Here is a 224,970-nt window from a genome sequence, read left to right as displayed (position 1 = left end):
GTGGAGGTCACGTCCTAGTAGCACGCCTACGGCTGCGTTTTTTGTGGCCTGCCATCCCTGGCGGTCACCCTGCGGGCCGTCGCGGGCGACGTCCAAAATCGCTCCCGGCGTGACCAACAGGTTGACAGGGATGGCTCTCAGAGGCGGATAGACAGGCCATCTGCCAACGACTGCCGATAGGCGCGCCAGGCCGGCACGCAGCCCATCAGCAGGGCGGCCGTCAGAATAGCGCCGAGCAGCGTCCACTCATAGGGTGTCGGCGCACTCAATGGCAGATACAGGCCGTAGTTGGCCTGCACATAGCCCTGTGCACCGGCGATGCCGCCGTACAGCAGCGCCACACCGGCGACCACACCGGCCACGGCCAGGGAGAAGGCCTCGAGGATCAGCAGGCTGGCGACGTGCCAGGGCCGCGCGCCGACCGAGCGCAGGATGGCCATTTCCCGGCGCCGCTCGTTGAGGCTGGTGAGAATGGCCGTGAGCATGCCGATCAGGCCGGTCAGCACCACGAACAGCGAGACCACGAACAGCGCCTTTTCCGCGGTGCCCATCAGGCTCCACAGCTCCTGCAGGGCGACGCCGGGAAGAATCGCCAGCAGCGGTTCGCCGCGGTATTCGTTGACCTCGCGCTGCACGGCGAAGGTGGCGATCTTGCTCTTCAGGCCGAGCATCACCGCGGTGATGGCCTTGGGCTGAAGGTTCATCTCGCGGGCCTGCTCGGCGCTGATCTTGCCGGCGCCGCGAGCCGGCACGCCGTTCTGCCAGTCGACGTGCAGCGCCTCCATGCCCTCCAGGGAAATGTGCAGGGTGCGATCCACCGGTGTGCCGGTGCGGGCGAGGATGCCGCTGACCACGAACGGCTTGTCGTCGTGCTGCTGCAGGCTGATGGTCGCGACCCCATGGGACAGCACCAGCTTGTCGCCGAGCTGGTAGTTCAGGGCCTGGGCCACTTCGGCGCCGAGCACTACGTCGAACAGGTCGTGGAAGCGTTCGCCCTGGGCCAACTGCAGTGACTGTCCACGGCCGTAGCGGTAGTGGTCGAAGTAGCCTGCGTCGGTGCCCATCACCCGGTAGCCGCGGTGCGAGTCGCCGAGGGAGATCGGGATGGCCCAGTCGACCTGACGATGCGCGGCGAGCTTTTCGAAGCTGTCCCAGCGGATGTTGTTGGTGGCGTTGCCGATGCGGAATACCGAGTACAGCAGCAGGTTCACGCTGCCGGAGCGGGCGCCGACGATCAGGTCGGTGCCGCTGATGGTGTTGGCGAAGCTGGCGCGGGCTTCGGTGCGCACCCGCTCCACAGCGAGCAGCAGACAAACCGACAGAGCGATGGCGAAGACCGTGAGCAGAGCGGTGAAACGGCGGTTGGCCAGGCTGGCCAGGGCGAGTCGTAACAGGAACACCTCAGACCTCCTGGGGTTTGCTGGCGCGGTTGAGTTCGGCCAGTGACAGGCTGCGGTCGAACAGCGTGGCCAGGCTCTGGTCGTGGCTGACGAACAGCAGGCTGGCACCGACATCACGGCATTCGCCGAACAGCAGCTCGAGGAACGCCTGGCGTGCATCGGCGTCCAGGGCCGAGGTCGGTTCGTCGGCGATCACCAGCTCGGGCTGGCCGATCAGCGCCCGGGCGGCGGCGACCCGTTGCTGCTGGCCGATGGACAGTGAATCGGCGCGGCGCTCCAGTAGCTCCGGGCGCAGGCCCAGATGCTTGAGCAGGCTGCTTGCCGCCTCGTCCACGCTGGCGTAACGCTGTCGCGCGCGCTCGGCGCGCAGCGCGGAGAAACGGCAGGGTAGCTCGACGTTTTCCCGCACGCTGAGAAAGGGCAGCAGGTTGAACTGCTGGAAGATATAGCCGGTGTGGTCGACGCGGAACCGATCACGGCGCGCAGCGGACAGGCTCGCCAGGTCCTCGCCGAGCAGGCGGATGGTGCCGCGCCCGGGTTTCTGCACGCCGCCGAGCAGGCCGAGCAGGGTGGTCTTGCCGCTGCCGCTGGGGCCCTTGAGGAACAGGGTTTCACCGCGCTGCAGATGGAAACGCGGGATGTCCAGGAGCTCGGCCTGGCCGGGCCAGGCGAAACCGAGGTCGGTGAGTTCGATCAGTGCTGAGGTCATGGGGGCTGCTGGCGATGGAGGTGACGGGGGCAAGTGTGCCAGTCATGGGCGCGGAATGCTGACCCAGAGGGTGTTGCAGGACATGTGGAAAGCGGATGCCCGTTCTGCAGGCATCCGCTGGCCAATCAGAACGTCAGGCGCGCATTGGCCGGTGTCGACTCGACACCCTGCTGGCCGCTGGGGCCGATCAGTTGCACGTTGATCTTCTGGGTCGCCGGGAATTGCTGGTAGAAGGCCGACAGGTCGAGGGTCTGCAAGGCGTCAGGGGTTGTGCAGGTGAAACTGTAGTCGGCGTCTATGTCGCTGTGCTCGTGATCATGGCCTTTGGCATGCTCGTCATGGTCATGCTCATGCTCTTCATGGGCGTCACCGAACAGCGGGCTTTTCAGTTCCTGCTCGTCCAGGCTGCAACCCGCGGCAGCCGGCAGGCTGAACAGGGTCAGGGGCTTTTCCAACTGGGCACGAGCGGCGGCGACGGTCTGCTTGTCGGCCTCGCTGGTGGCGGCGTGCTCGAAGCCGACGATATTCATCGCCGGGCTCTGCAGTTCGATTTCCAGCGTGTTGCCTTCCAGCGCCACGTTCAGGGTGGCGACGCCATGCTCGTGCTTGCCGAGGCTGCCGTGTTCATGGTCGTGATCGTGGTCATGGCTCTGGGCCTGGGCAATGGCCAGGGGCAGCAGGGCGAAGGGCAGGGCGAGCAGTAGGCGACGCATGGAAAGGCTCCGGTGCATGAAAGGTATTGATACGTTATAACAAATTTATGGCCTGTGATAGAGGGTGCTTGGTTTGCCTGTGTCCGCGTGGGAGCATGGCGCATCGAGATGAGGGAGAGTGTGATGGTGCGTATTCGCGGGCGAATCGGCGACTGGCCAGTGGATCTGACAGTGGAGCTGGACGCGCAGGACTGGGCACAGCTGGCCGCCCGGATGCCTGCCACGCCGCAGGCTCCGGCGGCGGCGCCACCGGCCCAGGCGGATCAGGATGCGCAGTGGCAAACGGTGCTCGAGCTGCTGCGCCAGGCAAGCGTCTGCTGGTGCGTTTGCGCCACTGCGACCAGGTGCGTATGGAAAGCGGCACCGATGCGCCGGTCTATTGCTGGGTGGAGCAGCCATAAGCTACAAGCTACAAGTAAGAGCAGGAGCTTGGCCTAATGCCAGTCAGTTAAGCGTTTGGCCTGCAAAACGTCGATTTGCCCTGGTCCCGTAGGAGCCGCGACCCCGCGGCGATTGGTGGCCGTGACACGTTTTGTGCGATGGCCACCCTCGCATCGCGCCGAGGTCGACGCTCCTACACTGGCGGCGGTTTGCCGATTTTCCGTAGGCGGAGACGGCTCCTGCAAAAACCTTATCTGATCGGCATCAGGAGCTTGGCCCCGGTTTTCCGAGCCGCGCCGTCGTAGCCCGGGTCGAGCGCAGCGATACACGGGAAAATGCCCTGGGTATCACTCTGCTCAACCCAGGCTACATGCTGGATAGAGCGGCCATAAGCTGCAAGCCTCAAGCTACAAGTAAGAGCGAAAGCTTGACCGCGATCATGAGGTACACGCCATCCTGACTTGCAGCTTGCAGCTTGCAGCTTGCAGCTTGCAGCTTGCAGCTTGCAGCTTGCAGCTTGCAGCTGCTGTCAGTACAACGCCTGATACAGACGGCGGCGGTAGCTGGTCACCAGCGGGTGGTCGTTGCCGAGCAGATCGAAGACTTGCAGCAGGGTCTGGTGCGGCAGGCCATCGGCGTAGTTGCGGTTGCGCACGAAGAGTTTGAGCAGGGCATCCAGAGCCGGCTCGTACTGCTGGCGGGCGAGTTGCTGGATGGCCAGTTGGTAGGCGGCTTCGTCGTCTTCTGCGTTCTGTGCCAGGCGGCTCTTCAGCGTGGCGGCGTCCGGCAGATCGGCGGCTTCGCGCAGGAAGGTCAGTTGTGCGCGGGCACCTGCCAGAGCCTGCTTGTGTTCGTCGCCCTTGACCGCATCGAGCACCAGTTGCGCCTCACCCAGCTCGCCGCGCTCCGCCAGGCAGCGGGCGTAGAGAATCAGTGCCGCGGCGTTCTCGTTATCCTCGCCGAGCCGTTGCTTGAGCAGGGCTTCGGCCTCAGCGATGCGGCCATCGGCGAACGCTTCCTGAGCGACTTCCAGCAGGTCGGCTTCAGGCGCCGCTGGCTCGGCGACATGGGGCTGCAACAGGGCGCGGATCGCCGACTCGGGTTGCGCGCCCTGGAAGCCGTCGACCGGCTGGCCATCCTTGAACAGCACCACGGTCGGCAGGCTGCGGATGCCGAAGCGTGCGACGATTTCCTGCTCGATATCGCAGTTGACCTTGGCCAGCAGCAGCTCGCCCTGATAGCCCTCGGTGATTTGCGCCAGCAGCGGCATCAGTGCCTTGCAGGGCGCGCACCACTCGGCCCAGAAGTCCACCAGCACCGGTTTGTGGAAGGAGTTCTCGATCACCAGTTGTTCAAACTGGACGGCGCCGTTGATATCGAAGATGTACGGGGTGTCGCTCATGGTCTGTCTCTGTCCGGGCGAAAATGGGTACGACTATAAATGCGGGCGCTGTTGTGCGGCTACAAGAGACGACGATCCGCGTGATAGAGGCTGACGTGCCGGAAGGTTTCCGGCTCGGCCAGATCCGGCCAGGTACAGCCCTGCAGGCCGGCGATGCGGCGGTAGGCCGGGTGGCTGAAATCCCGCACTCTGGAGTCGGCCACCAGCACCTGGCGGGCATGTTCGAGGACGCGGTCGAGCAGGGGCAGGTTGGCGCGGTCGTAGAGCACGTCGGCGACGATCGCCAGGTCGTAGTCGCGGCGCTCGGCGAACAGATCGCTCGAGTATTCCAGTTGTACCCCGTTGAGTTCGGCGTTGGCACGGCAGGCGGCCAGGGCCTGCGGATCCAGATCGCAGGCCACTACCTGCGCCGCGCCAGCACGCGCGGCGGCGATGGCCACGACGCCCGAGCCGCTGCCGACATCCAGCACTCGCTTGCCGCGCACCCACTCCGGGTTCCGGGCCAACCATTCAACCAGCACCAGGCCGCTGGCCCAGCAGAAGCACCAGTAAGGCGGCTCCTCGAGAATGCGTCGGGTTTCCTCGGGATTGAAACAGCGATCCATGTTCGTCGGATCGATCAGCCATAGACGCAGGTCGGTACTCGGCAAGGTGGTCGCGCTCAGGCGGGCGTCGCCGAGCAATTCGCTCAGGGCCGTTTGCAGGTGCTGCGGTGGCGTCACAGCGCAGGCGTCACGCGTATTTCGCCGAGCGCCTGGCTCTGTGGCTGGCGGATCAACTGGCTGGGCATGTGCAGCACCAGCTTGCCGGACTGGTGCACACGGCCACGCAGTTCCACGCGGATGCCCTGGCTGAAATTCTCCGGGTTGAAGGTCAGGCGAAATGGCAGTGGTGCACCGTTGCCGCGCAGTTGAATGTTGCCCAGCAGCTTGTGCGGCAGGCCGCGCTCGTTGATGGTGAGCAGGGCCAGTTCCACATCCGCGCCGGCGGGCACGTCGAGCAGGGTGCCGGTCAGTTCGCGTAAATACGCCGCAGTGGCGGCGGGCACTGGCGCCGTCGGTGTCTCGACCGGCTCCACGGGTGGCGCGGGCTCGCTGGCACAGGCGGTGAGCAGGGCGACGAGGCAGAACAGGGCGAGCGGGCGCAATGGCATGGATGAATCCTGGCTGGACGGGCAATACCGGGATTTTCCTCGTCACGGGTGGCGAATGCAAAGGAAAGGCGCGCGATCCCGGCAATGCGCCCGGGTGCCCCGGGCATGGACGAACGCCAGCCTCGTCGGCGCCGCCGCGGCGTTTGCCAAGCGCCCGGCGGGATGCGCTAACATGGGGCCTTTCCCGTCTGGCACTCCCTGACCATGCACTGCCCTTTCTGCTCCGCCAACGACACCAAAGTCATCGATTCGCGCCTGGTCGCCGAAGGCGAGCAGGTGCGTCGGCGCCGTGAATGCCTGGCCTGTGGCGAGCGCTTCACCACGTTCGAGACCGCCGAACTGGTGATGCCGCGCCTGATCAAGCAGGACGGCAGCCGCCAGCCGTTCGACGAGGAGAAGCTGCGCGCCGGCATGCAGCGGGCCCTGGAAAAACGCCCGGTGAGCATCGAGCGCCTGGAGGCGGCCATCGCCCATATCAAGCACCGGTTGCGGGCTACCGGCGAGCGCGAGATCAAGTCGCTGGTGCTGGGCGAACTGGTGATGACCGAGCTGCAGAAGCTCGACGAGGTGGCCTATATCCGCTTCGCCTCGGTGTACCGGCGGTTTCAGGATCTCAACGAGTTCCGCGAGGAAATCGACCGTCTTTCCCGCGAGCCGAACCACGACTGATGACCTCATGCGATCAGGGCTTCATGGCCCGCGCCCTGGAACTGGCGCGCAAGGGCCTGTATTCGACCCATCCCAATCCCCGCGTCGGCTGTGTGATCGTGCGCGACGGACAGATCGTCGGCGAAGGCTGGCATGCCCGGGCCGGCGAACCCCATGCCGAGGTCTACGCCCTGCGTCAGGCCGGCGACAAGGCGCGTGGCGCCACGGCCTACGTCAGCCTCGAACCCTGTAGCCATCACGGGCGCACGCCGCCCTGTGCCGATGCCCTGGTCGCCGCCGGTGTCGCCCGGGTGGTCGCGGCCATGCAGGACCCCAATCCGCAGGTGGCGGGCAGCGGCCTGCTGCGGCTGATGAATGCCGGTGTCGCGGTGCGCAGTGGCGTGCTGGAAAGCGAGGCGCGGGCGCTGAATGCCGGCTTCGTCAAACGCATGCAACAGGGCCTGCCGCTGGTACGGGTCAAGCTGGCCATGAGCCTGGATGGGCGCACCGCCATGGCCAGTGGCGAAAGCCAGTGGATCACCGGGCCGGCGGCGCGCGCCGCGGTACAGCGCCTGCGCGCGCGCGCCAGCGTGGTGCTCAGCGGTGCCGACACCCTGCTGGCCGACGGCGCGCGGCTGACGGTGCGCCCCGACGAGCTGGGCCTGAATGCCGAGCTCGCGGCGCTGGCGATGACCCGTCCGCCGCTGCGCGTGCTGGTCGACGGCCGTCTGCGCGTGCCCCTGAGCGCGCCGTTCTTCCAGGCCGGCCCGGCGCTGGTGGCGACCTGCGCGGCGGCCACGTCGCGGGATCGCTACCTTGGCGACGGTCACGAACTGCTGGCGGTGCCGGGCAGCAATGGCCATGTCGATCTGCGCAAATTGCTGCTGGAACTGGCGGCCAGGGGCGCCAACGAAGTGCTGGTCGAGGCCGGGCCGAAGCTGGCCGGCGCCTTCGCCCGGCTGGGGCTGGTCGACGAGTACCAACTGTTCGTCGCGCCCAAGTTCCTCGGTTCCAGTGCCCGGCCGCTGCTCGACCTGCCGCTGGCGCGGATGGCCGAGGCCCAGGCGCTGAAGATCGTCGAGATGCGTGCCATTGGCGACGATTGGCGGATCGTCGCGGTGCCCGACTCCACCAATTGAGGAAGCCGCTGGTGCACAGGGCAATCGCGCTATGCGCTCGAAGAGCCGGAAACAGCGCTGGAAAGCTGGAGGCTGAACGAAAAGCGGTTCGAGCACGACGCGAAACAGCGGTTTCTCGTCCAGCTTTCCAGCCTCCAGCGCTTTTATCGAAGCCGCTTCCGGTGAATAACGGTATAGCGCGATCGCCCTGCTGGTGCACGCCCTCCGTGCACCGCAGCGGCAACTGTGGTAAAACGCCTGTCGGCCGCACGTGGCGGCCACAACGTTCTCAGGGCGGGGTGCGATTCCCCACCGGCGGTAATGGCGCGCAATGCACCTAGCCCGCGAGCGCTCGGTACGGCACCAGCCGCCCGAGGTCAGCAGATCCGGTGTGATTCCGGAGCCGACGGTCATAGTCCGGATGAAGAGAGAGCGGGATTGCCTGGCAAGGCGCATCTCCGGGTGTCCGCATGTCCGCAAGATCCCTATCGATCCAAGCTGCCCTGTTTTAGCCATAAACAGGAGTACCAACCATGTCCAACACTTCCGTGCGCCGGGTCGCCTTCGTGCAGGCCTGCTGGCACCGCGATATCGTCGATCAGTCCCGCCATGCCTTTATCGAAGAGATGCAGCGCCAGGGCTATGCCCAGGGCGATATCGACTGCTTCGAGGTCGGCGGCGCCTTCGAAATCCCCCTGCATGCCCAGCGCCTGGCCAGAAGCGGCCGCTATGCCGGCATCGTCGCCGCCGGCCTGGTGGTCGATGGCGGCATCTACCGCCATGAGTTCGTCGCCCAGGCGGTGATCGAGGGCCTGATGCGGGTACAGCTGGACACCGATGTACCGGTGTTCTCGGCGGTGCTGACGCCCCACCATTTCCATGCCGGCGAAGAGCACCAGACGTTCTTCCGCGAGCATTTCCGGGTCAAGGGTGGCGAAGCCGCACGGACCTGCGCGGACACCCTGCGCAAGCTCGTAGAATTGCCGGTCTGAGCCAGCTTTGCTCGCAAGGAGTCCCCATGTTTACTGGAATCATCGCTGCCATCGGCAGCATCGCCGCGCTCACGCCCAAGGGCGGTGACGTGCGTGTCTACGTCAGGACCGGCAAGCTCGACCTGGGCGATGTCGTGCTCGGCGACAGCATCGCGGTCAACGGCGTCTGCCTGACCGCGGTCGAGTTGCCGGGCGACGGCTTCTGGGCCGACGTCAGCCGCGAGACCCTGGCCCGAACCGCGTTCATCGACCTCAAGCCCGGCAGCCGGGTCAACCTGGAAAAGGCGCTGACCCCGACCAGCCGCCTCGGCGGCCACCTGGTCAGCGGCCACGTCGACGGCATCGGCGAGGTGGTTTCCCGCGAGGAAAATGCCCGCGCCGTGCAGTTCCGCATCCGCGCCCCGCGTGAGCTGGCCAGGTACATCGCCCTGAAAGGATCGATCACCGTCGATGGCACCAGCCTCACGGTGAATGCGGTCGATGGCGCCGAGTTCGAGCTGACCATCGTGCCGCATACCCTGGTCGAGACCATCATGGCCGACTACCGTCCCGGGCGGCAGGTCAACCTCGAGGTGGATCTGCTGGCGCGTTACCTGGAGCGCCTGCTGCTCGGTGACAAGGCCGCCGAGTCCGGTGCCGGCGGTATCAGCGAAAGTTTCCTGGCCGAGCACGGCTACCTGAAGTAAGGAACTGCCAATCATGGCTCTGAACAGCATCGAAGAAATCGTCGAAGACATCCGTGCCGGCAAGATGGTCATCCTCATGGATGACGAGGATCGCGAGAACGAAGGCGACCTGATCATCGCCTCCGAGTGCGTGACCGCCGAGCACATCAATTTCATGGCGCGTTTCGCCCGCGGCCTGATCTGCATGCCGATGACCCGCGAGCGCTGCGAGACCCTCAAGCTGCCGCTGATGGCGCCGCGCAACGGTTCCGGTTTCGGCACCAAGTTCACCGTGTCCATCGAGGCGGCCATCGGGGTGACCACCGGCATTTCCGCCGCCGACCGCGCCCGCACCGTGCAGGCCGCCGCCGCCAAGCATGCGGTCGCGGAAGATATCGTCAGCCCTGGCCACATCTTTCCGCTGATGGCCCAGCCCGGTGGCGTGCTGGCGCGCGCCGGCCACACCGAGGCGGCCTGCGACCTGGCGCGCATGGGCGGTTTCGAGGCCAGCGGGGTGATCTGCGAGATCATGAACGACGACGGCACCATGGCCCGTCGCCCGGAACTGGAAGCGTTCGCCGAGCAGCACGGGATCAAGATCGGCACCATCGCCGACCTGATCCACTACCGCCTGATCCACGAGCGCACCGTGCAGCGCATCGCCGAACAGCCGCTGGACAGCGAGGTTGGCCAGTTCAACCTGGTGACCTTCCGCGATTCGGTGGAAGGCGACGTGCACATGGCCCTGACCCTGGGCACCATCTGCCCAGAACAGCCGACCCTGGTGCGCGTGCACAACATGGACCCGATGCGCGACCTGCTGATGGTGCGCCAGCCCGGACGCTGGAGCCTGCGCGCGGCGATGACCGAAGTGGCCAATGCCGGCAGCGGCGTGGTGCTGCTGCTGGGCCATTCGCTGGATGGCGACGAAGTGCTGGCGCATATCCGCGAGGCGGACGGCGCCGCCAGCAAGGCGCCGAGCACCTACAGCACGGTCGGTGCCGGTTCGCAGATCCTGCGCGACCTCGGGGTGCGCAAGATGCGCCTGATGAGCGCACCGATGAAGTTCAATGCGATATCCGGTTTCGATCTGGAAGTTGTAGAATACCTGCCCCCTAAATAAAGGGGGCCGGGCGCTGCGCGCCCGCCACCCGGGTGGCGGGTCGAGGCGCTGCGACGACGCTGCGCCCTGACGGCCATCGTCTATATTTTTCAGGGCCTGCCGTGGCCTGCCCTGGCTCTTTAATACATCGTGAGAACCCGCTATGACACTGAAGACCATCGAAGGTAATTTCATCGCCGCCAAGGGCCGCTACGCCCTGGTGGTCGGCCGCTTCAACAGCTTCGTGGTCGAAAGCCTGGTCAGCGGCGCCATCGATGCGCTGGTCCGCCATGGCGTGAGCGAAAGCGACATCACCCTCATCCGCGCGCCGGGCGCGTTCGAGATTCCCCTGGTGGCGCAGAAGGTCGCCCAGCGTAGCGAGTACGACGCCATCATCGCCCTCGGCGCGGTCATCCGTGGCGGCACCCCGCATTTCGAATACGTGGCGGGTGAGTGCACCAAGGGCCTGTCCCAGGTGTCCATGGAGTTCGGCGTGCCGGTCGCTTTCGGTGTGCTGACCGTCGACTCCATCGAGCAGGCCATCGAGCGTTCCGGCACCAAGGCCGGCAACAAGGGCGCCGAAGCCGCCCTGTCCGCCCTGGAAATGGTCAGCCTGCTGGCGCAGTTGGAGGCCAAGTGAGCCAGAACGACAGCAAGCCGGCCAAGAAGGGCCCGAGCGCCAAGGTGCTGGCCCGGCGTCAGGCCCGTACCCTGGCCATGCAGGCCCTCTACTCCTGGCACATCGCCGGTCAGGCGCTCAACGAGATCGAGGCGCAGTTTCGGGTCGACAACGACTTCAGCGCGGTCGACGGCGCCTACTTCCACGAGATCCTGCACGGCGTGCCACGGCAGAAGAGCGAAATCGACAGCGCCTTCGAACCGTTGCTCGATCGCCCGCTGGACGAGATCGACCCGGTCGAGCTGTCCATCCTGCGCCTGTCCACCTACGAGTTGCGTAACCGCATCGACGTGCCTTACCGGGTGGTGATCAACGAAGGCATCGAGCTGGCCAAGGTCTTCGGCGCCACCGACGGGCACAAGTTCGTCAACGGCGTGCTCGACAAGCTGGCGCCGAAACTGCGCGCCGACGAAGTCCGCGACTTCAAGCGCTGAGTGTCTTGGGCGAGTTCGAGCTGATCCGTCATTACTTCGCCACTGCCGCCTGTGCGCAGGGGGCCGATGGCGTGGCGCTCGGTATCGGCGACGACTGCGCCCTGCTCGAACTGGCCGCCGGCGAACAGCTGGCGGTGTCCACCGACACCCTGGTCGAGGCTGTGCATTTTCCCGCCGAGGCCGATGCCCGCCTGCTCGGCCAGCGCGCCCTGGCCGTTGCGGTCAGCGATCTCGCGGCCATGGGCGCCACGCCGCTGGCGTTCACCCTGGCGCTGACCCTGCCGAGCGTGTCGAGCGACTGGCTGGCGGGATTGACCGCCGGGCTGGAGCGCATGGCGCGCCGCTGTGGCGTGCAACTGGTCGGCGGCGATACCTGCCGTGGCCCGCTCAGCCTGACCCTGACCGTGTTCGGGCGTGTGCCCCGGGGCATGGCGCTGACCCGCCAGGGCGCGCGTGTCGGCGATCTGTTGTGCGTGGGCGGTGCCCTGGGCGATGCCGCCGGGGCGCTGCCGCTGGTGCTGGGCCAGCGGCAGGTGGCGGACAGCATTGCCGCGCTCTTGCTCGAGCGCTACTGGTCGCCGCAACCGCAGCTGGCCCTGGGGCTGTCGCTGCGTGGCCTGGCGACGGCCGCACTGGATATTTCCGATGGCCTGCTGGCCGACTGCGGCCATATCGCCCGGGCTTCCGGGGTCGCGCTGGTCATCGAGCAGGCGCGCCTGCCGCTATCGGCCGCGCTGCTCGCCTGTGTCGGCGAGGACGCCGCATGCCAGTTGGCGCTCAGCGGTGGCGACGACTACCTGCTGGCCTTTACTCTAGCGCCTGAGCACCTGCCTGACCTGCAGGCCGGCGGGCAGACGGTGCACGTGATCGGTCATGTCGAGGCGGGGCAGGGCGTGCGTCTGCTGGATGCCGCCGGTCGGATCCTCACGCCGCTGCACAGTGGCTACCAACATTTTGGAACCCCTCCGTGACTGATCATCCCAAGCAAGTTCCCGCCGAGTTCGTGCCGCCATCCGTATGGCGCAACCCCTGGCATTTCCTGGCCTTCGGGTTCGGTGCCGGAACCCTGCCGAAAGCGCCCGGCACCTGGGGCTCGATGGTCGCGGTGCCGTTCATCCCCTTGTGGCAGATGTTGCCGGACTGGGGCTACTGGCTGATGCTCGGTATCACTATGCTGTTCGGTGTGTGGTTGTGCGGCAAGGTCGCCGAAGACCTGCGCGTGCATGACCATGAAGGTATCGTCTGGGACGAGATGGTCGGCATGTGGATCACCCTCTGGCTGGTGCCTGAAGGCTGGGGCTGGGTGCTGGTGGGCTTTCTGATGTTCCGCCTGTTCGACATCATCAAGCCCTGGCCGATCCGCTGGATCGACCGCCATGTCCACGGCGGCTTCGGCATCATGCTCGACGACGTGCTGGCCGGCGTGTTCGCCTGGCTGGCCATGCAGGTGCTGGTATGGGGCTGGGCCAACGGCCTGGCGACGAGTCTGGGCTTCGCTTGAGCGCGGGAGGGCGAATGCGCCGAGTTGGCTGGCTGGCTCTGCTGTGGATGCTCGGCGCCTGTGCCTGGGCGGAGTCGAGCGTGCCCGCGCAGATCCGCCTGGCCAGCGATGTCTGGGTCGATCGCACCAATGCCGATGGCACGGGCATGTCCTGGGATATCCTGCGCCTGATCTTCGAGCCGGCCGGGGTGCGCCTGGAGGTGCAGATCGTGCCCTATACCCGTTCGGTCGGCCTGGTGCAGCGTGGCGAGGCGGATGCCTGGGTGGCTTCCTACCTGGACGAGGTCGGCACGGGGGTGATCTATCCGCGCTGGCACTACGACTCCGACCAGATCAGCGCCCTGGGCCTGGCGGAAAAACCGGTGCCCGAGCTGCAGACGCTCGGCGAGTCGCGGCTGGTGTGGATGCGCGGCTACGCCTACCAGCGTTACATGCCCAATCTGCATCACTACAACGAGCTGCTGCGCCGTGGCGGTATCCTGCCGATGCTCGCCTATGACCATACCGACTACTACATCGATGCCCGACCCGAGGTCGAAGAGGTGCTCGCCGAGGCCGACGATCCGTCGCGTTATCGCGTCACCGACCTGATCCGGCTGCCGCTGTACATCGGCTTCGCCGATACCCCGCAGGGCCACGCGCTGGCCGCGCTGTATGACCGGCGCATGGACGAGTTGGTCGAGCAGGGCACCCTGCGGCCGATCTTCGAGCGTTGGCAACAGTATTACCCCTTCGACTGACCACGAGAGGCATCGATGCGTCGACTGACATACGGCTGTATCGCGGTATTGCTGGGGACGGCGCCGTTGGCCCGGGCCGCCACCCAGGTACAGGTGGTGGGCCTGTTTCCCGGCGCCGCGGTGCTGTCGCTCGAGGGGCAACGCCAGCTGGTGCGTGTGGGGCAGACCGGCCCTGGCGGCGTGGAAGTGGTGAGCGCCGACAGCCGCGGCGCGGTGCTGCGTGTCGACGGGGTGGAGCGGGCCTACAGCCTGAGCCGGGAAGTGGGGGCGAGCCGGGATGGGTCACCCGGCGTCCGGCACTCCGTTGCGCGCGGGGTTGGCGGGCATTACTGGCCGGTTGGCGCTGTCAACGGTCATTCGGTGCAGTTTCTGCTGGATACCGGCGCCACCTACGTCACCCTCAGCGAGCCGAATGCCCGGCGTATCGGCATCGACTTCGCGCAGGGGAGCCCGATCCTGGTGAGCACGGCCAACGGCCAGGTCAAGGGCTGGAAGGTGCGTATCGATAGCGTGAAGGTCGGGCACCTGGAGGTGACGGCTGTCGATGCGGTCGTGCTGGAAGGCGAAGCGCCCGGCGAGGTGCTGCTGGGCATGAGTTTCCTGGGCCGGGTGGGATGGCGTGAGGAAGGCGGCGCGCTGTTGCTCGAGAGCCGCAGTTGAGACGGGCCACGGGGCGCAGGACGCCGCCGTGGAGACCCTGCTGGAGCTGACGTTACAGGTAGCGCGACCACAGGACCTTGGCCTGGCCGGGCCAGCTGGTCTGGTTGCCGGTGCAGTTCACGCTGCAGATCTCGCCCATGTCGGGGATGCCGCCGGGGTCGTAGCCAGCGGGAAGGTTGCGCAGGTCGATGGTGGTGCTACCGCCCCAGTTGTTGCTCGTGCCGCTGCCCTGGCCGGCAGCCGTGACGTAGCCGCTGATCGTGGTATCGCCGCCGGTGAGCAGAAGATCGCCGGCGATCACGCTGCCATAGATCTTGGAGGATGAGCCCAGATCGATGGTGCCGCCCGAGAAGGTGGTGTCCTGGTAGCCGCCCGCGAGCAGGGCGATATTGCCGATGCTGTTGATAATCAGGCTGGCGTTGGCCTGGTTGCAGAAGTTGGTGGGGTAGAGCCCTGCGAAGCGTGTGGTCGCGTTCTGTGGGTACTGGTTCAGGCAGATGGCGTTGTAACCGGCGTAGTTGACGGCGGTGGTCGTATGTCCGCCGCTGGTGCCGATATTGCCGGTCGCGATGAAGGTGTTGTAGAAGTTGCCGTTGACCAGGCTCAGGTTGCCCTCGAACCACATGACCCCGGGCGCCAGGTTCTTGCCCGTCACGCTCCAGGTGTCGTTGGCATAGGAGAAACAGGCGTTCTGGTTGGAGTTGCCCTGGCAGATGGTGTGGGTGTCGGCGTAGGTGGCCGGAGAGGTGCACAAGCCGCTGCTGTTCACTTCCTTGCACAGGTAGTCGACCCGGTCGTTGCTTTGCGCCTGGTAGTAGCCGATGTAGTAGTCGCCGTCGGCGATGCCGTTGATGTTACGCACCGTGACCTTGGTCCTGCCGTTCTCTCTCTGGAAAACGTAGTTGGCCGACGTTTTCAGGCCATAGGCGTCCACCCTCGGGCGCGTCAGGGTGAATGCGCTCAATTGGGCCATCGGCACGACATCGACGGTCGGCACCTCGACGACCAGGCCGGGCTGGACATTGACGTTGACATTGCCATTGTATTGCTGCTCCTTGGTCAGGGTGCCGCCAATGGTTCCCGAGGCACTGCCCCAGCCGTTGAAGGTGAGGTTGCCGCTGGCCAGCACGCTGCTCAGGTTACCGCTGTTGACCGTGACCGAGCCCTTGCTCCTGACATTGGCGCTGCCCCAGCCGTTGAGCGTGACATCACCCGTTGCATTGATGTTCACAGGAGATAATGCCGTGACGGAGCCGTTGGCGTTGATCGTCGAGACCTGCTGGGAGGACGACGATACGTTCGACTCGCTGTTCACGGTCGTCGCGCTGCCGCCGGTGAGCGTCACGTTGCCTTCCGCATTCGCCAGCGTGGTACTGCCGTTGCTGATCGAGATGGTTTTGGCGGCGGTGAAGGTGCCATGCGTTCCCCCGCTGCTGGCGGTGATGAACCCCAGCGCATTGGCCGTGGCAACGCTGCCGTTGGTGATGATGATGTTGCCGTTGGCGTTGAGCACACCCTGGGAGCCGCCGCTGTTGGTCGTGATGTTGCCCAGGGCTGAGGCGCTGAGGACGCTGGCCGAGCCGGTCAGGCTGATATCGCCATTGGAGTACAGTTCCTCGACCTTGATGCCACTGCCGATGGATATGTTGCCGGTGGCCTTGAGGGTCTTAATTCCGGTGATGGAGGCGCTGTCCAGGTTGACCGAACCGTCGACGTTGAATTTGGCCAGGTCGCCTCCCAGGATGCTGATCCCGCCCGTCATGTTCAGGTCGTTGTAGATGTTGAGCACATCGCTCCACGGCTCCCGGCTTGGCGTTGTCGCGCTGTTGGCCGGAATGACGTCGTACACCACGCTGATGGTTGACGAGGCCCGCGCGGCAACGTCCTGGTAACTGATATCGGTCGCGAAACGGTGGGTGTTGTTCGTATCGCCGGTTATCGGCTCGAGGGCGAAGTTCTGCGCCGTGACCTTGTTGCCGGCGATGGTGAATGCGAGCTGAGCGGACGCTGCCAGGCCATCGAGAGCGTCCTTGTCCAGAGTCTGCAGGTACAGGCGCAACGCTTCCACGGCGACCCAGGCGCCCGCCTGCGAATGCGTGGTGGCATGTACGGTGACCTGCTTGTCCTGACTCGTGCGTACCGAGTACATGATGCCCAGCGCGGTAACCGTCAGCGCCATGCCGGCCAGCATGACCACCAGGATCGTCGCCATGCCGCGTTGCCGGGCATGCAGAGCCATCTTGCCTCTCGATACCGATCTCATGATCCTTGCTCCTTAAGGCGATGTGCTGACGAGGTTGGAAAGGCAGACCCGGTAGCTTATGGGCTGGACCGGCGTGCTTGTCGCCGAGCTGGCCAGGGCGGAACTACTCATCGCCTTCAGGGTTATCAGCGGATGCAGGGCGCCATCACTGCTGCTGAACGTGCTGCATGCCACCGCATCGTTCTTCTCGAACGCCAGCAAGGGGCCGGTTGTCGTCGGCATCAGGGTGGCCAGATCGATCACCCCGTCGTCCTGCCAGGAGGCCTTCAGCGTCGCGGTGTCGTCAGCGAGCGAGCGGGCACTCAAGGCGTCGTTGCAGTTCGATTTTTTCAGCAGGGTCAGGGTGCGCGAGCCGCCGCTGGAGGGGCGGTCGAGAAGGCCCATGCACCAACTCGAGGCCGGGTTGTCAGGATTTGTGCGGTAGCGCCAGAGCAGGGCGGGTTTCGCCGTAGGGAGGTAGAAGGCATCCGCGACCGTGCCGTCCATGCCGAAGCCGGCACTCTGCAATTCCAGCTGCGCGACCAGCAGGGCCGATGCCAGCTGCCCGTCATGGTTGGCATCTTTCGTGGCGACCACCGCGACCTGGATAAGGTTCTTGTAGAGGGCGAGCATCGCCAGGATGGTCAGCATCGACAGTACGGTGCCGACCATCAGGCTGACCAGGGTGATGCCATGCTGGTTGTTCAGTTGTCGCATGGCACCGCTCCGACACAGATCCTGCCACCCAGGCTGGTGCTATCCACCGAGAGTGCGCACATCGACTGTTCGACCGAGCCGCTGCCGATCGCCAGGCTGACATTGCGCGGGTGGCTGTTGATGGTGAAGGTCTCTCCGCCCTGGATGGCCTGAAAGCTGCCTGAGTTGCAGTTGCCCGCCTGCAACTCCTCGCGCAGCTTGCTGACCACCAGGTTGTGCAGGTTCATGTCCTTCTGGCTGATCGACACCCGCGAGGTCGTATATACGAGCCCGAGCCCGATGATGGACATCAGCAGCATGCCGATCAGTGATTCGAGCAGAATGTCGCCGCACTGCCGGTGCCTTTCAGTTGATCGTGATCGTGACATCGTCACTCCCGATGGACAGTGTGTACGCGTTACCCGTGCTGCAACCACCGTTGGCGGTGGGCAGACCCCGGCTGTCGAGTGCCAGGCAGGCAAAGTCGTTCGCTCCACTTTTGACTGTGGCGGCCTTCGGTAGTTGTGCGCTCCAGACCGGCGAACCGTATGCGCCCGAACAGTCGGCCTGCTGTGCCGCGCTGCTGGCTTGATAGAGGTTCAGGCGTTGGCTCTGGCCGTCGAGGCACAGGCTGGCGGCCGTCCGTGTGCCGGTCATGCCATGGTGGTTGCGCAGCGCCAGCGCCTTGGCCCGCCCGATACCCTGATGCAGCAGGTTTTCCGCGTCACGCAACCTGGCGCTATCGCTCCAGGTGTTGGTGAACGGCACCGCCAGCATCAGCAGGAAAGCCAGCAACGCCAGAGTGACCAGCAGTTCCACAAGGCTGAAGCCGCGCGAATTCACCATGACGAGTCGTTGCCCGGGCAGTTCGTCGCGGCTCGAGTGTTGTCGCTCGCCAGCGTCAGCACGCAGTTGCTCAGTCCGCTGCTGGTGCCGGTGGCCTTCACTTCGTAGCTCGAGCCGTTCGCGTTCAGGGTATAGGTGAAGTCCTTGCGCTGGACCGGTTTCCAACTGCTGAACAGAGCCTCGGTGGCCGTTGTGCTGTCGGTAGTGGTACTGGGGTAGGACAGTTGGCGCTGGTACCGGTTTTCCAGGTTGAGGCTCAGGGCCACGAGATCGGACTGGGCGGCCTTGACCTTGCCCTTGAGGATGTAGTTGCTGTACGCCGGCAGCGCGATCGCGGCGAGAATGCCGATAATGGCCACCACAACCATCATTTCGATCAAGGTGAAGCCGGCCTGATCCTTGGCGCGGATGGTGCCCATGGGTGTATGTCTCCATCTTCGATGGTGCTGGTGCACGGGTTAACTGTGATGCGGGTCATCTGGAAAAGGGGATTCCCGTCACATATTGAGTCCATGCTAGCGGGTTGCCAGTTCAGGTAAAAGGACGAATATGCGACCGCAGGTCGCATGTTGGGGCTGTCTTGATCTGGAGCAGGGAAATTCCGGGTTCGTTGAGCGCAAACGCGCGGCATAGAGGTCCGCGGCAACCGCAGGCTGCGCCGCCACGGCCTCGAAAAGGGCGTCGCTTGCATGGCAGGGCGCGCCCTGATCATCCAGCCTGCCTGACGCCAGTCCGGAGCAGGCTTCTTCAGGCGCCCGCGCCGGGTTCGGCCCGTGGGCTGCCATGCGGTCATCGGGGCGGCGCCGGTCATTGCGGCGGGAATGACCCGGATCGATCCTTATCATCGGTAATTCACTATGACTCGCCGGCGGGCGCTGCTGTTACAATGGCGCCCCTCGCAGAGTCCGCTTTATTTCTGATACCAGGAGCATTCGGTGCCCGTCGTTTTCGTCGCCGCCTCGCAACTTCCGACGCCGTTCGGCGTGTTCACCATGCATGGCTTTCTCGAGGAAGCCACGGGCAAGGAACATGTCGCCCTGACGTTCGGCGATGTGGCCGATGGCGCGCCCGTGCTGGGGCGCCTGCACTCGGAGTGCCTGACCGGCGACGCGCTGTTCAGCCTGCGCTGCGACTGCGGCTTTCAGCTCGAGGCCGCGTTGCGGGCCATCGCCAAGGAGGGCCGTGGCGTACTGCTGTATCTGCGCCAGGAAGGCCGCGGCATCGGCCTGCTCAACAAGATCCGCGCCTATGAGCTGCAGGATGGCGGCGCCGATACGGTGGAGGCCAACGAACGTCTGGGGTTCGGCGCCGACCAGCGCGATTACGCCATCTGCCTGCCGATGCTCCAGCACCTGGGCATCGCCTCGCTCAAGCTGATGACCAACAACCCGCGCAAGGTCAAGGCGCTGGGCGACATGGGCATCGTTGTGGCCAATCGCGTGCCCCTGCAGATCGGCCATAACCCGCACAACAGCAAGTACCTCGCGACCAAGGCCGGCAAACTCGGGCACATGCTCGGCAGCCTGCATCAGGGCGAGGTCGAGGGCAGCCTTTGACCCGTGCTGCGGTCAAGCGCCGCCTGGCCCTGCTGTGGTGGCGGCAACTGGCGCTGACTCTGGCGCCCCTGCTGGCGATCAACCTGCTGTTCGGCGACGGACTCCAGCCAGGCGTGCTGGCCATGCCGCTGTTCATTGCCGGCGTCGCCTCGATGTTCGTCAGCCTGCCGCTGTTCGGTGGCTACAAGCGTGCACTGATCGCCACCGCCAACGCCCTGGATACGGCCGACGAGCCCGCCGCTTGGCTGCATCTGGCCGAACGGCGCCGCGCCGCCTTGCTCGGTGCCGGCCTGCCGGCCTGGATCGCCGCCGTGGCGGTGTTCGCCGGCCTGGAAGCCGTACCGCTGGTGCTGCTGGCGATCTCCAGCTGCGTACTGTTCTATCTCTATCGCCTTCCTCGACAGCTCGGCTGATGATCCGCGTGCTGCTGCTGCTGCTGCTGCTGTTGCTGGTTCTGCAGGCCGCGCCCCTGCCGGCGGTCGAGCGGGTGGTCAGTCTGGCGCCGTCGCTCAGCGAAATCGTCGTCGAGCTGGGCGCCGCCGACCTGCTGGTGGGCGTGCTCGATGGCGGCGAGCGGCCGCCAGCCCTGGCTCACCTGCCCTCGGTCGGTCGTTACGGCCAGGTGGAGATGGAGACCCTGCTGGCCTTGCGTCCCGAGTTGATCCTGCTCTGGCCCGGCAGCATCAGCCAGGCGCAGCGCGAGCAGTTGCAAGGCTTCGGTATCGCCTTGCTGGTGCTCGAAGCGCACAGCCTGGATGAGCTCGCCGGGCAGTTCCTGCAGATCGGCCGGCGCCTGGGCCGGGAGCGCCAGGGGCAACGCCTGCAGGAGCGTTTCCTCGAAGGGCTGGCCGAGCTGCGGCAACGCTACCGCCGCGAGCGGCCCGTGCGGGTGTTCTATCAGGTCTGGGATGCGCCGCTGTATACCGTCGGCGGCGGGCAGATCATCAGCGACGCCCTGGCGCTGTGCGGGGCGCGCAACGTCTTCGCCGATCTGCGCTTGCCGGCGCCGCAGATCGGCGTCGAGGCGGTCCTGCAGCGTGACCCCGAGGTGATCATCGCCAGTGACGCGGCGCAACTGGCGGCCTGGCGACGCTGGCCGGAGCTGACCGCGGTGCGCCGGGCGCAACTCTGGCCGCTGCCGGACAAAGGGCTGGAGCGGCCCAGCTTCCAGATGCTGGCGGCCACCGGGAAACTCTGCGAGGTGCTGCGTGTGGCGCGTTGATCGGCGCTTGTGATGGTATGGCGATGGGCGCTGGCAGGGCAATCGCGCTATGGCGTTAGGGCATCGCCCGCACTCGATGAAAAGCGCTGGAGGCTGGAAGGCTGGACGAGAAACCGCTGTTTCGCGTCGTGCCCAAGCCGCTTTTCGTTCAGCCTCCAGCTTTCCAGCGCTGTTTGCGGCTCTTCGGGCGCATAGCGCGATTGCCCTGATGGCGCTGGTAAAGCGCCGCGGCAACTGGCAGATTGTGCGCCTAACGATTCGTTGCAGGTTCTATGAAATCCCTCGCCTCCCCGTGGTTCTCCCTGGCCAGTGCGCTGATCGTCAGCGCCGCGCTGTTGCTGGTCTTCCCGTTGAAGCTGTTGCCGAGCCTGCTGGCCGGTCTGCTGGTCTTCGAGCTGGTCAACCGTCTGGCCAGGCCGATGCAGCGTCTGTTCGCCGGCCATCTTGGCCGTTTGCTGGCGGTCGGCCTGCTCAGTGTGCTGGTGATCGCCGTGCTCGGCCTGGTGTTCACCGGCGCCTTTTCCCTGGCCATGCATGAGTTGAACAACCCCGGACGGCTGATGGGCAAGCTGCTGGGCGTGATCGATCGCGCCCGCGAGCAATTGCCCGAAGCGCTGGTGGCCTACCTGCCGGCCAACGTCGACGACATCCGCATCGCCCTGCACGACTGGTTGCGTGGGCATATCAGCGAGTTGCAGCTGTTGGGCAAGGGCGCCGTGCACATGTTCGTCACGGTGCTGATCGGCATGATCCTCGGCGCGGTGATCGCCTTGCAGACGGTGCCGGACCCGGCGCAGCTCAAGCCCCTGGCCGGGGCCTTGCTGACGCGCGTCGGCCACTTCGTCGAAGCCTTTCGCAACGTGGTCTTCGCGCAGATCAAGATTTCCCTGCTCAATACCACGTTCACCGCGATCTTCCTGATGGGCGTGCTGCCGTTGTTCGGCGTGCACCTGCCGCTGACCAAGACGCTGATCCTGATCACCTTCGTCGCCGGGCTGCTGCCGGTGGTCGGCAACCTGATCTCCAACACGGCGATCTTCGTGGTCGGCCTGTCGCTGTCGATCTGGGTGGCGGTCGGCGCGCTGGTCTACCTGATCCTGATCCACAAGGTCGAATACTTCCTCAATGCCCGCATCGTCGGTGGGCAGATCAAGGCCCGGGCCTGGGAGCTGCTGCTGGTCATGCTGGTGTTCGAAGCGGCCTTCGGCATCGCCGGGCTGGTCGCCGCGCCGGTGTACTACGCCTACCTGAAGAGCGAGCTGAAGGCGCAGAACTGGGTGTGATCCAGGTCATTGCGTCACGGCTGTAAGAGCCCGCTTGCGGGCGAATCGATCGCGGCCGTTCAGCGTGATTCGCGGCCTGGCCCCAATCGCCGGCAAGCCGGCTCCTACGGCGGTTCATCCCGGTAAGCTCAGTCCGTAGCCTGGGTCGAGCGCAGCGATACCCAGGTCGATGTCCCCGGGTGTCGCTATGCTCGACCCGGGCTACCTGGGGTCGCTTTACGGGCTCGCCGTCCACGAGGTCGATGAGTGCCAACAAAGCCAGGGCTGATCTCCGGTGTGGCCTGCCGGTCCGTAGCCTGGGTCGAGCGCAGCGATACCCAGGTCGATGTCCCGGGTGTCGCTATGCTCGACCCGGGCTACCTGAATACATTCACAACGCCGGCGTCCAGGTCAGCGATAGCAGGGCGGTGCGCCCCTCTTCACGGTACTCGGCGTAGTTCGTCACCGGCCAGTCTCCGTAGCTGTACTGGGCACGGCCGGCGCGTTTGTCCAGCAGGTTGTCCAGCTTCAGGCCGAGCGCCAGTTCAGGCGTGGTCTGCCAACTGCTGCGCAGGCCGAGCAGGCCATGGCCGGCGATCTCGCGCTGGTTGTCGGCATCGTCGTAGGTCCGGCTGACCGCCTGCCAGGTCGCGCCGAACGACCAGTCGCCGAACTGACGATCCACGTCCAGGCTGAGGGTCCGCTTGGCGCGGCGATTGAGCTGCTTGCCCGTGGTGCGATCGCGCGGGTCGATCAGGCTCAGGCCGAGGGCGGCCTGCCAGCCGAACAGTTGCTGTTGCAGGCTGCCCTCGAAACCGTTGATACGCGCCTTGTCGACGTTCTCGGCGGGCCAGCCGTTGATCGCATCACGCAGTTCGGTGCGGTAGACCGAGGCCTGCAACGCGGTGCGCGTGGTCACCTGGCTGCGCCATTGCAGCTCATAGGATTTGGAGGTTTCCGGCTGCAGATCGGGGTTGCCACCGCCCGGCCAGTACAGGTCATTGAAGGTCGGCGCGCGGAAGCCTTCGGCGTAGGAGAGGATCAGCTCGTTGCGCGCATTCAGCTGGTAACCCAGCGCGCCGCTGAAGGTGTTGGCGCTGCCGAACTGCTGGTTCTTCTCGTGGCGCAGGCCCAGTTCGGTGCTGAAGCGTTCGCCGTGGTAGCTGTGTTGCGCGAGCACGGCATGGTTCCAGCGGCTGTCCTGCGCGTAATCGGTATGGCTGTTGAGCTGTTCCTGGTAGCCATCGGCGCCGAGCAGCAGGCTGTGGCCATTGCCCAGGTCGAGCATGTTGAGCCAGGCCAGGCTGTCGCGGTAGGTGTTGAACGGGCTGCTGCCGTCGGTATCGTCGAAGCGTTCGGTCGAGCGGTTTTCACTGTGGCCCAGTTCCACGCGACTCTTCCAGTTCGGCAGCAAGCGGGCGCTGAGGAAGCCCGAGTAGCTGGTGAGCTGGTAATCGGCATAGGGATAGGCGCCATCCCAGCCCAGGTCGTATTCGCTCTCGCCACGTTGGTCCTGCACACTGAGCCCGGCCTCCAGCTCGTCGCTGAAACGATGGCTGAGGTTGGCGCTGAACGCGTTGTTGCGATAGGCGTCGCGGTCGTTATCCGGCGCCACCCGGGCATAGGTGCGGTTGATGCCGCGTGTGTCGTCGGCACTCAGGCCGAGGTTGAAGCGGGTGTCTGCGTTGCCGCCGGAGAGGCCGAGACTGCGCTCCCAGGTGTGGTTCGTACCATAACCGATACGCAGGCGCGGGTTGAGCCCTTCGCCGGTGGCGCGGCGGGTGAAGATCTGCACCACGCCCCCGATCGCGTCGGCGCCATGAATCGCCGAGCGCGAGCCGCGCAGTACCTCGACGCGCTCGATCTGTTCGATATTCAGGTATTCCAGTGGGGAGATACCGGCGGACGCCGAGCCGATGCGCTGGCCGTCGACCAGTACCAGGCTCTGCGCCGATTTGGTGCCACGGATGTACAGGCCGCTGTTGCTGCCTCTGCCACCGCTACGGGTGACCTGCACGCCGGGAACGCGGGCCAGCAGGTCGAGCACGCTGCCTGGCTGCAGGCGCTCGATGTCCGCGCGGGTGAACACCGTGCTTGGCGTGCTGCTCTGCTCGCGCAGTTGCACGTCGCGGTTGCTGCTGATGACGGTTTCCGAGAGTTTCAGGGCGTCGTCGTAACCGGGGACCTGGGCCAGAGCCAGGCCGGGTGCCAGAGATGACGCAAGGATCAGACGGGGCAATTTCAATGTGATTTCCTCAAAGGTCGGCAGACTTTCGAGGAGGGCAGAAGCAAGCGCGGCGCGCGGGCGCCGTCGCTTGACGGTGATGCCCTCCGCAACACCAGTCGAATCCTGAGGGCCGGTCTCCGGGCTCTCGATTCAACCGCTCGCCTTCCCGGGAAACCCAGTGGCTGTTGAGGGGCTGTGCAGTCCAGGACTGCGCTCGATTACCGTTGCGGGGGCAGCGCCGGGATGGCTCGCAGGGCGAGGGCACCGGCTTCCCGTTTAACGTCCGACGGCTGACCGTCGGGACGCACCTGGCAGGATATGAACGCCGGCTACCTTACCAGTGTCGGTCAGGACTTGCTCGAGTTCGACGCGAGCAGGGCAAGGCGTGCACGGACGGCGGTTTCGATGCCGGCCTCGTCGAGGCCGCACTCGGCGAGCATCTGTGCCGGCTTGGCGTGCTCGACGTAGGCATCGGGCAGGCCCAGGTGCAGGATCGGCGTGAGCTGGTTGACCCCGGCGAGGTACTCGCTGACGGCGCCGCCGGCGCCGCCCATCACGCTGTTTTCCTCGATGGTCACCAGCAGGCCGTGGCTGGCGGCCAGTTCGCCGACCAGTCGTTCGTCGAGGGGTTTGACGAAGCGCATGTCGACCACCGTGGCATCCAGCGTGTCGCCCACGCGCAGGGCGTCGGCCAGTTGCACGCCGAACACCAGCAGGGCGACGCCCTGGCCCTGGCGGCGCACCACGCCCTTGCCGATCGGCAGGGGCGAGAGCTCGCTGTCGATGCGGGCGTTGGGGCCGCTGCCGCGGGGGTAGCGCACCGCCGCCGGGCCGTCGAACAGGTGGCCGGTGGTGAGCATGCGGCGCAGCTCGTTCTCGTCGCTGGGCGTCATCACCAGCATGCCGGGGATGCAGCGCAGGTAGGACAGGTCGAAGCTGCCGGCGTGGGTCGGGCCGTCTTCGCCGACCAGGCCGGCCCGGTCGATGGCGAACAGCACGTCGAGGTGCTGCACGGCGACGTCATGGATCAACTGGTCGTAGGCCCGCTGCAGGAAGGTCGAATAGATCGCCACCACCGGTTTGGCGCCTTCGCAGGCCATGCCGGCGGCCAGCGTCACGGCATGCTGTTCGGCGATGGCCACGTCGAAGTAACGCTCGGGGAAGCGCTCGCTGAAGGCCACCAGGTCGGAGCCTTCCTTCATCGCCGGGGTGATGCCGATCAGGCGTTCGTCCGCCTCGGCCATGTCGCACAGCCACTGGCCGAACACGCTGGAATACTTGGGACCGACCTCGGCCTTCGGCGTGCGCGGGGCGTTGATCGGTTCCAGTTTGGTGATGGCGTGGTAGCCGATGGGGTCGACTTCGGCCGGGGCGAAGCCCTTGCCTTTCTGGGTGATCACATGGAGGAACTGCGGCCCTTCCAGGTCGCGCATGTTGCGCAGGGTGGCCAGCAGGGTCGGCAGGTCATGGCCGTCGATGGGGCCGATGTAGTTCCAGCCCAGTTCCTCGAACAGGGTGCCGGAGACCAGCATGCCCTTGGCGTGTTCTTCGGTCTTGCGCGCGATCTCCCAGGCGCCGGGCAGCTTGGACAGCACTTTCTTGCTGCCTTCGCGCATGTTGGCGTAGGTGCGGCTGGAGAGGATCTTGGCCAGGTAGTTGGACAGGCCGCCGACGTTCTTGGAGATCGACATGTCGTTGTCGTTGAGCACCACGAGCATGTCGGCCTTGACATCGGAGGCGTGATTGAGCGCCTCGAAGGCCATGCCGGCGGTCAGGGCGCCGTCGCCGATCACCGCCACCGACTTGCGTTTGCTGCCTTGCAGCTGGGCGGCGATGGCCATGCCCAGGGCGGCGCTGATCGAGGTGCTGGAGTGGCCGACGCCAAAGGTGTCGTACGCGCTTTCCGAACGGCGCGGGAAGGCGGCGATGCCGTCCTTCTGGCGCAGGCTGTCCATGCGCTCGCGGCGCCCGGTGAGGATCTTGTGCGGGTAGGCCTGGTGGCCGACGTCCCACACCAGGCGGTCGTCGGGGGTGTCGAAGACGTAGTGCAGGGCGATGGTCAGCTCGATCACGCCCAGGCCGGCGCCGAAGTGCCCGCCGGTCTGGCCAACCGTGTACAGCAGGTACTGGCGCAGCTCGTCCGCCAGGGTTTCCAGCTCGGCCTCGCCAAGACGGCGCAGCTCGTCCGGCGTGTTGGCACGGTCGAGCAGGGGCGTCAGCGGGCGTTCGCGGGGAATCTCGTGGAAAGTCGTCGGCATCAGGCGAATCGTTATAGGTATCGGAGTGGTGGGGCAGTTTACCTGATGCGGTGATGCGCACCCAAGCGAGGCTTGGCCGCGTATCGTCGCAGGCTCAGTTGCGGCGGTCGACGATATAGCGGGCCAGGTCGCGCAGGGGCTCGGCGGCGCCGTCGAACGTGGACAGGGCCTGCAGGGCCTGGTCGCGCAGCTCGCCGGCATAGGCCTTGGCCGCGTCCAGGCCGAGCAGGGCCGGGTAGGTCGGCTTGTCGTTGGCCTGATCCTTGCCCTGGGTCTTGCCCAGGGTGGCGGTATCGCTTTCCACGTCGAGGATATCGTCCTGGACCTGGAAGGCCAGGCCGATGGCGCGGGCATAACGGCTCAAGGCCGTGAGGGTATCTTCGCCGGCCTGGCCGCTGGCCAGGGCGCCGAGGCGCACGCTGGCCTCGATCAGGGCGCCGGTCTTGTGCCGGTGCATAGTTTCCAGCGCCGGCTGCTGCAACGCATGGCCGATCGAGCCGAGGTCGATGGCCTGGCCGCCGACCATGCCGGCCGGGCCGGCGGCGCTGGCCAGGGTGCTGAGCATGGCCAGGCGGATATCGGCGGCGTGCGGGTTGTGCCGGTCGTCGGCGAGCACGGCGAAGGCCAGGCTCTGCAGGCCGTCGCCGGCGAGAATCGCACTGGCTTCGTCGAAGGCCCGGTGGGTGGTGGGCTGGCCGCGGCGCAGGTCGTCATCGTCCATGGCCGGCAGGTCGTCGTGCACCAGGGAATAGGCGTGGATCAGCTCCACGGCGCAGGCGGCGCCGTCGGCCTGCTGCGCCGTGCCGCCCAGGGCTTCGCAGGCGGCATAGGCCAGCAGCGGGCGGATGCGTTTGCCGCCATTGAACACGCTGTAGCGCATGGCGTCGTACAGGCGCTCCAGCTCGGGGCGAGGGGCGACGAACAACGGTTCCAGAGCCCGGTCGACCCGTTGCTGGCAGCGCGCCTGGTAGGTCGCGATCATGCCTGCTCGTCCGTGTCGAACGCGGTCTGCTCCAGTTCGCCGTCGCGCTCCAGGAGGATCTGCACCTTCTGCTCGGCCTGGGTCAGCGCGGCCTGGCATTCGCGGGTCAGGCGGATGCCCTGCTCGAAGGCGCTCAGCGAGTCTTCCAGCGACAGTTCGCCGTTTTCCAGGCGTTCGACCAGGTTCTGCAGGTCGGTGAGGGACTGCTCGAAGTCGAGCGCGGCTTTTTTACGGGCCATGGCGGGCATTCTCTGGCGGGTTCGCAATCGGGCGCGACACTAGCAGAGCCATGCCCTGTGGGCAAATCGGCGCAGCCGGGTGGCGCGGTATGTCGAATTGTATGGATATACAGTATGCTGTCGGCTCCTCGTCGCCCCGTCATCGATCAAGCCATGCGTCTGTTTCTCTGCGAAAAACCGTCCCAGGCCAAGGACATCGCCCAGGTGCTCGGCGCCACCCGGCGCGGTGACGGCTGCTGGCTGGGCGCGGGCGTGACCGTGACCTGGTGCATCGGCCACCTGCTCGAGACGGCGCCGCCGGATGCCTACGACGCCCGTTACAAGCGCTGGGTGCTGGCCGACCTGCCGATCGTGCCGCAGCAGTGGAAGATGCGGATCAAGGCCAAGACCGCCGCGCAGTTCAAGGCGGTCAAGCGCCTGCTCGGCGAGGCCGGCGAACTGGTGATCGCCACCGATGCCGACCGCGAAGGCGAGATGATCGCCCGCGAGCTGCTGGAGCATTGCCGCTACCGCGGGCCGATCCGGCGCCTGTGGCTGTCGGCATTGGACGACGCCTCGATCCGCAAGGCCCTGGCCAGCCTCAAGCCCGGCGCCGAAACCCTCAGCCTGTACCACAGCGCCCTCGGCCGTTCGCGCGCCGACTGGCTGATCGGCATGAACATGAGCCGTCTGTTCACCCTGCTCGGGCGTCAGTCCGGTTATCAGGGCGTGCTGCCGGTGGGCCGCGTACAGACGCCGACCCTGCGCCTGGTGGTGGACCGTGACCGCAGCATAGCCGACTTCGTGCCGGTGCCCTACTGGGCCATCGAGGTGAGCCTGCTCGCCGAAGGCGCGGCGTTCTCGGCGCAGTGGCGCGCCCCCGAGGATGCCTGCGACGAGCAGGGCCGCTGCCTGCGCCAGGAGCTGGCCGTGGCGGCGGCCAGCGCCATGCAGGCGGCTGGCAATGCCCTGTTGCAGGCCCTGCAGACCGAGCGCCTGCGTGAGGCGCCGCCGCTGCCGTTCGACCTCGGCACGTTGCAGCAGGTCTGCTCGAAGAAGCTCGGCCTCGGCGCCCAGGAAACCCTGGACATCGCCCAGGCGCTGTACGAAACCCACAAACTGATCACCTACCCGCGCAGCGATTGCGGCTACCTGCCGTCGAGCCAGCACGGCGAGGCGCCGGCCATCCTCGCCGCCCTCGGGCGCGCCGACCCCGGCTTGGCCGAGGTGCTCGCCCATACCCAGGCGCAGCGCCGTTCGCGGGCCTGGAACGATGCCAGGGTCGGCGCTCACCACGGCATCATCCCGACCGCCGCCTGCGCCGGCCTGGCGCGCCTGAGCGGGCGGCCCCGGGCGGTCTACGAGCTGATCCGCGCCCGCTACCTGGCGCAGTTCCTGGCCCACCACGAGTACGACCGTACCCAGGCCGACTTCGACTGCGCCGGCCATGCCCTGCGCGCGGTGGGCAAGCGCGTCGTCGAGCCGGGCTGGAAGCGCGCCCTGCCGGAGGCGCTGGCGCCGGCCAAGGGCCGTGAAGCGGTCCCGGCGCAGGAGTTGCCGGTCTTGCGCGAGGGCCAGCGTTACCCGATCGCCGCGGTGGCGCTGAAGGATCTGCACACCCAGCCGCCCAAGCCGTTCACCGAGGGCGACCTGATCCGGGCGATGAAGAACGTCGCCAGGCTGGTCGAGGACCCGCGCCTGAAGCAGAAGCTCAAGGACACCACCGGCATCGGTACCGAGGCCACCCGCGCCGGCATCATCCAGGGCCTGCTCGAGCGCGGTTACCTGGTCAAGCAGGGCAAGGCCCTGGCCGCCACGCCGGCGGCCTTCGGCCTGATCGACGCCGTGCCGCGCGCCATCGCCGACCCCGGCACCACGGCGATCTGGGAGCAGGCGCTGGACATGGTGCAGAGCGGCGAGATGGGCCTGGACGAATTCGTCGCCAAGCAGTCGGCCTGGATGGGCCGGCAGATCGAACGCTGCGCCAGCCTGCAACTGAACATCAGCGGCGCGGCGCCGGTGAGCGCGCGGGCGCCCTGGAAGGGCAAGCGCAAGGCAGGCGCACGCAAGGGCGCCGCGACCCGGCGCAAGGCCAAGCCGTAACCATCCGGGCGGCAGATAGCCGGGGGCGGGCTTGCTGGAGCAACCCTGGCCGGCGGATGCGTCAATACCTGTCCTGGCGGCCGACCACGCCGGTCATCCGTTCTCCACGCTGATGCCGGTGAATGTTCTCCAGCAACACCTGGAAGGCGCTGGCCGGCGACGTCATGGCGCCGATATGGGGCGTCAGCCAGATGCGCGGGTGTTGCCAGAACGGATGCTCGTCTCCAGGCGGCTCGGCGTCGAGCACATCGACGATCGCATGCTCGATATGGCCGCTGTCCAGGGCGTCGAGCAGGTCAGGCTCGAGCAGATGCCCACCCCGTCCGAGGTTGATCAGTTGCGCCCCCCGGGGCAGGCTGGCCAGGGTCTGCGCATTGAGGATGCCGCGGGTGGCGTCGGTCAGGGGCAGCAGGCAGATCAGGATGTCGCACTGGCCGAGGAAATCGGCCAGGCGATCGTTGCCGGCGTAGCACTGCACACCATCCAGGTGCTTTTGCGAGCGAGCCCAGCCACTCAGGCTGAAGCCGAACGGACGCAGGCTTTGCAGGGCGGCGATACCCAGGTTGCCCAGGCCCATGACGCCGACCCGGCGTTGTGCCGCAGGCAGCAGGCTGTGTGCTTGCCATTGGCGGTGCTGCTGTTGCCCGAGGTACGCAGGGATTCTGCGGTGCAGGGCGAGGACGGCGAAACACACGTATTCGACGATGCCCCGGGCGATGCCGGGATCGAGCATGCGCACCACTTCGATGGTATCGGGGAGCTGGTTCAGGTCGAACTGGTCGACGCCGGCCGAGGTGGCGAACACCACCTGCAGGTTGGGAAAGCGCGACGCCAGATCCTCTGGCGGCTGCCAGGCGGCGAAGTAGCGTATGTCGGCCGGGTCGCCGATGGCCGGCCACAGGCGCACCTCCAGGTCGGCAGCGTGACGTTCGAACAGGGCTTTCCAGGCGTGTCCGCGCTCGTCGTCAACTTTGAACAGCAGGGCCATGAATGCGCTCGTGTGGATTGCCAGGGGTCATACGACGATGCCCGAAAGCCGCGCAACAATCTTTCGAATCCTGTCGCTGAAACAGAAGATTGCGCGCTATTTCTTCAGCAGACGGCCGCAATGGCCTTGCCCAGCGCTTCGGTGCTGCCGGTTCCGCCTATGTCGCGGGTCAGCGGGGCGTTTTCCGGGCCCATGGCCAGCACCGTTTCGATGGCTGTCAGCACGGCTGCGCCAGCTTCCGGGTGGCCGAGATGGTCGAGCATCATGGCGCCACACCAGATCTGCCCGATCGGATTGGCGATGCCCTGGCCGGCGATGTCCGGGGCAGAGCCGTGCACCGGTTCGAACAGGCTGGGGAAGTCGCGTGCCGGGTTGATGTTGGCCGACGGGGCGATGCCGATGGTGCCGGTGCAGGCCGGGCCGAGGTCGGAGAGGATGTCGCCGAACAGGTTGCTGGCCACCACCACGTCGAACCAGTCGGGGTGCAGGACGAAGTTCGCGGTGAGGATATCGATGTGGTACTTGTCGACGTTCACCTGTGGGTACTGCTTGCCCATCTCGGCGACACGCTCGTCCCAGTACGGCATGGTGATGGCGATGCCGTTGGACTTGGTGGCCGAGGTCAGGTGCTTCTTCGGCCGGCGCTGGGCCAGGTCGTAGGCGAACTTGAGAATGCGGTCGACGCCGACCCGGGTCATCACCGTTTCCTGCAGGACGATCTCACGCTCGGTGCCGGCGAACATCTTGCCGCCGACACTGGAGTATTCACCTTCGGTGTTTTCACGCACCACCCAGAAGTCGATATCGCCCGGCTGGCGGTTGGCAAGGGGCGTTTTCACGCCGGGCATCAAACGGCAAGGGCGCAGGTTGACGTACTGGTCGAACGCGCGGCGGAACTGCAGCAGCGAATCCCATAGCGAAATGTGATCCGGCACCACGTCCGGCCAGCCCACGGCGCCGAAGTAGATGGCGTCGTAGCCCTTGAGCAGGTCGAACCAGTCGTCGGGCATCATCTTGCCGTGGGCCAGGTAGTAGTCGGCACTGGCGAAGTCGAACCAGTCCCATTGCAGTTCCAGGTCGTGCCTGGCCGCCACGGCATCGAGCACGCGTACGCCTTCGGGCATGACTTCCTTGCCGATGCCGTCGCCGGGGATCACGGCAATCGTGTAGCGGGCTTTGCTCATGGCACTTGTCTCCTGGGCTTGATGAAAGGCGAAGGCCAGTGTAGGTAGTGATCCACGTTTAATAATTAGCGCTGAAAGAAATTCATTGTTGAATTGAAGGAAACATTGCGTGAGCGTGATCGATGACCTGAGCTTCTTCCAGCAGGTGGCTACGCGCGGCAGCCTGACCGAGGTGGCGCGGCAACTGGGGTTGTCGTTGCCGGCGGTGAGCAAGCGCCTCAGCCAGCTGGAAGCGCGGCTGGGCGTGCAGTTGCTGCAGCGCACCACACGGCGCCTGTCCCTGACCCCCGAGGGCACGCTCTATCTGGAGGGCGGGCGGCCGATTCTGCGCCAGTTGGAGGAGCTGGAAAGTGCCATCAGCCGCCAGCAAGCGACCTTGCAGGGGCGCTTGCGCATCAACGGCACACTGGGTTTCGGTCGTCGCCATCTGGCCCCGCTGGTGTCGAACTTCGCCCGGCTGCATCCGGCTCTGGAGATTTCGCTGGAGCTGAGCAGCCAGCCTCTCGGCCTGCTCGACGATCAGTTCGACATCGGCGTGTTCATGGGCGAGCCACCCGACTCGCGGTTGATCGGCATTCGCCTGCTGGAAAACCCGCGCATCCTCTGCGCTGCGCCTGGTTATCTGGAGGCCAGGCCGGCGTTGACGCGGGTGGCCGACCTGGCCGAGCACAACTGCATCGTGCTGCGCCAGTTCGGCAGCGACTATGCCATCTGGCGCTTTCACAAGGACGGTCGGGATTATTCCCACAAGGTCAGCGGCACGCTGTCGAGCAACGATGGCGAGGTGGCCTTGAGTCTGGCCCTCGAAGGCCACGGCCTGATCCTGCGTTCACGCTGGGATGTCCAGGCGCACCTGGAAAGCGGGCGGTTACGGGCCGTGCTGGAGGACTATCAGGCACCCAGGGGCGATATATATGCCATGTACCCACATCGACGACACATCCCGCCGCGTATCTCGCTGTTCACGCGCTACCTGGCCCAGGAACTGGCGAAGCGGCTGCCGTTCGCGAGACCGCAGTGAGCCTACCCCGGCCCTGGTAGCGCGCTTTCCCGCGATGACCCGATGCGCTCGCTGGCGAACGCTTCGACAGGTGCGCCCCGTTCCGCTTCTGCATAACTTCAAGTCATGCCATAGGTGATTATTCGTGCATTGTCGGATCACCTCCGGCTCTTGTAACGTCCTGCCGACCCGCTCACCGAGAATAACGATTCAGACCGGGGCATGCGCTGGTTCGCAGGGGTTCAGACGAGGGTTTTGCAACTGCCGAACAACTCTAGGTGCAGGAGGATTCGCCATGAAAACCGTTTCATTGGGTTCAGTCTTATCCCTGTTGAGCGTGTCGCTGTCGTGCGCGATGTCGGTATCGGCAGAAGAAATCACCTTTGTTTCCCAGGGCGGCGTTTACCAGGAGGCGCAGACCAAGGCGATCCTCGACCCTGCGGCCAAACGCCTGAACATCACCATCAGGCAGGACAGCGTTCCCGACGCCTTGCCCATGGTCAAGGCCCAGGGGGCGGCCGGCAAGCCGCTCTGGGACGTGATCGATACGCCGCCGTCGAACTGCATCCGGGGTGGCAATGAAGGGCTGATCGAGAAGCTCGACCTGAGCAAGATGCCCAATGTCCAGGCCATGCCGGCGGCGTATCGCACCCCTTATTCGGTCGCCTACGAGTTTTATTCATCGGTGCTGGGCTATAACACCAGGACATTGAAGAAGCTGCCTCAGAGCTGGGCCGACTTCTGGAACGTGAAGGATTTCCCGGGCACCCGCGCGTTGCGCAATGACCCGATGGGCACCCTGGAAGCGGCGCTGCTGTCGGACGGCGTGCCCCGTGACGCGCTTTATCCGCTGGACGTCGACCGGGCCTACCGACGCCTGGAACAGATCAAGCCGGATATCGCGGTCTGGTGGAGTTCGGGTGGGCAGTCGGCGCAGTTGCTCAACGACGGCGAAGTGGACATGTTGATGATCTGGAACGGCCGCGCCAGCGCGGTGCGCAAGGACAACCCTGATGTCGCCTTCACCTACAACGACGGTCTGCTGCAAAACACCCAGCTCTGCATCCTGAAGAACGCGCCGAACTACGCGACGGCCGTCAGGTTCGTCAACGAGGCGGTCGCGCCGGATCTGCAAGCCAACCTGCCGTTGTACATCGATTATGGTCCCGGCAATCCGGCGGCGTTCAGCACCGGCACGCTGACGGCCGAGCGCGCCAGGGAGCTGCCGAGCTCGCCGGAAAACGCCGCGAAGCAGGCCTTGATGTCCGAAGAATGGTGGTCGTCGCCAGCGGGCATCGCCGCCAAGGATCGCTGGCTCGAGTTCGTCCAGTAAGCCGAGGTGGCGCGCATGATCGACTACCTGATTCTTGGCGGTGGTTCGGCCGGTTGCGTGTTGGCCGCACGGCTGTCCGAGGATGCCGACAAGCAGGTGTGCCTGATCGAGGCCGGGCGCGATATTTCGGCGGGCAGGATGCCCGCCGAGATTCGCAGCCGTTATCCGGGGCGCGCTTATCTGGACGGCCGGAATATCTGGCGGCGCCTGACCGCACGGATGGGCGAGCGCTGCAGCGAGCGGCGTTACGAGCAGGCGCGGATTCTGGGCGGCGGCTCGGCGATCAATGCCCTGATGAGCAATCGCGGCGCGCCCGACGACTATGACGAGTGGCAGCGACTCGGCGCCGAGGGCTGGAACTGGGACAATTGCCTGCCGTACTTTCGCAAGCTGGAAACCGACAGCGATTTCGCCGGCGCGCTGCACGGCCAGCAAGGCCCGCTGAGAATCCAGCGCACCGCGCAGGCGTTTCTCTCGCCCTTCGTCAGGGCGGTGATGAGGGTACTGGGCGAGAACGGGCTGCCAACCAGGGCGGATCAGAATGGGCCTTGGGAGCCCGGCGTGTATGTCGGGGCCATCGGTGTCAGCGCCGAGGGGGAGCGCATTCCCACGTCGGTGTGCTACCTCAGCGATGACGTACGGCGGCGCGGCAACCTGACGGTGCGCACCGATTGCCTGGTCGAGCGAGTGCTGTTCAAGGCCAATCGTGCCATCGGCGCACGCATTATCCCGGCGCACGGGGCGCCGAGCGATCTGCCGGCCCGGGAGGTGATTGTCTGCGCGGGGGCGATCCACAGCCCGGCGCTGCTGATGCGCAGCGGTATCGGTCCGGCGGATGAGCTGACCCGGCTGGGGATTTCCCTGGTGGCGGATCGTCCCGGCGTTGGCCGCAACCTGATGGAGCACCCCTCGATCGCAGTGTCTGCCCTGCTCAACAAAGCGGGGCGCACGGCCTTCATCGACGAGCATCATGAGCAGGCCATCGTGCGCTTTTCCTCGGGTTTGCCGGACACCGTGCCGTGCGACATGCACGGCGCGATTCTGTCCCGCTCGGGCTGGCATTCCCTGGGCTATCGCCTGGGCAGCCTGTTCTTCTGGGTCAACAAGTCGTATTCGCGGGGCCGCTTGCGGTTGCTCTCCAGCGATCCGACCCGGGAGCCCGAGGTGGATTTCGACATGCTGTCCGACCCGCGCGATCTGGAACGCCTCAAGCAGGCGCTGAGGTTCGGCGCGGGCATCTTGTCGGCACCGCAACTGGCCGCCGAGCGCAGTGTGGTTTTCCCCTCCAGCTATTCACCCCGGGTGGCCAGGGTGGCGCAGCCGGGTCCGATGAATGGCCTGTTGCGCGGCGCCTTGGCGCTGCTGCTGGATCTCGCCGGGCCGTTTCGGGCGTGGCTGATCCACGGCCTGGTCACCCAGGGCGTCACCCTGAAAAAGCTGGTGGCCGACGATGCCGCCCTGGATGAGTTCGTCCGGCGCAATGTCGGTGGCACCTGGCATCCATCGGGCACCTGTCGCATGGGCCAGATCGACGATCCGCAAGCCGTCACGCTCGGCGATGGACGGGTGATCGGCGTCAGCGGGCTGCGGGTGTGCGATGCATCGTTGATGCCGTCGATTCCCTGCGCGAACACCAACGTGCCGACTATCATGATCGCTGAACGCATTGCCGACCTGATCAAGGCCGAACGCAACTCGTCTCAGGGCCATGCCTTTCAACGTCTTTGATCAGCCCGGCCTATCAGGCTGGGCTGAAGTAGGAGCGTCGCCCCCGGCGCGATGCGCTGGCGGCCATTCTGCAAGAGTCGCGGTATGGCCACGATTCGCCGCGCGGTCGCGACTCCTACAGAAGAGTGGCAAGCCCAGCGACCGTGTAGGAGCGTCGCCCTCGGCGCGAGGCTATGACGGCCATGCTGCAGAAATCGCGGTATGGCCACGATTCGCCGCGGGGTCGCGGCTCCTACAGAAGAGTGGCAAGCCCAGCGACCGTGTAGGAGCGTCGCCCCCGGCGCGATGCGCTGGCGGCCATTCTGCAAGAATCGCGGTATGGCCACGATTCGCCGCGCGGTCGCGGTTCCTACAGAAGAGTGGCAAGCCCAGCGACCGTGTAGGAGCGTCGTCCCCGGCGCGATGCGCTGGCGGCCATTCTGCAAGAGTCGCGGCATGGCCACGATTCGCCGCGGGGTCGCGGCTCCTACGCAACGGCGCTCTTATCGCTGAATCCCGTTCTCGACAGGCTACGCAATCACCCTTGCCATGCGCTCCTTGCGTAGCCCGGGTCGAGCGCAGCGAACCCCGGGAAACCGAACCCCGGGTGCAAAGCCGGAAAGAACGCTGAAGGTTGGACGAGAAGAGCAACGCCGCATTTCGTCCAGCCTCAAGCCTCCAGCGCTCTTCTCGGCTGTTACCCCTAAGCCGCCAACATGTTGAAAGGCATTCGTCTCAGGGCTGATAACCCACGATCGCCTTGGTCTCGAGGAACGCCTCCAGGCCCCACTGCGCGTATTCCCGGCCATTGCCCGATTGCTTGTAACCACCGAACGGCGCGCCGGGGTTCCAGTCGGGATGGTTGATGTACACGCCGCCGACCCGTAGCTGCAAGGCAATCCTCCGAGCCCGTTGCAGGTCGGGCGACTGGATGTAACCGGCCAGGCCGAACGGGCTGTCATTGGCCAGGGCCACGGCGTGCTCATCGTCGTGATAGGACTGCATCACCAGCACCGGGCCGAAGATTTCTTCCCGGGCGATGGTCATGTCCGGCGTCACTGCGGCGAATACCGTCGGCTTCACGTAATAGCCATGCTGCAGTCCCTCTGGCCTGCCCAATCCGCCGCAGACAAGCTGTGCGCCTTCTTCGATGCCAATCGAGATCATCCGCTGGATGGCCTGGAACTGCCGCTGGCTGATGACGGGACCGAGGGTCGATTGCGGGTCGCTCGGCGCGCCGACCTGGTGGGCGAGGGCCGCGCGGCGGGCGATCCGCACTGCCTGATCCTGCAGCGCTGCGGGCACCAGCATGCGGGTCGGCGCATTGCAGGACTGCCCACTGTTGCCGAAACAGGCGTTGACGCCGGCCGTCACGGCCTTTTCCAGGTCGACATCGTCGAGCAGGATATTCGCCGATTTGCCGCCCAGCTCCTGGTGCACCCGTTTGACCGTGGGGGCCGCCAGGCGAGCGACCTCGACCCCGGCGCGGGTCGAGCCGGTGAACGACACCATGTCCACGTCGGGATGGGCCGCCAGGGCGGCGCCCACTGTCGGCCCGTCGCCATTGATCAGGTTGAACACCCCGGCGGGGACGCCGGCTTCGTGCATGACTTCGGCAAACAACAGGGCATTCAGCGGCGCGATTTCGCTGGGCTTGAGCACCATGGTGCAACCAGCGGCCAGGGCCGGTGCGACCTTGCAGACGATCTGGTTGATGGGCCAGTTCCAGGGGGTTATCAGCGCCGCCACGCCCACCGGCTCCAGATTGATCAGGGTATTGCCGGTGCTCTTTTGGAAGGCAAAGGTGTCCAGGGTTCGCAGCAACTGTTGCAGGTGGCGTTTGCCGATGCCGGCCTGCCATTCGTAGGCCAGGCTTCGCGGCGCTCCCACTTCGGCCATGATGGCCTCGGCAATTTCGTCATAGCGTTGCATGAAGACGTCGAGAATCTGCTCGAGCAGGATTTTCCGCTCATCCGGCGATGTGCGGGCAAAGGCCGGGAACGCGCGCCTGGCAGCCAGGACCGCGGCATCCACATCCGCCTGGTTGCCCATGGCGATCCGGGCGAATGCCTGTTCGGTGGCCGGGTTCAGCACAGACAGTCGCGTATCGCCAGCGGGCGTTACCCAGCGGCCATCGATATAGAATTTCAGGGTGTTTTCCATCATCGGGCGCGGTCTCGTCAGGGCGAGCGGGGAAGGGCGCGTGCTGGATAAAGCACGCTCGGTCGCTCGCAAGAATAGGCACCGGCTTTGGCATCCGGCAATTTACTAATAGTTGCGCACTGCATAAACTCAGGTTATGCCTAATCTCCGTCGAAAACTCCCCAGCTCGAGTTCTCTGTTCGTCTTCGAGGCGGCTGCGCGCTGTGGCAGCTTCACCCGGGCGGCGGACGAATTGTGCGTCAGCCAGCCGGCGGTCAGCCGGATGTTGTCGCGCCTGGAAGAACACCTTGGCGTTCAGCTCTTCGAGCGTACGCGAGGCGGCGCGCGGCTGACCGAAAGCGGCAGCATTCTGTACCGTCGGGTGCAGGAGGGGTTCAGCACCATCGAATCGGCGATCAGTGAGATCGAATCCCGTGCCACGGGATTCGAGACGGTGACGCTGTCGGTTTCCACGGCGTTCACCACCCATTGGCTGATGCCGCGCATGAGTCGTTTCAGCCAGCGCTTTCCCACCGTGGACATGCGTTATCAGTTGATGTCCGGCAGGATCGGCGGGCCGCTGGTGGATGTCGATCTGGGCATGCGCTACATCGACCAGGGCAGCCTGCAGGCCACGGATACATGGGGCCTGCCGGAAATAACCCTGCCGGTTTGCCACCCGCACTATCTCCAGCAGGTGCTGCGCGGGGCCGGCAGGAAACAGTCGCCCACGCTGATCTGCATGGACGATCAGGATCGTGGCTGGGCCCAGGAGTTCGGCGCCTCCGGTCGCCTGGAGAATGCCATCGTGTTCTCCGATTACGCCGTGGTCGTGCAGGCCGCCTTGTTGGGCCAGGGCGTGGCGCTGGGCTGGCTGAACGTGGTCTCGAACTGCCTGGCCAAAGGCGAGTTGGTGCCGGCTGCCGATCGGCTTCGTGTCACCTCGCGGCGCTGTTGCCTGGTCACTCCCGGCAACCGCCCGCTGCGCCCGGTGGTGGAAAATATCCGTGACTGGATCATCGAGGAGATGCGTGCCGATATCGCTCGGGTGGATGCGCTTTACCCGCATCTGGGGCTGGCGGCGCGGGTCGATTCGGGCGTCTGAGCACAGGTCTGCCGTGCCGGGCGGCAAGAACGGTAGGTTATGCCCCGGGGTGCGTTCAAAACGGAATATTTCACGAGAAGGGGGGCCGATAATGGGCAGGCCCAGATTGCTTCATCCTCATGAATTATCTTGCGGAGCGCCCTATGTCTTTCAAGCAGTTCAAAGCCCTGACGTTCGACGTCGTCGGTACCCTGATCGATTTTGAAGCCGGCATCCTCGCCCATGTGCGTGAAGTCGCGGGAGACGCGGGCCAGGCCTGCAGCGATGACGATATTCTCAAGGCCTACCGCGAAGCCCGTGCGCGGGAGGATTCGGGCTGGTTCCCGGACGACCTGGAACGCTGCTACCACCTGATGGCCAAGGAACTGGGCCTGCCGGACAACGCGGCTTACGCCAAGGGCCTGGCCGCCTCGGTCAAGGACTGGCCGGCATTCCCGGATTCCGTGGAAGCCCTCAAGCGCCTGCGCAAGCACTACAAGCTGGTGGCCATGACCAACGCCCAGCGCTGGGCCCTGGACTGCATGGCCAAGACCCTCGACCAGCCGTTCGACTTCGAATTCACCATCGACGACTCGCGCTACGAGAAACCCGATCCGCAGTACTTCGCCTTCGTGCGTGGCGCCCTCGCGACACAGGGCATCCTCTTCGAGGATATCCTGCACACCGCGCAGAGCCAGTACCACGACATCGGCGTGGCCATGCGCCTGGGTTACCAGACCTGCTGGATCGAGCGCCGCCATGCCCAGAAGGGCAGCGGAGGAACGCTGGAGTCCGTACGCACCGAGCCGCACTACCACTTCACTTCGCTGGCGCAGCTGGCTGACGCTGTCGACAAAGAACTGGGCTGAGCGCTCGCACCGCGAGCAAAGACCGCTATTTCGCCAAGAGGCCGGCATGACTGTTCAGAGCTTATGGGCGGCCACCGCCCAACCTGCCCCCGCGCTGCAATCGCTTCAGGGGGAGCGGCAGTGCGACGTGGTGATCATCGGTGCCGGCTATACCAGCCTTTCGGCAGCACGGCACATCGCCGCGAGCGGCCGCGAACCGCTGATCGTCGAGGCCAATACCCTGGCCTGGGGGGCCAGCGGGCGTAACGGTGGCGTGGTTTCGCCGAAGTTTCGCGTCGGCTTTCCCACCCTGATGGCGCGCTTCGGCCGTGACACGGCCCTGCACCTGTACCGTACCGGTTACGCGGCGGTGGACAGCCTGGTGGAAACGGTCGAAGCCCTCGGCCTGAGCCACGCCCGGTTGAAGATGGGCGGGCACATCGCGGCAGCGCACAACGTTCATGCCCTGGGCGGCCTGGAGTCGACCGCCAACTGGATCAGGCACGAAACCGGGGGTGAGTCCTCGGTCATGATTGCTGCCGAGCAGGTGCGCGAACTGACCGGTTCGACGATCTTTGCCGGCGGCCTGCTGACCCCGAAAGCAGGCGGCATTCATCCCATGAACTACGCTCGCGGCATTGCCCAGCACCTGGTCGATTGCAACGTGAAGATCTTCATCAACACGCCCGCCGAGCAGGTGCGACGCGAGGGTGACCGGGTCATCGTGCAGACGCCGCAAGGGCGGATCAGCGCCCGCCAGGTGATCTACGCCACCAACGGCTATTCGGACCAGACCCGCGCGACCGATGCCCTGCATCGTCGGCTGATTCCATTTCGCAGTGCGATCATCGCCTCCGAACCCTTGCCGGCGAACGTGCTGGCGAGCCTCATGCCCGGCGGGCAGGTCTGCGGCGATACCAAGCGCATGCTGCGCTGGTTCCGGGTGGTCGGCGACCGGCTGATCTTCGGTGGCCGTGGCGCATTCGGCAAGCACGACTCACGCGGCGCCTTCGATGACCTGCAGCGCAGCATGGGCGTGGTCTTCCCGGTGTTGCGCGATTACCGGGTCGATTATCGCTGGTCCGGCCTGGTTGCCATGACGCTCGACTATCTGCCCCATGCCGGCCAGCTCGACGAGCGCAGCTTCTACGCCATCGGCTACAACGGCGGCGGCGTGGCGATGTCGACCTGGATGGGCAAGCAACTGGCGGCGATGACGGCCGGTGAAAAGGTCGAGCTCGGCTTGCTTGCCGGTCAGGGGTTCAATCCTATCCCGCTGCATGCCTTCCGCGCCCCCGGTGTGCGCCTGGCCGCTGGCTGGCAGCAGTTTCTCGATGTAATCGGCCGCTAGCCTCCCTTTACCGAATGAAGTGATTCCATGAGCCCGATCGTGCATTTCACCCAGCCCGAATCCGAGCGTCGTCTGCTCACCGAGTCACCTGTTCCCCTGCACGACGATCCGTTCGCCGCAGGGCGCCGGGTGCATTTCCACGAGCCGCGGCAGGGCTATGTCGCTGGCGTGGCGAGCGACCGCGATGCCGAGCGGAGGATCGAGGATTACCCCTGGGTCGAACTGTGCATCGTCGAGGCCGGCACCCTGCATATCGAGGGTGACGGCTATGGGCTGTCGGTATCGGCCGGCGAAGCGCTGGTGATACCGCGCGGCGCGAATCTGCGCTGGACTCACCAGGGTGAGTTGCGGCGAATCTTCGTCGTCTTTACCGGCGCCGCCAGCAGCGGCGACATGCCGGCCCGGGCGGTGAAGATCGATCCGCATGCCGATCTGCAGCCTTGCAACCCGCCCTCCGCCTCGGTGCTGCTGACGCCGGAGCCTGTGGCGCACAGCCATACCCAGTTCGAAAGTGGCGGCTGCCTGCGTATCGGTATCTGGCGTTGCAGCCCTTATGCGCGCCAGCAGGTCGAGCCGGGATACAGCGAACTGATGTACTTCTACCAGGGCCGTGTGCGCTTCGACACGCCCACCGGGGAGCGCTACCGTGTGCATGCCGGTGAAGCCATCCTCATTCCTGTCGGTGCCGCCAATGCCTGGCGCAACGATGTCGCGGTGAAAAAGCTGTTCTGCATCCTGAGCTGAAAAAGGCGCCAGCCGCCGCGGCTGGCGCCTGTCCTTCATACGCCGCCGTCGGTGATGCGATACCAGGCGATCACGGCCGCGATATACAGACGGCGCATGCCATAGAGCGGAAAGGCCTTGATGCGCGATGGCTGCACCGGCAGCACCCGGGCATCGCCACTGACCAGATAGCTGGCCAACGCCTGTCCCATGCGGGTCTGCAGGCCGACGCCGCGCCCCTGGCATCCGATATCGATCAGCAGGCCAGGGGCCGGCTCATGCAGGTGCGGCAGGTAGTCACGCGTGACGGCGACGTGGCCGCACCAGCGGTAGTCGAACGGGATACCGGCGACCTGCGGGAACAGCTTGGCCACCGCCGCCTCGAGATGCGACCAGTGATCCTGGCGGGCAGGGTCGGGTTCCTGGAAGGTGCCACGGCCACCCATCAGCAGGCGCCCGGTATGGTCGAGCCGATAGTAGAGCAGCAGGTTGCGTGCATCGGAACTCACATGGCCCTGCGGCAGTATGCTTTGCCGCAGGGCTTGCGGCAGCGGTTGCGTGGCGACCTGAAAGGAATTGGCATCGATGATGGTCTTGCGCAGCGCTGGCCAGAGGTCATCGGTATAGCCGTTGGTACAGAGCAGCACCCGCTCGGCGCTGACCTCGCCACCCCCTGCCACCGATGCCGTCCACTGCGCGCCATGGCGTTTCAGGCCGCTGACGCGCGACTGGGTGAACAGGCGCACGCCGGCGTCGATGGCCACCCGCGCCAGCTCGCGTGCATAGCTCAGCGGCTGGATGCCGCCGCCCCGTGGATCGACCCAGCCGCCCAGGTACTTGCTGGTGCCCAGCAGGCGTTCGGCCTGGCTTCGGTCGAGCAGTTCGGTCGCCACGCCCTGGGCTGCCCAGTCATCGGCACGGCGCTGCGCCAGCCGCATGGCCTGCGCATTGTGCGCGCCCTGGATCCAGCCCTGGCGCACGCGCGGCACGTCCAGCGCGTGCCTGTCGATCAGCGAGAACACCGCATCCGCCGTGCTGCCGGCGAAATCGAGCAACTTCTGCCCTGCTTTTTCGCCGAAGCGGCTCAGCAGTTCGCCGGGGTCGTACTTCAGGCCCGGAATGACCTGGCCGCCATTGCGTCCGGAGCCACCGAAACCTGCCTCCTGCGCTTCCAGCAGCACCACGTCGACCCCTTGCTCGGCCAGGTGCAACGCTGTGCTCAGGCCGCAGTAGCCCGCGCCGATGACGATCACATCGGCCTTCAGTGACTCGCTCAGTGGCCGGGTTCGTGGTGCGGCAACCGCAGTCGCGGCCCAGAGCGAATGCTGCAGTGGGTAATATTCTCGGGTCATGGCCAGTGCCTCACAGCGGATTCAGGACGCGACGCAGAAAGTCCTGCGTACGCGGGCTCTGAGGGTTGTTCAGCACCTCGTTGGCGCTGCCTTGTTCGACGATGCGTCCACCGTCGATGAACAGGATGCGATCGGCCACTTCACGGGCGAACTGCATCTCGTGGGTCACCACGACCATGGTCATGCCTGACTCGGCGAGCTGGCGCATGACCTTGAGCACGTCGCCGACCAGTTCCGGGTCGAGCGCCGACGTCGGTTCGTCGAACAGGATCGCCTTCGGTCGCATGGCCAGCGCCCGGGCAATGGCCACGCGCTGTTGCTGGCCACCGGAAAGCTGGGCCGGATGGGCTTCGGCCTTTTCCGCGAGGCCGACACTGGCCAGCAGTTCGCGGGCATGGGCGATGGCCTGCCCGCGGTTCTCGCCTTTCACGTAGACCGGACCTTCGATGACGTTTTCCAGCACGCTGCGATGGGGAAACAGGTTGAAGCGCTGGAAGACCATGGCCACTTCGCTGCGGATCGCCTTGATGCTGCGCGAGCCACGCTCGACCCGCTGGCCGTCGATGGTGATGCTGCCGTCCTGGTAGCTTTCCAGGCCGTTGATGCAGCGCAGAATGGTGGACTTGCCCGAGCCGGACGGGCCAATGATGCACACCACCTCGCCCTTGGCGACGCTGGCGTCCACCCCCTTGATGACGTCCAGGTTGCCGTAGGACTTTTTCAGCCCGCTGATCTCGATCATTTCTGCCCCCGTTTTTCAAAGTGGCGCACCAGCAGGATCAAGGGTACGCACATGATCAGGTAGAGCAGCGCGACCAGGGTGAACACCGTGGCGTTCTGGAAGGTGGATGTGGCGATCAGCTTGCCCTGCAGGGCGAGTTCGGCAACGGTGATGGTGGACGCCTGCGAAGAGTCCTTGAGCATCATGATCATGGTGTTTCCATAGGGCGGTAGCACGATGCGAAAGGCCTGCGGCAGCACCACTCGACGCATCATCAGCCACCAGCTCATGCCCATCGACTCGGCGGCTTCCAGCTGGCCCCGGTCGATGGCCTCGATGCCGGCGCGAAAGTTCTCCGCCTGGTAGGCCGAATAGGCGATGCCAAGGCCGATGATGCCGGCCTGCAGGGCGCTCAGCGACAGGCCGAAATCCGGCATCACGAAGTAGATGTAGAACAGCAGCACGATGATCGGGATGCCGCGCAGCAGGTTGATTATCGAGCTGCTGAGCCAGGCGAGAACGGCGACTCCCGAGACCCGCATGGTCGCCCAGACCAGGCCGAGCAACGTGGATAGCAGCAACGAGCCTATGGTCACCTGAATGGTCAGCCAGGCACCTTGCAGGAGAATCGGCAGGTATTCGGCAGAGCGTTGCAGAAATTCGGACATGAATAGACTCTCGGGTCGGCACGGCGGCGGTTGGCCGCCGCCGTGGAGTACACGGACGATGGGCGATCGGGCGAGGCGCTCGATTCAGGCTCACAAGCCCCATTTGCCGATGATGGCGTCGATGCTGCCATCGGCCTGCAGCTTTTCCAGGGCGGTGTTGATCCTGGCCATCAGTTGCGGGTCGTCCTTGCGCGCGGCGATGCCGATGCTGTTGACCATGGTCGGTTCGTAGCTGGTGACCAGGCGCAGATTGGGGAAGTTGTCTTGGGCAATGGCATAGGCGGCGATCGGGTAGTCCAGCACGGCCACGTCGATGCGCCCGGCATTGGCATCGCGCAGCATGTCGGCGGTGGTGTCGTACAGCTTCACATCGCTGAACAGGCCGCTGCTCTGCAGCGGCGTGACGAATGCCGTGCCGACCTGGACGCCGACGCGCTTGCCCTTCAACTGGGCCAGCTCGGTGTACTCGGTGGTGTCCTTGCTCGGCACCACCACGCCTTCGCCATAGCTGTAGACCGGAATGGAGAAGTCGACCACCTGCTTGCGTTCGTCGGTGATGAACATGGCGGCCGAGATCAGGTCGACTCGCCTGGAGGTCAGCGAGCCGATCAGCGCGGAGAACTGCATGGGTTCGATCTGCACGTCGAATCCCGCTTGCTCGCCGACGGCGCTGACGATGTCGACCATCACGCCTTGGATGCTGTTGCTCTTGGTGTCGAGGAAGGTGAACGGGCTGCCGGTTGGCGTCGAGGCGACCTTCAGCGTTTCGGCCTGGCTGAAGCCACTCGCCAGTGTCAGCGTCGAGAACAGGGTGGCGATCATCAAACGATTTTTCATGCGGCGTTACCTCATGTGAAGGACGGTAGCGGTTCAGGAAGTCTTGCGGGCAATGGCCCAGATGACCGTTGTGACGCTCTGGCCGGGATTGCGCCAGCGGCGCGGGGTGGCGCCGTCGTAGCAGAAGCTGTCGCCCGTCTGCAGGCACAGCAGGCGATCCTCGATCACCAGTTCCAGCTGGCCCTCGACGATGTAGCCGACCTGCTCGCTCTGCTGGGTGGTGAACAGGCCGTCGCCGGTCGAGCCTTGCGGCTCGATCACCACCCGGTACAGTTCAACGGCCCCCGGCGACCCCGGAGGCGTGAGATTTTCCTTGTGGATGCGCTTTTTCTGCACATCGATCAGCGGGTGCTGGCCGGCCCGAACGACCGTGTTGCCGGCACCGCTGTCGTGGTGCTGGGTGTTGCGGATGAGCTGCTCCAAGGGGAGATTCAGCTCCTCTGACAGTGCGCTGAGCGTACGCAGGGACAACGAGCGCAAGCCGCGTTCGGCCTGGCTCAACAGGCTGACCGAGATACCCGTGGCGTCGGCGACCGCTTTCAGGGACTTGCCCGATTGCCTGCGACGATGACGAAGCTGCTCGCCGAGCCAGATATCGATGAAGGTATTGATACGCTGCGGTACCGGGGCCTGTGGCTGGTGATCGCAGCCGGCGTCATCTGCTTCGTGTTTCATGCGTACTCTGTGAATTTTTCAAAACTGTGTAATTTTCACAAAGCAAGTCTCGCGCCATGTACTTGGGAGCGCTGAAAAACGGGCTGTCCTGGCGGTCGGTCGCTGGAGCACGCCAGCTGCGCGCACGATGCTGGAGCGCGTGTGCTCGATATGGGGCAAGCGTAATGGGGATGGCAGCCATAAGGCGGGAGCGGACGTTCGTAGGGTGGACGACGCTTGCCTGCGCGGCCCGATCCGTCCACCGCCCCGTAATCGCAATGGTGGACAAAAAGAGCGTTGTCCACCCTACGTCTGAACGACAAGCAAACCGCACAGGCTCTTTCGTCCAGCTTTCCAGCCTCAAGCGTTTTTGATCGAAGGCCGAAGGCCGCTTGCGCCTTTGGGCGCCCGTTCGCGCGGATATGACATTTGATCTGTGGTGTGGCGTTCAGGTCGCGCACCGCGCGTGCAGAGCATCAGACAGCGCGAACCAGGCTGCGCAGTGGCACGCTGCTCTTGACCACCGGCGACTTGATGACGATGTAGCTGAAGTACTTTTCGATGCCGATGTTCTTGTCGAGGATCGACTCCATCAACTCTTGGTAGTTCTGGATGCTGCTGCACAGGAAGCGCACCAGGTAGTCATAGCCGCCGCTGATCAGGTGGCACTCGAGCACTTCATCGATGTTGCGGATGCTCGACTCGAACTTCACGAAGTCGGCACGCTTGTGATCGGACAGGGTCACTTCGGTGAAGACGGTCACCGAGTTGGCGAACTTGGCCAGGTTGACATGGGCTTCGTAGCCGCTGATGTAGCCGGCGGCCTCCAGGCGTTTGACCCGCTGCAGGCAGGGACTGGGCGACAGGCCCACGGCTTCGGCGAGGCTGACGTTGGTCATGCGCCCGTCTTTTTGCAATTGAACCAGGATGTTGATGTCGATTCGATCGAGCTTGGTTGCCGCTTCCATCGTTCAATCCTCGCAGTGATTCAATCTTGAGCCGCAGCCGTCAGGCATGCAGTGCCGTCTGGTGGGCATGCGCCAGATCGGCAAGGCTGGCATATTCGCAGCGCTTGCCATCCAGTGCCTGCGGTGAGCGATTCCACGGTCGCTGGTTGTCCCGGCGCAAGGTACAGAGCGGAAAGTCGACCCGTTCGATCCAGGGGTCATCCGCCTCCGTGCTGCGTACCGGTAACAACGCTGTACGCTCCAGTCCCAGGCGGCGCAGCTCGCTGGCGAGGCTGCTGTGCCAATCCTCGCTGCAGGGTTCGATGATCGCATCGAACGCCACCGGGAGCCGCCGGATCAGGGCGTGCACATCGGTGCCATGGGGTGGGGCGATCAGTATCAGACGGTAGAACTTGCTCAGGTATTGCAAGGCACCTGGAGCGTCTTCGAAAATCGGCCACTGGGCAGCGGAGCTACCGAACGCCACACTTTCATCCCAGCCGGGAACCACTAGCAATTGTTGCGCCACGCGTTGGTAGAGCTGCCCATGGAAGGTCGTGGCGCTGAGCGGGGCGGCCGTGCGCACGAGTTCGCCGGCCACCTGCCGGTATGCACGCAGCAACTGCTCGTCGCTGGTGGGCAGCGCGCTTTGCACCGCCAGGGGTCGAAGGCCGTCGAGTATGCCCCGTTCGCGGTCAACCAGCGTGCCAATGGAAAAGCCCAGTGCCTGATACTGGGTGACTCTCATGACTGACTCCTGAATGGCGCTTGTCGATCCCTGTGCCGGTGCGTCCCCGGCTCGGCGAAGCGGGTCGGGGACGCACCGGGCCCGTCGTGTTTCAGCAGGCCGCCGCCAGGGCCTGGTCGAGCATCTGCAAGGCTTCTGCCACCTGCTCCCGGGTGGTCACCAGCGGCGCGAGAAAACGCACCACATTGCGCTGGACGCCGCACTTGATCACCAGCAGGCCGGCGTCGCGGGCGCCGTCGATGACCCGCTGGGCCAGCAGCGCGTCCGGGCTGCGTGGCCCATCGTCGGCGACCATTTCGATGGCCAGCATGAAGCCGAGGCCGCGCACCTCGCCTATGCGCGGGTAACGCCGTTGCAGGGCCAGCAGGCCGTCGCGCAGTTGTGTCGCCAGGGCCTCGCCTTGCGCCAGCAGATCCTCTTGCTCGAACAGGTCCAGTACGGCCAGGGCGGCGGCGCAGGCCACGGCGTTGCCGCCGTAGGTGCCGCCCAGGCCGCCAGGGGTCGGGGCGTCCATGATCTCGGCACGTCCGACCACGGCCGACAGCGGCATGCCGCCGGCGAGGCTCTTGGCCACGGTGACCAGATCCGGCTGGATGCCGGCATGCTGGAAGCCGAACAGGGCGCCGGTACGGCCGAAGCCGGTCTGGATCTCATCGAGGATCAGTACGATGCCGTGCTGGGTGCAGAGTCTGCGCAAGGCTTGCAGGAATTCTGTCGGGGCGGCGAGGAAGCCGCCGTCACCCTGCACCGGTTCGACGAGGATGGCGGCCACGCGATCCGGCGCCACGTCGGTGGCGAACAGCTCGTGCAGATCGGCCAGGGCATCGTCGCTGCCGATGCCGCGAAATGCATTGGGGTAGGTGGCGTGGTAGATCTCGCCGGGGAAAGGGCCGAAATTCTGCTTGTACGGCTGGCTCATGCCGGTCAGCGTCACGCCGAGCAGGGTACGGCCATGGAAGCCGCCGCGAAACGAGATGACCGCGCTGCGGTTGGTATGGCCGCGGGCGATCTTGATGGCGTTCTCCACCGCCTCGGCGCCGGAGGTGAACAGCACGCTCTTGTAGGGCTCGCCGCCGCCGATCAGCGCGTTCAGTCGCGCCGCGACCTGGATATAGTTTTCGTAGGCCAGCACCTGGAAGCTGGCGTGGGAGATTTCGCCGACCTGGCGGCGTACGGCCTCGACGACGTTCGGGTGGTTGTGGCCGACATTGAGCACGCCTATGCCGCCGACGAAATCCAGATACCGCTTGCCGTCGACATCCCAGAGTTCGGCGCCCTGGGCGCGTGCGGCGACGACTGGATGAGCCGTGGCGATGCCGCGGGGCACGTGTTGCTCGCGCAGGGCCAGCAGGCGTTGGTTTTCAGTCGGTACGGAATTCATCTCGATCTCCATGGGGCCGTGGACGGCGGGTGAGATGTTCAGCATAAGGACTGGCCGGAACCACAAGCGCTGAACTTCGCCCGCTCTGCGCTGTGATCGACTGTTTTGCCGGGGGCGGGCGACATATTCGACTGCGGCCGGTCGCGGCCCTGCCGGCGCCCGGGCGGGGCCGGCGGTGAGCCGGTTCAGCCGGCGGAGCGGGGGACGACGATGGTGTCTTCGGGGTGCAGGCGCATCAGCAGCGGCGAGCCTACCGGCGGCAGGCTGAGGTTGCCTTCGTGGTGGCTGGGCTGGCGCAGGCTGACGGTCGGGCCGGCCTCCAGGTCGACGAAGACCTTGAGGCTCTCGCCCTGGAAGACGATGTCGGCGACCCGGCCGCGCAGGCGATTCCATTCGGGGCCGGCGCTGCCGTTGTCGAGCAGCAGCTTTTCCGCCTGCAGCGCCAGTAGCACGTCACCGGAGGAGGGGATCGGACGCGTGGTGTGCAGCGGCGTATTGCCCAGCATCAGGCTGTCGTTCGCGCCGCGTTGCAGGGGCACCAGGGTGCTTTCGCCGATGAAGCTGGCGACGAAATCATCCGCCGGGTGGTCGTGCAGGCGCCGCGGGGTATCGATCTGTACCAGCTGGCCGCCACGCATGATGGCGATGCGGTCGCTCATGGTCAGCGCTTCGCGCTGGTCGTGGGTGACGTAGATCATGGTCGCGCCCAGGCGCTTGTGCAGGGTGCGCAGTTCGATCTGCATGGTCTCGCGCAGCTGTTTATCGAGGGCCGAGAGCGGTTCGTCCATGAGGATCAGCTTGGGCTCGAAGACGATGGCCCGGGCCAATGCCACCCGCTGGCGCTGGCCGCCGGACAGGGCCGCGATGTTGCGGTCCTCGTAGCCACCGAGCTCCACCGTGGCCAGCGCCTGCCGCACCCGGTCACGACTCTTGCCGGCGCTCTCGCCGCGGGCGCGTAGCGGGAAGGCGACGTTTTCGCCCACGCTCATGTGCGGGAACAGGGCGTAGTTCTGGAACACCACGCCGATCTCGCGCTTGTGCGGCGGCATCAGGGTGACGTCGCGTTCGCCGAACAGAATGTTCCCGGAGCTGGCCCGGATGAAACCGCCGAGGATGCTCAGCAGGGTGGTCTTGCCCGACCCCGAAGGGCCGAGCAGCGACATGAATTCCCCGGCTTCGACCTTGAGGTCGACGTTGTTCAAGGCGCTGAGGTTGCCGTAGTGCTTGCAGACCTGATTGACGCTGACCGATTCGAAACCTTCGGTGAACTTCATGCAAGGTTCTCCTGTGCGCGGTATGTCCGCTTGCCATCTGAACACAGGCCATCGCCCTGTTCGTGCCGTTTTGGGCCGTCGGGAAAACAGGATCTGCTGCCCGACGCTGGATCGATCCCGGTGGCCTCAGTTCAGCCCGCCGATATGCCAGGCCTTGATCTCGAGGAACTCGTCCAGGCCGTACCTGGAGCCTTCGCGGCCAGTGCCCGATTGCTTCATGCCGCCGAACGGCGCCACCTCCATGGAGATGATCCCGGTGTTCAGGCCGACCATGCCGAACTCCAGGCGCTCGCCGACGCGCCAGGCGCGGCGCATGTCCTGGGTGAAGTAGTAGGCGCCCAGGCCATAGGGCGTGGCGTTGGCCAGGGCCAGGGCTTCGGCTTCGTCCCTGAAGCGGAACAGCGGGGCGACCGGCCCGAAGGTTTCCTCGCTGGCCAGCAGCATGTCGGCGCTGGCGTCGCGCAGCACGGTCGGTTGCACATAGAGGCCAGCGCCTTGCGGCGCGCCGCCGATGACCACGCTGGCACCTTTTTCCAGGGCGTCGCCGATGTGACGGGCGACCTTGTCGACGGCGGCCGTGTTGATCAGCGGACCGATGGTGACGCCGTCCTGCTGGCCATCGCCGACCTTGAGCTCGGCCACGGCCGCGGCGAGGCGCTCGGCGAAGCGTTCGTAGATGCCGTCCTGCACCAGGATGCGGTTGGCGCATACGCAGGTTTGCCCGGCGTTGCGGAATTTGCTTTGCATCACCCCGGCAATCGCCAGGTCGAGGTCGGCGTCGTCGAAGACGATGAAGGGCGCGTTACCGCCCAGCTCCAGGCTCAGGCGTTTGATGGTGGCGGCGCACTGGCTCATCAGCAGTTGGCCGGTGCGGGTCGAGCCGGTGAACGACAGCTTGCGCACGGCCGGGTTGCCGGTCAGCTCGCCGCCGATGCCGGCCGGCAGGCCGGTCAACACGTTGAACACCCCGGCCGGGATGCCGGCGCGCTCGGCCAGCACGGCCAGGGCCAGCGCCGACAGCGGCGTCAGCTCCGACGGCTTGACCAGCACCGGGCAGCCGGCGGCCAGTGCCGGCGCGCATTTGCGGGTGATCATCGCGTTCGGGAAGTTCCATGGCGTGATGGCCGCGACCACGCCAATCGCTTGCTTGAGCACCAGGATGCGGCGGTCCGCTGTCGGCGCCGGAATGGTATCGCCGTAGCTGCGCCGCGCCTCTTCGGCGAACCATTTGACGAAACTGGCGCCATAGGCGATTTCGCCGCACGACTCGGCCAGCGGCTTGCCCTGTTCGGCGGTCATGATCAGGGCCAGGTCCTCCTGGTTGTCCATGATCAGTTGCAACCAGGTTTCCAGATAACGTGCGCGTTCGGCGGCCGGCACTTCACGCCAGGTGGCGAAGCGGGCTTCGGCGGCGGCGATGGCGCGGCGGGTTTCGGCGGCCTGCAGGGCCGGCACATGGGCGATGACACTGCCGTCGGCGGGGTTGTGCACCGCGAGGGTGGCGCCGTCGTCGGCCTCTATCCAGGCGCCGTTGACATAGGCGCGCTCGACGAGCAGGGAAGGGTCACGCAGTTGCTTGTTCAACATGATCGGTGGGCCTTTGCGGTCTGAACGATGGCTTCATTGTAAGAATCCCCGCCCAGCGGCCGATGCCGAGATGGCCGCCGGAACGGGAGATAGATGCGAAATTGCCGCGCCTGGCGGCAGGCTCTGCCGACCGCGTGGGTGCGCTCCGGCGGGCTTGGCTTCACGACGCCTTGTTGCGTCCGGCGATGACCACCAGCAGCAGCGATGCCAGGATCAGCAGCGAACTGATCGCGGCGATGGTCGGGTCGATCTCGTCGCGCAGTGCGGTGAACATGCGCTTGGTCAGGGTCTGGTTGTCACCGCCGGAAATGAACAGCGCGACCACGGTTTCATCCAGCGAGGTGATGAAGGCGAACAGGGTGGCCGACACCAGACTCGGCTTGATCTGCGGCAGGGTCACCGCCATGAACGCGCGAAAGCGGTTCATGCCCAGGCTGCGGGCCACCATCTCCTGCGACATGTCGAAGTTACGCAGGCCGGCGAGCAGGGCGATGATCACGTACGGCAGCGCCAGCATGATGTGCGCCAGTACCAGCCCGGTCATGGTGCTGATCAGGCTGACGCGGGCATAGACGAAGAACACCCCGGCGGCGATCAGGATGATCGGCACCATCATCGGCAGCAGCAGGATGATCTGCAGCGTGCGGATCGCTTTCAGGCTGGAATTGTTGATCGTGTACGCGGCGGCCATGCCGATCGGCAGGCTGATCGCGGTGGTGAAAAAGGCGGTGATCAGGCTGACCCGGGTCGCCGACATCCACTCGGCGCTGTGGAAGAACGCCTCGTACCAGCGCAATGACCACTGTTTGGGCGGGAACTGCAGAAAGCGGGCCTCGGAGAACGACATGGGCACCACGATCAGCACCGGGATGATCAGGTACAGCAGAATCGCCGCGACCAGCAGGGTGAACAGGATCTGTGACAGGCGGATCTGGCGCAGGTTGGCAAGCAGTCTCATCAGCGTGCTCCCAGGATGCGTTCGATGGGAATGAAGCGGTTGATGCCCCAGAAGATCAGCAAGACCACCAGCAGCAGCACCAGGCCGACGGCACTCGCCGCGCCCCAGGCGTGGTACAGCTCGACGTTGCGTTGCACCAGCATCGACACCAGGATCGTGCGGCCGCCGCCCAGCAGTTCCGGGGTGATGAAGAAGCCCAGGCAGATCACGAACACCAGAATCGAGCCGGCCATGACCCCCGGTGCGACCAGCGGCAGGAACACCCGGCGGAAGGTATAGAACGGCCTGGCGCCGAGGCTGTCGGAGGCCTGCAGCAGGTCCTGCGGGATTTTCTTCATCACCGAATACAGCGGCAGCACCATGAACGGCAGCATCACGTGCAGGGTGCCGATCACGGTGCCGGTGGTGTTGTGCATCAGGGTCAGCGGCCGCTCGATGATGCCCAGGTCGAGCAGTGTCTGGTTGACCACGCCGCGTCGCTGCAACAGCACCAGCCAGGCGTAGGAGCGCACCAGCACGCTGGTCCAGAACGGCAGGATGACGCAGAGCAGAATCAGGTTGGCCCAGAAACCGTGCAGGCGAGAGGCGGCGTAGGCGACGGGAAAGCCCATCACGATCGCCAGCAGCGTGACCAGGAAGCTGATCTTGAAGGTCAGGGCGAAGGTGTCCCAGTAGATGCCCTCCTGCAGGATCCGCGCGTAGTTGGCCAGGGAAAAGCCTTCTTCGCCCTGGACCGACTGCAAGGCCAGCCAGCACAGGGGCAGGATCAGCAGCACGACCACCATGATCAGCGCCGGCAGCAACAGCAACAGCATGGCGAGGTGCTCCTTGCGTTCCTCGCGGCTCAACGCTCGCGCATTGCTCGATGGCGGTTGCGCTCGATCGGGTCGCGGCAGGGGCTTGGCGAGATATGCCTGGTTCATGTCGGTCTCTCGTCGCGTCTTCGGGCTGGCGGTGAGCCAGCGCGGGTGTGGATGGGGTTGCCGCCTGATTGCGGGCTGGAAGGGGCTTGCCGGGCGAGGTGCCGGCTTGCCTGCGCGTCGACGGGCGCCGGGCGGAGGATTTGCCACCAGGCGGCCGTACCGCTGCGCGGCAGGCCCGAACCGCCGAACGCCTGGCGCGGTTACTTCTTCTGCAAGAAGGACAGCCAGCGCTCTTCGGCTTCGATGCCGGCCTGCGATGCCCACCACTGGGCGGACAATACCGCCTGGCGAGACAGGTTCTCGGGCGCCGACGGCAGCTTGGCGGCGCGCTCGGCCGGGATGGTTCCGGTTTCGAAGGCTTCGGGGTTGAGCGGGCCATAGTCGATGATCATCGGCAACGCCGCCTGCAACGTGGCGTCGATGGCCTCGTTGACGAACTTCATGGCCGCTTCCTTGTGCCGCGAGCCCTTGAGCACGCACAGCGAGTTGGTCTCCAGTACGCCCTGGTCGTAGTCGAAGGCCACGGGGGCGCCATCGGCCTGCACGGCGGTGATGCGGCCATTCCAGGCCTGGATCATGTCCACTTCGCCGTCGCTGATCAGCTGCGCCGATTGGCCGCCGGAGGTCCACCAGGTGGCGATGTCCGGCTTGATCGCTTCCAGCTTCCTGAAGGCCCGGTCGACGTCCAGGGGGTACAGCTGGTCGGGCGCCACGCCATCGGCCATCAGGGCGATTTCCAGGGTCGGTCGCGGCAGGTTGCGCAGCGAGCGCTGGCCCGGGAATTTCTGCGTATCCCAGAAGTCGGCCCAGGTCCTGGGCGCTGCGTCTTCCTCGAACGCATCGGTGCGGTATGCCAGTACCGTGGAATAACTGATATAGCCGACGCTGTAATCATCCTTGAGGTTGTCCGGCAGCTTGGCGGCATTGGGTATCAGGGCCGGGTCGAGCTTTTCGAACAGGCCTTCCTGCTGACCGCGAATGCAATCACCGGTGGGCAGGTCCACCACGTCCCAGCTGACCTTGCCGCTTTCGACCTGGGTCTTGATGATCGGGTAGGCCTTGGGCGAGCTGTCCTGCTTGAGGGTCAGGCCCAGCTTCTTCGCGGCAGGCTCGAGGATCGCCTTGCTTTGTGCTTCCTGGTAGGCACCCCCCTGGGAGACGAAGGTGATTTCCTCGGAAAATGCCAGAGGGCTGGCGCTGATCAGCAGCGCCAGGCTCGCCAGTTTGAAAGCTGTGCTACGCGATGTGCTCATTGTAGGGCTCCGGATGGTTGGCAGATTTCATAGGCGAGCTGGTCGCTCTGCAGGACCATGCCGCTCCTAATGTACTGGCAAGCCCCTGGCCGAAACGCGCACAAATCGGCGTTGGCGGAGTGGTTTATTGTGAAGTGTCGGGAGATGGCAGCATGTTATGCGCCGTGGCGGCGCCAGGGGCATGGGCGGATTCCGCCCCTGCGGGAGTGCTTGCCAGGCCCGGGAGCCTGCACCCGGACACATGGCGACAGCGTGTTCGCCCCCCGAGCTCGTGCGGCTTCGAAGGTTGTACCGCGGCATGCCCCATGACCTGTCCGGGCCAGGGGCCGGTGACCGTTCAGGGACAGAGCATCCTGCGGCCCGCACCGCAGCTGTCTGCGTCGTTCACGGCGGCGGACTGCATGCGCACGGTGGCCTCCGACGTCACCACGAAGCCGCGCCTGGCCTGGCAGATGGCGCTGTACTGAGCGGTCGTGCGCTGCGATACCTCACGGAAACTGCCGACCACCTGGCGATGGTTGAAGCTCGATGCGGAGCTGAGCAGGTGCTCGACCATGGGCACGATCAGCTTCATGCAGTACTGAACGCGTATCTTCAGCAGGTTGGCATCCTGAATCGAAACCGGATTCTGCTGGGGCGCGCGATACATCAGATTGTCGTTGGGAATGGCCGGGGTCGACTCGCCATCGGCCAGCAGGTCCGCATGCGCGGTCTGGAAGGCGCTGAAGCTGTCCTGGCTGGGGCTGATGCGGGTGATCAGCACGTGATTGTCCACTTCCGCTACCGTCAGCTCCATGCGTTGCTCGGCGCTCATCTGCGAGTGGGAGAACATCGGATACATGCCGCGTATCAGGCCACGACGAATGTCTTCGTACTGGGCATGGTTCATCGCCCCGATGCGCGCCGCCTGGAAGGTCGCGTAATTGAGACCGCTCTTGGCGGTGTAGATCAGGGCGGCTTGCACCATGCCGAAGATCAGCAGGATCAGCACCGGGATGACGATCAGGAATTCCACCATCGCCTGACCCCGGTTGCGGCTGTTGACCATTGCGCAATCACTCCTGCCGCGGTGACAGTGCATCGAGCAGGTGCACGGCCTGGTCGAAGGCCTGCTTCGACTGTGGGCTCTGTGTATGCAGATGCTGTTGCGCCTCCCCGGCGGTCAGCAGCACTTCCCGGGTCTGCACCTGCATGAGGTTGTACCAGGCCCTGGCGTGCTCGGAATCGCGCACGAGCGCTTCGCGGTAGGCATCGATGGCAGGGTGGTTCTGCCCTTGGCGGGCCAGGCTGTTGCCCAGCCTGTAGCGAATGTCGGCATCGGTGGGCAGCGACCTGGACAGGCGTTCATAGAGCAGGCTGGCACGGGGATAGTCACCCTTGGCATAGGCCAGGTCGGCCTGTTCCTGCAAGGTGACCAGGTCACCGCCCGGCATGGACAGGGTCGTGCAGCCGCCCAGCAGCAGGCTGGCCAGCAATAGGCTGATCACTCGCATTGGATGTTGTCTCCCGGTTGGATGCCCAGTCGCCGACACTCGCCGGCAGCCAGTTCGATCACGCTCCTGGCCCGCCAGCAGAGACTCCAGCGCCAGGGGCGCAGTCGATGGCGGATCCTGATGATGTTCTGCTGCGCATCGAGATACAGCACGTCGATGCTGAAACGCATGAAACAGCAGTGCACGGCGTTGCAGGGGCTGAGCCACAGCCCCCAGCGTTCACGCAATGAGTAGCGGCCCAGCAGGCCACGGCTGCGCGCCCGGAAACCATCGGCTATTTCCAGGTCGAGGCGGGTGCGTGGCGCGCCCTCGGCCCCGCCTGAGCGGACGATTGCGCTGCGCTTGATCATGTCTGGCCCATGAACTTGACCACGATGGGGAACAGCAGGATCACGAAGGTCAGCGGGAAGATGAACATGATCAGCGGAATGATCAGCTTGACCGGCGCCTGCATGGCGGTTTTCTCGGCGCGCTGGAAGCGTTCCTCGAGGCGTTGCCGGGCCTGGATCTGCAGGGTCTGGCGCAGGCTGCTGCCCATCTTCTCGGCCTGGACGACCGAGCGTACGAAGGTGGTCAGATCCTTGAGGTTGATCCGTTGTTCCATGCGCGACAGGGCTTCGGCCCGTGGCAGCCCGGAGCGGATGTCGCGCAGCACGATGCGGAACTCGTTCTTCATCGCGCCATTGGGCCCCTTGTCCACCGCTTGCTGCAGGGCGCCGAGAAAGTTCAGGCCGGCGTCCACGCACATGGTCAGGTATTCGAGGAACACCGGCAGGTTGCGAATGATGTCGCGGTCGCGGCGCTTGTGCGTGTCGCTGATCCACATGACGGGCAGGGCCGCGCCCATGATCGTCATCAGCAGCACGATGGGCCAGACGATGCCGCTCTGGCCGCTGGCCATCGGCAGGATGGACAGCAGCGGGAACAGCGTGGCGAGGGTGATGCACAGCGCCAGGAAATCCTCGGCGGTCAGCACGTAGAGCGCGCCGGTGCGTTGCAGGCGAACGTCCAGCCAGTCCATGACCTTGGGCGGCAGGTTGGCGCAGACGAAGTGGGCGACCAGGCGTACCAGCGGCCAGATCGGCCTGACCCAGCCAGGCACCGGGTCCATGTAGGCGCGGTTCTCCTCCGGCAGCAGGGAGAACAGCGAGATGAGTACGAGCAGGCTGCAGGTAACGGTGATACCCAGGCTGGCGCTGCTCAGCAATACGAGAAGTTCGCTCATGGCTCAGGCGTCGATTCGAGTGATCTTGCGGATGAAGACGAAGCCCATCACTTCCATCACCACCATCACCGCCAGCACCATCAGGCCGGTGCGAGTGGTGTACAGCTGGCTCATGGCTTCCGGTTCGATGAAGCTGAGGATGATGGCGAGGAAGATCGGCAGCATGGCCATGAACATGCCCTGGGCACGGCCTTGCGCGGTGAGGCTGTCGATCTTGCCTTCCATCACGCGCTTGCGGCGCAGCATGGCGGCCAGGGTGTTGATGGTTTCCACCAGGTTGCCCCCCACTTCGCGGCTGATGCGGATGGCCGAACTGGCCATGATGAACGACGGCAGCGGGATGCGTTTCTCCAGCTGCAGCAGGGCATCTTCGAGGGTGACGCCCAGGCGCAGGCGCTTGATCAGCAGGCCGAATTCCTGGCTGAGTGGCGCCGGGGACTGCTGAACGACGTTTTCCAGCGCCATGTTCAGGCTGGCGCCGGATTGCAGGCTGCTGGACAGCAGCATGAAGGCATCCGGCAACTGCTCCTCGAAGCGTTTCAGCCGGCTCTTGCGCAAGTGATTGAAGACCAGGCGTGGCGCGACCAGCATGATGGCGATGCTGGCAGCGGTGACCACGGTCAGTTGAAACAGCGCATGCAGGAACAGCGGCACCAGCACCAGCAGCATCACGTTGAGGATGAACAGTTGGCGACCGTTGGCGAAGATGAACATGTCGGCCATCTCTATTTCGGCGTTGCTGGAGAACTGGCGTCGATAGAAGCCCACCCGTTCGGTGACCCCGTCGGCCAGTAGCAGCGCCAGGGCGCAGACGGAAACGGCCAGCAGTGCCAGGCAGGCATACAGCAGTAATTCGTTCATGGCTCCGTTCCTCGTCAATTGCGGAAAATGTCCATGTTCACGCCAATGCCGCGCTGCCGCAGTTCTTCGTAGAACTCCGGAACCCGGCCCGTGGCCTGGTAGTGCCCCTTGACCCGGCCCTGCTCGTCGAAACCCTGCTGCTGGAAATTGAAGATCTCGTTGAGCAGGATGGTGCTCTGCTCCATGCCGGTAATCTCGGTGATGCTGGTGATGCGCCGCGATCCATCGCCGAAGCGGGTCTGCTGGACGATGATCTGCACGGCCGAGGCGATCTGTTCGCGAATGGCCTGCACCGGCAAGTCCATCCCGGCCATCAGCACCATGACCTCCAGACGGCGCAGCATGTCGCGCGGCGAGTTGGCGTGGCCGGTGGTCAGCGAGCCGTCGTGGCCGGTGTTCATGGCCTGGAGCATGTCCAGGGCTTCGCCGCCGCGGCACTCGCCGACGACGATACGGTCAGGACGCATCCGCAGGCAGTTGCGCACCAGGTCGCGAATGGTCACCTGGCCCTTGCCTTCCATGTTCGCCGGCCGTGCTTCCAGCGAGACGACGTGAGGCTGTACCAGCTTCAGTTCCGCCGCGTCCTCCACGGTCACCACGCGCTCTTCCAGGGGAATGAAGTTGGAGAGGATGTTGAGCAGGGTGGTCTTGCCGGAGCCGGTACCGCCGGATACCACGATGTTCATCCGCTGCTCGACGGCGGTACGCAGGAATTCGACCATGGGCGCGTCGATCGAGCCGAAGCGGATCAGGTCGTCGGTGGTCAGCTTGTGCTCGGAGAACTTGCGGATGGTCAGGCACGGCCCGCGCAGCGCCAGGGGCGGGATGATCGCGTTGACCCGCGAACCATCCTTGAGACGGGCGTCGACCATGGGCGAGCTCTCGTCGATCCGCCGGCCCAGCGGCGAAATGATGCGTTCGATGGTCGACAGCACGGCTGCGTTGGAACTGAAGTTGATCGGTGTCTTCTCCAGGCGCCCCGAGCGCTCCACGTAGATATCGTCGTGGGCGTTGACCATGATCTCGGACACGCTCTTGTCGGCGATCAGATCCTCCAGCGGGCCAAGGCCGACCGCTTCGTCCAGTACGATCTTGCGCAGCGCGTCCTTGTCCAGAACGGCCGGCAGCCGGCTGGCGATCTGCAGCAGGGTTTCGTCGATCAGCTCCGAGAGCGTGGTGCGGACTTCGTCCGGGCCCATGCTTTCCAGGCTCATGCGGCGCAGATCGAGCGCCCGGAACAGTTCGATCTGGATGAAGCGTGCCCACTCCATGTAGGCGCCGTAGTTGTCCATTGCGCCGCTTTCCAGGGGCGCCAGCGCCTGCTCCGGTTCCTCCGTGTTCACCGGGTGTTCGAGCGTGCGCACGCGTACGACGTAACCGCCGATGACGATCTGGTCGTCCGGGCCCAGTGGGCCGTGGCGGGAAACCACTCTGTCGTTGACGCGTACCTCGTAGCCGCGGCTGAGGTCTTCGACGAAGAGGCCGGCCAGGGACTGCTCGATACGGGCATGCACCGGTGCGACCTTCCAGCCGCGCAGGCGAACCAGGCCGCTGCGTGCCTTGCCCAGTTCGCACTGATTGCTGGCACAGGTCAGGGTTTCCAGCGGTGTGCCGTCCTTGTAGGTGACTGCGATCTCGAACATGACTACCTCAGTCGATCAGCTCTATGGCGCCGTAGCTTTTCTGGAAGCGTTCGAGCATGTCTTCCTGGCGCTGCATCTCGGTGATGTTGGGCGAGTCCGGGGCGTTGGTCAGCAGGCGAGGGGTGATGAAGATGACCAGCTCGGTGCGGGTGCCCTTGAAGCTCTTGTTGCGAAAGAGTGCGCCGATGAAGGGCACGTCCTTGAGCCACTTGATGCCTTCCTGGGTGGTCTGGCTGTCCTCGGTCACCAGGCCCGAGAGCACCAGGGTCTCACCCACCTTCAGCTGCACTTCGTTTTCGGTGCGGCGGGTCTTGAAGCCCGGGTATTCGCCGACCTGGTTGGCTTTGTCCAGTTGGCTGACCTCGGCCAGCACATGGGTGGAGATGCGGTCCTTGCCATACAGCTGCGGCGCGATGTTGAGCATGATGCCGAAGTCCTTGTACTCCACCGACGGGCCGTTGATGCTGCTGGTGACCACGGGTACCTGGCCACCGACCGTCAGCTCGGCCTTGCCGCCGCTGCGGGCGCTCAGCCGGGGCGAGGCCAGGGTCAGCGCCGAACCGTTCTTCTCCAGCAGGTTGATGCGCGAGGTCAGCTCGCTGGCAATGCCCCAGTAGGCGTTCGAGCCGGCGCCACCGACGACCTGGTTGAGCGTGTCGAAGGTGCCGCTGTCGCTGGCGAACTGTCCGCGGTAATAGGGGTTGGTGCCACCGTCCGCGTTGAAGGCCAGGATGGGACCGTTGATGCTGGTGCTCCAGTTGACCCCGAGTTCTTCCACGTCGTCCTTGGCGAATTCGGTGATGCGCACGTCGAAGTAGATCATCGGCGCGTTGAATTCGGAGACCGGCTGGGCCAGGACCAGTACGTCCGGGTAGCGTTCCTTGATCAGGTCGATGCGGGTCATGTCGACCTGGTTGAGGTCGCCGTCGATCACGATCTGGCGGCCCACCGGCTTGATCCGGATGCCGGGAATGTGTCCGAGCATGGCCTCGACCTCTTCCAGCACCTGGCTGGAGTCGGCCTTGGTCGCCGCGCCCTGTTGCTCCTCGGCCAGCACCAGCACGTTGTCGTAGAACTTGGCGGCCTCCTTCACCTGGATCAGGTATTCGGGGCTGAGGCGCCCGTCGATCACCACCTGGCGGCCCACGGTGCGGATGCGCAGGCCGGGGATGCCGGTCAGCATGGCCTTCAGCTCGGGCAGTTGCCGGTAGCCGTTGGCCTTGGCCACCACCACACTCATCTGCTGGCGGGTATCGTCGTCGAACCAGACATGCACGGTGGTTTCGCCATTCTTCTCGGCAGTCAGCACCACTTCTTCGTTCTTCAGCATGGTGGCGCTGATGATTTCCACGTTACCGACGGCAACCCGTTCGACTCCGGGCGCCTTGAGCACGCGTACGTCCCCGTCGTACATCACGATTGCGCGCGGGAGTTCGCTGGCCTGGGCCGTCAGGCACAGGCACAGGGCTCCCAGGAGGCCTGCTAAACGTCGCATTTTCATTTGCCCTAGCTATTTTCTGAAGTTGTCATGAGCCGTACCGTCCGGGCACGGCACCGGTTTCATTCGAGACGCAAGGTCTGGATGGGGATCACGCCCTGTTTGCCGGTGCCGCCGGGAATGAACTGGATCATTCGCGAGGCATCCTGACGGCGGGTTTCCGTGGTCGTGCGCGGGGCTTCCACGCCGAGGGTGACGCCGCGCGCGAGGACGTTGCCATTGCTGTCGAGCAACTTGCCGTCGACGATCTTGCCCACGGCCTTGCCGCTGGCGTCGTAGACGGTGTCGCCACGTACGCTGCCGATCACGTTGCCGCTGGCGTCGCGCACGACCTGTTGTGCGTCCTTCTGCAGTACGGTTTCCGCACCGGCGATGGGATTGCCGTCCTGGTCGTAGACGACGCCATCGCGGAGGGTGCCGACCTTGCGCCCCTGGGCATCGATCACCTCGTCACCGACTACGCTGCCGATGACATTGCCGTTGGCATCGCGTACCACCCGTACCGCGTCGGCGATGGGCTTGCCGTCGGCATCGAGCACGGCCTGCTCGAGCTTGCCGATGACGTTGCCCTGGGCATCGACGACCTGGCCGTCCTTGACGGTGCCGAGCACCTTGCCATCGGCATCGACCAGCTTGCCGTCGACCACCCGGCCGAGGATCTTGCCGTCGGCGCCTCTGGCGATCTCACCGTTCTCACCGACCAGCCTGCCGTTCTCATCGAGCAGCACCGTCGCTGTCGTGCCCAGTACCTGGCCGTCCGTGCCGACGGCCTTGCCGTCGACGATATTGCCGATGACATTGCCCTGGGCGTCGACCACCTTGCCGTCGACCACGCGGCCCATGATCCGCCCTTCGGCGTCGCGCACCACCTGTTGCTCGGTGGCGCCGGCCGTGCCGCCGGCCGCCTTGACCTGAGAGGCGCTCATGTCGATGACCCGGCCATGCTCGTCAAGGGCCGCATTGCGTTCGACCCGGCCCAGCTCGCGACCGTCCAGGCCGATGGCCTTGCCGTCGACGAAGGTGCCAATCGGATTGCCCTGGGCATCGACCACCTTGCCGTCGACCACGCGGCCGATGACGTTGCCCTGCGCATCCCGCACCACGGTTGCCCGCTCACGCATGCGCAGCAGGGGATCGTCTGGCGACAGACCGCGCACGACCCGGCCCATCACCTTGCCATCGATACCGATGGCCTGGCCGTCGACCACCTTGCCGGTGATACGACCGTTGGCATCGACGATGTTGTCACCGACGATGCGCCCGATCAGGTTGCCGTCGGCATCGAGTACCACGTCGACCGTTTCCACCGGTGGCGGGTCCAGCAGGCTGGACACGGTCAGCTGACCCAGGGGCGCCATGCCGGTTTCCTTCGGGTGACGCAGCACCGCCACCAGTTCGCCGGCCTTTTCCGCCAGTTCCACCCGGGCCACCTGAGCCGGCGTCAGCATCAGCGACAGGGTGGAGAAATTCATGTTGAAGCCGTCTGGCGTGCTCTTGTCGTAGAAGTTCTCGTACTTGCGGCCCTTGGCATCCTCACGGCCCGCGGCGAGCACCTCGACGTCCTCGAGCACGGTCATGACCACGTTGTCGGCATAGTTGGGCTGTTGCTGCAGGCCGACGTCCGAGGCGGAAAAACTGCCCAGCAGGTCGATGCGGTCACCCGGCCGGAGCATGCCGTCGAACGAATTGATCTTGCTGATCTTGACGGTCTTGACCCGCTTGCCCAGGGCCACGTTCTCGGAGAAGCGCGAGATGTGATCCTGCTCGATGGCATCCCAGGTGATCGGCCGGCCGCGTTGCAGGGGCATGATGGTCATGCGCCCTTCCAACTGGGGCCAGTCGTTGGCGGAGACGACATTGGAGGGCAGGTACTCGTTGGGCACCTCGAGCACGGCCACCTGATCGCGCCTGACGGTTTGCGACTTGCCAATGTCCGCCCGCGGAACGATCACCGCCACCTTGACCTGCTGGGCAGGGCGATAGGCGGCCTTGTACTGGGACTCCTTGGCTTTCAGGTAGAGCCAGCCCATGGTGGCGGCGACCACGCCACAGACGATGGCGATGATCAGCAGTTTTTTTCCTGAAACAGATGACATGTGACTCCCCATCACTCATCGATGCCTGTGCGAGGCGGATTGAGGTGTTGTTTTCAAGTATTGTCGTTACGGGCTTCTGGCTGTGTTACCGGGTCAGCATCCAGTCTCCGTTGAGCTGACGTGTCACCCGAGTGCGCCCGTTGCAACTGGAGGTGTCCGCGTCGATGAAGCTGGTTTCCGCAGGCGGCCTGTCGAGCTGCTGCTTGATGCTCGCTGGTACGATGTCGCCGCTGTCGATGGCGTCGCTCCAGTTATGCGGCAGCACCAGGCAGGGTTTGAATCTCTGCCAGGCGGCATCCGGTTGTTGCGTGGCGAAGTCGACGGTCAGCAACTCGCCGGAGATGCTCATGGCCCTGTCGTAATGGCTGCCCTCGGCCGACAGCACATCGCTGGCGCTGTAGATCAGGCCGTTGGCCTCGTAGCCGGACATGAACGCCTTGCCATCGCTGTCGTAGGTCAGCACCTTGCGCGTGTTGACGGCTGCCAGCCCCGTGGGTTGTGGGTTCAGCAGCTTGAGCGTGGTGGCGTTGTAGTACTTGCCGTTGTACAGGTAGGCGAAGCCCATGACCTGCCCGCCGCTGGTGAGTGCCTGCAGCACCAGCTCGTTGCCCTGGTCGTCGACCCAGCGGGTGACGAGCGAGGCACCGTTGAGCAGGTCGATGACGTTGCCCTGGCTGTCGAGGAAGATGCAGCCACCGGTGTTGTCCCGCTGGCAGATCGCGACCTGGTTGCCCTGCTCGTCAAGCAGATAGCCATCCTTGATCACGCCGATAGGGTTGCCATTGGCGTCGTACACCTCCTCGACGAAAGGCGGGTATTGCTGCTCGGGAGTCTCCTCGACGACCGGGTCTTCCGGATCGCCCTCATCGTTCTCGATGGGGCGATCCGCCTCGCTGTAACGGAAGGCCTGGTTGTCGTAGCGCTGCACCTTGTTCATTTCGCTGGACTGGTTGGCATAGCTGCCCCTGACGTTGTCATACAGCAGCGAGACATCGCTGCTGGCCGCGAGCAGGGCCGCACCGGTGACGCCGAGTACGACCAGGTACTCGGTCATGGACTGTCCGTGCTGGCGTCTCATCAGCGACCCATCCGGTTGACCAGCACCTGGGTCTGATCCTGGTGGCGCAACAGGCCCACGCTCATCAGTTCGCGGCCCTTGCTGTAGTTGAGCACGACACCGTTGGCCTGCTGGCTGCGCTGCTCCAGTGACCAGCCCTGGCGGGCCAGCTCGGTTTCATACCAGGCATTGGTGGCATGCAGGTTGTCTTCGACGCGCAGCAGAACCAGGCGACCCTCACGGATCTTGTCGTCACTCTTCATGTCGCTGATGACCTGGGCGCCTGGCGGAACCGGCATGCCGCTGCCCAGCTGGATCTCCCCGGCGTTCCTGGCCGGTGGGTTGGTGAGCAGGAAGCGGCCGTAGCTGAAGCGGTCGTTCTGCCGCTTGACCTGCACCAGCATCATGCAGTCTTCGTTGAGGTGGAAAATCTGCTCCCAGCCATTGAATTCGCTGTAGTCGACAGCCTCCTCCCATTGGCGCCCATAGAAGCCCTTGACCTCGTCCACCGATGCCGGCACGCGAAAGGTCTGGCCGTTCATGGGCAGGTGGTTCCATTGCACGCCGCTGCCCAGACTGCTCACCAGCATGCGATCCATGCGTGGGAAATCGTCATAGTCGCAGTCGGCACGGGCGCCGACACTGCTCAGGGCGAGCGCCAGCGGCAGACTCAGGTGGCGTAGGAAGGGCATCATTTGAAGTCGCAGTATCCGCTGTTGGGGTTGCAGTTCACCTCGCCATCGGGCAGCGGATCGGTGTTGACCGGCGCCAGGTTCAGGCTGTTGAAAGAGGGTTCGAAAATGCCGATCACGGTGCGCACGGTATCGAAGATCGGGTTCTCTTCGATCAGGGTGCCGAGGACGAAATCGTCGACCTTCTCGCCGAAGTGCGATTCGCTCTGGGCCACCCAGCCGTCGGCCAGCACGGCCGAGCGGGCACCGACATTGAGCTGGTTCGGGCGTTCGCCGAACAGCGGCTGGCTGCCCAGCTGGCTACCGGTCATGGTGACCGGGATGTTGACTTCGGCCCGGTAGAAATTGCGTGTCGGATGGGCGATCTGCAGGTAGTCGTCGTCACCGCCGCCGAAGCTGAAAATACTCAGTATCCTGGCGACCCCGCCCATGACGTCGTTATAGGTATCGACGATCCCGTAGGCGAGGGAGGGGGTGGCGGAATTGCCCAGTTGGGAAGCGCTTGGCATGCTTCCCTCGGCCATCATGCGGTTGCCGGGGGCGCCGTGCGTCCAGCGCCAGAAGTTGTTGCTGGCCGTGCCGTCGATGTCCTGTGGCGAGAAGGCGGCTGGCGTCTGTGAGAAGCCGAGCAGGCGACGTTCGGCGCTGTTGATCACGTCATCATCGGAGCGGGTGGCCAGGTAACCGTCGCGCGTATCGATCTGGCGAGGAGTCTCTCTGTCGTTGCCGTTGACCTTGTACCAGACCGTACGCTCCCAGGCGCTGTAGCGCGCGGTTTCCTGGGCCTTGTAGGACATGTCGGAGAGCTTGGCGATCAAGGGGATCAGGACGAACATCAGCAGCAGGCAGCCGGCCGTCATGACCACGAATTCGGCCATGGCCTGGCCTGTCTGCCGCGAGGCGCCTGGGCGCATGGGGGTGATCATTCCAGCGCTCCCTTGATGGCATCGACGACCGTGTCGAGGATCGAGTCCGTGGCGTCATCGACGATCGGCTTGGCAACCGGCCGAATGACCGCCGGCATCTGCCCCGTCAGGCGGTCGCGACCGGGCCTGATCAGGTAGTCCACCGACAGGTCGAGGAGGAAACCCGCCACATAAGAGGGGGTGATGCTGTTCAGGCCGAGGAGTTCGAGGATGTCGATCCTGCCCGAGGCAATGAACTCCACCACCTTGCTCGGCTCTCGCAGGCGGGCATCCCAGAACGGGCTGTACTGCGTCGGTTTCTCCGTGCGGCCAGGCGGTGGGGCGAAGTAGGTTTCGGCCGATGCCACGGTCATCATGCGTTCGCCGTCACCCCATAGCGCGATCAGCGGGTTGTCGTCGACACCCCGGGTGTCGAGGGCGAAGCGGCCCTGGCGCAGATTCAGGCTGGCCGGGTTGTCACTGGTACGCACGTTGGCCAGCGGTTTGGCGACCGCCACCGTGAATTCCTTGCTGCGCCCGCTTTCCTTGTGGTCGGTGCCCAGGCTGAAGAAGGAGGGCGAGCCGCTGTAGCCCAGGTTGACGTCTTCCGCCTGGTTCAGGCCAAAGACGCTGAGCACGTTGCCCCAGGCCCAGGTGGTGGCATGCACGGGATGAAGCGCCTCGCCGTACGGTTTCGGCTTGCTGCCGAACATGCCCTGAGTGGGTGTGCCCCATTGCGGGCCGAACAGGAACTGGTCGCCCGGATTGCTCGCCAACTGGTGCGTGGCGCCTCCCAGGGGCAGGCCAAAGCCGAAGTTGAGCGCGTCATCGAGAATGGTCACGCAGCCTACGAGCGGCAGGCAGAGTTCGATCATCAGGTCGATGTTGAACTTCGCCCCCATCGAGCTGAAGTCCAGGGAGGCCCAGCCATAGGTCGGCACCTTCTTGCTGGTGCTGTTGGTGGTCAGCGGGTTGAACACGTATGCGGTGCCGCCGTTGTTGAATACGCCGATCTCGAAGCCGAATTTCAGCCTGATGTTGATGAAGCCGAGCAGGATCGGGATTTCCGGCGAGGTGAACCCCACGGCGGCATCGAAGTTTCGCTGCGAGAGCCAGTCGTTACGGCTGGTGTTGAGGATGGCCGCGAACTCACGGGCGGAGCTGCGCGCATCCTCGCCGGTCAGTGTGTTCGTCCGGCTGTTGTGCAGTTCCGGCGTGGTGTTGACCAGCATGCTGGACGGCGCCTGCGAGCCGAGGAAGTCCGCGAGGAAATTGCTGGGGTCTTCTTCTCCGGCCTGGCCGTTGCCACCGGTACTGCCGGCGTTGCTGTCCGAGCCCATGGCGCTGCTCAACTGGCCGAGCAGGGCGTCCACCGGCAGGTAGTCGGCAAAGTAGGTGAGGATGAAGTTCTGGATCAGGAACAACTGTGACAGCGGCGCCACTTCCAGTTGATCGTTCGGATTGCTCATCCGGTGCTGCTCGACGATTTCCCGGGGCACCGAGACCTGCGCTTCGAAGGTGGCGATGGCAAAGGCTTTCTGAAAGAAGCCCATGACGATGTTGAAGCTGGAGACGACTTGCGGGTAGATCGATACCACGGGGGTGGAGACTGCCCGCACGCCCATCCCGATGAACTGATAGGGCAGCGTCACGGCCGACAGCACGTCGCTGATCATCGGCTTGGGGATGATCGGCACGATCGGGATCTGGTACGCCGGAAAGCTGTTTACCCAGCGCGGAATGTTGGCATAGCGCTTCGACCAGGACATGAGCGCCACCACCTGGCCGATCGACAACTCGTTGGCGATGATGGCGCGGTTGGTATAGGCGATCAGGTTCTGGTGACGGGCGAACAGCTTGGCCTGCGAATAGGCGGCGGCATCGGCGGCATTTTCCACCTGCACGCGATCACGCGTGAGAATCCCCTGGTTGAACATGAGGATCAGCGCGATGGCGGCGATGCCGATGAAGAGCAGGCCAAAAACCATGGCCTGTCCTCTCTGGCGAGCGATGTTCACAGCCGTCGTTCCGGTGACGGGTCGGCTTACTGACGCTCGTCCTGCTGGAAGCTGCCCAGGTTGTGCGCGGTCTGACCGGCAGCCTGCGCTTCCTGGCCGGTGGCGAGTGCGCTCTGCTGAGCCTGGCCACCGCCCAGTTCCGCGGCCATGTCACCGACCTGCTCGCGTACGGTACTGCCGAACAGGTTGTAGACGACGATGGCGGCGATGGCGATCAGCGCAACGATGATGATGTATTCCGTCATGCCTTGGCCAAGCTGACGTGCACGCGACTTGATGGACATGGTGTTTCCCCTGTGAGCGGTTAAGTGTTTGGCTGGAGCTGCGCTGGCGTTCTGTTCGCCGGCGGCATGGCCACGCACTTGAGTGCGTGGTGCCTGCCGCCTTGACGCTCGATGCGGCGAGACCTTATCCGAATGGCGATTGGCCGCGCCCCCTCTGTTTAGATAGGTAGGACGGGCAGGGGAAAACGTGCCTCGTGGCGCAGGCCAGGCGTGCTGCGGGGCGCAGGAGACATAGACGGTTTTGACGGGGGCTCGGGACAGTCCAAATGGACTGGCTCATTTGCTCAGAAAAATGCGTTCTTCAGGACGAACGGCTACGTCAGCGAGGTGAGCAGGGCGCGGTAGAGCTGTGCCGGAGAGACGGGTTTGTGCAGCAGCGGGATGCCGCTGGCGGTGGTTTCGCGCAGACGCTGGGCCGCGGTATCGCCAGTGATCAGCAGGGCGGGAACGCTGTGCCCCATTGCCTGGCGCAGCATTTCGATCGCCTGGGCGCCGGTGTGGCTTTCGCGCAGCCGAAAGTCACTGACCAGCAGTTCCGGGTTCCAGGCCTCTGTCAGCGCCAAGGCGCCGGCGATGGTTTCGGCCGAGCGGCATTGGCAGCCCCACTCTTCCAGCAACTGTTGCATGCCCTGGCATACCGCCTCGTCATCGTCGAGCACCAGGATGCGTCGCCCGGCCAGCTTGGCACAGGCGATCTGCGGCAGTGCGGCGGCATTCTCGAAGGTGTCCTCGATGAAGTCGCCGCTCGCCAGGGGCAGGCGCACGCGGAACAGGCTTCCGATGCCAGGGCGCGAGCGCAGGGCCAGATGATGGCCGAGGGAGCGGGCCAGGCCATCGGTGATCGCCAGACCGAGGCCGAGGCCCTTGCGCCGGTCACGCTCGGGATTGCCCAACTGATGGAATTCGCGGAATACCTCGAGCTGTTGCTCGGGGGCGATGCCGATGCCGGTGTCGTAGACGTCGATCAGGGCATCGCTTCCACGCCGCCGGCAGCCGATCAGGATGCCGCCGCGTTCGGTGTAGCGGATGGCGTTGGCGATCAGGTTGCGCAGCATCAGTTCCAGCAGGGCGGGGTCGGAGTAGACCGCCAGCGGGGTTTCCCGGCAGCGATAGACGATGTCCTTGGCGTCGGCCTGGTAACCCAGCTCGGCTTCCAGCTTGTTGAGCAGCGGCTGCAGGCCGAATGACTTGCGCTGGGGTTCGATCACGCCGGCTTCGATGCGGGAGAAGTCGAGCAGGGTGTTGAGCATCTGGGCCGAGGCCTGACTGGCCGCTCTGGCACTCTGCAGCACATTCCGTTGCGGGGGCTTCAGTTCGCTGCGCGCCAATACTTCGAGGAACAGTTCCTGGGCGTGCACCGGTTGGCGCAGGTCGTGACTGGCGGCCGCGAGGAACTTCGACTTGGCCAGGTTGGCCTGCTCGGCACGGTCGCGGTCGGCTTCGGCGCGGTCGCTCGCCTCGCGCAGGCGCTCGATCAGTTCCAGATTCTCGAAGCGCAGGATGATGGAATCGCGGGTTTCGTCGTGGGCGTGCCGGGTTCGCCCGTGGATGCCGAATGCATAGAGCAGGCAGGCTGCTGCCAGGGGGTGGTAGTTGGGGGCGTCGATCAGCAGCAGGCTGCCAACGGTCACGCTCAGGCCGGAGATGGCGAAGCCGAGGTACACCGGTTTGACCGGCGCCAGCAGAAGCATGGCGCTGGCCGTGATGCCGGCGATGCAGGCCATGATCAGGATGCTGCCGTACACGTTGGCACTGCCCAGGGCTATCCAGATCAACGAGCACCATGCCGTGGCGTCGTAGATGTTCAGCCAGAGCAGCCAACGGGTAACGCGTTGCGGATTGTCGGCTTCCTGCCGGTGTTTCAGTACATGGCTGGCATGCAGCACGGCACCGATACGGCCGGCCAGCACTGCCACGCACCAGATGCCGAGCACGATGGGGTTGCTGGTTTCATAAAGGGTGAAGCCCAGCAGGGCCACGACCAGTACGCCGGGAGTGACCGAGCTTTTCATGGCGCCCAGCAACAGGCGCAACTGCTCGAGGCGAATGCGCTCGGCAGCGATCGGGGAAGGCTTCGGCGTGTCTACGGTCAACTCACCAGTCCCATCCGCCGGGCAATGAAGGCGGCCTCCGAGCGGCTGGAAACCTGCAGCGTAGCCAGCATGGCCTGCACGTGGCCGCGCACGGTGTTTTCGGACAGGTTCAGGCGGCGCCCGATCATCTTGTTCGACAGGCCCTGGCACAGCAGGTCCAGCACTTCGCATTGCCGGGGCGTGAGGCGTATCTGCTCGGACAACGAGGCCGGCTCGCCGGGGGCTTCGGCGCACAGCTGGGCGGCGATGATCGACAGCATCCGATCCGGGGTTTCGGTCTTGGAAATGAACCCCTGGGCACCTCGGGCCAGGGCGTTGCGTGCCGAATCCGCCTCATGGAAGGCCGAGACCATGAGGATCTTCGCTTCTGGCCAGCGGTGTTTGAGTGGGGCGATGCCTTCGAGGCCATTGATCCCTGGCAACTGGATATCCAGCAGCAGCAGGTCGAGGGTATCGGCGGGGCAGCGCAGCGCCTCCTCCAGCGAGGCGGCTTCGAATATTTCGATACGGCTCAGGCCGGCCGCCAGCACCATGGCGATACCGGAGCGAAACAGCGCGTGATCGTCGATCAGAAGAAGTCGAGTAGTCATGGTCGATATTTGATCCCGCCTGCCGGCCGTGTGCAAGCGAACAGTCCAAATGGACTATGGTCGAGCCGCTGCGGCTCTCGTTAGGCTGCGAGGCAGGGCATTTTCGTTAGTCTGCTCACGGACCTTCGAGCTGTGCCTGTCATGGGCGCCACCGGCATGTATTCCGCATTATCGGTGGCGGGTTGCAGCCCTTCGGTCAGGAAGGGCGTAACGGCTGAAGGAACCACCATGGGCATATCGCTGGCAATCAACTCACTCGTGCCGATCCGGCGCGCTCTGCTCATCCGCTGGGGCTGGGCGCTGTCGCTGGGCTTTCTATGCCTTGTCGCCACCCCCCGTGCGGGGGCTGACGAGCCACGACCGGGCGTGCGCCATGACGGCGAGCGCGTGGTTATCGGGGCGTGTCGATCCGAGCGCAGCGACCGGTCAATGGCCGGGATCGCCAGCCTACGGCGGTTGATGCGAGAGGTGCCGACGCCCGCCGCTGTCGCGCCGGGCGCGGCGTTCGCGGTGAGGCTGGTTGCCCTGCGTTGGGCCTGGGCGTCGTGGCGGCTGGCGGTCGCGTCATGATGGCCGTGGAGGAAACAGCATATCGCGCCTGCATTCTCTGCATCGAGGACGAGGCGGCGCTCCTGGCGGATGTCGAGGAGGAACTGACGGCGGCCGGTTATCGGGTGCTCACGGCGACCAATGCCCGTCAGGCGCTCCAGCACCTGGAGACCCGGCGCCCGGAACTGGTGCTGTGCGATGTGATGCTGGAGAGCGACGAGGGGCAGGATGGCTATTCCCTCCATCGTCATGTGCGCGAGCGCTTCCCGGAGCTGGCGGATTCTCCGTTCATCCTGCTGACGGCGCTGGGGCACCGCGATGCCGTACTGCGCGCCAAGCTCGAGGGCGTCGATGACTATCTGGTCAAACCGGTGGACTACGACCTGTTGCTGGCGACCATCAAGGCGCGCCTGGCGCAGGTGCGTCGCCTGCGCAGAGAGGTCGCCAGGCGTGACGATTTCCTCACGCGCATGGACAGGGTCTTCGGCCCGTTGCCGGGGGCGGTGCTGTTGAGCGATGGGGCAGGGCAACTGCTGTACGCCAATGCCCAGGCCCAGGTGCTCGCGCAGCAGGGGGTATGGGCTTCGGGGCGGCAGGGGCAGATCGTCTGGCCCGATACCGGCCAGGCCTCGCAAGCCGCGTTGCAACGAAGCCTGCTTGAATTGTCACGTTCGGCAGAGGGTGAGCGCCGGCTGGTCGTCCTGGAGCAACGCGGCAGCGGCTCGCTGCTGGTCGGCCTGTCGTGCCTGGAGCCTCGTGGCGATGCGCGTTGCGAGCATGTCGTCGCACTGTACCTGTGTGCGGCGCAGAGCCGGTCATTACCCAGCCGCGAGGCGCTCAGGCTGATGTATGGGCTGACGCCGACCGAGGCGCGCCTGGCGCTGCTGCTGGCGCGCGGGTTGCGGTCGGAGGAGGTGGCAGAGACGATGGCCATTTCCGCCAGCACCGTCGCTTTCCATTTGCGCAACGTGTTCGCCAAGGTAGGGGTCACGCGCCAGGTCGACCTCGTGGCGCGGATTCTGGCCTTGGGCTGGGCCGTGCCCGATCTGTGCTGGATGGAAGGCGAGCGCCAGCCGTGCGAACTGGGCTGATAAAGAAACCACGGCTGCGCCACTTCACGTTGCTGGTCGTATGCGTTTTCGTCCTCATGCTCGGCCATGCCCTGTACGAACTGACCGAGCTGCGCTCGGATCTGGGGCGTGATCGCGGGGAGAGCCTGGCCTGGGCTCTGAGCCAGTCGTCTTACCAGGCGGGGCGCCTACTGCAGGCACTCGACGGTGAGCAGAGCTCTGCCGAGGATATCGAGCGGCTCCGGCGCACGCTGGTGGCCGATGTTCGACTGCTGACCCAGGGCCGGCCGAGCGCCTTCGTGCGGCAGGTGGGGGTCTGGCCGGACGTGCGGCGGGTCCAGGCGGCTCTCGAGGCGGAGGGGGTCGACTACCTGGCGTTGCAGCGGGAGTTCCAGCGTATCGGTGGCCTGATCATGGTTGCCGAGCGCAATGCGCATGAGCGGCAGCGCGATAGCCGGCGGCGGGTCGTCATGCAGATCATGATGGCCTGTCTCGGCATGCTGATGGCGGGCGCGGTGTTGTGTGGCCAGCTCAGGACTGCCCGTCGGGAAATCTCCTGCCAGCAGGGCCAGGCGCTCGCGCTGCAGCAAATGCTGCAGCGCGAGCGTTGCGCGCGGCTGCGCTACCGGGATGTCGTTTCGCTGATGACGCACCAGTTGCGCACACCGCTGGCGGTGATCGATTCGAGCGCACAGCGTCTGCGGCGACGGAGCTCTGCCGATCCTCAGGACATCGAGCAACGCAGCCAGCGCATACGCACGGCCGTGGCGCAGCTCAACCGGCTGATCGAGCGGGTGCTCGATGGCCTGCGGGGGGACGAAGGCGAGGGCACGGCGATGAGGGCGCTCTGCCCCGTCCGCTGCCATTGGCACGAGGTCATCGATGAAGCGCTGGAGCGGCTCGGCGATACATTGGGACGGCGCCAGATCGAGCGCCATGGCGATGATGTATGGGGTTCCTGTGACCGGATGTGGTGCGTGGAGATTCTCGTCAACCTGATTGCCAATGCACACAAGTACAGCCCCGAGGGACTGCCTGTTCAGGTGATCACCGAGATAGAGGGACAGGTACTGCGCTGCACGGTGAGAGATTTCGGCCAGGGCATCGCCCCTGAGGATCGGCGGCGAATCTTCGAGCGTTTCTACCGTGGCGAGCACGCCGGACGCAGTGCCGGGCTGGGGCTGGGCTTGCCCATCGCGCGGATGCTTGCGCAATGGCAGGGCGGCGATGTGTGCCTCGTGGAGGATGATGAGCCCGGCACGGCCTTCAGCCTGCTGCTGCCGTTTGCGGGACGGGCGGTGCAGCGGGAACCGGCAGCCAGTCGGCTCGAACCCGACCGGGTTCCTGCGGCAGAAGGCCATGAGCCGTTGGTGCGCTAGCTGTGATCTCTCAGCAGGTTGTTCATCCGAGGCTTACCCGGAATTCTGGAAGCGCGACCCACACAGCCTTCCAGGAGCCCCGGATGAGCCTGCATAAACAGGCCCGTCTTGCCCCGCGTGGTCCGAGCCCCTTTAGCCCAACGCATCCACCAGGGACTGCGCGCCCAGGCGTGGGCGTGCGTACCGCCTACAAATGGCTCAAACGGTTTCGCGAAGAGGGAAAACCTGGCCTGATGGATCGCTCCTCGCGTCCACCCTTGGCGGCAATCGAAAAGATCGCCACCCACTCCGCGTCATGTCCGCCCTGAGCAAGCCGGGGCGCGCTATCAGGCCAAGCAGCACGGGCGTAACTGCCTCAGCGGTTCGTTTCAGTCGATCGTCGCCAGCGGTATTTTGCGGGTGGGCGCCGCGAACAGCCTATCGAGTTCTGCCAGTTCATCGGCCGTGAAGCGAATCGTGGCCGCCTTGCGGTTGTTCTGCGCGTGATGCGCCGAGCCGGCCTTGGGGATCGCAATGACGCCAGGACGGGCAAGGACGAAGGCCAGCGCCACCTGGGCCGCCGACAACTGGCGTTCTTCGGCGAAGCGAATCAGCCCATCGTGGCGTAGCAGGCGGCCCTCATCGAGAGGGGAATAAGCCATGATGGCGATGCCCCGTGCCTGGCACCAGGGCAGCAGGTCGTATTCGATGCCGCGCTGCGCCAGGTTGTACAGCACCTGGTTGACCGCGACCCGATCGCCGCCAGGCACGGCGAGCAGTTCTTCCATGTCGTCCACGTCGAAGTTGGAAACGCCCCACGCGCCGATCTTGCCTTCGGCCTTTAGCGCTTCGAAGGTTTCCACGACCTCCGCCAGCGACGTATCGCTTTCGCGCCAGTGCAGCAGGTACAGGTCGATGTGGTCGATTCCCAGGTGCTTGAGGCTGCGCTCGCAGGAGTGGTGAATGCCCTGGCGCGAGGCATTTTCCGGCAGCACCTTGCTGACCACGAAGGCTTCGTCGCGGCGTCCGCGCAGCGCTTCACCGACGACTTGTTCGGAGGCGCCGTTGCCATACATTTCCGCGGTGTCGATCAGGGTCATGCCCAGGTCCAGGCCATGCCGCAGGCTGGTGACTTCAGCGTCGATACCTGCCTTGCCATCACCCATGTGCCAGGTGCCCTGGCCGAGGGCGACGACGGACTGGCCGCCAGGTAATTCGATCATCGGGAGGCGATCGCTCATGGTCTTTTTCCTACTCGGGTGAATGGGTGACGGCCCTGCTCGACGGGCCGAAAGCACCCTGTTGAACGCGACGGCGTGCTGCCGCCGGGCCTGCTCAGGGGGCTACGCTTCCGGGCGTTGCAGGATCAGGTAATACTTGCGCACCGTCTCCAGGGTTTCCCAGCGGCCACGAAAGCCGGTGGGCATGATGAAGGTGTCGCCGGCGCAGTAGATCGCCTCATGACCGTTTGCGCTGCTCAGGCGAACCTTGCCTTGCAGCAAGGTACACAGTTCGCACTGCGAGGGGCCGAAGTCCAGCTCGATGATGCCGGGTTCCGAGGCCCAGAAACCGCTGTCGACGCCCAACTCCGCACTTTGATAGAACGGGTTGGCCTGCACGGCCTCGGTCACGGGACATTCGCTGAAACGGATGGATTCAGGAGAACTCATGTTCAGTGTCCCGTCTTGAAGGTGGTCCAGAGGCGGTTGATCAGCCGCACGATCGGGTTGGGCTGGTCGGCGTTCACGGTCATGCGCGAGAGTTGTTCGGCGCTCGGGTAGATGTTGGGGTTGTCGCGCAGGTCGGTATCGGTCAGCGAGGCCGCTGCCTGGTTGGGTTGGGCATAGCGCAGGTAGTTGGCCGTTTCGGCGATGATTTCCGGGCGCAGCATGAAGTCGATGAACTGGTAGGCCTCTTCCTTGTTCTTGGCGTCGGCAGGAATGGCGAACATGTCGAACCACAGGTTGCTGCCTTCTTTCGGCAGGCTGTAGACGATGTGGTAGGGCTTGCCTGCCTCCTGCGCGGATTGTTGTGCTTGCAGGATGTCGCCGCTGTAGCCGAAGGCTACGCAGAGGTCGCCATTGGCCAGGTCGCCGAAGTATTTGGTCGAGTTGATCGTGGTGACCGAGGGACGTAGCTTCAGCAGATGCCGTTCGGCCTGTTTGTAGTCGTCACGATCTTGCGTGTTCGGGTCCAGGTGCAGGTAATGCAGCAGGGTGGGAATGACCCGGGTAGGGCCATCGATGAAGGCAGCGCCGCAGGTTTTCAGTTTGCCGAGGTTCTCCGGTTCGAACATCAGGGCCAGTGAGTCGACCGGGGCGTTGTCGCCCAATACGGCTTTGACCTTTTCGACGTTGTAGCCGATACCGACGCTGCCCCAGAGGTAGGGCACGCCGTATTGGTTGCCTGGATCGACCTTCTCCAGTTGCTTGAGCAGGTTGCCGTCCAGGTTCTGCCAGTTTGGCAGTTTGCTGTGGTCGAGAGGGGCGTAGACGCCTGCGCGCACATGCCGTGGCAGGAAGTCACTGGGCACTACGACCAGATCGTAGCCGCTGCCGCCGGTGAGCATCTTGGCTTCCAGCGTTTCGTCGGAGTCGAAGGTTCCCAGGAAGACCTTGATGCCGGTTTCCTTTTCGAACTTTTGCAGTGTGTCCGGGCCCAGGTAGTCGGCCCAGTTGTACAGGTTGAGCTGAGCGGCCTGGACACCGCCACTGAGCAGTGTGGCGGTTAGAAGCAAAGGGTAGGACAAGGTACGCATTAGGAGCCTCCGAAGGCGAGCGACAGTAGGTGGACGAACTCAACCGACCTTGACGTCGGGGGAAACCAGATGGCTGACGCCTACCGCCAGGGCCGTGGCCATTTTTCGTTGCCAGGGTGCGCTGTGCGGGTTGGACAGCAACGCGTCTTCGTAGCTGTAGGCCGCGCTGATGCCACCGTAACCAAGCCAGCGAAACGGCTCTGGCTCCCAGCGTTTCAAGGCACTGGATAGGCTGCGTCGAGTGACCCAGGGGGCGCGGGCATAGAGCGTGTCCCGGCCGAGAATGAGGTCTGCCAGGGTGCGCCCGGCCAGGTAGGCGCCGCCGACCCCTTCGCCGCCATAACCGCCGGCGCAGGCCATGTTTCGCGGTTGATCACAAAGCACATAGGGGCGGAAGTGGCGGGTCATCCCGAGGTTTCCGCCCCAGCCATATTCGATGGGGGTGCCGGCCAGTTGCGGGAACAGGTCCAGCACGATGTTGCGGCGCAACGCCAGCTCGGCCTCGCTCAAGCGGAAGTCTTCACGCAGGCGTCCGCCAAAGCGGTAACTGCCACGGGCACCAAACACCAGGCGGTTATCGCGGGAACGATGGAAGTAGCTCACCTGACGGCTGCATTCGTGTGCGGCCTGGCCATTGGCCAGGCCAATCTCGGCCCACTGTGCTTCGCTCAACGGAGCGGTGGCAATCTGCAGGCTTTGTACGGCCAGTTGATAGCGGCCAAGTGGCGGGAATTCCATCGCATAGCCCTCGACGCAGGGCACGATCCAGTTGGCCTTGACCGGGTGGCCGGCCACGTTCAGTTGCCCGTTGCCGATTTTTTCGGCCCGGCTGTTCTCGTAGATCCTGACGCCCAGGCCTTCGAGCGTGCTGGCCAGGCCCAAGGCCAACTGCGCGGGCTGGATGGTGGCGCAATGTGGGCTGAACATGCCGCCATAGGCATTGTTCACGCGGATTTGCCCGGCCAGCTCGCTGGCGCTCAGGAGGCGATAGTCGTCTTCGCTGTAACCGAAGGCGTGCAGCGATTTGATTTCCTCTTGCAGCCATTGCCATTGCTCGGGGTAGCGAGCCGCACAGGCCAGGACTCCGCCTTTGCGGTAGCCGCAGTCGATTTGCGCCTGCCTGAGCGCCTGTTCGACATCATCGGGAATCTGCTGAACGGCTTTCAGCAAGGCATGTCTTTCGTCGCGTGGCAGGTTCTGGAGCATTGCTTCCAGGCCGGTGATTCGTCCTAGCAGCCAACCGCCATTGCGCCCGGATGCACCGTGCCCAACCTGACGCGCCTCGAAAATGGCAATGCGCAGTTGCGGCGCGTGCTGTTTCAGGTACCAGGCAGTCCACAAGCCGGTGTAGCCGGCGCCGATGATGGCGATGTCCAGCTCCAGGGCGTGATCGAGAGAAGGGCGGCTGGCAGCGAACTGGGCTACCTGATCCATCCACAGGCTGACGGCAGTGGTGCGCATGGCGAGGCTCCAGGAAACGATGGCCCCACTCTAGTCAGCGATGGCGGTGGTCGTCCTGTCTCCGGGCCCGTCAGGAATTTTCGCGGTGATCGGCGCGCCAGGCCTTCGGCGTTCGTCCGGTGCGTTCGCGAAAGCAGCGGTAGAACACCGATAACGAGTTGAAACCGACGGCCAGCGCCAGGTCTTCCAGACGCGCCTGAGGCTGCTGGGCGTGGCGCAGGAACAGTTCGTCCAGCCGAGCGTTGTTCAGGTACTGATAAAAATTCATGCCCAGTACCTGATTGAGCAGGTGCGACACCTGGTTGCGGGTATAACCCAGCGCATCGGCAACCTTGGCCAGGCTCAGTTCTGCGTCCAGATAGGGCCGTTCACTGTTGAAGTAGTGCTGCAGATCCAACAGCATCATCTGCACGGCTCGTGCGCTCAGGCCAAGCCGTGCGACTCCGCTGTCGTCACCGCTTTCACGCAAGCGCGAGGCGTATTCGTGGACGCGCCAGATGAGCCGGTCACGCACGGTAATCGCCTCGCACACGCGCAGGCTGGCCAGTTGCCCGCGAGGCATGTTCAGGCGCGCCTCGTATTGAATGAAGGCGGTATCGCCCGCCACACGGATCTGGTCGGTATAGGTGATGTGCTGGGAAGGCCCTTGGGGAAAGGACTGGCAGACGTAGTGATGCAGTTGCCGAAGGGGAATCTGCTGGTTGTTGAAAAAATCGAAGTACTCGATCTGCGGGTGGAACATCGCCATCAGTCCGTCACCATCCTTGGCGATCCATAGCGCGTGATAGCGCTCGACGACTTCGCGGGTGATGGCTTCACTCGGGGCAGGGGCGGGCTGTAGTGTGGGCATCGGCAATTATCTGAATCGGCAGTGCTCGTGATCATCTTGCCAGTTCCAGGCCAAGGGCGACATTGCTCAAGGCTCGTAGAGGCTACCGTTGGGGCCGGCGTTGTTGGCTTGCAGGCTTTGGCAGCCAATCCGCGTGCGGCCTTTGCCCGGCGTGGGCTGCCTTGTGCCCCATGGTGAGACTTTCCAGGTTTTCGTTGCCTGCGCATGGTGCAAGCCCATTTGCTTGAATCCGCCAGCGCACGCTTGAGGCGGGCAAGCTCCTCATCTCGTGGGCTTCCCGGCCACGGAAAGACTTTCCCTGCCCCTGGCCGTAATTCTCGAATCTAACGGATGAGCAGGATCGGGCAATACCAACCTCCCGGGTTAACTGCCGGCGACTCGCCCCGGTACGACGAACCCGTTCGATGGCTTCCCGCTTGAGCTCGGGGCTGTATTTCTTGCGCTTGTGCAAGCTTGCCGGATTTCTTTGGACAATAAAAAAGCCGGCTTGTGGCCGGCTTTCGTAAGGCAGGTCGGGCTTACTTTTGATAAGCCGCAGCCGCCTTGGTGATCTCGGCGCGGGCCGCTTCGGCGTTGCCCCAGCCTTCGACTTTTACCCACTTGCCTTTCTCGAGGTCCTTGTAGTTCTCGAAGAAGTGCTTGATCTGCTCGATCAGCAGCGGCGGCAGGTCGGTGTATTCCTGGACGTCCTTGTAGATAGTGGTCAGCTTGTCGTGCGGGACGGCGATCAGTTTGGCGTCGCCGCCGGCTTCGTCGGTCATGTGCAGGACGCCGACCGGGCGGGCGCGGATCACCGAGCCTGGCGCGACCGGGTAGGGGGTCACGACCAGCACGTCGAGGGGGTCGCCGTCGTCGGCCAGGGTGTGCGGGATGAAGCCGTAGTTGGCCGGGTAGAACATCGGCGTGGCCATGAAACGGTCGACGAACAGGCAGTCGGTGTCGTGGTCGATTTCGTACTTGATCGGCGCGTGGTTGGCCGGGATCTCGATGGCGACGTAGATGTCATTGGGCAGGTCTTTACCGGCCGGAACCTTGCTGTAGCTCATGGGTGACTCCCTGGTGTGGGCCAAAAAAAGTGGCCGGATTATAGGTGCATTCCCGTGTCGTTGCCATTCCAGCCATTGGTCGTATCCGGCTGGGCGGGGGTGGCTTCCTGATAGTCCGGGTGTTCGACCTGCAACTGGCGCAAACGTGCCAGCGGATCCTGCCGGTAGAACAGGCGCAACTGGGCGTAGACCGCCGGAAAGGCCGCGTCGAGCAGATCGGGAGCGTTGAAGAAGTATTCGCTGGTCACCGCGAAGAATTCGGCGGGGTTCTCCGCGGCGTAGGGGTCCAGGGCGGTCTGCGCCTCGGGATCGGCGTCCAGCGCGGCGTTCATGCTGTCGTAGGCCTGCTGCATGGCGGCGGCCCAGTCCTGGATCGACATGTCGCGGTGCAGCGGCGGCAGGCCGTTGGCATCGCCGCCGAGCATGTCCAGCTTGTGCGCCAGCTCATGGATCACCAGGTTGTAGCCCTCCCAGCCGCCGCTGGCCTGCACGCCCGGCCAGGCCAGGATCACCGGGCCCTGCTGCCAGGCTTCGCCGCTGTGCTCGCCATCCCACTCGTGCTCGATGCCGCCGGAATCGCGATGGCGCTGCGGGCTGACGAAGTCGTCGGGGTAGAGCACGATCTCGTGGAAGCCCTGGTACCAGTTCAGCTCGTCCAGGCCCAACAGCGGCAGCTCGGCCAGGGCCGCGAGGGCCAGGCGGTCGTCCGTATCCAGCTCGACGCCGGGCAGGGCGGTCAGGTGCTTGTCGTGGAGGAACAGCACCACGCGCTCGCGCAGGCGCTGTTCGTCTGACTCGCTCAGGCCGTCGAGAATCGGCAGGCGCTGGCGCACGACGGCCCAGCTGTCGGCGCTGACCGGGTTACGGGAGAGGATGCGCCGACGGCGCCAGGCACGGAACGACCACATGACGAAGGCTCGGTTGCGGGGTGGCGCCACCATAAGCAGGCCGGGCGCCCAGGGCAAGCCGCCCGTGCTGCGGGGCCGGCTCAGTCGCTGTTGATCGGCAGCACGTAGTTCTTGAACTGTTCGTCTTCGACGAAGCCGATCGACTCGTAGACTTTCTGCGCCACGTCGTTATCGCGGCTGGTGGCCACGCGCATGCGCACGGCATGGGTGTCCTTGGCCATCTTCTTCGCGGTCTGCAGCAGGCGGTCGGCGACCAGTTGCCGGCGGGCGTCCTCGGCCACGTAGATATCGTTGAGGATCCACACCCGCTTCAGCGACAGCGAGGAATAGCTCGGATACAGCTGGCAGAAGCCCAGCAGCCTGTCCTCGTCATCGGGCATGGCCAGGTAGATCACCGACTCCTTGCGCCTGAGGCGGGTCTCGAGGAATTTGCGCGAGGAGTCGGGGAAGGGCGGCTCGCCATAGAACTCGCGGTATTTGACGAACAACGGGGTCAGTTGATCCAGGTGCTCCAGGGTGGCGGGGACGATGCGCATGGCGAGGCCTCGAAGTCGGTGGGGAGGGCGTTCCAGGGGCTACCCGGATGCTGCCTAAGATGTAGCAAAAGCGCAATCCACGGGCGGCCGAGCCTGGTGTCGTGCCCTGCATGGCTGCCAGACCTGGAATGCATTGGCCGCGACGGACGGGGTCTGATTAGAGTCATGCCCATTCCGCCTGGGGCGGCGCAACTGCCCGGCCAGGTTCCCGCCACTCGAGGAGGTCAAGGCATGCAATCCCCCGTTCCGCAGCAGGAGTCCGATTGGCGCATCACCCGGCTCGGGCCGTTGCTGGGCGCCAGGATCGAGGGTATCCAGCTGCATCTGCTGGATGACACTCGATTGGCGAACCTGGAGGCCGAACTGGTACGGCACAAGGTGCTGTTCTTCCCCGCCCAGCAATGGACTGCGTTGCAGCAGCGCGACTTTGCCGCGCGTCTCGGCGAGCTGCACGTGCATCCCACCTTCGAAGCGCATGCCGATACCCAGGAACTGGTGGTGTTCAACTATGACCAGACGCGCAAGGGTGCCAACGACACCTGGCATGCCGACGTCACGTTCGCCGAGCGTCCGCTGAAGTACGGCGTGCTGCATGCCGAGACCATCCCCGAGGTGGGCGGTGACACGCTGTGGGTGGACACCGAGGCGGCGTACCAGGCGCTGTCCGAGCCGTTGCGGGCGCTGCTGGACGGCATGCAGGCGATCCACAGCGTATTCCCTGCGCTCGACTGTGCGAGCAAGCTGGAGCAAGGGGGGCTGTTCGACAGCCTGCGCAGGCTGCCGCCGCCGACGCGTCACCCGGTGGTGCGCCGGCATCCGCTTTCGGGGCGGCCTTCGCTGTTCGTCAACCGGGCCTTCACCGCGCATCTCGTCGGGCTTTCGTCCCGGGAGTCGCAGGCTGTGCTGGGACTGCTGTTCGAGCATCTGGAAAATCCGGCATTTCAGCTGCGCTGGCGCTGGCAGGCCGGTTGCGTGGCGATATGGGACAACCGCAGCACCCAGCACCTGGCCGTTTCCGATTACTTTCCGGCGATCCGGCGGGTGCGGCGCGCGGCGGTACTCGAAGAACGGCGGCCAGTGTCCGCCAGACCCGACCTGGAAACCGAGCGATGAACACCGCATTACGGGCTTTGAGCGTATGCCTTCTCCTGGCGGCGAGCGCATGGTCGTCCAGTGGCGCCGCCGATGCGCAGCAGGCGCCCACGGTGATCCGTATCGGCGTACCCGATCTCAGCACCCGCAACCAGCCCTACGCCCCGGGCCTGCTGGGCATCGCCCACGACCAGCGGCAACTGGAGCAGGCGTTCGAGGCGAGTGGCACGCGCATCGAATGGCATTTCTTCCGCGGCGCCGGCCCGGCGATCAACGAGGCCCTGGCCAACGGTCAGCTGGACGTGGCCGCCCTCGGTGACCTGGCCGCCATCATCGGCCGCGCCAGCGGCCTGGAAACCCGTGTGCTGATGGGCTCGCGCGGTACCAACATGTTCCTCGCCAGCCGCCCGCAAGCCAACATCCGGCGTGTCGAGGATCTCGAGGGCAAGCGGGTGGCCGTCTACCGGGGCACGGCCGACCAGTTGTCGTTCGGGCGCATGCTGGCCGGGGTCGGCCTGAGCGAGCGGGACGTGAAAGTCATCAGCCTGGACTGGACGGCCGCCGGCGCCGCCTTGCTGGCCGGGCAGATCGACGCCACCTGGTCGAACTACAACGTGCTGCAGTTGCGCGACAAGGGCCTGGTCGTGCCGCTGAGCACCCGGACATCGTCGTTGCAGGCCACCACTCAGGGCACCCTGCTCGCGACCCAGGCGTTCATCGACCGCTATCCGGAGGCCACCCAGACCCTGGTGGAGGTGTTGGTGGACAATGCCGCGGCCCTGATCGATCCGGCCCGCTACGAGCAGTACCTGGTGGATCAGGAACGGGCCAGCGGGATTCCGCTGGCGCTCGCCAGGGAGGAAAGCGAGGGGATGGATCAGCGTTTCCGCTTTTCGCCGCGCCTGGACCCGTTTCTCGCCGCCAGTCTGGACGCCAGCATGCGCCAGGCCCGGGAGCTGCGGCTCATCCGCCGTCAGTTCGACGTCGGCCAATGGTTCGAGCCGCGTTTCGTCGAGCAGGCCGTGGCGCGCCATGGCCTGTCGCCCTGGCCGCGCTATGACGCCGAAGGCAAGGCCCTGCCCTGACGGGCCTGCCTTTCACAGTGCCAGTTGGCGCGCCACTTGGTAGCTCGGCTGCGGCGTGCCGGCAGTGGCGGCTTCGTCGACATCCACCAGCGCCTCGATCATGTGCCGGGCTTCTGTACCCAGGGGCTGGTCGGCGCGTTGCACGATGACGAAACAGGCGCCGCCATCGCGCAGCAGCGCTGGCTCGTCCTGGCAGTACAAGCGCTGGAAGGCCCCCGATTGGATCAGGGGCTCGATGACTTCCAGTTGCGCCACGCCGACGCTGTCGGAGGCGCCCACCAGTTTGGGCAGCAGGTCGTTGTACTGGGTTTCCAGGTTCAGCGCCGGCCCTGGCGTACCCCAGTGCTCCTGCAGCAAGGCGCGCAATTCCAGCGGCAGCATGGCACTGACCCGGGGGTAGTCCATCAGTTGCCCGAAGCGTGGCGCGGGTTGCGCGAGCAGCGGGTGTCCGGCCCGGCAGAACAGGCCGAAATTGCGAAAGCGCAGGGGCCTGGCCAGGTAGCGGGTGTCGATCTCCATGTGCCGCAGGTCGGCGACCAGGAAGCTGATCACGCCTTCATCGAGCAGTGACAGCAGGGCCGACGGTTTCTCGATGCGTACGTCCAGCACGGTGTCCGGGAAGCCGGCGAGGAAACCGGCCAGCGCTTCCGGTACCAGGCGGGCGGCCACCAGCGGGCCGGCGCCGAAGCTCAGGCGGCGTTCTCGCTCGTTCGTATCGTTGGCGGCCATCTCGTCGCGCAGATTGCTGGCCTCGGCCAGCAGGCGGGTGGCACGGGCGCGCAGTGCCTCGCCTTTGGCCGTCAGCACCACGCCACGGCCGCCGCGTTCCACCAGTGGGCCGCCGAGCTCGTTTTCCAGGCCCTGGATGCTGCGGCTGAAGGCGGACTGGGTGATGCACGCCGCTTCCGCCGCGCGGGTGAAGTTCAGATGCTTGGCCAGGGCCAGGAAATGCCTGAGCTGACGTAAATCCATGGGTCAGACCTTTGAGTCATGCCTGCGATGCGATTAATGAATTTCCTGCTGCCGGGATGCCTTGCTACAAAGGCCCCGCATCGCCGACAAGCGCGCGATGCGCAGGCAGGCTGCGGCCGCCGCATTATCCGGTGGCCATCCGCCGGGGCGGAAAGACCAAAAATGCATAACCATAGCCGCGTCCGGGCAACACGCTCCGCCACCACCACCGAAGGAGGGCCAGCCGACGCATCAGTACGAGTCCTATCATGAAGTATCCGAATTCGCTGTTCCCGCTTGCCACACTCACCCTGCTGCCCCTGTTCAGCCACGGGCAAGGCGTTGACGCCGAGCAGCATGCAGCCGACGCGCCGAGGGCCGATACCGCGTTGAAGGCGGTCACCGTGACCGCGACGCGCCGCGAGGCCAGCCTGCAGACGGTTCCGGTGGCCGTTTCGGTGGTCGATGGCGAACAGCTGGAGCGGGACAATCGCAACAACATCGCCAGCATCGTGCAGCGGGTGCCGACCCTCAATTACCGCACGGCGGCCTCGAGCAAGGACACATCGCTGTTCGTCCGCGGCGTGGGCACCATTTCCACGTCGCCGGGTGTCGAGCCGAGCGTGGCGACCGTGATCGACGGGGTGGTGTATGGCCGACCCGGTCAGGCCACCCTGGATCTGATGGAGGTCGAACGTCTCGAGGTATTGCGCGGGCCCCAGGGCACCTTGTTCGGTCGCAATGCGTCGGCCGGCGTACTCAACGTGACCAGCCGCGGGATCGCCGAGCAGACCCAGGGCTACGTCGACTATTCGCACTTCGGCAAGGGCAACGAAAACCGCTTGCGCTTCGGCCTCGGCGGTGCCCTGACCGATACCGTGAAAGCCTCGCTGAGCACGCTGTGGGCCGACTATGACGGCAACGTGCGCAATGATTACAACGGCGATCCGGTCAATGGCTATGGCGCCAAGGGGCTGCGCGGCAAGCTGCAGTTCGATCCGGCCGATGATCTGCGCGTCACCCTGATCGGCGATTACAGCGACGCCGAGAGCAGCGTGCCCAATGGCGTGCCCTATCGGGCGACCGGCAGCTTCGCCTCCGCCTTCGCACCGGGCCGCGCCAGCTCTGCCAATCGCCATGTGCAGAACGATTACCGTACCCATGCCGAGGACACCCACAAGGGGCTGTCCGCCCAGTTGGACTGGAGCCTGGGCGCGCATACCCTGACCTCGATCAGCGCCTGGCGCGGCTGGGACAATCGCCAGTATCAGGATCAGGATCGCCTGGCCGGTCTGCCACAGAACGCGCTGCACGACAGCGGCCAGGTGGACTACGACCAGTTCAGCCAGGAGCTGCGCCTGGCCTCGCCCAGTGGCCAGCTCCTCGAATATGTGGCGGGCGTGTACCTGTTTCGCGGTGAGTCGAAGGAGGGCTACAGCCGGCAACTGGTCACCAACGGCAACCGCGAGTCGGCATGGGGCCGGTTCGGCGCCACCAACGATAGCTATGCGCTGTTCGGCGAAAGCACCCTGAACTTCACCGATGACTGGCGCGCCATCGTCGGTCTGCGCCTGACCCGTGACGAACTGGAGTACGACCACCGGCGCGTCTCGACGTCGCCGTTGACACTGCCTGCGATGCGCCCCTCGTTCTCGTCGTCCGGCTCGCACAGCGATACCGGGGTTTCCGGACGCCTGGGCCTGCAGCATGACTTCAGCGACAAGGTCACCGGCTACGTCACCTACTCGCGTGGCTACAAGGGGCCGGCCTACAACGTCTACTTCCAGATGTACGACCTGGATACCGAGGCGCTCGATCCGGAAACCTCCGGCACCTACGAGATCGGCCTCAAGACCAGCGCTCTCGCCAGCCGGTTGACGGCCAACCTGGCGGTGTTCCGCAGCGACTACGACAACTATCAGGCCAACTTCTATGACCAGGTGGGCGGTTCGCCGGTGACCCGCCTGATCAACGCCGGCTCGGTACGCACCGAGGGTGCCGAACTGGATCTGGCCCTGCAAGCCACCCGGCAACTGAAGATCAGTGCGGCGCTGGCCTACACCCGGGCGCGCATCGAGGACTTCCAGTGCCCGCCCGCCGCTGCCGCCAGCTGCTCGATCAATGGCCAGCCACTGCCGTTCTCGCCGGACTGGAAAAGCTACCTGCGCGCCGACTACAGCATCCCTCTGGAGAACGGCCTGGATCTGGAGCTGGGCACCGACTACAACTGGCAGAGCGAGGTGCAGTACAGCCTCGATCAGAACCGCGACACCCGCCAGGGCGCCTACGGCATCTGGAATGCCAGCGTGGCCCTGGCCGATTACAACGCTGGCTGGCGTGTCGCATTGTTGGCCAGGAATCTGACCGACCGCTCCTATGCACCGCTGCTGAGCTCCAGCACCGGCGGTATCACCCGCATGGTGCCGCGTGATGACGAGCGCTACTTCGGCGTACAACTGCGCAAGGATTTCTGATGAGCCGGCCGAACTTCGTGGTCATTGTCGCCGACCAGCTACGGGCCGATTGCCTGCCCGCCTTCAACCCACAGACACCCGTGCGTACCCCGCACCTGGATCGTCTCGCCGAACGCGGAGTGCGCTTCAGCGAGGCGTTCACCCAGCACAGTGTCTGTTCGCCGTCGCGGGTGTCGTTTCTCTCCGGGCGCTATCCCCACGTCAACGGGCACCGTTCCCTGCAGTACCTGCTGGGCGCCCAGGAGCCGAATTTCCTGCGTACCTTCAAGGACAATGGCTACCATGTGGTGCATGCCGGCGCGCGGGGCGATACCTTCGCCGCTGGCGCCGCCGAGCTGTCTCTCGATGAGCACGGCTTCGCCGACCCGGCGCTGAGCAGCTTCGCCGATTTCATCGGCAGGCACCGCAGCCTGGCGGATGCCGACATGGCGCGTGCCCACTACGGCGGTGAGCGCTGCGCCGACATCGTGGATTTCGACGAGGCGACCATCCGTACCGCCGAGCAATGGTTGCGCAATGCGCCGGCACAGCCCTGGGTGCTGTACATCCCGTTGATCTTTCCGCACCCGCCGTTCGCCGTGGAGCAGCCCTGGTTCTCGCTGTACCCGCGTGCAAGCGTTGCAGCGCCACGCAGCGCCACGGGCCCGCGAGCGGGTTTCTATGCCGAACTGGCGCAACGGCATGGCTGGGATCGTCTCAGCGGGGCGCAGTGGCGGGAGATCCGCGCCGTCTACTACGGCATGATTTCGCGCCTGGACAGCCAGGTCGGGCGCCTGCTCGATGCATTGCCCGATGACAGCGTGGTCGCCTTCTTTGCCGACCATGGCGAATACCTGGGGGATTTCGGTCTGGTGGAGAAGTGGCCGGCCGGCGTCGACGAATGCCTGGTGCGCACCCCGCTGATCGTCGCCGGCCCGGGGCTGGCGGCGGGTGGCGAAAGCCGGGCGCTGGTGGAGTTGATCGACGTGTTTCCCAGCCTGCTGGAACTGGCCGGGCTGCGTGCCGGGCACGTGCATTACGGGCGCAGCTTTCTGAACTGCCTGCGCGATCCCGCGGCCAGCCACCGCGACGAAGTGTTCAGCGAGGGCGGTTTTCGCGTCGAAGAAGTCGAGCTGCTGGAGGACGGCGCATTCCCCTATGACCTCAAGGGCCAGCTGCAGCGCGAGCGGCCCGAGCTGGTGGGCAAGGTCGTCGCGCTGCGCAATGCCGAGTGGACCTATGTCTGGCGGCTATACGAACCCAGCGAGCTGTACCATCGGCCCAGCGACCCACACGAGCAGCACAACCTGGCAGGGCAGGAGCGGTATGCCGAGCTCGAGCAGCGCCTGATGGCACGGGTGCTGCGCTGGTTGCTGGACACTGCCGACGTCATCGAGACGCGGCAGTGGGAGCGTTTTCCAGAGGTGCGCCTGCCGCGCCCGGCCAGCCCGCGCTAGCGCAGGTCCTGCTCGGCGGCTTTCTCCAGGGCGGCGAACTCCTCCTGCGAAATCGGTCTCGCGGCACGTTGACGGTGTGCCGCGCCATGCCGCTATTAATTCCAATAAGAACCGCGCGCGGCGGTGAGAGCCTCAGGGCAATCGCGCTATGCGCTCGAAGAGCCGGCGACTGCATGGATGCAGGAGGTAGAGCGAAGCAGGAGCCCGAGCCGAAAACAGCGCTGGAAAGCTGGAGGCTGAACGAAAATCGGCTCGAGTACGACGCGAAACAGCGGTTTCTCGTCCAGCTTTCCAGCCTCCAGCGCTTTTCATCGAGTGTGGGCGATGCCCTAACGCCATAGCGCGATTGCCCAGGCGAGGCCCGATGCGGTGCTGTGCTACTCTGCGGCACTGTTTCCAATCGGATCGCCGGGTGCCCGACGCGCCCGTTTTCGAGGTTTTCATGCATATCCATATTCTCGGCATCTGCGGCACCTTCATGGGCTCGCTCGCCGTGCTGGCCAAGGCGCTGGGGCATCGCGTCACCGGTTCCGACGCCAACGTCTACCCGCCGATGAGCACCCAGCTGCAGGCCCAGGGCATCGAGCTGACCCAGGGCTACGACCCGGCCCAGCTCGAACCGGCCCCGGATCTGGTGGTGATCGGCAATGCCCTGTCGCGCGGCAATCCGGCGGTGGAGCATGTGCTGAACAAGGGGCTGGCCTACGTGTCCGGCCCGCAGTGGCTGGCCGACCATGTGCTGCAGGGGCGCTGGGTGATGGCGGTGGCCGGCACCCATGGCAAGACCAGCAGCTCCAGCATGCTGGCCTGGGTGCTGGAGCACGCCGGTATGAGCCCGGGCTTCCTGATCGGCGGGGTGCCGCAGAATTTCGGCATTTCCGCACGCCTGGGCGACACGCCGTTCTTCGTGGTCGAGGCCGATGAGTACGACAGCGCCTTCTTCGACAAGCGCAGCAAGTTCGTCCACTACCGCCCGCGCACGGCGATTCTCAACAACCTGGAATTCGACCACGCGGACATCTTCCCCGACCTGGCGGCCATCGAACGGCAATTCCACCACCTGGTGCGCACCATTCCCAGCGAAGGGCTGGTGATTCACCCGTGCAGCGAAGAGGCGCTGGTGCGGGTGATCGGCATGGGCTGCTGGACGCCGGTACAGACCACCGGCGACGGCGGCCAGTGGCAGGCGCGCCTGCTCAGCGCCGATGGCTCGCGTTTCGAAGTCAGCTTCGCGGGCGAGGCGCAAGGCGTGGTGCAGTGGGGCCTGACTGGCCGGCACAATGTCGCCAACGCCCTGGCCGTGCTGGCGGCGGCGCGCCATGTCGGCGTGGTGCCGGCGCTGGGGATCGAGGCGCTGGGCCTGTTCGTCAATGCCAAGCGGCGCATGGAGAAGGTCGCCGAGGTGCGTGGCGTGACCCTCTATGACGATTTCGCCCACCACCCGACGGCCATCGCCACCACCCTCGACGGTCTGCGCAAGCGCATCGGCGAGGACAGGCAACTGATCGCCATCGTCGAGCCGCGTTCCAATTCCATGAAGCTGGGGGCCCATCGTGACGGCCTGGCCGAGTCGGTGCGCCTGGCCGATTCGGTGTACTGGTACGCGCCGCCCAACCTGGGCTGGGATCTGGCCGCCAGCGTGGCGGCCTCGCCGGTGCCGACCCGGGTCTGCGACTCGCTGGAGGCGATCATCGCCGGGGTCAAGGCCGAAGCCAGGGCCGGTGCCCAGGTGGTGATCATGAGCAACGGCGGTTTCGGCGGCTTGCATGGCAAGCTGGCTGCGGCTCTGGAGGCTTGAGCATGGCAGGTCCCGAACGCATCACCCTGGCCATGACCGGCGCCTCCGGCGCACAGTACGGTCTGCGCCTGCTCGATTGCCTGGTGCGCGAGGATCGCGAGGTGCATTTCCTCATCTCCAAGGCCGCGCAACTGGTCATGGCCACCGAGACCGATGTCACCCTGCCGGCCAAGCCCCAGGCCATGCAGACCTTCCTCAGCGAATACACCGGGGCGGCGGCGGGGCAGATCCGCGTCTACGGCAAGGAGGACTGGATGGCGCCGGCGGCCTCCGGTTCCGGTGCGCCAACGGCAATGGTGGTGCTGCCCTGCAGCACCGGTACCCTGTCGGCGATCGCCACCGGCGCCTGCAACAACCTGATCGAACGGGCGGCCGATGTGGCGTTGAAGGAGCGCCGCCAACTGATCCTGGTGCCGCGCGAGGCGCCGTTCTCCAGCATCCACCTGGAGAACATGCTCAAGCTGTCCAACCTCGGCGCGGTGATTCTGCCGGCGGCGCCGGGTTTCTATCACCAGCCGCAGACCATCGACGACCTGATCGATTTCGTCGTCGCGCGCATCCTCAATTGCCTGGAAATCCCGCAGGACATGCTGCCGCGCTGGGGCGAGCACCACCTGACCAGTGGCGATGACTAGGCGCGCTGCAGCCTTTCTGCTGCTGATCGCCACGCTGGCCAGCGGCGGCTGCGCCAGCGTGCGCACGCTGGACGCGGCCAAGCCCGGCGCGCCGGTGGTCTATGCCGGCACACGGCTGGACTGGTACGCGCTGAATGGCGGTTGTTGCCCGCTGGATCGTTTCGGCGCCGAAGCGCCAACCCATGCCGCCCTGGATCTGCCGGCCAGCGCCCTGCTCGACACCCTGTTGCTGCCACTGTCGCTGGCCAAGGCCCTGGGCATCGGCCTGCAGGTGCGCGGTGGTGGTTGAGGCGGCGGTATCCTCGTTCTCGTTGAACGTCGTAGAAACTTGATGGCTGCGTTAAGGCGCAAGCGGCCTTCGGCCTTCGATCAAAAACGCTTGAGGCTGGAAAGCTGGACGAAAGAGCCCATGGGGTTGCTTGTCGTTCAGCCTCCAGCCTTTAGCGCTCCTATCGGCCGTCCGCTTGCGCTTTGCAGCGGCGAAACCCTCAGCCGATCGGCGTCAGCAACGGCTCGCCCCTGAAATACCGGTCGATATTGTCGAGGAACAGGCTCAGCGATTGTTCCAGCGCCTGGGGGGAGCTGCCGCCGACATGGGGCGTGAGGATCAGGTTGTCCAGGTCGAGCAGTTCGCTGGGCGGCAGCGGTTCGCTCTCGTAGACATCCAGGGCGGCGGCGCGTATCCGGCCCTCGCGCAGGGCCACCGCCAGGGCCCGGGTATCGACCACGCTGCCGCGCGCCACGTTGACCAGGTAGCCCTGCGGGCCGAGCGCGGTCAGTACGTCGGCATCGACCAGGTACCGGGTCGCGGCGCCGCCGGGAATGGCGACCACCAGGCAGTCGCACCAGTCGGCCAGTTCCAGCGCGCTGGCGAAGTAGCGGTGCGGGCTGCCGGCCTTGGCCGAGCGATTGTGGTAGCCCACCGGCATGTCGAAGGCGGCGGCGCGCCGGGCGAGCTTGTCGCCGATGGCGCCCAGGCCGAGGATGCCCAGGCGTTTGCCGCACACGCTGGCCTGCATCGGCAGCGCATCGCGCCAGATGCCGGCGCGGCAGGCCACGTCCAGGTTACGGATATCGCGGATGGCCGCCAGCAGCAGCGCCATGGCGTGGTCGGCGACGCAGTCGGCATTGCTGCCGGCGCCGTTGCACAGGGCGATACCGCGCTGGCGTGCGGCGTCCAGGTCGACCCGCTCGTAGCCCACGCCCAGGGTGGCGATGAAACCCAGGCGCGGCAGGCGGGCGATTTCCTCGCCGCTCAGGCCGATGGTGCCGATGGTCAGCACCGCCTGGATGCTGTCGCCGTGGCTGGCGATGGCCGCTTCGCGCTCGCCGGCCTGGGCGGCGTAGAGCACCTCGAAGCGCTCGGCGATGCGCGCCAGGCTGGCTTCGCCGAGCGGGTTGAGAATCAGCAGTCGCGGTTTCATGACGGCTCCATCGTCCATGGCTTCAGACGGCCTGTTCGGCAGTGGCTGCGACGGGCAGCGCCTGGCACACATCCACCCACTGGGCTTGCACCAGTTGCGCCATGCGTTCGGGGGCGATGCGCACGGCGCTGTGGATCGAGCCGGCGGCCGGCACCACTTCGTCGAAGGCCCGCAGCGATACATCGCAATACACCGGCAAGGCCGTGGCCAGGCCGAACGGGCAGACGCCGCCGACCGGGTGGCTGGTCAGGGCCAGCACCGTCTCGGCATCGAGCAGCTTGGCTTTGCCGTTGAAGGTGTCCTTGATCTTGCGGTTGTCGATGCGCGCATCGCCGCGGGCGACGATCAGCAGGTGGCGCTCGCCGATGCGAAAGGCCAGGGTCTTGGCGATCTGCCCCGGCTCCACGCCGTGGGCCTCGGCGGCCAGGGCCACGGTGGCGGTGCTGGTGGACAGTTCGACGACCTGCAGGTCGGGGGCTTTCTCGGCGAAAAAGGCGCGGACGGACTCCAGGCTCATGGCAATGGCTGCGTAGTGGATGAAGGGCAACCTTTATCCGCGCCGAGCGCCGCAGTCAAGCCCCGGCCGGGCCGTTCAATCGCGCTCCACCGCCAGCGCCACGCCCTGGCCGCCGCCGATGCACAGGGTGGCCAGGCCCTTCTTCGCATCGCGCCGGCGCATCTCGTGGAGCAGGCTGACCAGGATACGGCAGCCGGACGCGCCGATGGGATGGCCGAGGGCGATGGCGCCGCCGTTGACGTTGACCTTGCCGCTGTCCCAGCCCAGCTCGCGGCCGACCGCGATGGCCTGGGCGGCGAAGGCTTCGTTGGCCTCCACCAGGTCGAGTTGTTCCAGGCTCCAGCCGGCCTTGTCCAGGGCCTTGCAGGTGGCGAACACCGGGCCGATGCCCATGATCGCCGGATCGACCCCGGCGCTGGCCTGGGCCTTGATGCGTGCCAGTACCGGCAGGCCGAGGCTGGCGGCCTTTCCGGCACTCATCAGCAGCACGGCGGCGGCGCCGTCGTTGAGGGTCGAGGCGTTGCCGGCGGTGACGCTGCCATCGCGCTTGAAGGCGGGGCGCAGCGTGGCCAGGGACGCGGCGCTGGTGTCGGGGCGCGGTTGCTCGTCCTGCTGGAAGATCACCGTCTCGCCGTAGCGCTGGGGAATCTCGACCGGGGTGATCTCATCCGTGAAGCGTCCGGCCTCGATCGCCGCGCAGGCGCGCTGCTGGGAGCGGGCGGCGAAGGCATCCTGCTCGTCGCGGCCGATGCCATATTGTTCGGCCAGGTTCTCCGCGGTGATGCCCATGTGGTAGTCGTTGAAGGCGTCCCACAGGCCGTCCTGCAGCATGCTGTCGATCGCCTTGGCGTGGCCCATGCGCAGCCCCGTGCGGGCGCCGGGCATGAGGTAGGGCGACAGGCTCATGTTCTCCTGGCCACCGGCGATCACCACCTCGGCGTCGCCGCAGGCGATGGCCTGGGCGCCCAGGTGCACGGCCTTGAGGCCGGAGCCGCAGACCTTGTTCAGGGTCAGCGCCGGCACGGTGTGTGGCAGGCCGGCCTTGAGCGCGGCCTGGCGCGCGGGGTTCTGCCCGCTGCCGGCGGTGAGCACCTGGCCGAGGATCACTTCGTCCACCTGCTCGCCGGGCAGGCCGCTGTCGGCCAGCAGCCGGCGGATCACCGCGGCGCCGAGCTCCGGCGCGGGAATGCGGCTCAGGGAGCCCTGGAAGGTGCCGATGGCGGTACGGGTGGCGGCAACTATGACGACGTCACGCATGGGGTTTCCTCGTGGGGTGCGGCGTGCGCACCGGGCGGTTCGAATAAAAAGGCGCGGCATCTCTCGGGCAGTGATGCCGCGCAAACGCTCAGAACTGTTCGGCGCTCATCCCATAGAGCGGCGCGCTGCCGGCGCGGATGCTCGCTTCCAGGCTCAGGGTGCGTGGCAGCAGGCGGGCGAAGTAGAACGCGGCGGTGGCCAGCTTGGCGCCATAGAAGGCCGGGTCGTCATCGCGCCGGGCCTCGGCCACCGCGGCCATGCGCGCCCACATGTAGGCGTAGGCCACGTAGCCGAACAGGTGCAGGTAGTCCACCGAGGCGGCGCCGACCGCGTTGGGGTCGGCCTTGGCCTGTTCCAGCAGCCAGCCGCTGAGCGTTTCCAGGCGTTCCAGGGCCTGGCTCAGCTCGCTGCCATGGGCTGTGCCGGGGTGCTGGGCGAAGTGGCGGATTTCGCTGGCGAACAGGCGCAGCGCGGCGCCGCCGTTGGCGATCACCTTGCGCCCGAGCAGGTCGAGGGCCTGGATGCCGTTGGTGCCTTCGTAGATCTGCGCGATGCGCACGTCGCGCACCAGCTGTTCCTGGCCCCATTCGCGGATATAGCCGTGGCCGCCGAATACCTGCTGGCCATGGAGGCAGCTTTCCAGGCCGCTGTCGGTGAAGAACGCCTTGGCCACCGGGGTGAGCAGGGCGACCAGGGCGTCGGCGGCCTGTCGCTCGTCGGCATCGGCGGAGAACTTGCTCAGGTCGAGCTGCTGGCCGACGTAGCTGGCGAAGGCGCGCCCGCCTTCGCTCATGGCGCGCATGGTCAGCAGCATGCGGCGCACGTCCGGGTGCACGATGATCGGGTCGGCGACCTTGTCCTGGGCCAGCGCGCCGCTCGGCGCGCGGCTCTGCAGGCGCTCGCGGGCGTAGGCCGCGGCGCTCTGGTAGGACGCCTCGGCGCAACCGATGCCCTGGATGCCGATGGACAGGCGCTCGTAGTTCATCATCGTGAACATCGCCGCCAGGCCGCGGTTTTCCTCGCCGATCAGGTAGCCGGTGGCGCCATCGAAGTTCATCACGCAGGTGCTCGAGGCCTTGATGCCCATCTTGTGCTCGATGGAACCACAGCTCACCGCGTTGCGCGCACCGAGGCTGCCGTCGGCGTTGACCAGGATCTTGGGCACCAGGAACAGCGAGATGCCTTTCGGCCCGGCCGGCGCGCCCGGCAGCTTGGCCAGCACCAGGTGGACGATGTTCTCGGTCAGGTCGTGCTCGCCGCCGGTGATGAAGATCTTGCTGCCGCTGATCGCATAGCTGCCGTCGGCCTGAGCCTCGGCGCGGGTTCTGATGATGCCCAGGTCGGTGCCGGCATGGGCTTCGGTCAGGCACATGGAGCCGGCCCAGCGGCCCTCGTACATCGGCGGCAGGTAGGTGCTCTTCAGCGCTTCGCTGGCGTGGGCGTCGATCGCCAGGCAGGCGCCGGAACTCAGCGCCGAATACAGGGCGAAGCTGGAGCCGGCGGCGTAGAGCATTTCCTCGAACTGCACGGCGAGCATCTTGGGCATGCCCATGCCGCCGTAGGCGGGGTTGCCGGACAGCCCGACCCAGCCGCCGCCGATATAGGTGGCATAGGCCTCCTTGAAGCCCTGGGGCGTGGTGACGATACCGTCTTGCCAGTGCGCGCCTTCCTCGTCGCCGCTGCGGTTGAGCGGGGCGATCAGCGTGCCGGTGACCTTGGCCGCTTCTTCGAGGATGGCGTCGGCGGTGGTGGCATCCACCGTCTCGGCCAGGGCCGGCAGGCGTGCCCACAGGCTCGGGGCGTCGAACACCTCATGCAGGACGAAACGCATGTCGCGCAGGGGGGCGTTGTAGTCGGGCATTGCTGTACCTCATGAACGAGCCAGGCGGGCTGCCTGGCGAGGGTTGTACGAGGGCGGAGCAAGCCCGCCCGGCATTCAGTGGCTGGAGGCGGCGGCCGCGCCCAGACCGGTCTGGGCGCGCACGAACTGGTCGTCGAAGGCGGCGCGCTCGCGGGCGGCGCGGGCGCTGCGATCGAGCCTGGAGACCACCACGATCACCAGGAACGCCAGCGGCATGGAGAACAGCGCCGGGTGGTCGTAGGGGTAGATCGCCTCGGCGTTGCCCAGTACCGCCACCCACACCGCCGGCGACAGGATCACCAGCACCAGGGCGGTGACCAGTCCGGCGAAGCCGCCGGCCAGGGCGCCCTGGGTGGTCAGATCCTTCCAGTACATGGCCATGATCAGCACCGGGAAGTTGGTCGAGGCGGCGATGCCGAAGGTCAGGCCGACCAGGAAGGCGACGTTCTGCTGCTCGAACAGGATGCCCAGGCCGATGGCGACGATGCCCAGGCCGACGGTGGCGATGCGGGTCACGCGCATCTCGTCCTTCTCGCTGGCCGTGCCCTTCTTCCAGACGGTGGCGTAGAGGTCGTGGGAGATCGCCGAGGCGCCAGCCAGGGCCAGGCCGGCGACCACCGCGAGGATGGTGGCGAAGGCCACGGCGGAGAGGAAGCCGAGGAACAGGTTGCCGCCCACCGCCTTGGCCAGGTGCATGGCCACCATGTTGCCGCCGCCGATCAGCGCGCCGGCGGTATCGCCGCCGACGAAGAACTGTGGGTCGCTGCCGACGATGACGATGGCGGCGTAGCCCAGCACCATCACCACCAGGAAGAAGAAGCCGATGAAGCCGGTGGCGTAGAACACCGATTTGCGCGCTTCCTTGGCGTTGGGCACGGTGAAGAAGCGCATCAGGATGTGCGGCAGGCCGGCGATGCCGAACACCAGGCCGAGGGACAGCGAGGCGGCGTTGATCGGGTCGGCGAGCATCGAGCCGGGGCCCATGATGGCCCAGCCGCTGGCGTGCGCCTCCACCGCGCGGCTGGCCAGGGTCTCCAGGCTGAAACCGAACTCGGCCAGGGCCAGGAAGGCCAGGGTGGTGCCGCCGGACAACAGCAGCACGGCCTTGATGATCTGCACCCAGGTGGTGGCGATCATGCCGCCGAAGATCACGTAGACCAGCATCAGCACGCCGACCACCATTACCGCGGTGCTGTAGTCGAGGCCGAACAGCAGCTTGATCAGCTGGCCGGCGCCGACCATCTGCACCACCAGGTAGCAACACACCACGGTCAGCGAGCCGAACGCGGCGAAGGTGCGGATGCGGGTCTGGTCGAGGCGGTAGGAAACGATGTCGGCGAAGGTGTAGCGGCCCAGGTTGCGCAGGCGTTCGGCCATCAGGAAGGTGATGATCGGCCAGCCGACGAAGAACGCCACGGTGTAGATGAAGCCGTCGTAGCCCCTGGCGAACACCAGGCTGGACAGGCCCAGCAGGGTCGCCGCCGACATGTAGTCGCCGGCGATCGCCAGGCCGTTCTGGAAGCCGCTGATGCCGCCGCCGGCGGTGTAGAAGTCGGAGGTGGACTTGGTCTGCCGCGCGGCCCACCAGGTGATCGCCAGGGTGCCCATGACGAACACGAAGAACATGGCGATGGCGTGCAGGTTCAGCGGCTGCTTGGCGGCCAGCGCCGGCGCGGCGCTGGCCGCCAGGGGCAGCAGGCCGAGCAGGGCGGCGCTGCCGATGAGGAGGCGGCGGTTCATTGCAGATCCTCCAGCAGTTCGGCGCCGAGCGCGTCGAAACGGGTGTTGGCGACGCGCACGTACCAGCCGGTGAGCAGCCAGGACAGCACGATGACCGCGGCGGCGGCGGGGATGCCGACGGTCAGCTGGCTGCCGCTGCCCAGCGGCGCATGCAGCCACTGCGGGGCGAACGCCACCACCAGCATGAACAGGTAGTAGCCGCCCAGCACCAGGGCGGTCAGCGACCAGGCCAGCCGCGCGCGGCTGCGTGCCAGTGCCTGGAACTTGGGGTTGGCGCGGATGCGCTCGCAACTCTGCGCGTGGGACAACTCGGGTTGGCTCATGGTACGGCTCCTTTGTTTTTGTTGTGCCTAGACTTGCGGCGGGCGACACGACATGGCCATTCGATAAAAGGCGCTGGAGGCTGGAAAGCTGAACGAAAAGCCCGGCTTGCGAGCGGCTTCGGGCCGCTCGTCGTTCAGCCTCCAGCCTTTCAGCGCTGTTTTCGGTCGTTTGCGCTGCGCCTCAGAGGGCCCTGGCCATGTCGCGCAGGACGAACTTCTGGATCTTGCCGGTGCTGGTCTTCGGCAACTGGGTGAAGACCACCGTGCGTGGCACCTTGAAGCTGGCCAGGTGCTCGCGACAGAAAGCGATGATGTCGGCTTCGCGCACGCCCTGCTGGTCGGCCTTGGCGGTGATGAAGGCGCAGGGCGTCTCGCCCCACTTCTCGTCCGGGCGCGCCACCACCGCGGCCTCCAGTACCGCCGGGTGACGGTAGAGCACGCCCTCGACCTCGATGGTGGAGATGTTCTCGCCGCCGGAGATGATGATGTCCTTGAGCCGATCCTTGATTTCCACGTAGCCGTCCGGGTGGCACACGGCCAGGTCGCCGGTGTGGAACCAGCCACCCTCGAAGGCTTCGGCGGTGGCGCTGGGATTCTTCAGGTAGCCCTTCATCACGGTGTTGCCGCGCATGAAGATCTCGCCGATGGTCTGGCCGTCGCGCGGAGTCGGTTCGAGGGTCTTGGGGTCGGCGACCATCAACCCCTCCAGGGTCGGGTAGCGCACCCCCTGGCGGGCCTTGATCTCGGCGCGCTGCTCCAGCGGCAGCTCGTCCCACTCGGCGTGCCAGGCGCACAGGGTGACCGGGCCGTAGACCTCGGTGAGGCCATAGACGTGGGTGACCTTGATGCCCATTTCCTCCACGGCGCCGATCACCTTGGCCGGCGGCGCGGCACCGGCGACCATGGCCTGAACCGGATGGTCGATGGCCGCCTTGGCCTCGGCCGGCATGTTCACCAGGGCATTGAGCACGATGGGCGCGCCGCACAGGTGGGTGACCTGCTCGTCGCGGATCAGGGTGAGGATCTTCTGCGGGTCGACCCGGCGCAGGAACACGTGCACGCCGGCCAGCGCGGTGATGGTCCAGGGGTAGCACCAGCCGTTGCAGTGGAACATCGGCAGGGTCCACAGGTACACCGGGTGGTTGCCCATGGCCCAGGTCATCTGGTTGCCCATGGCGTTGAGGAAGGCGCCGCGGTGGTGGTAGACCACGCCCTTGGGGTTGCCGGTGGTGCCGGAGGTGTAATTGAGCGAGATGGCGTCCCATTCGTCGCCCGGCCACGACCAGGCGAACTGCGGGTCGCCTTCGGCCAGCAGCGCTTCGTAGTCGAGGTCGCTGACCGCCTGGCCTTCGCCGTACTCGGGATCGTCCACGTCGATCACCAGCGGCGGGTGGTCGAGCATGCCGATGGCGGCGTGGATCACGTCGAAGAACTCGCGGTCGGCGATCAGCACCTTGGCCTCGCCGTGCTGCAGCATGAAGGCGATGGCCTCGGCATCCAGGCGCACGTTGAGGGTGTTGAGCACCGCGCCGATCATCGGCACGCCGAAATGCGCCTCGAGCATGGCGGGGATGTTCGGCAGCATCACCGCCACCGTATCCCCCTTGCCGATGCCGCGTCCGGCCAGGGCCGACGCCAGGCGCCGGCAACGGGCGTAGGTCTCGGCCCAGTTGCGGCGGATCGAGCCGTGGATCACGGCGGGGTAGTTCGGATAGACGCTGGCGGTACGCTCGATGAAGCTGAGCGGAGACAGGGCGATATGGTTCACGGCGGCAGGGGCGAGACCCTGTTCAAAGATCGACATGCTGGGCACCCGGTGGCTGATTGTTAGCTCTTTATGTCCGATGCTCCTCGGCTGTTCCGGGGGCTCGGTTAGGTATTCAGGGTGCTTTATATATCAATCTCGGCCATGTATGGAAGTAGTACCTGAGTATTATGGTATATCTACTATATATGATGGCGTCGTGCTGAATGTATACAGCCATCCGCGCGGCGTGGCGATATGCTGGGCTCCCTTCGAGACAGGAGCCCCGATGACTCATACCCCGGTTCGCTTGCATACCTGGTTGCGCCTGCAGCGCGAAGGCGTGCCGCTGGCGGCCCGCGCCGACGCCCTGTGCCAGGCGCTGCGCGGCTGCCCCGAGGTGCGCCAGGCGTTCTACCTGAGCTGGCAGGAAGGCGCGCGCATCTACAGCCACGAGGGCAGCGCCCAGCACCTGCCGCCGGGCCAGGGCGATCCCATGCAGGCCAGCGACCAGGCGCTGTTCGAGCGGCTGGCCGACGAGGGGCGGATCGCCCTGGATCGGCTGCGCCTGCTCGACTGCTGGCTGTCCGGCCGCCTGCGCCGCGCGGCCATCAGCCATGGCCAGGTGTTCGACCTGGCGCTGCAGCCGGGCCAGGCCGGGCTGCTGCTGGTCGAGGTGCACGAAGGCGTGAGCCTCGACTGGCTGGGCTGGGTGGCGGAACTGCTGGGCACCCTGCTGGCCATGGCCAACGGCCTGCTGCGCGGTTCGCCGTTGCTGGGCCACGATCCGCAGCCGAGCCTGCTGCTGGACGCCCGGGCGCGCCCGCTGGAGCTGAATGCCGCGCTGCTGGCGCTGCTCGCCGAGCGGCCGTTGAACGAGGTGGCGGGCTTCCTGCCGGTGAACCACCGCTCGCTGGTGCGCGCCTGCCTGGCGCAGCGGCGGGCCATCGAGGAGGTGGAGGCCGAGTGTGGGGAACGCATCCTGATCTGGGTCTTCATTCCCGACCCGCAGGAGAACCGGGTGCTGGCCCGCTGCCGCGACGCCACCCGGGAGATTGGCGCCGAGCGCGAGGCGGCCAAGGCGCGGCGTCTGTACCGGCTGATCACCGAGAACACCACCGACCTGATTTCCCGGCACACCCCGGACGGGCGTTTCCTCGATGCGTCGCCAGCGTCCTGGACGCTGCTCGGCTACTGGCCGGAGTCGCTGCGCGGGCGGCCGGCCCAGGGCCTGTTCCATGCCCAGGATCTGGCGCAACTGGTGCAGCGCGCCCGGGATGCGCTGGAGCAGGACGGCTACCACACCATGACCTTCCGCATCCGCCACCGCGACGGCCACTATCTCTGGTTCGAGACCGCCAGCCGGGCCATCCGCGAAACCTATACCGGCGCGGTGGTCGAGGTGGTCAGCGTATCGCGGGACATCACCGCGCGGGTGCAGGCCGAAGAGAACAAGCGGCGCCTGGCCGAAGTGGTGGAAGCCAATACCGACCCGGTGCTGTTCCTCGACCCCGAGGGCCGGGTCACCTACCTCAACCCGGCCGCCCGGCGCATGCTCGAACTCGGCGACGGGCAGGCGATGCCGACGCTCGCCGAGCTGTTCGCCAGCGACGACCTGCAGCGCCTGCGGCACGCCGGCTGGAGCGCCGCCGAGCGAACCGGGGTGTGGAGCGACGACTGCCGCCTGCAGCCGCTGCACGGCGGCGTCTCGGTGCCGGTCTCGCTGGTGCTGCTGGCGCACCGGGCGGCGGGAGGCGAACGCTACTACTCGCTGGTGGCGCGCGACATGACCGAGCGCGAACTGCGCGAGGCGCAGCAGCGCCGGCACCAGGACGAGCTGGCGCATACCGCGCGCCTGGTGACCCTGGGCGAGCTGGCCTCGGGCATCGCCCATGAAATCAACCAGCCGCTGGCCGCCGTGGTCAATTACGCCAGCGCCAGCCAGCGCTACCTGCAGTCCCTGGGCCGCAACCCGCAGGCCGTCGAGCGCGTGGCCCAGGGCCTGCTGCGCATCACCGAACACGCCAACCACGCCTCCGCGGTGATCAAGCGGCTGCGCGCCTTCCTGCGCAAGGGCCAGCGGCGCATGCAGGCGCTCGACGTGGCCGAGGTGGCGCGCGAGGCGGTGCGCCTGTGCGCCTGGGAGGCCGGCGCCAGCCAGGTGCTGATCCAGGAGCGCTTGCCGGCCGGCCTGCCAACGGTGTACGCCGACCGGGTGCTGCTGGAGCAGGTGCTGCTCAACCTGCTGCGCAACGCCATCGACGCCAACCGCGAGGCGCACCCGGGTCAGGCCTCGGATATCCTGCTGGAGGCCACGGCAGCGGCCGACGGCGCCCTGCACGTCAGGGTCTGCGACCAGGGGCCGGGGCTTGGCGAGGACGAACTGCAGCGGATCTTCACCCCGTTCTACACCAGCAAGCCGGATGGCCTGGGGCTCGGGCTGTCGATGAGCCGCAGCATCGTCGAGGGCTTCGGCGGCGCGCTGGAGGCCCGGCCGTATCCGGGCGGCGGCCTGTGCCTGACCTGTCGCCTGCCGCCAGCACGCAGCGACGATGTGGATGCCTGAGACAGGCCCCTGGCAGCGGCGGCGGCCGCCTGCCAGGGGCCGCGGAAAACAATAAGAGGAATAACGGATGACCCTGCAACAGCAACAACTGGTCTATGTGGTCGACGACGACCAGGGCATGCTCGACTCGACCGTCTGGCTGTTCGAATCGGTCGGTCTCAAGGCCGTGCCCTTCACCAGCGGCCGTGCCTTTCTCGAGGCCTGCGACGCCAGCCTCAACGCCTGCGTGCTGCTCGACGTGCGCATGCCCGGCATGGGCGGGCTGAACGTGCAGGAGGAAATGCGTGCCCGCGGCCTCGACCTGCCGGTGATCTTCGTCAGCGGCCATGCCGACGTGCCGATCGTGGTGCGGGCGTTCAAGGCCGGCGCCCGCGACTTCATCGAAAAGCCCTACAACGAGCAACTGCTGCTCGACAGCGTGCAGCAGGCGCTCAGCAGCATCGACGCCAGGCGCTCCGGCAGCAGCGGCTACAGCCAGTTGCAGGAACGCCTGGCCAGCCTCACCCCGCGCGAGCGTGACGTGTTGCTGCCGCTGGTGCAGGGCTACACCAACCGCGAAATCGCCGAGCAACTGGCGATCAGCGTGAAGACCGTCGACCTGTATCGGGCGCGGGTGATGAAGCGCATGCAGGCCGAACGCCTCGCCGATCTGGTGGGCATGGCCATCGTCGCCGGGATGATCGATCCGCTCGACCCGCGCGGCGGCTGAACGGCGAGCATAGGAGCCGTCCGCGGTTTCCCACGTGCCGGCGAGTGTAGGAGCCCCGACCTCGGGGCGATGCGTTTGCAGCCCCGCCGCGAAATCGCGTCATGCCCCCTATTCGCCGCCGGGGTGCGGCTACGCCCGGGCGAGACTTGGATATCGTATTGCAGTGCGCATGTGACGAGCCTGGATCAGCGGCCCAGGCGGCGGAGTTCGTCCGATTCGACGATACGCACGCCCTTGTCCTCTTCCAGGGCCAGGCGCCAGAGCGCGCGGGCCAGGGCGGTGACCTCGATGGCGCGGTGCCTGCCCGGCAGCCAGCGCATGAAGGGGGCGGCCAGGCGTTCGCCCAGGCGGAACTCGTTGCGCGGGCCGAGCAGCAGGGAAGGGCGGGCCAGGGTCAGTTGCGGCCAGTCCTGGGCCTTGAGCGCTTCCTCTGTTTCGCCCTTGACCCGGTTGTAGAACACCGATGAGCCCGGGTTGGCGCCGATGGCGCTGACCACCAGCAGATGGCGTGCGCCCAGCTCCCGAGCGCGCTGGGCGAAGGCCAGCACCAGATCATGGTCGACCGTGCGGAAGGCCGCCTGCGAGCCGGCCTGCCTGATGGTGCTGCCCAGGCAGCAGAAGGCGGTGTCGATCGGGCCATTGAGCCGCGGCAGCAGTTCGAGCAGCTCGCCCACCGGATTTTCCAGATGCAGGTGTTCGGCCAGGGGCTGGCGACTGGGCGCCAGCACGCGCTCGACGGTGGGCTCGTTGAGCAGGCGATCGAGCAGGTGTTCGCCGGTCATGCCGGAGGCACCTGCCAGAAGGATATGCTGGGGTGTCAGATACATGCTCGTTCCTCGACTGCTGTTCGATGGATTGCCGCTGGCTTCGTCGTCCGTCGGTTTATTAGAGGGCTGCGTCCGATCGATCGTTCAGGGCCGCGTCAGCCTGTTCCCTGCGCAGCGTGTTCCACTGCCTCAGTACGGCCGGCGGCGCCCAGATCTGCGGCTCGGAGGCTTCGAAACCGTCCTCCAGTTCGCGTTCGGCGACCCGTTGGCTGGCCAGGTCGAAGGCGTGCTGCAGGTCGTCCGTCTGGTTCAGGGCTTCGGCGAACAGGGCGCGGCCGAAGTAGGTGAAGTCGTTTTCCTCGGAGCAGCCGAACGAGACCCGATCCGCGCGCGCGGCGGTCATCAGCAGGGTCTTGTCGTCCTTCAGCGCGGGAATGAAACCGCCGGAGTAGCAGGCCGAGATCACCACGACCTTGTGTCGGTCGCCCAGCGGTTGCAGCAGCCGTGCCAGTTCGCTGGCCGGCAGGTCGGACAGTTGCAGGCGCGGTTGATCCAGATTCAGTTCGTGCCCGCGCGAGCCGTGGCTGGTCAGGTAGAGGAAGATCAGGTCCTCCGGGCCGCTGCGGTCGGCCAGGGCCTGCAGCGCCCGGCCGAGGTTTTCCCGGGTGGCCAGGGGGCGGTCGGCGAGATGGTCGCGGTGGTTGGCCAGGGTGATGCGGCCATGGGCGGCGAAGCGCTCGCCGAGCAGTTCGGCGACGTAGTCGGCTTCGCGCAGGAACACGCTCTGCTTGCCGTCGCCGGCCAGGGTCAGGGCGTAGAGCTCGACCCGGGGCGTCGAGAGCGGCAGGGCGGCGATGGCCTGCTCGAGCAGCCGACCCTGTTGCAGCAGGCCGATTTCCAGGGGATCGGGCAGGGCGTTGCCCTGTTCGTCCCTGACGCGCAGGCCGCGCAGCCAGGTGCCCTGTTGCCGCGTACCGTCGGCCAGCGTCAGGCTGCCCGCGCCATTGAACTGGCCATTGGCGAAGCGCCCCTGGTAGACGCTGCCGTCGGCCTGGGCCAGGCGGCCTTCGCCCTGGTAGCGCCAGTCGCGGAACTGGCCGCGGTAATGGCTGCCGTCGCTGCCGTGGAACTGGCCCTGGCCGGTCAGCGCGCCGCCGACGAAGGTGCCGCTCCAGACATCGCCGGCGGCGCTCTGGAAACGGCCCTTGCCATGGAACAGGCTGCCTTGCAGCTCGCCGTCGTACAGATCGCCGTCGCTGTTGCGGTAACTGCCGGCGCCCTTGAGCTGGCCGGCGACGAAGGTGCCGGAGAGCTGGTTGCCGTATTCGTCTTCGCGCACCCCCTGGCCGTCGGGCAGGCCACGCACGAAGCGCCCATGGAAACTGCTGCCGTCGGCTTGCTCCAGCTGGCCCAGGCCGTGGAAACGGCCCTTGCGGAACTCGCCGCGATAGACCTGGCCGGCCTGGCTCAGGGTGCCTTCGCCCGAGAAGCTGCCGTCGGCGAAGCCGCCGACATAGTGCTCGCCATTGGCGCCCCGCCACTCGCCCTGACCGTCGCGCTGGCCATCCTTGAAGGTCCCGGAGAACCAGCTGCCATCGGCATGGTCGAGACGGCCCCGGCCCTGCAGCAGGCCATCCACCACCTCGCCGCGGTAGCGCGAACCGTCGGGCAGGACGGCATCCGCCGGCAGCAGCGGTTCGCCGTGACCGCAGGCCGCGAGGAGCAGGGCAAGGCTCAGGGGAGCCAGGGGCAAGAGGTGGCGCATGACAGGCGTCCCGGTCGGAAAAACGTCGACCGGAGTATGCCGCAAACCACCCTGCTGCGCTTGCCCGGGTGCTTTCAGGCGAAGCAGAGGGTCAGGGGCTCGGCGACGTAGGCGGGTTTTTCCTGGCCCTCGATTTGCAGCACGGCCCTGCCCTTGAGCAGCCACTGGCCGGGATTCTTCTCGTAGGCGTCGACCAGGCTCAGCGCCAGCCGCACCCGGACGCCGACCCTCACCGGCTGGATGAAGCGCACGCTGTCCAGGCCGTAGTTGACCACCATCTTCAGGCCCTCGGGCATGATCATCAGGCCTTCCATCAGCATCGGTATCAGCGACAGCGAGAGGAAGCCGTGGGCGATGGTGCCGCCGAAGGGCGTCTGCCTGGCGCGCTCCGGGTCGACATGGATGAACTGATGGTCGCCGGTGCAATCGGCGAAGCGGTCGACGCGGCTCTGGTCGATGGTCAGCCACGCGGAATGGCCCAGTTCCTTGCCGATGAAGTCTTTCAGTTGCGCTACGGGTACTGAGGTCATGCGGGTTCCTCGCGGACACGGTTGTTGTACTTGTTGTGCGAATCCATTGCTGCCTGCAGATCAGCACGCGGTTGGCCAGTGGTCAAGCCGGCGGCGTGGGCTGAATGGCGGATCATCAGGACGATGCCGCCGCCCGGCTGTTAAGCGCGGCGCATTGCCTGCCTATAATGGCGGCTTTTGCGGTGGGCCGCCGCATGACGTTTTCAGGAGGGGGTAAGCATGCTGCTTCGCGGGCTGTTCTGGCTGGTGCTGTGCCAATTGCTCGGCACGGCCATCAATGCGCTGTTCCTGCCGGTGCTGCCGGGGCCGATTCTCGGCATGGTGCTGCTGGTGGCGTTCCTGCTGCTGCGCGGCCAGGTCGACGAGCCGCTGCAGCTCGCCGCCAGCAGCCTGCTCAAGTACCTGCCGCTGCTGCTGGTGCCGCCGGCCGTGGGGGTGATGGCCTATGCCGAGGCGATCGTCGCCGACTTCTGGGCGGTGATCGGCGCTCTGGTGCTGTCGCTGATCCTGTCGCTGGTGTTCGCCGGCTGGATGATGCAGAAGCTGATCGAGCGCCAGGCGCGCCAGCGGGAGGAAGGATGATGCTCGACTGGCATGGGGCCTGGATGGCGGTCACCCATCATGCGCTGTTCGCGGCGGGCGTCACCCTGGGAGCCTACCAGTTGGCCATCGCCGTCTACGAGAAAACCCGCTGGGTATTTCTGCAGCCGGTGCTGGTGTCCACGCTGACGGTCATCGGCATCCTGCTGCTGTGCGGCCTGAGCTTCGACCAATACCAGAGCGGCGCCGAGGCGCTGACGGTGTTTCTCGGGCCGGCCACCGTGGCCCTGGCGGTACCGCTGTACCTCAACCTGCGGCGCATTCGCCAGGTATTCTGGCCCACGCTGTTGACCCTGCTGATCGCCGGGGTGGTGGCCACCGTGCTGGGCGTGGCGCTGGCCTGGGCATTCGGCGCCGAACACAGCATGCTGATGAGCATGGCGCCCAAGTCGGTGACCTCGCCCATCGCCATGCTGGTGGCCAGCCAGATCGGTGGCCTGGCCGCCCTGGCCGCGGTATTCGTGATGATCACCGGGGTGCTGGGGGCGATCATCGGCCCCTCCTTGCTACGCGGCTGCGGGGTGCGCCACCCTGCGGCGCTGGGCATGGCGCTGGGCATGACCGCGCACGCGGTCGGCACCTCGCGGGCCATGCAGGAAAGCGAGGAATGTGGCGCCTTCGCCGCGCTGGCCATGAGCCTCATGGGCGTGTTCACCGCGGTGCTGCTGCCGCTGGCCGTTGTCATACTGAGCTGAGGAGGGTGCCATGAACCTGCCCCTGTTTCCCCTGCATACCGTGCTGTTCCCCGGCTGCGTGCTGGACCTGCAGATCTTCGAGGCCCGCTACCTGGACATGATCAGTCGCTGCATGAAGCAGGGCGAGGGCTTCGGCGTGGTGTGCATCGTCGAGGGGCAGGAAGTCGGCGAGGCCGCCGAGCGCATCGCCCAGGTCGGCTGCGAAGCGCTGATCCGCGATTTCCAGCAGCGCCCCAATGGCCTGCTGGGCATTCGCGTGCAGGGCGGCCGGCGGTTTCGCGTGGCCCAGGCGCAGGTGCTGCCGGATCGCCTGACCGTGGCGCAGATCCACTGGCTGGACGACGAGCCGCGCCAGCCGCTGGCCGAAGAGCACGCCGACCTGCTGGCGCTGCTCGCCGCCCTGGCCGAGCACCCGATGGTCGCCAGCCTGGACATGGGCGCCGGGGCCGAAGGCCAGAGCGAACTGGCCAACAAGCTGGGCTATCTGCTGCCGTTCAGCGCCGAACAGAAGATCCGCCTGCTGGCCCTGCAGACCGCCCGGGAGCGGCTGGCCATGGTGCAGGACCTGGTCGAGCGGCTGCAGGGCGATACGCCCTAGCGGACGGCCGATAGGAGCGCTAGAGGCTGGAGGCTGAACGACAAGCAAACCCCATGGGCTCTTTCGTCCAGCTTTCCAGCCTCAAGCGTTTTTGATCGAAGGCCGAAGGCCGCTTTCGCCTTTAATACCGGTATATCTGTAGCCCCGTCGAGACCTTCCACAGTGCCAGGCTGCTGAGCAATAGCAGGCAGGTCGGTACGATCAGCCACCAGACCCGGGCCGGCAGCGCCGGCAATGGCGCTTGCCGTTGCAGCAGGGCCAGGCTCAGGGCGCACAGGCCGCAGGCCAGCAGGGCGCCGGCGATGATGTCGCTCGGCCAGTGCACGCCCAGGTAGACCCGCGACAGGGCGATACTCAGCGCCGGCAGGCTGCCCAGCAGCAGCCAGGTCAGGCGCAGGCGCGCGGGTTGCCCGCGGCCGGCGAGCACCGCCAGCGTCAGGAAGAAGGCGAACGAGGCCGAGCTGTGGCCGCTGGGGAAGCTGAAGCTGCTCAGCGGCTCGAGCAGCACCTCCGGACGGCTGCGTTCGAACAGGCCCTTGAGCGCGCCATTGGCCAGGGCGGTGCTGAGCAGGGCGCCGCCGGCGAACAGCAGCGCCTGCCACTGGCGTGTGGCGAGCAGCAGCAGGCAGAGCAGGATGGCGACCGCCAGCTGGGTGTCGAAATCGCCGAAGTGGGTGACCAGTATCACCAGGTGGTCGAACTGCGGGTTGCGCTGTTCCTGGATCAGCGCCAGCAAGCCCTGGTCGAGCTGACCCAGGTGCGGCCAGCCGATGAACAGGCCGAGCAACAGCAGCAGGCTGAGGCCGGCGGCGATCAGGCTGGCGCTGCGCTGTTCGCGCAGGCTGCTCTGCACGCTGAGCAGCAACAGGATCGCCAGCCCGCCGGCGACTGCCGCGGCCTGTGGCCAGAAGCCCGGTGGCAGGGGCAGGCGCAGGGCCGCGCCAGTGGCCCAGCCGGGCAACAGGTAGGCCAGCGACCAGCCGGCAGCCGCCAGCAGGCTGACGAGGATGAAGCGGCCCACGGGCATGCTCAGCATGCCGGCGACCATGGGCAGCATCGGCCGCAACGGACCGATATAGCGGCCGAGCAGCAGGCTGGCGACGCCATAGCGGCGGAAGTAGCTTTCCGCGCCGTTCAGCCATTGCGGATGGCTGCGCAACCCCGGCAGGCGGCGGATGTCCTGGTGGAAGTAGCGCCCCAGCCCGTAGGACAGGGCGTCGCCGAGCAGGCCGCCGAAATAGGCCAGCGCCAGGGTTTCCCACAGGCTCAGGACGCCGTTGCCGGCCATCACGCCGACGGCGAACAGCAGTACGGTACCGGGAACGATGATGCCGGCGATGGCCAGGCATTCGATGCAGGCGATGACGAAGATCGCCAGGCCCAGCCACTGCGGGTTGCCCGCGAGCCAGGTGGTGAGACTGTCGAGCCACTGGCCCATGGATGGACATCCTTCAGACGAGAGAACGCAGGCTTCGACCGTCGGTCGAGAGGATCGGTTTCCTCCGCGGCAGGCATGGCGGGGGATCATAGCAACGAGGCATGTCGAATTTTAGCGATAACAGCGCTGGAGGCTGAACGCTGAACGAAAAACAGATGCGATCAATCGTCCCGCTTTCAGCCTTCAGCGCTCTTGCTCGAAGCTGCTATCGAAAGGAGGCTTGTAAAACGAATATGACCTTCTGCCCGGCGCCGCTGGGCGTGGCGCGGCATGACGGCTATAATCAACAACTTTTTCCAACTGCCAGACCTGAGTTGCCATGACCGAGTCCGTGCTTGACTACATGACCCGCCTGGGGCGCGCTGCCCGCGAGGCTTCGCGCGTGCTCGCGCGGGCCAGTACCGCGCAGAAGAACCGTGCCCTGCAGGCGGCTGCCGAGGCGCTGGATGCCGCCCGCGCCGAGCTGGTGGCGGCCAACGAACTGGATCTGGCCGCCGGCCGCGACAATGGCCTGGAGCCGGCCATGCTCGATCGCCTGGCGCTGACGCCGAAGGTGATCGACAGCATGATCGAGGGCCTGCGCCAGGTGGCCACGCTGCCGGATCCGATTGGCGAGATCCAGGGCATGCGTTACCTGCCGTCCGGCATTCAGGTCGGCAAGATGCGCGTGCCGCTGGGCGTGATCGGCATCATCTACGAGTCGCGGCCGAACGTGACCATCGATGCCGCCAGCCTGTGCCTGAAATCGGGCAACGCCACCATCCTGCGCGGTGGCTCCGAGGCGATCCATTCCAACCAGGCCATCGCCCGCTGCATCCAGGCCGGCCTGGCCGAGGCCGGTTTACCGGCCAGTGCGGTGCAGGTCGTGGAGACCACCGATCGTGCCGCGGTCGGCGCGCTGATCACCCTGCCCGAGTTCGTCGACGTGATCGTGCCGCGCGGCGGCAAGGGCCTGATCGAGCGCATCAGCCGCGAGGCCAAGGTGCCGGTGATCAAGCACCTCGACGGGGTCTGCCACGTGTATGTCGATGTGGCGGCCGATATCGACAAGGCCATCCGCGTTTGCGACAACGCCAAGACCCAGCGTTACTCGCCGTGCAACACCATGGAAACCCTGCTGGTGCACGCCGCCATCGCCGCGCGCGTGCTGCCGCCGCTGGCCGCCATCTACCGCGACAAGGGCGTCGAGCTGCGCGGCGACGGGCAGACCCGGGCGCTGCTGGGCGGCGACGTGCTGGAGGCGAGCGAGGACGACTGGTACGCCGAGTACAACGCCCCGATCCTGGCGATCCGCGTGGTCGATTCCCTGGACGCCGCCATCGAGCACATCAATACCTACGGTTCGCAGCACACCGACGCGATCGTCACCGAGAACTTCAGCGATGCCCGGCGCTTCCTCACCGAGGTGGACTCCAGCTCGGTGATGGTCAACGCCTCGACGCGTTTCGCCGACGGTTTCGAGTACGGCCTGGGCGCGGAGATCGGCATTTCCACCGACAAGCTGCATGCGCGTGGCCCGGTCGGCCTGGATGGCCTGACCAGCGAGAAGTACGTGGTGTTCGGCGACGGTCACGTACGCACTTGATGGCAAACCCCAAGCGCATCGGCCTGTTCGGCGGCACCTTCGATCCGGTGCACATCGGCCATTTGCGCGGCGCCCTGGAAGTGGCGGAGTTCATGGGGCTGGACGAGTTGCGGCTGATCCCCAGCGCGCGGCCGCCGCACCGCGAAACGCCGCTGGTCGGTGCGCTCGATCGCCTGGCCATGGTCGAGCAGGCGGTCGTCGACCTGCCGCCGTTGCAGGTCGACGATCGCGAGCTGCAGCGCGAAAAACCGTCCTACAGCATCGACACCCTGGAGTCGTTGCGGGCGGAGCTGGCGGCGCACGATCAGCTGTTTCTGATTCTGGGCTGGGATGCCTTTTGCGGTCTGCCGGGCTGGCACCGTTGGGACGAGCTGCTGCAGCACTGCCATATCCTGGTGCTGCAGCGTCCCGATGCCGACAGCGAGGCGAGCGAGGAGCTGCGCAACCTGCTGGCGGCCCGTAGCGCCAGCGACCCGCTGGCGCTGAACGGGCCGGGCGGGCAGATTTCTTTCATCTGGCAGACGCCGCTGGCGGTGTCTGCCACCCAGATCCGTTCGCTGCTGGCGAACGGCAGGTCGGTGCGCTTTCTGGTGCCCGACGCGGTGCTGGCCTATATCAATGCCCACGGACTGTACCGTGGGTGAACCGGACACGAGGCAAACGAGTTACTTATGAAGAACCAAGACATGCTCAGCGAAGACCTGGTCAAACTGACCATCGCGGCACTGGAAGAGATCAAGGCGCAGGACATCACCACCATCGATGTGCGGGAAAAGACCAGCATCACCGATTTCATGGTGATCGCCAGCGGTACCTCGAGCCGCCACGTCAAATCGCTGGTCGATAACGTGCTGGAAAAGGTCAAGGAGCAGGGCGTGCGGCCGATCGGCAGCGAAGGCCTGGACAGCGGCGAGTGGGCGCTGCTCGACCTGGGCGACATCGTCGTGCACGTCATGCTGCCGACCGCGCGTCAGTTCTACGACCTCGAGCGCCTGTGGCAGGGCGCCGAGCAGAGCCGCGCGCAGCAAGGCAGCGAGCGCGAGTAAGGGCTTGCCGCGGTGCGTATCAAATTGATCGCGGTCGGTTCGCGCATGCCGCGCTGGGTCGAGGATGGCTGGCAGGAGTATGCCAAGCGCATGCCCGCGGAGCTGTCCCTGGAACTGCTGGAAATCCCGCTGACCACGCGTGGCAAGAATGCCGACGTGGCACGGATGATCCGTCAGGAGGGCGAGGCCATGCTGGCCAAGGTGCAGCCGGGGGAACGCATCGTCACCCTGGAAGTCGAAGGGCGACCCTGGAGCACCGAGCAACTGGCGGTCGAACTGGACAAGTGGCGCCTGGATGCGCGTACCGTCAACCTCATGGTCGGTGGCCCGGAAGGGCTGGCGCCGGAGGTCCAGGCGCGCAGCGAGCAGCGCTGGTCGCTGTCGCCGCTGACCTTGCCGCATCCGCTGGTGCGGATACTGGTCGGCGAGCAGCTCTATCGTGCCTGGACGGTATTGTCCGGCCACCCTTATCACAAATAGCCAGCAGTCGCCGATGCCCCAGCCGATCCGCCTCAAAGACCACGAAAAGGACGCGCGCCTGATCCGCAAGCGTGCGCTGGTCGGTGGGCTGTTCTTTCTGCTGCTGACCGGCCTGCTGGTGGCGCGCATGTACTACCTGCAGGTGGTGCAGTACGACTATCACTCGACCCTGGCCGAGAACAACCGCATCCATGTGCAGCCGATTCCGCCGAACCGCGGGCTGATCTACGACCGCAACGGGGTGATCATCGCCGATAACCGGCCCAGCTTCAGCCTGACCCTGACCCGCGAGCGCGCCGGCGACTGGGAACAGGTGCTGGACGTGATCGTCGAAGTGCTGCAACTGAGCGCCGACGAGCGGGAACTGTTCGAGAAGCGCGTGCGCCAGGGGCGGCGGCCGTTCGAGCCGGTGCCGGTGCTGTTCGAGCTGAGCGAGGAGCAGATCGCCCGCATCGCCATCAATCAGTTCCGCCTGCCCGGGGTCGAGGTGGTCGCGCAACTGGTGCGTCATTACCCGCAGCGCGAGCACTTCGCCCATTCGGTCGGCTACGTCGGGCGCATCAACGAGAAGGAGCTCAAGGAGCTCGATCCGGTGGAGTACAGCGGCACCCACCATATCGGCAAGACCGGCATCGAACGCTTCTACGAGGACCAGCTGCACGGCAAGGTCGGTTACGAAGAAGTCGAGACCAACGCCCGCGGCCGCGTATTGCGCGTGCTCAACCGCACCGACCCGGTACCCGGCAAGGACATCGTGCTGACCCTGGACGTACGCCTGCAGGAAGCGGCCGAAGCCGCCCTGGGCGGCCGCCGCGGCGCCATCGTGGCGATCCAGCCGTCGACCGGCGAAGTGCTGGCCATGGTCAGCCAGCCCAGCTTCGACCCCAACCCGTTCGTCACCGGCATCAGCTTCAAGGCCTACGCCGACCTGCGTGACTCCATCGACCGGCCGTTGTACAACCGGGTGTTGCGCGGCCTGTACCCGCCCGGCTCGACCATCAAGCCGATGGTGGCGGTGGCCGGGCTGGACGCCGGGGTGGTCACGCCGAGCTCGCGGGTGTTCGACCCCGGCTTCTACCAGTTGGCCAACCACAGCCACAAGTACCGCAACTGGAACCGCAGCGGCGATGGCTGGGTGGACCTCAACCTGGCGATCATGCGTTCCAACGACACCTATTTTTACGACCTGGCGCACAAGCTCGGCATCGACCGCCTGCACGACTACATGAGCCGTTTCGGCCTCGGTCAGCGCGTGTCGCTGGACATGTTCGAGGAAACCGCCGGCCTGATGCCTTCGCGCGACTGGAAACGCGCCCGTTACCGGCAGCCCTGGTACCCCGGGGAAACCCTGATCCTGGGCATCGGCCAGGGCTACATGCAGACCACGCCGCTGCAACTGGCCCAGGCCACGGCGCTGGTGGCCAGCCGCGGCAAGTGGATCCGTCCGCACCTGGCCAAGACCGTCGACGGACGGCTGCCCCATGACAGCGACCCGATACCCGATATCGTGTTGCGCGATCCCAAGGCCTGGGATTACGCGCGCCTCGGCATGGAACAGGTGATGCACGGCGCCCGCGGCACGGCGCGCAAGGTGGGCGACAGTGCCGCCTACCGCATCGCCGGCAAGAGCGGGACCGCGCAGGTGGTGGCGATCAAGCAGGGCGAGAAGTACGACCGCAACAAGGTGCAGGAACGCCATCGCGACCACGCCCTGTTCGTCGGCTTCGCCCCGGCGGAGAATCCGCAGATCGTGGTGGCGGTGATGGTCGAGAACGGCGAGTCGGGCTCCGGCGTCGGGGCGCCGGTGGTCAAGCAGGTGATGGACGCCTGGCTGCTCGACGAGAACGGCCAGCTCAAGGCCGAGTACGCGACCCCGAGCGCGAACGCGCCCCTCAACGCAGAGGTCAAGCTCCCATGAGCATGAGCAGCAGTTTCGACCGTACGCTGTCCAACGAAGACGTGCTGCGCCGCCGTTCCAGCCTGCTGCAGCGCCTGCACATCGACGGCATCCTGCTGTTGCTGCTGTTGCTGCTGGCCACCGGCAGCCTGTTCATCCTCTATTCGGCCAGCGGCAAGAACCTCGACCTGCTGATGAAGCAGGCCACCTCGTTCGGCATCGGCCTGGTGGCCATGCTGGTCATCGCCCAGTTCGAACCGCGCTTCATGGCGCGCTGGGTGCCCCTGGGCTACCTGTGCGGGGTCGGCTTGCTGGTGGTGGTCGACGTCATGGGCCACAACGCCATGGGCGCCACGCGCTGGATCAACATTCCCGGGGTGATCCGCTTCCAGCCGTCGGAATTCATGAAGATCCTGATGCCGGCCACGCTGGCCTGGTACCTGGCCAAGCGCAGCCTGCCGCCGAACCTCAAGCACGTCTGCGTCAGCCTCGGCCTGATCGTCACGCCCTTCGTGCTGATCCTGCTGCAGCCGGATCTGGGCACCTCGATGCTGATCCTCGCCTCCGGCGGCTTCGTGCTGTTCATCGCCGGCCTGCAATGGCGCTGGATCGCCGGCGCCGTGGCGGCCGTGGTGCCGATCGCGGTGGGCATGTGGCTGTTCGTCATGCACGATTACCAGAAGCGCCGCGTACTGACCTTCCTCAACCCCGAGAGCGATCCGCTGGGCAGCGGCTGGAACATCATCCAGTCCAAGGCCGCGATCGGCTCCGGCGGCGTGCTGGGCAAGGGCTGGCTGCTCGGCACCCAGTCGCACCTGGACTTTTTGCCGGAAAGCCACACGGACTTTATCATCGCCGTGCTCGCCGAAGAGTTCGGCCTGGTGGGTGTCTGTCTGTTGCTACTTTTGTACATCCTGTTGATTGCACGCGGTCTGGTGATTACCGTGCAAGCGCAGACACTGTTCGGTAAGCTCCTCGCCGGTGGCTTGACCATGACCTTCTTCGTCTATGTCTTCATCAATATCGGCATGGTCAGCGGTCTATTGCCGGTAGTGGGGGTTCCACTGCCGTTTATCAGTTATGGCGGCACGTCGTTGATCACGTTGTTGTCGGGGTTCGGAATTCTGATGTCCATCCACACACACCGTAAGTGGATCGCTCAGGCTTGATTGGGGTTAGGTATTCAATGCACACACTGCGTGGCTGGGCTGCACGGCATGCACACTGGCTGGCTCTGGCCGGCCTGCTCGGAGCGGCACAACCTGTGGTCGCCGGCGCTTACGAGAACTCGCCGTCGGTGAACGCGTTCATCGACGAAATGACCCGCGACTACGGTTTCGCCAGCGAGCAGCTGACGACCCTGTTCGCCGGCGTCGAACGCAAGCAGGCGATTCTCGATGCCATCTCGCGGCCCGCCGAGCGGGTCAAGCCGTGGAAGGAATACCGGCCGATCTTCATCACCGATGCGCGCATCAAAAACGGCGTGGCGTTCTGGAACCAGCACGCCGAGGCCCTGGCCCGCGCCGAGCAGGAATATGGCGTGCCGGCCGAGATCATCGTCGCCATCATCGGCGTGGAAACCTCCTACGGCGGCAATACCGGCAACTACCGGGTGGTCGATGCGCTGTCCACCCTGGCCTTCGACTACCCGCCGCGGGCGCCGTTCTTCCGCAAGGAGCTGCGCGAGTTCCTCATGCTGGCGCGCGAGGAGCAGGTCGATCCAGCCAGCCTGAAAGGTTCCTATGCCGGCGCCATGGGCCTGCCACAGTTCATGCCGAGCAGTTTTCGCGCCTACGCCGTGGATTTCGACGGCGACGGCCACATCAACATCTGGAGCAACCCGGTGGACGCCATCGGCAGTGTCGCCAGCTACTTCAAGCGCCATAAATGGCAGCCGGGGCAGCCGGTGGCCAGCCGGGCCTCGGTCAAGGGCGAGCAGGCCGAGCAGGGCCTGAGCAGCGGTCTGGATCCGGAGAAGAACGTCGGCGAGCTGCGCCGCCTGGGCTGGTCGAGCGCCGATGCGTTGAGCGATGATCTGCCGGTGACGGCCTTCCGCCTCGAGGGCGCCGAAGGCGCCGAGTATTGGCTGGGTCTGCCCAACTTCTACGTCATCACCCGCTACAATCGCAGCGTGATGTATGCCATGGCGGTCAATCAATTGTCCGAATTGCTGGTTCAAGCCCGAGGTGCCAATCAATGACCGGCCTGCCGTTCAAACTGGCCGCTTGCGGCGTCGTCGCGCTGCTGCTGGCGAGTTGCTCCTCCAGCCGCGCGCCCACCACCACCAGCGCGCCGACGCCGTCCGGCGGCTCGATCTCCGGGCCTGCCGACTTCAACCGTCCGCACAAGGATGGCGCGCCCTGGTGGGACGTCGACGTGTCGAAGATCCAGGACGCCATTCCCATGCCCCATTACGGGCCGGTCAAGGCCAGTCCCTACGTGGTGTTCGGCAAGCAGTACTACCCGATCAGCGATGCCCGCCGCTACAAGGCGGTGGGCCCGGCGTCCTGGTACGGCACCAAGTTCCATGGCCAGGCCACGGCCAACGGCGAAGCCTACGACCTGTATGGCATGACCGCCGCGCACAAGACCCTGCCGCTGCCCAGCTACGTGCGCGTGACCAACCTGGAGAACGGCAAGAGCGTGATCCTGCGGGTCAACGACCGCGGGCCGTTCTACTCCGACCGCATCATCGACCTGTCCTTCGCCGCGGCGAAGAAGCTCGGTTATGCCGAGCGCGGCACCGCCCAGGTCCGGGTCGAGGGCATCGACCCGACGGAGTGGTGGGCGCAGCAGGGGCGCCCGGTGCCCATGGTGCTGAGCCAGCCGCAGATGGCCAAGGCGCAGCCGGCGCCGGTGGCCCAGCCGCAGGCGCAGCCGGTCGGCGCGCCGCTCGAGCAGTATTCGCCGCCGCCCCAGCAGCACGCGGCCGCCACCGTGCCGGTGCAGATCGACTCAAAAAAAAACGATTCAGCCGCAGCCTCTGGCCTGTATCTCCAAGTGGGAGCCTTCGCCAATCCCGACGCTGCGGAGCTGCTCAAGGCCAAGTTGAGCGAGTCGGTGAATGCGCCGGTGTTCATCAACTCAGTGGTGCGCAACCAGCAGATACTGCACCGCGTACGGCTGGGGCCGATCAGCAGCCAGGGCGAGGCTGACCGAGTGCGTGACAGCATTCGCCTGGCCAACCTGGGACAACCGACCCTGGTCAAGGCGGACTGAGAGGGGAGGCGGGCGTGACGCCTGCCCGGCAACTTATCGGTCGGCCGCCTGACTAAGCAGTGGCGTCATCCGCCTGTCGAGCGGATGACGATCACACCTACACATGCCCGCAAGGGCCTGTTCGACCATCAGCGACTTCGAGAGACGGATGAATATCACCAGCTTTGCGCAACGCCTTTTCCTGTCACTTCTGCTGCTCGGCGCTTCCGCCGCCTGGGCCGATCAGACGGTGGTTCCGGCACCGCCGCAGCTGGCGGCCAAGTCCTATGTTCTGATGGACGCCGCCAGCGGCAGCATCCTGGTCGAGAACAATGGCGACCAGCGCCTGCCCCCGGCCAGCCTGACCAAGTTGATGACCGCCTACATCGCCACCCTGGAGATTCGCAACGGCAAGATCGGCGAGCAGGACATGGTGACCATCAGCGAGCATGCCTGGCGCACCGGTGGCGCGGCCTCGGGCGGTTCCACCATGTTCCTGCCGCTGAACAGCCAGGCCTCCGTGGACGACCTGCTGCACGGCATCATCATCCAGTCCGGCAACGACGCCAGCATCGCCATCGCCGAGCATATCGCCGGCAGTGAAGATGCCTTCGCCGATATGATGAACGCCACCGCCGAGCGCCTGGGCATGAAGAACAGCCACTTCATGAACTCCACCGGCCTGCCGCATCCGGAGCACTACTCCACCGCCCACGACATGGCGATCCTGGCGCGCGCGATCATCGACGAGGACGCCGAGCACTACGCCATCTACTCGCAGAAGGAATTTCTCTGGAACAACATCAAGCAGCCCAACCGCAATCTGCTGCTGTGGCGTGATCGCACGGTCGACGGCCTCAAGACCGGCCACACCCAGGAAGCGGGCTACTGCCTGGTCGCCTCCGCCGTGCGCGATGGCGCGCGCATGATCACTTCCGTATTCGGCACCGACAGCGAACAGGCCCGCGCGGCCGAAACCCAGAAGCTGCTGACCTACGGCTTCCGTTTCTTCGAGACCCGCACCTTCTACCAGAAAGGCACCGAACTGGCCCAGGCGCCGGTCTGGCAGGGCGTCGCGCGCCAGGTCAAGGCCGGTCTGGCCAAGGACCTGACCCTGACCCTGCCCAAGGGCCAACTGGAGAAACTGCAGGCCAGCATGAGCCTCGACCCGCAGATCGTCGCACCGGTCAATCAGGGTGACGTGATCGGCAAGGTCGAGGTGAAGATGGGCGATCAGGTGGTGCACAGCGCCGATCTGGTCGCCCTGGAAGCCGTCGAGGAAGGTGGTTTCTTCCGCCGCCTGTGGGATAGCATTCGTCTGTTCTTCTACGGATTGTTCAACTGAGAACCCGTCCATGATTTGCTGCGCGTCGGCCCTGCTGCGTTGAAAACAAGCTGGATCGCCAGCCCGGTCGGAAGGCCGCTTGCGGCTAACGCACTTTAAGTGCGGCCCCGAAGGGGCGAGCGAAGCGAGTTATGCTCATTTACAGCACGTAAACTCGAATGCGAGCCCAGTCCGCTTCCTCGCTTGTTTTTGTGGGGCCGCCTAGGCCTTGCATGGCTCTAGCTCGCAATATCATGAACAGGTTCTAATCTGGTTTTAAATCATGGACGTCCTCGACCTGAGGGCGTCTTGCATTGGACAGGCGAAAAGCCTGCAGTAACCGCCATGACCGATACCGACGTTCAAGCCCCGAAAATCGAATTCCCCTGTGAGCGCTATCCGATCAAGGTGATCGGCGAAGCCGGCGACGGCTTCGCCGACCTGGTGGTCGAGGTGATTCAGCGCCATGCGCCCGATCTCGACACCACCACCCTGGTGGCGCGCGACAGCCGCAATGGCCGCTTCCTCTCCGTACAGGTGCTGATCACGGCCACCGGCGTCGAGCAGTTGCAGGCGATTCACGTCGACCTGCGTGCCACCGGTCGTGTGCACATGGTGCTGTAGTGGCCTCGGCCGAACTCATCGTGCGCCATCTCGGGGTGGTGGACTACCTGCCGACCCTGGAGGCGATGCGGCGTCTCACCGCCGAGCGCGACGAACGGAGCGCCGACGAAATCTGGCTGCTGCAACACCCCGGCGTGTTCACCCAGGGGCAGGCCGGCAAGCCCGAGCACCTGCTGGCGCCTGGAGACATTCCGGTGGTGCAGGTCGAGCGTGGCGGGCAGGTCACCTACCACGGCCCCGGCCAACTGGTCGCCTACCTGATGCTGGATCTGCGCCGCCTGGGGCTGGGCGTGCGTGAGCTGGTCACGGCGATGGAGCGGAGCCTGGTCGATGTCCTGGCCGCTCATGGCGTCGAGGCGGCGCCCAGGGCGGATGCCCCCGGGGTGTACGTCAATGGCGAGAAGATCGCCTCGCTGGGGCTGCGGGTTCGCCATGGCTGCTCGTTCCACGGCCTGGCGCTCAACGTGGACATGGACATGTCGCCATTCCGGCGCATCAATCCCTGTGGTTATGCCGGGTTGCAAATGGTGCAACTGAGGGACCTGCTCGAGACGCCGCCGCGTTTCGACGAAGTGGCGCAGTGCCTCGAGCAGGCCCTGCGCCAGCGGCTGGGCTATAGCCCGGTCATGGGATGACGGCAAGCGAGTGTAGCAACCGTCCCGGGTATCGCTGCGCTCCACCCAGGCTACATATCAGGCAATGAATGCCAATCCCGGATCAGCCGAAGGTGTAATGGGGTGTCAATTCAGGTTCAGCGCCGGGATCAGGTTCTCGGCGACGCTCTGCCCCGGAACCGCGACCGGTGCCGCCAGGCCCAGGTTGTTCTTCTCGAACACGCGATCGGCCCGGTAGCTGGAGCGCACCAGGGGGCCGGCGGCGACCTCCATGAAGCCCTTCTGCAGGCCGATCTCGCGGTAACGGTTGAATTCCTCGGGACTCACCCAGCGCTTGACCGGCAGGTGATGGCGGGTCGGCTGCAGGTACTGGCCGAGGGTGACGATGTCCACGCCGATGGCGCGCAGTTCGTCCAGGGTTTCGAAGATTTCCTCGTCGCTCTCGCCCAGGCCGACCATCAGGCTGGTCTTGGTGATCACTTGCGGGCGGTGGCGCTTGGCATGTTCCAGCACCCGCAGGGTCTTCTCGTAGCCGGCGCGCGGGTCGCGCACGACATGGGTCAGGCGCTTCACCGTCTCGACGTTCTGGGCGAACACCTCCAGGCCGGAATCGACCACGCGCTCGATGGCCTGCAGGTCGCCATCGAAGTCGGGGGTCAGGGCTTCCACGACCACCTGCGGCGTACGCGCCTTGATGGCCTGGACACAGGCGGCGTAGTGCGCGGCACCGCCATCGGCCAGGTCGTCGCGATCCACCGAGGTCAGGACGATGTAGCGCAGCGCCATCAGCTCGACCGACTTGGCGGTATTCTCCGGCTCTTCCCGATCCAGCCAGCCGTTCGGGTTGCCCGTGTCCACGGCGCAGAAACGGCAGGCGCGGGTGCACACCGAGCCCATCAGCATGATGGTGGCCGTGCCATTGGACCAGCACTCGCCGATGTTCGGGCAGTGCGATTCCTGGCAAACGGTACTCAGGCGGTGCTCGCCGACATTGCGCTTGACGGCTTCGAAGCGGCTACCGCTGGGCGCTTTCACCCGCAGCCAGCTGGGCTTGGGTTCGAATACCTGGGGTTCGGCCGAGGCCCGGCGCTTCTGGCCGTCCTTGATGGCGGTGATACCCTGAGCCGTGCGGAATTTTTCGCCACTGGCAACGGGTTTGGGCGAGGCGGTATCGGACATCGAAAATCTGGACTCCGGTAGGAGGGGCTTCGTTGGCGAGGAGCTTGTGGCCGCCCGGCAGTGTATCACAGGCGGTTTCAGGCGGCAGGCTTCAGGCAACGTACGATGCTGGACAGGCATCGGGCCTGAGCCCTCACGCTTTGCAGCTTGCAGCTTGCAGCTTCAGAGCGAATAACGGCTCAGCTCGCGAGCGATCAGCAGGCGCTGGATTTCGCTGGAGCCCTCGTAGATCTGGGTGATGCGCGCATCCCGGTAATAGCGCTCCACCGGATAATCCTCCAGATAGCCGTAACCGCCATGGATCTGTATGGCCTTGGAGCAGACCCGCTCGGCCATTTCCGAGGCGAACAGCTTGGCCTGGGAGGCCTCGGACAGGCACGCCTGGCCCGCGCTGCGCAGGCGCGCGGCGTGCAGGATCAGCAGGCGTGCGGCACTGATCTGCGTATGCATGTCGGCGAGCAGGTTGGCGATGCTCTGGTGCTCGCCGATGGGCTTGCCGAACTGGCTGCGTTCGCGCGAGTAGCCCAGGGCGGCCTCGAAGGCGGCGCGGGCGATGCCCAGGGCCTGGGCGGCGATGCCGATGCGCCCGCCCTCGAGGTTGGACAGGGCGATGGACAGCCCCTTGCCGCGCTCGCCGAGCAGGTTGCGGGCATCGATGCGGCAGTCGTCGAGGCTGATGGCGCAGGTGTCGGAGGCGCGGATGCCCATCTTGTGCTCGCTGCGCTCGACGTTGAAGCCGCGGGTGGCGGTCGGCACGAGGAAGGCCGATAGCCCGCGCTTGCCCAGCTCCGGGTCGGTCACGGCGAAGACGATGGCCAGGCCGGCGCGGCGCCCGTTGCTGACGAATTGCTTGGCGCCGTTGAGCACCCATTGCTCGCCATGCAGCTCGGCGCGGGTGCGCAGGTTGTGGGCTTCGGAGCCGGCCTGGGGTTCGCTCAGGCAGAAGCAGGCGATGGTCTGGCCGCTGGCCAGCGCCGGTAACCAGGCGTCTTTCTGGGCCTGGCTGCCATACTTGAGCAGTGGCCCGCAGCCTACCGAGTTATGCACGCTCATCAGGGTGCCGGTGGCCGCATCGGCGGCGGAAATCTCCTCGACCGCCAGGGCGTAGGCCACGTAGTCGATGTAGCTGCCGCCCCATTGTTCCGGCACCAGCATGCCCAGCAGACCCAATTCGCCCATCTGCGCCACCACGGCGTCGTCGATCCAGCAGGCTTTCTCCCAGGCTCGGGCGTGGGGGGCGATCTCGCGGCGGGCGAAGTCCCGTGCGCTGTCGCGGATCATGCGTTGTTCTTCGCTCAGTTCGATGTCGTTCATGGCGACCTCCGTGTTGTTATTGAACGGTGCTGGCGTAGCCGGTTGTGCCTAGCCGCCGCACCGCCGGCAGGGTTGCCGGTGAGGCACCGCCCGGTCGGCGCGGATCGCGGCTGACGGGCTGTCCTGACAGCGTTGCTCACTGCGCGGACAATGGCAACTGGCAGGCGGATTCCCGCCCGGCGCGGGCGCCGTGCGATGGGCGCAGGAGAAAGGCGGCGGCCGGGGTCGGCCGCCGTTCGCGTCAGGGCTGCTGGCGCAGCTGGTTGAGCAGATTGCTGTCCGGGTAGCCATCGGCGGGCCAGCCCAGGTGCAACTGGAAGGCCCGGATCGCCTTGCGCGTATTGGCGCCGATGATGCCGTCGGCGTGGCCGGAGTCGAAGCCGCGGGCGCTCAGGCGTTCCTGCAGCTCGACGCGCTCGCTGCGGCCCAGTTGCCGGTCGCCCTCTGGCCAGGCCGCCTGCACGGTGCCACCACCACGCAGGCCATCGGACAGCAGACCGATCGCCAGGGCGTAGGAGGTCGAGTTGTTGTAGCGCAGGATGCTGCGGAAATTGCTCAGCAGCAGGAACGCCGGGCCGCGATGGCCGGCCGGCAACAGCAGCGTCGCGCTGGCATCGCCGCGGGCATGGGCGGGCAACGGGTTCATCGGTTGCACGCCCAGCGCCTGCCATTCGCTCAGGCTGCGGCGTACTTCCGGGTCGGCGAGGGCGTAGTCGAAGTTCTGCGGCAGGCGGACCTCGAAGCCCCAGGGCTGGCGCAATTGCCAGTTGGCGCTCTGCAGGTAGTGGGCCGCCGAGGCCAGCGCATCGCCGGAGGAGGTCCATACATCACGCTTGCCGTCACCGTCGAAGTCCACGGCGTGTTCGTTGTAGGTGGTGGGCATGAACTGGGTCTGGCCCATGGCGCCGGCCCAGGAGCCGACCAGGCTTTCCGGGGCGATATCGCCATGCTGGAGAATCTGCAGCACGGCCAGCAACTGGCTGCGCCAGAAGGCCTGGCGGCGTCCCTCGTAGGCCAGGGTGGCGAGGGAGCGAACCACGTTGTGGCTGCCGATGTTGCTGCCAAAGTTGCTTTCCAGGCCCCAGATGGCCACCAGCACTTCGGCATCGACGCCGTAGCGCTGTTCGATCTGGCCCAGCAGGGTGCGGTTCTGCGCCAGCAGAATGCGTCCGCGCGCGATGCGGCTGGGCGATACGGCGCCCTTGAGGTATTCCCATACCGGCCGGGTGAACTCCGGCTGGCTGCTGTCGGCCGCCAGTACGTCCGGGTTGGGCACGACGCCGACGAAGGCGCGGTCGAACAGGGTCGGGCTGATACCGGCGGCGAGGGCGTCGCTGCGCAGCAGGTCGCGCCAGTCTTCGAAACTCAGTCGCTGGGGTGCTGGCTGGGCGGCCGGGGCGCTTGCCGGGGCGGAGGTCTGCGCGGCGCTCGGGGTGGCCAGAGGCTGGGCGGGGGCTTCTGCGCAGGCCGTCAGCAAGAGCAGGAAGCTGGCCGTGGCGGTGAAGGGCAGGCCACGAGTGAACAGGTTGGGCATGGTGGTCTCAACACGTTTTGCAGGCGTCCACCTTAGCATGGATGAGGCCCTGTGCGGGCTGAGCGAGGTTTTTCAGGCCAGCGGCAAGAGAGAATGGCCGGAACAAACGCCAGCGTTGTTCTATCCCTCTGCCTTCGCGAGGGAGGCGGGAGCGGAGGATGGCAGGTGCGCCAAGCCCATAAAAAATGGCCGGGAGCTATTTTAACGTCGCTTGCGACGGCCCGAAGGGTGGCCGCCAGGGCTATGGCAGGCCATAAAAAAAGCCTCCCAGTTTTGCTGGGAGGCTTGGCGGCGGTAGCTGCCTTTTCCTTTGCCGGGCCGCTCCTGGCGACAGCGGAAGAGGGGTTGGGCGGCGATGGATTTGGCCTTGTTCGGGCGTGCTGCTTTCTTGCTCATGGCGTGTCCTCGGTCTGCGCTCGCACCCCGGCGAGCGGGGTGGATCATGCGCCGCTGTACAGAAAATGTCCAGATGCCGCACCAGGAGCTGCAGCGCCAGACGGTTTGCCGCGAAGACCGCGGCGGATCATTCGCCCAGGGGCAGGCGCTGACCGGCCATCATCAGGGCCAGGCGCGCCAGGCTGTTCCAGGGGTCGCCGGGCGCCTGGCCCTTGACCTGGGCATCGATGCGCTGGGCATCGATCAGCAACTGCTTCCAGCGCGTTGCCGAGTGACGCTGCAGGGCCTTGCTGACCAGGGGGCGGCGCTTGTCCCACACCGGGGGGCGGGCGGAGGCGAAGGCCTTTTCCAGAGGGATGCCCTGGCTGTACTGATGGGAAATATTGGCCAGCTGGCGCAGTTCACGGGCCAGCATGGCGACGATGAACAGCGCTTCCTGGCCTTCGCCGCGCAGGCCCTGGAGCATGCGCAGGGCGTGCCCGGCGTCGCCGCTGAGGATGGCTTCGATCAGGCCGAAGACGTCGTAGCGGGCGCTGTCGGCCACCGCGGCCTGCACGGTGCCGGCGTCGATCTGCGCACCATCGGCCAGCAGCTTGAGCTTCTCGATTTCCTGGGCGGCGGCCAGCAGGTTGCCCTCCACGCGGGCGGCGATCAACTCCACGGCTTCCTGGGTGGCGTTCATGCCGGCCTGGGACAGGCGCTGGCGGATCCATTGCGGCAACTGGTTGGCGTCCACCGGCCAGATCTGCACGAACTGACAGTGCGGGCCGTCGATCAGCGCCTTGGCCCATTTGCTTTTCTGCGTGCTGCCGTCGAGCTTGGGCAGGCTGATCAGCAGCAGGGTGTCTTCCGGCGGCCGGCCGAGGTATTCGATGATGGCCGCGGCGCCCTTGTCGCCCGGCTTGCCATTGCCGATGCGCAGTTCGATGACGCGCTTTTCGGCGAATAGCGACAGGCTCGCGCCGGCCTCGTAGAGCAGGCCCCAGTCGAAATTGGCTTCGGCATGGAACACTTCGCGCTCGCTGAAACCCTGGGCACGGCTGGCGCCGCGGATGGCGTCGGCGGCTTCCTGGCACAGCAGCGGTTCGTCGCCACACACGACGTAGACGGGCGCCAGCGGGCCTTGCAGGTGTTTGCCGAGTTGGGCGGGGGCGAGTTTCATGCGTTTCTAACCTGAGAGGCCGAAGGAGCGCCCCATCCGTCTTGGAGCCTGTTCACGATTTCGACGAGCCTTCACATGCAGTGGCAGCAAAGCGGCGGAAGCGGTCGTAGGGTGGATGACGCTTTTTTCATCCACCATTGTGATCGCGTGGTGGTGGACGGATGAAGCGCCGTCCACCCTACGACTGAACCTGAGGGGCCAAAGCTTCAAGCCGCAAGCTACAAGAGAGAAGCTGGAGCGCTGCGGATCGCTCCCAGCTTGTAGCTGCTTACTGCACCGGCAGTTCGATGGGTGATTGCTGCGGCTGCGCGGCCTCGCGCTGGCGCGCGGCTTCGAGGGCGTCGGCTTCGGCCTTGGCCTTGGCTTCGGCGGTCTGTTGCAGGGCATCGAGCTGATCCGGGGTGATCAACTGCAGGCGCTGGGCCAGTTGCTGCACCAGGTCGCGGCGCATTTCCGTGCTCAGCTGTGCGGACTCTTGATCGTTGCTGACCAGGTTGTTGGCGTCCTGCACGTAGTAGGTCTGCACTTCGAGCTGGTTGCGCATCAGGACCAGGTCCTTGGCCCCGCGGATCTCGTAGTCGAGGGTCAGGGTGCGCTCGTATTCGGCGCTGCGCGCGGCACTGGTGTAGCTGGCGGTGCGCTGCCTTTCCTGCTCGTTGGCCAGGTACAGCTTGTAGGCGGCGCCCGGGTAGACGCGCACGCCATTGCTCTCCAGCACGTCGCGCACCTCGCGGACGGTAGCGCCGTAGGCGTTGCGCGCGCTGACATCCAGCTCGCTCAGGGCGAACTGGACGTCGCCGGTGCCGCGCAGTTGGAAGCCGCATGCGCCGAGCAGGCCAGCCAGGCCGATTACCAACAGATTGCGCTTGATCATCTCGTTATCCTCTTGTCCTGCCGGTTCCGCTGACCGGGCATGGCCGAAACTCTAGACTGGATGCCGGTCGTCCAGGGGCGACCGGCACTTCCCTGTCGCCTCAGTTGGCGACGATATTGACCAGCTTGCCGGGCACCACGATGACCTTGCGGATCGTCAGCCCCTCGGTGAAACGTTGTACGTTCTCGTTGCCGCGTGCCGCCGCCTCGATGGCTTCGCGGCTGGCATCGGCCGGTACGTCGATCTGCCCGCGCAGCTTGCCGTTGACCTGGATGACCAGTTGCAGGCTGTCCTGCACCAGGGCCGATTCGTCCAGTGCCGGCCAGGCGGCGTCGATGATCGCCTCCTCGTGGCCCAGCTCCTGCCACAGCGCATGGCTGATGTGCGGGGTGATCGGCGCCAGCAGCAGGGCGACGGTTTCCAGGCCTTCCTGAAGCAGGGCGCGCTGCTGATCGGTATCCTGGGCGGCTTTCTCCAGCACGTTCATCAGGGTCATCACCGCGGCAATGGCGGTGTTGAACTTGTGGTGCTGGCCGACATCCTGGGTGGCCTGCCTGATCGCCAGGTGGATGGCGCGGCGCACGTCCTTGCCGGCGTCGTCCAGCGTGCCGGCGTCGAGTACGCCGGGCAGGCCCTGGCTGACGTGAGCCTGGGCCAGACGCCAGACGCGGCGCAGAAAACGGCTGGCGCCTTCGACACCGGAGTCCGACCATTCCAGGCTCATGTCGGGTGGCGAGGCGAACATCATGAACAGGCGGCAGGTGTCGGCGCCGTAGGCATCGATCATGGCCTGCGGGTCGACGCCGTTGTTCTTCGACTTGGACATCTTCTCGGTGCCGCCGATTTCCACCGGCAGGCCGTCGCTTTTCAGCCGGGCGGCGATGACCTTGCCCTTGGCGTCGCGCTCGATCTCGACGTCGGCCGGGTTGAACCAGTCCTTGCCGCCGTTCTCGGCGATGCGGAAGTAGGTGTCGGCGACCACCATGCCCTGGGTCAGCAGGTTCTTGAACGGCTCGTTGGACGACAGCAGACCTTCGTCACGCATCAGCTTGTGGAAGAAGCGCGCATAGAGCAGGTGCAGGATGGCGTGTTCGATACCGCCGATGTACTGGTCGACCGGCAGCCAGTGATTGGCCGCGGCCGGGTCGACCATGCCGCCGGTGTAGTGCGGCGAGGCATAGCGGGCGAAATACCAGGACGACTCGACGAAGGTGTCCATGGTGTCGGTTTCGCGCTTGGCCGGCGCCCCGCATTTCGGGCAGCTGCATTCATAGAATTCGGGCAGGCGCGCCAGCGGCGAGCCGGCGCCGTCGGGCACCACGTCCTCGGGCAGTACCACCGGCAACTGATCTTCCGGTACCGGCACGTCGCCGCAGGCGTCGCAGTGGATGATCGGGATCGGACAGCCCCAGTAGCGCTGGCGGCTGATGCCCCAGTCGCGCAGGCGGAACTGGGTGCGCGAGGCGCCCAGGTTCTTCTTCAGCAGGGCGACCTCGATGGCGTCGAAGGCGCCGGCGAAATCCAGGCCGTCGAATTCGCCGGAGTTGATCAGTTGGCCATGCTCGCCATAGGCGGCCTGCCAGGGCGCCGGCGTTTCGTCGCCGGCACTGGTGCGGACCACGGCCTTGATCGGCAACCGGTACTTGCTGGCGAATTCGAAATCGCGCTCGTCGTGAGCCGGTACCGCCATCACCGCGCCGTCGCCGTAGTGCATCAGCACGTAGTTGGCGACCCACACCGGCAGTTTCTCGCCGGTCAGCGGATGCTCGACGAACAACGGCGTCGGCATGCCGCGTTTTTCCTGGGTGGCGACGTCGGCCTCGGCCACGCTGCCGCTCTTGCATTCGTCGATGAAGGCCTGCAGCTCGGCGTTGCCCTGGGCGGCGAGGGTGGCCAGCGGATGCTCGGCGGCCACCGCGACGTAGGTCGCGCCCATCAGGGTATCGGGGCGGGTGGTGAAGACCTTCAGGGTGCCGGCTTCGCCGATCGAGGCCTGGTCGTAGGGGAACTGCACTTCCATGCCGCGGGATTTGCCGATCCAGTTGCGCTGCATGGTCTTGACCTGTTCCGGCCAGCCATCCAGTTCGTCCAGGCTGCTCAAGAGTTCATCCGCGTAGGCGGTGATCTTGAAGTAGTACATGGGGATTTCGCGCTTCTCGATCAGCGCGCCGGAGCGCCAGCCGCGGCCGTCGATGACCTGTTCGTTGGCCAGTACGGTCTGGTCGATCGGGTCCCAGTTCACGGTGCCGTTCTTGCGGTAGATCACGCCCTTTTCGAACAGGCGGGTGAACAGCCATTGTTCCCAGCGGTAGTAGTCCGGCTTGCAGGTGGTGACTTCGCGCGACCAGTCGATGGCCAGACCCAGGCTCTTGAGCTGGGTCTTCATGTAGTCGATGTTCTCGTAGGTCCACTTGGCCGGTGCCACGTTGTTCTTCATCGCGGCGTTTTCCGCCGGCATGCCGAAGGCGTCCCAGCCCATGGGCTGCAGCACGTTCCTGCCCTGCATGCGCTGGTAGCGGGCGATGACGTCGCCGATGGTGTAGTTGCGCACGTGACCCATGTGCAGCTTACCGCTCGGGTAGGGGAACATCGACAGGCAATAGAACGTGTCCTTGCCGGGCTGCTCACTCACTACAAAGGATTTCTGCGCGTCCCAGTGGGACTGCGCGGCGGCTTCGATTTCGCGTGGCTGATACTGTTCGTGCATGGCTACTGGCGCTAGGGAAAGGGACTTTCGGGAAACGCCGTAGCATACATGACCCCCCTTGACTGAGGGAAACCCTGATTGCGGCCGGTCCGGATTCATCGCCGTTTGTCGCGGCATCCTGCCGCACTGCGGGCGGACGCTAAGCTTGTCGAAGGAACGCCGGGCCCTCGGGAGCGGCGCCGGTTTCGCCACGCTCGGGCCTGGCCCTCAACGCCGCGCGGCAGGGACAAGGGCCGCGCCCGCTCCCTGCCGCGCGGCGTGTGCGGCGCACGGACAGGCGCGAGGTGTGCCCGGCATTCGTTCCTGCGCGGCTGGTGCGCGAAGACGCGCCAGGCATTCACGGTAGAACGGGCCCGGCCCTGCGGCTTGCGCCGAAACGGCAACAAACCCTAGGTGAGGTGAGCGATGGGGCAGGCGGGACAAGCGGAAAACAAAGGCGACCCCTATGGTCAGTTGCTGCAGCGACTGACGTCTGCGCTGCATGAGGCCGACAGCCTGGCCCGCCTTTCCGACGAGCCCGCCTCGGAGCTGGAAGTGCGCGGGCTGTCGGCTTCGGAACTGGCGATGATCCGTGCCTACCTGGCCAATGACCGCGACTGGCTGCGGATCTGGCATACGGCCGCCGCCGAGCAGGTGTCGGCCGCTGGCGCAGGTGTCGCCCCGCCGTTCAGGCGCAGGGCCGTGCTGTGTTGCCGCGGTTGTGGCGCGGCGCTGACGCCCCATGGCTGTCCCACTTGTGGCTGCCCTCGCTGATCGGACTTTGAGCGTCACCCACGCTGCGCCCTGCATCTCGGCACTCGTATCGTGTCAACCATGAAATGTCGGACTCCCGTGGATACCGTCTTGCAGAACCCGTTCGGAATCAGGGGGCGTCCGTCGACCCCGGCGCGATGCGCTGGCGATAAATTGCGCTATGGCCACGATTCGCCGCGAGGTCGCGGCTCCCACACGAATGTGGCCATGCTGCACGCTTATGGCTGAATCCCCTGTCGATACCGCACGAGCGACATTTGATCTGTGTCGCGGCACTAGCAGGTAGTTTTTCAACAGCCTGCTAGCGCTTGCACTGAAAGGGGAACAGCTCCTAGGCTTCGACGCTTCCATGGAGGTGCTCGATGCCGTTTCGCTATTTCCTCAAGCAAGTGTTCATGCCGCCCGGCCTGCTGTTGCTCCTGCTGCTGCTGGCCTGGTTTCTGCGGCGACGCTTTCCGCGCCTGGCGGCGACCTGTTTCGCCCTCGGCCTGGGCGGCCTGTGGTTGATGAGCCTGCCGGTGGCGGTGGAATGGTCGGCGCGTCTGCTCGAACGTGAACCCGCCCTGCATCAGGATCAGTGGGCGTCACTGGCGCAGCGCGCCGATGCCATCGTCGTCCTGGGTGGCGGCCGTGAGCGTGCCGATCCGGCCTGGGGCGGCGATCAGCCCAGTGCCATGGCCCTGGAGCGTACCCGCTATGCCGCGCGTCTGGCCAAGGCCTCCGGCCTGCCGGTGCTGACCAGCGGCGGGCTGCATTTCGGCCAGCCGCCCAGCGAGGCGGCGCTGATGGCCGAGGTCATGGCGCTGGACATGGGCGTCGCGGTGCGCTGGCGCGAGGAGCGCAGCCGCACCACCTGGGAAAACGCCGTGGAAAGCGCCGCCATGCTCGAGGGCACCGGCGTGCGCCGGGTGGTGCTGGTCACCCAGGCCTGGCACATGCCGCGCTCGCGCTGGAGTTTCGAGCGGGCCGGCTTCGAGGTGGTGGCGGCGCCGGTGGGTTTCCTCGGCGTGGCCAACGGGCGCCCGGCGGGCGGCTGGCTGCCGGAGGGCAAGGCCCTGTGGCAAAGCACCTTGCTGCTCAATGAGCTGATCGGCGCGCTGGCCTATCCGTTGGCGTATGGACGATAGCTGTCAGCTTCAAGCCAAGCCATAAGTACGGCTTGGCTCCCGCTTCTACTTGCGGCTTGTGGCTTGCAGCTTGCGGCTATTACCCACCAACGCCCAACCTGGCAACACCACCCAGATCAGCCGCGTAGGATGGGTGCAACCCATCGGCAATTGATGGGTTGCACCTGCGCGGCCCGACCCATCCTACTTGCTGCTGTCGCGGCTGAAGCCCCTCCTACGGGTTGTGCTGGAGCTGATCCTTGCGGCGTCTGACGAGGGCCCATCCCAGCAGCAGGGTGCCGGTGGCGATCAGCGGCCAGGAGCGCCACCGCAGGTAGGGCGTGAGCTGCTGCATGGGCTGCACTTCGCCATAGAGAATGCCCTGCTCGAACTGCGGCAGTTGTTCGCTGATGCGGCCGAAGGGATCGATCAGCACGGTCATGCCGTTGTTGGTGGCGCGGATCATCCAGCGTCCGGCTTCCAGGGCGCGCATCTGCGCCATTTGCAGGTGCTGCAGGGGGCCGATCGAGGTGCCGAACCAGGTGTCGTTGCTCACCGTCAGCAGCAGCTCGCTCTGGGCCGCGAGGCCGGCGGCGAACTCCGGGTAGACCACCTCGTAGCAGATGTAGGTGGCGATGCGGTAGCCCTTGGCTTCCAGCAGTGGCTGTTCGGCCGAGCCGCGGGCGAAGTCGGACATGGGCAGGTCGAAGAAGGCGATCAGGCCGCGCAACACCTCCTGCAGGGGCACGTATTCGCCGAACGGCACCAGCTTCTGCTTGAGGTAGTCGCCGCTGCCCTGGCCGAGCACGCTGACGCCGTTGTAGTAGCGCGGCTCGCCCCGTTCGTTGGCCTGGCGGATGGGCACGCCGGTGATCAGCGCGCTGTTCCGGTCGCTGGCGAAACGATCCATCACGCCGAGGTAGCCGATGGCCTGTTCCTTGAGCACCGGTACCGCGGTTTCCGGCCACACCAGCAGATCCGTCGGCCGGGTGCTGAAACTCATGTCGCGGTACAGCGCCAGTTGCGCATTGAGCTGTGCCGGGTCCCACTTCATGTTCTGCCCGACATTGCCTTGCAGGGCCGCGACGCTCAGCGGCTGGCCGGCCGGTTGGGTCCAGGCGTGGCCTTTGAGCGCGGCACCGATCAGCCAGGGCGCGAACAGCAAGACGACGGCGGCGGCCAGGGCCTGTTTGCGCCGATACAGGCGCGGCAGGTTGGCCAGCAGCGCCGCGCTCAGGGCCAGGCTGAACGACAGCAGCCAGACGCCGCCCAGCGGCGCCAGGCCGGCGAGCGGGCCGTCGAGCTGGCTGTAGCCGGCGTAGAGCCAGGGGAAGCCGGTGAGGAACCAGCCGCGGAAGGCTTCCTGGGCCGTCCACAAGGCGGCGAAGGCCAGGGCATCGCCCAGCGGCGCCTGCCGACGGCGCAGCCACACTGCCCACAGCCAGGCGGCCAGGGCGAAGAACAGGCCGAGGCCGGCGACGAAACCGAGGGTCAGGAAGGCCGCCAGGGGCGGCGAGGCCGCGCCGTAGTCGTGGATGCTGACGTAGACCCAGCTGGTGCCAGAGGCGAACAGGCCGAAGCCGTAGCACCAGCCGCGCCAGGCGGCCTGGCGCGGCGTCAGTTCGCCCAGGCCGCGGTAGAACAGGGCGATCGACAGCAGCGCCAGCGGCCAGATGCCGTAGGGCGCCAGGGCCAGGGTGGTCAGGGCGCCCGCCAGCAGGGCGATCAGGTGGCCGGGCCAGCCGGGACGGAACAGTCGATTCATCAGGATGCTCGCGAGAGAGGAGGAGGTAGGCGCCCCACCAATGGCGGGGCGCTACAGCACGTCAGCGGGCCAGGGGGGTCAGGCGCAGCAGGTGCACGCGGCGGCTGTCGGCATTGAGCACGCGGAAGCGGAACTCGCCGATCACCGTCACTTCGTTGCGTTTGGGCAGGTGGCCGAAGGCGCTCATCACCAGGCCGCCGACGGTGTCGAATTCGTCGTCGGAGAAGTCGGTGGCGAAGGCCTCGTTGAAGTTCTCGATGGGCGTCAGCGCCTTGACCAGGAAGTCGCCGCTGGGCAACGGTTTGACGTAGCTGTCTTCCTCGACGTCGTGTTCGTCCTCGATGTCGCCGACGATCTGCTCGAGGACGTCCTCGATGGTCACCAGGCCGGCGACGCCGCCGTATTCGTCGATCACCACCGCCATGTGGTTGTGGTTGGCGCGGAACTCGCGCAGCAGCACGTTGAGGCGCTTGGATTCGGGCACGAAGGTGGCCGGGCGCAGCATGTCGCGGATGTTGAAGTCGGCCTGGTCGCCCAGCAGCAGTGGCAGCAGATCCTTGGCCAGGAGGATGCCGATGATGTCGTCCAGGGTCTCGCCGATCACCGGGTAGCGCGAGTGCGCCGCCTCGATGATCACCGGCAGGAATTCCTTCGGCGCCTGGGTGGCCTTGATGGTGACCACCTGGGAGCGTGGGACCATGATGTCGCGTACCTGCAGGTCGGCGACCTGGATGGCGCCTTCGACAATGGCCAGCGCTTCGCTGTCGAGCAGCTTGTTCTGGTGCGCTTCGCGCAGGACTTCCAGCAGTTCCTGGCGGTTCTTCGGCTCATGAGCAAAAGCCTGGGTCAGCTTGTTCAGCCAGGACTTCTGCTCGTTGCTCGATCGGTCTTCGCTCATGGGGGTTTACTCGGGATCCTTGCGTCTAGTCGTCGTCGGCATACGGGTCGGGATGACCCAGCTCGGCGAGCAATATTCGTTCCAGCGCTTCCATTTCCTCGGCTTCCTCATCATCGATGTGGTCGTAGCCGAGCAGATGCAGGCAGCCGTGTATCACCAGGTGCGCCCAGTGGGCGTCCAGGCTCTTGCCCTGTTCGCTGGCCTCGCGCTCGACCACCGGCACGCAGATCACCAGATCGCCGAGCAGCGGAATATCCAATAAATCGTCGGGGACGTCGGCGGGGAAGGACAGCACGTTGGTGGCGTAGTCCTTGTGCCGCCAGGTGCGGTTGAGTTCGCGGCCTTCGCTTTCGTCGACCAGGCGGATGGTCAGCTCCGAGTCGGCGCTGCGCTGGCGCAGGGCCAGTTCGCACCAGCGCCGGAAGTCGCTTGTCGCGGGCAGGCGGCCGCCGTCACTGGCGACCTGCAGATCCAGCTCGATCATCAGTCGGCCCTGGCACCCGGGTCGTTGTCCGCCGGGCGGCGGTCGAAGGGCTGCTGCTGGGCCTCGAAGCGCTCGTAGGCCTCGACGATGCGCTGCACCAGCGGGTGACGCACCACGTCCTTGGGCTTGAAGTGGGTGAAGCTGATGCCCGGTACGTCGCGCAGCACCTCGATCACGTGGGTCAGGCCGCTCTTGGTGCCGCGCGGCAGGTCGACCTGGGTGATGTCGCCGGTGATCACCGCGGTGGAGCCGAAGCCGATCCGGGTAAGGAACATCTTCATCTGTTCCAGGGTGGTGTTCTGGCTTTCGTCGAGGATGATGAAACTGTTGTTCAGCGTGCGGCCGCGCATGTAGGCCAGCGGCGCGACCTCGATGACCTGCTTCTCGATCAGCTTGGCCACCTGCTCGAAACCGAGCATCTCGTAGAGGGCGTCGTACAGCGGGCGCAGGTAGGGGTCGATCTTCTGCGACAGGTCGCCGGGCAGGAAGCCCAGTTTCTCGCCGGCCTCGACCGCCGGACGCACCAGCAGGATGCGGCGGATCTGCTCGCGCTCCAGGGCATCGACGGCACAGGCCACGGCCAGGTAGGTCTTGCCGGTACCGGCCGGGCCGATGCCGAAATTGATGTCGTGATCCAGGATCGCCTTGACGTAGCGCTGCTGGTTGGCGCCGCGCGGGCGGATCATGCCCTTGCGCGTGCGCAGGGCCACGCTGGCCTCGACCGTGGGGTTGTTCAGCTCCTCGATCCCCGATTCCTGCAGGAACAGGTGCACCAGGTCCGGCGACAGCTCGGTGCTCTGGGTCTCGCGGTACAGGCGGCGCAGCAGGTTTTCGGCAGAGGTGGTCTGCTCTGGTTCGCCGAGCAGTTCGAACTGATTACCGCGGTTGCGGATCTCGATACCCAGGCGTGCTTCGATCAGGCGCAGATGTTCGTCGAATTGCCCGCTGAGATTAGCGAAGCGCTTGGCTTCAAAGGGTTCGAGGGTGAAGCGATGAGGTTCTATGGAAGTATTCAAAGTCGTATTTTGGCCGCCAGTCGGCTGAATTGAAGGCAGAGAATAGCGCTAGCCGTCGCCGGGGGAAAGCACAGCCGATGACCGCGCTGTGGGTGATTGATCAACGCCCGTGATTGCATGAGATCGCTCCCTGGGTATCGCTGCGCTCAACGCCAGGCTACCTGTGTAGGGTGGATGACGCCTTTTTCATCCACCGGTGGTGCCTGGGTGGTGGACGATGAGGCGTCGTCCACACTACGGGGAGCATGCTCAATGACGCTCGATCAGCGAGCCACGCAGCGAGTGTGGCAGGGCTTCGTCGATGTGCACGTCGACGAACTGACCGATCAGGCGCGGATTGTCGCACTGGAAGTTGACGATACGATTGTTCTCGGTGCGGCCCTGGAGCTTGCCCGGGTCCTTTTTCGAGAAGTCGCTGACCAGGATGCGCTGCACGCTGCCGACCATGCGCCGGCTGTTCTCGAAGCCCTGCTGGTTGAGGCGGTTCTGCAGGATCTGCAGGCGCTGCTTCTTCACCTCGTCCGGGGTGTCGTCGGCCAGATCGGCCGCCGGCGTGCCGGGGCGCGAGCTGTAGACGAAGGAGTAGGAGAAGTCGAAGCCGACGTCCTGCACCAGCTTCAGGGTCTGCTCGAAGTCCTTCTCGGTTTCCCCGGGGAAGCCGATGATGAAGTCGGAGCTGATGACGATGTCCGGCACCGCGGCTTTCAGCTTGCGGATCCGCGACTTGTATTCCAGCGCCGTGTGGTTGCGCTTCATCGCCGCGAGGATGCGGTCGGAGCCCGACTGCACCGGCAGGTGGACGAACTTGACCAGTTCCGGGATCTCGGCGTGGGCCCTGATCAGCGCATCGGAGAACTCCAGCGGGTGGCTGGTGGTGTAGCGGATGCGGTCGATGCCGTCGACGGCGGCGACCAGGTACAGCAGCTCGGCGAAATCGGCGATGCCGCCGTCACGGGTTTCGCCACGGTAGCCGTTGACGTTCTGCCCGAGCAGGGTCACTTCGCGCACGCCGTGCTCGGCCAGGTGGATGATCTCGCCGAGCACGTCGTCCAGCGGCCGGCTGACCTCCTCGCCGCGGGTGTAGGGCACCACGCAGAAGGTGCAGTACTTGCTGCAGCCTTCCATCACCGAGACGAAGGCGCTGGGGCCATCGACCCGGGGTTCGGGCAGGCGGTCGAATTTCTCGATCTCGGGGAAGGAGATGTCGACCTGGGCGACCCGGGTGCTGCGGGCGGCGTCGATCATCTCCGGCAGGCGGTGCAGGGTCTGCGGGCCGAACACCACGTCGACGTAGGGCGCGCGATCACGGATCGCCGCGCCTTCCTGGCTGGCCACGCAACCGCCGACACCGATCACCAGGTCGGGGTTTTCCAGTTTCAGCTCGCGCCAGCGGCCGAGCTGGGAGAACACCTTGTCCTGGGCCTTTTCCCGGATCGAGCAGGTATTGAGCAGGATGACGTCGGCATCCTCCGGCCGGTCGGTGACTTCCAGGGCCTGATGCTCGCCCAGCAGGTCGACCATGCGCGAGCTGTCGTACTCGTTCATCTGGCAACCGTGGGTTTCGATATAGAGCTTCTTGGTCATGGGGTGCCGGCTGAGTGAAAAATGACCGCACATTATAGAAGCGCAGCCGCAAGCTTCAAGCCACAAGCGACAAGTAGGAGCGAAAGCTTTGACTGTGGTGGTAACGCCACGTCAGGTAGCCCGGGTCGAGCGCAGCGACACCCGGGGAGGCGCCACCTGGGTATCGCTGCGCTCAACCCAGGCTACGGGCTGCAAGTGAGAGCAAGAGCTTGAGTTAGATTTTGCAGGGGGCGCCACACTAGCTTGCAGCTTGCAGCCTTGTGCTATCCTTCGCGCCCTCTTTTTGCAGCCTACTTCGTCAATCCATGAGCAAGCGCGAACCTATCTACAAGGTGATATTCCTCAACCAGGGTCAGGTGTACGAGATGTACGCCAAGCAGATCTATCAAAGCGATCTGTGGGGATTCCTGGAGGTCGAGGAGTTCGTCTTCGGCGAGCGCACCCAGGTGGTGGTCGACCCCAGCGAGGAAAAGCTCAAGGCGCAGTTCGACGGCGTCGTGCGCAGCTTCGTGCCCATGCATTCGATCGTACGCATCGACGAGGTCGAGCGCCTCGGCACGCCGAAGATCAGCGAAGCGAAAGGCGGCGGCAACATCATGCCGTTCCCCATGCCGATGCCGGACAAGTAAGCCTCAAGCCTCAAGCGGCAAGCCGAGCGTTGTTGCCAGTGGGAAGCGATCACCTTTCCAGGATGGTTGTTGGGCATGAGAGAGGAATCGCGGATGCTTTTTCTTGAAGCTTGCTTCTATTTCAATGGCGCGAAAGGCGACAGGCCGTCGGCGGCCTGCAGTTCCTGCAGGTAGTTGCGGAAGATCTGTCCCAGCACTTGGGTGGCGACGTCCAGTTCGGCGCGGGGCATCTGCGCCGAGACTTCGTCGGCGCTGTCCATGGCTTCGTCCGAGCCGTTGACCGCGGCCATCTTCAGCACGATATAGGCCTGCACGTTGTTCGCGGCAACGCCCTCGCCGCGGAAGAACATCATGCCCAGGTGGTACTGCGCCTGCGGGTGGCCTTGCAGCGAGGCGCGTTCGAACCAGCTCAGCGCCTGCTCCAGGTCACGCGCTTCGCCTTCGCTCTGGTAGTAGTACTCGCCCAGTTCGTATTCGGCTTGCGGGTCGCCGTCTTCCGCTGCCTGGCGACAGGCCCGCAGGGCCTCGGGGAGGTCTTCGGGGGCGCTATTCAGCGAGCAGCTGCCGGTTGCCGGGATCAGCAATGAGTTGCCGCCCGCGAAGGCGAGCAGTGGCAGCAGGAGCAACAGGCAGCCCAGGGACAGGGTGCGGCCGGTGCGGTTCATGAAGATCCGAATACCTCGAGGTGCTGGGGGCGGCGGCGAACGAAATGCGTTCGACATCACATTATGAAATAAGCCACCCCGTTCTTACAAAGTGTTTGCCGGCTTTTCTGCCCCATCGTGGCGCGTGTACCGCGCTGCTATCCTATCTGCGCATCGCGCCCTGATACGGCTCAAGCCGGCGGCTGACAGTCCTTATAGACGATCAGCCGCGCAACCACAGGTTCCACCATTAATGCGCGGCAATAAGAACCTGCCGCGCATGACTGGCCGATTCCTACGCCTGCTTGAGGATGGCGAACGCGCGCTCGGCGGCGTCCAGGGTCAGTTTCAGCTCGGCCTCGCCATGGGCGATGGAGGTGAAACCCGCCTCGAACGCGCTCGGGGCCAGGTACACGCCGCCTTCCAGCATCAGGTGGAAGAAGCGCTTGAAGCGCTCGGCATCGCTGGCCATCACGTCGTCGAAGGTAACAATGTCGTCGGCGCCGCTGAAATACAGGCCGAACATACCGCCGGCCTGGGTGGTGACGAAGGGGATGCCGGCGGCATCGGCACGGTCCTGCAGGCCTTGCAGCAGGCGCTCGGTGTAGTCGCTCAGTTCGCTGTGGAAGCCCGGGCGGCTGATCAGTTTGAGGGTGGTCAGGCCGGCGGCCATGGCCAGCGGGTTACCCGACAGGGTGCCGGCCTGATAGACCGGGCCGAGCGGCGCGATCCTCTCCATGATCGCGCGTTTGCCGCCGAAGCAGCCGACCGGCATGCCGCCGCCGATGATCTTGCCGAAGGTGGACAGGTCCGGGGTCACGCCATAGTGCGCCTGGGCACCGCCGAGGGCGACGCGGAAACCGGTCATCACTTCGTCGAAGATCAGCACCACGCCGTGCTGGTCGCACAGGCTGCGCAGACCCTCGAGGAAACCCGGCGCCGGTGGCACGCAGTTCATGTTGCCGGCCACCGGCTCGACGATGATGCAGGCCACTTCGTTGCCGACCTTGCTGAGCATCTCGGCGGCTGCGTCGATATCGTTGAAGGGCAGGGTCAGGGTGTGCCTGGCGAAGGCCGCCGGCACGCCGGCGGAGCTGGGCACGCCCTGGGTCAGGGCGCCGGAGCCGGCCTTGACCAGCAGGCTGTCGGAGTGGCCGTGGTAGCAGCCTTCGAATTTGATGATGCTGTCGCGGCCGGTGTAGCCACGGGCCAGGCGGATGGCGCTCATGGTCGCTTCGGTGCCGGAGCTGACCATGCGCACCATGTCCATCGACGGCACCAGCGCGCAGACCAGGTCGGCCATTTCGGTTTCCATGGCCGTCGGCGCGCCGTAGGACAGGCCGTGTTCGAGCTGGCGGCGCACCGCGTCGATCACCTCGGGGTGGCTGTGGCCGAGGATCATCGGCCCCCAGGAGCCCACGTAGTCGACATAGCGCTTGTCGTCCTCGTCCGTCACGTAGGCGCCGATGGCATGCTTGAAGAACAGCGGCGTGCCGCCGACGCTGCGGAACGCGCGCACTGGCGAGTTGACGCCGCCGGGGATGTGTTTCTGGGCATTGGCGAAAAGCAGTTCGGAGCGGGACATGGCGGATTCTCTCTACAAAAAGGTGGATCAGGCCTGCTGCTCGAACAGGGCGCTGAAGGCCCGTGCGCGACGCTCTACCTCGGCGGCGGAGTTGGCGGCGAACAGGGCGTGGATCACGGCGATCATGCTGGCGCCGCGCTCGATCAGCGGCGCGGCGTTGTGCAGGTCGATGCCGCCGATGGCGACGATTGGCAGTTGCAGGCGCGCCCGTGCGGTTTCCAGCAGGTCGAGCGTGGCCGCGGGGGCGCCGGGTTTGGTGTTGGAGTTGAAGAAGCGGCCGAAGGCCACGTAGCTGGCGCCTTCCCTGACCGCCTGTTCAGCCAGGGGCAATTGCGCGTGGCAGGTGCCGCCGATGATCGCCTTGCGGCCGAGCAGGGCGCGGGCGACGGCGAGCGAGCCGTCGTCCTGGCCCAGGTGCAGGCCGACGCCCAGGCGCGCGGCCAGTTCGGCGTCGTCGTTGATGATCAGCGCCGCGCCATAGCGGTTGCACAGCTCGCGCAGCGCCTCGGCCTGGCGCAGCCGGCGCGCCTCGTCGCCGGACTTGTCGCGATACTGCAGCACGCGGGCGCCGCCGTTGAGGGCGGCTTCGACATAGGGCAGCAGCTTGCCGTCGGCGAGCAATTGGCTATCGGTGATGGCGTACAGGCCACGCAGTTTCATGGATGCGTCCCGTCAGCTGAAATCGAGGGGCAGGCGGCGGGGCACGAACTGGCCGCGGCCGGGCTGTTCGGCGTCACGCAAGGTGCGCCAGGTGTAGTCCAGGGCGCTTTTCACCGCACTGATCAGCTCTTCGCCGAGGGCCAGGCGTCCGGCCAGGGTGCTGGCCAGGGTGCAGCCGGAGCCGTGGTAGCTGCCGGGCAGGCGCGGGCAGGTGAAGGTGTGCTGGCCGCCGTCCTGCAGGTACAGGCGGTTGTGCACGTCGCGCTCGTCGCCATGGCCGCCGGTGATCAGCAGGTGGCGGATATGCGGCAGCAGCTTGTCCGCGCACTGGTCGGGCGTGCCGTCCGGCAGCTCGGCGAGGATGCGCGCTTCCGGCAGGTTCGGGGTGGCGATGGTGGACGCGGCGAACAGGCGTTCGCGCAGGGCGTAGCCGACTTCGTCCTTGCCCAGGGCGCCGCCGCCGCCGGCGCGCAGCACCGGGTCGCAGACCAGCGGCACGCCCGGCAGCTCGTCCATGATCATCAGCACCGTTTCGACCATTTCCACCGAGCCGAGCATGCCCAGCTTGACCGCCGCCACCGGCATGTCGGCGATCACGGCATGGGCCTGGGCCAGCACCCAGTCGCGGTCGAGCACGCGGAAGTCGCTGACGTTCACGGTGTCCTGCACGGTCAGCGCGGTGACCGCCGGCGCCGCATGGCAACCCTGGGCGAGCAGGGCCTCGATATCGGCCTGCAGACCGGCACCGCCGCTCGGGTCGTGGCCGGACAGGCACAGCACCACCGGCCGCGAGGGGGCCAGACGGGCGCTGCTGCGCGGGTAATCGGGAAGGCCGAAATCGATCATCTGTGTCGCGGTTTCCGGTTGACGGGTACGGCGGCGGCCGCGGTACCTGGTTGAGCGGGGCTCGCACCGGCGGCTGGCCGGCGGGATTTTCGTGGGGCGCGAGTTTAACATTTGCCGGGCATGGCGTCGCTAACCACCCTGCGAGCCACGGCTCGCCTATCCGTCATTCGGCGTGGCGGGTCGCTTTTGCGCCGCTGCCCATGCATCATTCCCGGCCCTGTGCCGCTGCCTTCGCCAAACCATGAACCTGCGTTTCTACCTGATCGCGATGACCGCCCTGGCGGTGGTGACCGACAACCTGATCATTCCCTTCTATCCGCAGTACTTCGCCGAGCGCTTCGGCAATCCGCCGCCCGAGCATGTCGGCCTGTACCTGGCGGCCATCAGCCTGACGGTGATGGCGGTGTTCCCGCTGTGGGCGCGGCTGGCCAAGCGGGTGCACCCGGTGCGCATCCTGATCGGCGCACAGTTCATGGCCGGTACGCTGACGGCGGCGTTGACCTTCATCGATTCGTTGCCGCTGTTCTGGGTGGTGTCGCTGGTGATGATCGTGTTCAAGGGCAGCTACCTGCTGATGTATCCCTATGTGATGAGCCTGCAGGAGCAGGACAATCACACCCAGACCATCGGCACGCTGTCGGTGGTGGTGCATTTCGGCGCCATACTGGGCGCCGCCGCCGGTGGCCTGATCCTGCAGGTGATGGCGATCGGCGATGTGTTCCTGGTGATGGCCGCTGGCGATTTCATCCAGATGGCCATCTGCATGCACCTGATCCGCGGCCATCTGCCCCATGGCCAGGCGCCGGCCCCGGAGGAGGGCAACGATGGGCTTGCCGTGCCCGCGGCGCCGCGCAGCCTGGTGGCGATCTACAAGCTCTGCGTGGTGATGCTGCTGTTCTACTTCGTCGCCTATGTCACCCGGCCGTTCTTCGCCGTGTATTGGCAGCAGGTGGCGACCTGGAACAGCGAGCTGATGGCCGGTTTCGTCTATTCGCTGCCCGGCGCCGTGGCGGTGTTCGCCCTCTGGTGGAGCAAGCGCGCCGCCAGCCAGGGTTCCACCCGCGACGGCATCCTCGCCGGCCTGCTGCTAGGCGCCGCGGCGACCTTCATCCAGGGCTTCGACGACCAGTGGCTGATCCTCCTGGGCCGCGTGCTGTTCGGCTGGGCGCTGTATCAGGTCACGGTACGCCTGGATGCCCTGCTGTTCGAGCTGAGCACCCCGGACAACTACGGGGTGGATTTCAGCAAGATCAATATCTTCCAGTGCCTGGGAACCATGGGTGCTTCCTACGGCGCCGGGCTGCTGGTCAGCCACTACGGCCAGCACATGCCGTTCTGGGTGGGCGCGCTCGGCCTGCTGATCACCGCCGCGCTGTTTCCGTTGTTGATCAAGGCCGGCTCGGCGGCACCCGCATCGCGCGAATGATAATTTGGTGCATTCGCGGCGGGCGTGGTTAAATTCGTGCTCCCCATCGCCGGCCAATGGCCGCCGCTGTGTGACCGTCACCTATCTTTTCCGGGGCTGACCTGCGATGTACCAGGCCAACAGCGACCTTCTGCAAGTGCTCGAGGTGACCGCCCGTACCCTGCCGGGGCTCTCCGGACGGGTAGGCGCCAGTGGCCGCGATGAGCTCGCCTGTGGGGCCGCCGACAACCCGGCGCGTATCGCCGCCCTGTACCGGCACTGGCAGTTCGCCTGCCCGGAGGCCGGCGTGCATTACTGGACGGCGCGCACCTGGACGCTGTTGATCTGGCAACCGATCTACCTGAGCCTGCTCGGCGTGCACCTGGCCGGCCGGTTGCCCAGCCTGCAGGGTATGGGGCAATCGGTATGCGAGGGCGTGGTGTCGGGGTTCTGCCTGCCCGAGCATGCCCCGCGGCGAGCCCACGAGGACGCCCTGATCGGCCTGGCCGCCGAGCAACTGCGGCAACTGCTCGAGCGCCAGTTGCTGGAGTTCGACGCGGTCGTCGCCATCCACCACAAGCTGGCCCGCCGCCTCCAGGCGGACTACGTGCTGGCGGCGCTGCTGCTGATCCAGCGCCAGCGTGCGCTGGACAATGCCCGGTTGCATGAGCTGGAACAGCGCTGGCTGACGGCCCTCGGCCTGCAGGGTGGCAGCTCGCTGATCGAGGTGCGCCTGGATGACGGTCGTGCGCGCCTGGCCCTGGGGCGCAAGGTGTGCTGCCAGCATTTTCGCCGCGCCGATGGCCAGCTGTGCAGTACCTGTCCGAAACTCAAGCAGGACGAGCGCATGACGCGCCTGCGCCGGGAGCTGAGCCTCGAATGCTGCGACTGAACGATATCCAGGTGCGCCGCGACGGCCGCCTGACCCTGGCGCTGGACAGCCTGCAACTGGCCGGCGACCAGTTCACCGTGATTCTGGGGCACAACGGGTCCGGCAAATCCACGCTGATGAACCTGATCGCCCGGCAACTGCTGCCCGATAGCGGCAGCCTGGAACTCGACGGCAAACCCCTGGCGGCCTACAGCCCGCGCGACTTCGCCCGGCGCGTGGCGTTTCTGCCGCAGCGCCTGCCGGAGGTCGCCGGGTTGACCGTGCGCGAGCTGGTGCGCCTGGGGCGCTTTCCCTGGCGCGGCCTGCTCGGGCGCTGGCAGGCCGAGGATCGCCAGGTGATCGAGCTGGCCATGCAGCAGACCGATACCCTGCAGTATGCCGAGCACCTGGCCGACACCCTGTCCGGTGGCGAGCGCCAGCGCGCCTGGATCGCCATGTTGCTGGCCCAGCAGTCGCCGTTGATCCTGCTCGACGAACCCACCTCGGCACTGGATCTGGCCCACCAGTACGAGCTGATGTCGCTGCTGCGCGAGCTCAACCACGGCACTGGCCGCGGCATCGTCGCGATCCTCCACGACATCAATCTCACCGCCCGCTACGCCGACCGTATCGTGGCGCTGAAGCAGGGCCGGGTGTTCTTCGATGGCACGCCCGAGCAATTGCTGCACAGCCCCTTGCTCAGCGCCCTCTACGACATCGATATCCAGTTGATCGAGCAACCCGGCAGCGCCCGCAAGATCGCCGTGGTGGCCTGAGCATGGGATTCGTCGAGGCGCGCGATGGGCGGCCATCGGGAGCCGTGAGAAGGGGGCTGCTGCGTTACGGCCTGAGCGTCATGCTGCTCGTCCTGCTGGCCGCGCTGCACCTGCAACTGAGCACCTCGCTGCCCCTGGCCCGGCAGTGGGACTTGCTGGGCAGCGCCGTGGGCGAAGACTTCGATGCCCTGCAGTTCAACCTCTCGGCGCTGCCGCGGCTGGTCATGGCCTTGCTGGTCGGCGCGGCCCTGGGCTTGTCCGGCAGCGTGCTGCAACAACTGACGCAGAACCGCCTGGTCTCGCCGATGACCATCGGCGCCTCTTCCGGCGCCTGGCTCGGCCTGGTCTGCGTCACCCTGCTGGTGCCGGCGTTCGCCGCCAGCCATGGTCACTGGGCGGCGCTGCTCGGTGCCCTGGCCGCGGTCGGCCTGGTGCTGCTGATCGCCGGGCGCAACGGTATCGCCGGTCTGCCGGTGGTACTCGCCGGCATGGCCATGAACCTGCTGCTCGGCGCCCTGGCTTCCGGCCTGGTACTGCTCAACAACCAGTACACCAGCGGGCTGTTCGTCTGGGGCGCGGGCGATCTGGCGCAGATCGACTGGCATTGGGTGGCCTGGCTGTGGCCCAAGTTGCTGATCGGGCTGCTGGTCATCGCCCTGGCGCCACGCCCGTTGACCCTGCTGCAACTGGGCAGCGAAGGCGCCCAGGCGCGGGGGCTGAACCTGTGGCCGGTGATGCTGGCGCTGTTTCTGGTGTCGCTCTGGATGACCGCGGTGTCGATCACCGCGGTCGGGCTGATCGGCTTCATCGGCCTGCTGACGCCCAACCTGGCGCGTCTGTTCGGCGCCCGCCGCTCGCGCGACGAACTGCTCTACAGCACCCTGCTCGGTGGCGCCCTGCTGCTCGCCACCGACGCCATGGCGCTGCTGGCCAACCGCTGGACGGCCGACCTGGTGCCCAGCGGCGCCGCTGCCGCGTTGATCGGAGCGCCAGCGCTGTTGTGGCTGGCACGGCGCAAATTGTCGGCGGACGATTCCCGTGGCCTGAGCCTGCCCGAGGGCGCCGAGCGTGTGCAGCGCAAGCATGCCTGCCTGGTGCTGCTGGTGGCCCTGGCGGCTGTGCTGCTGAGCATCTGCCTGGGGCGCGGCACCGGCGGCTGGCAGTTCGACTGGCCGTCGTCGCTGATCTGGTCATTGCGCTGGCCGCGGCTGCTGACCGCCGCCGCGGCCGGTTGCGGGCTGGCCATCGCCGGGGTGCTGCTGCAACGGTTGCTGCGCAATCCCCTGGCCAGCCCGGATATCCTCGGCCTGTCGGCCGGTGCGACCCTGGCGGTGATGCTGGCGCTGATGCTGTTCGGTGGCTCCCTGCTCGGTTTTACCGCGCCCATTGCCGCTTTCGTCGGCAGCCTGGCGGTACTTGGCATACTCCTGCTGCTGGGCCGCCGGCACCAGTATTCGCCGGCGCTGATGGCGCTGGTGGGCATTTCCCTGACCGCGCTGCTCAATGCCATGCTGCAGTTCGGGCTGGCCAAGGGCACGGCGGACTCCTTCGCGCTGCTCGGCTGGCTGGCGGGTTCCACGTACCGGGTATCGGCCCAGCAGTCGCTGTGGCTGGCTGCCGGGGTGCTGTTGCTCGGCGGTCTGAGCCTGGCCTTCCAGCGGGCGCTGACGCTGATTTCCATTGGCGATGGCGTGGCCCTGAGCCGCGGCCTGGATGTGCGTTTCGCGCGCCTGGCGCTGTTGCTGCTGGTGTCGCTGCTGTGCGCGCTGGTGACCAGCCTGATGGGGCCGGTGGCCTTTCTCGGCCTGCTGGCGCCGCATATGGCGGCCATCCTCGGCGCGCGCCGGGTGCTGCCGCAGTTGCTGTTGGCCGCGGCCCTGGGCAGCGTGCTGATGCTGCTGGCCGACTGGCTGGGCCGTACCCTGATCTTCCCCCGGCAACTGCCGGTCGGCATCGTCGCCTCGGTGGTGTGCGGCAGTTACTTCGTCTACCTGTTGCTCAAGAGGCGCCTGGCATGAACCTGGTGAGGCGGATGTGCCTGCTGCTGGCACTGCTGTGCGCTGCTGGCCCGCTGGCGGCGCAGCCACGGGTGGTGGCGCTGGGCTGGGAAGCGGCCGAACACCTGCTCAAGCTGGATATCACCCCGCTGGCCGTGGCCGACGCGGGGGATTACCGTACCTGGGTGGTGCGCCCCACCTTGCCGGACGAGGTGCCGAGCGCCGGTTCGCGTACCGAGCCCAACCTGGAGCTGCTGGCGCACTTGCAACCGGAACTGATCGTGATCCCGCCGTTGCTCGAGGACATTCGCGACAAGCTCGAGCGCATCGCGCCGGTGGTGGCGTACAGCAGCTTCAGCCAGAACCATGACAACTACCTCAGTGCGCGGGACAACTACCTGGCCCTGGCCCGGCATTTCGGCCGCGAGGCGTTCGCCCGGGAGCAACTGCAGGCGATGCAGGCGCGGCTGGACGCCCTGCATCAGCGCTTGCTGGCGCACTTTCACGGGCGACTGCCGAAGGTCACGGTGATCCGCTTCTCTTCGCCCACCGCGGTGTTCATCAACGGTGACAACTCCATGGCGCAGCATGCCATGCAACTGCTGCACCTGCGCCCGGCCTATCCGTTGCCGCCCAGCCCGTGGGGCATCGTGCAGACGCCGGTGACCACCCTGGGGCGTATCGAGGGTGGGGTGATCCTGCACATCGAACCCTTCGCCCAGCAGGATCAGTTGTTCGGCACGCCCCTGTGGCGGGCCATGCCCTTCGTGCGCGACGGCCGTTTCGGCGCCATGCGCTCGACCTGGACCTATGGCGGCGTATTTTCCATCGAGTACCTGGCCGAGGCGATCGCCGAGGCGCTGCTGCGCATCGATGGGCTGCAGCGCTGAGCGCCCCGGCCGACGATTTTCCCGAGCGCACGACTTGTGCGGCAACCTCGACAGCCCCTACAGTTACCGCTATTCCGCAGCCGTGCCGTGCGCGCCGGTGTCATTGAGGAAGGATGGGGCCTTCCGACGCCGTGCGACATGGGCCTGGCTGGATATTCAGGTGCCGCTGCGCGATTCAGCCGGTTCGCGGAAGCTGAACGCTGAAAGCATTAGGGCGATTTTTCCATTTATCGATCATGTCTGCTATTCGGTCGGAACGTCCGACAGGCTGCTAGGGGCCGCATGCGTCTTATCCTGATGTTGCTACTGGCCGTGTGCCCCGCATTCGTGTGCGCCGCAGCGCCGGCGGTCTTCGATGAAAATACCCGGGCCCTGCCGCTGGGCGAGCTGATGCAGGTGTTCGAAGACGTGCGCGGCGACAAGAGCATCGATGACATCACCTCGCCCGCCCTGCAGGGCAGCTTCCGGGTACATGACAAGGCGGTGCTCAATGCCGGCTATTCGCGCTCGGTGTTCTGGCTGCGCCTGGACCTGCATTACCGCCCGCACAACCCCACCGCGCACACCCACCAGTACTGGTTGCTGGAGTTGGCCTATCCGCCCCTGGATCACCTGGAACTGTACGAGGAGGATAACCAGGGGCGTTTCCGGCTGACCCAGCGCACCGGTGATGCCCTGCCGTTTTCCAGCCGGCAGATCCAGCAGAACAACTACCTGTTCCCCCTCGACTTCAAGGACGGCGAAGTGCGCCGTGTCTACTTGCGCCTGGAGAGCCAGGGATCGATCCAGGCGCCCCTGACGCTGTGGTCGCCGAACGCCTATCTGGAAGAGCAGCCGTCGCGCCTCTATGTGCTGGGCATCATCTATGGCGTGCTGCTGGTGATGCTGATCTACAACCTGTTCATCTTCGTCAGCGTGCGTGACACCAGCTACCTGTACTACATCCTCTACATCGCCTCGTTCGGTCTCTATCAGGTCTCGGTCAACGGCGCCGGCATCGAGTACCTGTGGCCGAACAACCCCTGGTGGGCGAACGCCGCCACGCCCTTTCTGATCGGCGCCACGGCGCTGTTCGGCAGCCAGTTCGCGCGCAGCTTCCTGCAGACCCGCGAGCACAGCCGCTGGGTCGACCGCGCCCTGTGCCTGCTGATGCTCTGTGGCGTCGTGGTCATGCTGCTGGCGCTGACCGTCAGTTATGCGCTGTCGCTGCGCCTGGCCACCTGCCTGGCGCTGGTGTTCACCCTGGTGGTGGCCAGTGCCGGCGTGCTGGCCTGGCTGCGCGGCATGCGGGTGGCGCGCTATTTCATCATCGCCTGGGCGGCCTTCCTGCTCGGCGGCCTGGTCAATACCCTGATGGTGCTCGGTTATCTGCCCAACCTCTTCCTGACCATGTACGCCAGCCAGATCGGCAGTGCCCTGGAAGTCGGCCTGCTGTCCCTGGCGCTGGCCGATCGCATCAACGCCATGAAGGAAGAGCGCACCCGCATCCTGCAGAGCGCGGGAGAAAAGCTCGAAGCGCTGAACCAGGAACTGGCCGACAGCAACCGTCTCAAGGACGATTTCCTGGCCACCGTGACCCATGAACTGCGTACGCCGATGAATGGCGTCATCGGTTCCCTGGAACTGATGCAGACCCTGCGTCTGGACCCCGAGGCGGAGCAGTACCAGAAGACCGCCGCCCGCTCGGCGCGCGACATGATGGGCATGGTCAACGACATCCTCGCCCTCACCGAACTGCAGTCCGGGCGCCTGTACCCGCGGCGTGAGCCGTTCAGCCTGCGTGGCCTGTTCGACGGTGTCTGCGCCAGTTATGGGCCGCGCGCCAGGGACAAGGGCCTGGACTTCTCCCTCGAGCTGGACGAGCGGCTGCCCGACACGCTGGAGGGCGATGCCGGCAAACTGGCCCAGAGCCTGGGATATCTGCTGGACAATGCCATCAAGTTCACCGCGGCGGGGCAGGTCGGCCTGCGTGTGCGGCAGGGCGGCGAGCAGCGCCAGGAAGCCCTGCCACTGATTATCGAGGTGGTCGATACCGGCATTGGCCTGCACTGTACCAACGAGATCGACCCGTACCGCCGCTTCCATCAGCTCGATACCTCCATGACCCGCGAATACGGCGGCCTCGGTATCGGCCTGAGCATCTGTCGGCAACTGGTCGAACTGCTCGGCGGCAGCCTCGAGCACCAGGCCAACGCCGAGGGCGGGAGCCTTTTCCGCGTGAGCCTGACCTTGAGCCTGCCGGTACAGGCGAGCAGTGCCGCCAGCGTCGTACGGCGCGCCCGCGGTACCGCCGTGCGCGAGCCGGCGCAGTGCACCGTACTGGTGGTCGAGGACAACGCCATCAACCAACTGGTGATCCGTGGCATGTTGCTCAAGCTCGGTTACCGGGTGCGTACCGCGGACAACGGCAGCGAGGCGCTGGAGTGGTTGCAGGGCGAGCCGGTCGACGCGGTGCTGCTCGACTGCCAGATGCCGGTGATGGACGGCTTCGCCACCTGTCGCGCGCTGCGGCTGTTGCCCGGTTGCGAACAGATACCGGTCCTGGCCATCACCGCCCACAGCCAGTCGGGCGACCGGGAGCGCTGCCTGGCGGCGGGTATGAGCGACTACCTGGGCAAGCCGGTGAAATTCGACGAATTGCGCGTGCTGCTGCATGACTGGGTGTTGTGCCGCCCGTCCTGAATACGTCCGAGTCTGGCTGAAATCCCGCTTTAAGCCGGGACAGGCTTCTGCTTCACTGAAGGGGATTCGCGCCGCTGCCGGCCACGCCGTGGCGTCACGCCGGGTTATGGCCAAGCCACCTTTCTGTCCGCGCGCCATCGGCGCCGAGGAGCCCATCGCATGAAACCCAGCCTGTACGCCGAAACCCACGAGGTGTTCAACCAGGCCGTGCCGCTGGAGGGGGCCAACCTGTACCGTCTCGACCTGCCGCTGCAGGAGTGGCTTCGGCATTTCGGCGGGGCCTGGGGCGAGGGGCGTCTGGAGGCCTATGGCGAATTGGCCGGTGGCGAGCTGATGACTGCCGGCTTCCTCGCCAACGAGAACAAGCCGGTGTTCAAGAGCCATGATCGCTACGGCCATCGCCTCGACCTGGTGGAGTTCCACCCGGCCTACCACCAGTTGATGAGCGCGGCCATCGCCCATGGCATCCCGTCCATGCCCTGGGTCGCGCCACGCGAAGGCGCCCAGGTGGTGCGCGCGGCCATGAGCTATCTGCACAGCCAGGCCGAGGCCGGCAGTGGCTGCCCGCTGACCATGACCTTCGCCAGCGTACCGGCGCTGAGGCTGCAGCCGGATATCGCCGAGCGCTGGCTGCCGAAGATCCTGTCCCGCGAATACGACCCGCGCAACCTGCCGATCGAGCAGAAGCGCGGCGCCACCATCGGCATGGCCATGACCGAGAAACAGGGCGGCACCGATGTGCGCGCCAACACCACCCATGCCTATCCGCTGGGCGGCGGCGGCCCTGGCCAGGCCTACGAACTGGTCGGGCACAAATGGTTCTGCTCGGCGCCGATGTGCGATGCCTTCCTCACCCTGGCCTATACCGACAAGGGGCTGAGCTGCTTCCTGCTGCCGCGTCATCGCGACGACGGCAGCCGCAACCAGTTCTATATCCAGCGCCTGAAGAACAAGCTGGGCAACTGTTCCAATGCCTCGAGCGAGGTGGAATATCGCGGCGCCCTGGCCTGGATGATCGGCGAGGAGGGCCGCGGCGTGCCGACCATCATCGAGATGGTGGCCATGACCCGTTTCGACTGCATGATCGGCTCCAGCGCCCTGATGCGCCAGGCCCTCAGCCAGGCCGCCCATCATTGCGCCCAGCGTCAGGTCGGCGGGCGCGCATTGGCCGAGCAACCGCTGATGCAGAACGTGCTCGCCGACCTGGCCCTGGAAAGCGAAGCGGCGCTGGCGCTGACCCTGCGCATGGGCCGCGCGCTGGACCAGCCCGACGACGAGCGACAGCGCAAATTCGCCCGCCTGGTCACCGCCGTGGGCAAGTACTGGATCTGCAAGCGGGCGCCGGCGATGATCAATGAAGCGGCGGAGTGCATGGGCGGCGCCGGTTACGTCGAAGACAGCATCCTGCCGCGGCTGTACCGCGAGGCACCGGTCAACTCCACCTGGGAGGGCTCGGGCAATGTGCAGTGCCTGGACGTGCTGCGCGCCCTGTCCAAGGAACGCGGTGTGCTCGATGCGTTGCTCGCCGAGTTGGGCGACGGTCACGGCGAGCCCCGGCTCAAGGCCCATGTCGCGCGGTTGCACAGCGCCTTGCAAGACCGCGAAGACAGCCAGTACCGCGCCCGGCAACTGACCGAGGACATCGCGGTGGCGCTGCAGGCCGGGCTGTTGCTCGAGTCCGGCAACAGCCTGGTGGCCGATGCCTTTATCGCCGCTCGTCTGGGCGAAGGCGGACGTGTCTATGGGACCCTGCCGCGCGGTATCGACGTACAGGCGCTGCTGGCGCGCAGTAGCCCCTATCCGGCCTGAGAACAGAGCGCTCTTTGCCAAGGTAAAGTCGGTGGATTTTCAGCAGTCTATTTTTTCTTTCAGGAACAATTGGTTACGCTAAGTGTGTTCCCCGCGTGAGCGGGGATGAACCGCCAGGCTTATGTTCTGTAGCTCGCGCCTCTCAGTGTTCCCCGCGTGAGCGGGGATGAACCGGCTGTTGAGGCTCCTGTTGTTCAGTCTCAGCAGTGTTCCCCGCGTGAGCGGGGATGAACCGCTGGTGATTGGTTTCTCGCCTACCGTCCTCCCGTGTTCCCCGCGTGAGCGGGGATGAACCGGTCGTTGGACTCCAGAATCTCGATAGCGCGCTGTGTTCCCCGCGTGAGCGGGGATGAACCGACAAAACGAGTCGTGATGAGATTTTGGAATACGTGTTCCCCGCGTGAGCGGGGATGAACCGGCCCGAAAGGGCCTTTATTGGTTTCTATACGGGTGTTCCCCGCGTGAGCGGGGATGAACCGCAATGGACCACGGCAATATTTCAAGTCACTCCGTGTTCCCCGCGTGAGCGGGGATGAACCGCCAGAGGCGATCACGCTTATGGGGCGCGCCGCGTGTTCCCCGCGTGAGCGGGGATGAACCGCCGCTCCGATTTGGGCGAGCCTACCTGGCGCCGTGTTCCCCGCGTGAGCGGGGATGAACCGCGTGAGTTGGATCGGCTGGGGTAGGGCAGGAAGTGTTCCCCGCGTGAGCGGGGATGAACCGGCGCTTCCGCCCGCAGAACATGGCAAGGACGCGTGTTCCCCGCGTGAGCGGGGATGAACCGTCGTTCCGTCGTGCGGCGCTCGGCGCTTATCGGTGTTCCCCGCGTGAGCGGGGATGAACCGACGACCACGCGCTACGAGCGCTCGCGCCGCATGTGTTCCCCGCGTGAGCGGGGATGAACCGCCAAGTACCGGGCTAGCGTTCGAGGCGAGTTCGTGTTCCCCGCGTGAGCGGGGATGAACCGGCGGCTGGATCGCCAAGGATGGTTACAAGGGGGTGTTCCCCGCGTGAGCGGGGATGAACCGGAACGACGATTCGCGGCCTGCGCCAAAACGGCGTGTTCCCCGCGTGAGCGGGGATGAACCGGTCGCGGGCGAACACCATGAAAAACAGCGCACGTGTTCCCCGCGTGAGCGGGGATGAACCGACGGTACTGAGATTATCTTTTATGTTGCACGTGTGTTCCCCGCGTGAGCGGGGATGAACCGTCCGGGGAATCGTTCGGTTGTGTATCTCTGCCGTGTTCCCCGCGTGAGCGGGGATGAACCGAATTACCAGCAGTGGGCCGCCGGGCGCAAAACGTGTTCCCCGCGTGAGCGGGGATGAACCGAGCGATCAGCCCGACGAGCAGTCGGTTTTCATGTGTTCCCCGCGTGAGCGGGGATGAACCGATAGTCGGGAAACCGACCGAGCTGCGGCACAAGTGTTCCCCGCGCCAGCGGGGATGAACGGTTGTGGGGCTTGCCCTTGGACTTCTTGCCGGTGGGGCGCTCCATCGGGGCCGAATAGACGTTCGGCAGGTCCTCTGTTGCCAGCTCTCTGGAGTGCTGGCACTTTGCATCGTTTGCCGATGCCATGTGATCTTCGACGATCCACAGGAGCCTTAGATGAACGGATTTTCCAGTTTGAGCGATCAGGCCCGCCGGCTCTGGGCCAAGAGCGGCGATGGCTTCGGCCATGGTGTACTGGCCCACCTGCTGGATGTGGCGGCGGTCGCTGAGCGCATGCTGGCGCATGAACCGGCCAGCAGCCTGGATTGGGCGGCACAGGCTCTGGGTCTGGAGCGCCAACATGTAGCGCGCTGGATCGCCTGTCTGGTCGGACTGCATGATTTCGGCAAGGCCATCCCCGGTTTCCAGGACAAATGGGTCGAAGGCCGACAGGTGGATGAGGCGCTGGGCCTGTCCTTTCCGGCGGGTTCGCTGGGCGTGACCGACCATGCCTGTGCCAGCGCCGCGCTGCTCTGGGAGCATTTGCCGCGTCAGAACATCGCTCACCTGCTGTGGGTACACCATGCCTTGCAGGCCATCAGTGCCCACCATGGCTACAACTTCAATCAGATGGAATTCAACCGTGCCAAGCCAGCGTTCGAGCCGCCGGCCTGGGGCGAGGCGCGCCGGGAAGTCTTCGAGGCTTATTGGGCTGTCCTGGCACCGCAAGGCGTGCCGCAGATCGAGGCCCTGTCGCAGCCGGCCGTGCAGTGGCTGGCCGGACTGACCAGCGTGGCCGACTGGATCGGCTCCAATCCCGAGTGGTTCCCTCTGGGTGAACGTCACGAGTCGCTGGCTGAGCATTATGCCGATGCCGGCTCACGGGCCGATCGGGCACTGCGAGCGATTGGCTGGACGCCCTTCCAGCCGCTGTTGAGCGAGCCGAGCGGAGCCGACGAGTTGATCGGACGTATCGTCCAGCGCCCGGAGTTCAGTGCCCGGCCCTTGCAGCGCGAGGCGGATCGTCTGCTCGACGATGTGCAGGGGCCGGCACTGCTGCTGGTCGAGGCACCGATGGGGGAGGGCAAGACCGAACTGGCGTTTCTCGCTCATCTGCGTCTCCAGGTCGCCAACCAGCATCGTGGTCTGTATGTGGCCTTGCCGACCCAGGCTACCGGCAATGCGCTGTTCACCCGGGCCTTGACCTTTCTGCGCGGCTTTGCCGATGAGGCCGAGGTGGATGTGCAACTGGTGCATGGCGGCGCGCTGCTCAACGAGCAGGTGGTGGCGTTGCGTGGCATCCATGGCGTACCGGGCGAGAGCGTCGCTTCGTCCGCCTGGTTCTCCCAGCGCCGCCGTCCGCTGCTTTCGCCCTATGGCGTCGGCACCGTGGACCAGGCGCTGTTCGCTTCGCTCAACGTCAAGCACCACTTCGTGCGCCTGTGGGGGCTGAGCAACCGGGTGGTGGTGCTCGATGAGGTGCATGCCTACGACACCTACACCAGCGGCCTGATCGAGGCGCTGCTGCGCTGGCTCAAGGCCATGGGCAGTTCGGTGGTGCTGATGAGCGCGACCCTGCCGGCACTACGGCGTGACGCCCTGCTGCGGGCCTGGGGCGTGAGTGTCGACGAGATTCCTGAGCTGGCCTACCCGCGCCTGCTGCTGGCCGATGGGCGTGGCCTGCAGGGCGGCACCTGCGAGTCGCGACCCTTGCCGCCGATTCGTCTGCAGGCGATCGGGGAGGATATCGACAGCCTCGTCGCTTGCGCACTGGAATGCTTGCAGCATGGCGGTTGCGGGGCGCTGATCGTCAATACCGTGGATCGCGCGCAGGCCTTGTACCTCAAGCTCAAGGCGCAACTGGGTGACGAGGCGCGCCTGTTGCTGTTCCATGCGCGCTTCCCGGCGGATCGGCGTAGCCAGCAGGAGCAGGCCGTGCTGGACAGCTTCGGTCAGGGTGGCGAGCGGCCGGCCAGGGCGCTGCTGATCGCCACCCAGGTGGCGGAACAGAGCCTGGATATCGACTTCGATTTCATGCTTACCGACCTGGCGCCGGTCGACCTGATTCTGCAGCGTGCCGGCCGCCTGCACCGTCACCAGCGTGAGCGACTGGCCGCCCATCGGCAGGCGACCCTGTATGTGGCCGGCCTGGACGCTTCCACGTTGCCCGATCTGAAAAGCACCGCCTGGGAGTATGTCTACGCGCCCTACATCCTCGGGCGTACCTGGGCGCTGCTGTCACGCGAGCGCGAATTGCACCTGCCGCAGGATATCGACCGCCTGGTGCAGGCGGTGTATGGCGATGCCGAGTTGCCGGCTGATCTGACGGAAACCGATCGTGCCTTTATCGAGGATGAGGCCTTTGGCAGCTATCTGGGCAAGCGCCAGACCGAGCGAATGATGGCGCTCAATGTCGCCATCGACCCGGAGGCCGAGCCTCAGACCGCCTACGCGCAGAAGAATCGCGGCTATGAAGAGGGAGAGGAAGGCCTTGGCCTGCCCAACTACACCCGCCTGGGCGACGACTCCATCAGTCTGATTCCGCTACATGCGGTGCCCGGTGGCTGGAGCCTGACTCCGGGTGGCGAAGCCTTTGACCCAGAGCGGTTGCTGCCCGATGCCTGGGCGAAAAAGCTCTATGCCCGCCAGTTGAAAACCTCGCGCAAGGCGCTGGTCAGGCATTGCCAGGCCGAGGAGGCGCCCCGTGCCTTCAGCGAACATCCGCTGCTGCGCCACCTCAAGCCGTTGCGGCTGACCGAGGGCTGCTTGCAGATCGGTAGTCTGACGGTGCGTCTGGATGATGAGTTGGGGTTGGTTTATCAGGCGGGGACAGCGAAGGAGCTTGCCTGAGTGAGTGCTCGAGCTATCATGTAGAAACGTAACTACATTTTGGTGATTCCATGCAAACCATACTCACCAGTCGTGAATTCAACCAGGACGCCAGCGGTGCCAAACGCGCCGCCAATGAAGGACCTGTGTTCATCACCGACCGTGGCCGGCCTGCGCATGTGTTGCTCAGCATCGAGGAGTACCAGCGTCTGACCGGTGGCCCGGGCAGCATCATCGACCTGCTGGCCATGCCGGGTGTCGAGGACGTCGAGTTCGAGGCGCCGCCTGCGCAGGAGCTGTCGCGTCCGGCGGATCTGAGCTGATGTTCGTGCTTGACACCAACGTGGTGTCCGAACTGCGCAAGGCGAAAAGCGGCAAGGCCGACCCACGTTTGGTGGCTTGGGCACAGCGGCTGCTGCCCGGGCAGTTGTTCATTTCCGCGATTACCGTGCTGGAGCTGGAAACCGGCGTACTGTTGGTGGAGCGCCGCGACCCGCAGCAGGGCGCCATGCTGCGCGCCTGGCTCGATGGCCATGTGCTGCCGGGTTTTGCCGGGCGGATTCTGCCGGTCGATAGCGCCGTGGCGCAGTGCTGCGCCCGCTTGCACGTCCCCGACCCGCGCGCCGAGCGCGACGCCCTGATCGCCGCGACGGCGCTGGTGCACGGCATGACCGTTGCGACCCGTAACGTCGCGGACTTCGCGCCGACCGGGGTGGCGTTGCTCAATCCCTGGGAGTGCACCGATTGAGTTGATCTGACTCATTGGATAGTGGCACTTTGTCTGCTCTACTGGCTCGCAGTCGCTGTATTCAGAGAGAGGTAAATGGAATTGCAGATACCGACATGGAAAGGAGGGGGAGCATGAGCGGGTCTTTCAGCCTTCTCGACGAGCCATGGCTGGCGGTACGGATGCACGATGGACAGGTTCGCGAGCTGGGGCTGCTGGAACTGTTCGAGCGTGCCAGCGAAATCAGCGCCCTGGCGGAAACCGCGCCGCCCAGCCTGATCGCCCAATACCGTCTGCTGCTGGCCATCACCCACCGTGCACTGACGCATGCCCAGGGGCGCTGGACGGACAGCGAGCGGTTGCGCTGGTATCGGGATGGCCTGCCGTTCGCGGCCATTCGGGATTATCTGGAGCACTGGCGCGAACGCTTCTGGCTGTTCCATCCGCAGCAGCCGTTCATGCAGGTGGCGGCGCTGGCCGAGGCTGAGGAAACCCGAGACAAGCTCAAACCCTGGACGCAGATTTCCCTGGCCAGCGCCAATGGCAACGCGCCAGTGGTGTTCGATCACTCCTGCGACCTGGCGCCGCGCAGTATCTCGGCGGCCGATGCCCTGTGCACCTTGCTGGGTTTTCTACAGTTCACTCCCGGTGGTCTGGTCAAGACCCTGCGCGACTCCGACAAGGCTGGTGCCCTGGCCAACACTGCGGCAGTGATGCCGGTTGGTGATTCGCTGGCGCGAAGCCTGTGCCTGGCGCTGCATCCGCCGACCCAGGCGGGGCACGAGGATTTGCCCAGTTGGGAACAGGGGGCGCCGAGCATCGTCCAGTTGCGCGGTGAACCGATGCTGGCGGCCGGTCCTAACGATCGCTATAGCCGCCAGACCCGGGCGGTGCTGCTGCTCCCGGATGAGCAGGGGCGAGTACAGTGGATACGCTTTGCCGCGGGCCTGGCGCTGGGGGATGACCTGCAGGCGCCCGATCCCATGGCCAGCTACCGCGCCGGCAGCAACAGCCTGGTGCGCCTGAGCTTCACCGAGGGCCGCGCCTTCTGGCGCGACCTGCCCGCACTGCTGCCCGATGCCGAGGGCAAGGCCTCCCAGCCTGCCGCCGTGCTGGTATGGGCCGCTAATCTGCAGTTCTACCTGAACGACTCCGTGCAACCGCTTCTGGTCGCCGGGCTGGCCAGCGACCAAGCCAAGCTGCTGCGTTGGCGCTCCGAACGTATCGCACTGCCGGCGGCGCTTCTGGCGGCGCCGGATTATGCGAACGAACTGCGGCGCTATGTCCGCGATGCCGAGGAGCTGTTCGGCGCGCTGCGCAAGTTGGCTGCCGGTATGCTCGCCGAAATCCTGCCCGACCCCGGTAGCAAGGACACCTGGGCCAGAGCGCGCAGCCTGGTTGATGCCGGGCCGGCGGGCACTCTGTTCTTTGCCTCCGCCGAGCGCCATCTGGGACGGGTCATGACCCTGTTGGGCGCTGGCGGGCTGGATGAAGCCGAAGCGCTCTGGCGGCGGAGTCTGCGCGAGGCCGCGCAAGGTGCCTGGCAAGCCATCCTGACGGGCCTGGGACGAAGCGCCAAGGCGCTGTGCGCGGAAGCCCACCATTACCCACGCCTGCTGGGCCTGCTCGCCCCGCTGCAGGATCTACCGACACCCGACAAGGAGGTTCGCGCATGAGTGAGTTCGCGCAGAGCTTTATTGCGCATTTGCAGCGTTTGCACGAGCGTGACCGTGGCGCGCTGGCCATTCTCCGCCGCAGCCTGGGATTCGCCCCTGGCGTCTACGCGCCGGCCTATCCTTATGTGGAGCGCTTCGTCGCGGCCGAGCGGCACGCCCAGGACGCCTCGCGGCTGGCCCTGTATCTGACGGCCGGTCTGTTCGCCACCCATCCCAGGCAGGCGGCGAAGAGCCTGGCCACCAGCCTGGGCGAACTGATGCGCCAGCGTGACAGCGCCAGCATCGAGCAGCGCTTCATCGCATTGCTCAGTGCCGATGCGGAGAATCTCGCGATCTACCTGCGCCAGATCATCAGTCTGCTGGCGGCCGATGATCGCCCGCTGGACTATGGCGTGCTGTTGCGCGATCTGAGTGTCTGGCTCAACCCGTATATCGATTCCGAGCGGCGCAATGCCGTGCGCCAGCGTTGGGCACGGGATTTCTATCGCGCCCTGGCGGCCCCCGCCGCCGACCACACTGCACAAGCTGCCAACGACTGAGAGGGACATCATGAGTCTGTTCGTCGAATTCCACCTGATCCAGAACTTCGCCCCGTCCAACCTCAACCGCGACGACACCGGCGCACCCAAGGATGCTCTGTTCGGCGGCCATCGTCGGGCGCGGGTGAGCAGCCAGTGCTTCAAGCGCGCCATCCGCCTCACGGCTCAGGAGCATGAGTTGGTCGCCCCCGAGTTCCGCGGCGTGCGCACCAAGAAACTCAAGGCGCTGCTGCTGGAGCGCCTGGCCGGGCGTGATCAGGCCGAGGCCGCAGGCAAGATCGAAACGGCCCTGGCCGCTGCCGGCCTCAAGCTCAAGGACGATGGCAAGACCGAATACCTGTTATTCCTTGGCGAAGCCGAGATTGCCGGTTTCGCCCAGTTGATCGAGCAGCACTGGGACGAACTGGCCGGTGCGCCGGCCGGCAGCGAGAAGAAGGGCAAGAAGGAAGCCAAGGCCAGTGCGCCGGCCGAGGTGGTGAAAAAGGCCAAGGCCCTGCTCGATGGCGGCAAGGCGGTGGATGTGGCGCTGTTCGGGCGCATGCTCGCCGATATGCCGGAAGTCAACCAGGACGCCGCCTGCCAGGTGGCCCACGCCATCAGCACCCATCGCGTGGAGCGCGAGTTCGACTACTTCACCGCCGTCGATGACAAGGGCGGGCCGGATGAAACCGGTGCCGGCATGATCGGCCAGGTGGAGTTCAACTCCGCGACCCTGTACCGCTATGCGGTGGTCGATGCCCACAAGCTGCTCGGCAACCTGCAACAGGATCGCGAGTTGACCCTGTCGGCGCTGGAGGCCTTTACCCAGGCCGTGGTGCGCGCCATCCCCAGCGGCAAGCAGAACACCTTCGCCGCGCACAACCTGCCCAGCTTCGTCGGCGTCTGCCTGCGCCATGCCGGCCCGCTGAACCTGGCCAATGCCTTCGAGAAGCCGGTCAACCCGCGCAGCGACAACTCGCTGACCAGCCAGTCGGTGGCCGAATTGGCCAGCCATGAGAGCAAATTGGCGACTGTCTATGCCGATAGCCGCGACCGCTGGGCCTGTCTCGACCTCACCGATGCCTGGCCAGAGCAGAAGGGCCTTCACGTTCAGAACCTGGGCGAACTGGCAGCCTGGGTGCGCATGCAGGTCGCCGGACAACTGGAGGGCTGAACATGGCCACCCTGTTGCTGCGCCTGCAAGGCCCGTTGCAGTCCTGGGGCACCACCAGCCGTTTCGATGAGCGCGATACCCAGTTGGAGCCCTCCAAGTCCGGTGTGCTGGGGCTAGTGTGCGCAGCCCTGGGGCGCGATCGCCGCGAGCCGGTGGATGACCTGGGCGCCTTGCGCATGGGCGTGCGGGTCGACCGTGAAGGTGTGCCGATGCGTGATTACCAGACTGCCACCGGCGTGCTGATCGCCACCGGCAAGGCGGACATGCGGCGCACCGTGGTCAGTCCGCGTTACTACCTGGCGGACGCGGCCTTCCTGGTTGGCCTGGAGGGGCGGGACGAAGCCTTGCTGGCGAGTATCCATGCGGCCTTGCGTGCCCCGCACTGGTCCTTGGCGCTGGGGCGCAAGAGTTTTGCACCGGGCATGCCGGTATGGCTGGCCGATGGTTTCTCGCCTCTGGCACTGGAGCAGGCGCTGGCGTCCTACCCACCGTTATCCTCGTCGCAACGGGGCCTCCAGCAGCCGCTGCGCTGTCTGCTGGAGGATGAGCAGGAAGGTGCCATCCGCCTGGATCAACCGGTCGCACCTTTTGCCGAACGACGTTTTGGCCCACGTTTCGTGAAATCGGGAGTGCTGCATGTACCTGACCAGACTGACGCTTGATCCGCGTAGCGCTCAGGCTCGACGTGACCTGGGCGATGCCTATGACATGCACCGCACCCTGGCGCGTGCCTTCGTGGCGGACGCGGGCAGCTCGCCTGCGCGTTTCCTCTGGCGACTGGAGGCTGGCGGCAATGCCTGGTCAACGCCGGTGGTGCTGGTGCAGGCGGCGACAGAGGGCGACTGGTCAGCGCTGCACGCCCTGCCCAACTACCTGCAACGACCGGTCGAGAGCAAATGCCTGGATCTTGCGCAATGGGTGGAGGGCGGTGCGCGTTACCGCTTTCGCCTGCAGGCCAATCCGACGGTGACTCGCCAGGGCAAGCGCTATGGGCTGCTCGGCGAAGACGAACAGCTTGCTTGGTTGGGGCGGCAGGGCGAACGTAATGGTTTCAGCGTCGAGGCTGCCCTGGTGACGGGCAGCGATAGGCTGGCCAGCCGCAAGGGCGATAGTCGCATCAGCCTGCAGCGTGCGTGTTTCGAGGGGCGCTTGCAGGTACAGGAGTTGACGGCCTTCAGCCGTGCTCTGACTGCGGGCATCGGCCCGGCCAAGGCGTTCGGTTGCGGGCTGCTCAGCGTGGCACGAAGCTGATGCTGCCTCCTCTCAAGCCCCTGCCGATGAAGGATCGAGTGTCGATGATCTTCGTCCAGTACGGGCAGATAGACGTGCAGGACGGTGCTTTCGTGGTAATCGACAAGACCGGCGTGCGCATGCACATCCCGGTCGGTTCGGTGGCCTGCATCATGCTCGAACCGGGTACGCGGGTATCCCATGCCGCCGTGCATCTGGCTTCCACCGTGGGCACCCTGCTGGTGTGGGTAGGCGAGTCCGGTGTGCGCCTGTATGCCAGCGGCCAGCCGGGCGGGGCGCGGGCCGACCGCCTGCTCTACCAGGCCAAGCTGGCGCTGGACGATGACCTGCGCCTGAAGGTGGTGCGCAAGATGTACGAGCTGCGTTTCCAGGAGCCGGCACCGGCCAGGCGCAGTGTCGAGCAGTTGCGCGGCATCGAGGGGGCTCGGGTGCGCGAGACCTACAAGCTGCTGGCCAAGCAATATGGGGTCGAATGGCGAGCGCGCAACTACGACCGCAAGGAATGGGACGCGGCGGATATCCCCAACCGCTGCTTGTCGGCGGCCACCTCCTGCCTGTACGGCATCACTGAAGCAGCTGTATTGGCGGCGGGCTATGCACCGGCGGTGGGCTTTATCCACACCGGTAAACCGCTGTCGTTCGTCTACGATATCGCCGACCTGTTCAAGTTCGAGACCGTGGTGCCGCTGGCTTTTCGCATCGCCGCGAAGGCACCGCAGCAACCCGAACGGGAAGTGCGCCTGGGGTGCCGCGACCTGTTCCGCTCCAGCAGGATCCTGGCGAAGATCATCCCCATCATCGAAGAGGTGCTGGCCGCTGGCGGCATCTCACCACCCGAAGCGCCGCCCGAGTCGGTACCGCCGGCCATTCCCAATCCTGAAAGCATCGGCGATGCCGGCCACAGGGCGCAGTAGTGAGCTTTCTGGTCGTGGTCACCGAGAACGTCCCGCCGCGCCTGCGCGGACGTATGGCCATCTGGCTGCTGGAGGTACGCGCCGGGGTCTATATCGGCGATGTCTCCAAGCGCACCCGGGAAATGATCTGGCAGCAGCTCAGTGAGGGGCATGAAGACGGCAATGTGGTGATGGCCTGGGCCAGCAACCATGAGTCCGGTTACGAGTTCCAGACCCTGGGTCCCAACCGGCGTTTGCCGGTAGAGTTCGACGGTCTGCATCTGGTCGCTTTTCACCCCCTGGACAACCCCGATCTTTAACAAGGAAATGTTGGTAGATTTTTAGCGGCTAATTTTTCCTTTCTGGAACAGTTGGTTACGCTAAGTGTGTTCCCCGCGCCAGCGGGGATGAACCGAATGGCGCACTGACCGCAACGGGTGCAGTCGCGTGTTCCCCGCGCCAGCGGGGATGAACCGTCGAATTCCTGCGAAACGGTCAGCCAGTCGATGTGTTCCCCGCGCCAGCGGGGATGAACCGCGGGTTGGACAGTGAGGGCGGCCTGGGCTTGGGTGTTCCCCGCGCCAGCGGGGATGAACCGGTAATTGATGCTGGAGCGTCGTGATTATTCGTGTGTTCCCCGCGCCAGCGGGGATGAACCGCGACCAACTACAGGCGGTTTAAGCAATGGACCGTGTTCCCCGCGCCAGCGGGGATGAACCGTTGTAGTTGACCTGCGGCAGCGGGCGCGGCAGCGTGTTCCCCGCGCCAGCGGGGATGAACCGCCGCGCGGCAGATGCTCGTAGACCTCGCTGCAGTGTTCCCCGCGCCAGCGGGGATGAACCGCACGTTATGCCGTCAACTCGGCTGTTCTCAGAGTGTTCCCCGCGCCAGCGGGGATGAACCTCCTGAACGAGATAGTGCGATACCGCATCGATCGTGTTCCCCGCGCCAGCGGGGATGAACCGTCGGCCTCCATGACCGCCCTATACCGTGACAGGTGTTCCCCGCGCCAGCGGGGATGAACCGGACGGCAGCAAGGGTTACCAGTACCGGACGGCCATGTTCCCCGCGCCAGCGGGGATGAACCGGCCGCCGCGCCCGTTCGTGAGAATAATCAGGCGTGTTCCCCGCGCCAGCGGGGATGAACCGCTGTATTCGATGGCGTTGAAGCCGATAGACAGGGTGTTCCCCGCGCCAGCGGGGATGAACCGTTCGTCCACGCAGAGAATGACTCGACATTGGCGTGTTCCCCGCGCCAGCGGGGATGAACCGTCTCCGCCCAGGCGCAGATCCAGCCGAGTTACGTGTTCCCCGCGCCAGCGGGGATGAACCGATGACAGTTTCTCGGGCCGACTCTGCTCTTTGGTGTTCCCCGCGCCAGCGGGGATGAACCGGCCTAGGCCGTAGCGCTGCTTGTGGCGTCTAGGTGTTCCCCGCGCCAGCGGGGATGAACCGAGGTGTTACCCGATGCCTAATATTTTCAATCAGTGTTCCCCGCGCCAGCGGGGATGAACCGGCAATACAGGAAGCCATCGACGCGCTGCATGTGTGTTCCCCGCGCCAGCGGGGATGAACCGTTGCTACCGCACTCAGGACACGGGAAGGTTTCGTGTTCCCCGCGCCAGCGGGGATGAACCGGTCTACTTTTCCAGCTCGCCGACCGTCAAGGGGTGTTCCCCGCGCCAGCGGGGATGAACCGTCCGAGATGAACTGTCGGTTGCGCAGCAGCCAGTGTTCCCCGCGCCAGCGGGGATGAACCGCCAGGAAGAGCTGATGCGCGATAACGCTCGCCGTGTTCCCCGCGCCAGCGGGGATGAACCCAGTTGAGGACTATGGAGTCCGCGGCTCTGGAGGTGTTCCCCGCGCCAGCGGGGATGAACCGGCCCAGGTCATCGCGAACGGCCAGGACGATCCGTGTTCCCCGCGCCAGCGGGGATGAACCGTGTGGGGTTACTCGATCCTGGGCATTGGTATTGTGTTCCCCGCGCCAGCGGGGATGAACCGCGGAACAGGTCGCCGCGGCGCAGATTCCAGACGTGTTCCCCGCGCCAGCGGGGATGAACCGATCAAAGGGCAGCGCAAGTGGACACGCTCGAAGTGTTCCCCGCGCCAGCGGGGATGAACCGGCTGCGCAGCGTCTTGCTGTTCGTGGCGTTGAGTGTTCCCCGCGCCAGCGGGGATGAACCGACGGCTTGCAGGTTCTCGGCTTCGAGGGCGATGTGTTCCCCGCGCCAGCGGGGATGAACCGCGCGCAGTCGTCTATGTGGGCCTGGACGCGCTGTGTTCCCCGCGCCAGCGGGGATGAACCGGCCAAGGGCCTGGATCTAGACATCGTGTGCTCGTGTTCCCCGCGCCAGCGGGGATGAACCGTACAACTCGAAGGACGTGTTGCTGAGCCTGATGTGTTCCCCGTGTCAGCGTGTGCCGTCCTTGCACGGGGGGCCGCCTTCCTGGGAGGAGTGTCAGCGGCGGTCTGAGGGATTAGACCGCCGTCGCTTCCGGTGCGTGGCCCTTCAGCCCCGCGCCTGAACCGTGTGTCGTTTCCGTCGTCTCGCGGCCATCGCCGTGGTCACGAAGATTGCCGCGGCGAGGCTCAATGCCAGCGGCAGCCCCTGTGGGCGGTCGCTCATCAGGGCGCCGCTGAGCACGGGGCCGAGCAGGCTGCCGATGCCCCACAGCAGGCCGATGCAGGCGTTGGCGGTGACCAGGTCGGGGCCGCGGAAGTCCTGGCCGATCAGTACCAGGGCCAGGGTGTAGATACCGCCGGCCGCGGCGCCGAGGACTAGCAGAGCCGGCCATAGCAGGGTGCGCTGTTCCATCAGACAGGGCAGGGCCAGGCCGAGGCCCAGGGTCAGCACGCCGCAGAACAGGTGCAGGGCGCGCCGGTCGAGTCGATCGGCCAGCCAGCCGAGCGGCACCTGGAACGCCATGTCGCCGGCCAGGATCACGCTGGCCATCAAGGCCGCCACGCCCAGCGCGTAGCCATGGGCGCTGGCGTACAGCGGGAACAGCGACAGCACCACGGCATCGAAGAAGGCGAAGAACAGTACGCCGGTGCATAACGCCGGCGCTACGCGGATGAAGCCGGCCAGGGAGAAGCTGCGTGCCGTGTCTTCGCCACTGCTGACCCATCGTTCCGGCAGGCTGTGCCAGAGCAGCGCCAGGGCGGCGAGATTGGCCAGGGTGACGATGACCACTGGCCACGAGCCCTGGGTGCCGAGCAGCGCGATCAGCGCCGGGCCGACGAGCTGGAAGCCGGTGAAGCAGGCGGCGTAGAGCGCCACGACCTGGCCACGCCGGCGTTCGCCGCACAGTTCGTTGACCCAGGACTCGCCGAGGATCACCGCCACTCCCATGCCCAGGCCCAGCGCCAGGCGGGCCAGCGCCAGCGGCGCGAGCGCGTCCGGCAGCCACTCCAGGGCGCTGGCGCTCAGCGCGCAGAGGGCGAAGCAGGCCAGGTACAGGATGCGGCCGGAAAAGTACTGGCACAGCGGGTTTACCAGCAGTGCTGCGAGGATCATCCCGGCCGCCGGCATGGCGCTCAGCGTGCCGATGACCAGGGAGGAGGCTCCGGCCTCGTGCAGCCGCAGCGATACCAGCGGCAGGGTGACGCCCATGCCAAGGCCGATCACCGATACGGCGAAGACCAACACACTCAATAAGCGACGATTCATCGTTCTCGACTCCTGCCCGGGTCATGGCCCGGGCGCGCGCGAAGGTAAAGGCGGGTGCCTGCGCGCTGGGCGCGGCATCCGCAAATGGCTGGGGGTGGTCGCCGGCTGGCGACTCAGGCGCGTAGGGCGGGAGGCGAGAAGGTGAAGGCGAACAGCACGCTGCGCCGGCGCCTGAGCAGGGCATCGCGCGGCCGGCAGAGCGCGGTCGGCACAGGGCCGGTGTGCGGCAGGCGGGGCGAACGGGGAAGCGCTGGCATCGAAGGGCTCGGCAGGGCGGTGTCCGGGCAGTCTAGAGGTTGCCCGGCCGTGGCTCAATCACCTGCGTCGCATTACATGTCATGTTCCCCGCAGGTGCGGGTGGCGCGCTTTTGATACCCGTGCACCGGGACTATTCGATGGCAACCCGTTCAAGTCTGCCATGGGCAGGCCGACAACCTGGCATATTCGTCAGGCACAGGACGCCGCATGTCGACCATCACGGCAACGGGCACTCCAGTGGGCAGAAGCCTTGTGATCGCGCGCACGGCCAGTGAGGCCGGGGCCGCGTCAGGTTCTGCGCGCGAGGCCGGGAAGCAGGCGCCTTCGGTTACGCTCAGCCTGAGCGCCTATACGCAAAAGCGCATGGCCAGCATGCGCGAAGCCACGGCGAAGTTGCGCGCCAGCCAGGATATCCAGCAGCAGGCGCGCAAGGAGGCGGCCCGCCAGCGCCTGGAGGACATCAAGCAACGTATCGCCATGCTCAAGCAACTGGCCGCCGGCCTCGGCCCGGACGCGGCCAAGGGCATGCTGCGACAGATCAAGCAACTGGCGCAGGAGTTGGGGCAGGTGGCGGCGGTGCTCAAGGCGCCGTCCGCAAGTGCTTCTGCGTCGATGCCGGACGCTGCTGGAACGGGCGCCGGCGTCGCTGACGGCGAGGTGCCGGTGGCGGTCGACGCCGATCCTGTTGAATCTCCTCCGCCAACGTCAGCGGCGGTCGCCGACGAACCCGCGGACGAAGCCGGGATGGTTGCTGCCGAGGATGAAAGCCGTGAGGCGGACGAGCAGGACGAGCAGGACGAGGAGGCCTGGAATGGGCCCATGCGCTCGCCGACGAATGAGCAGCGCCGCACCGATGCCGAGGCGTTGAAGAAGGTCGCCCGTCAACTCAAGCAGTTGCTGGCCATGGTCAAGGCGCAACTGGGGGACGCGCCGGATGCCGAGAGCCGGACGATCATCGGCGAAATCAAAGCGCGACTGGACGCCTGCGAACAGGCCGCCAGTGCCATGGGCGGCGGTGGCCTTTCCCCCGCCGCTATCGGCGCGACGCTGTCGATCAGCGTCTGACCGGGTGTTCGCCTGGGCGCATCGTCGTTTCACGCCAGAATCGAGGCCAGCGCCGCCCTGTCGATATTGGCCCCGCTGAGCACCACGGCGACCCGTTCGCCACGGTTGACCTCCCGCTCCTGGGTCAGGGCGGCGAGGGCGGCGGCGCCGGCACCTTCGGCGAGGTTGTGGGTGTCCTCGTGCAGGGCGCGTATGGCCTGGCGGATCTCCTCGTCATCGACCCGCACGATGCGTGTGGCGCCGGCACGGATGATTTCCAGCGCCTCGGCCTGGGGCATGCGGCAGGCCATGCCGTCGGCCAGGGTGTCGGCGCTGTCGGTACAGATGATCCGTCCGGCGGCGAAGCTCTGCGCGTAGGCATCGGCGGCGCTGGACACCACGCCGATCACCTCGGTATCCAGGCCGAGCAGGTCGCGGCTGCGGATCACCCCGCAGATGCCCGAGCCCAGGCCGATGGGCACGTAGATGCGTTTCAGCGGCGGTGCCGCCTCGAACAGTTCCAGGGCATAGGTGGCCACGCCACGGATCAGGTCCGGGTGCAGCGACGGCACGAAATGCAGGTCCAGGCGCCCGGCCAACTGCGCCGCCCAGGCGCGAGCCTCGTCGAAGTCCTGGCCGTGTTCGATCACCTCGGCGCCCAGGGCCGTCATCGCGGCGTTCTTCTCGCGGGCATTGCCCCGCGGCACGACGATGCGCAGGTGCAACCCGGCCTGCTGCGCGGCCAGGGCCAGGCTCTGGCCGTGATTGCCGCGGGTGGCCGATACCAGGCCGCTGACCCGGGGCTCGCGGTGCCGCAAAGCGTCGACGTAGACCAGGCCGCCGCGCACCTTGAAGGCGCCGGTCGGGTTGTGGTTCTCGTGCTTGACCCACACGTCGCAACCCAGCCTCCGGGCCAGCAGCGGCCAGGCGAACTGTGGCGTTGGTGGAACCACAGGGCGGATCAGGGCGGCGGCCTGGCGTAGCGCTTCGAGGTCGAACATGGGCATCTCCGGGGCTTTTGACCGGATGCTACGACTCGGGCATTGTATGGGTAAATGTTTATATTGCATGGCAAACAATGTGGCTTCCTGACCTGCAAGACAGTGCGCTGCCCAGCTACCTGGCGCTGGTCGAGGCGATTTCCCGCGCCATCGGCAAGGGTGAGCTGAAGTCCGGCGAGCGCCTGCCGCCGCAACGCCGGCTGGCCTGGGCGCTAGGCATCAACCCGAGCACGGTGATGCAGGCCTATCGCGAGGCGGCGCGGCGTCATCTGGTCTCCGGCGAGGTCGGGCGGGGCACCTACGTGCTGGCCGACAGCCGCGAGGCCAGCCTGTTTCGCCTGAAACAGCCGCTGCCGCCGACGCAAAGCATCGACCTGTCGACCAACGTGCCGGTGCACGACGGCGACAGCGACGACCTGGCGCGCACGCTCGAGCGGCTGCTCGGCGAGGGAAGGGTCGACGCCCTGCAGGCCTATGCCCCGGCCGAGCTGGTGCTGCGCGGACGCCTGGCCGGCAGCCTCTGGTTGCAGCAGCGCGGCCTGCACTGTCCGGCCTCGCGGGTGCTGCTCTGCGCCGGTGCCCAGCAGGGCGTCACGGCGGCGCTGCTGGCGCTGTGCGAGGCGGGCGAGCCGATCCTGGTGGAAGCCTTCACCGCGCCGGGCATCAAGGCCGCGGCGCGGCAATTGCGGCTGCCGCTGCACGGGGTGGCCATGGATGAACGCGGCATCCTGGCCGCTGACCTGGATCGTCAGGTGCGCGCCACCGGGGCGCGGGTGCTGGTGCTCACCCCCTGCCTGCAGAACCCGACGGGCAGCAGCATGGACGAAGCGCGGCGTCTGCAGGTGGCCGAGGTGGTCGAGCGCCATGGCCTGTGGCTGATCGAAGACGACGTCTACGGCGCCCTGGGCAGCCAGGCGCCCCTGGCCCGGGTGCTCGAACAGCGCTGCCTGCTGGTCACCAGCCTGTCGAAAACCGTCGCGCCCGGCCTGCGCCTGGGTTTTCTGCATGGCCCCGAGGCGTTGCTGGAACGCATCGACCGCGAGGGGCATGCGACCAACTGGGCCGTTTCGCCCCTGTGCCTGACCCTGGGCTGCGAGTGGATCGAGGACGGCACCGCGGCGCGGCGCCTGGCCTGGCAACGCCATGAATTGCAGCAGCGCTGGCGCCTTGCCGCACGGATACTGGGCCCACGCATGCCGCGTGATCGCGAGGTGGCGCCGCACGTGTGGCTGCCGGCCCCGGCGCGCTTCGATCTGGCCGGGGCCTGTCGTGCTGCCGGCGTGGAGGTGGTGCCGGCCGAGGTCTTCGCCGTCGGTCCCGCCGTGGGTGCGGCGATCCGTATCAGCCTGGCCGCGGCGCGCAGCCGTGCCGAGCTCAAGCGCGCCCTGGAACGGGTAGCCGCAAGCTGGCCCGGATGATTGGCGGGCTTGCGCCCGAGCGCCAATGCGTGTCAGCTATCGCCATGAAATCCCACGACAAGGATCCGTGCATGTCCCTTTCCGTTGACGGCGCTTTCGCCGTCGTAAGCTCTGCCGAAGAAGCCGTCGAGCGTCTGGCCATCCTTCACCAGCGGGCCACCGAGGGCCTGAGCCAGGCGCTCAAGCGCTACCTCAAGGACCGTGTGCGCCCCGATGCCGAGCAGCATGAGCTGTTCCGCTATCCCGAGTTGCGCCTCACCTACCTGTGCCAGGGCGAAGTACCGACCACCGTGCGCGCCTATGCCAAGGTGCAGGTGCCGGGCACCTACAGCATCACCGTCACCCACCCGGCGGCGTTCCGTACCTACCTGCTGGAGCAGTTGCGGCCCTTGATGGCCGACTTCACCGTGACGGTCGAGGTCGGCGTCAGCCAGCAGTACATTCCCTACCCCTACGTGGTCGAGCAGGGCGACGAGCTGGCCGGCTCCGGGGTGACCGCCGCCGAGCTGGCGCGGGTATTCCCCAGCACCGACCTGTCGGCCGCCACCGATGGCACCGCCGATGGGCTGGTCGACTGGGAACAGTCCGACCCCCTGCCTCTGGCCCTGTTCGACGCCGCGCGGGTGGATTTCTCCCTGCGCCGCCTGGTGCACTACACCGGCAGCGACTGGCGTCACGTGCAGCCGTGGATCCTGCTGACCAACTACCACCGCTATGTCGACCAGTTCATCCGCAACGGGCTGGACATGCTCACCGGCGATTCGCGTTTCGTACGCATGGTGCTGCCGGGCAACGTGGTACTCGAACGGGGCATGGCCGAAGGCGAGATGCAGGCGATCATCGAGACCGTGGTGTGGCACCGCTACCAGATGCCGGCCTATCACCTGCAGGCCGCCGACGGCGATGGCATCACCCTGGTCAACATCGGCGTGGGGCCGTCCAACGCCAAGAACATCACCGACCACCTGGCCGTGCTGCGTCCGCATTGCTGGCTGATGATCGGCCACTGTGGCGGCCTGCGCCAATCCCAGACCATCGGCGACTACGTGCTGGCCCATGCCTACATGCGCCGCGACGGCATCCTCGATCGGGTGCTGCCGCCGCACATTCCGCTGCCGGCCCTGGCCGAGGTGCAGCAGGCGTTGCAGGACGCCGCCGCCCAGGTCACCGGCGAGCGCGGCGATGACCTCAAGCGGCGCCTGCGTACCGGCACCGTGCTGACCTACGACGACCGCAACTGGGAGTTGCGCTGGGCCCAGGAGCGACCGCTGATCAACCTGTCGCGTGCCGTGGCGGTGGACATGGAAAGCGGCACCATCGCCGCCCAGGGCTACCGCCTGCGGGTGCCCTACGGCACCCTGCTATGCGTCTCGGACAAGCCGCTGCACAGCGAGATCAAGCTGCCGGGAGCGGCCGGCGCCTTCTACGAGCGGGCGGTGACCCAGCACCTGCACATCGGTATCGCCGCGCTGGATCTGTTGCGCGGGCAACTCAACTCGCTGCACTCGCGCAAGCTGCGCAGCTTTGACGAGCCGCCGTTCCGATGAAGAAGACAGCCGCAAGCCACAAGCTTCAAGCTGCAAGTAGGAGCAAAGGCTTGAACCCGATACCCGGGCTCATGCCAGACTAGCTTGCAGCTTGTAGTTATTTTATTTCTTCGGCTTGCCGAACATCATCCGCCAGCGGTTGCGGTTGAGCAGCACGTAACCGGTGAGTTGCAGGCCCGCGGCCATCACCAGGCTGCGGGTCATGCCGGGCTCGGCGGGACGTGGCCCGGTGTAGATGCTGTACAGGGCATAGGCGACCCCGACCAGGCCGAGGATGAAGAAGGCCAGACCGAGCAGGGTCAGGCGGTGGAGTTTGCGCGGGAGCATGGCGATGATCGTTGTGGCTGACGGTCGGCAAAACTAACCCGGAACAGCGTGTTTCGCCAGCTTCGCCTGGCGATGCCCAGGGCAGGTTTGCGCCGGGTCATTGCGTTAGACTGCGCCTTTCGTCTCTTTTGAATGGCCTCGCTGCATGACCCGACCTTCACGCCCTGCGCCTCGACGTCCGATTGCCCGGCGCGAGCCCAAGGCGCCGCCCGCCGAACCGCGGCTGATTCTGTTGAACAAGCCGTTCGATGTGCTGACCCAGTTCAATGACGATCAGGGCCGCGCCACGCTCAAGGATTTCGTGCCGGTGCCCGGTGTATACCCGGCTGGGCGCCTGGATCGCGACAGCGAAGGTCTGTTGCTGCTGACCAATGACGGCCAGTTGCAGGCCCGCATCGCCGATCCCAGGCACAAGCTGGCCAAGACCTACTGGGTGCAGGTCGAGGGCGAGCCCACGGCCGAACAGTTGCAGCAGTTGCGCGACGGGGTTGCGCTCAACGATGGTCCGACGCTGCCGGCCGAAGCCCGCCCGCTCGACGAGCCCGCGTTATGGCCGCGTACCCCGCCGGTACGTTTTCGCAAGAGCATACCGACCTGTTGGCTGGAACTGGTGATCCGCGAAGGCCGCAACCGCCAGGTACGGCGCATGACCGCCGCCGTCGGCCTGCCCACATTGCGCCTGGTGCGCGTGCGCATCGGCCCCTGGGCGCTGGATGGGTTGCAGCCGGGCGAATGGCGTGAAGAACCGGCGATACTGAAATAGCGCCGCCCCGCTATGAAGTGGCTGCTTCAAGGGGCGAGGCCGATAGGAGCGCTAGAGGCTGGAGGCTGAACGACAAGCAAACCGCATAGGCTCTTTCGTCCAGCTTTCCAGCCTCAAGCGTTTTTGATCGAAGGCTGCTACCGCCTTCCCACTGCCTGGGACGGGATATCAGAATCATCCCTCGTAGCCGGCCTTGATCACCGTGATGCCCTTGATCAGCACCTCGCGCCAGCCTTGCAGGGTGGCGCTATCGGCCTGGCGGTCGTGCTCGACGATGGTCTTGAGCAGCGCTTCGAGCCACAGGTCGTAGAGTTCCGGGCGGATGTCCATGGCCGCGCGCGCGTGGGTGCAGCCGAGGGCGCGCAGCTTGGTGTCGGGCATGCCGCGGGCGTGCATCACCAGGTTGAGGATGCCCTGGCGCAGCAGCAGTTTCTGCGCCGTCATGTCGGTGTTGACGAACTTCTCGCGCACCGCGGGCGAGCTGTCGAGGAAGTAACGATAGAAGTCGTCGAAAAAGGCCGGGCTGGCACAGCAGCGTCCATAACTCTGCATGACGCGATCGGTGGCGTTCATGTTTTCTCCGTTGGCAAGGCAGACAGTGACGGGCAAGCAACCGCCGGTTTTTAGTTAGAAATGACAGTGGGGTGTGTCAGACACCTTCCAGGCTGGCGATGACCAGGGTCTTGATCAGGAAGCCGAGCACGCCCAGGCCCAGGGCGAGGAACAGCACCAGCGTGCCGAAGCGCCCGGCCCTGGACTTCTTCGCCAGGTCCCAGACGATGAAGGCCATGAACAGCACCAGGCCGCCCACCAGCAGGGTCATCATCAACTCTTCGAATACTTCGGGTTCCATCGCGACCTCATTGCCGAACAATGAAGCTGTGTCGCCATGGCGCAATGGCGAGAGGGTGGGGCGAGTGCAAACGACCCGCCCCCTGGAAAAGGGCAGGTCCTGCATCGGTGCTGTTGTTATTCCCTAGGCACAGCAAAACTGGGGATATTGTACGTCAGTGGCGAGCGTTGCGGAGCCTCCCCATAGGTCGTATGGGCATTCAGGGGCGTAAATGCTGCAACGGCAGCTGGGTGCTGGAGAGGATCTGCTGCAACACGAAACTCGAGCGCACGCTGGAAACTCCCTCGATACGGGTCAGGGTGCCGAGGAGCAGTTTCTGGTAATGGTCCATGTCCGGCACCACCACCTTGAGCTGGTAATCGGCGTCCATGCCGGTGACCAGGCAGCACTCCAGCACCTCCGGACACTTGCGGATCTCCTCCTGGAAATGCTCGAAGCGTTCCGGTGTATGCCGGTCCATGCCGATCAGCACGTAGGCGGTCAGGCTCAGGCCGAGCTTCTTGCGGTCGAGCAGGGCGACTTGCCGAACGATGTAGCCGTCGTCTTCCAGCTGCTTGACCCGCCGCGAACAGGGCGAGGGAGACAGGCCGATGCGCTCGGCCAGATCCTGGTTGGACAGGGTCGCGTCGCGCTGCAGTTCGGCGAGAATGTTCAGGTCATAACGGTCGAGTTTGTTCATGGTCAGGCTTATTTGTCATTTGCTTGCGCCGAATGGTGCCGGATAAAAGGAAAATTGCGCAAGTGACTACGTGATTAGCAGTATTTGCAATTTTCCGTCGTGCGCGGCGGCGTAAGCTTTACCTCAGTTTCACGGCCCGGACGACAGGTCCACCCGGCTTGCCCAATCAGGCGAACCGGCGCCGCCGATCCTACCGGATCGTCACGGCACCCGGGTCCGCACCGTCCAACCAGGCGGGCGAGGAAAGCGGCGACAGGATTGCCGGCACAGGACACATTCCCCGAGGGGAGGCCGCGAGGCCTCCCTTTTTTATGGCCCGCTCTCCCGGGCGGCGACCCTTCGGGCCGTCGCAAGCGACGTTAAGGAGAGCGCCCGGCCATTTTTCATGGTCGGCGCGAAGGTTCTGCTACTGGGCGGAAACGGGCGCGGGTACGTCCAGCGGGTCGGCATGCACCAGCACTTCGGCCTTGGCGAACTCACTGCGAATCGCCGTGGCCACGGCCTCGCAGCGCGCGTGGGCGGTGGCCAGGTCGAGGCTGCCCGGCAGTTCCACGTGCAACTGCACGAACCAGCGCGTGCCGGACAGCCGCGTGCGCAGGTCGTGCACGCCGAGCACACCGGGGACGGCACAGGCCAGGGCCTGCATCCGCGTGCTGACCTGCGGCGCCAGTTCCTGATCCATGAGCACGCCGAGCGACTCGCGGGCGATGCCGATGGCGCTCCACAGGATGTAGCCGGCGATGGCGATGGCGAAGAGCGCGTCGCCCTGTTGCCAGCCGAGGCTGGCCAGCAGCAGGGCGAGCAGGATGCTGCCATTGAGCAGCAGGTCGGAGCGATAGTGCAGCGAATCGGCATGAATCGCCGTGGAACCGGTGCGCTTGACCACGTGCCGCTGGAACAGCAGCAGGGCCAGGGTCAGCACGATCGACAGCAGCATCACCGCGATGCCCAGTGTCTGGGCGGTCAGCGGTTCCGGCTGCAGCAGCCGTTCGACCCCCTGCACGGCCACCAGCACCGCGCTGGCGGCGATGAACAGGGCCTGGCCGAGGCCGGCGAGGGCTTCGGCCTTGCCATGGCCGTAGCGATGATCGTCATCGGCAGGGCGCAGGGCGATGTTCACGGCGATCAGGTTGAGCAGCGAGGCGGCACTGTCGAGCAGCGAGTCGGTCAGGCCGGCGAGCAGGCTGACCGAACCGCTGGCCCACCAGGCGAAGGCCTTGCACAGTACCAGGGTCAGGGCCACGCCGAGGGCGGCGGCACTGGCCTGGCGCATCAGACGCGCGTGCTGGCGATCGATAGTCACGGTCATTCCATGGCGTGGGCCGCAGCGGGCTCAGCCTGCCCGGCGGACAGGCCGGCGCGGGGCGATCAGGCGGAAGGGCGCAGGCCGAAGGCGGCCAGTTGCTCGCTGTTGCCACTGTGCTGGATCAGGCGCGGGTCGTCGAGCGGCAGGCTGTGGCCGGTCTGCACTTCGATCAGGGCCTTGAGCTTGGCGCTGTCCACCTTGCCGTCGGCATCCACCACGTCCTGCAGGGACTGCGGATCGACCTGGGCATTGAGGCCGCCGGGCAGGTAGATGGCGCCCGTGGCGAAGTCGACGCCGAAGGCGATCAGCCCGGGGATCACGTAGAACAGGATGCCGATGGCATCCAGGGCGACGATGACCGGGTCGACCCGGCCTTCGATCTGGCCGCGCCGATCCGGATAGAACAGCGTGCCGCAAGCGGTCAGTTGCGTGAACAATGTAACGGCGAGAACGCCGCCGATAACACGGGATTTCGTGCGCATCGAGCATCTCCAGGGTAAGTGACGCCACTATAGCAAGGCGGTTGTTGCAAAGCTGCTGCGGTGCTGCGAATCGGCAGCTCCCGAACTCATGAGACCGGCGCAGGTCGTGCCGGGTTCGGCGTATATAATCAGCGGCCGATGATGGAGCCGCGATGAATTCCCTGCCGATCGATTCCCTGTTGCCCGCCCTGTGCCAGGCCCTGGCCGAGCGTGACGAAGCCGTACTGGAGGCGCCGCCCGGCGCGGGCAAGACCACCCGGGTGCCGCTGGCGGTGTTGAACGAGCCCTGGCTGGCCGGGCAGCGCATCATCATGCTCGAGCCGCGGCGTCTGGCCGCACGGGCGGCGGCCGAGCGCCTGGCCAGCGAACTCGGCGAAGTGGTCGGCGAAACCGTGGGTTATCGCATCCGCCTGCAGAGCAAGGTCGGGCCGCGTACGCGTATCGAGGTGGTCACCGAAGGTATCCTCGCCCGGCGCCTGCAGGACGACCCGGCGCTGGAGGGCGTCGGCCTGGTGATCTTCGACGAATTCCACGAGCGCAGCCTGGATGCCGACCTGGCCCTGGCGCTGACCCTCAACGGCCGGGCGATGTTCCGTGGTGCCGATAGCGGCGAGCCGCCGCTCAAGGTGCTGCTGATGTCGGCGACCCTGGAGGGCGAGCGCCTGGCCGGGCTGCTCGACGATGCGCCGGTGCTGCGCAGCGAAGGGCGCATGTTCCCGGTGGACGTGCGTTGGGGCGCGGCGCTGCAGGCCGGCGAGTGGATCGAGCCGAAGGTGCTGCAGACCGTGCTGCAGGCCTTGGACGACGAGCCGGGCAGTCTGCTGGTGTTTCTCCCTGGGCAGGCGGAGATCCGTCGCCTCGCCGAGCAGTTGCACGAGGCCCTGGCCAGCCGGCCCGAGGTGCGGGTCTGCCCGCTGCACGGCGAACTGGAGCTCGCCGCCCAGCGCGCCGCCATCGAGCCAGCGGCGGCCGGGCAGCGCAAGGTGGTGCTGGCGACCAATATCGCCGAGACCAGCCTGACCATCGACGGCGTGCGGGTGGTGGTCGATGCCGGCCTGGCGCGGGTGCCGCGTTTCGACCCGGGCAGCGGCATGACGCGGCTGGACACCCAGCGCATATCCCGCGCCTCGGCGACCCAGCGCGCTGGTCGGGCCGGGCGCCTGCAGCCCGGCGTCTGCTATCGCCTGTGGTCGCAGGCCCAGCATGAGCAACTGCCAGCCCATTCCACGGCGGAGATCCTCCAGGCCGACCTGGCCGGGCTGGCCCTGCAACTGGCGCGGTGGGGCGTCGCGGTGGAGGAACTGGTCTGGCTCGATCCGCCTCCTGCGGCGGCCTATGCCCAGGCCCGCGACCTGCTGCTGCGCCTCGGCGCCCTCAACGTCCAGGGCGGCCTCACCGCCCACGGCCAGGCCATGGCCGAACTGCCGGCGCATCCGCGTATCGCCCATCTGCTGCTGCGTGGCCAGGCGCTCGGCCTGGGCGAGCTGGCTTGCGACCTGGCGGCGCTGCTGGGCGAGCGCGACATACTGCGCGGCGGCCAGTGCGGTGCGGGCGCCGATCTGCACAGCCGCCTGGCCCTGCTTTCGGGCGAGAGCCGTGCAGCGCGGAGCGCCGCCCGGGGTGGCGTGCAGCGAGCCCGGCAACTGGCGCGGCAGTTCCAGGGCTACCTGCGCCACATACCGGTCAGCGAGGCGGTGAGCGACCCTGAGCACGGCCGTTGGCTGGGCGCGCTACTGGCCTTCGCCTACCCGGATCGCGTCGCCCGGCAGCGTCGTGACGGCGGCGCCGAATATCGCCTGGCCAATGGCCGTGCGGCGCTGTTCAGCGAGGCCGATGCCTTGATGAAGCACCCCTGGCTGGTGATCGCCGACCTGGGCAGCCGCCAGGGTCAGCGCGAGGAGCGCATCTACCTGGCCGCCGAGCTGGAGCCGGAGCTGTTCGACACGGTGCTGGCCGAGCAGGTTACCCGCCAGGATCTGCTCGAGTGGGATGAGCGCGAAGGCGTGCTGCGTGCCGAGCGGCAGCGCAAGGTGGGCGATCTGGTGCTGTCCAGCGAAGCGCTGGCGGGGCTGAGCGCCGAGGCGCGCATCGCCGCGCTGGTCAATCTGGTTCGGCGCAAGGGCCTGGCGCTGCTGCCATGGACAGCCGAGCTGCGCCAGTGGCAGGCGCGGGTGCTGCTGCTGCGCCAGCTCGACCTGCGGCAGGGCGGTGTCAGCGAGTGGCCGGACGTGACCGATACGGCGCTGCTCGCCAGTCTGGAAACCTGGCTGGCGCCCTACCTGGGCAAGGTCAGCCGGCTGAGTCACTTCGCCAACCTGGATCTGCCCGCCATGCTGCAGACCCTGTTGCCCTGGCCACTGCCCCAGCGCCTGGACGAGTTGGCGCCGCGCAGCCTGCCGGTGCCCTCCGGCTCGCGCATCGCGCTGGACTACAGCGAGCAGCCGCCGGTGCTGGCGGTGCGCCTGCAGGAACTGTTCGGCCTGGCCGAGACGCCGCGCATCGCCAATGGCCGTCAGCAGGTGCTGCTGCACCTGCTCTCGCCGGCGCGGCGCCCGGTGCAGGTCACCCGCGACCTGGCCAGCTTCTGGGCCAGCACCTACGCCGAGGTGAAGAAGGACCTCAAGGGCCGCTACCCCAAGCACTACTGGCCAGACGACCCACTGATCGCAGAGCCGACAGCGCGGGCCAAGCCCAGGCCGAAGTGAACGCCTCGGCATCGCTGACCGCCATGCCCATGGCGTGGGCCGCGCCAGCGCCGGGCATCAGGCCGGACGGTTGCCCTCATAGGCGTTCTGCAGCAGTTCGCGAATGGCTTTCTGCTCGATTGGGCGCGGATTCCAGTACGGGTTGGACAGGGCAATGTCGGTCGCGCGGTCGAGATCCGCTTCGCTGAGGCCCAGCTCCCGCAGCGTCAATGGCGCACCCAGCGACTTGGCCAGGTCGTAGAGCGCCCCGCCCGCAGAGTCATGTTCACCGCCCAGGGCCCGGATGATGCGGGCTGCGGCCTCGGGTACGGCGGCGGCGTTGTAGGCGATCGCATGCGGCAGCACGACCGTGTGAGTCTGGGCGTGAGGCAGATTGAAGCTGCCGCCCAGGGTGTGGCAAAGCTTGTGGTGCAGGGCCATGCCGACGTTGCCCAGCACGGTGCTGCACAGCCAGGCGCCATACAGGCAGTCGGAGCGTGCATCCAGGTCGTCCGGCTTTTCAGTGACACGGCCAAGGCCTTCGGCCATGGCGCGGATGCCTTCTTCGGCGATCAGGGACATGACCGGGTTTCCGTCCTGGGCGTAGAGCCCTTCGGCGGCATGGGCGATGGCGTTCATGCCGCTGGTCACCGACATCCCGACGGGCAGCGTCTGCGAGAGTTCCGGGTCATAGATGACGGTCTTGGGCAGGACGCGCGGGTCCTTGCCGGTCTTCTTGATGCCGTTTTCAGTCAGGCCGTAGACCGGGGTCATCTCGGAGCCGGCATAGGTCGTCGGAATCGCCAGGATGGGCAGCCCCGAGTCCAGCGCGATGGCTTTGCCCAGCCCGGTGGTGGAGCCGCCGCCGATCGCGATGGCACAGTCGGCGCCGAGCCTGTTGGCGACTTCGCGTGCTTCGCGGGCGGTTTCGATCGGCACGTGCATGACCGCTTTGTCAAAGATTCCCGCGGCACGCTCGCCCAGGATGGCGGCAATCCGCTCGGCCTGCGCTCGCTGCTCCGGAGTCGAAAGAACGAGCGCACGGCGGGAGCCGAGCCTGTCGATCTCGGCCTCCAGTTGCTGCAGGGAACCTTTGCCGAAAATGACACGTGAAGGCAGTCCGGTATAGGTGAAGTTCGAGATGGTCACGGTGCATTCCTGTTGGGTTTGGATGGCCCGAAGGTCATGGTTTCGAGGAAAAGCCAGGCGCCCGAGGCAGGCGCGCCGCCGGGGTCATTTGACCGGCGTTGGCTGGTACGCGATGAGCCGCCACTCGCCGTTGTGAAGGCACCAGACGGCCAGCGTGTTGTTGCGCAATGTCTTGCGCACCCCGCCCGAGGTTATTTCCCCGTTCATTTCGGCAAACACCAGCGCCGTCTCCCCAAGGACCCGTACCGCGTGAATCGGTCGCTCGATGCGGTGATAGACGTAGTGACCCTCACGGCACTTTTGCCGGTAGCTGTCCCGGGTATCGACCAGGCCATTGGAGTGGGTGTAGCTCAGGTGGGGATGGGCGAGGTCGAAGACACTGTCGAAATCGCCGAGGACGAGGGCGGCGTAACGCTTTTCCTCCAGCGCTCGGATGAGTGTTTCCGTCTCCATGGTGCTGTTCATGAGCGCCTCTTGTTCTTGTCGAGGAAGGGCGGAGTCTCCCCAGGCAGGGGCGGCACTACACCGACAGGGACCGGGTTGGACGTCCGGTTCAATGAGGCGAGCCTATAGTTACGGTTATCGATATAAAATATCGCCAGCGAAAATCTTTATTTCATGGGTGAAATAATCCTGCCGTATCCCTGAATCCGGGCGGGCGCGGCTCATGCCGGACGCTATTGCGTCCAGAGCTTCTCGTAGTTGTTCTCGCGGAAGCGCTGTACCAGTGCGTCGATGAAAAGGCGGACCTTCGCCGGCATGTGGCGGCGGGTCTGGAAGGCGATGTTCATGGTGAGGCGCGGCAGATCCCAATGGTCGAGTACGGGCACCAGTTCGCCGCGGACCAGGTTGTCGTAGACGATGTATTTGGGCTGAACCAGTATGCCCATGTCATCGAGGGCCGACTTCAGGACGATCTGTCCATCGTTGGTCGAAATGAAGGAGCGGGTCCGCACCGTGATCGACTCGCCCTTGCGGGTGAAGGGGAGTTCCGTGGGGTTCACCGCGTAGTCATAGATCAGCATCTTGTGGCGGACGAGATCCATCGGCACTTCGGGCATCCCATGCTTTTCCAGGTACGCCGGCGAGGCGGCCAGAATCCTCCGGGTCTCGGCCAGCCGGCGTATGGTCAGGCTGTTGTCCGCTTCGAACTGGCGTGTGCGGATCGCCACATCGACGTTGTTCTCCATCACGTCGAGGTAGCGGTTGGCGGCCACGATATCCAGGCTGATTTCAGGGTAGCGGCGAGTGAACTCGGGCAGCAGCGGCTCGATATGAAGAAGGCAGAACGAGAGCGAGGCGGTTACCCGCAGCACGCCGCTCGGCTTGACCACGGCGTCACGAGCGACGTCTTCGGCCTCGCGCATGTCCGCCAGGACTGACTTGCTGCGTCTGTAGAACTCGGCGCCGATCTCCGTCAGGGACAACTGGCGCGTGGTGCGTTGTACCAGGCGCACGCCGAGCCTGGTTTCCAGGGCGATCAGGTGCCGGCTGGCGGCCGATACGGACAAGCCCAGCTGCTCGGCAGCCTTGCTTATGCTGCCGGCATCGGCGACCTGCACGAACAATTCCATCTCTTTGAACGGATCCATGCCTGATTTTCCTGGTATCCGGGAAGCTGTCTCCCAAATATACGTGTTTTTTCATGCCCCGAGAGAAACTAGACTCCCCTCACGCCACAAATAAGAATAAGTGCGGAGAGAGTCATGGCTCACTCAATGTTGGAACGGTCCAGTTCTAGGTACGCGTCCCGCTCGGGCCGTCAGTGCGCCGCTCATGTGCGCCCCAAGGGACTGTCGCTTCCCTTTCCCCCCTGTCTCCTTGTGCAACCCGCCGTTGGGCCGCGATCGTCCGCGCCGGTTGCCCTCGACGCACTGTCCGCTGACCCCGCTTTTGCGCTATCTGCCCGCCTGGCCGAGCCCGATGCGGCGCGCATGCCGGAAGCTTTCGCTCGCGGCGGCACCACGGCTGCCCAGGCTCTGAACGGGGCAATGGCGTTTCTCCCGCTGGCCCGCGTCAACCCCCTCGATCGCGCACTCGAAGCGACTGGCGCCGCGCTGCCGCGTGGCGAGGCCGCCGATCCCCGCCTGTCCGCCGAGCCCGGGACGATCGGCCCTGAGGCCGCGGCGAAGCAGGCCTCCGGCACGCCGCCGGCGCCGTTCGCAGAACCACTTCTTCCAAGCCGGGCAGCGTGAGGCCCGCCTGTTTTTCTCTAACAAAAACCTAAAATGCAGCAGGAGATAGAAATGGTTGGAATCGCAGTCCTCGGTGCAGGTCGCATCGGCAAAATCCATGCTACCAACGTAGCGGCCAATCGATCGGCCAAGCTGATCGCCGTTGCCGATCCCTATGCAAGTGCCGCACAGAGTCTCGCAGGTGCGCTGGGCGCCGACGCGATGACCGACTGCGAAGCGGCCATCGATCGCAACGATGTTCAGGCCGTCGTCATCGGCACGCCGACTCACACGCACATCGGCTTGATGCTGCGCGCCATCCGCCAGGGCAAGGCTGTGCTCTGCGAAAAGCCGATCGACCTCGATATGGCCAAGAGCCTGGCGGCGGTCGAGGAAGTCGAGCGCCTGAATGGCCGTGTCATGCTGGCGTTCAACCGTCGCTTCGAGAACACCTTCGCGGCGATGCACGCTGCAATCGTGGCCGGTGAGATCGGCGAGGTGCGCCAGGTGATCATCAGCAGCCGTGACCCGGGCCTGGCTCCCGAAGATTACATCAAGCATTCGGGCGGCATTTTCCGCGACATGACCATTCACGACCTGGACATCGGCCGCTGGTTGCTGGGCGAGGAGCCGGTGGAGCTGAGTGCGGTGGGCAGCCGCCTGGTCGATCCGAACCTGATGGAGAAGTACGACGACTACGACACGGTCATGCTGCAGATGAAAACCGCGTCCGGCAAGCAGTGCCACATCAACAACTGCCGGGCCACCGTCTATGGCTACGATCAGCGCATCGAGGTGTTCGGCTCCAAGGGCATGCTCCTTCAGGACAACCTGCGTCCCACCACGATTCGTCGCTGGACGGAAGCGTCAACCGACGCTCGCGAGCCGCTGCTCAACTTCTTCCTGGAGCGTTACCAGCAAGCGTACAAGTCCGAGCTCGACGCCTTCGTCGATGCGCTGATCGAGAACAAGCCATTGCCGACCGGCGTGCAGGACGGCCTGAAAGCCCTGCGCCTTGCCGAGTGCGCCGTCGAGTCGGCGCGCACGGGGCGTGCCGTCGGCGTCGCGTGATCCCGGTTTCACCCAGCATAGATAACAAGAGAAGGAGACCAAGATGTCCCAGAAAGTCAGTGACCCTGTGCTCGGCGTTGCCTGCCTCGGTATCACGCATCCGCACACGTCCGGCCGCGTGAAAGCCTTCCAGCGCATGGAAAATGTGCGCTTTCACGGCGCCTATGATGACAGTCCGCTGTTGCAGCCCTTCGTTGACGCGCTGGGCCTGGAGGCGCGTAGCAAGGAAGAAATCCTCGCCGATCCGAATGTGCACATCGTGCTGGTTCACCCCAAGAGCTACCTGATGGCCGACTGGGCGATCGAAGCCCTGGAGGCAGGCAAGGCCGTGCTCTGCGAAAAACCGGCAGGCCGCGGCATCACGGATACCCAGCGCATCGTCGAGGCGGTCGAGCGCACCGGCAACCTGTTCCAGGTCGGCTACTGCTGGCGCTTCGCACCTTCGGTGGAAAAGATGCAGCAGGTGCTGCGCAGCGGCGAGATCGGCAAGGTGCTGCAGGTACGCGCCCACGCAGGCTGTTCGCACAACGAGGCCGACACCAATCACATGAAGCAACCCGGCGACCTGGGTGGCGCCTTCTATGTGATCGGTTGCCATACCATCGATCGCATCCTGCTGCACTTCGGCATGCCGAAGTCGGTGAACGCGCGCATCAGCAAGTTCGAGGGGCAGATGAGCGAGAGTGCGCGCGAGGATGCGGCGGCCGCCGTTCTCAACTATGACGACAAGATGGTGACCATCGACTTCATGTCATGGGACCCGATGCCGTGGACCGAGAGCTGGGATATCACCGCCTATGGCACCCATGGTGTGATGCATTCCACCCCGATGCCTGCCTCCTACAAGCTCTACCACGACGGCAGGAACGGCCATCCGCAAGGCTGGACGCACTGGAACGAGACCAGTTTCCCGGAAGTCTGGGCGGTGCGCAAAACCGTGTATTCGCCTGAAATTGCCGAAATCGGCAATCCGATCTACTTCGATCGGGAAGCGGCCGCCTTCGTCAATGCCTTGCGCACCGGAACCCCCTCGCAAGTGCCGGCCAGCCAGGCGCACAACATCAATGTGCTGTTGAAGGCTCTGTTCGAGTCTTCGGCCAATGCCGGGCAAGAGGTACCACTGGGCTCATAGAACCCGGGTTTTCGCACGGGCGTTGTACTGCCCCCCTCATGGAAGGGGGGAGTGCAGCCGCTCGACAAAAATAAGACACCTCATGAAGGGTGAAACCATGCGTAGATTGATAAGCGTTGCCGCTTCCTTGTTATTGGCGGTTGCCGTTACCGGCTGCTCCGATGAGGCATCGGACTCGAAAGGCATCATTGGCATTTCACTCCCGTCCAAGACGGAAGCCCGCTGGGTCACCGACGGCAGCAGCATGGTCGCTGCACTGGAGGAACTTGGCTATGAAGCCGACGTGCAATATGCCCAGTACGAGGTGCCAACCCAGCTGTCGCAGATCGAAAACCTGCTGGTCAAAGGCGTGAAAGGACTCATCATCGCGCCGATCGATGGAACGACGATGTCGGATGTCCTCAAGCAGGCGAAGGAACAGGGCATCGAGGTGATCTCCTATGATCGCTTCATCCGCAACTCGAAGGACTTCAGCTACTACGTCACCTTCGACAACTTCAAGGTTGGCCAACTGCAAGCGCAGTCCATCGTCGACGCGCTGGGGCTTGCCGAGGGCAAGGGGCCGTTCAACCTCGAAATCTTCGCCGGCTCGACCGACGATAACAACGCTCATGTCTTCTATGCCGGCGGCATGTCCGTCCTGCAGCCCTATATCGACTCCGGCAAGCTGGTGGTCAGAAGCGGCCAGGTCAGCCTGGACAAGGTGGCCACACCCAACTGGGAAGGCTCCCAGGCCCAGTCTCGCATGGACAACCTGCTGAGCGCCTTTTACGGCAACAGCCATCTGGATGCGGTGCTCACGGCCAACGACCAGCTCGCCATCGGCGTGATCTCCTCTCTGCGCGGCGTCGGCTACGGCTCGGGCGATACCAGCATGCCGATCGTCACCGGTCAGGATGCCGAGATCCCCAGCATCAAGGCCATCATCCGCGGCGACCAGTCCTCGACGGTGTTCAAGGACACCCGCGCGCTGGCCAAGGCCGCCGCGCAGATGATGAATGCGTCCCTGGAAGGCAGCCCGGTGAGCGTCAACGACACGGAGTCCTACCACAACGGCGTGATGCTCGTGCCCACGCAGTTGCTCCCGCCGGTGCTGGTCAATCAGCAGAACTGGCACCAGGTGCTGGTGGACCAGAGCGGCTACTACAGCGAAGAGCAACTGCGCTAGCCCCTGCTGTTTCAGAGGGATTCCGCTGGCTGCGGCTGCCGGAGCCAGCCTCCCTGCGCAATGAGAGAAGCACCATGACAATTACGATTCTCGACATGCTGGGTATCCAGAAGTGCTTTGGGCCGGTCAAGGCGCTCAGCGACGTCAATCTGCAGGTTGCCCAGGGTGATATTCATGCCATCTGCGGAGAAAACGGTGCCGGCAAGTCCACGCTGATGAAGATACTCAGCGGGGTTTATCCGCATGGCAGCTTCAGCGGCAGCATCCATTACGATGGCCAGGAGCGGCGCTTCAACGGTCTGCGCGACAGCGAGGCCGTAGGCATCAGCATCATCCACCAGGAGCTCGCCCTGGTGCCGATGCTCTCGATTACCGAGAACCTGTTCCTCGGCAACGAGATGTCCAGGTACGGCGTTATCGACTGGGACGATGCGCACCGGAAGGCGAAGGAGCTGCTTGCCCGCGTGGGCCTGAAGGCGGAGCCACAGACACTGGTGAGCAACCTCGGGATCGGCCAGCAGCAGTTGGTCGAAATTGCCAAGGCGCTCGCCAAGGACGTCAAGCTGCTGATCCTGGATGAGCCGACCGCCAGCCTCAACGAAAAAGACAGCGATACCTTGCTGTCCCTGATGCTCGAGCTCAAGGCCAAGGGCATCACTTCCATCATCATTTCCCACAAGCTCAACGAGATCGCGCGCGTCGCCGATGCGATCACCGTGATCCGCGACGGCACCACCGTGGACGTGATGGATTGCCATGCCGAGCCTGTCAGCGAGGATCGCGTCGTGCATGCGATGGTGGGGCGCGAGCTCTCCGATCGCTATCCGGCGCGTGTGCCGAACATCGGCGACAAGATCTTCGAGGTCGAGGGGTGGTCCGTGGCCGATCCGGAGCATCCCGCCCGTGACCGCATTCAGAACATCAACCTGCACCTGCGCCGGGGCGAAGTGGTGGGGATCGCCGGGCTCATGGGCGCGGGCAGGACAGAACTGGCCATGAGCATCTTCGGGCGTTCCTACGGCAAGAACGCCCGTGGCAAGGTGCGCTTGCACGGTCGGGAAATCGATGTCAGCACCGTCAGGAAAGCCATCGACCACGGCATCGCCTACGCAACCGAAGACCGCAAGGGCTCCGGTCTGGTCCTGGGCGATGGCAGCGCCGGGAACATCAGCCTGGCCAACCTGGCCGCGGTATCCAGCGCCTGGGTGGTGGACGAGCACGAGGAAGCGGCCGTCGCTGGCCGCTACAAGCAGACGCTGCGGATTCGTTGCGCCGACGTGCAGCAATCGGTCGAGCGCCTTTCCGGCGGCAACCAGCAGAAGGTCGTGCTCGGCAAATGGCTGTTCTCGGACCCGGAGGTGTTGATCCTGGACGAACCCACCCGGGGCATTGATGTGGGCGCCAAGTATGAAATCTACAGCGTGGTCAATCAGATCGTGGCCGAAGGCAAATGCGTGTTGATGATCTCATCGGAGATGCCTGAATTGCTGGGCACCTGTGACCGGATCTATGTGATGAACGAGGGGCGCCTGGTTGGCGAGTTTCCCATCGAAGTGGCCTCCCAGGAGCGAATCATGCACGCCATCATGAAAAACGAGGTACTCCAGTGACTGACGTTATCGCACCCTCGGCAGCAAAGAGTTCCCTGCTGCCCACACTCAAGCGGGGAGCACGGGAATACGGATTGCTGGCGTCCCTGCTGGTGATCGTCCTGTTCTTTCAAGTGGCCACCAACGGCGCTCTATTGCAGCCTCTCAACCTGACCAACCTGGTCTTGCAGAACAGTTACATCGTGGTCATGGCGCTCGGCATGCTGATGGTCATCGTCTGCGGCCATATCGACCTGTCCGTCGGCTCGATAGTCGGGGTGATCGGTGCGCTTGCCGCCGTCCTGATGGTGCACTACCAGATGGACTTCTGGGTCGCATCGGCGCTGTGCATACTGGCGGGCGCCGCCATCGGAGCGGCCCAGGGATACTGGGTGGCGTTCTGGGGGATGCCGTCGTTCATCGTGACGCTCGCCGGGATGCTGATATTCCGCGGCGCGACCATTGCGATCACGGGCGGGCAATCCATCGGCCCGTTCCCCGAGACGTTTGGCGCGATCAGTTCCGGGTTCATACCGGACGTGTTCAACGGTCAAGGGCTGCGGGTGACCTCACTGCTGCTGGGAATCGCCGTGGCGGCGGTCTTCTGCTTCATCGAGCTGCGTGCCCGCAAGCGGGCCGCCAAGAGTGGCGCTGTCGTCGGCTCCTGGCTGGTGTTCGTCCTGAGGAACGCAGTGGTCTTCGGCCTGATCGTGTTCTTCTGCTACAAGCTGGCCACCTACCGTGGCCTACCCACCGTGCTCGTCATCATGAGCGTGCTGATCGGCGTGTATACCTTCATCATGAACCGCACGGTGCTCGGCCGTTGGGTCTACGCGGTAGGCGGCAACCTCAAGGCCGCGAAACTCTCCGGCATCAACACGGCCCGCGTCACGTTCTTCGCCTTCGTCAACATGGGCGTGCTGGCCGCCGTAGCGGGGCTGATCTTCGCGGCGCGACTCAACAGCGCCACGCCACGGGCGGGCACCGGCTTCGAACTCGATGTGATCGCCGCGGTATTTATCGGCGGCGCCTCGGCATCGGGTGGCGTGGGCAAAGTCGTCGGCGTCGTGATCGGGGCGTTCATCATGGGCGTACTCAACAATGGCATGTCGATCATGGGCATTGGTGTCGATTACCAGCAGGTCATCAAAGGTGCCGTGTTACTGGCGGCCGTATTCGTCGATGTCTATCAGAAAAACAAACAGCACTGACAGTGCCGGTTGGTTCGCCTGGGCGGGCTGACAGGGATCGGCAGTATTCAATTGAGCTCACCCAACTTCGGTAAGTAGAGGGGAGTTTTCCTCGGCGCCCTGTCTTGCAGGGCGTTTTTTTATCGATCGATAACACGCGCATGACCATGAACGGCCGCCAGGGACATGGGTTCAGGCACAGTTGCCAACCCCGCCAAGTGCCTGGCTCGTGGATGAATGCATTATTCCACTTTCAATAAAAGAGTTTTCAAGTTTCGGCATTTTTCGAGGGCCGGTGCGTGGTTAGTATGTGGGGCAAGAATAATTTTAAAAAAACAATAATGAATAAATACTCGATAAAGCCGCGCTTCGTTCTTCCTCGCCTTCCCCATATCCAGCCCGCTGATAAGCGCGTTCGGCGTTTTAACTAAATGTTCGCCAGAGGCCTGTTTCACGCCGCCCGATCGTCGCGACAGGCCAATGCTCATCCTCGATTCGAAAAGCCTTGCCAGTGGTATGGGCAGGACGTTGTTCGGATAAACCAATACAACAACAACAGGTGGTTTAGTGATGAAGATGTTCAATGCAAGTGGCGTTTCCCTCGCACTGCTTTCCGTCTCGATGTTGCCATTATCGGCAAGTGCGCTCGAGTTCACCGGGTACTTCAGAACCGGAGTCGGGGAGTCCACGAACGGGCATGGCCAGTCGTGTTTTCAACTCCCCGGCGCGCCTTCGAAGTATCGGCTCGGTAACGAGTGCGAGCAGTACGGCGAACTCGATCTGAGGCACGATTTCCTGCAACTGGATGATGGCTCCGTCGTCAGCCTCGAGGGGATGCTGTCGCTGTACAACCGGTATGGGCACACGCCAAGGTTCACCGGTGAATATGGCGAGACGCGCCTGCCGCAGATCTATGCCGAATGGAGCAACATGCCGGCGCTTAACGGCGGATCGCTTTGGGCCGGACGCCGCTACTACAATCGAAACGATATCAACATTTCCGATTTTTTCTATTGGAACCAGAGCGCGACGGGCTTCGGCCTGGATGAAGTGGCCATTGGCGACCTGAAGTACAGCTACGTGTTCTCACGCAAGGACGGCTATACCCAGAAGGACTACATCAACAGGCATGACTTCACCGTTGGCGGCTTCAAGCCCAACCCGGGCGGAGAACTGAAGGTCGGCGTCAGCTACATCGACAAACCCGACAGCGACGGCGCGCACAGTGGCTGGTCCGTCATCGCCCAGCACAAGCAGCAGGATTTTCTGGGCGGGGTGAACACCTTCGCGCTGCAGTATGGACGGGGGCCAGGTACCGCCCTTGGGTACACCGGCGATCCAACGCTGGACGACAGCAACCAGAGCTGGCGCGTGGTCGAGTACATCACCTGGGATATGACGCCTCGCCTGAGCGGGCAATTCCAGATCGTCTATCAGAAGGACAGCCGCCCGGATGGCGATGACCAGAACTGGCTCTCGGTAGGCGCAAGGCCGGTGTACGCATTGACCGACCAGTTCAAGCTGGCCGCGGAGATCGGCCGCGATCAGATCGATGCCCCCGGGGGAACCCGCAAACTGGACAAGTTCACCATCGCCCCGATCTGGTCGCCCTCCGGGCCTGGCTTCAGCGCCCGTCCGGAATTCCGTCTCTATTACACCTACGCGCGCTGGAATGAGGCGGCGCAGCGTGCCGCGAATCTGCTGGCGGCAGGTTCTGCGCTGTCCGACAGCGGTGCCTACGGAAGCGCGTTGCATGGCTCGAACGTCGGCTTCCAGATCGAGTACGGCTGGTAAGGGCTGGATGCCCAGCGAGGTGCCCAGGGATGGGCGCCATCCGACGCGATGGGTACGCGGGCAGGGAGAAGGGTCAGGTGATACGGAGCAGGCGTTTTGGATCGCCTGCTCCGCTGCGACGGGGCGTCAGGCCAGGCTCAGGCTTTCCGGGAAGCGGATGCGCTCGAACTGCGCGATGGTCGTGTCGAAGGCACGCTTGGCCGCCACTTCCAGCGGCAGCTTGCGCAGCTCGGCGGAAATCACTTCGACGCCCCACGGGCCCTGGTAACCGGCATCGACGACGTTCTGGATGAAGCCGGTCACGTCCAGCTCGCCTTCGCCGCAGAGCTTGCGGTAGTGGGTCGAGTCGTTGAACAGGGTGCCGACGATCTCCCGGGAGGCGTCGTTGAGCTCAATGGACTTGATCAGGTGAGCGGGGATTTTCCGGATCTCGTCGACCCTCATGCCGCCGCGGGCAACGTGCCAGGTGTCTATGAGGATACCGCCGTTGGGGCGTACGTCCTGGGTCAACGCCAGTGCGCGGTCGATGGTGTTGATGCTGGAGAACGGCAGGAACTCCACGACCACGTTCACGCCGAAGGGTCTGGCCTTGTCGCAGAGCACGGCGAAATGCTCGCGCATGGCTTCGATGTCGGGTGCCTCTTCATCGAAAAGACCACCCGCGACCTTCACGTTGCGCGCCCCCAGCTCGCCGGCTGCTTCGAGCAGCTCCATGCAGATCTTGTCCGACGCTGTCCTGCGTTCGCAGGTGAGGTGCCAGTCGATCAGGAACTCGACTTCGAGATGCTTGATCCCGTTGTCCTTGAAGATGTTGCGCACGGTCGGCATGCCGAGCTTTTCCACCGAATGGAGGATGTCCGCGTGGACCAGGCCCATGCCGCGCCAGCCTGCTTTCGCGGCGGCTTGCGCACGGGCTTGAAGGGAGTGTGGGCTGATCTCGCTGGCAGCGCCCGGATAGGTGTCTCCGGCGATCGTCCAGTAGGCGGCGAGAAGTTCGATAGTGTTGATCGACATGGTGCGTGCTCTTCGGTGTGGCGGACCGAGGCGTGCTCCTGCATCGTCAGGAGCGGCCTCTGCGGTTCCGCTGGTTGATAGAGGGTGACGTGCTTGGGCGTTGGCCGAGCGCTCGGGTCAGTTGAGGGCTTCCGACTTCTGCCATTGGCGCCGCGTTACGCTCAGGCGCCGTTCCATGACCCGCTCGATCTCTTCCAGGGTGAGGCCCTTGGTTTCGGGCAGGAACAGGGAGCAGAAAATGATGGAGCCGATGTTGACCAGGGCGAACAGGAAGAAGGTCATGCCGCCGAAGTAGGCGAGGGCGACGGGGAAGACAAACGCGACGATCGCATTGAAGATCCAGAACATGCCGACCGAAATCCCGTTCATCAGGCCACGGGCATGGGTCGGGAAGAGCTCGGACATCAGCAGCCAATAGACGGGGCCGATGCACATCTGCATGAAGAACAGGAACAGCAGGATGCCGGAGAGCGCCAGGTAGCTCTGGGTCAGGGAGTGCGGCATGAAGTTCATCACGATGCCGAGGAAGATCTGGGCGATCACCACGACCGACAGGCCCATGAGCAGCATGGGACGGCGCCCCATGCGGCCAATGAGCCACATGCCGATAAGGGTCGCGGTTACCGAAACCACGCCGTTGCCGATGGTCGCTACCAACGCGGCATTGGTGTCCATGCCGGTGGCTTTCAGAATGCTCGGCGTGTAGTACATGAAGGCGTTCACCCCGGTGAACTGAATCATGAAGCCCAGGCCGACGCCGATCAGCAGCAGTTTGATGAGCCACGGCTCGTTGAGCTTGCTCAGCATGCTGCGGTGATTACGGTCATGGTCGCACTGCTCGAAGATTTCCTTGAGCTCGCGATCGGCTTCTTGCTGGCTGTCGCGGATGCCGTAAAGGATCGCCTTGGCTTCGTCGCTGCGGCCCTTGCTGACCAGCCAGCGCGGCGAGGTCGGCACAAAGTGGCTACCGATGTAGAGCAGCGCGGCGGGGACCAGCGAGATCGACAGCATGTAGCGCCATACCGAAGGGCTCTCCAGAAGGTGGGCAAAAAGAGCGCTGGAGATATAGGCCAGGCATTGGCCGGACACGATCATGAGCTCGCTCTGGCAGACGAGGCGGCCGCGATGCCTGGGGCCGGCCAGCTCGGCGATGAACACGGGCACCGTGGCGGAGGCGCCGCCGACCGCCACGCCGAGCGCGAAGCGCGTGGCGACCATGACCCAGATGCTCGGCGCCAGTGCGCTGCTGATGGCGCCAAAGGCGAACAGCAGGGCCAGGATCTTCAAGACCGCGAGGCGTCCGAAGCGGTCGGACAGGTGGCCTGCGAACAGCGCGCCGAAGGCACCGCCAAAGATCAGCGAGGAAGCGACCAGGCCTTCGGTGACGGGCGTCAATCCGAGGCCGCCCTGAGCGGGGGTAAGGGTCATGAAGGGGAGGGCGCCGGATATGACCCCCGTGTCGTAACCGAACGCCAGCGATCCCATGGTGGCGATGGCTGCGATACGCCAGAGAAGGCCGGTTTTCGAGGGTGCGCCTGAGACGGCGTAATCACTCGTACGCATGGCTGACTACCTTTTATTGGATTTATTTGTATGTGAGTGACGTGAGGCTACAACCGATGAAACGGAAAAAAAATCCGCAAAAGGCAAATGTGTTTTCCACTTAACGGAAAACCCGGGCGATCGTCCTGGTGTTTCGAGGAAAACAGAATTTCGTTTTTGTCGCTGACAAGGCGCCCCGTGAGACCTACCGTCTGGCCCTTTCCAAAAAACAAAAGGATACCGCCATGCCGGGTTCGACGAAGACGCTGCGGCGCGATCTCACGTTCACCATGCCGTTTTCCAATGTCCTGCACCTGTCCTTTGCGGACAAGATCGAGGCAACGCAGCGAGCGGGTTTCAGCGAGCTGACGCTGCAGCCTCAGGAGGTAAGGCGCATCGTTGGCCAGGGGCTTTCGATCGGGGACATGAAAGCCATCGCGGCCGACGGCGGGGTGCGGATCAACCGGCTCGATCCACTCTGCACCTGGAACCCGAACTGGCAGCCGAAGAACATGGATGACGCCTTCGTCGCCGATCACAGCATGCCGGCGGAGGAATTCTTCGCGCTCTGCAATGCGTTCGGTTGCCAGTACATGAGCCTGAATGCCACCTTTGCCCACGATCGCTACTCGCAACAGCAACAGGTGGATTTCTATGCGGGCATCTGTCAGCGGGCGGCGGAGCATGGCCTGGTGTGCGATCTCGAGCCGATTCCCATGTGGGGAGTGCGTTCCTTGGAGAACGGCTGGGACATCGTCAGGCAGGCTGGCCAGGCGAATGGCGGTCTGGTGCTCGATACCCTGCATTTCACGCGCAGCCATTCGTCGCTCGAAACCCTGGCCGGCATCCCGGGCGACAGGATTCATTGCGTGCAGATCTGCGACGGCGTCCTCGCCCTGCCGGAGGGCACGACCCTGGAGCAAGACTGTTTCCAGCGTCTGTGGCCAGGGCAAGGCGACTTCGTGCTGAAGCCGATCATCAGCCTGCTGAACGACATCGGGGGCTTGAATCAGGTCGGCCCCGAGGTCTTCTCGCTCGCCAATGCGGCCCTGTCGGCCGAGGCCGTGGCGGCGGCCTGTCGACACTCCCTGCAGCACTTCGACGAGCTCTGCGAGGTCCCTTCGAAAGTGCGGGCGACGTTCTAGCGGGTCCAGTAACGCTCGTATTCGTTGCGTTTGAAGTGCTCGAGCAGGAAGTCGATGAACAGCCGCGTCTTGGCCGGCATATGGCGGCGATCCTGGAAGGCCAGGTTGATGGTGAGCCGCGGCAGATCCCAGTCGTCGAGCACTGGCAGCAGCCTTCCGGCCACCAGATCGTCATGGATGATGTACTTGGGTTGGACCAGTATGCCGGCACCTGCCAATGCCGCGGCGCGCACGATCTGCCCGTCGTTGGTCTCCAGCGACGGCTGTACCTTCACGGTGACTTTTTCGCTGCCCCGGCTGAAGTCCATGGTGTTCGGATGGTTGGCATGGCTGTAAATGAGCATGTCGTGATCGACGAGCTCCTGCACCGAGCGTGGCATGCCGTTGCGCTTCAGGTAGCTTGGCGAGGCCGCCAGCACACGTCGCGTCTGCGCCAGCTTGCGGACGGCAATGTTCGAGTCCGCCTCATACTCCCGGGTCCTGACGGCCAGGTCGATTTCGCTGTCCATGATGTCGTAGTAGCGATTGGCGCCAAGGATTTTGACCTTGATGCCGGGGTACAGGCGCTGAAACTCAGGCACCAGTGGAGCGATGTGCAGCATGGCGAATGACACCGTCGCGGTGACCGTCAAGGTACCGGTGGGCTCGACCAACGCCGCGTTTACCGACGCTTCCGCCTCGCTCAACTCGGCCAGTAGCGTCTTGCAGCGCGTGTAGAAATCGTGACCGGTGTTGGTCAGGGAAAGGCGGCGGGTATTGCGTTCGATAAGGCGAACCTTGAGCCGCGCCTCGAGCGCCGCGAGGTGCCGGCTCGCCGCGGCATTGGAGATATCCAGCTTCTCGGCGGCCTTGCTCAGCGTCCCCAGTTCGGCCGTGTGGACAAACAATTCGAGTTCTGTGAAGCGGTCCATGCCGACACCTACCTAATGGCCGAAAGACTTTTTCATAAATGAAAGAAAGATTTTCATTTTTAGTGTTTTATTCCATGCATCGGCACTTTAGCGTACACCACAGATTCCTGAACAGCCTGGTGTTGCGACTCGGTCATTGGCTGCCATCCATGGCTGATGGCCTTTCAGTGCGCCGCACCGATCACAATAACAACTCGATCCAAAGGCCCTCCCATGAGAAACCTCGATGAACAGACCATCACCCAGGCCGTCCTGACCCGCAACGCCGGCACCGAAGATCGCCGGCTGCATGAAATCATGACCTCGCTCGTACAGCACCTGCACGCGTTCGCCCGCGAGACCAAGCTGACCGAAGCCGAGTGGGAGAAGGGGGTGGCGTTCCTGACGGCGGTCGGTCAGATCTGCTCGCCGACGCGCCAGGAGTTCATCCTGCTTTCCGACACCCTGGGCCTGTCGACGCTGGTCATCGCCCAGAACCACAAGAAGCCCGTGGGCTGTACCGAGGCGACGGTTTTCGGCCCGTTCCATGTCCAGGATGCCCCGCATTTCGAGCTCGGGGCGGACATCGCCAGCGACTTGCCGGGAACCCCCTGGTTCGTCAGCGGATGCATTCGCAACATCGATGGCGAGGCGATCCCCCAGGCCGCTATCGAGGTATGGCAAGCCGACGACGCCGGCTTCTACGACGTGCAGAAGGACGGGCTGGAGGCCTACCACGGCCGTGCGGTGCTCCAGGCCGACGGCGAGGGCCGCTACTACTTCAGGACGATCGTCCCCGAGTGCTACCCGATCCCGCACGACGGCCCCGTTGGCAAAATGCTGCAGGCCCTGGAGCGCCATCCGTGGCGTCCGGCGCATCTGCATTTCATGATCAGCGCGCCGGGATACGAGCGCCTCGTCACGCACGTCTTCCGCGAAGGTGGCGAGTACCTCGACTCGGACGCTGTCTTTGGCGTGCGCTCATCCTTGATCGCCAACTGGGTGCGCCACGAATCCGGCATCGCGCCAGACGGCAGCCGGCACGAAACGCCTTTCTTCACGCTCGAGTTCGATTTCGTACTCAACCGCTCAGCTCTCTGACCCCTATCCGGCCCGGCAGCTGTCGAAGGCACCGTGCTCATCTCCTGGAGCGTTTATGCAAGCCGTCAAACATATCGTCATGTGGAATCTCAGTGGCGATACCGAACAAGATCGTTCGAGAAACATTCAGAAGCTGAAGGACGCCTTTGAGGGGATTCGCGGTGAAATCCCCGGCCTTCGCCTGCTCGAAATCGGTGTCGACTTCAGCAAGGTGGATTATGCCTGCGACGTCGTCCTGTACTCGGAATTCGATTCCGTCGAGGCGCTGCAAGGGTATGCCTCCCATCCGGCTCATCTGCGTGTCCGCGAGGAGCTGGGGGCGCTGCGCATCGCGCGGCATCAGGTCGACTATTTCCTCTGAGGCGAGCTCCGGGGAGCCACGCCTCTTTCAAGCCTGAAGTGCGTCACTGCGCGCGCTGCAGTGCAACGGTGGAGGGGAACAGCATCATTCATCCCGCATGCCATCCGCGGTGCGCAGCATGTACAGGCGAAACAGCAGCACCGTGGTGAACAGCGGGCAGAGGCCGAGCAGGGCGTCGAGGAGGAGCCTGGCAACCCCGTCGCCGGCGACGCTGCCGGCCCAGAAGCTGAACAGCGAGATCGGTGCCATCACCAGCAGCACGCAGGACAGGATCGGCCAGAAATGGCCGCGGGTCAGTTGCAGGCTCTGCTGCATCGCCTGCAACGGCGACAGGCCGCGCAGCACCAGCAGGTAGTCGGCGAAGATCAGCCGCACCATGACCCATAGCCCCGGCAGGATGAACAGCGCCGCGCCGAACACGATCGCCAGGGTGCTGATCCCCGCCAGCAGCACGAAGCGTGGCCACAGGCGCAGGCTCGCGCTCAGCAGCGCCAGCTTCGCGGGCTGCTCGGCATTGCTGCGGGCTTCGAGGAAGAGGATCAGCGCGCCGCTGTAGAGGGGGTAGCACAGCAGGCTGATGAGCACGTCGTAGAGCACGGCCGCGTTGCTCTCGCCGAGCCCTTGCAACTGCCGGCGCGCCAGCGTCTCGAGCAGCAGCCAGGGCAGGCACAGGACGATGATGTCGAACAGGTTGTGGCGGAAGAAGAACCAGCTGTCGCGCAGGACATCGAAGACTTTCATGGACGATCACGCTCGGAAATCAGGCCGCCACTATAAGCGCGCGTCCAGCGTCCGGCCAGTCGCTACGCGCTTTCCAGGGCGAGCACCGGCGGTTCTGCGCCGAGGCATTTCGACGCATCGCGTTCGGGGCTGGCATACTGGCGTCCAACTTTAAACCGCGTCAGCCGCCGTGAGGATGCCCGGTGAAGAAAATCGCCGTATTCGCCGATGTTCAGAACCTCTACTACACCGTGCGCCAGGCCTATGGCTGTCACTTCGACTACGCCGCGCTGTGGGCCGATATCGCGCGGCAGGGCCAGATCGTCGAAGCCTATGCCTACGCCATCGACCGGGGGGACGCCAAACAGCAGCAGTTCCAGCAGATCCTGCGCAACCTGGGCTTCACGGTGAAGCTCAAGCCCTTTATCCAGCGCAGCGACGGCTCGGCCAAGGGCGACTGGGACGTGGGCATCACCATCGACGTGATGGATGCCGCGCCGCGTGTCGATCAGGTGGTGCTGGCCTCCGGCGACGGCGATTTCGATCTGCTGCTGGAGAAGATTCGCGCCAGCCACGCCGTCGAGTCCGTGGCCTACGGCGTGCCCGGACTCACCGCGCAGTCGCTGGTGCGTGCCGCCAGCCGTTATGTACCGATCGACGGCGAGCTGCTGTTGCGTCACTGAGAGGATCATGTGAAACCCATCGCCGTCATCGACTTCGAAACCACCGGCATGTCGCCGGCCCAACAGGCGCGTGCCACCGAAATCGGCGTGGTGATCGTCGAGCAGGGGCAGATCACCGCACGCTATCAGAGCCTGATGAACAGCGGCGCCTGGGTGCCACCCTTCATCGAGCGACTGACCGGCATCAGCAACGCCATGCTGCGCAGCGCACCGCCGGCCGCGCAGGTGATGCACGAGGTGGCGGAATTCGTCGGCGACATCCCCCTGCTGGCGCACAATGCCGCCTTCGACCAGAAGTTCTGGGATGCCGAGCTGGGTCTGATCGGTCGCCGCCGCGTGCAGCCGTTCGCCTGTTCGCTGTTACTGTCGCGACGCCTGCTGCCCATGGCGCCCAGCCACAAGCTCGGCAACCTCAATCGCTGGGCGCGCCTGCCGGATACCGGCCAGGCCCACCGGGCACTGGCCGATGCGGAGATGGCGGCCAACCTGACCTGCTTCATGACCGCGCTGCTGCGTGAGCGCCACGGCATCGCGCGGGTCGACCATGCGCTGCTGTGCGACCTGCAGAAGGTCCCCGCGGCGAAAGTGGCCCAGGCACTGCAGCGTATTCGCGGTCACTCGGGATAAACTGTGCGGCATTCCCTTTGCCGTTGCGTTGAACCCATGACCTTTGCCTCTCTCGGCCTGATCGAACCGCTGCTGCGTTGCCTCGATGGCCTCGATTACCAGACCCCGACCCCCGTGCAGGCCCAGGCCATCGCGCCGATCCTCAAGGGCCGCGACCTGATGGCCGCGGCGCAGACCGGCACCGGCAAGACCGCGGCCTTCACCTTGCCGATCCTGCAGCGCCTGATGCTGGAAGGGCCGGGCGTGGCCAGTAATTCGGTGCGTGCGCTGGTGCTGGTGCCGACCCGCGAGCTGGCCGAGCAGGTGCAGCAGAGCGTGCAGACCTACTCGCAGTTCCTGCCGCTGCGCAGCTATGCGGTGTATGGCGGCGTCAGCATCAACCCGCAGATGATGAAGCTGCGCAAAGGGCTCGACGTATTGGTCGCTACACCCGGTCGATTGCTCGACCTGTACCGGCAGAACGCGGTGAAGTTCTCCCAGTTGCAGGTGCTGGTGCTCGACGAGGCCGATCGCATGCTCGACCTGGGCTTCGCCCGCGAACTGGACGAGCTGTTCGCCGCCTTGCCGAAGAAGCGTCAGACCCTGCTGTTTTCCGCGACCTTCTCCGAGGCCATTCGCACCCTGGCCGGTGAAATGCTGCGCGATCCGCTGAGCATCGAGGTCAGCCCGCGCAACGCGGCCGCCAAGTCGGTCAAGCAGTGGCTGATACCGGTGGACAAGAAACGCAAGGCCGAGCTGTTCCTGCACCTCTACCGCAGCAAGGGCTGGCGCCAGGTGCTGGTGTTCGTCAAGACCCGCAAGGGCGTCGATGAGCTGGAGGGCGAACTGCTGCGCCATGGCATCAGGGCCGACTCGATCCACGGCGACAAGCCGCAACCGACGCGGCTGCGTGCGTTGCAGCGCTTCAAGGCCGGCGAGGTGGACGTGCTGGTCGCTACCGACGTGGCCGCCCGTGGCCTGGATATCGACGACCTGCCACTGGTGGTCAACTTCGACCTGCCGATCGTCGCCGAGGATTACGTGCACCGCATCGGCCGTACCGGCCGCGCGGGCGCCAGCGGCCAGGCGGTGTCGCTGGTCTGTGCCGACGAGGTGCAACTGCTGTCGGCCATCGAGGCGCTGATCCAGCAGATCCTGCAGCGCGTCGACGAGGCGGATTTCATCCCCGACCACCGCGTGCCGCAGACGGTCGCCGGCGGCCTGGTGGTGAAAAAGCCGAAGAAACCGAAAAAGCCCAAGGTGGTCGGCGGCAAGGCCGGCGGCCTGGGGCGCTGGCTGGAAAGCGACGAGCCGGCCGCGCCACCGATCAAGGCGGTGCGCAAGGTGCCGAGCTTCGGCGGCAAGCCCAAGGGCGGGCGCAAGGGATAGTGCTGTGCGGAGTCTCAGGTTGGATCAGTGGCGCTCAAGCGGATGCCCGTCCAAGCTACGCACGGGCTACTTTCGTAGGAGCCGCGACCTCGCGGCGATTGCCGATCACAGCGCAGATTGTGCTGGATGGCCACTATCGTATCGCCCCGAGGTCGGGGCTCCCACAGGTTAAGCCTCTGATGCCGAAGCGACTCTTGCACGCCGAGGCAGGACGATGCCAATGGGCGGAGCGGTTGCGTAGGGTGGACGGCGCTTCATCCGTCCACCGTGGTGCTGGTCATGCGCCACGTTGCAGCCAGTGCGCGATGCCCAGCCCGGCGGCGCGGCCGCTGGCGAAGCAGGCGGTGAGCAGGTAGCCGCCGGTGGGCGCTTCCCAGTCGAGCATTTCGCCGGCGCAGAAGGTGCCGGGCAGGGCGGTCAGCATCAGCCCCTTGTCGAGGGCTTCGAACGGCACCCCGCCGGCACTGCTGATCGCTTCCGCCAGCGGACGCGGCTGGTGCAGTTCGATGGGCAGGGCCTTGATCGCGGCGGCCAGGCGCAGGGGATCGGCGAAGTGCTCGGCGGGCGCCAGTTCGCGCAGCAAAGCGGCCTTGACCCCGTCGAGCCCGGCCTGACGATGCAGGTGCTTGGCCATGGAGTGCGAGCCGCGCGGTTTGCTCAGGGCCTTGCCCAAGGCTTCTTCGCTACGTTGTGGCAGCAGGTCGAGACACACCGTGCAGCTGCCGTCGCGGCTGATGCGCTGGCGAATCCCGGCGGACAGGGCGTACACCAGGCTGCCTTCGATGCCCGTGGCGGTGAGCACGAACTCACCCTGGCGCTGCGCTTCCCCTGTCAGGCCCAGGGCGACGTTCTTCAGCGGCGCGCCGGCGAACTTGTCGCGCAACAGCGGGCTCCAGGCGGCCACATCGAAACCGCAGTTGCTGGGCTGCAGCGGGGCGATGGGCACGCCGGCCTGTTGCAGGTGCGCGACCCAACTGCCGTCGGAACCGAGCCGCGGCCAACTGCCGCCGCCCAGGGCCAGCAACACGGCATCGGCGTGGATCGGGCGCTCGCCCTCTGCGGTCTCCATACGCAGGCCGCCGTCGGCATTCCAGCCCGGCCAGCGGTGCCGGGTGTGCAACTGCACGCCCAGTTCGCGCAGGCGCTTGAGCCAGGCGCGCAGCAGCGGCGCGGCTTTCATGTCGGTGGGAAATACCCGCCCCGAGGTGCCGACGAAGGTGTCGATGCCCAGGTCATGAATCCAGCGGCGCAGGGCGTCTGCATCGAACTCGGCGAGCAGGCGGGCGATCTCCTCGCGGCGTTCGCCGTAGCGCGCGAGGAAGGCGCCCCTGGCCTCCGAGTGGGTGATGTTCATGCCGCCGACGCCGGCCAGCAGGAATTTGCGGCCCACGGAGGGCATGGCGTCGTACAGGTCGACGCGGATGCCGGCCGTGGCCAGCACTTCGGCGGCCATCAGCCCGGCCGGGCCGCCGCCGATGATGGCGACCGAAGGGGATGCGGGGCGGGACGTGTCGGTCATGAGCGAGTCGAGGCGTGCGGCAAAAGCGCCATTCTACCCGAGCGGCCGCCCGGCTTGCGGCGCAATCTCAACCCAGCCCCAGACGCTGCCAGACCCTGGCCGCACTGTGATGGAGAATGCCGTGGCGCCGGGCCAGGGCGTGGCGATCCTTGTCGTAGCCACCGCCAATCACGCCAACCACGGGAATGTCGCGGCCCAGGCAGTGATGGAGTACGGCCTCGTCGCGCCGCGCCAGGCCAGCGTCGCTCAGTTGCAGATAGCCGAGGGCGTCGTCGCGGTGCACGTCGACGCCGGCGTCGTAGAGCACGATGTCGGGCTGGTACAGCGGCAACAGGTAGTTGAGGCTGTCGTCGACCACCCGCAGGTAGTCGCTGTCGCCCATGCCCCGGGGCAGGGCAATGTCCCAGTCGCTGTCGGCCTTGCGCGCCGGGAAGTTCTGCTCGCAATGCAAGGATACGGTGATCGCGTCCGGCGTATCGGCGAGCAGGCGCGCCGTGCCATCGCCCTGGTGCACGTCGCAATCGAAGATCAGCACCCGCTGCGCCTTGCCGCTTTCCAGCAGGTAGCGGGCGATCACCGCCAGGTCGTTGAAGATGCAGAAACCCGCCGGGTAATCGTAGTGAGCGTGGTGGGTGCCGCCCGCCAGGTGACAGGCCAGGCCGTGGTGCAGGGCCTGCTCGGTGGCCAGCAGCGAGCCGCCGACTGCTCGCACGGTGCGTCGAGCCAGCTCCGGGCTCCACGGCAGGCCCAGGCGGCGCTGATCCTCGTGGCTCAGCTCGCCGCTCAGGTAACGTTCGATATAGGCGGGGCAATGGCAGAGGGCGAGGATGTTCGCGGGGCAGATGTCCGGGCGCAGCAGGTCGGCATCCCGAGTCAGCCCGCTGTCCACCAGATGGTCGCGCAGCAGACGGAATTTCTCCATCGGGAAGCGATGCCCTTCGGGGAAGGGCGGGCTGTAGTCGTCGTGGTAGATCAGCGGCAGGGGCATACAATGGCGGCGTTGGTGGACCCTGGGCAGTATGCACGAGAAGCGAAATGGATGTGATCGAGCTGCAGACGCCGCGCCTGTACCTGAGCGCCTGTCGTCTCCGTCGCCATGCCAAGATTCCTGACCGGCGGCAAAGGCATTACCATTCACCCTTCGCGCACCCCGCGCGTGTCGCAGTATTGCCCTGATAGGGCCGTGGAGAACCGCTATGAGTCAAGTCCTGCAAGAGTTGGTGGCGCTGCTGAGTCTCGAGGCCATTGAGGAGAACCTGTTCCGCGGCGTCAGCCAGGATCTCGGCTTTCGCCAACTCTTCGGCGGGCAGGTGCTGGGGCAGTGCGTGTCCGCCGCCACCCAGACGGTGGAAGCGGATCGCCACGTGCATTCGCTGCACGGATACTTCCTGCGGCCCGGCGACGCCACGCTGCCGGTGGTCTACCAGGTCGATCGCGTGCGTGATGGCGGCAGCTTCAGCACCCGCCGCGTCACGGCGGTGCAGAAGGGCAGAGCGATCTTCACCTGCAGCGCCTCGTTCCAGGCCGTCGAAGAGGGTTTCCATCATCAGTTGCAGATGCCGGACGTGCCCGGCCCCGAGGGCTTGCGTTCGGAAACCGAGCTGGCCAGCCTGGTCGCCGATTCGTTGCCCACGCGGGTGCGTGAGCGCGTGTTGATCGACAAGCCCATCGACATCCGTCCGGTGACTGTCGATAACCCCTTCGCGCCGCAACGTAGCGAGCCGGTCAAGTACGTCTGGTTTCGGGCCGACGGCGAGCTGCCGGACATCCCGGCGATCCACAAGTGCATCCTCGGTTACGCTTCGGACTTCAACCTGCTGACCACCTCGATGCTGCCCCATGGCGTCTCGGTGTGGCAGACGTTCATGCAGGTGGCCAGCCTCGACCACTCGATCTGGTTCCACGGCGATCTGCGCATGGACGACTGGTTGCTCTATGCCATGGACAGTCCGTGGGCGGGTAATGCCCGGGGTTTCTCCCGCGGCAGCGTGTTCAACCGCCAGGGGCAACTGGTGGCCTCGGTGGCGCAAGAGGGCCTGACCCGGGTGCGTGAGGATTGGCGCTGAGCGCCTGTAGCGAGCGCAGCGGGTTATCCTGCGCTGCCGATATTGCCGTTGTGGAGGGGCGATGAGCCTGCAGCGTTACACCCATTGGGTCTTCGACATGGATGGCACGCTTACCGTCGCCGTGCACGACTTCGCCGCCATCCGCCTGGAACTGGGCATTCCTCCCGAGGACGACATTCTCGGTCATCTCGCCGCCTTGCCACCGGCGCTGGCGCGCGCCAAGCACGCCTGGCTGCTCGAGCACGAGCGCGAGCTGGCGGTCAACGCCCGGCCGGCCGTGGGCGCGGTGGCACTGGTGCGTAGCCTGCATGCGCGGGGTGTGCGCCTGGGAATTCTGACGCGCAACGCCCATGAGCTGGCCTTGCTGACCCTGCAGGCCATCGGCCTGGACGACTGTTTCCGGGTCGGCGATATCCTCGGTCGTGACGAAGCGCCGCCCAAACCCGACCCGGGGGGCCTGTTGCACCTGGCCGAGCGCTGGCAGGTGGCGCCGGCCGAGATGGTCATGGTCGGCGACCACCTCTACGACCTGGCCTGCGGTCGTGCCGCCGGCGCCACCACCGTGCTGGTCAACCTGCCGGACAACCCCTGGCCCGAGCTGGCCGACCATGTCGCCGCCGATTGCCTGGCGCTGCAGCGCTTATCGTTGGAGTAGGGCCATATCGCAGAGTAAATGTCGTATCCGGGCGAACGGGCTGAGTGGTTGCTCGAAGGCGGAAGCGGCCTTCGGCCTTCGATCAAAAACGCTTGAGGCTGGAACGCTGGACGAAAGAGCCTATGGGGTTTGCTTTTGTCGTTCAGCCTCCAGCCTTCAGCGCTCCTATTGGCCGTCCTTTTTCGTCTTATGGTCATTCCCCTAACCATGGCAACAGGCGCCGCCCGATTGCAGGTTTTCCAGGATCGGGCAGTCGGGGCGCTGGTCGCCCTGGCAGTGCTGCACCAGATCCTGCAGGGTGTCGCGCAGGCCGCTGAGTTCGGCGATCTTCTGGTTGAGCGTGTCGATGTGCTGCATGGCCAGGGCCTTGACGTCGGCGCTGGCGCGCTGCCGGTCGTGCCACAGGGCCAGCAGCTTGCCCACTTCGGCCAGGGAGAAGCCCAGGTCGCGGGCACGCTTGATGAAGGCCAGGCGGTGCAGGTCGTCGCCGCCGTACTGGCGGTAGCCGCTGTCGCTGCGCCCGGCACTGGGCAGCAGGCCGATGGCCTCGTAATAACGGATCATCTTGGCGCTCAGGCCGGTGTTCTTCGCCGCTTGGCCGATGTTCATGGCTGTGCGCCTCCTGTCCTCACGGGTTCGACTTGGGTTTCCAGGTTTTCAGCAGCAGGGCATTGCTCACCACGCTGACGCTGGACAGCGCCATGGCCGCGCCGGCGAGCATCGGATTGAGCAGGCCGAAGGCGGCCAGGGGAATACCGACCAGGTTGTAGATGAAGGCCCAGAACAGGTTCTGGCGGATCTTGCCGTACGTGCGGCGGGCGATGTCCAGGGCGGCGGGGACCAGGCGCGGGTCGCCGCGCATCAAGGTGATGCCGGCGGCCTGCATGGCCACGTCGGTGCCACTGCCCATGGCGATGCCGACATCCGCGGCGGCCAGGGCCGGGGCGTCGTTGATGCCATCGCCGACCATGGCCACCACGCCGCTGCCTTTCAGCTCGCCAACGATGCGCGCCTTGTCCGCCGGCAGCACCTGGGCGTGCACCGAATCGATGCCCAGCGCGGTGGCCACCGCCTGCGCGCTGCCCTGGTTGTCGCCGCTGATCAGGTGGCTCTGGATGTGCTGCTCGCTGAGCTGGGCGATGGCCTCGCCGGCACCCTCCTTGAGGGTATCGCCAAAGGCGAACAGCGCCAGCAGGCGCACCTCGGGTGCCGTTTCGATCAGCCATGACAGGGTGCGGCCCTCGGCCTCCCAGGTGCGCGCCGCCGCAGCCATGGCGGCAGGTTCGCCGAGCGCGCTGTCGTCCAGCAGGCGGCGGTTGCCCAGGGCCAGCTGGCGTTCCTCGACCCGTCCGGCAATGCCACGGCCGGCCAGCGCCTGGCTGGCGCTCACCGTCGGCAGCTCGATCGAGGCGCTGCGGCAGGCTTCCAGCACCGCTTTGGCCAGCGGGTGCTCGCTGCCCTGCTGCAGGGCGCCCGCCAGGCGCAACGCGGCGTCGCGGTCGTCGTCCACGGCATGCAGGTGAGCGATCCGCGGTGCGCCGGAGGTCAGGGTGCCGGTCTTGTCGAAAGCCACCACGTTGACGCCATGGGCGATCTCCAGGGCTTCGGCGTCCTTGATCAGGATGCCGTGGCGGGCGGCTACGCCGGTACCAGCCATGATCGCCGTCGGCGTGGCCAGGCCCAGGGCGCACGGGCAGGCGATGACCAGTACGGCGACGGCGTTGAGCAGGGCGGTTTCCACGCCGGCACCGAGACCGAGCCAGGTGATCAGGGTGAGCAGGGCGATGATCAGCACCGCCGGCACGAACACCTGGCTGACCCGATCCACCAGTTTCTGGATCGGTGCCTTGGCCGCCTGGGCGTCTTCCACCAGGCGGATGATACGCGCCAGGACGGTTTCCGCACCGAGGGCCGTGGTTTCGATGAGCAGGCGGCCTTCGCCGTTGATGGCCCCGGCGGTGACCCGGTCGCCCGGCTGCTTGGCCAGGGGCAGGCTTTCACCGCTGATCAGGGCTTCGTCGGCGTGGCTGCGGCCTTCCAGCACCTGGCCGTCGACGGGAAAGCGCTCACCGGGCTTCACCACCACCTGATCGCCGAGTTTCAGCATGCTCACGGCCACTCGTTGTTCCTCGCCGTTGTGCAGGCGCACCGCTTCATCCGGGCGCAATGCCTGCAGGGCGCGGATGGCGCTGGTGGTCTGCCGTTTGGCCCGGCTCTCCAGGTACTTGCCGAGGAGGATCAGGGCGATGATCACCGCCGACGCCTCGAAGTACAGGTGCGGCATATGCCCGGGCGGGGTGATCGCCCACTGGTACAGGCTCAGGCCGTAGCCGGCGCTGGTGCCGATGGCGACCAGTTGATCCATGTTGCCGGCACCGGCGCGCAGGGCGTTCCAGGCCGCCCGGTAGAAGCGTGCCCCGAGTACGAACTGCACCGGCGTGGCCAGGGCGAACTGGAGCCAGGCCGGCAGCATCCAGTGCACGCCGAAGGGCGCCAGCAGCATGGGCACCACCAGCGGCGCGGCGAGCGACAGGGCCAGGCCCAGCGCCCAGCGTTCGCGGCGCAGACGCTGGTCGGCAGCGTTGCCGGCCGGCTGCTGGATATCCACCGGGCTGGCGCTGTAGCCGGCGGCAGCGACGGCCTCTAGCAGAGGCTGATGCTCCAGGCCCGCGACGATCTGCAGATGGGCCTGTTCGGTGGCCAGGTTGACGCTTACCGAGAGGACCCCGGGTTGTTTGCCCAGCGCCCGTTCCACACGGCCCACGCAACTGGCGCAGGTCATGCCTTCGATGGCCAGCAGCAGCGGCTCGCTGGGCACCTGATAACCTGCGCCGTCGACGGCGGCCAGCAGTTTTCCGAGGCTGTCTGCCGGTGCTTCGATACGCGCCCGCTCGCTGGCCAGGTTGACGTTGGCGGCGCTGACCCCGGGTACGGCGCGCAACGCTCGCTCGACGCGGCCGGCGCAACTGGCGCAGGTCATGCCGCTGATCGGCAGGTCGAAAGTGGACTGACTGGGCATGGGCGATCGATCTCCAGGGGCTGCCGTACTTCAGCGCGAGCCGCGCTTCGCCCACAGGATCAACCTTGACCCATGGGTAAGGTCAAGCCTGATCGTTCTGTCTTCAGGCCGCATTGCGCTCGATCAGTATCGGCGTGCCCGCTCTGTCACTGGGTGGGCGGTGCGGGCGTCAGGTAAGGGCCCGATGGGCCGAGTGCGATGCGATAGCGCCGGATTTCGCCGGCCTGCAGCATCAGGCGCTGGCTGTCCAGTGGCGTGATGCCGGCCTGGCAGGTGCCGGTGCCGATCATGCCCATGCGGATCGATACCTGGCCAGGCGGCAGATTGAACGAAACCGACTGGCCCTGGAACAGTCGCGCGGCCAACTGATCCTGCAGGTACAGGCCGATTTCGCAGGGGGACGCCATTTCCAGGCGCTCGCGGGAGATGATCAGCACGGCATAGCCATCACCCATGGTGGTGTGCGAGGGCAGCACCTGGGCCTGGGCCGTGGCCTGCCATTGCAGGGCAACGAGGAACAGCAGACAGAAACGCAGCATGGGCAAACCGGAGGTGGGGGAGGAGTATCCTGAGCTTGGCCGAGGTTCAGCTTTTCAACAAGCCCTGTGCTTGACCTTGCCCCGATGGCAAGCCCGATACTGGTCGGGCAAACTTCCAGCCCCGAGGAGATGACGATGCAGCAGGTTTTCAAGGTACAGGGCATGACGTGCGGGCACTGCGTACGAGCGATCACCCAGGCGTTGCAGGCAGTCGATGGCGAGGCTCAGGTGCAGGTCGATCTGGCCGCTGGCGAGGTTCGGGTGCACAGCACGCGTGCCGCCGACGAACTGATCGCGGCCATCGCCAGCGAAGGTTACCTCGTCAATTAGGCCAGTCACGAATCAGGCCGCGGAACATGCTGTCGATCATCGCCGGCGCGTCCTGCTGGGGATCGAACAGCCCGGGATCGCGCAGCCAGTCGCTGAGCATGCCGACGAACATCGCATGCAGGGTGCGAGCCGCCAGCCGGGGCGTCATGCCAGGGTGCAGGGTCGGGAGCACCGCCGGGTGGGCGAACAGCGTTTCACAGTGGTCGATGAATTGATTGATGAAGGCCTCGTGCCGTTCCTCGGCTTCATGCAGTTCCTCGGTGAATTCGCAGCGGCGCAGCAGGATGGTGAAGATACGCCGCTTCTGCTCATCCAGGGCAATGCTGGCCATGCCCTCGATGCACAAGGCCCGCAATGCCTGCAGCGGGCTGCTGGCATCGCTTTCCAGCAGGCGCCTGGCCAATTGTTCCGGCGGCAGGCGTACCTGGTTGAGCATGTCGTGAAACAGGTGCGCCTTGTTCTGGAAGTGCCAGTACACCGCGCCACGGGTCACTCCGGCCTGCTTGGCGATGTGTTCCAGGCTGGTGTGGGCGACGCCCTTTTCCAGGAACAGCACTTCGGCAGCCGTGAGAATGGCGGTGCGGGTCTGTTCGGCTTGTTCTTTCGTTCGGCGCATGGGCAGTGGATCAGTCGGTCAGTGAAGAGGCGAGTTTAATTATTTTTCGTCGCCGAGGTTTGATTTACAAACAAACTTGTATGTAATTGACGGTCTCATGCGGGGTGTCGGCCGCTAGCCGGTTTCCGGCCCCGTTTACCCGGTATTGGCCGGGCGCATCTGCTGAGTGCCACCCCATGACGTTTCGCCTGTTACTGATCCTCGGCGCCCTGAGCGCCTTCGGCCCGTTGGCCATCGACTTCTACCTGCCCAGTTTCCCGGCCCTGGCCCTGGCGTTCGACACCGATACCGAGCACGTGCAGTTGTCCCTGGCCTCCTACTTCATCGGCCTGGCCATCGGCCAATTGCTCTATGGGCCCTTGGCTGACCGTTTCGGCCGGCGACCGCCGTTGCTGGCCGGGGTGTTCCTGTTCACCCTGGCGTCGCTGGCCTGTGCCCTGGCGCCGACCCTGGAGTGGTTGATCGGCGCCCGCTTCGTGCAGGCGCTCGGTGGCTGTGCGGGCATGGTGGTGGCGCGCGCCGTGGTGCGTGACCTGTGCGATCCGATCAGCTCGGCCAAGGTGTTTTCGCAACTGATGCTGGTGATGGGGCTGGCCCCGATTCTGGCCCCCGTGGCTGGCGGCCTGTTGCTGAACCTGTTCGGCTGGCCGTCGATCTTCGTCGCCCTGACGCTGTTCAGTGCCGCCTGCCTGCTCGGGGTCGCCCTGTGGTTGCCTGAAACCCTCGACCCGCATGGCGCCGCGGCGCCGCTGAGCGGCGCCCTGGGCGAATACCGGCGGCTGTTCGGCGACCTGCCGTTCATTGGCCACGCACTGACCGGCGGCCTGGCCATGGCCGGCATGTTCGCCTATATCGCCGGTTCGCCGTTTGTCTTCATCGAACTGTACGGTATTGCGGCAGAACACTACGGCTGGCTGTTCGGCAGTAACGCGGCGGGCTTCATCCTGGCCGCCCAGCTCAATGCCTGGTTGGTGTCACGCCATGGCCCGGGCTACTGGGCGAGGCGCATCGTCTGGTTCTATCTGGGCTGCGGCCTGATCCTGCTGCTGGTGTCGCTGGCGCGTACCGATTCCCTGTGGCCGCTGCTGGTCCCGCTGTTTGGCTGCATCGCCTGCCTGGGGATTCTGTTGCCCAATACCTCGGCCTGCGCCATGGCCGGGCAAGGGCGCCATGCCGGTAGCGCTTCGGCGCTGATGGGCAGCCTGCAGTTCGCCACTGCCGCCAGTGCCGCCACCCTGGTGGGGGTGTTGCATGACGGCAGTGCCTGGCCGATGGCCCTGGTGATCTTCTGTTGTGGCGTGCTCGCCGTGCTGGCTTCGCGCTTCACCCGCTGGGCCGAGCGACGCAGCGGGCATCCCCAGACCTGACGCGCGGAATCGATGGCGCTCAGCCGGCCAGGCGTTGCCAGTCCGGCAGCACGTGGGGCGCGCGTAACCGCGCCTCGAGCGTGGCGACGAACTGGCGCGCCTCTTCTTCGCTGCGAAAGCTGATCTTGTGCTTGTCAACGACGACCTGCCAGCGCTGGCCCTGCGGTTCAGTCAAGGTAAGTATGCGGATATCCATGCGGCACCTCCCGATAAGAGAGACTGCAGTCTAGACGCTGAGTGTGAAGTTTCTCTGACTCATATCAAGAGCGCGACTGGCGGTAAAAACCTCTTGCGATAAGCCGCCATTCGGTTAGATCGGGTGCACTCGTAAGATGGATTGCCATGGCCATGCCGGTACGGGCTGTGGCCCGGTTCTGGCGGAGGGCAGCGCATTCGCGGGTGAGGGGTCGGTTGCCGCAGGCAAAAAAATGGCCGGAAGCCATTTTTGACGTCGCCGGCGACGGCCCGCAGGGTGGCCGCCAGGGATGGCAGGCCACAAAAAAAGACCCGGCAAAGTGCCGGGTCAATAACCGTGATTAGCCTGATGAGGAGATAATCTGAAGAGTCCGACTGAAGGCCTCTTTAGCTTATCGGCTGATCTCGCGACCAGTTGCGATAATAGTAACAATTCTCATTTCATAGTCAACAGCTGTTTTCAAATTATTTTCTGCCATCGCCTCCATAGCCTGGAAACCCCCTTAAGCAAGAACCCGGCACTCGGCCGGGTTCTCGGGACATGGGCGAGGCGTGGGCCGCTCACTGCGGCAAGCGCATCTGGGTGACCTCCTTGTTCAGCAGGTCGATGCGTCTTGCCATGCTCTCGATCAGGCTGTGGGCGATGCGCGGGTTGCTTTGCATCAGGCCGAGGAACTGATCCTTGGGAATCACCATCACCGTGCACGCCTCGCTGGCGATTACGGTGGCGCTGCGTTTCTCCTGGGTGAACACCGCCATGGCGCCGAATATCTCGTCCTTCTGTACGTCGCCGACCTTGTGCCCATCGACATAGGCCTCGGCGTGGCCGTCGATGATGATGAACACGTGATCGGCGTCGTCGCCCTGGTGGATCAGGGCATCGCCCTTGGCGAAGTGCTGGAATCCTGTAGAAGGGCGGATCTCCGGTTGTTTCAGGCGTGCCAGCGCGTCGGAGAGCAGGGCGGTGTGCCCGATCAGGTACTGGATGAACAGCTCCTGGCGCTGCTCGTTGACATAGATGTGCTTGAACACCTCGCTGCGCGAATAGGGGATCAGGGTCAACTGCTCGTCACTGGTATAGCGGCAGGTGGGCAGGTCGATGCCCTGCCGCAGGCCGACCAGATCGCCTTCCTGCAGATAGAACAGCGCCCGCTCGTCGACCAGGGCGTGGAGCAGGCCATTGTCGATGATGAACAGCTGGTCGCTCGGCAGCTCGCGAGCCAGGTCGTCGGTTCGCTCGATGCCGAGGGGCGGGCCGCTCGGGCTCAGCCCATCCAGTAACTGCGCGGGGATGCTTTGCAGTCGATTGATAAGCTGATCGGCGTAGGCCGGTTGCTCCCCGAGTAGATACATGAGTGATTCCTTGGACTGGTCGGACTGGAAGCGCACGAAAATCCCTGAAACGATAAACGTCGCCGCGTTTCAGGTAAATCCGTCCTGGCAGAGGTTGTGAGCTAGCTCTTGTTGTCGGCCGTCGATGTTTCCAGTTGGTCGTTCAGCTTCGCCTTGTGGCCGGCCGGCAGCTCGTTCCAGTGTACATCCAACAGCGCTCCTTCGATTGCATAAAGCAACACTTTGGAGGCGCGAAAGCCACGGGCCCTGACGGCGCGGTAGGCATCGACCGCACCATGCTGGCGCAGGTCATTGGCGTTGTGAATACCTACGGCATGCAGCCACTGTGCTGAAGTCTTGCCCAGGTTCTTCAGGTGTTGCAATTCGTCGTTCATCAAGCCTCCTTGCACGGCCGTCTGCTCACGTATGGACCGCGTGTATGGCCGTTTGCTCAAGGAGAAAGTGTAGCGGGCGCTGGCCCAGACGCCGGGAGCGAACGTTACACGCTGCTACATGTGGTTCGGCTGGGTGCGGTAGCGCAGGCGCGTGCCGAAGTTGACCGACATGAGGATCTCGTCGGCACTGAGCTCGACGGGGAAATAGGCCCCGGATATCTGGGCGTGGGCCAGGCTGGCGCCTTCGAGCTGTGCCGAGCGCAGATCCACTCCGCGCAGGTCGGCGCCGCGGAAGTAGGCATTGCGGAAGTCGATGGCGTGGGCATCCAGGGCGCGCAGGTCGAGGCCGCGGAAGTCGCCATCGCTCAGGTCGACGCTGCCATCGCGTGGGCGCTGCTGGTTGAAGGCGGCGATATCGTCGTTGTGCAGCAGGTGGTAGAGCGGATTGTCCAACTGGCGTGGCTGGCTCATGGCAGTGATCCGTATGGGGTTCACTGCCAGTATAGGCGGGCCGGGCGCTCTGTGCGGGGCCTTTGGAAGCGCCTTACAGACTCGGGAAACGTTGGCGGATGGTGTTCACCAAGGCGTTCAGGCTGCCGCTGTCCTGGGTGTCCACGCGCTTGCAATGCACCAGTTCGTCGGCGCTCAGGGCATCCTGGCCGGCACGTTGCGCCTCGATCACCGCGAGCGTGGCATCGGAGGGGTCCTGGCCCTGCTCCTGGCGCTGTCGCAGCCAACTGGCGATGACCGCGTCCGGCGCCTGGCAGTCGATGATCAGGAAGGGCACGCCGGTGGCCTCGGCGACCTGCCTGGCATCCTGGCGCTGCGGGTGCTTGAGGTAGGTGGCGTCGAGCACCACCGGGTAACCGGCATGCAGGGCGAGGTCGGCCAACTGGTTGAGGCGCTGGTAGGTGGCCTGGCTGGCCTGTTCGCTGTAGATGCCGCTATTCAGGGCGGCCTCGTCGCCGGCCTGCGGTGTGCCCAGCAGGCGTTTGCGCTCGACATCCGAGCGGATGCGGATGGCGCCCAGCGCTTCGACCAGACGCAAGGCCACCTGGCTCTTGCCGACCGCCGATACGCCATGGGTGATGGCCATGAAGCGCACCGGAATGGCGCTGTAGCTTTCGGCCAGGGCGGCGTAACCGCGGTACTGGCGCAGGATCACCGCACGCTGTACGGCATCCTGTTCCTGGCCGAGACGGAACAGGGCGACCTTGGCGCGGACCAGGGCGCGGTGCGTCTTGTACAGGTTGAAGAGCTTCAGCGAGTCGTAATCGCCGGTGTATTCGAGCCAGGCATTGAGCAGGCGCCGGGACAGGCATTTGAGGCCGCGGTCTTCCAGGTCCATGGCCAGAAATGCGGTATCCAGGGCGATGTCGGTCAGGCGGAAGGGCTCATTGAATTCGATGCAGTCGAACAGCGTTGCCTGGCCGTCGAGCAGGGTGGCGTTGCCGAGGTGGATGTCGCCATGACATTCGCGGATGAAACCCTGGGTGGCCCTGGCCTGCAGGTCCGGCCACAGGCGTTCGAGGCTGGTTTCCACCCAGCTCTCGAGGGCGTCCAGCTGCTGCAGATCGGCCTTGTCGCTGAGCAGGGGGCGGATCTGTTCGAAGTTCTGCCGCAGCGGGGCGACGATGGCGCTGGCGTTGCACAGTTCGTGCTCCACGGGCACGCGCGGCGTGCTGAGGTGGAAGTCGGCGATCTGCCTGGCCAGCGCGTCGATGTGGGCTTCGTTCAGTTCGCCCCGGGCCTGCACCGCTGCCAGCAGTTGCTCCTGGGGGAACTGGCGCATTTGCAGGGCGTATTCGATGACCGGGCCGTCGCCATTCAGGTTGGGGGCTTCGCTGCTACCGCTGATCGGTAATACCTGCAGATACAAATCCTTGGTCAGGCGCTGATTGAGGCGCAACTCCTCCTGGCAGAAGTGCTGACGGGCTTCGAGGGTGGTGAAGTCGAGGAAGCCGAAATCCACCGGCTTCTTGATCTTGTAGGCGTAGGGGCCGGTCAGCAGCACCCAGGAGATATGCGTCTCGATGACGCTGAAACCGTCCACCGGATGCGGGTAGAGGGCCGGATTCTGCAGGGCGGTAATCAGGGCTTGGCTCACGGGCGATCCTTGGCTGTCGAACGAATGAGATAGGCGCGCATTATGGCGGCTCGCCGGCGTCGTGCAAACCGCCGTGGCGGCTTCTGCCGGCGCTGAACAAAGTGCGTATAATGCCGCGCCATGACTCGTACCCGATCCGCTCGTTCCCGTTCCAAACGCCGCTCCCGCGGCATGCGCCCGTTGCTGGGCTGGGCTGTAAAGCTCGGCCTGGTAGGCCTGGTGGTGCTCGCCGGGTTTGCGGTTTATCTCGATGCCGTCGTCCAGGAGAAATTCTCCGGCAAGCGCTGGACCGTGCCGGCCAAGGTCTATGCCCGGCCGCTGGAGCTGTTCGTCGGCCAGAAACTGGCCAAGGATGACTTCCTCAAGGAAGTGGATGCCCTGGGCTACCGGCGTGAAAGTGCCGCCGACGGCCCCGGCGCCGTTGCGGTGTCGGGCAACAGCATCGCTTTGCATTCGCGCGGCTTCCAGTTCTATGAAAGCACCGAGCAGGCGAAGCGGGTCAATATCCGCTTCTCCGGTGATTATGTCGCCTCCCTGACCCAGGCCGATGGCAGCAACCTGGCCGTTGCGCGCCTGGAGCCGATGCTGATCGGTGGACTGTATCCCGCCCACCAGGAAGACCGCGTGCTGATCAAGCTCGATCAGGTCCCGGCCTATCTGGTCGAGACCCTGGTCGCCGTCGAGGACCGTGAATTCTTCAGCCATTTCGGCGTATCGCCCAAGTCCATCGCCCGCGCCGTCTGGGTCAATGCCTCCTCCGGGCAGTTGCTGCAAGGTGGCAGCACCCTGACCCAGCAGTTGGTGAAGAACTTCTACCTGACCAACGAGCGCAGCCTGACCCGCAAGGTCACCGAAGCCATGATGGCGGTGCTGCTGGAGCTGCACTACGACAAGACGGAAATTCTCGAGGCCTACCTCAACGAGGTGTTCCTCGGTCAGGACGGTCAGCGTGCCGTGCACGGCTTCGGCCTGGCCAGCCAGTATTTCTTCAGCCAGCCGCTGTCCGAGCTGAAGCTGGACCAGGTGGCGTTGCTGGTGGGCATGGTCAAGGGCCCGACCTATTACAATCCGCGGCGCAACCCCGAGCGCGCCCTCGAACGGCGCAACATGATTCTCGACATGCTCGCCGAGCAGGGCGTGGTCTCGCCCGAGGAAGCCGCGGCGGCGAAGCAGAAGCCCCTGGGCGTGACCCAGCGCGGCAGTATGGCCAACAGCTCCTTCCCGGCGTTCCTCGACCTGGTCAAGCGTCAGTTGCGCCAGGATTACCGCGAAGAGGATCTGACCGAAGAGGGGCTGCGCATCTTCACCAGTTTCGACCCGATCCTGCAGCTCAAGGCCGAGGATGCGCTGGCCGAGACCCTGAAGCGCCTGTCCGGGCGCAAGGGCGTCGATCAGGTCGAGGCCGGCATGGTGGTCACCAATCCGGAAACCGGCGAAGTGCAGGCGCTGATAGGCAGCCGTCAACCGCGTTACGCCGGCTTCAACCGGGCGCTGGATGCCGTGCGCCCCATCGGCTCCCTGATCAAGCCGGCGATCTACCTGACGGCCCTGGAGCGTCCCAGCCAGTACACCCTGACCAGCCGCGTGCTCGATGAGCCTTTCTCGGTCAAGGGCCAGGACGGGCAGGTCTGGCAACCGCAGAACTATGACCGCAAGGCCCACGGCAGCATCTACCTCTATCAGGGGTTGGCCAATTCCTACAATCTGTCCACGGCCAAGCTCGGTCTGGAACTGGGCGTGCCGAACGTGCTCAAAACCCTCGAGCGGCTCGGTGTGTCGCGGCAGTGGCCGGCCTACCCGTCGATGTTGCTGGGCGCCGGTGCGCTGAGCCCGATGGAAGTGACGGACATGTACCAGACCCTGGCCAATGGCGGTTTCAACACCCCGTTGCGGGGGATTCGCAGCGTGCTGACCGCCGAAGGCGAGCCCTTGAGGCGCTATCCGTTCCAGATCCAGCAGCGTTTCGATGCCGGGGCCATCTACCTGCTGCAGAACGCCATGCAGCGCACCATGCGCGAAGGCACGGGGCGCTCGGTGTACAGCCAACTGCCGAGTTCGCTGAATCTGGCCGGCAAGACCGGTACCAGCAACGACTCGCGCGACAGCTGGTTCGCCGGTTTCAGTCAGGATCTGCTGGCCGTGGTCTGGCTGGGGCGTGACGATAACGGGCCGACACCGCTGACCGGGGCCACGGGGGCGCTGCAGGTATGGACCGGCTTCATGCGCAAGGTGGATCCGCTGCCCTTGGACATGCCGCTGCCGGACAACGTGGTGCAGGCGTGGATCAACGCCGAGACGGGGCAGGGCTCCGACCAGAGTTGTCCGGGAGCGGTGCAGATGCCGTATATTCGTGGCAGCGAACCGGCTCCCGGGGCGGGCTGTGGCATTCAGGCGCCCGTCGACTCGGTGATGGACTGGGTTCGTGGCTGGTTGGAATAAGTGGAGAGGGCGTGACGTGACTAAGTGGTTGATTCCCGTTTTGACCGCCTCGGTGGTACTGGGTGGTTGTGCCAGTGTGCCGCGCGGTTCCATTCCGGTCGTGGATTCCGGCACTTCGGCCTATGAACAAGAAGATAATCCGGGCGCTGGTTACAGCAGCGCTCCGACGCAGCAGCCGACACCCGCGCAGCCGGATGATTCCGGCGTGGTGGTGATGGTGCCGGGGGGCGGCAATGCCTCCGCCCCCATCGAAACCTACGCGGCACCGGGGGCGTCCGCCAGCGGTGGCCTGACTTTCGACGAGCCCCCGCTCAGCAGTGAGCCGCTCGGCTCTTCCGGCTATGGCGCTGCGTCGCCAGCACCTTCCTCCCCGAGTGGCCCGAGTGGTATCCCCGGTGCCAATGCCGGTGGCCTGGCCGCCGACGAACAACTGGATGGCCCGGTTCTGGCGCTGCTGACCAGCGCCCAGCAACTGCAGGGCTCCGGTGATCTGAACGGGGCGGCTTCCAGCCTGGAGCGCGCCCAGCGTATCGCTCCGCGTGAGCCGCAGGTGCTCTACCGTCTGGCCGAAGTGCGTCTGGCCCAGGGGGACGCGGCGCAGGCCGAGCAGTTCGCCCGGCGCGGGCTGAGTTATGCCAGTGGCCGTCCTGCCTTGCAGGCCAGCCTCTGGGACTTGATCGCCCAGGCCCGCGACCGCCAGGGGGATGCCGCCGGCGCTGCCCAGGCCCGTGAACGTGCGCGGGTCAATCTCTGATGGCGGCATCGGTGGCGCTGATCGCTGATCAGTTGCTGCTGATCGAGCGCGCCCTGCGCGTGCAGGGCTGGTGGGAAGCGCAGGCGCCGAGCGCCGAAGCGCTGTCCAGCCGGGAGCCGTTCTGCGTCGATACCCTGGCCTTCGAACAGTGGCTGCAGTGGATATTCCTGCCGAAGATGAAAAGCATCCTCGAGTCGGGGGCCGACCTGCCCGCGGTTTCCGGCATCCAGCCGATGGCCGAGCAGGTCTATGGCGCCGGCAACCGCGATGTGGCCGAGCTGCTCGAGGTGCTTGGCGAGTTCGACCGCCTGATCACCGCGGGCTGACGCCCGCGGGCCGCACCGTCATTGGCAGTTTTCCTCGATGGCCTTGCGGGTATCGGCGATGCGCTGTTGGCGTTCGTCTTCGCCCAGCCGGCGTACCTGGCCACCTTCTTCGAGACGCAGGCGCGGGTTGTTCTCCAGCTGTGCCAGGTTGGTGCGCTGGGCCTCGCAGTATTGCTTGCGCTCGGCTTCCTTGGCGGCCACTTCCTTCTTCACCCTGGCATCGATCGCGGCTTGCTCGGGATCGGCAATGCTGTCGAAAGTGGGAGCCGCCTGGGGTTCGGCCGGAGAGGGCGCTGGTGGGGGTGTCGCCGTATTGATGGTGGTCGCCTGCTGACCCTGGGGCGGCTGCGCGCTGAAGTGCGTGACGCCTTGTGCATCGACCCATTTGTAAACCTGGCTGGCCATGGCGGTCGTGCTCAGGGCGAGCAACAGACTGCTGGTTAGGATCATACGACGCATGGAGGTTCCTTCTGGGGGCTGTGGCCCGGATTGCGATGAGGGTGCGTTGCGAGCGGTTGCGCCGGGCAATAACGTCGATTGCCGGACACGCCGTTGCGATTGCGCGATAAGCCACCGGCCATACTCAGGTCGCTACTATAACCAAATCGGCAGACTCTTCATCCTGCGCTGCATCACACCCTGTATTGGCTTTGGCGGAAATTTTCCGGCGCCCTCGGCCCTGTGTCGCGGCGAGCGTGGATTGCAGATTCCATCACGGATTACTTGACTTGCCGCCGACGAATCAGAACAATCCAGTGCTCGCTGTAGTGGAGTCGGCCGCAAGCCGGCTTCAGCTCAGTAGACATGAGGCGCTACCCGCGCCGACCTTTGTTACACCCGCAACGCGTTACCTCGCGCTGGGTGGGAAAATCCCGCAACACTTTGGGGCGTTCCCAATACTTGCTCAGTTGTAGCTGACGTAGTCGGCGACCACCGTCGCTCATGCTCTGCTGGCAGTAAACCTACTCGGGCCGTTCCTGCAAGAGGGCGGTTTTCTGGCGTTTTAGAGGTGAACAACGTGGAGCTTTTATCCGGCGCTGAAATGGTCGTCCGCTCGTTGCGTGACGAAGGCGTTAAGTATATCTACGGGTACCCGGGCGGTGCCCTTCTGCACATCTACGATGCCTTGTTCAAAGAACCGGAAGTGACCCATATCCTGGTTCGTCACGAGCAGGCCGCGACCCATATGGCCGACGGTTATGCCCGCGCCACCGGCAAGCCCGGCGTGGTCCTGGTGACGTCGGGGCCAGGTGCGACCAACGCCGTCACCGGTATCGCCACCGCCTACATGGACTCGATCCCCATGGTGATCCTTTCCGGTCAGGTGGCCAGCACCGTGGTTGGCACCGACGCCTTCCAGGAAGTCGACATGGTTGGCATCTCCCGGCCGATCGTGAAGCACAGCTTTATCATCAAGCATCCTTCGGAAATTCCCGAAGTGATCAAGAAGGCCTTCTACCTCGCCCAGTCCGGTCGTCCAGGCCCGGTGGTCGTGGACATTCCCAAGGACATGGGCGATCCGACGCAGAAGTTCGAATACAGCTACCCGAAGAAGGTCAAGCTGCGTTCCTACAGCCCGGCGGTTCGCGGTCATTCCGGGCAGATCCGCAAGGCGGCGGAAATGCTGGTGACGGCCAAGCGGCCGATCATCTACGCCGGCGGCGGCGTGATCCTGGGGGGCGCCTCGGCGCAACTGACCGAGCTGGCCCGGGCGCTCAACGTGCCGGTCACCAATACCCTGATGGGCCTCGGCGCCTACCCGGGCGACGATCGCCAGTTCGTCGGCATGCTCGGCATGCACGGCAGCTACACCGCCAACCTGACGATGCACCATGCCGACGTCATCCTGGCTGTCGGGGCGCGTTTCGACGACCGGGTGATTAACGGCGAGACGGCGGCCAAGTTCTGCCCGAACGCCAAGATCATCCATATCGACATCGACCCGGCGTCGATCTCCAAGACGGTCAAGGCCGATATCCCGATCGTCGGCCCGGTCGACAGCGTGCTGAGCGAGATGGTCGCCAGCCTCAAGGAAATCGAGCAGAGCCAGGACAAGGACGCGCAGGCCACCTGGTGGAAGCAGATCGAAGAATGGCGCGGTCATCGCGGTCTGTTCCCCTATGACAAGGGCGACGGCAGCATCATCAAGCCGCAGACCGTGATCGAGACCCTGTGCGAAGTGACCAGGGGCGACGCCTTCGTCAGCTCCGACGTCGGCCAGCACCAGATGTTCGCGGCGCAGTACTACCGCTTCAACAAGCCGAACCGCTGGATCAACTCCGGTGGCCTGGGCACCATGGGCTTCGGCTTCCCGGCGGCCATGGGCGTCAAGCTGAACTTCCCGGACGACGACGTGGCCTGCGTGACCGGCGAAGGCAGCATCCAGATGAACATCCAGGAGCTGTCGACCTGCCTGCAGTACGACCTGCCGGTGAAGATCGTCAACCTCAACAACGGTGCGTTGGGCATGGTTCGCCAGTGGCAGGACATGCAGTACAGCAGCCGTTACTCGCACTCCTACATGGAATCGCTGCCTGATTTCGTCAAGCTGGCCGAGGCCTATGGGCACGTGGGCATGCGCATCACGGAGCTGAAAGACCTCAAGCCGAAGATGGAAGAAGCCTTCGCCATGAAGAACCGCCTGGTGTTCCTCGACATCGCCGTGGATACCAGCGAGCACGTCTACCCCATGCAGATCCGGGGTGGGGCGATGCGCGATATGTGGCTGAGCAAGACGGAGCGAACCTGACATGCGTCATATCATTTCTCTGCTGCTGGAAAACGAACCGGGAGCCTTGTCGCGTGTGGTCGGCCTGTTCTCCCAACGCAACTACAACATCGAAAGCCTGACCGTGGCGCCGACCGAAGACCCGACCCTGTCGCGTCTGACCTTGACCACCATCGGTCACGACGATGTGATCGAGCAGATCACCAAGAACCTCAACAAGCTGATCGAAGTGGTCAAGCTGGTGGACCTGTCGGAAAACGCCCACATCGAGCGCGAGCTGATGCTGGTCAAGGTCAAGGCCACCGGCGCCCAGCGCGCCGAGGTCAAGCGCACCACCGACATCTTCCGTGGCCAGATCGTCGACGTGACGCCCAGTGTCTACACCATCCAGTTGACCGGCACGAGCGACAAGCTGGACAGCTTCATCCTGGCGATCGGCACGGCCCTGATCCTGGAAACCGTACGCAGCGGCGTCACCGGGATCGCCCGTGGCGACAAAGTACTGAGCATCTGAGGACCCGCTTACGTTCTGACTCGGCAGAGCGTGAGCGGATAGCGAATTTCATTTAGCGCATGGCCCAAGGGGCCAGATAACAGGGGATATTCCATGAAAGTGTATTACGACAAAGACTGCGACCTTTCCATCATCCAGGGCAAGAAAGTCGCCATCATCGGCTACGGCTCCCAGGGCCACGCCCAGGCGTGCAACCTCAAGGACTCCGGCGTCGACGTCACCGTCGGCCTGCGCAAAGGCTCGGCCACCGTCGCCAAGGCCGAGGCCCATGGCCTGAAGGTCGCCGACGTCGCCAGCGCCGTCGCCGGTGCCGACCTGGTCATGATCCTGACCCCGGACGAGTTCCAGGCCCAGCTGTACAAGAGCGAAATCGAGCCGAACATCAAGAAGGGCGCCACCCTGGCCTTCTCCCACGGTTTCGCCATCCATTACAACCAGGTCGTGCCGCGTACCGACCTCGACGTGATCATGATCGCGCCGAAGGCCCCGGGTCACACCGTGCGTACCGAGTTCGTCAAGGGCGGCGGTATCCCTGACCTGATCGCGGTCTACCAGGATGCTTCCGGCAATGCCAAGAACGTCGCCCTGTCCTACGCCTCGGGCGTGGGCGGCGGCCGTACCGGCATCATCGAAACCACCTTCAAGGACGAGACCGAAACCGACCTGTTCGGCGAGCAGGCCGTGCTCTGCGGCGGTACCGTGGAACTGGTCAAGGCCGGCTTCGAAACCCTGGTCGAAGCGGGCTACGCGCCGGAAATGGCCTATTTCGAGTGCCTGCATGAACTGAAGCTGATCGTCGACCTCATGTACGAAGGCGGTATCGCCAACATGAACTACTCGATCTCCAACAACGCCGAATACGGTGAATACGTGACCGGCCCGGAAGTCATCAACGCCGAATCGCGTCAGGCCATGCGCAACGCCCTGAAGCGCATCCAGGACGGCGAGTACGCCAAGATGTTCATCAGCGAAGGCGCCACCGGCTACCCGTCGATGACCGCCAAGCGTCGTAACAACGCCGCTCACGGTATCGAGATCATCGGTGAGCAGCTGCGCTCGATGATGCCGTGGATCGCTGCCAACAAGATCGTCGACAAGGCCAAGAACTGAGTCGGAACCGATCGGGAAAGAACGCGGCCACGGCCGCGTTTTTTCGTTATGGGCAAGGCTTCTGGTATAAAGCCTGAACGTTGAGCCGGCGCCAGGCGAACCCTCGCCAGGGTGGCCGGTCGAAATTTCATATCCGTTGCAAGGTGTTGTTCATGAGCGAGCATCCGCAAGAGCCGAAATCGTCCAGAGACGATGAGAGCTTACTGCCCATCGACGAACATATTGAGGAAGGACACGACGACGAGGGGCGAAAGGTTCGTCATCGCGGCATCTATCTGCTCCCCAACCTGTTCACGACTGCGAACCTGTTCGCCGGTTTCTACGCCATCATCAATGCGATGAACGGCAATTTCTACGTGGCCGCCGCCGCGGTCTTCGTGGCCATGGTGCTCGATGGCCTGGATGGTCGCGTGGCGCGTCTGACCAATACCCAGAGCGCCTTCGGCGCCGAGTACGACTCGCTGTCCGATATGGTCGCCTTCGGCGTGGCGCCGGCGCTGCTGGCCTTCGAGTGGGCGCTGGGCAGCATGGGCAAGGTCGGCTGGATGGTCGCCTTCATCTATGTCGCCGGCGCCGCGCTGCGCCTGGCCCGCTTCAACACGCAGATCGGCAGCGTCGACAAGCGCTACTTCATCGGCCTGGCCAGCCCGGCTGCGGCGGGCGTGGTGGCCGGTACCGTATGGGCGTTCAGCGACTTCGGCATCAAGGGCTCCAACATGGCCTTCGTGGTGGCGATCCTGGTCGCGGCGGCGGGCATGCTGATGGTCAGCAATATCAAGTACAACAGCTTCAAGAACCTCGACCTGAAAGGCCGTGTGCCATTCGTGGCGATCCTGGCCGTGGTGCTGGTATTCGCTGTGGTCTTCAGCGATCCGCCACGCATCCTGCTGCTGATCTTTCTCGCCTATGCGGCCTCGGGGCCGGTCCAGTACCTGTTGCGCCTGCGTCGTCGCAAAGTCGCCGAGTGATGTAATTTCCCCCAGACTCCGTAGTCTATTGGGCATTCTGTCCCGGTAGTGCGGAGTCATCATGTTGATCAAGCTTGCCCGGGCATCCGACTGCAGCGAGTCGGATGTCACGCCTGAATCCATCTACCTGTCTCGTCGCGCCTTCATCGGTGCCGGGGCTGCCGGCCTGGCGCTTGGCGGCATGCCGGGCTGGGTAAGGGCCGCGGATGCGCAGCGCTATGCCGATGTCGAGCCCGGGCGGGCCCCGCGCTGGCTGGCCGAGCAGATAGCCTCCACCCGCTGGAACGCGGTCACCGCCGGAGGGGAAGCCATCACGCCCTTCGTCGACGCGACCCACTACAACAACTTCTATGAGTTCGGCGCCGACAAGGGCGATCCGGCGGCGAATGCCGGCAGCCTGAAAACCGAGCCCTGGTCGGTGGTGATCGATGGCGAAGTCGGCAAGCCGGGTCGCTATGGGCTGGAAGATCTGCTCAAGCCGCAGCAGTTGGAAGAGCGCATCTACCGCCTGCGTTGCGTGGAGGCCTGGTCGATGGTGATTCCCTGGATCGGCTTTCCCATTTCCGCCCTGCTCAAGCAGGTCGAGCCGACCTCCGCAGCGAAGTACATCCGCTTCGAGACGCTGAAGGACCCGCAGAGCATGCCCGGGCAACGCTCGCGGTTCGCGTTGATCGACTGGCCTTATGTCGAGGGCCTCAGGCTGGACGAGGCGATGAACCCGCTGGCGATTCTCGCGGTCGGCATGTACGGCAGGGAGCTGCCCAACCAGAATGGCGCGCCACTGCGGCTGGTCGTGCCCTGGAAATATGGCTTCAAGAGCATCAAGTCCATCGTCCGCATCAGCCTGGTCAGCGAGCAGCCGCAGACCACCTGGCAAAGCATCGCGGCCCAGGAATATGGCTTCTATGCCAACGTCAACCCGCATGTCGACCACCCGCGCTGGACCCAGGCTCGCGAACGCCGTCTACCCAGCGGATTGTTCAGCCCCAATGTGCGCGAAACCCAGATGTTCAACGGCTACTCGGAAGAAGTGGCCGCGCTCTACAGCGATCTCGACCTGCGGAAGCATTATTGATGCGCCATCCCTTCTGGCGCCTGTGCGTGTTCCTGCTGATCGCCGTCTGGCCGCTTTACTGGCTGTACCAGGCCTGGAGCTTCGCCCTGGGGCCCGATCCGGGCAAGGTGCTGGTGGATCGGCTCGGGCTCGGAACCCTGATCCTGCTGCTCGTCACCTTGGCCATGACCCCTCTGCAGAAACTCAGCGGTTGGAGTGGTTGGGTCGCTGTGCGCCGGCAGCTCGGACTGTGGTGCTTCGCCTATGGCCTGCTGCACCTGATGGCATACGCGGTGTTCATTCTCGGACTGGACTGGGCGCAACTGGCCGTCGAATTGCGCAAACGGCCCTACATCATCGTCGGCGCCATTGCCCTGTTCGGCCTGTTGCTGCTGGCCGTCACCTCCAATCGCTATAGCCAGCGTCGCCTGGGCAAGTCCTGGAAGAAGCTGCACCGTCTGATCTACCTGATCCTGCCCCTGGGCCTGCTGCATATGTTGTGGATAGTGCGTGCGGACCTGGAGGAGTGGACTGTCTATGCACTTATCGGCGGGGCGCTGCTGTTGCTGCGTATTCCACCCGTCATGCGACGAATCCCTCGTCTTGCGGGGAAGACGCCAACAAAAACCTGAAATAACCGTTGACGTGAAAACCAGGTTGCCTATAATGCGCACCACTTCCGGCGCGGCCTGATCTGAAAACCTATTGTTAAACAAAGGGTTAGAGGAATATAAGGGTTGCACGGACGGCGAATTCGAGTAGAATGCGCCGGCGCTGACA

General features: G+C 65.5%; 209 protein-coding genes, 3 pseudogenes, 2 CRISPR repeat arrays and 2 riboswitches. Of the genes and pseudogenes, 101 read left to right on the top strand and 111 right to left on the bottom strand.

Translation table 11 applies throughout. The annotated features are described in order from the left end of the window. Positions 1-137: 137 nt before the first annotated feature. From DNK34_RS03895 to DNK34_RS03885, 3 genes are all read right to left on the bottom strand, one after another. On the bottom strand, positions 138-1,400 hold the full coding sequence (locus DNK34_RS03895) for an ABC transporter permease (protein ID WP_131175024.1): 1,263 nt from the start codon (positions 1,398-1,400) through the stop codon (positions 138-140). A 1-nt stretch (position 1,401) separates the two neighbouring features. Further along, positions 1,402-2,109: an ABC transporter ATP-binding protein gene (locus tag DNK34_RS03890; RefSeq protein WP_131175023.1), complete on the bottom strand. Its 708-nt coding sequence runs from the start codon at positions 2,107-2,109 to the stop codon at positions 1,402-1,404. Between the two features lie 125 nt (positions 2,110-2,234). Continuing rightward, on the bottom strand, positions 2,235-2,822 hold the full coding sequence (locus DNK34_RS03885) for a DUF2796 domain-containing protein (RefSeq protein ID WP_131175022.1): 588 nt from the start codon (positions 2,820-2,822) through the stop codon (positions 2,235-2,237). A 123-nt stretch (positions 2,823-2,945) separates the two neighbouring features. Between DNK34_RS03885 and DNK34_RS25665 the strand changes: the two are divergent. Continuing rightward, positions 2,946-3,223: pseudogene (locus DNK34_RS25665) on the top strand (hypothetical protein). A 509-nt stretch (positions 3,224-3,732) separates the two neighbouring features. Here the strand turns inward: DNK34_RS25665 and trxA are convergent. Genes trxA through DNK34_RS03865 form a run of 3 tightly spaced genes read right to left on the bottom strand, consistent with a single transcriptional unit; the run spans position 3,733 to position 5,758 of the window. Further along, positions 3,733-4,605, bottom strand: coding sequence for a thioredoxin (trxA, locus tag DNK34_RS03875; RefSeq protein WP_131175021.1), 873 nt, complete (start codon positions 4,603-4,605; stop codon positions 3,733-3,735). Positions 4,606-4,664: 59 nt separating this feature from the next. Beyond that, positions 4,665-5,327: a class I SAM-dependent methyltransferase gene (locus DNK34_RS03870; RefSeq protein WP_131175020.1), complete on the bottom strand. Its 663-nt coding sequence runs from the start codon at positions 5,325-5,327 to the stop codon at positions 4,665-4,667. Beyond that, the gene (locus tag DNK34_RS03865) at positions 5,324-5,758 is read right to left on the bottom strand and encodes a YbaY family lipoprotein (protein ID WP_131175019.1); all 435 of its coding nucleotides are present in this window, start codon (positions 5,756-5,758) and stop codon (positions 5,324-5,326) included. Before DNK34_RS03865 ends, DNK34_RS03870 begins: the two co-directional genes overlap by 4 nt. A 204-nt stretch (positions 5,759-5,962) precedes the next feature. Between DNK34_RS03865 and nrdR the strand changes: the two genes are divergently transcribed. The 11 genes from nrdR to DNK34_RS03810 all read left to right on the top strand — a co-directional run bounded on the left by nrdR (position 5,963) and on the right by DNK34_RS03810 (position 14,297). Beyond that, positions 5,963-6,427, top strand: a complete 465-nt coding sequence (nrdR, locus tag DNK34_RS03860; protein WP_131175018.1) for a transcriptional regulator NrdR — start codon at positions 5,963-5,965, stop codon at positions 6,425-6,427. After that, positions 6,427-7,545 (top strand): bifunctional diaminohydroxyphosphoribosylaminopyrimidine deaminase/5-amino-6-(5-phosphoribosylamino)uracil reductase RibD, encoded by a 1,119-nt coding sequence (gene ribD, locus DNK34_RS03855; RefSeq protein ID WP_131175017.1) that lies wholly within the window; start codon positions 6,427-6,429, stop codon positions 7,543-7,545. Before nrdR ends, ribD begins: the two co-directional genes overlap by 1 nt. A 260-nt stretch (positions 7,546-7,805) precedes the next feature. After that, a riboswitch (FMN riboswitch) is annotated at positions 7,806-7,962 on the top strand. Positions 7,963-8,057: 95 nt separating this feature from the next. After that, complete coding sequence (locus DNK34_RS03850; RefSeq protein ID WP_131175016.1) at positions 8,058-8,516, top strand: 6,7-dimethyl-8-ribityllumazine synthase; 459 nt, start codon at positions 8,058-8,060, stop codon at positions 8,514-8,516. Positions 8,517-8,542: 26 nt separating this feature from the next. Beyond that, complete coding sequence (locus DNK34_RS03845; RefSeq protein ID WP_131175015.1) at positions 8,543-9,202, top strand: riboflavin synthase; 660 nt, start codon at positions 8,543-8,545, stop codon at positions 9,200-9,202. A gap of 13 nt (positions 9,203-9,215) precedes the next feature. Further along, positions 9,216-10,304 (top strand): bifunctional 3,4-dihydroxy-2-butanone-4-phosphate synthase/GTP cyclohydrolase II, encoded by a 1,089-nt coding sequence (gene ribBA, locus DNK34_RS03840; protein WP_131175014.1) that lies wholly within the window; start codon positions 9,216-9,218, stop codon positions 10,302-10,304. Between the two features lie 142 nt (positions 10,305-10,446). Beyond that, positions 10,447-10,923 carry a 6,7-dimethyl-8-ribityllumazine synthase gene (gene ribH / locus DNK34_RS03835; RefSeq protein WP_131175013.1) on the top strand — a complete coding sequence of 159 codons (477 nt, stop codon included), beginning with the start codon at positions 10,447-10,449 and terminating at the stop codon, positions 10,921-10,923. Then, a complete protein-coding gene (gene nusB / locus DNK34_RS03830) occupies positions 10,920-11,396 on the top strand; it encodes a transcription antitermination factor NusB (protein ID WP_131175012.1) in 477 nt (158 codons plus the stop codon). Before ribH ends, nusB begins: the two co-directional genes overlap by 4 nt. 5 nt (positions 11,397-11,401) lie before the next feature. After that, complete coding sequence (thiL, locus tag DNK34_RS03825) at positions 11,402-12,367, top strand: thiamine-phosphate kinase (protein WP_131175011.1); 966 nt, start codon at positions 11,402-11,404, stop codon at positions 12,365-12,367. Continuing rightward, positions 12,364-12,897 carry a phosphatidylglycerophosphatase A family protein gene (locus DNK34_RS03820; protein WP_131175010.1) on the top strand — a complete coding sequence of 178 codons (534 nt, stop codon included), beginning with the start codon at positions 12,364-12,366 and terminating at the stop codon, positions 12,895-12,897. The genes thiL and DNK34_RS03820 overlap by 4 nt, the downstream gene beginning before the upstream one ends. A 14-nt stretch (positions 12,898-12,911) precedes the next feature. Further along, positions 12,912-13,637 carry a type 2 periplasmic-binding domain-containing protein gene (locus DNK34_RS03815; RefSeq protein ID WP_207401597.1) on the top strand — a complete coding sequence of 242 codons (726 nt, stop codon included), beginning with the start codon at positions 12,912-12,914 and terminating at the stop codon, positions 13,635-13,637. Between the two features lie 15 nt (positions 13,638-13,652). Continuing rightward, positions 13,653-14,297 (top strand): retropepsin-like aspartic protease family protein, encoded by a 645-nt coding sequence (locus DNK34_RS03810; protein ID WP_131175008.1) that lies wholly within the window; start codon positions 13,653-13,655, stop codon positions 14,295-14,297. A 52-nt stretch (positions 14,298-14,349) separates the two neighbouring features. Here the strand turns inward: DNK34_RS03810 and DNK34_RS03805 are convergent, their stop codons facing one another. The 5 genes from DNK34_RS03805 to DNK34_RS25845 are packed head-to-tail and all read right to left on the bottom strand — an operon-like array spanning position 14,350 to position 18,500. After that, positions 14,350-16,560: a hypothetical protein gene (locus DNK34_RS03805; RefSeq protein ID WP_131175007.1), complete on the bottom strand. Its 2,211-nt coding sequence runs from the start codon at positions 16,558-16,560 to the stop codon at positions 14,350-14,352. Between the two features lie 12 nt (positions 16,561-16,572). Then, entirely contained in the window at positions 16,573-17,256 is a 684-nt protein-coding gene (locus tag DNK34_RS03800) for a PilW family protein (RefSeq protein ID WP_131175006.1), read from the bottom strand. After that, the gene (locus tag DNK34_RS03795) at positions 17,244-17,624 is read right to left on the bottom strand and encodes a hypothetical protein (RefSeq protein ID WP_131175005.1); all 381 of its coding nucleotides are present in this window, start codon (positions 17,622-17,624) and stop codon (positions 17,244-17,246) included. Before DNK34_RS03795 ends, DNK34_RS03800 begins: the two co-directional genes overlap by 13 nt. Beyond that, on the bottom strand, positions 17,602-18,081 hold the full coding sequence (locus DNK34_RS03790) for a prepilin-type N-terminal cleavage/methylation domain-containing protein (protein WP_131175004.1): 480 nt from the start codon (positions 18,079-18,081) through the stop codon (positions 17,602-17,604). The genes DNK34_RS03795 and DNK34_RS03790 overlap by 23 nt, the downstream gene beginning before the upstream one ends. Continuing rightward, complete coding sequence (locus DNK34_RS25845; protein WP_165497308.1) at positions 18,075-18,500, bottom strand: type IV pilin protein; 426 nt, start codon at positions 18,498-18,500, stop codon at positions 18,075-18,077. The genes DNK34_RS03790 and DNK34_RS25845 overlap by 7 nt, the downstream gene beginning before the upstream one ends. A 516-nt stretch (positions 18,501-19,016) precedes the next feature. On the opposite strand from DNK34_RS25845, the gene ribA reads away from it, so the two are divergent. The 4 genes from ribA (at position 19,017) to DNK34_RS03765 (ending at position 22,142) form a co-directional block, all read left to right on the top strand. Continuing rightward, a complete protein-coding gene (gene ribA / locus DNK34_RS03780; protein WP_131175003.1) occupies positions 19,017-19,637 on the top strand; it encodes a GTP cyclohydrolase II in 621 nt (206 codons plus the stop codon). Beyond that, complete coding sequence (locus DNK34_RS03775; protein WP_131175002.1) at positions 19,634-20,050, top strand: MFS transporter; 417 nt, start codon at positions 19,634-19,636, stop codon at positions 20,048-20,050. Before ribA ends, DNK34_RS03775 begins: the two co-directional genes overlap by 4 nt. Beyond that, positions 20,050-20,859 (top strand): cobalamin-binding protein, encoded by an 810-nt coding sequence (locus tag DNK34_RS03770; RefSeq protein WP_131175001.1) that lies wholly within the window; start codon positions 20,050-20,052, stop codon positions 20,857-20,859. Before DNK34_RS03775 ends, DNK34_RS03770 begins: the two co-directional genes overlap by 1 nt. Before the next feature lie 272 nt (positions 20,860-21,131). Further along, positions 21,132-22,142, top strand: a complete 1,011-nt coding sequence (locus DNK34_RS03765; protein ID WP_131175000.1) for an AI-2E family transporter — start codon at positions 21,132-21,134, stop codon at positions 22,140-22,142. Between the two features lie 370 nt (positions 22,143-22,512). On the opposite strand, the gene DNK34_RS03760 is transcribed toward DNK34_RS03765, so the two are convergent. The 4 genes from DNK34_RS03760 to DNK34_RS03745 form a co-directional block, all read right to left on the bottom strand. Then, positions 22,513-24,366, bottom strand: coding sequence for a TonB-dependent receptor domain-containing protein (locus DNK34_RS03760; protein WP_131174999.1), 1,854 nt, complete (start codon positions 24,364-24,366; stop codon positions 22,513-22,515). Between the two features lie 93 nt (positions 24,367-24,459). Continuing rightward, positions 24,460-24,662, bottom strand: a riboswitch (cobalamin riboswitch). Positions 24,663-24,695: 33 nt separating this feature from the next. Next, complete coding sequence (gene dxs, locus DNK34_RS03755) at positions 24,696-26,606, bottom strand: 1-deoxy-D-xylulose-5-phosphate synthase (RefSeq protein ID WP_131174998.1); 1,911 nt, start codon at positions 26,604-26,606, stop codon at positions 24,696-24,698. A gap of 94 nt (positions 26,607-26,700) precedes the next feature. Next, on the bottom strand, positions 26,701-27,588 hold the full coding sequence (ispA, locus tag DNK34_RS03750) for a (2E,6E)-farnesyl diphosphate synthase (RefSeq protein ID WP_131174997.1): 888 nt from the start codon (positions 27,586-27,588) through the stop codon (positions 26,701-26,703). Beyond that, entirely contained in the window at positions 27,585-27,827 is a 243-nt protein-coding gene (locus DNK34_RS03745) for an exodeoxyribonuclease VII small subunit (protein ID WP_131174996.1), read from the bottom strand. The genes ispA and DNK34_RS03745 overlap by 4 nt, the downstream gene beginning before the upstream one ends. A gap of 153 nt (positions 27,828-27,980) precedes the next feature. Here DNK34_RS03745 and DNK34_RS03740 point away from each other — a divergent pair, with 153 nt between their 5' ends. After that, on the top strand, positions 27,981-29,909 hold the full coding sequence (locus DNK34_RS03740) for a DNA topoisomerase III (protein ID WP_131174995.1): 1,929 nt from the start codon (positions 27,981-27,983) through the stop codon (positions 29,907-29,909). Positions 29,910-29,970: 61 nt separating this feature from the next. Here DNK34_RS03740 and DNK34_RS03735 read toward each other — a convergent pair whose 3' ends face one another. Together DNK34_RS03735 and DNK34_RS03730 are read right to left on the bottom strand one after the other, a co-directional pair. After that, entirely contained in the window at positions 29,971-30,897 is a 927-nt protein-coding gene (locus DNK34_RS03735; protein WP_131174994.1) for a 2-hydroxyacid dehydrogenase, read from the bottom strand. Between the two features lie 104 nt (positions 30,898-31,001). Then, entirely contained in the window at positions 31,002-32,081 is a 1,080-nt protein-coding gene (locus tag DNK34_RS03730) for a tartrate dehydrogenase (RefSeq protein WP_131174993.1), read from the bottom strand. Between the two features lie 109 nt (positions 32,082-32,190). Between DNK34_RS03730 and DNK34_RS03725 the strand changes: the two genes are divergently transcribed. From DNK34_RS03725 to DNK34_RS03715, 3 genes are all read left to right on the top strand, one after another. Further along, the gene (locus tag DNK34_RS03725; RefSeq protein ID WP_131174992.1) at positions 32,191-33,102 is read left to right on the top strand and encodes a LysR family transcriptional regulator; all 912 of its coding nucleotides are present in this window, start codon (positions 32,191-32,193) and stop codon (positions 33,100-33,102) included. Between the two features lie 274 nt (positions 33,103-33,376). Further along, positions 33,377-34,414, top strand: coding sequence for an ABC transporter substrate-binding protein (locus tag DNK34_RS03720; protein WP_131174991.1), 1,038 nt, complete (start codon positions 33,377-33,379; stop codon positions 34,412-34,414). Between the two features lie 15 nt (positions 34,415-34,429). Beyond that, positions 34,430-36,142, top strand: coding sequence for a GMC family oxidoreductase (locus DNK34_RS03715; RefSeq protein WP_131174990.1), 1,713 nt, complete (start codon positions 34,430-34,432; stop codon positions 36,140-36,142). Between the two features lie 714 nt (positions 36,143-36,856). Here DNK34_RS03715 and DNK34_RS03710 read toward each other — a convergent pair. After that, positions 36,857-38,284 carry an aldehyde dehydrogenase family protein gene (locus DNK34_RS03710; RefSeq protein WP_131175065.1) on the bottom strand — a complete coding sequence of 476 codons (1,428 nt, stop codon included), beginning with the start codon at positions 38,282-38,284 and terminating at the stop codon, positions 36,857-36,859. A 136-nt stretch (positions 38,285-38,420) separates the two neighbouring features. Between DNK34_RS03710 and DNK34_RS03705 the strand changes: the two genes are divergently transcribed. The 4 genes from DNK34_RS03705 (at position 38,421) to DNK34_RS03690 (ending at position 42,290) form a co-directional block, all read left to right on the top strand. Beyond that, positions 38,421-39,368: a LysR family transcriptional regulator gene (locus DNK34_RS03705; RefSeq protein ID WP_131174989.1), complete on the top strand. Its 948-nt coding sequence runs from the start codon at positions 38,421-38,423 to the stop codon at positions 39,366-39,368. 143 nt (positions 39,369-39,511) lie between these two features. Then, the gene (locus DNK34_RS03700; RefSeq protein ID WP_131174988.1) at positions 39,512-40,216 is read left to right on the top strand and encodes an HAD-IA family hydrolase; all 705 of its coding nucleotides are present in this window, start codon (positions 39,512-39,514) and stop codon (positions 40,214-40,216) included. A 46-nt stretch (positions 40,217-40,262) separates the two neighbouring features. Next, complete coding sequence (locus DNK34_RS03695) at positions 40,263-41,546, top strand: NAD(P)/FAD-dependent oxidoreductase (RefSeq protein ID WP_165497307.1); 1,284 nt, start codon at positions 40,263-40,265, stop codon at positions 41,544-41,546. A 27-nt stretch (positions 41,547-41,573) separates the two neighbouring features. Further along, a complete protein-coding gene (locus DNK34_RS03690) occupies positions 41,574-42,290 on the top strand; it encodes a cupin domain-containing protein (RefSeq protein WP_131174987.1) in 717 nt (238 codons plus the stop codon). 35 nt (positions 42,291-42,325) lie between these two features. On the opposite strand, the gene DNK34_RS03685 is transcribed toward DNK34_RS03690, so the two are convergent. From DNK34_RS03685 to DNK34_RS03550, 28 genes are all read right to left on the bottom strand, one after another. Next, positions 42,326-43,621 carry an NAD(P)/FAD-dependent oxidoreductase gene (locus DNK34_RS03685; RefSeq protein ID WP_131174986.1) on the bottom strand — a complete coding sequence of 432 codons (1,296 nt, stop codon included), beginning with the start codon at positions 43,619-43,621 and terminating at the stop codon, positions 42,326-42,328. A gap of 10 nt (positions 43,622-43,631) precedes the next feature. Continuing rightward, positions 43,632-44,363 carry an amino acid ABC transporter ATP-binding protein gene (locus DNK34_RS03680; RefSeq protein ID WP_131174985.1) on the bottom strand — a complete coding sequence of 244 codons (732 nt, stop codon included), beginning with the start codon at positions 44,361-44,363 and terminating at the stop codon, positions 43,632-43,634. After that, on the bottom strand, positions 44,360-45,010 hold the full coding sequence (locus DNK34_RS03675; protein ID WP_131174984.1) for an amino acid ABC transporter permease: 651 nt from the start codon (positions 45,008-45,010) through the stop codon (positions 44,360-44,362). The genes DNK34_RS03680 and DNK34_RS03675 overlap by 4 nt, the downstream gene beginning before the upstream one ends. Before the next feature lie 90 nt (positions 45,011-45,100). Then, positions 45,101-45,847 carry an ABC transporter substrate-binding protein gene (locus tag DNK34_RS03670; RefSeq protein WP_131174983.1) on the bottom strand — a complete coding sequence of 249 codons (747 nt, stop codon included), beginning with the start codon at positions 45,845-45,847 and terminating at the stop codon, positions 45,101-45,103. A 33-nt stretch (positions 45,848-45,880) separates the two neighbouring features. Continuing rightward, a complete protein-coding gene (locus tag DNK34_RS03665; RefSeq protein WP_131174982.1) occupies positions 45,881-46,522 on the bottom strand; it encodes a helix-turn-helix domain-containing protein in 642 nt (213 codons plus the stop codon). A 455-nt stretch (positions 46,523-46,977) separates the two neighbouring features. Then, positions 46,978-47,469: an Lrp/AsnC family transcriptional regulator gene (locus DNK34_RS03660; protein ID WP_131174981.1), complete on the bottom strand. Its 492-nt coding sequence runs from the start codon at positions 47,467-47,469 to the stop codon at positions 46,978-46,980. Positions 47,470-47,509: 40 nt separating this feature from the next. Beyond that, the gene (locus tag DNK34_RS03655) at positions 47,510-48,196 is read right to left on the bottom strand and encodes an HAD family hydrolase (protein WP_131174980.1); all 687 of its coding nucleotides are present in this window, start codon (positions 48,194-48,196) and stop codon (positions 47,510-47,512) included. A gap of 91 nt (positions 48,197-48,287) precedes the next feature. Next, positions 48,288-49,577, bottom strand: a complete 1,290-nt coding sequence (gene gabT / locus DNK34_RS03650; RefSeq protein WP_131174979.1) for a 4-aminobutyrate--2-oxoglutarate transaminase — start codon at positions 49,575-49,577, stop codon at positions 48,288-48,290. A 185-nt stretch (positions 49,578-49,762) separates the two neighbouring features. After that, the gene (locus DNK34_RS03645) at positions 49,763-50,851 is read right to left on the bottom strand and encodes an ABC transporter ATP-binding protein (RefSeq protein WP_131174978.1); all 1,089 of its coding nucleotides are present in this window, start codon (positions 50,849-50,851) and stop codon (positions 49,763-49,765) included. A gap of 126 nt (positions 50,852-50,977) precedes the next feature. Further along, entirely contained in the window at positions 50,978-52,438 is a 1,461-nt protein-coding gene (locus DNK34_RS03640) for an NAD-dependent succinate-semialdehyde dehydrogenase (protein ID WP_131174977.1), read from the bottom strand. A gap of 160 nt (positions 52,439-52,598) precedes the next feature. After that, entirely contained in the window at positions 52,599-53,396 is a 798-nt protein-coding gene (locus DNK34_RS03635) for an ABC transporter permease (protein WP_207390745.1), read from the bottom strand. After that, positions 53,396-54,319 carry an ABC transporter permease gene (locus DNK34_RS03630; protein WP_131174976.1) on the bottom strand — a complete coding sequence of 308 codons (924 nt, stop codon included), beginning with the start codon at positions 54,317-54,319 and terminating at the stop codon, positions 53,396-53,398. The genes DNK34_RS03635 and DNK34_RS03630 overlap by 1 nt, the downstream gene beginning before the upstream one ends. 200 nt (positions 54,320-54,519) lie before the next feature. Beyond that, complete coding sequence (locus tag DNK34_RS03625) at positions 54,520-55,572, bottom strand: ABC transporter substrate-binding protein (RefSeq protein ID WP_131174975.1); 1,053 nt, start codon at positions 55,570-55,572, stop codon at positions 54,520-54,522. Between the two features lie 337 nt (positions 55,573-55,909). Continuing rightward, positions 55,910-56,620 carry a TadE family protein gene (locus tag DNK34_RS03620; RefSeq protein ID WP_165496897.1) on the bottom strand — a complete coding sequence of 237 codons (711 nt, stop codon included), beginning with the start codon at positions 56,618-56,620 and terminating at the stop codon, positions 55,910-55,912. A gap of 7 nt (positions 56,621-56,627) precedes the next feature. After that, complete coding sequence (locus tag DNK34_RS03615; RefSeq protein ID WP_131174973.1) at positions 56,628-57,065, bottom strand: tetratricopeptide repeat protein; 438 nt, start codon at positions 57,063-57,065, stop codon at positions 56,628-56,630. Next, on the bottom strand, positions 57,056-57,415 hold the full coding sequence (locus DNK34_RS03610; RefSeq protein WP_131174972.1) for a DUF192 domain-containing protein: 360 nt from the start codon (positions 57,413-57,415) through the stop codon (positions 57,056-57,058). The genes DNK34_RS03615 and DNK34_RS03610 overlap by 10 nt, the downstream gene beginning before the upstream one ends. Then, positions 57,412-58,290, bottom strand: coding sequence for a type II secretion system F family protein (locus DNK34_RS03605; RefSeq protein WP_131174971.1), 879 nt, complete (start codon positions 58,288-58,290; stop codon positions 57,412-57,414). The genes DNK34_RS03610 and DNK34_RS03605 overlap by 4 nt, the downstream gene beginning before the upstream one ends. A gap of 3 nt (positions 58,291-58,293) precedes the next feature. Then, positions 58,294-59,151 carry a type II secretion system F family protein gene (locus DNK34_RS03600; RefSeq protein WP_131174970.1) on the bottom strand — a complete coding sequence of 286 codons (858 nt, stop codon included), beginning with the start codon at positions 59,149-59,151 and terminating at the stop codon, positions 58,294-58,296. A gap of 14 nt (positions 59,152-59,165) precedes the next feature. Next, complete coding sequence (locus tag DNK34_RS03595) at positions 59,166-60,794, bottom strand: TadA family conjugal transfer-associated ATPase (RefSeq protein WP_131174969.1); 1,629 nt, start codon at positions 60,792-60,794, stop codon at positions 59,166-59,168. A 7-nt stretch (positions 60,795-60,801) separates the two neighbouring features. Then, positions 60,802-62,289 carry a type II and III secretion system protein family protein gene (locus DNK34_RS03590; RefSeq protein WP_165496896.1) on the bottom strand — a complete coding sequence of 496 codons (1,488 nt, stop codon included), beginning with the start codon at positions 62,287-62,289 and terminating at the stop codon, positions 60,802-60,804. A gap of 65 nt (positions 62,290-62,354) precedes the next feature. Further along, the gene (cpaB, locus tag DNK34_RS03585; RefSeq protein WP_165497306.1) at positions 62,355-64,388 is read right to left on the bottom strand and encodes a Flp pilus assembly protein CpaB; all 2,034 of its coding nucleotides are present in this window, start codon (positions 64,386-64,388) and stop codon (positions 62,355-62,357) included. An 85-nt stretch (positions 64,389-64,473) separates the two neighbouring features. Further along, on the bottom strand, positions 64,474-65,466 hold the full coding sequence (locus DNK34_RS03580; RefSeq protein WP_131174966.1) for a hypothetical protein: 993 nt from the start codon (positions 65,464-65,466) through the stop codon (positions 64,474-64,476). Next, positions 65,466-66,140, bottom strand: a complete 675-nt coding sequence (locus tag DNK34_RS03575) for a hypothetical protein (protein WP_131199524.1) — start codon at positions 66,138-66,140, stop codon at positions 65,466-65,468. The genes DNK34_RS03580 and DNK34_RS03575 overlap by 1 nt, the downstream gene beginning before the upstream one ends. After that, positions 66,137-67,063: a hypothetical protein gene (locus DNK34_RS03570; RefSeq protein ID WP_131174964.1), complete on the bottom strand. Its 927-nt coding sequence runs from the start codon at positions 67,061-67,063 to the stop codon at positions 66,137-66,139. The genes DNK34_RS03575 and DNK34_RS03570 overlap by 4 nt, the downstream gene beginning before the upstream one ends. Beyond that, positions 67,060-69,030 carry a DUF1997 domain-containing protein gene (locus DNK34_RS03565; protein ID WP_131174963.1) on the bottom strand — a complete coding sequence of 657 codons (1,971 nt, stop codon included), beginning with the start codon at positions 69,028-69,030 and terminating at the stop codon, positions 67,060-67,062. The genes DNK34_RS03570 and DNK34_RS03565 overlap by 4 nt, the downstream gene beginning before the upstream one ends. A 56-nt stretch (positions 69,031-69,086) precedes the next feature. Next, positions 69,087-69,344 (bottom strand): hypothetical protein, encoded by a 258-nt coding sequence (locus tag DNK34_RS03560; RefSeq protein ID WP_131174962.1) that lies wholly within the window; start codon positions 69,342-69,344, stop codon positions 69,087-69,089. Between the two features lie 314 nt (positions 69,345-69,658). Beyond that, positions 69,659-71,437, bottom strand: a complete 1,779-nt coding sequence (locus DNK34_RS03555) for an ATP-binding response regulator (RefSeq protein ID WP_207401596.1) — start codon at positions 71,435-71,437, stop codon at positions 69,659-69,661. After that, complete coding sequence (locus DNK34_RS03550; RefSeq protein WP_131174961.1) at positions 71,434-72,027, bottom strand: response regulator; 594 nt, start codon at positions 72,025-72,027, stop codon at positions 71,434-71,436. The genes DNK34_RS03555 and DNK34_RS03550 overlap by 4 nt, the downstream gene beginning before the upstream one ends. 228 nt (positions 72,028-72,255) lie before the next feature. On the opposite strand from DNK34_RS03550, the gene DNK34_RS03545 reads away from it, so the two are divergent. From DNK34_RS03545 to DNK34_RS25965, 4 genes and pseudogenes are all read left to right on the top strand, one after another. Continuing rightward, positions 72,256-72,597 carry a hypothetical protein gene (locus tag DNK34_RS03545; protein ID WP_131174960.1) on the top strand — a complete coding sequence of 114 codons (342 nt, stop codon included), beginning with the start codon at positions 72,256-72,258 and terminating at the stop codon, positions 72,595-72,597. A gap of 5 nt (positions 72,598-72,602) precedes the next feature. Beyond that, on the top strand, positions 72,603-73,667 hold the full coding sequence (locus DNK34_RS03540) for a response regulator (RefSeq protein WP_165496894.1): 1,065 nt from the start codon (positions 72,603-72,605) through the stop codon (positions 73,665-73,667). Continuing rightward, the gene (locus DNK34_RS03535) at positions 73,652-75,025 is read left to right on the top strand and encodes a sensor histidine kinase (protein ID WP_131174958.1); all 1,374 of its coding nucleotides are present in this window, start codon (positions 73,652-73,654) and stop codon (positions 75,023-75,025) included. The genes DNK34_RS03540 and DNK34_RS03535 overlap by 16 nt, the downstream gene beginning before the upstream one ends. An 83-nt stretch (positions 75,026-75,108) precedes the next feature. Then, positions 75,109-75,279 (top strand): annotated as a pseudogene (locus DNK34_RS25965) (leucine zipper domain-containing protein); the annotation flags it as partial. A 114-nt stretch (positions 75,280-75,393) separates the two neighbouring features. Here the strand turns inward: DNK34_RS25965 and DNK34_RS03525 are convergent. The 8 genes from DNK34_RS03525 to DNK34_RS03490 all read right to left on the bottom strand — a co-directional run bounded on the left by DNK34_RS03525 (position 75,394) and on the right by DNK34_RS03490 (position 82,563). Beyond that, positions 75,394-76,245, bottom strand: coding sequence for an aldo/keto reductase (locus DNK34_RS03525; protein ID WP_131174957.1), 852 nt, complete (start codon positions 76,243-76,245; stop codon positions 75,394-75,396). Positions 76,246-76,347: 102 nt separating this feature from the next. Next, entirely contained in the window at positions 76,348-76,674 is a 327-nt protein-coding gene (locus DNK34_RS03520) for a cupin domain-containing protein (protein WP_131174956.1), read from the bottom strand. 2 nt (positions 76,675-76,676) lie between these two features. Beyond that, the gene (locus DNK34_RS03515; protein WP_131174955.1) at positions 76,677-77,762 is read right to left on the bottom strand and encodes a polyamine ABC transporter substrate-binding protein; all 1,086 of its coding nucleotides are present in this window, start codon (positions 77,760-77,762) and stop codon (positions 76,677-76,679) included. Between the two features lie 39 nt (positions 77,763-77,801). After that, positions 77,802-79,223, bottom strand: coding sequence for an NAD(P)/FAD-dependent oxidoreductase (locus DNK34_RS03510; RefSeq protein ID WP_131174954.1), 1,422 nt, complete (start codon positions 79,221-79,223; stop codon positions 77,802-77,804). A gap of 70 nt (positions 79,224-79,293) precedes the next feature. After that, on the bottom strand, positions 79,294-80,073 hold the full coding sequence (locus tag DNK34_RS03505; protein ID WP_131174953.1) for an AraC family transcriptional regulator: 780 nt from the start codon (positions 80,071-80,073) through the stop codon (positions 79,294-79,296). A gap of 518 nt (positions 80,074-80,591) precedes the next feature. Beyond that, positions 80,592-81,119: an inorganic diphosphatase gene (ppa, locus tag DNK34_RS03500; protein WP_042556316.1), complete on the bottom strand. Its 528-nt coding sequence runs from the start codon at positions 81,117-81,119 to the stop codon at positions 80,592-80,594. A gap of 38 nt (positions 81,120-81,157) precedes the next feature. Continuing rightward, positions 81,158-82,027 (bottom strand): M90 family metallopeptidase, encoded by an 870-nt coding sequence (locus DNK34_RS03495; protein ID WP_131174952.1) that lies wholly within the window; start codon positions 82,025-82,027, stop codon positions 81,158-81,160. An 80-nt stretch (positions 82,028-82,107) separates the two neighbouring features. After that, on the bottom strand, positions 82,108-82,563 hold the full coding sequence (locus DNK34_RS03490; RefSeq protein ID WP_131174951.1) for a GNAT family N-acetyltransferase: 456 nt from the start codon (positions 82,561-82,563) through the stop codon (positions 82,108-82,110). A 231-nt stretch (positions 82,564-82,794) separates the two neighbouring features. On the opposite strand from DNK34_RS03490, the gene DNK34_RS03485 reads away from it, so the two are divergent. Both DNK34_RS03485 and DNK34_RS03480 read left to right on the top strand, forming a co-directional pair. Next, on the top strand, positions 82,795-83,676 hold the full coding sequence (locus tag DNK34_RS03485) for a TauD/TfdA family dioxygenase (RefSeq protein ID WP_165496893.1): 882 nt from the start codon (positions 82,795-82,797) through the stop codon (positions 83,674-83,676). Next, positions 83,673-84,740, top strand: a complete 1,068-nt coding sequence (locus DNK34_RS03480; protein ID WP_165496892.1) for an ABC transporter substrate-binding protein — start codon at positions 83,673-83,675, stop codon at positions 84,738-84,740. The genes DNK34_RS03485 and DNK34_RS03480 overlap by 4 nt, the downstream gene beginning before the upstream one ends. 12 nt (positions 84,741-84,752) lie before the next feature. Here DNK34_RS03480 and DNK34_RS03475 read toward each other — a convergent pair whose 3' ends face one another. After that, positions 84,753-85,712 (bottom strand): LysR family transcriptional regulator, encoded by a 960-nt coding sequence (locus DNK34_RS03475; RefSeq protein ID WP_131174948.1) that lies wholly within the window; start codon positions 85,710-85,712, stop codon positions 84,753-84,755. 248 nt (positions 85,713-85,960) lie between these two features. Here DNK34_RS03475 and DNK34_RS03470 point away from each other — a divergent pair, with 248 nt between their 5' ends. From DNK34_RS03470 to DNK34_RS03450, 5 genes are all read left to right on the top strand, one after another. After that, on the top strand, positions 85,961-88,165 hold the full coding sequence (locus tag DNK34_RS03470; RefSeq protein WP_131174947.1) for a TonB-dependent receptor: 2,205 nt from the start codon (positions 85,961-85,963) through the stop codon (positions 88,163-88,165). Next, positions 88,165-89,601, top strand: coding sequence for a sulfatase family protein (locus tag DNK34_RS03465; protein ID WP_207401595.1), 1,437 nt, complete (start codon positions 88,165-88,167; stop codon positions 89,599-89,601). The genes DNK34_RS03470 and DNK34_RS03465 overlap by 1 nt, the downstream gene beginning before the upstream one ends. Before the next feature lie 442 nt (positions 89,602-90,043). After that, positions 90,044-91,399 (top strand): UDP-N-acetylmuramate:L-alanyl-gamma-D-glutamyl-meso-diaminopimelate ligase, encoded by a 1,356-nt coding sequence (mpl, locus tag DNK34_RS03460; protein ID WP_131174945.1) that lies wholly within the window; start codon positions 90,044-90,046, stop codon positions 91,397-91,399. 2 nt (positions 91,400-91,401) lie between these two features. Next, a complete protein-coding gene (ubiX, locus tag DNK34_RS03455) occupies positions 91,402-92,034 on the top strand; it encodes a flavin prenyltransferase UbiX (RefSeq protein ID WP_131174944.1) in 633 nt (210 codons plus the stop codon). Next, positions 92,027-92,323, top strand: a complete 297-nt coding sequence (locus DNK34_RS03450) for a YceK/YidQ family lipoprotein (protein WP_131174943.1) — start codon at positions 92,027-92,029, stop codon at positions 92,321-92,323. Before ubiX ends, DNK34_RS03450 begins: the two co-directional genes overlap by 8 nt. Positions 92,324-92,522: 199 nt before the next feature. Here the strand turns inward: DNK34_RS03450 and DNK34_RS03445 are convergent, their stop codons facing one another. The 7 genes from DNK34_RS03445 to DNK34_RS03415 form a co-directional block, all read right to left on the bottom strand. Beyond that, positions 92,523-93,458, bottom strand: coding sequence for a 2-hydroxyacid dehydrogenase (locus DNK34_RS03445; RefSeq protein WP_131174942.1), 936 nt, complete (start codon positions 93,456-93,458; stop codon positions 92,523-92,525). Positions 93,459-93,480: 22 nt separating this feature from the next. Next, the gene (locus DNK34_RS03440; RefSeq protein ID WP_131174941.1) at positions 93,481-93,975 is read right to left on the bottom strand and encodes a YbaK/EbsC family protein; all 495 of its coding nucleotides are present in this window, start codon (positions 93,973-93,975) and stop codon (positions 93,481-93,483) included. A 75-nt stretch (positions 93,976-94,050) separates the two neighbouring features. Then, on the bottom strand, positions 94,051-95,232 hold the full coding sequence (locus DNK34_RS03435) for an acetyl-CoA C-acetyltransferase (RefSeq protein ID WP_131174940.1): 1,182 nt from the start codon (positions 95,230-95,232) through the stop codon (positions 94,051-94,053). A gap of 88 nt (positions 95,233-95,320) precedes the next feature. Then, positions 95,321-97,093, bottom strand: coding sequence for an acyl-CoA dehydrogenase C-terminal domain-containing protein (locus tag DNK34_RS03430; RefSeq protein ID WP_131174939.1), 1,773 nt, complete (start codon positions 97,091-97,093; stop codon positions 95,321-95,323). A gap of 75 nt (positions 97,094-97,168) precedes the next feature. Further along, a complete protein-coding gene (locus DNK34_RS03425; protein WP_131174938.1) occupies positions 97,169-98,833 on the bottom strand; it encodes a cation acetate symporter in 1,665 nt (554 codons plus the stop codon). Further along, positions 98,830-99,156, bottom strand: coding sequence for a DUF485 domain-containing protein (locus DNK34_RS03420; protein ID WP_131174937.1), 327 nt, complete (start codon positions 99,154-99,156; stop codon positions 98,830-98,832). The genes DNK34_RS03425 and DNK34_RS03420 overlap by 4 nt, the downstream gene beginning before the upstream one ends. Positions 99,157-99,337: 181 nt before the next feature. Next, on the bottom strand, positions 99,338-100,960 hold the full coding sequence (locus tag DNK34_RS03415) for an acyl-CoA synthetase (protein WP_131174936.1): 1,623 nt from the start codon (positions 100,958-100,960) through the stop codon (positions 99,338-99,340). Between the two features lie 229 nt (positions 100,961-101,189). Between DNK34_RS03415 and DNK34_RS03410 the strand changes: the two genes are divergently transcribed. Together DNK34_RS03410 and DNK34_RS03405 are read left to right on the top strand one after the other, a co-directional pair. After that, positions 101,190-103,466 (top strand): PAS domain-containing sensor histidine kinase, encoded by a 2,277-nt coding sequence (locus tag DNK34_RS03410; RefSeq protein WP_131174935.1) that lies wholly within the window; start codon positions 101,190-101,192, stop codon positions 103,464-103,466. 67 nt (positions 103,467-103,533) lie between these two features. Further along, complete coding sequence (locus DNK34_RS03405) at positions 103,534-104,175, top strand: response regulator transcription factor (protein ID WP_131174934.1); 642 nt, start codon at positions 103,534-103,536, stop codon at positions 104,173-104,175. A 185-nt stretch (positions 104,176-104,360) separates the two neighbouring features. On the opposite strand, the gene DNK34_RS03400 is transcribed toward DNK34_RS03405, so the two are convergent. The 3 genes from DNK34_RS03400 to DNK34_RS03390 all read right to left on the bottom strand — a co-directional run bounded on the left by DNK34_RS03400 (position 104,361) and on the right by DNK34_RS03390 (position 107,237). Next, entirely contained in the window at positions 104,361-105,002 is a 642-nt protein-coding gene (locus DNK34_RS03400) for a Rossmann-fold NAD(P)-binding domain-containing protein (protein ID WP_131174933.1), read from the bottom strand. A 58-nt stretch (positions 105,003-105,060) separates the two neighbouring features. Continuing rightward, positions 105,061-106,707, bottom strand: coding sequence for a C13 family peptidase (locus tag DNK34_RS03395; protein ID WP_131174932.1), 1,647 nt, complete (start codon positions 106,705-106,707; stop codon positions 105,061-105,063). Positions 106,708-106,781: 74 nt separating this feature from the next. Further along, complete coding sequence (locus DNK34_RS03390; protein ID WP_131174931.1) at positions 106,782-107,237, bottom strand: MaoC family dehydratase; 456 nt, start codon at positions 107,235-107,237, stop codon at positions 106,782-106,784. Between the two features lie 219 nt (positions 107,238-107,456). On the opposite strand from DNK34_RS03390, the gene DNK34_RS03385 reads away from it, so the two are divergent. From DNK34_RS03385 to DNK34_RS03375, 3 genes are read left to right on the top strand one after another with little or no spacing between them, the layout of a single operon-like run. Next, positions 107,457-107,819 (top strand): CidA/LrgA family protein, encoded by a 363-nt coding sequence (locus tag DNK34_RS03385; protein WP_131174930.1) that lies wholly within the window; start codon positions 107,457-107,459, stop codon positions 107,817-107,819. Then, on the top strand, positions 107,816-108,532 hold the full coding sequence (locus DNK34_RS03380; protein ID WP_131174929.1) for an LrgB family protein: 717 nt from the start codon (positions 107,816-107,818) through the stop codon (positions 108,530-108,532). The genes DNK34_RS03385 and DNK34_RS03380 overlap by 4 nt, the downstream gene beginning before the upstream one ends. 10 nt (positions 108,533-108,542) lie before the next feature. Then, positions 108,543-109,130, top strand: coding sequence for an LON peptidase substrate-binding domain-containing protein (locus DNK34_RS03375; RefSeq protein WP_131174928.1), 588 nt, complete (start codon positions 108,543-108,545; stop codon positions 109,128-109,130). Positions 109,131-109,251: 121 nt separating this feature from the next. On the opposite strand, the gene DNK34_RS03370 is transcribed toward DNK34_RS03375, so the two are convergent. Then, positions 109,252-110,568: a bifunctional DedA family/phosphatase PAP2 family protein gene (locus DNK34_RS03370; RefSeq protein ID WP_131174927.1), complete on the bottom strand. Its 1,317-nt coding sequence runs from the start codon at positions 110,566-110,568 to the stop codon at positions 109,252-109,254. 319 nt (positions 110,569-110,887) lie between these two features. Here DNK34_RS03370 and DNK34_RS03365 point away from each other — a divergent pair, with 319 nt between their 5' ends. The 11 genes from DNK34_RS03365 to lipB all read left to right on the top strand — a co-directional run bounded on the left by DNK34_RS03365 (position 110,888) and on the right by lipB (position 121,357). Continuing rightward, entirely contained in the window at positions 110,888-112,153 is a 1,266-nt protein-coding gene (locus DNK34_RS03365) for a glutamate-5-semialdehyde dehydrogenase (RefSeq protein ID WP_131174926.1), read from the top strand. After that, positions 112,153-112,797 carry a nicotinate-nucleotide adenylyltransferase gene (nadD, locus tag DNK34_RS03360; RefSeq protein ID WP_131174925.1) on the top strand — a complete coding sequence of 215 codons (645 nt, stop codon included), beginning with the start codon at positions 112,153-112,155 and terminating at the stop codon, positions 112,795-112,797. The genes DNK34_RS03365 and nadD overlap by 1 nt, the downstream gene beginning before the upstream one ends. A 42-nt stretch (positions 112,798-112,839) precedes the next feature. Then, entirely contained in the window at positions 112,840-113,199 is a 360-nt protein-coding gene (gene rsfS / locus DNK34_RS03355; RefSeq protein ID WP_131175061.1) for a ribosome silencing factor, read from the top strand. Positions 113,200-113,211: 12 nt separating this feature from the next. Continuing rightward, the gene (gene rlmH / locus DNK34_RS03350; RefSeq protein ID WP_131174924.1) at positions 113,212-113,679 is read left to right on the top strand and encodes a 23S rRNA (pseudouridine(1915)-N(3))-methyltransferase RlmH; all 468 of its coding nucleotides are present in this window, start codon (positions 113,212-113,214) and stop codon (positions 113,677-113,679) included. Positions 113,680-113,692: 13 nt separating this feature from the next. Further along, a complete protein-coding gene (gene mrdA, locus DNK34_RS03345) occupies positions 113,693-115,597 on the top strand; it encodes a penicillin-binding protein 2 (RefSeq protein ID WP_131174923.1) in 1,905 nt (634 codons plus the stop codon). A gap of 2 nt (positions 115,598-115,599) precedes the next feature. Continuing rightward, a complete protein-coding gene (gene rodA / locus DNK34_RS03340; protein ID WP_131175060.1) occupies positions 115,600-116,745 on the top strand; it encodes a rod shape-determining protein RodA in 1,146 nt (381 codons plus the stop codon). A 17-nt stretch (positions 116,746-116,762) separates the two neighbouring features. Next, positions 116,763-117,776, top strand: coding sequence for a lytic murein transglycosylase B (mltB, locus tag DNK34_RS03335; RefSeq protein WP_131174922.1), 1,014 nt, complete (start codon positions 116,763-116,765; stop codon positions 117,774-117,776). Next, positions 117,773-118,795 carry a septal ring lytic transglycosylase RlpA family protein gene (locus DNK34_RS03330; protein WP_131174921.1) on the top strand — a complete coding sequence of 341 codons (1,023 nt, stop codon included), beginning with the start codon at positions 117,773-117,775 and terminating at the stop codon, positions 118,793-118,795. Before mltB ends, DNK34_RS03330 begins: the two co-directional genes overlap by 4 nt. Positions 118,796-118,943: 148 nt before the next feature. Next, positions 118,944-120,119: a D-alanyl-D-alanine carboxypeptidase family protein gene (locus DNK34_RS03325; protein ID WP_131174920.1), complete on the top strand. Its 1,176-nt coding sequence runs from the start codon at positions 118,944-118,946 to the stop codon at positions 120,117-120,119. A gap of 324 nt (positions 120,120-120,443) precedes the next feature. Then, positions 120,444-120,722 (top strand): DUF493 domain-containing protein, encoded by a 279-nt coding sequence (locus DNK34_RS03320; RefSeq protein WP_131174919.1) that lies wholly within the window; start codon positions 120,444-120,446, stop codon positions 120,720-120,722. Then, entirely contained in the window at positions 120,722-121,357 is a 636-nt protein-coding gene (lipB, locus tag DNK34_RS03315) for a lipoyl(octanoyl) transferase LipB (RefSeq protein ID WP_131174918.1), read from the top strand. Before DNK34_RS03320 ends, lipB begins: the two co-directional genes overlap by 1 nt. 105 nt (positions 121,358-121,462) lie before the next feature. Here lipB and lipA read toward each other — a convergent pair whose 3' ends face one another. The 7 genes and pseudogenes from lipA to leuS form a co-directional block, all read right to left on the bottom strand. Next, complete coding sequence (gene lipA / locus DNK34_RS03310; RefSeq protein ID WP_131174917.1) at positions 121,463-122,515, bottom strand: lipoyl synthase; 1,053 nt, start codon at positions 122,513-122,515, stop codon at positions 121,463-121,465. Positions 122,516-122,677: 162 nt separating this feature from the next. After that, entirely contained in the window at positions 122,678-123,829 is a 1,152-nt protein-coding gene (locus DNK34_RS03305; protein ID WP_131174916.1) for an acyl-CoA dehydrogenase family protein, read from the bottom strand. Positions 123,830-124,070: 241 nt separating this feature from the next. After that, the gene (locus tag DNK34_RS03300) at positions 124,071-125,363 is read right to left on the bottom strand and encodes a lytic murein transglycosylase (protein WP_131199523.1); all 1,293 of its coding nucleotides are present in this window, start codon (positions 125,361-125,363) and stop codon (positions 124,071-124,073) included. Between the two features lie 249 nt (positions 125,364-125,612). Continuing rightward, a pseudogene (gene arfA / locus DNK34_RS03295) lies at positions 125,613-125,759 on the bottom strand (alternative ribosome rescue factor ArfA); the annotation flags it as partial. A 127-nt stretch (positions 125,760-125,886) separates the two neighbouring features. Continuing rightward, on the bottom strand, positions 125,887-126,921 hold the full coding sequence (gene holA, locus DNK34_RS03290) for a DNA polymerase III subunit delta (RefSeq protein ID WP_131176808.1): 1,035 nt from the start codon (positions 126,919-126,921) through the stop codon (positions 125,887-125,889). A gap of 268 nt (positions 126,922-127,189) precedes the next feature. Then, positions 127,190-127,795: an LPS-assembly lipoprotein LptE gene (locus DNK34_RS03285; protein ID WP_131176807.1), complete on the bottom strand. Its 606-nt coding sequence runs from the start codon at positions 127,793-127,795 to the stop codon at positions 127,190-127,192. Positions 127,796-127,895: 100 nt separating this feature from the next. Next, entirely contained in the window at positions 127,896-130,502 is a 2,607-nt protein-coding gene (gene leuS, locus DNK34_RS03280) for a leucine--tRNA ligase (RefSeq protein WP_131176806.1), read from the bottom strand. A gap of 405 nt (positions 130,503-130,907) precedes the next feature. Between leuS and DNK34_RS03275 the strand changes: the two genes are divergently transcribed. Both DNK34_RS03275 and DNK34_RS03270 read left to right on the top strand, forming a co-directional pair. Then, positions 130,908-131,255, top strand: coding sequence for a hypothetical protein (locus tag DNK34_RS03275; RefSeq protein WP_131176805.1), 348 nt, complete (start codon positions 130,908-130,910; stop codon positions 131,253-131,255). A 362-nt stretch (positions 131,256-131,617) separates the two neighbouring features. After that, a complete protein-coding gene (locus DNK34_RS03270; RefSeq protein ID WP_131176804.1) occupies positions 131,618-132,382 on the top strand; it encodes a YdcF family protein in 765 nt (254 codons plus the stop codon). Positions 132,383-132,596: 214 nt separating this feature from the next. On the opposite strand, the gene lnt is transcribed toward DNK34_RS03270, so the two are convergent. The 5 genes from lnt to miaB all read right to left on the bottom strand — a co-directional run bounded on the left by lnt (position 132,597) and on the right by miaB (position 138,108). Beyond that, positions 132,597-134,126 carry an apolipoprotein N-acyltransferase gene (lnt, locus tag DNK34_RS03265; RefSeq protein WP_131176803.1) on the bottom strand — a complete coding sequence of 510 codons (1,530 nt, stop codon included), beginning with the start codon at positions 134,124-134,126 and terminating at the stop codon, positions 132,597-132,599. 61 nt (positions 134,127-134,187) lie between these two features. Then, positions 134,188-135,024 (bottom strand): HlyC/CorC family transporter, encoded by an 837-nt coding sequence (locus DNK34_RS03260; RefSeq protein ID WP_131176802.1) that lies wholly within the window; start codon positions 135,022-135,024, stop codon positions 134,188-134,190. A 25-nt stretch (positions 135,025-135,049) separates the two neighbouring features. Further along, on the bottom strand, positions 135,050-135,508 hold the full coding sequence (gene ybeY / locus DNK34_RS03255; protein ID WP_131176801.1) for an rRNA maturation RNase YbeY: 459 nt from the start codon (positions 135,506-135,508) through the stop codon (positions 135,050-135,052). Then, positions 135,508-136,524, bottom strand: coding sequence for a PhoH family protein (locus DNK34_RS03250; RefSeq protein WP_131176800.1), 1,017 nt, complete (start codon positions 136,522-136,524; stop codon positions 135,508-135,510). Before DNK34_RS03250 ends, ybeY begins: the two co-directional genes overlap by 1 nt. Before the next feature lie 249 nt (positions 136,525-136,773). Beyond that, complete coding sequence (gene miaB / locus DNK34_RS03245) at positions 136,774-138,108, bottom strand: tRNA (N6-isopentenyl adenosine(37)-C2)-methylthiotransferase MiaB (protein ID WP_165496940.1); 1,335 nt, start codon at positions 138,106-138,108, stop codon at positions 136,774-136,776. Positions 138,109-138,413: 305 nt separating this feature from the next. On the opposite strand from miaB, the gene DNK34_RS03240 reads away from it, so the two are divergent. After that, positions 138,414-138,737 (top strand): DUF1820 family protein, encoded by a 324-nt coding sequence (locus DNK34_RS03240; RefSeq protein WP_131176798.1) that lies wholly within the window; start codon positions 138,414-138,416, stop codon positions 138,735-138,737. A 116-nt stretch (positions 138,738-138,853) separates the two neighbouring features. On the opposite strand, the gene DNK34_RS03235 is transcribed toward DNK34_RS03240, so the two are convergent. From DNK34_RS03235 to DNK34_RS03220, 4 genes are all read right to left on the bottom strand, one after another. Beyond that, entirely contained in the window at positions 138,854-139,402 is a 549-nt protein-coding gene (locus tag DNK34_RS03235) for a tetratricopeptide repeat protein (RefSeq protein WP_131176797.1), read from the bottom strand. A 274-nt stretch (positions 139,403-139,676) separates the two neighbouring features. Then, a complete protein-coding gene (hemL, locus tag DNK34_RS03230) occupies positions 139,677-140,966 on the bottom strand; it encodes a glutamate-1-semialdehyde 2,1-aminomutase (RefSeq protein WP_131176796.1) in 1,290 nt (429 codons plus the stop codon). Positions 140,967-140,993: 27 nt separating this feature from the next. Further along, a complete protein-coding gene (gene thiE, locus DNK34_RS03225; RefSeq protein ID WP_131176795.1) occupies positions 140,994-141,626 on the bottom strand; it encodes a thiamine phosphate synthase in 633 nt (210 codons plus the stop codon). A 12-nt stretch (positions 141,627-141,638) separates the two neighbouring features. Next, entirely contained in the window at positions 141,639-142,472 is an 834-nt protein-coding gene (locus tag DNK34_RS03220) for a bifunctional hydroxymethylpyrimidine kinase/phosphomethylpyrimidine kinase (protein WP_131176794.1), read from the bottom strand. A gap of 241 nt (positions 142,473-142,713) precedes the next feature. On the opposite strand from DNK34_RS03220, the gene DNK34_RS03215 reads away from it, so the two are divergent. From DNK34_RS03215 to cas2e, 17 genes are all read left to right on the top strand, one after another. Then, positions 142,714-143,898 carry an MFS transporter gene (locus tag DNK34_RS03215; protein WP_131176793.1) on the top strand — a complete coding sequence of 395 codons (1,185 nt, stop codon included), beginning with the start codon at positions 142,714-142,716 and terminating at the stop codon, positions 143,896-143,898. Between the two features lie 106 nt (positions 143,899-144,004). Then, entirely contained in the window at positions 144,005-144,769 is a 765-nt protein-coding gene (locus tag DNK34_RS03210) for a siderophore ferric iron reductase (protein ID WP_131176792.1), read from the top strand. Then, positions 144,757-145,524: an ABC transporter ATP-binding protein gene (locus DNK34_RS03205; protein WP_131176791.1), complete on the top strand. Its 768-nt coding sequence runs from the start codon at positions 144,757-144,759 to the stop codon at positions 145,522-145,524. The genes DNK34_RS03210 and DNK34_RS03205 overlap by 13 nt, the downstream gene beginning before the upstream one ends. Before the next feature lie 2 nt (positions 145,525-145,526). Next, a complete protein-coding gene (gene fhuB, locus DNK34_RS03200; RefSeq protein ID WP_131176790.1) occupies positions 145,527-147,542 on the top strand; it encodes a Fe(3+)-hydroxamate ABC transporter permease FhuB in 2,016 nt (671 codons plus the stop codon). Beyond that, on the top strand, positions 147,539-148,411 hold the full coding sequence (locus tag DNK34_RS03195; RefSeq protein WP_242675359.1) for an iron-siderophore ABC transporter substrate-binding protein: 873 nt from the start codon (positions 147,539-147,541) through the stop codon (positions 148,409-148,411). Before fhuB ends, DNK34_RS03195 begins: the two co-directional genes overlap by 4 nt. Before the next feature lie 282 nt (positions 148,412-148,693). Beyond that, positions 148,694-151,093: a hybrid sensor histidine kinase/response regulator gene (locus DNK34_RS03190; RefSeq protein WP_131176789.1), complete on the top strand. Its 2,400-nt coding sequence runs from the start codon at positions 148,694-148,696 to the stop codon at positions 151,091-151,093. A 159-nt stretch (positions 151,094-151,252) separates the two neighbouring features. Then, positions 151,253-152,902: an acyl-CoA dehydrogenase family protein gene (locus tag DNK34_RS03185; RefSeq protein ID WP_131176788.1), complete on the top strand. Its 1,650-nt coding sequence runs from the start codon at positions 151,253-151,255 to the stop codon at positions 152,900-152,902. Between the two features lie 84 nt (positions 152,903-152,986). Beyond that, positions 152,987-154,357: direct repeats of the CRISPR family, unit length 29 nt; unit sequence GTGTTCCCCGCGTGAGCGGGGATGAACCG. A 155-nt stretch (positions 154,358-154,512) separates the two neighbouring features. Then, on the top strand, positions 154,513-157,185 hold the full coding sequence (gene cas3, locus DNK34_RS03180) for a CRISPR-associated helicase Cas3' (RefSeq protein WP_131176787.1): 2,673 nt from the start codon (positions 154,513-154,515) through the stop codon (positions 157,183-157,185). Between the two features lie 50 nt (positions 157,186-157,235). Continuing rightward, positions 157,236-157,487, top strand: coding sequence for a type II toxin-antitoxin system Phd/YefM family antitoxin (locus DNK34_RS03175; RefSeq protein ID WP_131176786.1), 252 nt, complete (start codon positions 157,236-157,238; stop codon positions 157,485-157,487). After that, a complete protein-coding gene (locus tag DNK34_RS03170; protein WP_131176785.1) occupies positions 157,487-157,912 on the top strand; it encodes a type II toxin-antitoxin system VapC family toxin in 426 nt (141 codons plus the stop codon). The genes DNK34_RS03175 and DNK34_RS03170 overlap by 1 nt, the downstream gene beginning before the upstream one ends. A gap of 113 nt (positions 157,913-158,025) precedes the next feature. Further along, the gene (gene casA, locus DNK34_RS03165; protein ID WP_131176784.1) at positions 158,026-159,567 is read left to right on the top strand and encodes a type I-E CRISPR-associated protein Cse1/CasA; all 1,542 of its coding nucleotides are present in this window, start codon (positions 158,026-158,028) and stop codon (positions 159,565-159,567) included. Next, positions 159,564-160,106, top strand: coding sequence for a type I-E CRISPR-associated protein Cse2/CasB (casB, locus tag DNK34_RS03160; RefSeq protein ID WP_131176783.1), 543 nt, complete (start codon positions 159,564-159,566; stop codon positions 160,104-160,106). The genes casA and casB overlap by 4 nt, the downstream gene beginning before the upstream one ends. A 10-nt stretch (positions 160,107-160,116) precedes the next feature. Beyond that, positions 160,117-161,259: a type I-E CRISPR-associated protein Cas7/Cse4/CasC gene (cas7e, locus tag DNK34_RS03155; protein WP_131176782.1), complete on the top strand. Its 1,143-nt coding sequence runs from the start codon at positions 160,117-160,119 to the stop codon at positions 161,257-161,259. Between the two features lie 2 nt (positions 161,260-161,261). Continuing rightward, positions 161,262-161,921, top strand: a complete 660-nt coding sequence (gene cas5e, locus DNK34_RS03150; protein WP_131176781.1) for a type I-E CRISPR-associated protein Cas5/CasD — start codon at positions 161,262-161,264, stop codon at positions 161,919-161,921. Further along, positions 161,896-162,510 (top strand): type I-E CRISPR-associated protein Cas6/Cse3/CasE, encoded by a 615-nt coding sequence (gene cas6e / locus DNK34_RS03145; protein WP_131176780.1) that lies wholly within the window; start codon positions 161,896-161,898, stop codon positions 162,508-162,510. The genes cas5e and cas6e overlap by 26 nt, the downstream gene beginning before the upstream one ends. Next, positions 162,510-163,424, top strand: a complete 915-nt coding sequence (gene cas1e, locus DNK34_RS03140; RefSeq protein ID WP_207401614.1) for a type I-E CRISPR-associated endonuclease Cas1e — start codon at positions 162,510-162,512, stop codon at positions 163,422-163,424. The genes cas6e and cas1e overlap by 1 nt, the downstream gene beginning before the upstream one ends. Then, positions 163,424-163,723 carry a type I-E CRISPR-associated endoribonuclease Cas2e gene (cas2e, locus tag DNK34_RS03135; protein ID WP_131176779.1) on the top strand — a complete coding sequence of 100 codons (300 nt, stop codon included), beginning with the start codon at positions 163,424-163,426 and terminating at the stop codon, positions 163,721-163,723. Before cas1e ends, cas2e begins: the two co-directional genes overlap by 1 nt. 66 nt (positions 163,724-163,789) lie before the next feature. Next, positions 163,790-165,773: direct repeats of the CRISPR family, unit length 29 nt; unit sequence GTGTTCCCCGCGCCAGCGGGGATGAACCG. Between the two features lie 143 nt (positions 165,774-165,916). Here the strand turns inward: cas2e and DNK34_RS03130 are convergent. After that, positions 165,917-167,077 (bottom strand): MFS transporter, encoded by a 1,161-nt coding sequence (locus DNK34_RS03130; RefSeq protein ID WP_131176778.1) that lies wholly within the window; start codon positions 167,075-167,077, stop codon positions 165,917-165,919. 465 nt (positions 167,078-167,542) lie between these two features. Between DNK34_RS03130 and DNK34_RS03125 the strand changes: the two genes are divergently transcribed. Further along, positions 167,543-168,400, top strand: coding sequence for a hypothetical protein (locus DNK34_RS03125; RefSeq protein WP_131176777.1), 858 nt, complete (start codon positions 167,543-167,545; stop codon positions 168,398-168,400). 29 nt (positions 168,401-168,429) lie between these two features. Here DNK34_RS03125 and DNK34_RS03120 read toward each other — a convergent pair whose 3' ends face one another. After that, a complete protein-coding gene (locus DNK34_RS03120; RefSeq protein WP_131176776.1) occupies positions 168,430-169,380 on the bottom strand; it encodes a threonine dehydratase in 951 nt (316 codons plus the stop codon). A 77-nt stretch (positions 169,381-169,457) separates the two neighbouring features. Between DNK34_RS03120 and DNK34_RS03115 the strand changes: the two genes are divergently transcribed. Both DNK34_RS03115 and amn read left to right on the top strand, forming a co-directional pair. Continuing rightward, positions 169,458-170,798, top strand: a complete 1,341-nt coding sequence (locus DNK34_RS03115; protein ID WP_131176775.1) for an aminotransferase-like domain-containing protein — start codon at positions 169,458-169,460, stop codon at positions 170,796-170,798. A gap of 71 nt (positions 170,799-170,869) precedes the next feature. After that, positions 170,870-172,345 (top strand): AMP nucleosidase, encoded by a 1,476-nt coding sequence (gene amn, locus DNK34_RS03110; RefSeq protein WP_131176774.1) that lies wholly within the window; start codon positions 170,870-170,872, stop codon positions 172,343-172,345. Between the two features lie 102 nt (positions 172,346-172,447). Here the strand turns inward: amn and DNK34_RS03105 are convergent, their stop codons facing one another. After that, positions 172,448-172,672 (bottom strand): hypothetical protein, encoded by a 225-nt coding sequence (locus tag DNK34_RS03105; protein WP_131176773.1) that lies wholly within the window; start codon positions 172,670-172,672, stop codon positions 172,448-172,450. Between the two features lie 145 nt (positions 172,673-172,817). Between DNK34_RS03105 and DNK34_RS03100 the strand changes: the two genes are divergently transcribed. Continuing rightward, positions 172,818-173,435, top strand: a complete 618-nt coding sequence (locus DNK34_RS03100) for a pseudouridine synthase (RefSeq protein WP_131176772.1) — start codon at positions 172,818-172,820, stop codon at positions 173,433-173,435. Positions 173,436-173,609: 174 nt separating this feature from the next. Here DNK34_RS03100 and DNK34_RS03095 read toward each other — a convergent pair whose 3' ends face one another. The 5 genes from DNK34_RS03095 to DNK34_RS03075 all read right to left on the bottom strand — a co-directional run bounded on the left by DNK34_RS03095 (position 173,610) and on the right by DNK34_RS03075 (position 176,755). Then, positions 173,610-174,008 carry a globin gene (locus DNK34_RS03095; RefSeq protein ID WP_131176771.1) on the bottom strand — a complete coding sequence of 133 codons (399 nt, stop codon included), beginning with the start codon at positions 174,006-174,008 and terminating at the stop codon, positions 173,610-173,612. 76 nt (positions 174,009-174,084) lie between these two features. After that, the gene (locus DNK34_RS03090; protein WP_131176770.1) at positions 174,085-174,288 is read right to left on the bottom strand and encodes a DUF2788 domain-containing protein; all 204 of its coding nucleotides are present in this window, start codon (positions 174,286-174,288) and stop codon (positions 174,085-174,087) included. Positions 174,289-174,487: 199 nt separating this feature from the next. Next, a complete protein-coding gene (locus DNK34_RS03085; RefSeq protein WP_131176769.1) occupies positions 174,488-174,967 on the bottom strand; it encodes an Lrp/AsnC family transcriptional regulator in 480 nt (159 codons plus the stop codon). Positions 174,968-175,373: 406 nt separating this feature from the next. Next, a complete protein-coding gene (locus DNK34_RS03080) occupies positions 175,374-176,270 on the bottom strand; it encodes a cation diffusion facilitator family transporter (protein ID WP_131176768.1) in 897 nt (298 codons plus the stop codon). A gap of 65 nt (positions 176,271-176,335) precedes the next feature. Continuing rightward, on the bottom strand, positions 176,336-176,755 hold the full coding sequence (locus DNK34_RS03075) for a polyribonucleotide nucleotidyltransferase (protein WP_131176767.1): 420 nt from the start codon (positions 176,753-176,755) through the stop codon (positions 176,336-176,338). Positions 176,756-176,907: 152 nt separating this feature from the next. Between DNK34_RS03075 and hrpB the strand changes: the two genes are divergently transcribed. Beyond that, positions 176,908-179,460, top strand: a complete 2,553-nt coding sequence (gene hrpB / locus DNK34_RS03070; protein ID WP_131176766.1) for an ATP-dependent helicase HrpB — start codon at positions 176,908-176,910, stop codon at positions 179,458-179,460. Positions 179,461-179,517: 57 nt separating this feature from the next. Here hrpB and DNK34_RS03065 read toward each other — a convergent pair whose 3' ends face one another. The 4 genes from DNK34_RS03065 to DNK34_RS25370 all read right to left on the bottom strand — a co-directional run bounded on the left by DNK34_RS03065 (position 179,518) and on the right by DNK34_RS25370 (position 182,882). After that, a complete protein-coding gene (locus tag DNK34_RS03065) occupies positions 179,518-180,582 on the bottom strand; it encodes a maleylacetate reductase (RefSeq protein ID WP_207401615.1) in 1,065 nt (354 codons plus the stop codon). A 90-nt stretch (positions 180,583-180,672) separates the two neighbouring features. Continuing rightward, positions 180,673-181,053 (bottom strand): nuclear transport factor 2 family protein, encoded by a 381-nt coding sequence (locus DNK34_RS03060; RefSeq protein ID WP_131176764.1) that lies wholly within the window; start codon positions 181,051-181,053, stop codon positions 180,673-180,675. A gap of 212 nt (positions 181,054-181,265) precedes the next feature. Beyond that, positions 181,266-182,180: a LysR family transcriptional regulator gene (locus DNK34_RS03055; protein ID WP_131176763.1), complete on the bottom strand. Its 915-nt coding sequence runs from the start codon at positions 182,178-182,180 to the stop codon at positions 181,266-181,268. Between the two features lie 306 nt (positions 182,181-182,486). After that, positions 182,487-182,882 carry a hypothetical protein gene (locus DNK34_RS25370; protein WP_165497332.1) on the bottom strand — a complete coding sequence of 132 codons (396 nt, stop codon included), beginning with the start codon at positions 182,880-182,882 and terminating at the stop codon, positions 182,487-182,489. Here DNK34_RS25370 and iolG point away from each other — a divergent pair. The 5 genes from iolG to mmsB all read left to right on the top strand — a co-directional run bounded on the left by iolG (position 182,835) and on the right by mmsB (position 188,933). Continuing rightward, entirely contained in the window at positions 182,835-183,833 is a 999-nt protein-coding gene (gene iolG, locus DNK34_RS03050) for an inositol 2-dehydrogenase (RefSeq protein ID WP_131176762.1), read from the top strand. The genes DNK34_RS25370 and iolG overlap by 48 nt on opposite strands. 43 nt (positions 183,834-183,876) lie before the next feature. Further along, positions 183,877-184,965: a Gfo/Idh/MocA family protein gene (locus DNK34_RS03045; protein ID WP_131176761.1), complete on the top strand. Its 1,089-nt coding sequence runs from the start codon at positions 183,877-183,879 to the stop codon at positions 184,963-184,965. An 82-nt stretch (positions 184,966-185,047) separates the two neighbouring features. Then, a complete protein-coding gene (gene chvE, locus DNK34_RS03040; RefSeq protein ID WP_278248885.1) occupies positions 185,048-186,133 on the top strand; it encodes a multiple monosaccharide ABC transporter substrate-binding protein in 1,086 nt (361 codons plus the stop codon). Between the two features lie 74 nt (positions 186,134-186,207). Next, entirely contained in the window at positions 186,208-187,743 is a 1,536-nt protein-coding gene (gene mmsA / locus DNK34_RS03035; RefSeq protein WP_131176759.1) for a multiple monosaccharide ABC transporter ATP-binding protein, read from the top strand. Then, on the top strand, positions 187,740-188,933 hold the full coding sequence (mmsB, locus tag DNK34_RS03030) for a multiple monosaccharide ABC transporter permease (protein ID WP_131176758.1): 1,194 nt from the start codon (positions 187,740-187,742) through the stop codon (positions 188,931-188,933). The genes mmsA and mmsB overlap by 4 nt, the downstream gene beginning before the upstream one ends. Positions 188,934-189,154: 221 nt before the next feature. Here the strand turns inward: mmsB and DNK34_RS03025 are convergent, their stop codons facing one another. Further along, complete coding sequence (locus tag DNK34_RS03025) at positions 189,155-189,496, bottom strand: hypothetical protein (protein ID WP_131176757.1); 342 nt, start codon at positions 189,494-189,496, stop codon at positions 189,155-189,157. Here DNK34_RS03025 and DNK34_RS03020 point away from each other — a divergent pair. Further along, positions 189,489-190,706 carry a maltoporin gene (locus DNK34_RS03020; protein ID WP_131176811.1) on the top strand — a complete coding sequence of 406 codons (1,218 nt, stop codon included), beginning with the start codon at positions 189,489-189,491 and terminating at the stop codon, positions 190,704-190,706. The genes DNK34_RS03025 and DNK34_RS03020 overlap by 8 nt on opposite strands. A gap of 126 nt (positions 190,707-190,832) precedes the next feature. On the opposite strand, the gene DNK34_RS03015 is transcribed toward DNK34_RS03020, so the two are convergent. Together DNK34_RS03015 and DNK34_RS03010 are read right to left on the bottom strand one after the other, a co-directional pair. Next, complete coding sequence (locus DNK34_RS03015; protein ID WP_131176756.1) at positions 190,833-191,720, bottom strand: sugar phosphate isomerase/epimerase family protein; 888 nt, start codon at positions 191,718-191,720, stop codon at positions 190,833-190,835. 117 nt (positions 191,721-191,837) lie between these two features. Further along, complete coding sequence (locus tag DNK34_RS03010; protein WP_131176755.1) at positions 191,838-193,283, bottom strand: sugar porter family MFS transporter; 1,446 nt, start codon at positions 193,281-193,283, stop codon at positions 191,838-191,840. Between the two features lie 128 nt (positions 193,284-193,411). Here DNK34_RS03010 and DNK34_RS03005 point away from each other — a divergent pair, with 128 nt between their 5' ends. Beyond that, positions 193,412-194,407, top strand: coding sequence for a sugar phosphate isomerase/epimerase family protein (locus DNK34_RS03005; RefSeq protein WP_207401613.1), 996 nt, complete (start codon positions 193,412-193,414; stop codon positions 194,405-194,407). On the opposite strand, the gene DNK34_RS03000 is transcribed toward DNK34_RS03005, so the two are convergent. After that, positions 194,404-195,318 (bottom strand): LysR family transcriptional regulator, encoded by a 915-nt coding sequence (locus tag DNK34_RS03000; RefSeq protein WP_131176754.1) that lies wholly within the window; start codon positions 195,316-195,318, stop codon positions 194,404-194,406. The two genes, DNK34_RS03005 and DNK34_RS03000, sit on opposite strands and share 4 nt — an antisense overlap. Positions 195,319-195,531: 213 nt before the next feature. Between DNK34_RS03000 and DNK34_RS02995 the strand changes: the two genes are divergently transcribed. Together DNK34_RS02995 and DNK34_RS02990 are read left to right on the top strand one after the other, a co-directional pair. Then, positions 195,532-196,398 carry an intradiol ring-cleavage dioxygenase gene (locus DNK34_RS02995; RefSeq protein WP_131176753.1) on the top strand — a complete coding sequence of 289 codons (867 nt, stop codon included), beginning with the start codon at positions 195,532-195,534 and terminating at the stop codon, positions 196,396-196,398. Between the two features lie 55 nt (positions 196,399-196,453). Further along, a complete protein-coding gene (locus DNK34_RS02990; protein ID WP_131176752.1) occupies positions 196,454-196,759 on the top strand; it encodes a Dabb family protein in 306 nt (101 codons plus the stop codon). 84 nt (positions 196,760-196,843) lie between these two features. Here DNK34_RS02990 and DNK34_RS02985 read toward each other — a convergent pair whose 3' ends face one another. Beyond that, positions 196,844-197,500 carry a YciC family protein gene (locus DNK34_RS02985; RefSeq protein WP_131176751.1) on the bottom strand — a complete coding sequence of 219 codons (657 nt, stop codon included), beginning with the start codon at positions 197,498-197,500 and terminating at the stop codon, positions 196,844-196,846. A gap of 182 nt (positions 197,501-197,682) precedes the next feature. On the opposite strand from DNK34_RS02985, the gene DNK34_RS02980 reads away from it, so the two are divergent. The 3 genes from DNK34_RS02980 to rhlE1 are packed head-to-tail and all read left to right on the top strand — an operon-like array spanning position 197,683 to position 200,157. Next, positions 197,683-198,162 (top strand): LabA-like NYN domain-containing protein, encoded by a 480-nt coding sequence (locus DNK34_RS02980; protein ID WP_131176750.1) that lies wholly within the window; start codon positions 197,683-197,685, stop codon positions 198,160-198,162. A 9-nt stretch (positions 198,163-198,171) separates the two neighbouring features. After that, a complete protein-coding gene (locus DNK34_RS02975; RefSeq protein WP_131176749.1) occupies positions 198,172-198,789 on the top strand; it encodes a 3'-5' exonuclease in 618 nt (205 codons plus the stop codon). A gap of 36 nt (positions 198,790-198,825) precedes the next feature. Then, positions 198,826-200,157 (top strand): RNA helicase RhlE1, encoded by a 1,332-nt coding sequence (rhlE1, locus tag DNK34_RS02970; protein WP_131176748.1) that lies wholly within the window; start codon positions 198,826-198,828, stop codon positions 200,155-200,157. 277 nt (positions 200,158-200,434) lie between these two features. Here the strand turns inward: rhlE1 and DNK34_RS02965 are convergent, their stop codons facing one another. Further along, positions 200,435-201,676 (bottom strand): TIGR03862 family flavoprotein, encoded by a 1,242-nt coding sequence (locus tag DNK34_RS02965; RefSeq protein ID WP_131176747.1) that lies wholly within the window; start codon positions 201,674-201,676, stop codon positions 200,435-200,437. A 67-nt stretch (positions 201,677-201,743) separates the two neighbouring features. Beyond that, positions 201,744-202,664, bottom strand: a complete 921-nt coding sequence (locus tag DNK34_RS02960) for a histone deacetylase family protein (protein ID WP_131176746.1) — start codon at positions 202,662-202,664, stop codon at positions 201,744-201,746. 208 nt (positions 202,665-202,872) lie between these two features. On the opposite strand from DNK34_RS02960, the gene tesB reads away from it, so the two are divergent. Together tesB and DNK34_RS02950 are read left to right on the top strand one after the other, a co-directional pair. After that, a complete protein-coding gene (gene tesB, locus DNK34_RS02955; protein WP_131176745.1) occupies positions 202,873-203,742 on the top strand; it encodes an acyl-CoA thioesterase II in 870 nt (289 codons plus the stop codon). Between the two features lie 61 nt (positions 203,743-203,803). Continuing rightward, positions 203,804-204,397, top strand: a complete 594-nt coding sequence (locus DNK34_RS02950; protein WP_131176744.1) for an HAD family hydrolase — start codon at positions 203,804-203,806, stop codon at positions 204,395-204,397. A 201-nt stretch (positions 204,398-204,598) separates the two neighbouring features. Here the strand turns inward: DNK34_RS02950 and cueR are convergent, their stop codons facing one another. The 3 genes from cueR to DNK34_RS02935 all read right to left on the bottom strand — a co-directional run bounded on the left by cueR (position 204,599) and on the right by DNK34_RS02935 (position 207,955). Then, complete coding sequence (gene cueR, locus DNK34_RS02945) at positions 204,599-205,006, bottom strand: Cu(I)-responsive transcriptional regulator (protein WP_131176743.1); 408 nt, start codon at positions 205,004-205,006, stop codon at positions 204,599-204,601. A 19-nt stretch (positions 205,007-205,025) separates the two neighbouring features. Continuing rightward, a complete protein-coding gene (locus DNK34_RS02940; protein WP_131176742.1) occupies positions 205,026-207,416 on the bottom strand; it encodes a heavy metal translocating P-type ATPase in 2,391 nt (796 codons plus the stop codon). 146 nt (positions 207,417-207,562) lie between these two features. Continuing rightward, the gene (locus DNK34_RS02935; protein WP_131176741.1) at positions 207,563-207,955 is read right to left on the bottom strand and encodes a hypothetical protein; all 393 of its coding nucleotides are present in this window, start codon (positions 207,953-207,955) and stop codon (positions 207,563-207,565) included. A gap of 135 nt (positions 207,956-208,090) precedes the next feature. Here DNK34_RS02935 and DNK34_RS02930 point away from each other — a divergent pair, with 135 nt between their 5' ends. After that, positions 208,091-208,285 (top strand): heavy-metal-associated domain-containing protein, encoded by a 195-nt coding sequence (locus DNK34_RS02930; RefSeq protein ID WP_131176740.1) that lies wholly within the window; start codon positions 208,091-208,093, stop codon positions 208,283-208,285. Here the strand turns inward: DNK34_RS02930 and DNK34_RS02925 are convergent. Then, positions 208,278-208,901 (bottom strand): TetR family transcriptional regulator, encoded by a 624-nt coding sequence (locus tag DNK34_RS02925; RefSeq protein WP_131176739.1) that lies wholly within the window; start codon positions 208,899-208,901, stop codon positions 208,278-208,280. The two genes, DNK34_RS02930 and DNK34_RS02925, sit on opposite strands and share 8 nt — an antisense overlap. 176 nt (positions 208,902-209,077) lie before the next feature. On the opposite strand from DNK34_RS02925, the gene DNK34_RS02920 reads away from it, so the two are divergent. Next, positions 209,078-210,268: a multidrug effflux MFS transporter gene (locus DNK34_RS02920; RefSeq protein WP_131176738.1), complete on the top strand. Its 1,191-nt coding sequence runs from the start codon at positions 209,078-209,080 to the stop codon at positions 210,266-210,268. 19 nt (positions 210,269-210,287) lie between these two features. On the opposite strand, the gene DNK34_RS25365 is transcribed toward DNK34_RS02920, so the two are convergent. From DNK34_RS25365 to DNK34_RS02900, 5 genes are all read right to left on the bottom strand, one after another. After that, positions 210,288-210,464: a hypothetical protein gene (locus tag DNK34_RS25365; RefSeq protein WP_165496942.1), complete on the bottom strand. Its 177-nt coding sequence runs from the start codon at positions 210,462-210,464 to the stop codon at positions 210,288-210,290. 560 nt (positions 210,465-211,024) lie between these two features. Continuing rightward, positions 211,025-211,816, bottom strand: a complete 792-nt coding sequence (locus tag DNK34_RS02915; RefSeq protein ID WP_131176737.1) for a Crp/Fnr family transcriptional regulator — start codon at positions 211,814-211,816, stop codon at positions 211,025-211,027. A 101-nt stretch (positions 211,817-211,917) separates the two neighbouring features. Continuing rightward, positions 211,918-212,190, bottom strand: coding sequence for a TfoX/Sxy family protein (locus DNK34_RS02910; RefSeq protein ID WP_131176736.1), 273 nt, complete (start codon positions 212,188-212,190; stop codon positions 211,918-211,920). Positions 212,191-212,304: 114 nt separating this feature from the next. Continuing rightward, positions 212,305-212,661, bottom strand: coding sequence for a pentapeptide repeat-containing protein (locus DNK34_RS02905; protein ID WP_131176735.1), 357 nt, complete (start codon positions 212,659-212,661; stop codon positions 212,305-212,307). A 73-nt stretch (positions 212,662-212,734) separates the two neighbouring features. Continuing rightward, entirely contained in the window at positions 212,735-214,297 is a 1,563-nt protein-coding gene (locus DNK34_RS02900) for a bifunctional aminoglycoside phosphotransferase/ATP-binding protein (protein ID WP_131176734.1), read from the bottom strand. A gap of 120 nt (positions 214,298-214,417) precedes the next feature. Here DNK34_RS02900 and mrcB point away from each other — a divergent pair, with 120 nt between their 5' ends. Genes mrcB through DNK34_RS02885 form a run of 3 tightly spaced genes read left to right on the top strand, consistent with a single transcriptional unit; the run spans position 214,418 to position 217,816 of the window. Continuing rightward, complete coding sequence (gene mrcB, locus DNK34_RS02895; protein WP_131176733.1) at positions 214,418-216,736, top strand: penicillin-binding protein 1B; 2,319 nt, start codon at positions 214,418-214,420, stop codon at positions 216,734-216,736. Between the two features lie 16 nt (positions 216,737-216,752). Further along, complete coding sequence (locus DNK34_RS02890) at positions 216,753-217,490, top strand: tetratricopeptide repeat protein (protein ID WP_131176732.1); 738 nt, start codon at positions 216,753-216,755, stop codon at positions 217,488-217,490. Beyond that, a complete protein-coding gene (locus DNK34_RS02885) occupies positions 217,490-217,816 on the top strand; it encodes a YqcC family protein (protein WP_131176731.1) in 327 nt (108 codons plus the stop codon). Before DNK34_RS02890 ends, DNK34_RS02885 begins: the two co-directional genes overlap by 1 nt. 18 nt (positions 217,817-217,834) lie before the next feature. Here DNK34_RS02885 and DNK34_RS02880 read toward each other — a convergent pair whose 3' ends face one another. Beyond that, entirely contained in the window at positions 217,835-218,275 is a 441-nt protein-coding gene (locus tag DNK34_RS02880) for a DUF4124 domain-containing protein (RefSeq protein WP_131176730.1), read from the bottom strand. A gap of 559 nt (positions 218,276-218,834) precedes the next feature. On the opposite strand from DNK34_RS02880, the gene DNK34_RS02875 reads away from it, so the two are divergent. From DNK34_RS02875 to msrQ, 6 genes are all read left to right on the top strand, one after another. Then, on the top strand, positions 218,835-220,565 hold the full coding sequence (locus DNK34_RS02875; RefSeq protein ID WP_131176729.1) for an acetolactate synthase 3 large subunit: 1,731 nt from the start codon (positions 218,835-218,837) through the stop codon (positions 220,563-220,565). Between the two features lies 1 nt (position 220,566). Beyond that, positions 220,567-221,058: an acetolactate synthase small subunit gene (gene ilvN, locus DNK34_RS02870; protein ID WP_131176728.1), complete on the top strand. Its 492-nt coding sequence runs from the start codon at positions 220,567-220,569 to the stop codon at positions 221,056-221,058. Between the two features lie 93 nt (positions 221,059-221,151). Continuing rightward, the gene (ilvC, locus tag DNK34_RS02865) at positions 221,152-222,168 is read left to right on the top strand and encodes a ketol-acid reductoisomerase (protein ID WP_131176727.1); all 1,017 of its coding nucleotides are present in this window, start codon (positions 221,152-221,154) and stop codon (positions 222,166-222,168) included. A 152-nt stretch (positions 222,169-222,320) separates the two neighbouring features. Next, positions 222,321-223,136, top strand: a complete 816-nt coding sequence (gene pssA / locus DNK34_RS02860) for a CDP-diacylglycerol--serine O-phosphatidyltransferase (RefSeq protein WP_131176726.1) — start codon at positions 222,321-222,323, stop codon at positions 223,134-223,136. Between the two features lie 61 nt (positions 223,137-223,197). Next, positions 223,198-224,211 (top strand): protein-methionine-sulfoxide reductase catalytic subunit MsrP, encoded by a 1,014-nt coding sequence (gene msrP, locus DNK34_RS02855; RefSeq protein WP_131176725.1) that lies wholly within the window; start codon positions 223,198-223,200, stop codon positions 224,209-224,211. Then, a complete protein-coding gene (gene msrQ, locus DNK34_RS02850) occupies positions 224,211-224,822 on the top strand; it encodes a protein-methionine-sulfoxide reductase heme-binding subunit MsrQ (protein ID WP_131176724.1) in 612 nt (203 codons plus the stop codon). The genes msrP and msrQ overlap by 1 nt, the downstream gene beginning before the upstream one ends. The last annotated feature ends 148 nt before the right edge of the window (positions 224,823-224,970 follow it).

This window comes from Phytopseudomonas dryadis (assembly GCF_004327355.1).
GTDB classification, from domain to species: Bacteria; Pseudomonadota; Gammaproteobacteria; order Pseudomonadales; family Pseudomonadaceae; genus Aquipseudomonas; species Aquipseudomonas dryadis.
Note: the sequence above shows the minus strand (reverse complement) of the source record. Positions and strands in the feature narration are given on the sequence as shown.

What these genes read in the sequence shown, in the direction of transcription:
- DNK34_RS02885 (WP_131176731.1), top strand. Translation starts at nt 217,490, where the DNA reads ATGGCGGCATCGGTGGCGCTGATCGCTGATCAGTTGCTGCTGATCGAG.
- dxs (WP_131174998.1), bottom strand. Translation starts at nt 26,606, where the DNA reads ATGCCGACGACTTTCCACGAGATTCCCCGCGAACGCCCGCTGACGCCC.
- DNK34_RS03700 (WP_131174988.1), top strand. Translation starts at nt 39,512, where the DNA reads ATGTCTTTCAAGCAGTTCAAAGCCCTGACGTTCGACGTCGTCGGTACC.
- cas5e (WP_131176781.1), top strand. Translation starts at nt 161,262, where the DNA reads ATGGCCACCCTGTTGCTGCGCCTGCAAGGCCCGTTGCAGTCCTGGGGC.
- DNK34_RS03115 (WP_131176775.1), top strand. Translation starts at nt 169,458, where the DNA reads ATGTGGCTTCCTGACCTGCAAGACAGTGCGCTGCCCAGCTACCTGGCG.
- rhlE1 (WP_131176748.1), top strand. Translation starts at nt 198,826, where the DNA reads ATGACCTTTGCCTCTCTCGGCCTGATCGAACCGCTGCTGCGTTGCCTC.
- DNK34_RS03475 (WP_131174948.1), bottom strand. Translation starts at nt 85,712, where the DNA reads ATGGATTTACGTCAGCTCAGGCATTTCCTGGCCCTGGCCAAGCATCTG.
- DNK34_RS03480 (WP_165496892.1), top strand. Translation starts at nt 83,673, where the DNA reads ATGAACACCGCATTACGGGCTTTGAGCGTATGCCTTCTCCTGGCGGCG.
- DNK34_RS03790 (WP_131175004.1), bottom strand. Translation starts at nt 18,081, where the DNA reads ATGGTGAATTCGCGCGGCTTCAGCCTTGTGGAACTGCTGGTCACTCTG.
- chvE (WP_278248885.1), top strand. Translation starts at nt 185,048, where the DNA reads ATGAAGGGTGAAACCATGCGTAGATTGATAAGCGTTGCCGCTTCCTTG.
- DNK34_RS03260 (WP_131176802.1), bottom strand. Translation starts at nt 135,024, where the DNA reads ATGAGCGAAGACCGATCGAGCAACGAGCAGAAGTCCTGGCTGAACAAG.
- DNK34_RS03470 (WP_131174947.1), top strand. Translation starts at nt 85,961, where the DNA reads ATGAAGTATCCGAATTCGCTGTTCCCGCTTGCCACACTCACCCTGCTG.
- DNK34_RS02905 (WP_131176735.1), bottom strand. Translation starts at nt 212,661, where the DNA reads ATGAGCCAGCCACGCCAGTTGGACAATCCGCTCTACCACCTGCTGCAC.
- holA (WP_131176808.1), bottom strand. Translation starts at nt 126,921, where the DNA reads ATGAAACTCGCCCCCGCCCAACTCGGCAAACACCTGCAAGGCCCGCTG.
- DNK34_RS03670 (WP_131174983.1), bottom strand. Translation starts at nt 45,847, where the DNA reads ATGAAAAATCGTTTGATGATCGCCACCCTGTTCTCGACGCTGACACTG.
- DNK34_RS03085 (WP_131176769.1), bottom strand. Translation starts at nt 174,967, where the DNA reads ATGAACAAACTCGACCGTTATGACCTGAACATTCTCGCCGAACTGCAG.
- DNK34_RS03220 (WP_131176794.1), bottom strand. Translation starts at nt 142,472, where the DNA reads ATGATCGATTTCGGCCTTCCCGATTACCCGCGCAGCAGCGCCCGTCTG.
- ribD (WP_131175017.1), top strand. Translation starts at nt 6,427, where the DNA reads ATGACCTCATGCGATCAGGGCTTCATGGCCCGCGCCCTGGAACTGGCG.
- ispA (WP_131174997.1), bottom strand. Translation starts at nt 27,588, where the DNA reads ATGATCGCGACCTACCAGGCGCGCTGCCAGCAACGGGTCGACCGGGCT.
- DNK34_RS02910 (WP_131176736.1), bottom strand. Translation starts at nt 212,190, where the DNA reads ATGAACGACGAATTGCAACACCTGAAGAACCTGGGCAAGACTTCAGCA.
- fhuB (WP_131176790.1), top strand. Translation starts at nt 145,527, where the DNA reads ATGGGATTCGTCGAGGCGCGCGATGGGCGGCCATCGGGAGCCGTGAGA.
- cpaB (WP_165497306.1), bottom strand. Translation starts at nt 64,388, where the DNA reads ATGTCATCTGTTTCAGGAAAAAAACTGCTGATCATCGCCATCGTCTGT.
- DNK34_RS03800 (WP_131175006.1), bottom strand. Translation starts at nt 17,256, where the DNA reads ATGCGACAACTGAACAACCAGCATGGCATCACCCTGGTCAGCCTGATG.
- DNK34_RS03490 (WP_131174951.1), bottom strand. Translation starts at nt 82,563, where the DNA reads ATGCGCATCGTCCCCGCCACCCTGGAGCACCTGGATCAACTGACCCCG.
- DNK34_RS03600 (WP_131174970.1), bottom strand. Translation starts at nt 59,151, where the DNA reads ATGAACGAATTACTGCTGTATGCCTGCCTGGCACTGCTGGCCGTTTCC.
- DNK34_RS03120 (WP_131176776.1), bottom strand. Translation starts at nt 169,380, where the DNA reads ATGTTCGACCTCGAAGCGCTACGCCAGGCCGCCGCCCTGATCCGCCCT.
- DNK34_RS03850 (WP_131175016.1), top strand. Translation starts at nt 8,058, where the DNA reads ATGTCCAACACTTCCGTGCGCCGGGTCGCCTTCGTGCAGGCCTGCTGG.
- DNK34_RS03720 (WP_131174991.1), top strand. Translation starts at nt 33,377, where the DNA reads ATGAAAACCGTTTCATTGGGTTCAGTCTTATCCCTGTTGAGCGTGTCG.
- msrQ (WP_131176724.1), top strand. Translation starts at nt 224,211, where the DNA reads ATGCGCCATCCCTTCTGGCGCCTGTGCGTGTTCCTGCTGATCGCCGTC.
- DNK34_RS03270 (WP_131176804.1), top strand. Translation starts at nt 131,618, where the DNA reads ATGCCGTTTCGCTATTTCCTCAAGCAAGTGTTCATGCCGCCCGGCCTG.
- DNK34_RS03450 (WP_131174943.1), top strand. Translation starts at nt 92,027, where the DNA reads ATGACTAGGCGCGCTGCAGCCTTTCTGCTGCTGATCGCCACGCTGGCC.
- gabT (WP_131174979.1), bottom strand. Translation starts at nt 49,577, where the DNA reads ATGAATTCCGTACCGACTGAAAACCAACGCCTGCTGGCCCTGCGCGAG.
- DNK34_RS03400 (WP_131174933.1), bottom strand. Translation starts at nt 105,002, where the DNA reads ATGTATCTGACACCCCAGCATATCCTTCTGGCAGGTGCCTCCGGCATG.
- DNK34_RS03130 (WP_131176778.1), bottom strand. Translation starts at nt 167,077, where the DNA reads ATGAATCGTCGCTTATTGAGTGTGTTGGTCTTCGCCGTATCGGTGATC.
- trxA (WP_131175021.1), bottom strand. Translation starts at nt 4,605, where the DNA reads ATGAGCGACACCCCGTACATCTTCGATATCAACGGCGCCGTCCAGTTT.
- DNK34_RS03380 (WP_131174929.1), top strand. Translation starts at nt 107,816, where the DNA reads ATGATGCTCGACTGGCATGGGGCCTGGATGGCGGTCACCCATCATGCG.
- DNK34_RS02950 (WP_131176744.1), top strand. Translation starts at nt 203,804, where the DNA reads ATGAGCCTGCAGCGTTACACCCATTGGGTCTTCGACATGGATGGCACG.
- DNK34_RS03370 (WP_131174927.1), bottom strand. Translation starts at nt 110,568, where the DNA reads ATGGGCCAGTGGCTCGACAGTCTCACCACCTGGCTCGCGGGCAACCCG.
- hemL (WP_131176796.1), bottom strand. Translation starts at nt 140,966, where the DNA reads ATGTCCCGCTCCGAACTGCTTTTCGCCAATGCCCAGAAACACATCCCC.
- DNK34_RS03865 (WP_131175019.1), bottom strand. Translation starts at nt 5,758, where the DNA reads ATGCCATTGCGCCCGCTCGCCCTGTTCTGCCTCGTCGCCCTGCTCACC.
- DNK34_RS03680 (WP_131174985.1), bottom strand. Translation starts at nt 44,363, where the DNA reads ATGATCGAGATCAGCGGGCTGAAAAAGTCCTACGGCAACCTGGACGTC.
- mrdA (WP_131174923.1), top strand. Translation starts at nt 113,693, where the DNA reads ATGCCCCAGCCGATCCGCCTCAAAGACCACGAAAAGGACGCGCGCCTG.
- DNK34_RS03060 (WP_131176764.1), bottom strand. Translation starts at nt 181,053, where the DNA reads ATGAACAGCACCATGGAGACGGAAACACTCATCCGAGCGCTGGAGGAA.
- DNK34_RS03595 (WP_131174969.1), bottom strand. Translation starts at nt 60,794, where the DNA reads ATGTTCGAGATCGCAGTCACCTACAAGGACGGCACACCGCTGGAAACC.
- DNK34_RS03275 (WP_131176805.1), top strand. Translation starts at nt 130,908, where the DNA reads ATGGGGCAGGCGGGACAAGCGGAAAACAAAGGCGACCCCTATGGTCAG.
- tesB (WP_131176745.1), top strand. Translation starts at nt 202,873, where the DNA reads ATGAGTCAAGTCCTGCAAGAGTTGGTGGCGCTGCTGAGTCTCGAGGCC.
- DNK34_RS02995 (WP_131176753.1), top strand. Translation starts at nt 195,532, where the DNA reads ATGAGAAACCTCGATGAACAGACCATCACCCAGGCCGTCCTGACCCGC.
- hrpB (WP_131176766.1), top strand. Translation starts at nt 176,908, where the DNA reads ATGAATTCCCTGCCGATCGATTCCCTGTTGCCCGCCCTGTGCCAGGCC.
- DNK34_RS03520 (WP_131174956.1), bottom strand. Translation starts at nt 76,674, where the DNA reads ATGAGTTCTCCTGAATCCATCCGTTTCAGCGAATGTCCCGTGACCGAG.
- DNK34_RS03125 (WP_131176777.1), top strand. Translation starts at nt 167,543, where the DNA reads ATGTCGACCATCACGGCAACGGGCACTCCAGTGGGCAGAAGCCTTGTG.
- DNK34_RS03515 (WP_131174955.1), bottom strand. Translation starts at nt 77,762, where the DNA reads ATGCGTACCTTGTCCTACCCTTTGCTTCTAACCGCCACACTGCTCAGT.
- DNK34_RS03795 (WP_131175005.1), bottom strand. Translation starts at nt 17,624, where the DNA reads ATGTCACGATCACGATCAACTGAAAGGCACCGGCAGTGCGGCGACATT.
- DNK34_RS03210 (WP_131176792.1), top strand. Translation starts at nt 144,005, where the DNA reads ATGTACCAGGCCAACAGCGACCTTCTGCAAGTGCTCGAGGTGACCGCC.
- mrcB (WP_131176733.1), top strand. Translation starts at nt 214,418, where the DNA reads ATGACTCGTACCCGATCCGCTCGTTCCCGTTCCAAACGCCGCTCCCGC.
- rodA (WP_131175060.1), top strand. Translation starts at nt 115,600, where the DNA reads ATGAGCAGCAGTTTCGACCGTACGCTGTCCAACGAAGACGTGCTGCGC.
- DNK34_RS03765 (WP_131175000.1), top strand. Translation starts at nt 21,132, where the DNA reads ATGAAATCCCTCGCCTCCCCGTGGTTCTCCCTGGCCAGTGCGCTGATC.
- DNK34_RS25370 (WP_165497332.1), bottom strand. Translation starts at nt 182,882, where the DNA reads ATGGATTTTGCCGATGCGACCTGCACCGAGGACTGCGATTCCAACCAT.
- DNK34_RS03010 (WP_131176755.1), bottom strand. Translation starts at nt 193,283, where the DNA reads ATGCGTACGAGTGATTACGCCGTCTCAGGCGCACCCTCGAAAACCGGC.
- DNK34_RS03630 (WP_131174976.1), bottom strand. Translation starts at nt 54,319, where the DNA reads ATGAACCAGGCATATCTCGCCAAGCCCCTGCCGCGACCCGATCGAGCG.
- cas3 (WP_131176787.1), top strand. Translation starts at nt 154,513, where the DNA reads ATGAACGGATTTTCCAGTTTGAGCGATCAGGCCCGCCGGCTCTGGGCC.
- DNK34_RS03685 (WP_131174986.1), bottom strand. Translation starts at nt 43,621, where the DNA reads ATGACCCGAGAATATTACCCACTGCAGCATTCGCTCTGGGCCGCGACT.
- DNK34_RS03640 (WP_131174977.1), bottom strand. Translation starts at nt 52,438, where the DNA reads ATGTTGAACAAGCAACTGCGTGACCCTTCCCTGCTCGTCGAGCGCGCC.
- cas6e (WP_131176780.1), top strand. Translation starts at nt 161,896, where the DNA reads ATGTACCTGACCAGACTGACGCTTGATCCGCGTAGCGCTCAGGCTCGA.
- DNK34_RS03090 (WP_131176770.1), bottom strand. Translation starts at nt 174,288, where the DNA reads ATGGAACCCGAAGTATTCGAAGAGTTGATGATGACCCTGCTGGTGGGC.
- DNK34_RS03320 (WP_131174919.1), top strand. Translation starts at nt 120,444, where the DNA reads ATGACCGATACCGACGTTCAAGCCCCGAAAATCGAATTCCCCTGTGAG.
- DNK34_RS03770 (WP_131175001.1), top strand. Translation starts at nt 20,050, where the DNA reads ATGATCCGCGTGCTGCTGCTGCTGCTGCTGCTGTTGCTGGTTCTGCAG.
- mltB (WP_131174922.1), top strand. Translation starts at nt 116,763, where the DNA reads ATGCACACACTGCGTGGCTGGGCTGCACGGCATGCACACTGGCTGGCT.
- DNK34_RS03075 (WP_131176767.1), bottom strand. Translation starts at nt 176,755, where the DNA reads ATGCGCACGAAATCCCGTGTTATCGGCGGCGTTCTCGCCGTTACATTG.
- DNK34_RS25845 (WP_165497308.1), bottom strand. Translation starts at nt 18,500, where the DNA reads ATGGGCACCATCCGCGCCAAGGATCAGGCCGGCTTCACCTTGATCGAA.
- DNK34_RS03430 (WP_131174939.1), bottom strand. Translation starts at nt 97,093, where the DNA reads ATGCCCGACTACAACGCCCCCCTGCGCGACATGCGTTTCGTCCTGCAT.
- DNK34_RS02940 (WP_131176742.1), bottom strand. Translation starts at nt 207,416, where the DNA reads ATGCCCAGTCAGTCCACTTTCGACCTGCCGATCAGCGGCATGACCTGC.
- DNK34_RS03510 (WP_131174954.1), bottom strand. Translation starts at nt 79,223, where the DNA reads ATGCGCACCACTGCCGTCAGCCTGTGGATGGATCAGGTAGCCCAGTTC.
- DNK34_RS03385 (WP_131174930.1), top strand. Translation starts at nt 107,457, where the DNA reads ATGCTGCTTCGCGGGCTGTTCTGGCTGGTGCTGTGCCAATTGCTCGGC.
- DNK34_RS03465 (WP_207401595.1), top strand. Translation starts at nt 88,165, where the DNA reads ATGAGCCGGCCGAACTTCGTGGTCATTGTCGCCGACCAGCTACGGGCC.
- DNK34_RS03055 (WP_131176763.1), bottom strand. Translation starts at nt 182,180, where the DNA reads ATGGATCCGTTCAAAGAGATGGAATTGTTCGTGCAGGTCGCCGATGCC.
- casA (WP_131176784.1), top strand. Translation starts at nt 158,026, where the DNA reads ATGAGCGGGTCTTTCAGCCTTCTCGACGAGCCATGGCTGGCGGTACGG.
- DNK34_RS03410 (WP_131174935.1), top strand. Translation starts at nt 101,190, where the DNA reads ATGACTCATACCCCGGTTCGCTTGCATACCTGGTTGCGCCTGCAGCGC.
- DNK34_RS03615 (WP_131174973.1), bottom strand. Translation starts at nt 57,065, where the DNA reads ATGCGAGTGATCAGCCTATTGCTGGCCAGCCTGCTGCTGGGCGGCTGC.
- DNK34_RS03435 (WP_131174940.1), bottom strand. Translation starts at nt 95,232, where the DNA reads ATGCGTGACGTCGTCATAGTTGCCGCCACCCGTACCGCCATCGGCACC.
- DNK34_RS03020 (WP_131176811.1), top strand. Translation starts at nt 189,489, where the DNA reads ATGTTCAATGCAAGTGGCGTTTCCCTCGCACTGCTTTCCGTCTCGATG.
- ribH (WP_131175013.1), top strand. Translation starts at nt 10,447, where the DNA reads ATGACACTGAAGACCATCGAAGGTAATTTCATCGCCGCCAAGGGCCGC.
- DNK34_RS03485 (WP_165496893.1), top strand. Translation starts at nt 82,795, where the DNA reads ATGCAATCCCCCGTTCCGCAGCAGGAGTCCGATTGGCGCATCACCCGG.
- DNK34_RS02990 (WP_131176752.1), top strand. Translation starts at nt 196,454, where the DNA reads ATGCAAGCCGTCAAACATATCGTCATGTGGAATCTCAGTGGCGATACC.
- DNK34_RS03095 (WP_131176771.1), bottom strand. Translation starts at nt 174,008, where the DNA reads ATGAACGCCACCGATCGCGTCATGCAGAGTTATGGACGCTGCTGTGCC.
- DNK34_RS03195 (WP_242675359.1), top strand. Translation starts at nt 147,539, where the DNA reads ATGAACCTGGTGAGGCGGATGTGCCTGCTGCTGGCACTGCTGTGCGCT.
- DNK34_RS03100 (WP_131176772.1), top strand. Translation starts at nt 172,818, where the DNA reads ATGACCCGACCTTCACGCCCTGCGCCTCGACGTCCGATTGCCCGGCGC.
- ilvC (WP_131176727.1), top strand. Translation starts at nt 221,152, where the DNA reads ATGAAAGTGTATTACGACAAAGACTGCGACCTTTCCATCATCCAGGGC.
- DNK34_RS03575 (WP_131199524.1), bottom strand. Translation starts at nt 66,140, where the DNA reads ATGATGCCCTTCCTACGCCACCTGAGTCTGCCGCTGGCGCTCGCCCTG.
- DNK34_RS03285 (WP_131176807.1), bottom strand. Translation starts at nt 127,795, where the DNA reads ATGATCAAGCGCAATCTGTTGGTAATCGGCCTGGCTGGCCTGCTCGGC.
- DNK34_RS03305 (WP_131174916.1), bottom strand. Translation starts at nt 123,829, where the DNA reads ATGAACGACATCGAACTGAGCGAAGAACAACGCATGATCCGCGACAGC.
- DNK34_RS02935 (WP_131176741.1), bottom strand. Translation starts at nt 207,955, where the DNA reads ATGCTGCGTTTCTGTCTGCTGTTCCTCGTTGCCCTGCAATGGCAGGCC.
- DNK34_RS03375 (WP_131174928.1), top strand. Translation starts at nt 108,543, where the DNA reads ATGAACCTGCCCCTGTTTCCCCTGCATACCGTGCTGTTCCCCGGCTGC.
- ybeY (WP_131176801.1), bottom strand. Translation starts at nt 135,508, where the DNA reads ATGATCGAGCTGGATCTGCAGGTCGCCAGTGACGGCGGCCGCCTGCCC.
- DNK34_RS03235 (WP_131176797.1), bottom strand. Translation starts at nt 139,402, where the DNA reads ATGAACCGCACCGGCCGCACCCTGTCCCTGGGCTGCCTGTTGCTCCTG.
- DNK34_RS03690 (WP_131174987.1), top strand. Translation starts at nt 41,574, where the DNA reads ATGAGCCCGATCGTGCATTTCACCCAGCCCGAATCCGAGCGTCGTCTG.
- DNK34_RS03405 (WP_131174934.1), top strand. Translation starts at nt 103,534, where the DNA reads ATGACCCTGCAACAGCAACAACTGGTCTATGTGGTCGACGACGACCAG.
- ribBA (WP_131175014.1), top strand. Translation starts at nt 9,216, where the DNA reads ATGGCTCTGAACAGCATCGAAGAAATCGTCGAAGACATCCGTGCCGGC.
- DNK34_RS03705 (WP_131174989.1), top strand. Translation starts at nt 38,421, where the DNA reads ATGCCTAATCTCCGTCGAAAACTCCCCAGCTCGAGTTCTCTGTTCGTC.
- DNK34_RS02965 (WP_131176747.1), bottom strand. Translation starts at nt 201,676, where the DNA reads ATGACCGACACGTCCCGCCCCGCATCCCCTTCGGTCGCCATCATCGGC.
- DNK34_RS02925 (WP_131176739.1), bottom strand. Translation starts at nt 208,901, where the DNA reads ATGCGCCGAACGAAAGAACAAGCCGAACAGACCCGCACCGCCATTCTC.
- DNK34_RS03330 (WP_131174921.1), top strand. Translation starts at nt 117,773, where the DNA reads ATGACCGGCCTGCCGTTCAAACTGGCCGCTTGCGGCGTCGTCGCGCTG.
- DNK34_RS03440 (WP_131174941.1), bottom strand. Translation starts at nt 93,975, where the DNA reads ATGAGCCTGGAGTCCGTCCGCGCCTTTTTCGCCGAGAAAGCCCCCGAC.
- pssA (WP_131176726.1), top strand. Translation starts at nt 222,321, where the DNA reads ATGAGCGAGCATCCGCAAGAGCCGAAATCGTCCAGAGACGATGAGAGC.
- DNK34_RS03445 (WP_131174942.1), bottom strand. Translation starts at nt 93,458, where the DNA reads ATGAAACCGCGACTGCTGATTCTCAACCCGCTCGGCGAAGCCAGCCTG.
- lnt (WP_131176803.1), bottom strand. Translation starts at nt 134,126, where the DNA reads ATGAATCGACTGTTCCGTCCCGGCTGGCCCGGCCACCTGATCGCCCTG.
- DNK34_RS03695 (WP_165497307.1), top strand. Translation starts at nt 40,263, where the DNA reads ATGACTGTTCAGAGCTTATGGGCGGCCACCGCCCAACCTGCCCCCGCG.
- DNK34_RS03710 (WP_131175065.1), bottom strand. Translation starts at nt 38,284, where the DNA reads ATGGAAAACACCCTGAAATTCTATATCGATGGCCGCTGGGTAACGCCC.
- DNK34_RS03185 (WP_131176788.1), top strand. Translation starts at nt 151,253, where the DNA reads ATGAAACCCAGCCTGTACGCCGAAACCCACGAGGTGTTCAACCAGGCC.
- DNK34_RS03665 (WP_131174982.1), bottom strand. Translation starts at nt 46,522, where the DNA reads ATGAAACACGAAGCAGATGACGCCGGCTGCGATCACCAGCCACAGGCC.
- mpl (WP_131174945.1), top strand. Translation starts at nt 90,044, where the DNA reads ATGCATATCCATATTCTCGGCATCTGCGGCACCTTCATGGGCTCGCTC.
- DNK34_RS03645 (WP_131174978.1), bottom strand. Translation starts at nt 50,851, where the DNA reads ATGAAGTTCACCGAAGGTTTCGAATCGGTCAGCGTCAATCAGGTCTGC.
- ubiX (WP_131174944.1), top strand. Translation starts at nt 91,402, where the DNA reads ATGGCAGGTCCCGAACGCATCACCCTGGCCATGACCGGCGCCTCCGGC.
- DNK34_RS02960 (WP_131176746.1), bottom strand. Translation starts at nt 202,664, where the DNA reads ATGCCCCTGCCGCTGATCTACCACGACGACTACAGCCCGCCCTTCCCC.
- DNK34_RS03675 (WP_131174984.1), bottom strand. Translation starts at nt 45,010, where the DNA reads ATGTCCGAATTTCTGCAACGCTCTGCCGAATACCTGCCGATTCTCCTG.
- DNK34_RS03545 (WP_131174960.1), top strand. Translation starts at nt 72,256, where the DNA reads ATGGGCATATCGCTGGCAATCAACTCACTCGTGCCGATCCGGCGCGCT.
- lipA (WP_131174917.1), bottom strand. Translation starts at nt 122,515, where the DNA reads ATGTCCGATACCGCCTCGCCCAAACCCGTTGCCAGTGGCGAAAAATTC.
- DNK34_RS03175 (WP_131176786.1), top strand. Translation starts at nt 157,236, where the DNA reads ATGCAAACCATACTCACCAGTCGTGAATTCAACCAGGACGCCAGCGGT.
- DNK34_RS03745 (WP_131174996.1), bottom strand. Translation starts at nt 27,827, where the DNA reads ATGGCCCGTAAAAAAGCCGCGCTCGACTTCGAGCAGTCCCTCACCGAC.
- DNK34_RS03505 (WP_131174953.1), bottom strand. Translation starts at nt 80,073, where the DNA reads ATGCCCACACTACAGCCCGCCCCTGCCCCGAGTGAAGCCATCACCCGC.
- DNK34_RS03300 (WP_131199523.1), bottom strand. Translation starts at nt 125,363, where the DNA reads ATGCCCAACCTGTTCACTCGTGGCCTGCCCTTCACCGCCACGGCCAGC.
- nrdR (WP_131175018.1), top strand. Translation starts at nt 5,963, where the DNA reads ATGCACTGCCCTTTCTGCTCCGCCAACGACACCAAAGTCATCGATTCG.
- DNK34_RS03190 (WP_131176789.1), top strand. Translation starts at nt 148,694, where the DNA reads ATGCGTCTTATCCTGATGTTGCTACTGGCCGTGTGCCCCGCATTCGTG.
- DNK34_RS03590 (WP_165496896.1), bottom strand. Translation starts at nt 62,289, where the DNA reads ATGCGACGTTTAGCAGGCCTCCTGGGAGCCCTGTGCCTGTGCCTGACG.
- DNK34_RS03550 (WP_131174961.1), bottom strand. Translation starts at nt 72,027, where the DNA reads ATGACTACTCGACTTCTTCTGATCGACGATCACGCGCTGTTTCGCTCC.
- thiE (WP_131176795.1), bottom strand. Translation starts at nt 141,626, where the DNA reads ATGAAACTGCGTGGCCTGTACGCCATCACCGATAGCCAATTGCTCGCC.
- DNK34_RS03205 (WP_131176791.1), top strand. Translation starts at nt 144,757, where the DNA reads ATGCTGCGACTGAACGATATCCAGGTGCGCCGCGACGGCCGCCTGACC.
- DNK34_RS03580 (WP_131174966.1), bottom strand. Translation starts at nt 65,466, where the DNA reads ATGAGACGCCAGCACGGACAGTCCATGACCGAGTACCTGGTCGTACTC.
- cas7e (WP_131176782.1), top strand. Translation starts at nt 160,117, where the DNA reads ATGAGTCTGTTCGTCGAATTCCACCTGATCCAGAACTTCGCCCCGTCC.
- DNK34_RS03735 (WP_131174994.1), bottom strand. Translation starts at nt 30,897, where the DNA reads ATGGCCCTGCTGTTCAAAGTTGACGACGAGCGCGGACACGCCTGGAAA.
- DNK34_RS03625 (WP_131174975.1), bottom strand. Translation starts at nt 55,572, where the DNA reads ATGAGCACATCGCGTAGCACAGCTTTCAAACTGGCGAGCCTGGCGCTG.
- msrP (WP_131176725.1), top strand. Translation starts at nt 223,198, where the DNA reads ATGTTGATCAAGCTTGCCCGGGCATCCGACTGCAGCGAGTCGGATGTC.
- DNK34_RS03105 (WP_131176773.1), bottom strand. Translation starts at nt 172,672, where the DNA reads ATGCTCCCGCGCAAACTCCACCGCCTGACCCTGCTCGGTCTGGCCTTC.
- DNK34_RS03885 (WP_131175022.1), bottom strand. Translation starts at nt 2,822, where the DNA reads ATGCGTCGCCTACTGCTCGCCCTGCCCTTCGCCCTGCTGCCCCTGGCC.
- rsfS (WP_131175061.1), top strand. Translation starts at nt 112,840, where the DNA reads ATGCTCAGCGAAGACCTGGTCAAACTGACCATCGCGGCACTGGAAGAG.
- DNK34_RS03560 (WP_131174962.1), bottom strand. Translation starts at nt 69,344, where the DNA reads ATGTCCATCAAGTCGCGTGCACGTCAGCTTGGCCAAGGCATGACGGAA.
- DNK34_RS03605 (WP_131174971.1), bottom strand. Translation starts at nt 58,290, where the DNA reads ATGAGCGAACTTCTCGTATTGCTGAGCAGCGCCAGCCTGGGTATCACC.
- DNK34_RS03525 (WP_131174957.1), bottom strand. Translation starts at nt 76,245, where the DNA reads ATGAGCGATCGCCTCCCGATGATCGAATTACCTGGCGGCCAGTCCGTC.
- DNK34_RS02930 (WP_131176740.1), top strand. Translation starts at nt 208,091, where the DNA reads ATGCAGCAGGTTTTCAAGGTACAGGGCATGACGTGCGGGCACTGCGTA.
- cueR (WP_131176743.1), bottom strand. Translation starts at nt 205,006, where the DNA reads ATGAACATCGGCCAAGCGGCGAAGAACACCGGCCTGAGCGCCAAGATG.
- DNK34_RS02920 (WP_131176738.1), top strand. Translation starts at nt 209,078, where the DNA reads ATGACGTTTCGCCTGTTACTGATCCTCGGCGCCCTGAGCGCCTTCGGC.
- DNK34_RS03810 (WP_131175008.1), top strand. Translation starts at nt 13,653, where the DNA reads ATGCGTCGACTGACATACGGCTGTATCGCGGTATTGCTGGGGACGGCG.
- DNK34_RS03815 (WP_207401597.1), top strand. Translation starts at nt 12,912, where the DNA reads ATGCGCCGAGTTGGCTGGCTGGCTCTGCTGTGGATGCTCGGCGCCTGT.
- iolG (WP_131176762.1), top strand. Translation starts at nt 182,835, where the DNA reads ATGGTTGGAATCGCAGTCCTCGGTGCAGGTCGCATCGGCAAAATCCAT.
- DNK34_RS03845 (WP_131175015.1), top strand. Translation starts at nt 8,543, where the DNA reads ATGTTTACTGGAATCATCGCTGCCATCGGCAGCATCGCCGCGCTCACG.
- DNK34_RS03635 (WP_207390745.1), bottom strand. Translation starts at nt 53,396, where the DNA reads ATGAGACTGCTTGCCAACCTGCGCCAGATCCGCCTGTCACAGATCCTG.
- DNK34_RS03415 (WP_131174936.1), bottom strand. Translation starts at nt 100,960, where the DNA reads ATGTCGATCTTTGAACAGGGTCTCGCCCCTGCCGCCGTGAACCATATC.
- DNK34_RS25365 (WP_165496942.1), bottom strand. Translation starts at nt 210,464, where the DNA reads ATGGATATCCGCATACTTACCTTGACTGAACCGCAGGGCCAGCGCTGG.
- DNK34_RS03015 (WP_131176756.1), bottom strand. Translation starts at nt 191,720, where the DNA reads ATGTCGATCAACACTATCGAACTTCTCGCCGCCTACTGGACGATCGCC.
- DNK34_RS03620 (WP_165496897.1), bottom strand. Translation starts at nt 56,620, where the DNA reads ATGGTCAACAGCCGCAACCGGGGTCAGGCGATGGTGGAATTCCTGATC.
- DNK34_RS03365 (WP_131174926.1), top strand. Translation starts at nt 110,888, where the DNA reads ATGACCGAGTCCGTGCTTGACTACATGACCCGCCTGGGGCGCGCTGCC.
- ilvN (WP_131176728.1), top strand. Translation starts at nt 220,567, where the DNA reads ATGCGTCATATCATTTCTCTGCTGCTGGAAAACGAACCGGGAGCCTTG.
- DNK34_RS02985 (WP_131176751.1), bottom strand. Translation starts at nt 197,500, where the DNA reads ATGAAAGTCTTCGATGTCCTGCGCGACAGCTGGTTCTTCTTCCGCCAC.
- DNK34_RS02880 (WP_131176730.1), bottom strand. Translation starts at nt 218,275, where the DNA reads ATGCGTCGTATGATCCTAACCAGCAGTCTGTTGCTCGCCCTGAGCACG.
- DNK34_RS03325 (WP_131174920.1), top strand. Translation starts at nt 118,944, where the DNA reads ATGAATATCACCAGCTTTGCGCAACGCCTTTTCCTGTCACTTCTGCTG.
- DNK34_RS03715 (WP_131174990.1), top strand. Translation starts at nt 34,430, where the DNA reads ATGATCGACTACCTGATTCTTGGCGGTGGTTCGGCCGGTTGCGTGTTG.
- DNK34_RS03740 (WP_131174995.1), top strand. Translation starts at nt 27,981, where the DNA reads ATGCGTCTGTTTCTCTGCGAAAAACCGTCCCAGGCCAAGGACATCGCC.
- DNK34_RS03390 (WP_131174931.1), bottom strand. Translation starts at nt 107,237, where the DNA reads ATGACCTCAGTACCCGTAGCGCAACTGAAAGACTTCATCGGCAAGGAA.
- amn (WP_131176774.1), top strand. Translation starts at nt 170,870, where the DNA reads ATGTCCCTTTCCGTTGACGGCGCTTTCGCCGTCGTAAGCTCTGCCGAA.
- DNK34_RS03170 (WP_131176785.1), top strand. Translation starts at nt 157,487, where the DNA reads ATGTTCGTGCTTGACACCAACGTGGTGTCCGAACTGCGCAAGGCGAAA.
- DNK34_RS03610 (WP_131174972.1), bottom strand. Translation starts at nt 57,415, where the DNA reads ATGATCAAGCGCAGCGCAATCGTCCGCTCAGGCGGGGCCGAGGGCGCG.
- DNK34_RS03495 (WP_131174952.1), bottom strand. Translation starts at nt 82,027, where the DNA reads ATGTGGTCGTTCCGTGCCTGGCGCCGTCGGCGCATCCTCTCCCGTAAC.
- nadD (WP_131174925.1), top strand. Translation starts at nt 112,153, where the DNA reads ATGGCAAACCCCAAGCGCATCGGCCTGTTCGGCGGCACCTTCGATCCG.
- DNK34_RS03565 (WP_131174963.1), bottom strand. Translation starts at nt 69,030, where the DNA reads ATGGTTTTTGGCCTGCTCTTCATCGGCATCGCCGCCATCGCGCTGATC.
- DNK34_RS03215 (WP_131176793.1), top strand. Translation starts at nt 142,714, where the DNA reads ATGAACCTGCGTTTCTACCTGATCGCGATGACCGCCCTGGCGGTGGTG.
- DNK34_RS03660 (WP_131174981.1), bottom strand. Translation starts at nt 47,469, where the DNA reads ATGGAAGCGGCAACCAAGCTCGATCGAATCGACATCAACATCCTGGTT.
- ppa (WP_042556316.1), bottom strand. Translation starts at nt 81,119, where the DNA reads ATGAGCTACAGCAAGGTTCCGGCCGGTAAAGACCTGCCCAATGACATC.
- DNK34_RS03730 (WP_131174993.1), bottom strand. Translation starts at nt 32,081, where the DNA reads ATGAGCAAAGCCCGCTACACGATTGCCGTGATCCCCGGCGACGGCATC.
- DNK34_RS03420 (WP_131174937.1), bottom strand. Translation starts at nt 99,156, where the DNA reads ATGAGCCAACCCGAGTTGTCCCACGCGCAGAGTTGCGAGCGCATCCGC.
- DNK34_RS03045 (WP_131176761.1), top strand. Translation starts at nt 183,877, where the DNA reads ATGTCCCAGAAAGTCAGTGACCCTGTGCTCGGCGTTGCCTGCCTCGGT.
- DNK34_RS03890 (WP_131175023.1), bottom strand. Translation starts at nt 2,109, where the DNA reads ATGACCTCAGCACTGATCGAACTCACCGACCTCGGTTTCGCCTGGCCC.
- DNK34_RS03240 (WP_131176798.1), top strand. Translation starts at nt 138,414, where the DNA reads ATGAGCAAGCGCGAACCTATCTACAAGGTGATATTCCTCAACCAGGGT.
- DNK34_RS03805 (WP_131175007.1), bottom strand. Translation starts at nt 16,560, where the DNA reads ATGAGATCGGTATCGAGAGGCAAGATGGCTCTGCATGCCCGGCAACGC.
- DNK34_RS03425 (WP_131174938.1), bottom strand. Translation starts at nt 98,833, where the DNA reads ATGAACCGCCGCCTCCTCATCGGCAGCGCCGCCCTGCTCGGCCTGCTG.
- DNK34_RS03570 (WP_131174964.1), bottom strand. Translation starts at nt 67,063, where the DNA reads ATGATCACCCCCATGCGCCCAGGCGCCTCGCGGCAGACAGGCCAGGCC.
- casB (WP_131176783.1), top strand. Translation starts at nt 159,564, where the DNA reads ATGAGTGAGTTCGCGCAGAGCTTTATTGCGCATTTGCAGCGTTTGCAC.
- cas1e (WP_207401614.1), top strand. Translation starts at nt 162,510, where the DNA reads ATGCTGCCTCCTCTCAAGCCCCTGCCGATGAAGGATCGAGTGTCGATG.
- DNK34_RS03655 (WP_131174980.1), bottom strand. Translation starts at nt 48,196, where the DNA reads ATGAGAGTCACCCAGTATCAGGCACTGGGCTTTTCCATTGGCACGCTG.
- DNK34_RS03000 (WP_131176754.1), bottom strand. Translation starts at nt 195,318, where the DNA reads ATGGACCGCTTCACAGAACTCGAATTGTTTGTCCACACGGCCGAACTG.
- leuS (WP_131176806.1), bottom strand. Translation starts at nt 130,502, where the DNA reads ATGCACGAACAGTATCAGCCACGCGAAATCGAAGCCGCCGCGCAGTCC.
- DNK34_RS03395 (WP_131174932.1), bottom strand. Translation starts at nt 106,707, where the DNA reads ATGCGCCACCTCTTGCCCCTGGCTCCCCTGAGCCTTGCCCTGCTCCTC.
- miaB (WP_165496940.1), bottom strand. Translation starts at nt 138,108, where the DNA reads ATGACCAAGAAGCTCTATATCGAAACCCACGGTTGCCAGATGAACGAG.
- mmsA (WP_131176759.1), top strand. Translation starts at nt 186,208, where the DNA reads ATGACAATTACGATTCTCGACATGCTGGGTATCCAGAAGTGCTTTGGG.
- DNK34_RS02915 (WP_131176737.1), bottom strand. Translation starts at nt 211,816, where the DNA reads ATGTATCTACTCGGGGAGCAACCGGCCTACGCCGATCAGCTTATCAAT.